Origin of the sequence: Streptomyces gamaensis, from assembly GCF_042656465.1 — a bacterium.
GTDB classification, from domain to species: Bacteria; Actinomycetota; Actinomycetes; order Streptomycetales; family Streptomycetaceae; genus Streptomyces; species Streptomyces gamaensis.
Window position 1 is genome coordinate 172258 of sequence record NZ_JBHSPB010000001.1, and the last position, 226635, is coordinate 398892.

200 protein-coding genes, 2 tRNA genes, 3 pseudogenes and 1 riboswitch (2 of these 206 cut by a window edge) are annotated in these 226635 nt (G+C 72.9%); of the genes and pseudogenes, 94 read left to right on the forward strand and 111 right to left on the reverse strand.

The window, feature by feature from the left end; genetic code table 11:
• From metH to ACFP1Z_RS00735, 4 genes are all read left to right on the forward strand, one after another.
• On the forward strand, positions 1 to 1193 hold the end of the coding sequence (gene metH / locus ACFP1Z_RS00720; protein WP_390313667.1) for a methionine synthase. Its footprint begins 2320 nt before the window's first position; 1193 of the gene's 3513 nt are visible here — the last part of the coding sequence; its start codon lies off the left edge, out of view; the stop codon is at positions 1191 to 1193.
• A 280-nt stretch (positions 1194 to 1473) separates the two neighbouring features.
• Complete coding sequence (locus ACFP1Z_RS00725) at positions 1474 to 2169, forward strand: HAD family hydrolase (protein ID WP_390313668.1); 696 nt, start codon at positions 1474 to 1476, stop codon at positions 2167 to 2169.
• 386 nt (positions 2170 to 2555) lie between these two features.
• Positions 2556 to 4160 (forward strand): ABC transporter substrate-binding protein, encoded by a 1605-nt coding sequence (locus tag ACFP1Z_RS00730; RefSeq protein WP_390313670.1) that lies wholly within the window; start codon positions 2556 to 2558, stop codon positions 4158 to 4160.
• A gap of 72 nt (positions 4161 to 4232) precedes the next feature.
• A complete protein-coding gene (locus tag ACFP1Z_RS00735) occupies positions 4233 to 5825 on the forward strand; it encodes an ABC transporter substrate-binding protein (RefSeq protein WP_390313672.1) in 1593 nt (530 codons plus the stop codon).
• 56 nt (positions 5826 to 5881) lie between these two features.
• Here ACFP1Z_RS00735 and ACFP1Z_RS00740 read toward each other — a convergent pair whose 3' ends face one another.
• Positions 5882 to 6553, reverse strand: a complete 672-nt coding sequence (locus ACFP1Z_RS00740) for a response regulator (protein WP_390313674.1) — start codon at positions 6551 to 6553, stop codon at positions 5882 to 5884.
• A gap of 11 nt (positions 6554 to 6564) precedes the next feature.
• On the reverse strand, positions 6565 to 7524 hold the full coding sequence (locus tag ACFP1Z_RS00745; RefSeq protein ID WP_390313676.1) for a RecB family exonuclease: 960 nt from the start codon (positions 7522 to 7524) through the stop codon (positions 6565 to 6567).
• A gap of 123 nt (positions 7525 to 7647) precedes the next feature.
• Between ACFP1Z_RS00745 and ACFP1Z_RS00750 the strand changes: the two genes are divergently transcribed.
• The 3 genes from ACFP1Z_RS00750 (at position 7648) to ACFP1Z_RS00760 (ending at position 10571) form a co-directional block, all read left to right on the forward strand.
• Entirely contained in the window at positions 7648 to 8898 is a 1251-nt protein-coding gene (locus ACFP1Z_RS00750; protein ID WP_390313677.1) for a site-2 protease family protein, read from the forward strand.
• A 9-nt stretch (positions 8899 to 8907) separates the two neighbouring features.
• Entirely contained in the window at positions 8908 to 9810 is a 903-nt protein-coding gene (locus tag ACFP1Z_RS00755) for a tRNA (adenine-N1)-methyltransferase (protein WP_390313678.1), read from the forward strand.
• Positions 9811 to 9974: 164 nt separating this feature from the next.
• Positions 9975 to 10571 (forward strand): hypothetical protein, encoded by a 597-nt coding sequence (locus tag ACFP1Z_RS00760; protein WP_390313679.1) that lies wholly within the window; start codon positions 9975 to 9977, stop codon positions 10569 to 10571.
• Positions 10572 to 10610: 39 nt separating this feature from the next.
• Here the strand turns inward: ACFP1Z_RS00760 and ACFP1Z_RS00765 are convergent, their stop codons facing one another.
• The gene (locus ACFP1Z_RS00765) at positions 10611 to 10910 is read right to left on the reverse strand and encodes a ferredoxin (protein WP_390313680.1); all 300 of its coding nucleotides are present in this window, start codon (positions 10908 to 10910) and stop codon (positions 10611 to 10613) included.
• 243 nt (positions 10911 to 11153) lie between these two features.
• Here ACFP1Z_RS00765 and arc point away from each other — a divergent pair, with 243 nt between their 5' ends.
• From arc to ACFP1Z_RS00795, 6 genes and pseudogenes are all read left to right on the forward strand, one after another.
• Positions 11154 to 12920: a proteasome ATPase gene (gene arc / locus ACFP1Z_RS00770; RefSeq protein ID WP_390313681.1), complete on the forward strand. Its 1767-nt coding sequence runs from the start codon at positions 11154 to 11156 to the stop codon at positions 12918 to 12920.
• Between the two features lie 377 nt (positions 12921 to 13297).
• A complete protein-coding gene (gene dop, locus ACFP1Z_RS00775) occupies positions 13298 to 14809 on the forward strand; it encodes a depupylase/deamidase Dop (protein ID WP_390313683.1) in 1512 nt (503 codons plus the stop codon).
• 229 nt (positions 14810 to 15038) lie between these two features.
• Positions 15039 to 15257 (forward strand): ubiquitin-like protein Pup, encoded by a 219-nt coding sequence (locus ACFP1Z_RS00780; protein ID WP_390313684.1) that lies wholly within the window; start codon positions 15039 to 15041, stop codon positions 15255 to 15257.
• 187 nt (positions 15258 to 15444) lie between these two features.
• Complete coding sequence (gene prcB, locus ACFP1Z_RS00785; protein ID WP_390313686.1) at positions 15445 to 16290, forward strand: proteasome subunit beta; 846 nt, start codon at positions 15445 to 15447, stop codon at positions 16288 to 16290.
• 88 nt (positions 16291 to 16378) lie between these two features.
• Positions 16379 to 17131, forward strand: a complete 753-nt coding sequence (gene prcA, locus ACFP1Z_RS00790) for a proteasome subunit alpha (RefSeq protein WP_390313688.1) — start codon at positions 16379 to 16381, stop codon at positions 17129 to 17131.
• A gap of 85 nt (positions 17132 to 17216) precedes the next feature.
• Positions 17217 to 19382 (forward strand): annotated as a pseudogene (locus ACFP1Z_RS00795) (HAD-IC family P-type ATPase); the annotation flags it as partial.
• A 211-nt stretch (positions 19383 to 19593) separates the two neighbouring features.
• Here ACFP1Z_RS00795 and ACFP1Z_RS00800 read toward each other — a convergent pair.
• Positions 19594 to 20982 carry a hypothetical protein gene (locus tag ACFP1Z_RS00800; RefSeq protein ID WP_390313690.1) on the reverse strand — a complete coding sequence of 463 codons (1389 nt, stop codon included), beginning with the start codon at positions 20980 to 20982 and terminating at the stop codon, positions 19594 to 19596.
• A 232-nt stretch (positions 20983 to 21214) separates the two neighbouring features.
• Complete coding sequence (locus ACFP1Z_RS00805) at positions 21215 to 22735, reverse strand: LCP family protein (protein ID WP_390313691.1); 1521 nt, start codon at positions 22733 to 22735, stop codon at positions 21215 to 21217.
• 280 nt (positions 22736 to 23015) lie between these two features.
• Here ACFP1Z_RS00805 and ACFP1Z_RS00810 point away from each other — a divergent pair, with 280 nt between their 5' ends.
• Entirely contained in the window at positions 23016 to 24437 is a 1422-nt protein-coding gene (locus ACFP1Z_RS00810; RefSeq protein WP_390313692.1) for an alkaline phosphatase, read from the forward strand.
• Between the two features lie 194 nt (positions 24438 to 24631).
• Positions 24632 to 25570, forward strand: coding sequence for a beta-ketoacyl-ACP synthase III (locus ACFP1Z_RS00815; RefSeq protein WP_390313693.1), 939 nt, complete (start codon positions 24632 to 24634; stop codon positions 25568 to 25570).
• Between the two features lie 51 nt (positions 25571 to 25621).
• Here ACFP1Z_RS00815 and ACFP1Z_RS00820 read toward each other — a convergent pair whose 3' ends face one another.
• Both ACFP1Z_RS00820 and ACFP1Z_RS00825 read right to left on the reverse strand, forming a co-directional pair.
• Positions 25622 to 25837 carry a hypothetical protein gene (locus ACFP1Z_RS00820; RefSeq protein WP_390313694.1) on the reverse strand — a complete coding sequence of 72 codons (216 nt, stop codon included), beginning with the start codon at positions 25835 to 25837 and terminating at the stop codon, positions 25622 to 25624.
• A 59-nt stretch (positions 25838 to 25896) separates the two neighbouring features.
• On the reverse strand, positions 25897 to 26808 hold the full coding sequence (locus ACFP1Z_RS00825; RefSeq protein ID WP_390313695.1) for a glutaminase: 912 nt from the start codon (positions 26806 to 26808) through the stop codon (positions 25897 to 25899).
• Between the two features lie 165 nt (positions 26809 to 26973).
• Here ACFP1Z_RS00825 and ACFP1Z_RS00830 point away from each other — a divergent pair, with 165 nt between their 5' ends.
• Together ACFP1Z_RS00830 and ACFP1Z_RS00835 are read left to right on the forward strand one after the other, a co-directional pair.
• Entirely contained in the window at positions 26974 to 27567 is a 594-nt protein-coding gene (locus tag ACFP1Z_RS00830) for an N-acetylmuramoyl-L-alanine amidase (RefSeq protein ID WP_390313696.1), read from the forward strand.
• Positions 27568 to 27681: 114 nt separating this feature from the next.
• Positions 27682 to 28611: a 1-aminocyclopropane-1-carboxylate deaminase/D-cysteine desulfhydrase gene (locus ACFP1Z_RS00835; RefSeq protein WP_390313697.1), complete on the forward strand. Its 930-nt coding sequence runs from the start codon at positions 27682 to 27684 to the stop codon at positions 28609 to 28611.
• 67 nt (positions 28612 to 28678) lie between these two features.
• Here the strand turns inward: ACFP1Z_RS00835 and ACFP1Z_RS00840 are convergent, their stop codons facing one another.
• Positions 28679 to 30280, reverse strand: a complete 1602-nt coding sequence (locus ACFP1Z_RS00840) for a Na+/H+ antiporter (RefSeq protein WP_390313698.1) — start codon at positions 30278 to 30280, stop codon at positions 28679 to 28681.
• A gap of 109 nt (positions 30281 to 30389) precedes the next feature.
• Between ACFP1Z_RS00840 and ACFP1Z_RS00845 the strand changes: the two genes are divergently transcribed.
• The 3 genes from ACFP1Z_RS00845 (at position 30390) to ACFP1Z_RS00855 (ending at position 32572) form a co-directional block, all read left to right on the forward strand.
• The gene (locus ACFP1Z_RS00845; protein WP_390313699.1) at positions 30390 to 30650 is read left to right on the forward strand and encodes a UBP-type zinc finger domain-containing protein; all 261 of its coding nucleotides are present in this window, start codon (positions 30390 to 30392) and stop codon (positions 30648 to 30650) included.
• Between the two features lie 544 nt (positions 30651 to 31194).
• Entirely contained in the window at positions 31195 to 31608 is a 414-nt protein-coding gene (locus ACFP1Z_RS00850; RefSeq protein WP_390313700.1) for an ATP-binding protein, read from the forward strand.
• Positions 31609 to 31648: 40 nt separating this feature from the next.
• Positions 31649 to 32572 (forward strand): RNA polymerase sigma factor SigF, encoded by a 924-nt coding sequence (locus tag ACFP1Z_RS00855; RefSeq protein ID WP_390314081.1) that lies wholly within the window; start codon positions 31649 to 31651, stop codon positions 32570 to 32572.
• Between the two features lie 46 nt (positions 32573 to 32618).
• On the opposite strand, the gene ACFP1Z_RS00860 is transcribed toward ACFP1Z_RS00855, so the two are convergent.
• Positions 32619 to 33098 (reverse strand): hypothetical protein, encoded by a 480-nt coding sequence (locus tag ACFP1Z_RS00860; protein ID WP_390313702.1) that lies wholly within the window; start codon positions 33096 to 33098, stop codon positions 32619 to 32621.
• A gap of 83 nt (positions 33099 to 33181) precedes the next feature.
• Between ACFP1Z_RS00860 and ACFP1Z_RS00865 the strand changes: the two genes are divergently transcribed.
• Positions 33182 to 34150: a diacylglycerol/lipid kinase family protein gene (locus tag ACFP1Z_RS00865; protein ID WP_390313703.1), complete on the forward strand. Its 969-nt coding sequence runs from the start codon at positions 33182 to 33184 to the stop codon at positions 34148 to 34150.
• Positions 34151 to 34470: 320 nt separating this feature from the next.
• Positions 34471 to 34728: a WhiB family transcriptional regulator gene (locus ACFP1Z_RS00870; RefSeq protein ID WP_004937597.1), complete on the forward strand. Its 258-nt coding sequence runs from the start codon at positions 34471 to 34473 to the stop codon at positions 34726 to 34728.
• A 205-nt stretch (positions 34729 to 34933) separates the two neighbouring features.
• Here the strand turns inward: ACFP1Z_RS00870 and ACFP1Z_RS00875 are convergent, their stop codons facing one another.
• Positions 34934 to 36424 carry a sensor histidine kinase gene (locus ACFP1Z_RS00875; RefSeq protein WP_390314082.1) on the reverse strand — a complete coding sequence of 497 codons (1491 nt, stop codon included), beginning with the start codon at positions 36422 to 36424 and terminating at the stop codon, positions 34934 to 34936.
• A 128-nt stretch (positions 36425 to 36552) separates the two neighbouring features.
• A complete protein-coding gene (locus tag ACFP1Z_RS00880) occupies positions 36553 to 37134 on the reverse strand; it encodes a TetR/AcrR family transcriptional regulator (protein WP_390313704.1) in 582 nt (193 codons plus the stop codon).
• Positions 37135 to 37216: 82 nt separating this feature from the next.
• Here ACFP1Z_RS00880 and ACFP1Z_RS00885 point away from each other — a divergent pair, with 82 nt between their 5' ends.
• Entirely contained in the window at positions 37217 to 37984 is a 768-nt protein-coding gene (locus tag ACFP1Z_RS00885; RefSeq protein WP_390313705.1) for an SDR family oxidoreductase, read from the forward strand.
• A gap of 268 nt (positions 37985 to 38252) precedes the next feature.
• The gene (gene nagB / locus ACFP1Z_RS00890; RefSeq protein ID WP_390313707.1) at positions 38253 to 39038 is read left to right on the forward strand and encodes a glucosamine-6-phosphate deaminase; all 786 of its coding nucleotides are present in this window, start codon (positions 38253 to 38255) and stop codon (positions 39036 to 39038) included.
• A 93-nt stretch (positions 39039 to 39131) separates the two neighbouring features.
• Here nagB and ACFP1Z_RS00895 read toward each other — a convergent pair whose 3' ends face one another.
• The 4 genes from ACFP1Z_RS00895 to ACFP1Z_RS00910 form a co-directional block, all read right to left on the reverse strand.
• Complete coding sequence (locus ACFP1Z_RS00895) at positions 39132 to 40664, reverse strand: glycoside hydrolase family 3 protein (RefSeq protein ID WP_390313708.1); 1533 nt, start codon at positions 40662 to 40664, stop codon at positions 39132 to 39134.
• A gap of 20 nt (positions 40665 to 40684) precedes the next feature.
• The gene (locus ACFP1Z_RS00900; protein ID WP_390313710.1) at positions 40685 to 41515 is read right to left on the reverse strand and encodes a carbohydrate ABC transporter permease; all 831 of its coding nucleotides are present in this window, start codon (positions 41513 to 41515) and stop codon (positions 40685 to 40687) included.
• Entirely contained in the window at positions 41512 to 42492 is a 981-nt protein-coding gene (locus ACFP1Z_RS00905; protein WP_390313712.1) for a carbohydrate ABC transporter permease, read from the reverse strand. The genes ACFP1Z_RS00900 and ACFP1Z_RS00905 overlap by 4 nt, the downstream gene beginning before the upstream one ends.
• Before the next feature lie 171 nt (positions 42493 to 42663).
• Positions 42664 to 43929: an extracellular solute-binding protein gene (locus tag ACFP1Z_RS00910; protein WP_390313713.1), complete on the reverse strand. Its 1266-nt coding sequence runs from the start codon at positions 43927 to 43929 to the stop codon at positions 42664 to 42666.
• A gap of 291 nt (positions 43930 to 44220) precedes the next feature.
• On the opposite strand from ACFP1Z_RS00910, the gene ACFP1Z_RS00915 reads away from it, so the two are divergent.
• The 3 genes from ACFP1Z_RS00915 to mctP all read left to right on the forward strand — a co-directional run bounded on the left by ACFP1Z_RS00915 (position 44221) and on the right by mctP (position 47045).
• The gene (locus tag ACFP1Z_RS00915; RefSeq protein ID WP_390313715.1) at positions 44221 to 44982 is read left to right on the forward strand and encodes a GntR family transcriptional regulator; all 762 of its coding nucleotides are present in this window, start codon (positions 44221 to 44223) and stop codon (positions 44980 to 44982) included.
• Between the two features lie 156 nt (positions 44983 to 45138).
• Positions 45139 to 45420 (forward strand): DUF3311 domain-containing protein, encoded by a 282-nt coding sequence (locus ACFP1Z_RS00920; protein ID WP_390313717.1) that lies wholly within the window; start codon positions 45139 to 45141, stop codon positions 45418 to 45420.
• Between the two features lie 35 nt (positions 45421 to 45455).
• Entirely contained in the window at positions 45456 to 47045 is a 1590-nt protein-coding gene (mctP, locus tag ACFP1Z_RS00925) for a monocarboxylate uptake permease MctP (protein WP_390314083.1), read from the forward strand.
• Positions 47046 to 47145: 100 nt separating this feature from the next.
• Here mctP and ACFP1Z_RS00930 read toward each other — a convergent pair whose 3' ends face one another.
• Positions 47146 to 47811 (reverse strand): PhzF family phenazine biosynthesis protein, encoded by a 666-nt coding sequence (locus ACFP1Z_RS00930; protein ID WP_390313719.1) that lies wholly within the window; start codon positions 47809 to 47811, stop codon positions 47146 to 47148.
• Positions 47812 to 47960: 149 nt separating this feature from the next.
• Positions 47961 to 48085, forward strand: a riboswitch (cobalamin riboswitch).
• A 175-nt stretch (positions 48086 to 48260) separates the two neighbouring features.
• Here ACFP1Z_RS00930 and ACFP1Z_RS00935 point away from each other — a divergent pair.
• A complete protein-coding gene (locus tag ACFP1Z_RS00935; protein ID WP_390313720.1) occupies positions 48261 to 50663 on the forward strand; it encodes a ribonucleoside-diphosphate reductase subunit alpha in 2403 nt (800 codons plus the stop codon).
• A complete protein-coding gene (locus tag ACFP1Z_RS00940; RefSeq protein ID WP_390313721.1) occupies positions 50663 to 51679 on the forward strand; it encodes a ribonucleotide-diphosphate reductase subunit beta in 1017 nt (338 codons plus the stop codon). Before ACFP1Z_RS00935 ends, ACFP1Z_RS00940 begins: the two co-directional genes overlap by 1 nt.
• An 80-nt stretch (positions 51680 to 51759) precedes the next feature.
• On the opposite strand, the gene def is transcribed toward ACFP1Z_RS00940, so the two are convergent.
• From def to ACFP1Z_RS00980, 8 genes are all read right to left on the reverse strand, one after another.
• Positions 51760 to 52401 (reverse strand): peptide deformylase, encoded by a 642-nt coding sequence (def, locus tag ACFP1Z_RS00945; protein WP_390313723.1) that lies wholly within the window; start codon positions 52399 to 52401, stop codon positions 51760 to 51762.
• Between the two features lie 129 nt (positions 52402 to 52530).
• Positions 52531 to 53517: a tetratricopeptide repeat protein gene (locus ACFP1Z_RS00950; RefSeq protein ID WP_390314084.1), complete on the reverse strand. Its 987-nt coding sequence runs from the start codon at positions 53515 to 53517 to the stop codon at positions 52531 to 52533.
• Between the two features lie 283 nt (positions 53518 to 53800).
• Positions 53801 to 55072, reverse strand: a complete 1272-nt coding sequence (locus ACFP1Z_RS00955) for an HD-GYP domain-containing protein (RefSeq protein WP_390313724.1) — start codon at positions 55070 to 55072, stop codon at positions 53801 to 53803.
• Complete coding sequence (locus ACFP1Z_RS00960; RefSeq protein ID WP_390314085.1) at positions 55069 to 56574, reverse strand: HD-GYP domain-containing protein; 1506 nt, start codon at positions 56572 to 56574, stop codon at positions 55069 to 55071. Before ACFP1Z_RS00960 ends, ACFP1Z_RS00955 begins: the two co-directional genes overlap by 4 nt.
• Before the next feature lie 359 nt (positions 56575 to 56933).
• A complete protein-coding gene (gene rsrA / locus ACFP1Z_RS00965) occupies positions 56934 to 57308 on the reverse strand; it encodes a mycothiol system anti-sigma-R factor (protein ID WP_390313725.1) in 375 nt (124 codons plus the stop codon).
• Positions 57305 to 58024: a sigma-70 family RNA polymerase sigma factor gene (locus ACFP1Z_RS00970; RefSeq protein ID WP_390314086.1), complete on the reverse strand. Its 720-nt coding sequence runs from the start codon at positions 58022 to 58024 to the stop codon at positions 57305 to 57307. Before ACFP1Z_RS00970 ends, rsrA begins: the two co-directional genes overlap by 4 nt.
• A gap of 330 nt (positions 58025 to 58354) precedes the next feature.
• Positions 58355 to 58978: an alpha/beta hydrolase family protein gene (locus ACFP1Z_RS00975; RefSeq protein WP_390313726.1), complete on the reverse strand. Its 624-nt coding sequence runs from the start codon at positions 58976 to 58978 to the stop codon at positions 58355 to 58357.
• A 47-nt stretch (positions 58979 to 59025) separates the two neighbouring features.
• Positions 59026 to 59865: an SOS response-associated peptidase gene (locus tag ACFP1Z_RS00980; protein ID WP_390313727.1), complete on the reverse strand. Its 840-nt coding sequence runs from the start codon at positions 59863 to 59865 to the stop codon at positions 59026 to 59028.
• Between the two features lie 45 nt (positions 59866 to 59910).
• Here ACFP1Z_RS00980 and ACFP1Z_RS00985 point away from each other — a divergent pair, with 45 nt between their 5' ends.
• From ACFP1Z_RS00985 to ACFP1Z_RS01000, 4 genes are all read left to right on the forward strand, one after another.
• The gene (locus tag ACFP1Z_RS00985) at positions 59911 to 60624 is read left to right on the forward strand and encodes a M50 family metallopeptidase (protein WP_390313728.1); all 714 of its coding nucleotides are present in this window, start codon (positions 59911 to 59913) and stop codon (positions 60622 to 60624) included.
• 27 nt (positions 60625 to 60651) lie between these two features.
• The gene (aroA, locus tag ACFP1Z_RS00990) at positions 60652 to 62013 is read left to right on the forward strand and encodes a 3-phosphoshikimate 1-carboxyvinyltransferase (protein ID WP_390313730.1); all 1362 of its coding nucleotides are present in this window, start codon (positions 60652 to 60654) and stop codon (positions 62011 to 62013) included.
• 17 nt (positions 62014 to 62030) lie between these two features.
• Positions 62031 to 63038, forward strand: a complete 1008-nt coding sequence (gene rsgA / locus ACFP1Z_RS00995; RefSeq protein WP_390313732.1) for a ribosome small subunit-dependent GTPase A — start codon at positions 62031 to 62033, stop codon at positions 63036 to 63038.
• A gap of 100 nt (positions 63039 to 63138) precedes the next feature.
• On the forward strand, positions 63139 to 63462 hold the full coding sequence (locus ACFP1Z_RS01000) for a DMT family transporter (RefSeq protein WP_390313733.1): 324 nt from the start codon (positions 63139 to 63141) through the stop codon (positions 63460 to 63462).
• Positions 63463 to 63464: 2 nt separating this feature from the next.
• Here ACFP1Z_RS01000 and ACFP1Z_RS01005 read toward each other — a convergent pair whose 3' ends face one another.
• A complete protein-coding gene (locus ACFP1Z_RS01005; RefSeq protein ID WP_390313734.1) occupies positions 63465 to 64145 on the reverse strand; it encodes a TetR/AcrR family transcriptional regulator in 681 nt (226 codons plus the stop codon).
• A 134-nt stretch (positions 64146 to 64279) separates the two neighbouring features.
• On the opposite strand from ACFP1Z_RS01005, the gene hisN reads away from it, so the two are divergent.
• Together hisN and ACFP1Z_RS01015 are read left to right on the forward strand one after the other, a co-directional pair.
• Positions 64280 to 65086 carry a histidinol-phosphatase gene (gene hisN, locus ACFP1Z_RS01010; protein WP_390313736.1) on the forward strand — a complete coding sequence of 269 codons (807 nt, stop codon included), beginning with the start codon at positions 64280 to 64282 and terminating at the stop codon, positions 65084 to 65086.
• 185 nt (positions 65087 to 65271) lie between these two features.
• Positions 65272 to 65673 (forward strand): CBS domain-containing protein, encoded by a 402-nt coding sequence (locus ACFP1Z_RS01015; protein WP_390313739.1) that lies wholly within the window; start codon positions 65272 to 65274, stop codon positions 65671 to 65673.
• Positions 65674 to 65762: 89 nt separating this feature from the next.
• Here the strand turns inward: ACFP1Z_RS01015 and ACFP1Z_RS01020 are convergent, their stop codons facing one another.
• A complete protein-coding gene (locus ACFP1Z_RS01020) occupies positions 65763 to 67238 on the reverse strand; it encodes a catalase (RefSeq protein WP_390313740.1) in 1476 nt (491 codons plus the stop codon).
• Between the two features lie 158 nt (positions 67239 to 67396).
• Here ACFP1Z_RS01020 and ACFP1Z_RS01025 point away from each other — a divergent pair, with 158 nt between their 5' ends.
• Entirely contained in the window at positions 67397 to 67813 is a 417-nt protein-coding gene (locus ACFP1Z_RS01025; RefSeq protein ID WP_390313741.1) for a Fur family transcriptional regulator, read from the forward strand.
• Positions 67814 to 67913: 100 nt separating this feature from the next.
• Here the strand turns inward: ACFP1Z_RS01025 and ACFP1Z_RS01030 are convergent.
• The 4 genes from ACFP1Z_RS01030 to ACFP1Z_RS01045 form a co-directional block, all read right to left on the reverse strand.
• Positions 67914 to 67987 (reverse strand) — tRNA-Met (locus ACFP1Z_RS01030).
• Between the two features lie 62 nt (positions 67988 to 68049).
• On the reverse strand, positions 68050 to 69966 hold the full coding sequence (locus ACFP1Z_RS01035; RefSeq protein ID WP_390313742.1) for a tetratricopeptide repeat protein: 1917 nt from the start codon (positions 69964 to 69966) through the stop codon (positions 68050 to 68052).
• 238 nt (positions 69967 to 70204) lie between these two features.
• A tRNA-Met gene (locus tag ACFP1Z_RS01040) sits at positions 70205 to 70278 on the reverse strand.
• A gap of 108 nt (positions 70279 to 70386) precedes the next feature.
• Entirely contained in the window at positions 70387 to 73263 is a 2877-nt protein-coding gene (locus tag ACFP1Z_RS01045) for a UPF0182 family membrane protein (protein WP_390314087.1), read from the reverse strand.
• A gap of 211 nt (positions 73264 to 73474) precedes the next feature.
• Here ACFP1Z_RS01045 and ACFP1Z_RS01050 point away from each other — a divergent pair, with 211 nt between their 5' ends.
• Positions 73475 to 73996, forward strand: coding sequence for a PPA1309 family protein (locus ACFP1Z_RS01050; RefSeq protein WP_390314088.1), 522 nt, complete (start codon positions 73475 to 73477; stop codon positions 73994 to 73996).
• 104 nt (positions 73997 to 74100) lie between these two features.
• On the opposite strand, the gene ACFP1Z_RS01055 is transcribed toward ACFP1Z_RS01050, so the two are convergent.
• The 4 genes from ACFP1Z_RS01055 to ACFP1Z_RS01070 all read right to left on the reverse strand — a co-directional run bounded on the left by ACFP1Z_RS01055 (position 74101) and on the right by ACFP1Z_RS01070 (position 77393).
• Positions 74101 to 75189: a YlbL family protein gene (locus ACFP1Z_RS01055; RefSeq protein ID WP_390313743.1), complete on the reverse strand. Its 1089-nt coding sequence runs from the start codon at positions 75187 to 75189 to the stop codon at positions 74101 to 74103.
• Positions 75190 to 75300: 111 nt separating this feature from the next.
• Positions 75301 to 75471, reverse strand: coding sequence for a hypothetical protein (locus ACFP1Z_RS01060; RefSeq protein ID WP_390313744.1), 171 nt, complete (start codon positions 75469 to 75471; stop codon positions 75301 to 75303).
• Positions 75472 to 75706: 235 nt separating this feature from the next.
• The gene (locus tag ACFP1Z_RS01065) at positions 75707 to 76174 is read right to left on the reverse strand and encodes a molybdenum cofactor biosynthesis protein MoaE (RefSeq protein ID WP_390313745.1); all 468 of its coding nucleotides are present in this window, start codon (positions 76172 to 76174) and stop codon (positions 75707 to 75709) included.
• Positions 76175 to 76268: 94 nt separating this feature from the next.
• A complete protein-coding gene (locus ACFP1Z_RS01070; RefSeq protein ID WP_390313747.1) occupies positions 76269 to 77393 on the reverse strand; it encodes an SDR family oxidoreductase in 1125 nt (374 codons plus the stop codon).
• Positions 77394 to 77585: 192 nt separating this feature from the next.
• Here ACFP1Z_RS01070 and ACFP1Z_RS01075 point away from each other — a divergent pair, with 192 nt between their 5' ends.
• Both ACFP1Z_RS01075 and ACFP1Z_RS01080 read left to right on the forward strand, forming a co-directional pair.
• Entirely contained in the window at positions 77586 to 79091 is a 1506-nt protein-coding gene (locus ACFP1Z_RS01075; protein WP_390313748.1) for a zinc-dependent metalloprotease, read from the forward strand.
• Positions 79088 to 79633 (forward strand): NUDIX hydrolase, encoded by a 546-nt coding sequence (locus ACFP1Z_RS01080; RefSeq protein ID WP_390313749.1) that lies wholly within the window; start codon positions 79088 to 79090, stop codon positions 79631 to 79633. Before ACFP1Z_RS01075 ends, ACFP1Z_RS01080 begins: the two co-directional genes overlap by 4 nt.
• Before the next feature lie 32 nt (positions 79634 to 79665).
• Here the strand turns inward: ACFP1Z_RS01080 and ACFP1Z_RS01085 are convergent, their stop codons facing one another.
• Positions 79666 to 80301 (reverse strand): M48 metallopeptidase family protein, encoded by a 636-nt coding sequence (locus tag ACFP1Z_RS01085; RefSeq protein ID WP_390313751.1) that lies wholly within the window; start codon positions 80299 to 80301, stop codon positions 79666 to 79668.
• 352 nt (positions 80302 to 80653) lie between these two features.
• Between ACFP1Z_RS01085 and ACFP1Z_RS01090 the strand changes: the two genes are divergently transcribed.
• Both ACFP1Z_RS01090 and ACFP1Z_RS01095 read left to right on the forward strand, forming a co-directional pair.
• Complete coding sequence (locus ACFP1Z_RS01090) at positions 80654 to 81778, forward strand: ThiF family adenylyltransferase (RefSeq protein WP_390314089.1); 1125 nt, start codon at positions 80654 to 80656, stop codon at positions 81776 to 81778.
• Between the two features lie 42 nt (positions 81779 to 81820).
• On the forward strand, positions 81821 to 83185 hold the full coding sequence (locus tag ACFP1Z_RS01095) for an ABC1 kinase family protein (RefSeq protein ID WP_390313752.1): 1365 nt from the start codon (positions 81821 to 81823) through the stop codon (positions 83183 to 83185).
• A gap of 58 nt (positions 83186 to 83243) precedes the next feature.
• Here ACFP1Z_RS01095 and ACFP1Z_RS01100 read toward each other — a convergent pair whose 3' ends face one another.
• The 5 genes from ACFP1Z_RS01100 to ACFP1Z_RS01120 all read right to left on the reverse strand — a co-directional run bounded on the left by ACFP1Z_RS01100 (position 83244) and on the right by ACFP1Z_RS01120 (position 87130).
• The gene (locus ACFP1Z_RS01100; protein WP_390313753.1) at positions 83244 to 83459 is read right to left on the reverse strand and encodes a hypothetical protein; all 216 of its coding nucleotides are present in this window, start codon (positions 83457 to 83459) and stop codon (positions 83244 to 83246) included.
• A 116-nt stretch (positions 83460 to 83575) separates the two neighbouring features.
• Positions 83576 to 83899, reverse strand: coding sequence for a hypothetical protein (locus tag ACFP1Z_RS01105; RefSeq protein WP_390313754.1), 324 nt, complete (start codon positions 83897 to 83899; stop codon positions 83576 to 83578).
• A complete protein-coding gene (locus ACFP1Z_RS01110; RefSeq protein ID WP_390313755.1) occupies positions 83896 to 84258 on the reverse strand; it encodes a WhiB family transcriptional regulator in 363 nt (120 codons plus the stop codon). Before ACFP1Z_RS01110 ends, ACFP1Z_RS01105 begins: the two co-directional genes overlap by 4 nt.
• A 136-nt stretch (positions 84259 to 84394) precedes the next feature.
• Complete coding sequence (locus ACFP1Z_RS01115) at positions 84395 to 84679, reverse strand: hypothetical protein (RefSeq protein ID WP_390313756.1); 285 nt, start codon at positions 84677 to 84679, stop codon at positions 84395 to 84397.
• Positions 84680 to 84871: 192 nt separating this feature from the next.
• Positions 84872 to 87130: an ATP-dependent DNA helicase UvrD2 gene (locus tag ACFP1Z_RS01120; RefSeq protein ID WP_390313757.1), complete on the reverse strand. Its 2259-nt coding sequence runs from the start codon at positions 87128 to 87130 to the stop codon at positions 84872 to 84874.
• Positions 87131 to 87232: 102 nt separating this feature from the next.
• Here ACFP1Z_RS01120 and ACFP1Z_RS01125 point away from each other — a divergent pair, with 102 nt between their 5' ends.
• Complete coding sequence (locus ACFP1Z_RS01125; RefSeq protein ID WP_390313758.1) at positions 87233 to 87490, forward strand: mycoredoxin; 258 nt, start codon at positions 87233 to 87235, stop codon at positions 87488 to 87490.
• Positions 87491 to 87628: 138 nt separating this feature from the next.
• Here the strand turns inward: ACFP1Z_RS01125 and nudC are convergent, their stop codons facing one another.
• From nudC to ACFP1Z_RS01150, 5 genes are all read right to left on the reverse strand, one after another.
• Complete coding sequence (nudC, locus tag ACFP1Z_RS01130) at positions 87629 to 88567, reverse strand: NAD(+) diphosphatase (protein WP_390313759.1); 939 nt, start codon at positions 88565 to 88567, stop codon at positions 87629 to 87631.
• A gap of 55 nt (positions 88568 to 88622) precedes the next feature.
• Positions 88623 to 90065: a dipeptidase gene (locus ACFP1Z_RS01135; protein WP_390313761.1), complete on the reverse strand. Its 1443-nt coding sequence runs from the start codon at positions 90063 to 90065 to the stop codon at positions 88623 to 88625.
• A gap of 49 nt (positions 90066 to 90114) precedes the next feature.
• Complete coding sequence (locus ACFP1Z_RS01140) at positions 90115 to 93951, reverse strand: ATP-dependent helicase (RefSeq protein ID WP_390313762.1); 3837 nt, start codon at positions 93949 to 93951, stop codon at positions 90115 to 90117.
• Positions 93952 to 94027: 76 nt separating this feature from the next.
• Complete coding sequence (locus ACFP1Z_RS01145; RefSeq protein ID WP_390313763.1) at positions 94028 to 97387, reverse strand: ATP-dependent helicase; 3360 nt, start codon at positions 97385 to 97387, stop codon at positions 94028 to 94030.
• 221 nt (positions 97388 to 97608) lie between these two features.
• Entirely contained in the window at positions 97609 to 97989 is a 381-nt protein-coding gene (locus ACFP1Z_RS01150) for an MGMT family protein (RefSeq protein ID WP_390313764.1), read from the reverse strand.
• Between the two features lie 176 nt (positions 97990 to 98165).
• On the opposite strand from ACFP1Z_RS01150, the gene ACFP1Z_RS01155 reads away from it, so the two are divergent.
• The 7 genes from ACFP1Z_RS01155 to ACFP1Z_RS01185 all read left to right on the forward strand — a co-directional run bounded on the left by ACFP1Z_RS01155 (position 98166) and on the right by ACFP1Z_RS01185 (position 108055).
• Positions 98166 to 100931 carry a lysylphosphatidylglycerol synthase transmembrane domain-containing protein gene (locus ACFP1Z_RS01155; protein WP_390313765.1) on the forward strand — a complete coding sequence of 922 codons (2766 nt, stop codon included), beginning with the start codon at positions 98166 to 98168 and terminating at the stop codon, positions 100929 to 100931.
• Between the two features lie 81 nt (positions 100932 to 101012).
• Entirely contained in the window at positions 101013 to 101405 is a 393-nt protein-coding gene (locus tag ACFP1Z_RS01160; protein WP_390313766.1) for a TOBE domain-containing protein, read from the forward strand.
• Positions 101406 to 101421: 16 nt separating this feature from the next.
• Positions 101422 to 102186: a molybdate ABC transporter substrate-binding protein gene (gene modA, locus ACFP1Z_RS01165; RefSeq protein ID WP_390313767.1), complete on the forward strand. Its 765-nt coding sequence runs from the start codon at positions 101422 to 101424 to the stop codon at positions 102184 to 102186.
• Positions 102183 to 104177 carry an ABC transporter permease gene (locus ACFP1Z_RS01170; protein WP_390313768.1) on the forward strand — a complete coding sequence of 665 codons (1995 nt, stop codon included), beginning with the start codon at positions 102183 to 102185 and terminating at the stop codon, positions 104175 to 104177. Before modA ends, ACFP1Z_RS01170 begins: the two co-directional genes overlap by 4 nt.
• 150 nt (positions 104178 to 104327) lie before the next feature.
• Positions 104328 to 105863 carry an alpha/beta hydrolase gene (locus tag ACFP1Z_RS01175; protein WP_390313769.1) on the forward strand — a complete coding sequence of 512 codons (1536 nt, stop codon included), beginning with the start codon at positions 104328 to 104330 and terminating at the stop codon, positions 105861 to 105863.
• Between the two features lie 163 nt (positions 105864 to 106026).
• Complete coding sequence (locus tag ACFP1Z_RS01180) at positions 106027 to 106365, forward strand: hypothetical protein (RefSeq protein WP_390313770.1); 339 nt, start codon at positions 106027 to 106029, stop codon at positions 106363 to 106365.
• Between the two features lie 130 nt (positions 106366 to 106495).
• Positions 106496 to 108055 carry an alpha/beta hydrolase gene (locus ACFP1Z_RS01185; protein ID WP_390313771.1) on the forward strand — a complete coding sequence of 520 codons (1560 nt, stop codon included), beginning with the start codon at positions 106496 to 106498 and terminating at the stop codon, positions 108053 to 108055.
• A 77-nt stretch (positions 108056 to 108132) separates the two neighbouring features.
• Here ACFP1Z_RS01185 and moeZ read toward each other — a convergent pair whose 3' ends face one another.
• The 11 genes from moeZ to ACFP1Z_RS01240 form a co-directional block, all read right to left on the reverse strand.
• Positions 108133 to 109311: an adenylyltransferase/sulfurtransferase MoeZ gene (gene moeZ, locus ACFP1Z_RS01190; protein WP_390313772.1), complete on the reverse strand. Its 1179-nt coding sequence runs from the start codon at positions 109309 to 109311 to the stop codon at positions 108133 to 108135.
• Positions 109312 to 109394: 83 nt separating this feature from the next.
• On the reverse strand, positions 109395 to 110228 hold the full coding sequence (locus tag ACFP1Z_RS01195; RefSeq protein WP_390313775.1) for a spherulation-specific family 4 protein: 834 nt from the start codon (positions 110226 to 110228) through the stop codon (positions 109395 to 109397).
• Positions 110216 to 111130: an NAD-dependent epimerase/dehydratase family protein gene (locus tag ACFP1Z_RS01200; protein ID WP_390313777.1), complete on the reverse strand. Its 915-nt coding sequence runs from the start codon at positions 111128 to 111130 to the stop codon at positions 110216 to 110218. The genes ACFP1Z_RS01195 and ACFP1Z_RS01200 overlap by 13 nt, the downstream gene beginning before the upstream one ends.
• Positions 111127 to 112353 (reverse strand): hypothetical protein, encoded by a 1227-nt coding sequence (locus tag ACFP1Z_RS01205; protein ID WP_390313778.1) that lies wholly within the window; start codon positions 112351 to 112353, stop codon positions 111127 to 111129. Before ACFP1Z_RS01205 ends, ACFP1Z_RS01200 begins: the two co-directional genes overlap by 4 nt.
• Positions 112350 to 113933 carry a DUF3492 domain-containing protein gene (locus ACFP1Z_RS01210; RefSeq protein WP_390313779.1) on the reverse strand — a complete coding sequence of 528 codons (1584 nt, stop codon included), beginning with the start codon at positions 113931 to 113933 and terminating at the stop codon, positions 112350 to 112352. The genes ACFP1Z_RS01205 and ACFP1Z_RS01210 overlap by 4 nt, the downstream gene beginning before the upstream one ends.
• Positions 113934 to 114102: 169 nt before the next feature.
• A complete protein-coding gene (locus ACFP1Z_RS01215; RefSeq protein ID WP_390313780.1) occupies positions 114103 to 115782 on the reverse strand; it encodes a dipeptide ABC transporter ATP-binding protein in 1680 nt (559 codons plus the stop codon).
• Positions 115779 to 116768, reverse strand: a complete 990-nt coding sequence (locus ACFP1Z_RS01220) for an ABC transporter permease (protein WP_390313781.1) — start codon at positions 116766 to 116768, stop codon at positions 115779 to 115781. The genes ACFP1Z_RS01215 and ACFP1Z_RS01220 overlap by 4 nt, the downstream gene beginning before the upstream one ends.
• Positions 116765 to 117763: an ABC transporter permease gene (locus ACFP1Z_RS01225; RefSeq protein ID WP_390313783.1), complete on the reverse strand. Its 999-nt coding sequence runs from the start codon at positions 117761 to 117763 to the stop codon at positions 116765 to 116767. The genes ACFP1Z_RS01220 and ACFP1Z_RS01225 overlap by 4 nt, the downstream gene beginning before the upstream one ends.
• A gap of 5 nt (positions 117764 to 117768) precedes the next feature.
• Complete coding sequence (locus ACFP1Z_RS01230) at positions 117769 to 119493, reverse strand: ABC transporter substrate-binding protein (protein ID WP_390313784.1); 1725 nt, start codon at positions 119491 to 119493, stop codon at positions 117769 to 117771.
• A 173-nt stretch (positions 119494 to 119666) separates the two neighbouring features.
• Positions 119667 to 119759 carry an Ms4533A family Cys-rich leader peptide gene (locus tag ACFP1Z_RS01235; RefSeq protein WP_390313786.1) on the reverse strand — a complete coding sequence of 31 codons (93 nt, stop codon included), beginning with the start codon at positions 119757 to 119759 and terminating at the stop codon, positions 119667 to 119669.
• 89 nt (positions 119760 to 119848) lie between these two features.
• Positions 119849 to 120619, reverse strand: a complete 771-nt coding sequence (locus ACFP1Z_RS01240; protein WP_390313787.1) for a DUF3152 domain-containing protein — start codon at positions 120617 to 120619, stop codon at positions 119849 to 119851.
• A 195-nt stretch (positions 120620 to 120814) separates the two neighbouring features.
• Between ACFP1Z_RS01240 and ACFP1Z_RS01245 the strand changes: the two genes are divergently transcribed.
• Entirely contained in the window at positions 120815 to 121288 is a 474-nt protein-coding gene (locus tag ACFP1Z_RS01245; protein WP_390313788.1) for a hypothetical protein, read from the forward strand.
• Here ACFP1Z_RS01245 and ACFP1Z_RS01250 read toward each other — a convergent pair.
• Positions 121272 to 122258 carry an alpha/beta fold hydrolase gene (locus ACFP1Z_RS01250; RefSeq protein ID WP_390313789.1) on the reverse strand — a complete coding sequence of 329 codons (987 nt, stop codon included), beginning with the start codon at positions 122256 to 122258 and terminating at the stop codon, positions 121272 to 121274. The genes ACFP1Z_RS01245 and ACFP1Z_RS01250 overlap by 17 nt on opposite strands.
• A 140-nt stretch (positions 122259 to 122398) precedes the next feature.
• Here ACFP1Z_RS01250 and ACFP1Z_RS01255 point away from each other — a divergent pair, with 140 nt between their 5' ends.
• The 4 genes from ACFP1Z_RS01255 (at position 122399) to ACFP1Z_RS01270 (ending at position 124397) form a co-directional block, all read left to right on the forward strand.
• Positions 122399 to 122620 (forward strand): hypothetical protein, encoded by a 222-nt coding sequence (locus ACFP1Z_RS01255; RefSeq protein ID WP_390313790.1) that lies wholly within the window; start codon positions 122399 to 122401, stop codon positions 122618 to 122620.
• A gap of 196 nt (positions 122621 to 122816) precedes the next feature.
• Entirely contained in the window at positions 122817 to 123446 is a 630-nt protein-coding gene (locus ACFP1Z_RS01260; RefSeq protein WP_390313791.1) for a TetR/AcrR family transcriptional regulator, read from the forward strand.
• A gap of 203 nt (positions 123447 to 123649) precedes the next feature.
• Positions 123650 to 123877 (forward strand): DUF3107 domain-containing protein, encoded by a 228-nt coding sequence (locus ACFP1Z_RS01265; protein ID WP_390313792.1) that lies wholly within the window; start codon positions 123650 to 123652, stop codon positions 123875 to 123877.
• Between the two features lie 241 nt (positions 123878 to 124118).
• Entirely contained in the window at positions 124119 to 124397 is a 279-nt protein-coding gene (locus ACFP1Z_RS01270; RefSeq protein ID WP_390313793.1) for a hypothetical protein, read from the forward strand.
• A gap of 28 nt (positions 124398 to 124425) precedes the next feature.
• Here ACFP1Z_RS01270 and ACFP1Z_RS01275 read toward each other — a convergent pair whose 3' ends face one another.
• Positions 124426 to 125172 (reverse strand): ferritin-like fold-containing protein, encoded by a 747-nt coding sequence (locus ACFP1Z_RS01275; RefSeq protein WP_390313794.1) that lies wholly within the window; start codon positions 125170 to 125172, stop codon positions 124426 to 124428.
• A gap of 532 nt (positions 125173 to 125704) precedes the next feature.
• Between ACFP1Z_RS01275 and ACFP1Z_RS01280 the strand changes: the two genes are divergently transcribed.
• Complete coding sequence (locus ACFP1Z_RS01280; protein WP_390313795.1) at positions 125705 to 128215, forward strand: DEAD/DEAH box helicase; 2511 nt, start codon at positions 125705 to 125707, stop codon at positions 128213 to 128215.
• Between the two features lie 114 nt (positions 128216 to 128329).
• Positions 128330 to 129229 carry an alpha/beta fold hydrolase gene (locus tag ACFP1Z_RS01285; RefSeq protein WP_390313796.1) on the forward strand — a complete coding sequence of 300 codons (900 nt, stop codon included), beginning with the start codon at positions 128330 to 128332 and terminating at the stop codon, positions 129227 to 129229.
• A gap of 7 nt (positions 129230 to 129236) precedes the next feature.
• Here ACFP1Z_RS01285 and ACFP1Z_RS01290 read toward each other — a convergent pair whose 3' ends face one another.
• Together ACFP1Z_RS01290 and ACFP1Z_RS01295 are read right to left on the reverse strand one after the other, a co-directional pair.
• Positions 129237 to 130028 (reverse strand): VOC family protein, encoded by a 792-nt coding sequence (locus ACFP1Z_RS01290; protein WP_390313798.1) that lies wholly within the window; start codon positions 130026 to 130028, stop codon positions 129237 to 129239.
• A gap of 166 nt (positions 130029 to 130194) precedes the next feature.
• Positions 130195 to 131184, reverse strand: a complete 990-nt coding sequence (locus ACFP1Z_RS01295; RefSeq protein ID WP_390313799.1) for an NYN domain-containing protein — start codon at positions 131182 to 131184, stop codon at positions 130195 to 130197.
• A gap of 250 nt (positions 131185 to 131434) precedes the next feature.
• Here ACFP1Z_RS01295 and ACFP1Z_RS01300 point away from each other — a divergent pair, with 250 nt between their 5' ends.
• Positions 131435 to 131587 (forward strand): hypothetical protein, encoded by a 153-nt coding sequence (locus tag ACFP1Z_RS01300; protein ID WP_390313800.1) that lies wholly within the window; start codon positions 131435 to 131437, stop codon positions 131585 to 131587.
• A 98-nt stretch (positions 131588 to 131685) separates the two neighbouring features.
• Here ACFP1Z_RS01300 and ACFP1Z_RS01305 read toward each other — a convergent pair whose 3' ends face one another.
• The 4 genes from ACFP1Z_RS01305 to ACFP1Z_RS01320 form a co-directional block, all read right to left on the reverse strand.
• Entirely contained in the window at positions 131686 to 132294 is a 609-nt protein-coding gene (locus ACFP1Z_RS01305) for a MarC family protein (RefSeq protein WP_390313801.1), read from the reverse strand.
• Positions 132295 to 132487: 193 nt separating this feature from the next.
• Entirely contained in the window at positions 132488 to 133381 is an 894-nt protein-coding gene (locus tag ACFP1Z_RS01310) for a PHP domain-containing protein (RefSeq protein WP_390313802.1), read from the reverse strand.
• Positions 133382 to 134255: 874 nt separating this feature from the next.
• Positions 134256 to 134906 carry a DUF6758 family protein gene (locus ACFP1Z_RS01315; protein ID WP_390313803.1) on the reverse strand — a complete coding sequence of 217 codons (651 nt, stop codon included), beginning with the start codon at positions 134904 to 134906 and terminating at the stop codon, positions 134256 to 134258.
• A gap of 154 nt (positions 134907 to 135060) precedes the next feature.
• Positions 135061 to 135693, reverse strand: a complete 633-nt coding sequence (locus ACFP1Z_RS01320) for a suppressor of fused domain protein (protein WP_390313805.1) — start codon at positions 135691 to 135693, stop codon at positions 135061 to 135063.
• Positions 135694 to 136221: 528 nt separating this feature from the next.
• On the opposite strand from ACFP1Z_RS01320, the gene ACFP1Z_RS01325 reads away from it, so the two are divergent.
• Entirely contained in the window at positions 136222 to 137340 is a 1119-nt protein-coding gene (locus ACFP1Z_RS01325) for a magnesium and cobalt transport protein CorA (RefSeq protein WP_390313806.1), read from the forward strand.
• Between the two features lie 7 nt (positions 137341 to 137347).
• On the opposite strand, the gene ACFP1Z_RS01330 is transcribed toward ACFP1Z_RS01325, so the two are convergent.
• Positions 137348 to 138295, reverse strand: a complete 948-nt coding sequence (locus tag ACFP1Z_RS01330) for a DMT family transporter (protein ID WP_390313808.1) — start codon at positions 138293 to 138295, stop codon at positions 137348 to 137350.
• Positions 138296 to 138394: 99 nt separating this feature from the next.
• On the opposite strand from ACFP1Z_RS01330, the gene ACFP1Z_RS01335 reads away from it, so the two are divergent.
• The gene (locus ACFP1Z_RS01335) at positions 138395 to 138913 is read left to right on the forward strand and encodes a hypothetical protein (RefSeq protein ID WP_390313809.1); all 519 of its coding nucleotides are present in this window, start codon (positions 138395 to 138397) and stop codon (positions 138911 to 138913) included.
• 48 nt (positions 138914 to 138961) lie between these two features.
• Here the strand turns inward: ACFP1Z_RS01335 and ACFP1Z_RS01340 are convergent, their stop codons facing one another.
• On the reverse strand, positions 138962 to 139804 hold the full coding sequence (locus tag ACFP1Z_RS01340) for a hypothetical protein (protein ID WP_390313811.1): 843 nt from the start codon (positions 139802 to 139804) through the stop codon (positions 138962 to 138964).
• A gap of 206 nt (positions 139805 to 140010) precedes the next feature.
• On the opposite strand from ACFP1Z_RS01340, the gene ACFP1Z_RS01345 reads away from it, so the two are divergent.
• From ACFP1Z_RS01345 to ACFP1Z_RS01355, 3 genes are read left to right on the forward strand one after another with little or no spacing between them, the layout of a single operon-like run.
• Complete coding sequence (locus ACFP1Z_RS01345) at positions 140011 to 141309, forward strand: magnesium transporter MgtE N-terminal domain-containing protein (RefSeq protein WP_390313812.1); 1299 nt, start codon at positions 140011 to 140013, stop codon at positions 141307 to 141309.
• 48 nt (positions 141310 to 141357) lie between these two features.
• Complete coding sequence (locus tag ACFP1Z_RS01350) at positions 141358 to 141909, forward strand: DUF1003 domain-containing protein (RefSeq protein ID WP_390314090.1); 552 nt, start codon at positions 141358 to 141360, stop codon at positions 141907 to 141909.
• A gap of 43 nt (positions 141910 to 141952) precedes the next feature.
• Complete coding sequence (locus ACFP1Z_RS01355) at positions 141953 to 143113, forward strand: Mrp/NBP35 family ATP-binding protein (protein WP_390313814.1); 1161 nt, start codon at positions 141953 to 141955, stop codon at positions 143111 to 143113.
• A gap of 69 nt (positions 143114 to 143182) precedes the next feature.
• Here the strand turns inward: ACFP1Z_RS01355 and ACFP1Z_RS01360 are convergent, their stop codons facing one another.
• The 5 genes from ACFP1Z_RS01360 to sigE all read right to left on the reverse strand — a co-directional run bounded on the left by ACFP1Z_RS01360 (position 143183) and on the right by sigE (position 147736).
• Positions 143183 to 143878 (reverse strand): hypothetical protein, encoded by a 696-nt coding sequence (locus ACFP1Z_RS01360; protein ID WP_390313815.1) that lies wholly within the window; start codon positions 143876 to 143878, stop codon positions 143183 to 143185.
• A gap of 123 nt (positions 143879 to 144001) precedes the next feature.
• Positions 144002 to 144442: a sec-independent translocase gene (locus tag ACFP1Z_RS01365; protein WP_390313816.1), complete on the reverse strand. Its 441-nt coding sequence runs from the start codon at positions 144440 to 144442 to the stop codon at positions 144002 to 144004.
• A gap of 156 nt (positions 144443 to 144598) precedes the next feature.
• A complete protein-coding gene (locus ACFP1Z_RS01370; RefSeq protein WP_417801272.1) occupies positions 144599 to 146161 on the reverse strand; it encodes a S1C family serine protease in 1563 nt (520 codons plus the stop codon).
• A gap of 16 nt (positions 146162 to 146177) precedes the next feature.
• Complete coding sequence (locus ACFP1Z_RS01375) at positions 146178 to 146963, reverse strand: anti-sigma factor family protein (RefSeq protein WP_390313818.1); 786 nt, start codon at positions 146961 to 146963, stop codon at positions 146178 to 146180.
• The gene (sigE, locus tag ACFP1Z_RS01380; protein ID WP_390313820.1) at positions 146960 to 147736 is read right to left on the reverse strand and encodes an RNA polymerase sigma factor SigE; all 777 of its coding nucleotides are present in this window, start codon (positions 147734 to 147736) and stop codon (positions 146960 to 146962) included. Before sigE ends, ACFP1Z_RS01375 begins: the two co-directional genes overlap by 4 nt.
• A 163-nt stretch (positions 147737 to 147899) precedes the next feature.
• Here sigE and ACFP1Z_RS01385 point away from each other — a divergent pair, with 163 nt between their 5' ends.
• Positions 147900 to 148595: an O-methyltransferase gene (locus tag ACFP1Z_RS01385; RefSeq protein ID WP_390313822.1), complete on the forward strand. Its 696-nt coding sequence runs from the start codon at positions 147900 to 147902 to the stop codon at positions 148593 to 148595.
• Positions 148596 to 148740: 145 nt separating this feature from the next.
• Here ACFP1Z_RS01385 and ACFP1Z_RS01390 read toward each other — a convergent pair whose 3' ends face one another.
• Positions 148741 to 148908 (reverse strand): DUF3117 domain-containing protein, encoded by a 168-nt coding sequence (locus ACFP1Z_RS01390; protein ID WP_009997451.1) that lies wholly within the window; start codon positions 148906 to 148908, stop codon positions 148741 to 148743.
• A gap of 340 nt (positions 148909 to 149248) precedes the next feature.
• Between ACFP1Z_RS01390 and ACFP1Z_RS01395 the strand changes: the two genes are divergently transcribed.
• On the forward strand, positions 149249 to 150037 hold the full coding sequence (locus ACFP1Z_RS01395) for an enoyl-CoA hydratase/isomerase family protein (RefSeq protein WP_390313823.1): 789 nt from the start codon (positions 149249 to 149251) through the stop codon (positions 150035 to 150037).
• On the opposite strand, the gene ACFP1Z_RS01400 is transcribed toward ACFP1Z_RS01395, so the two are convergent.
• Positions 150024 to 150638, reverse strand: coding sequence for a DNA-3-methyladenine glycosylase I (locus tag ACFP1Z_RS01400; protein WP_390313824.1), 615 nt, complete (start codon positions 150636 to 150638; stop codon positions 150024 to 150026). The two genes, ACFP1Z_RS01395 and ACFP1Z_RS01400, sit on opposite strands and share 14 nt — an antisense overlap.
• Complete coding sequence (locus ACFP1Z_RS01405) at positions 150635 to 151075, reverse strand: cell division protein DivIVA (RefSeq protein ID WP_390313825.1); 441 nt, start codon at positions 151073 to 151075, stop codon at positions 150635 to 150637. Before ACFP1Z_RS01405 ends, ACFP1Z_RS01400 begins: the two co-directional genes overlap by 4 nt.
• 63 nt (positions 151076 to 151138) lie before the next feature.
• Between ACFP1Z_RS01405 and folP the strand changes: the two genes are divergently transcribed.
• Positions 151139 to 151999 (forward strand): dihydropteroate synthase, encoded by an 861-nt coding sequence (gene folP, locus ACFP1Z_RS01410; protein WP_390313826.1) that lies wholly within the window; start codon positions 151139 to 151141, stop codon positions 151997 to 151999.
• A gap of 202 nt (positions 152000 to 152201) precedes the next feature.
• On the opposite strand, the gene ACFP1Z_RS01415 is transcribed toward folP, so the two are convergent.
• Positions 152202 to 152951 (reverse strand): LOG family protein, encoded by a 750-nt coding sequence (locus tag ACFP1Z_RS01415; RefSeq protein ID WP_390313828.1) that lies wholly within the window; start codon positions 152949 to 152951, stop codon positions 152202 to 152204.
• 98 nt (positions 152952 to 153049) lie between these two features.
• Complete coding sequence (gene dapE / locus ACFP1Z_RS01420) at positions 153050 to 154147, reverse strand: succinyl-diaminopimelate desuccinylase (RefSeq protein WP_390313829.1); 1098 nt, start codon at positions 154145 to 154147, stop codon at positions 153050 to 153052.
• A 114-nt stretch (positions 154148 to 154261) separates the two neighbouring features.
• On the opposite strand from dapE, the gene ACFP1Z_RS01425 reads away from it, so the two are divergent.
• Together ACFP1Z_RS01425 and ACFP1Z_RS01430 are read left to right on the forward strand one after the other, a co-directional pair.
• A complete protein-coding gene (locus ACFP1Z_RS01425; RefSeq protein WP_390313830.1) occupies positions 154262 to 155248 on the forward strand; it encodes a VldE C-terminal domain-containing protein in 987 nt (328 codons plus the stop codon).
• Between the two features lie 312 nt (positions 155249 to 155560).
• Positions 155561 to 155974 carry an ATP-binding protein gene (locus ACFP1Z_RS01430; protein ID WP_390313831.1) on the forward strand — a complete coding sequence of 138 codons (414 nt, stop codon included), beginning with the start codon at positions 155561 to 155563 and terminating at the stop codon, positions 155972 to 155974.
• An 86-nt stretch (positions 155975 to 156060) separates the two neighbouring features.
• Here the strand turns inward: ACFP1Z_RS01430 and dapC are convergent, their stop codons facing one another.
• Together dapC and fdxA are read right to left on the reverse strand one after the other, a co-directional pair.
• Complete coding sequence (gene dapC, locus ACFP1Z_RS01435) at positions 156061 to 157161, reverse strand: succinyldiaminopimelate transaminase (RefSeq protein WP_390313832.1); 1101 nt, start codon at positions 157159 to 157161, stop codon at positions 156061 to 156063.
• A gap of 211 nt (positions 157162 to 157372) precedes the next feature.
• Positions 157373 to 157702, reverse strand: a complete 330-nt coding sequence (gene fdxA, locus ACFP1Z_RS01440; protein ID WP_390313833.1) for a ferredoxin — start codon at positions 157700 to 157702, stop codon at positions 157373 to 157375.
• A 114-nt stretch (positions 157703 to 157816) separates the two neighbouring features.
• Here fdxA and ACFP1Z_RS33735 point away from each other — a divergent pair.
• The 3 genes and pseudogenes from ACFP1Z_RS33735 to ACFP1Z_RS01450 all read left to right on the forward strand — a co-directional run.
• Positions 157817 to 158776: pseudogene (locus ACFP1Z_RS33735) on the forward strand (GNAT family N-acetyltransferase, cg3035/Rv0428c family); the annotation flags it as partial.
• Between the two features lie 171 nt (positions 158777 to 158947).
• Entirely contained in the window at positions 158948 to 159214 is a 267-nt protein-coding gene (locus ACFP1Z_RS33740) for a GNAT family N-acetyltransferase (RefSeq protein WP_465269257.1), read from the forward strand.
• Between the two features lie 78 nt (positions 159215 to 159292).
• Positions 159293 to 160141 carry a transglutaminase family protein gene (locus ACFP1Z_RS01450; RefSeq protein WP_390313835.1) on the forward strand — a complete coding sequence of 283 codons (849 nt, stop codon included), beginning with the start codon at positions 159293 to 159295 and terminating at the stop codon, positions 160139 to 160141.
• 33 nt (positions 160142 to 160174) lie between these two features.
• Here the strand turns inward: ACFP1Z_RS01450 and ACFP1Z_RS01455 are convergent, their stop codons facing one another.
• Positions 160175 to 160825: a response regulator transcription factor gene (locus ACFP1Z_RS01455; protein ID WP_390313836.1), complete on the reverse strand. Its 651-nt coding sequence runs from the start codon at positions 160823 to 160825 to the stop codon at positions 160175 to 160177.
• Between the two features lie 313 nt (positions 160826 to 161138).
• Here ACFP1Z_RS01455 and ACFP1Z_RS01460 point away from each other — a divergent pair, with 313 nt between their 5' ends.
• On the forward strand, positions 161139 to 161948 hold the full coding sequence (locus ACFP1Z_RS01460; protein ID WP_390313838.1) for a helix-turn-helix domain-containing protein: 810 nt from the start codon (positions 161139 to 161141) through the stop codon (positions 161946 to 161948).
• Positions 161918 to 162130 carry a DUF397 domain-containing protein gene (locus tag ACFP1Z_RS01465; protein WP_390313839.1) on the forward strand — a complete coding sequence of 71 codons (213 nt, stop codon included), beginning with the start codon at positions 161918 to 161920 and terminating at the stop codon, positions 162128 to 162130. Before ACFP1Z_RS01460 ends, ACFP1Z_RS01465 begins: the two co-directional genes overlap by 31 nt.
• Before the next feature lie 27 nt (positions 162131 to 162157).
• Here ACFP1Z_RS01465 and ACFP1Z_RS01470 read toward each other — a convergent pair whose 3' ends face one another.
• The 3 genes from ACFP1Z_RS01470 to ACFP1Z_RS01480 form a co-directional block, all read right to left on the reverse strand.
• Positions 162158 to 163399, reverse strand: coding sequence for a sensor histidine kinase (locus ACFP1Z_RS01470; protein WP_390313840.1), 1242 nt, complete (start codon positions 163397 to 163399; stop codon positions 162158 to 162160).
• A gap of 94 nt (positions 163400 to 163493) precedes the next feature.
• The gene (locus tag ACFP1Z_RS01475) at positions 163494 to 164231 is read right to left on the reverse strand and encodes an ABC transporter permease (RefSeq protein ID WP_390313841.1); all 738 of its coding nucleotides are present in this window, start codon (positions 164229 to 164231) and stop codon (positions 163494 to 163496) included.
• The gene (locus tag ACFP1Z_RS01480; protein ID WP_390313842.1) at positions 164228 to 165178 is read right to left on the reverse strand and encodes an ABC transporter ATP-binding protein; all 951 of its coding nucleotides are present in this window, start codon (positions 165176 to 165178) and stop codon (positions 164228 to 164230) included. Before ACFP1Z_RS01480 ends, ACFP1Z_RS01475 begins: the two co-directional genes overlap by 4 nt.
• Before the next feature lie 232 nt (positions 165179 to 165410).
• Here ACFP1Z_RS01480 and ACFP1Z_RS01485 point away from each other — a divergent pair, with 232 nt between their 5' ends.
• Positions 165411 to 165614 (forward strand): hypothetical protein, encoded by a 204-nt coding sequence (locus tag ACFP1Z_RS01485; RefSeq protein WP_390313843.1) that lies wholly within the window; start codon positions 165411 to 165413, stop codon positions 165612 to 165614.
• A 2945-nt stretch (positions 165615 to 168559) separates the two neighbouring features.
• On the opposite strand, the pseudogene ACFP1Z_RS33710 reads toward ACFP1Z_RS01485, so the two are convergent.
• The 4 genes and pseudogenes from ACFP1Z_RS33710 to ACFP1Z_RS01505 all read right to left on the reverse strand — a co-directional run.
• Positions 168560 to 168803 (reverse strand): annotated as a pseudogene (locus ACFP1Z_RS33710) (hypothetical protein); the annotation flags it as partial.
• Positions 168804 to 169041: 238 nt separating this feature from the next.
• Positions 169042 to 169422 carry a DUF6113 family protein gene (locus tag ACFP1Z_RS01495; RefSeq protein ID WP_390313845.1) on the reverse strand — a complete coding sequence of 127 codons (381 nt, stop codon included), beginning with the start codon at positions 169420 to 169422 and terminating at the stop codon, positions 169042 to 169044.
• On the reverse strand, positions 169419 to 170348 hold the full coding sequence (gene mshB, locus ACFP1Z_RS01500) for an N-acetyl-1-D-myo-inositol-2-amino-2-deoxy-alpha-D-glucopyranoside deacetylase (RefSeq protein WP_390313846.1): 930 nt from the start codon (positions 170346 to 170348) through the stop codon (positions 169419 to 169421). The genes ACFP1Z_RS01495 and mshB overlap by 4 nt, the downstream gene beginning before the upstream one ends.
• Positions 170349 to 170416: 68 nt before the next feature.
• Entirely contained in the window at positions 170417 to 170611 is a 195-nt protein-coding gene (locus tag ACFP1Z_RS01505; protein WP_390313847.1) for a hypothetical protein, read from the reverse strand.
• 268 nt (positions 170612 to 170879) lie between these two features.
• Here ACFP1Z_RS01505 and ACFP1Z_RS01510 point away from each other — a divergent pair, with 268 nt between their 5' ends.
• From ACFP1Z_RS01510 to ACFP1Z_RS01535, 6 genes are all read left to right on the forward strand, one after another.
• Positions 170880 to 173003, forward strand: coding sequence for a S9 family peptidase (locus ACFP1Z_RS01510; RefSeq protein ID WP_390313848.1), 2124 nt, complete (start codon positions 170880 to 170882; stop codon positions 173001 to 173003).
• Positions 173004 to 173219: 216 nt separating this feature from the next.
• A complete protein-coding gene (locus tag ACFP1Z_RS01515; RefSeq protein ID WP_390313849.1) occupies positions 173220 to 174203 on the forward strand; it encodes an ABC transporter permease in 984 nt (327 codons plus the stop codon).
• A gap of 94 nt (positions 174204 to 174297) precedes the next feature.
• On the forward strand, positions 174298 to 176088 hold the full coding sequence (locus tag ACFP1Z_RS01520; RefSeq protein WP_390313850.1) for an ABC transporter substrate-binding protein: 1791 nt from the start codon (positions 174298 to 174300) through the stop codon (positions 176086 to 176088).
• A gap of 86 nt (positions 176089 to 176174) precedes the next feature.
• A complete protein-coding gene (locus tag ACFP1Z_RS01525) occupies positions 176175 to 177152 on the forward strand; it encodes an ABC transporter permease (RefSeq protein ID WP_390313851.1) in 978 nt (325 codons plus the stop codon).
• 28 nt (positions 177153 to 177180) lie between these two features.
• The gene (locus ACFP1Z_RS01530; protein ID WP_390313852.1) at positions 177181 to 178245 is read left to right on the forward strand and encodes an ABC transporter ATP-binding protein; all 1065 of its coding nucleotides are present in this window, start codon (positions 177181 to 177183) and stop codon (positions 178243 to 178245) included.
• Positions 178242 to 179345: an ABC transporter ATP-binding protein gene (locus ACFP1Z_RS01535; RefSeq protein ID WP_390313853.1), complete on the forward strand. Its 1104-nt coding sequence runs from the start codon at positions 178242 to 178244 to the stop codon at positions 179343 to 179345. The genes ACFP1Z_RS01530 and ACFP1Z_RS01535 overlap by 4 nt, the downstream gene beginning before the upstream one ends.
• A gap of 6 nt (positions 179346 to 179351) precedes the next feature.
• Here ACFP1Z_RS01535 and ACFP1Z_RS01540 read toward each other — a convergent pair whose 3' ends face one another.
• The 12 genes from ACFP1Z_RS01540 to ACFP1Z_RS01595 form a co-directional block, all read right to left on the reverse strand.
• Positions 179352 to 180410: an ABC transporter ATP-binding protein gene (locus ACFP1Z_RS01540; RefSeq protein WP_390313854.1), complete on the reverse strand. Its 1059-nt coding sequence runs from the start codon at positions 180408 to 180410 to the stop codon at positions 179352 to 179354.
• Positions 180397 to 181416, reverse strand: a complete 1020-nt coding sequence (locus ACFP1Z_RS01545; protein WP_390313855.1) for an ABC transporter ATP-binding protein — start codon at positions 181414 to 181416, stop codon at positions 180397 to 180399. Before ACFP1Z_RS01545 ends, ACFP1Z_RS01540 begins: the two co-directional genes overlap by 14 nt.
• Complete coding sequence (locus ACFP1Z_RS01550; RefSeq protein WP_390313856.1) at positions 181413 to 182417, reverse strand: ABC transporter permease; 1005 nt, start codon at positions 182415 to 182417, stop codon at positions 181413 to 181415. The genes ACFP1Z_RS01545 and ACFP1Z_RS01550 overlap by 4 nt, the downstream gene beginning before the upstream one ends.
• Positions 182410 to 183333, reverse strand: coding sequence for an ABC transporter permease (locus tag ACFP1Z_RS01555; protein ID WP_390313857.1), 924 nt, complete (start codon positions 183331 to 183333; stop codon positions 182410 to 182412). The genes ACFP1Z_RS01550 and ACFP1Z_RS01555 overlap by 8 nt, the downstream gene beginning before the upstream one ends.
• A 42-nt stretch (positions 183334 to 183375) precedes the next feature.
• On the reverse strand, positions 183376 to 184986 hold the full coding sequence (locus tag ACFP1Z_RS01560) for a peptide ABC transporter substrate-binding protein (RefSeq protein ID WP_390313858.1): 1611 nt from the start codon (positions 184984 to 184986) through the stop codon (positions 183376 to 183378).
• A gap of 236 nt (positions 184987 to 185222) precedes the next feature.
• On the reverse strand, positions 185223 to 186368 hold the full coding sequence (locus tag ACFP1Z_RS01565) for an ABC transporter ATP-binding protein (protein ID WP_390313859.1): 1146 nt from the start codon (positions 186366 to 186368) through the stop codon (positions 185223 to 185225).
• Positions 186361 to 187419, reverse strand: a complete 1059-nt coding sequence (locus ACFP1Z_RS01570; RefSeq protein WP_390313860.1) for an ABC transporter ATP-binding protein — start codon at positions 187417 to 187419, stop codon at positions 186361 to 186363. The genes ACFP1Z_RS01565 and ACFP1Z_RS01570 overlap by 8 nt, the downstream gene beginning before the upstream one ends.
• 11 nt (positions 187420 to 187430) lie before the next feature.
• Complete coding sequence (locus tag ACFP1Z_RS01575) at positions 187431 to 188417, reverse strand: ABC transporter permease (RefSeq protein WP_390313861.1); 987 nt, start codon at positions 188415 to 188417, stop codon at positions 187431 to 187433.
• Complete coding sequence (locus ACFP1Z_RS01580; protein WP_390313862.1) at positions 188410 to 189336, reverse strand: ABC transporter permease; 927 nt, start codon at positions 189334 to 189336, stop codon at positions 188410 to 188412. The genes ACFP1Z_RS01575 and ACFP1Z_RS01580 overlap by 8 nt, the downstream gene beginning before the upstream one ends.
• Positions 189337 to 189466: 130 nt before the next feature.
• Positions 189467 to 191101, reverse strand: a complete 1635-nt coding sequence (locus tag ACFP1Z_RS01585) for a peptide ABC transporter substrate-binding protein (RefSeq protein ID WP_390313863.1) — start codon at positions 191099 to 191101, stop codon at positions 189467 to 189469.
• Positions 191102 to 191540: 439 nt separating this feature from the next.
• Positions 191541 to 193445, reverse strand: coding sequence for a translational GTPase TypA (gene typA, locus ACFP1Z_RS01590; protein ID WP_390313864.1), 1905 nt, complete (start codon positions 193443 to 193445; stop codon positions 191541 to 191543).
• A gap of 177 nt (positions 193446 to 193622) precedes the next feature.
• Complete coding sequence (locus ACFP1Z_RS01595; RefSeq protein WP_390313865.1) at positions 193623 to 195752, reverse strand: ABC transporter family substrate-binding protein; 2130 nt, start codon at positions 195750 to 195752, stop codon at positions 193623 to 193625.
• 312 nt (positions 195753 to 196064) lie between these two features.
• Between ACFP1Z_RS01595 and ACFP1Z_RS01600 the strand changes: the two genes are divergently transcribed.
• From ACFP1Z_RS01600 to ACFP1Z_RS01620, 5 genes are all read left to right on the forward strand, one after another.
• Positions 196065 to 196346, forward strand: coding sequence for a hypothetical protein (locus tag ACFP1Z_RS01600; protein WP_390313866.1), 282 nt, complete (start codon positions 196065 to 196067; stop codon positions 196344 to 196346).
• A 75-nt stretch (positions 196347 to 196421) separates the two neighbouring features.
• Positions 196422 to 197276 (forward strand): hypothetical protein, encoded by an 855-nt coding sequence (locus tag ACFP1Z_RS01605; RefSeq protein WP_390313867.1) that lies wholly within the window; start codon positions 196422 to 196424, stop codon positions 197274 to 197276.
• Positions 197276 to 199207, forward strand: coding sequence for a fumarate reductase/succinate dehydrogenase flavoprotein subunit (locus ACFP1Z_RS01610; protein ID WP_390313868.1), 1932 nt, complete (start codon positions 197276 to 197278; stop codon positions 199205 to 199207). The genes ACFP1Z_RS01605 and ACFP1Z_RS01610 overlap by 1 nt, the downstream gene beginning before the upstream one ends.
• Complete coding sequence (locus ACFP1Z_RS01615; protein ID WP_390313869.1) at positions 199204 to 199971, forward strand: succinate dehydrogenase/fumarate reductase iron-sulfur subunit; 768 nt, start codon at positions 199204 to 199206, stop codon at positions 199969 to 199971. Before ACFP1Z_RS01610 ends, ACFP1Z_RS01615 begins: the two co-directional genes overlap by 4 nt.
• A gap of 78 nt (positions 199972 to 200049) precedes the next feature.
• Entirely contained in the window at positions 200050 to 202053 is a 2004-nt protein-coding gene (locus tag ACFP1Z_RS01620; RefSeq protein ID WP_390313870.1) for a TPM domain-containing protein, read from the forward strand.
• Between the two features lie 36 nt (positions 202054 to 202089).
• Here the strand turns inward: ACFP1Z_RS01620 and ACFP1Z_RS01625 are convergent, their stop codons facing one another.
• From ACFP1Z_RS01625 to ychF, 7 genes are all read right to left on the reverse strand, one after another.
• Complete coding sequence (locus ACFP1Z_RS01625; RefSeq protein WP_390313871.1) at positions 202090 to 204699, reverse strand: SpoIIE family protein phosphatase; 2610 nt, start codon at positions 204697 to 204699, stop codon at positions 202090 to 202092.
• A 110-nt stretch (positions 204700 to 204809) separates the two neighbouring features.
• A complete protein-coding gene (locus ACFP1Z_RS01630; protein WP_390313872.1) occupies positions 204810 to 205250 on the reverse strand; it encodes an ATP-binding protein in 441 nt (146 codons plus the stop codon).
• 80 nt (positions 205251 to 205330) lie between these two features.
• Positions 205331 to 205759, reverse strand: coding sequence for a (deoxy)nucleoside triphosphate pyrophosphohydrolase (locus ACFP1Z_RS01635; RefSeq protein ID WP_390313873.1), 429 nt, complete (start codon positions 205757 to 205759; stop codon positions 205331 to 205333).
• Positions 205760 to 205843: 84 nt separating this feature from the next.
• Positions 205844 to 206023, reverse strand: coding sequence for an SPOR domain-containing protein (locus ACFP1Z_RS01640; protein WP_390313874.1), 180 nt, complete (start codon positions 206021 to 206023; stop codon positions 205844 to 205846).
• A gap of 256 nt (positions 206024 to 206279) precedes the next feature.
• Positions 206280 to 207950, reverse strand: coding sequence for an APC family permease (locus tag ACFP1Z_RS01645; protein WP_390313875.1), 1671 nt, complete (start codon positions 207948 to 207950; stop codon positions 206280 to 206282).
• A gap of 284 nt (positions 207951 to 208234) precedes the next feature.
• Positions 208235 to 208987 carry a GntR family transcriptional regulator gene (locus tag ACFP1Z_RS01650; RefSeq protein ID WP_390314091.1) on the reverse strand — a complete coding sequence of 251 codons (753 nt, stop codon included), beginning with the start codon at positions 208985 to 208987 and terminating at the stop codon, positions 208235 to 208237.
• Between the two features lie 465 nt (positions 208988 to 209452).
• Positions 209453 to 210541, reverse strand: coding sequence for a redox-regulated ATPase YchF (gene ychF / locus ACFP1Z_RS01655; RefSeq protein WP_390313876.1), 1089 nt, complete (start codon positions 210539 to 210541; stop codon positions 209453 to 209455).
• 319 nt (positions 210542 to 210860) lie between these two features.
• Here ychF and ACFP1Z_RS01660 point away from each other — a divergent pair, with 319 nt between their 5' ends.
• Positions 210861 to 211481: a DUF6542 domain-containing protein gene (locus ACFP1Z_RS01660; RefSeq protein ID WP_390313877.1), complete on the forward strand. Its 621-nt coding sequence runs from the start codon at positions 210861 to 210863 to the stop codon at positions 211479 to 211481.
• Here ACFP1Z_RS01660 and ppgK read toward each other — a convergent pair.
• Together ppgK and ACFP1Z_RS01670 are read right to left on the reverse strand one after the other, a co-directional pair.
• A complete protein-coding gene (ppgK, locus tag ACFP1Z_RS01665; protein ID WP_390313878.1) occupies positions 211384 to 212142 on the reverse strand; it encodes a polyphosphate--glucose phosphotransferase in 759 nt (252 codons plus the stop codon). The two genes, ACFP1Z_RS01660 and ppgK, sit on opposite strands and share 98 nt — an antisense overlap.
• Positions 212143 to 212190: 48 nt before the next feature.
• Positions 212191 to 213222, reverse strand: a complete 1032-nt coding sequence (locus ACFP1Z_RS01670) for a 4-hydroxy-3-methylbut-2-enyl diphosphate reductase (RefSeq protein ID WP_390313879.1) — start codon at positions 213220 to 213222, stop codon at positions 212191 to 212193.
• Between the two features lie 134 nt (positions 213223 to 213356).
• On the opposite strand from ACFP1Z_RS01670, the gene ACFP1Z_RS01675 reads away from it, so the two are divergent.
• The 4 genes from ACFP1Z_RS01675 to ACFP1Z_RS01690 all read left to right on the forward strand — a co-directional run bounded on the left by ACFP1Z_RS01675 (position 213357) and on the right by ACFP1Z_RS01690 (position 217406).
• Positions 213357 to 214700, forward strand: a complete 1344-nt coding sequence (locus ACFP1Z_RS01675) for an APC family permease (protein WP_390313880.1) — start codon at positions 213357 to 213359, stop codon at positions 214698 to 214700.
• Positions 214701 to 215127: 427 nt separating this feature from the next.
• Positions 215128 to 216348, forward strand: coding sequence for an exodeoxyribonuclease VII large subunit (xseA, locus tag ACFP1Z_RS01680; protein ID WP_390313881.1), 1221 nt, complete (start codon positions 215128 to 215130; stop codon positions 216346 to 216348).
• A 10-nt stretch (positions 216349 to 216358) separates the two neighbouring features.
• Positions 216359 to 216655 carry an exodeoxyribonuclease VII small subunit gene (locus ACFP1Z_RS01685; RefSeq protein WP_390313882.1) on the forward strand — a complete coding sequence of 99 codons (297 nt, stop codon included), beginning with the start codon at positions 216359 to 216361 and terminating at the stop codon, positions 216653 to 216655.
• 160 nt (positions 216656 to 216815) lie between these two features.
• Positions 216816 to 217406: a malonic semialdehyde reductase gene (locus tag ACFP1Z_RS01690; RefSeq protein WP_390313883.1), complete on the forward strand. Its 591-nt coding sequence runs from the start codon at positions 216816 to 216818 to the stop codon at positions 217404 to 217406.
• 99 nt (positions 217407 to 217505) lie between these two features.
• Here the strand turns inward: ACFP1Z_RS01690 and ACFP1Z_RS01695 are convergent, their stop codons facing one another.
• Complete coding sequence (locus tag ACFP1Z_RS01695) at positions 217506 to 218192, reverse strand: DUF4245 domain-containing protein (RefSeq protein ID WP_390313884.1); 687 nt, start codon at positions 218190 to 218192, stop codon at positions 217506 to 217508.
• A 67-nt stretch (positions 218193 to 218259) separates the two neighbouring features.
• Here ACFP1Z_RS01695 and glpX point away from each other — a divergent pair, with 67 nt between their 5' ends.
• The gene (gene glpX / locus ACFP1Z_RS01700) at positions 218260 to 219291 is read left to right on the forward strand and encodes a class II fructose-bisphosphatase (RefSeq protein ID WP_390313885.1); all 1032 of its coding nucleotides are present in this window, start codon (positions 218260 to 218262) and stop codon (positions 219289 to 219291) included.
• A 78-nt stretch (positions 219292 to 219369) separates the two neighbouring features.
• Here glpX and ACFP1Z_RS01705 read toward each other — a convergent pair whose 3' ends face one another.
• Positions 219370 to 219729 (reverse strand): WhiB family transcriptional regulator, encoded by a 360-nt coding sequence (locus ACFP1Z_RS01705; RefSeq protein WP_390313886.1) that lies wholly within the window; start codon positions 219727 to 219729, stop codon positions 219370 to 219372.
• Between the two features lie 204 nt (positions 219730 to 219933).
• Positions 219934 to 220611: a DUF1707 SHOCT-like domain-containing protein gene (locus ACFP1Z_RS01710; protein WP_390313887.1), complete on the reverse strand. Its 678-nt coding sequence runs from the start codon at positions 220609 to 220611 to the stop codon at positions 219934 to 219936.
• 225 nt (positions 220612 to 220836) lie between these two features.
• Here ACFP1Z_RS01710 and ACFP1Z_RS01715 point away from each other — a divergent pair, with 225 nt between their 5' ends.
• Positions 220837 to 222522: a fumarate hydratase gene (locus tag ACFP1Z_RS01715; RefSeq protein ID WP_390313888.1), complete on the forward strand. Its 1686-nt coding sequence runs from the start codon at positions 220837 to 220839 to the stop codon at positions 222520 to 222522.
• A 44-nt stretch (positions 222523 to 222566) separates the two neighbouring features.
• On the opposite strand, the gene ACFP1Z_RS01720 is transcribed toward ACFP1Z_RS01715, so the two are convergent.
• The gene (locus tag ACFP1Z_RS01720) at positions 222567 to 224081 is read right to left on the reverse strand and encodes a ricin-type beta-trefoil lectin domain protein (RefSeq protein ID WP_390313889.1); all 1515 of its coding nucleotides are present in this window, start codon (positions 224079 to 224081) and stop codon (positions 222567 to 222569) included.
• A 109-nt stretch (positions 224082 to 224190) separates the two neighbouring features.
• Between ACFP1Z_RS01720 and ACFP1Z_RS01725 the strand changes: the two genes are divergently transcribed.
• From ACFP1Z_RS01725 to ACFP1Z_RS01735, 3 genes are all read left to right on the forward strand, one after another.
• The gene (locus tag ACFP1Z_RS01725; RefSeq protein ID WP_390313890.1) at positions 224191 to 225585 is read left to right on the forward strand and encodes a class II fumarate hydratase; all 1395 of its coding nucleotides are present in this window, start codon (positions 224191 to 224193) and stop codon (positions 225583 to 225585) included.
• A gap of 132 nt (positions 225586 to 225717) precedes the next feature.
• The gene (gene fomD / locus ACFP1Z_RS01730) at positions 225718 to 226401 is read left to right on the forward strand and encodes a cytidylyl-2-hydroxypropylphosphonate hydrolase (protein ID WP_390313891.1); all 684 of its coding nucleotides are present in this window, start codon (positions 225718 to 225720) and stop codon (positions 226399 to 226401) included.
• A gap of 200 nt (positions 226402 to 226601) precedes the next feature.
• Positions 226602 to 226635: the 5' portion of a class I SAM-dependent DNA methyltransferase gene (locus ACFP1Z_RS01735; RefSeq protein WP_390313892.1), read on the forward strand. It continues 641 nt past the right edge of the window; 34 of the gene's 675 nt are visible here — the first part of the coding sequence; it begins with the start codon at positions 226602 to 226604; the stop codon falls past the right edge of the window.

Consider the following 226635-nt stretch of genomic DNA (forward strand, 5'->3'; position numbering starts at 1 on the left):
CGGCCATCGTCGAGGCCGCGGAGGAGCACAACGCGGACGTCATCGGCATGTCCGGCCTCCTGGTGAAATCCACCGTGATCATGAAGGAGAACCTGGAGGAGCTCAACCAGCGCAAGCTGGCCGCGCAGTTCCCCGTCATCCTCGGCGGCGCCGCCCTCACCCGCGCCTACGTCGAGCAGGACCTGCACGAGATCTACGAGGGCGAAGTCCGCTACGCCCGCGACGCGTTCGAGGGCCTGCGGCTGATGGACGCGCTGATCGCCGTCAAACGAGGAGTGCCCGGCGCGAGCCTGCCCGAACTCAAGCAGCGCCGCGTCGCCAAGCGCGACACCGCCCTGCCCGAGCCCGACCAGCCGGAGCCGCAGGGCTCCGTACGCTCCGACGTCGCCGTGGACAACCCCGTGCCCACCCCGCCGTTCTGGGGCACCCGCGTCATCAAGGGCATCGGCCTGAAGGACTACGCCTCCTGGCTCGACGAAGGCGCGCTGTTCAAGGGCCAGTGGGGGCTCAAGCAGGCCCGCGCCGGCGGCCCCAGCTACGAGGAACTCGTCGAGACCGAGGGCCGGCCCCGGCTGCGCGGCTGGCTCGACAAACTCCACACCGAGAACCTGCTCGAAGCCGCCGTCGTCTACGGCTACTTCCCCTGCGTCTCCAAGGGCGACGACCTGATCCTGCTGCACGAGGACGGCACCGAGCGCACCCGCTTCACCTTCCCGCGCCAGCGCCGCGGACGCCGGCTGTGCCTGGCGGACTTCTTCCGCCCCGAGGACTCCGGGGAGACCGACGTGATCGGCCTCCAGGTCGTCACCGTCGGCTCGAAGATCGGCGAGGCCACGGCCGAGCTGTTCGCCTCCGACTCCTACCGCGACTACCTCGAACTGCACGGCCTGTCCGTGCAGTTGGCCGAAGCCATGGCCGAGTACTGGCACGCCCGGGTCCGCGCCGAACTCGGCTTCGGCGGCGAGGACCCGGACGAGGTCGAGGACATGTTCGCGCTGAAGTACCGGGGCGCGCGCTTCTCCCTGGGCTACGGGGCCTGCCCCGACCTGGAGGACCGCGCGAAGATCGCGGAACTGTTGCAGCCCGAGCGGATTGGGGTGCAGCTGTCGGAGGAGTTCCAGCTGCATCCTGAGCAGTCGACGGATGCGTTTGTGATTCATCATCCGGAGGCGAAGTATTTCAACGCGCGGTGACTTCCCGGAAGCGGGTCGTTGCCCACCGGGGGGCTGCGCCCCCCGGACCCCCCGATCGCGGCTGCGCCGCTCGTCCTCAAACGCCGGACGGGCTGGGTTGTGCGGCTGAGCCGCTCGTCCTCAAGGGTCGGACGGGCCGTACTTGACGGATGCCCGATATCCGCGCGACGTGCGCTGACCGCCGCCGTACACTTGTCGGTCCGGTGAAGGCCGGTTCACCCGCCCCGCCCAGGGGTCGGTGTGGGCCGGCCTTCGTGTCCCCTTCTGGAGGTGTGCCCGGATGACCAGCAGCATCCCCGCCGTCGACCCCCGCCGCGCCGCGGGCCCGGCCCTGCAGGCCGTTCTTCTCGACATGGACGGCACCCTGGTCGACACGGAGGGCTTCTGGTGGGACGTGGAGGTCGCGGTCTTCGCCGAGCTCGGTCACCGGCTGCTGGAGGAGTACCGGGAGGTGGTCGTCGGCGGGCCCATGGCGCGCAGTGCCTCCTTCCTCATCCGGGCCACCGGCGCGAAGATCGCCCTCGCCGAGCTGACCGCCCTGCTCAACACCCGCTTCGCCGAGATGATCGGGCACGGGGTGCCGCTGATGCCCGGCGCCCGGCGGCTGCTCGCGGAGCTCGCCGCGCACTCCGTGCCCACCGCCCTGGTCTCCGCCTCGCACCGGGAGATCATCGACCGGGTGCTGCTCACCCTCGGCGCGGAGAACTTCTCGCTGACCGTCGCGGGCGACGAGATGGAACGCACCAAGCCGCACCCCGACCCCTATCTGCTGGCCGCGCGCCGGCTCGGCGTGGATCCCGCGCGGTGCGCGGTCGTCGAGGACACCCTGACCGGGGTGACGGCGGCGGAGGCCGCGGGCTGCGCGGTCGTGGCGGTGCCCTCGGTCGGGGCGATCCCGCCCGCCGCCGGCCGTACCGTGGTCGGCTCGCTGGAAGAGGTCGACCTGCGGTTCCTGCGCGGGCTGGTCCCCGGCTGAGGCCGCTCGGCCGCGCGCCCGCCCGGGAAGGGCGCACCGCCGTGGCCGAATTCATGCGTCCCCGGCGGGAGTCGGGGGAGTGACCTTCGTCACCGGGCACCGGGGCGCTGTGTACGTGCTCCGTCACCCTGCCGTATACGGAGGCGGGTTGAAGCGCACCCTTGTGTCCGGGTTGTTGCCGTGGTGCGCAGAACGTTCCGGCGGTTGCGTACCGGCGAAGCGGAGCCGCCCGTACCGGCGGGAGAACGGCTCAACTCCGCCGTGTTCCGGGCGCGCCGGGCCCGCCCACTAATCTTGCGGCGAGTACGTCACGGCCCGCCGCGGGCCGGCGCCGCCGTCGTGTCGCGGTCCCGGGGCCGATCGCATTGCAGGGAGAACCCCACACCATGAACCGCAAGACGCTGGTGCTGCCGGCCCTGGCAGGCCTGCTGGCCCCCGTTCTCGTCGCCTGCGGCGGAGGGGACACAGCCGGCAAGGGCGGCCGCGCCATCGTCGTGGGCACCACGGACCGGTTCGAGGAGACCACGGACGCGCCCGCGCCCTTCGACCCCGCCGCCGCGTACGACGTCAGCGCCTGGAACGTGCTGCACAGCGGTTTCCAGACACTGATGCGGCTGCCCCGCTCCGGCACCGCCCCGGTCGCCGACGCCGCCGAGAAGTGCTGGTTCGCGGACCGCAAGAACGAGCAGTTCCGCTGCACCCTGCGCGAGGGCCTGAAGTTCTCCAACGGCAACGCGCTGACCGCCGAGGACGTGAAGTTCTCCGTCGAGCGCGCCCTGGCCATCAACTTCGACAACGGCCCCGTCTCGCTGCTGAGTAATATCGACCAGGTGGAGACGCCCAGCGAGCAGGAGGTCGTCTTCCACCTCAAGACGCCCGACGCGACCTTCCCGCAGAAGATCGCCACCCCCGCCGCCGCCATCGTCGACGCGCAGTCCTACGACAAGGACAAGCTCGGCAACGGGTTCAAGATCGTCGGCTCGGGCCCGTACACCGTGCGCACCGAGCAGAAGGACGGCCGCGTCACCAAGCTGCTCCTGGAGAAGAACGCCGCCTACCAGGGCCCGCTCCAACTGCGCAACGACAAGGTCGAGCTGCGCTTCTTCGACGACGAGACGTCGATGGACAAGGCGCTGCGCGCGGGCGAGGTCGACCTGGTCAACCGCACCATGTCGCCCGAGCGGATCGCCCGGCTGCGGGCCGACGGCGACGACAGCGGCGTCCGGCTGCTGGAGGTGCCGGGCCAGGAGATCAGCTATCTGGCCTTCAACACCGAGGATCCGACGGTGAAGTCGAAGCCGGTGCGGCAGGCCATCGCCCAGCTCGTCGACCGCCGGGCGCTGACGCGCGACGCCTACGACCGCGCCAACGACCCGCTGTTCTCCCTGGTGCCCAGCGGCATCACCGGCCACCAGAACTCCTTCTCCAACAAGTACGGCGAGGAACCCAGCGTCGACAAGGCCCGCTCGATCCTGCGCGCCGCCAACATCACCACCCCCGTCCCGCTGACCCTCACCTACAACGAGGACCACTACGGCCAGGCCAACGCCAAGGCCTTCGCGGCCCTCCAGCAACAGCTCGGCAACGGCGGGCTGTTCCAGGTGCAGCTGCAGAGCGTGAAGTGGTCGGAGTTCCGCCCCAACGCCGCCCAGGGCAAGTACGCGGTCTACGGCATGGGCTGGTTCCCGGACTTCCCGGACCCCGACAACTTCGTCGCCCCGTTCATCGGCAAGGACAACTTCCTGCGCTCCCCCTACCGCAACACCAGGATCAGTGATGATCTGATCCCGAGCTCCCGCGAGACCGGCCAGCGCGAGGCGGCCGCCCGCTACTTCCAGCAGGCCCAGGACATCGTCGCCGACGAGGTCCCGGTACTGCCGCTGTGGCAGGGCAAGAGCTACGTGGCCGCCCGGCAGAACGTCACCGGGGCCGAGTGGGCGCTCAACTCCGCCTCCGAACTGCAGCCGTGGGAGCTCGGCCGCGGCGCGTGAGGCACGGGCCCGGCACATCGGTGCTGCCGCGGCCCGCTCCCCGGCGAACAAGAAAATGTGAGGTACGCGCACGTGAGGAAACGTGACCAGTGGCTCGCCGCCCCGCTCGGTGCGGGGCTCGCCGCCGCCCTGCTCAGCGGGTGCGGAACGGAAGACGGCAAGGCGGGCGGCACCGGTGAGCCGGTGGTCATGGGGATGTCCGACGAGGTGCTCGCCACCGACCCGGCGTCCGGCTACGACCCGGGATCCTGGATGCTGTTCAACAACGTCTTCCAGTCGCTGCTCAGCTTCCCCAAGGGAAGCGTGACCCCGCAGCCCGAGGCCGCCAGGTCCTGCAAGTTCACCGATGCCGCCAGCAAGGTCTTCGAGTGCGTCCTGCAGGACGGGCTGAAGTTCAGCAACGGCCACGACCTCAGCTCCGAGGACGTCGCCTACTCCTTCCGCCGGACCCTGAAGATCAACGACAAGGACGGCCCGGTGGCCTCCCTGCTCTCGACGATCCAGGACATCAAGACCCCCGACAAGTCCACCGTCGTCTTCCAGCTGAAGCGGTCCGACGCCACCTTCCCGCAGAAGATCGCCTCGGGCGCCGGATCCATCGTCGACCACCGCGAGTACCCCGCCGACCGGCTGCGCACCGACGGCAAGGCCGTCGGCTCCGGCGTCTACAAGCTGGACTCGTTCGACAAGAAGCAGGCGGTCTTCTCCGTCAACCCCGGCTACAAGGGCCCCGCTTCGGCGCACAACCGCGGTATCACGATGAAGTTCTTCCACGGCGACCAGGGGGAGCTCAAGGACGCCGTGCAGCAGGGCAGCATCGACCTCGCCTACCGCGGTCTGGCCATGGACGACATCGCCGACCTGCAGTCCGGCGGCTCCGGCAAGCAGAATGTGAAGGTCGTCCAGGGCACCAGCGCCGAGGTCCAGCACCTGGTGTTCAACCTCAAGGACCCGGTCGTCGGCAAGGCCGGAGTGCGCAAGGCCATCGCCTACCTCGTCGACCGCGGCACCCTCGTCCGCGACGTCTACAAGCGCACCGCCGAACCGCTGTACTCGATCGTCCCCAGCGGCATCACCGGCCACAAGACCCCGTTCTACGACACCTACGGCGAACGCCCCCAGCCCGACAAGGCGGCCGCCGCCCTGAACTCCGCCGGCATCCACGACAAGGTCAAACTGACCCTGTGGGCCACGCCCATCCGCTACGGGCCCGGCACCGTACCGGAGTTGAAGGAGATCGCCGAACAGCTCAACCGCAGCGGGCTGTTCGAGGCGGACGTGAAATCCGTCCCCATCGAGGAGTACGAAAAGGACATAGCCGCCGGAAAATACGGCGTCTACGTCAAGGGCTGGGTCCCCGACTACCCCGACCCCGACAACTTCACCGCGCCGTTCTTCGGCGAGGACAACGTGCTCGCCAACAACTACGACTCCAAGGAGATCACTTCGCGGATCGTGGCCACCGCCGCCCAGAGCAGCCGGCCCGCGACCACCGAGGACTTCGCGAAGGTGCAGAACGCCGTCGCCCAGGACGTCCCCCTGCTGCCGCTGTGGCAGGGCAAGCAGTACGCGGTCGCGCGCGAGGGAGTCTCCGGACTGGAGTGGACCCTCGACGCCTCCACCGTCTTCCGCTTCTGGGAGATCAGCAAGATCCCCCAGAGCTGACACGGCACTGCCCCGGCCCGACGGGCCGGGGCACTGTGCTCTTCACCGCACGACGGTCACTGCGAGCCCGGGCGCACCAGACCGCTCTCGTAGGCGTAGACCGCTGCCTGCACCCGGTCACGCAGCCCCAGCTTCGTCAGCACATGCCCCACGTGCGTCTTGACCGTCGTCTCGCTGACGAACAGATCCGCCGCGATCTCCGCGTTCGACAGACCGCGCGCCACCAGCTTGAGCACCTCGACCTCGCGGTCGGTCAGCGTGTGCAGCGTGTCCGGCAACGGCTCCTCGCCCGAGGGCAGATGGCCCGCGTACTTGTCCAGCAGCCGCCGGGTGATGCTCGGCGCGAGCATCGCCTCGCCGCCCGCCACCACCCGGATCGCCTGCACCAGCTCATGGGCGGGCGCGTCCTTGAGCAGGAAGCCGCTGGCCCCCGCCCGCAGCGCCTCCACCACGTACTCGTCGAGATCGAAGGTGGTCAGCACCAGGACCTTCGCCGGGCCGTTGCGGTCCGGGCCGGTGATCTGCCGGGTCGCCTCCACGCCGTCCATGCGCGGCATGCGGATGTCCATCAGCACCACGTCCGGCTGGAGCGCGCGGACCTGGTCGAGCGCCTGCAGACCGTCCCCGGCCTCACCGACGACCGCCAGGTCGGGCTCGGCTTCGAGGATCATCCGGAAGCCGGTGCGCAGCAGCGGCTGGTCGTCGACCAAGAGGACGCGGATCGCCACAGGAACTCCCTTTAGTGTTGGGCCGCGTCCATTCTGCCCTGCGCGGCCTGCCCGGGGACGACCCCACCCTCCGCGACCCGTGTCACGGGCAGCGGATACGGCGGGGGAGTGCCCCCGAACTCCGGGCAGTGGGCCTGGTGATCGCACCAGCCGCACAGCTTCGTCGGCCGCGGCCGCCAGTCGCCGGTCTCCGTGGCCAGCACGATGGCCTCCCACAGGGCACGCAGCTTGCGCTCCACCGCCCGCAGCTCCGCCTCGACCGGATCGTAGGTGAGCACATCACCGCTGCCCAGATACACCAGCTGCAGCCGACGCGGCACCGTGCCGCGCAGCCGCCACACCACCAGCGCGTAGAACATCATCTGGAACAGGGCCCCCTCGCGGTACCGCGGGGCCGGGGCCTTGCCCGTCTTGTAGTCGACGATGCGGACCTCGCCCGTCGGCGCCACGTCCACGCGGTCGATGAAACCGCGCAGCGTCAGCCCCGCGCCGTCCGCCCCGGCCGTATCGAGCACCGTCTCCACGTACAGCTCGCGGTCGGCGGGCTCCAGCCGCGTGGGGTCCTCCAGCGTGAACCAGCGCTCGACCAGCCGCTCCGCCTCGGCCAGCCAGCGCGCGAGCGACTCGGGATCGTGCGCCCCGTCCTCGCCGTGGAACAGCTCGGCCAGCTCGGGCCTGGCCGCGAGCAGCCGCTCCCACTCGCCCGGCAGCAGACCGCGGGCCCGCGACGCCGTACGCTCGGCCGCCGGGGCGTCGAAGAGCCGCTCCAGCACGGCGTGCACCACCGTGCCCCGGGTGGCCGCCGCGCTCGGCTTCTCCGGCAGCTTGTCGATCACGCGGAAGCGGTAGAGCAGCGGACACTGCATGAAGTCGCCCGCGCGCGACGGCGACAGCGCGCTCGGCGGGCGGGCGGCCTGCGGGGCCGGCCCGGCGCCCGCGGCACCCGTCGTGTCGGAGGTGTCGGTACCCATGGACCAGAACCCTACGGCCCGGCAGTGACAGCCGGACGCATACCATCGACAGCAGACCCCCTCGCACTGCATGATCACCAGATCACGACCGCGCGCGAGGGCCGCATCCGACGAGGGGACACCGTGGACAACAGCGGGCAGGACCGGTCCGGCGGCGGTGGTGCCGAGGTCCAGGACGGGCCCGGGGGCGGGGGAGCGCGGCGGGCGCCCGAGAGCGGCGGCGGCATCCTCATGGGCCGCCCCTTCGGCGTCCCCGTCTATGTCGCGCCCAGCTGGTTCCTGGTCGCCGCCCTGATCACCTGGGTCTTCGGCGGACAGCTCGACCGGGTGCTGCCCGAACTCGGGCGGGCCCGCTACCTGGTCTCCCTGTTCTTCGCCGTCGCCTTCTACGCCTCCGTGCTCGTGCACGAACTGGCGCACACGGTCGCGGCCCTGCGCTTCAAACTGCCCGTGCGCCGCATCCAGCTGCAGTTCTTCGGCGGCGTCTCGGAGATCGAGAAGGAGAGCGAGAGCCCGGGCCGCGAGTTCGTCCTCGCCTTCGTCGGGCCGCTGCTCTCCCTGGTCCTCGCCGGACTGTTCTACCTGGGGATGTTCGCCGTCGAACCCGGCACCGTCCCCGGGGTCCTGCTGGCCGGCCTGATGATCTCCAACCTGCTCGTCGCCGCCTTCAACCTGCTGCCCGGCCTGCCGCTGGACGGCGGCCGGATGCTGCGGGCCGTCGTGTGGAAACTCAGCGGCCGGCCCATGACCGGCACGGTCGCCGCCGCCTGGACGGGCCGGGCCCTGGCCGTCGCCGTGCTCGTCGGCCTGCCCCTGCTCACCCAGGCCGGCGGCCTCGCCGACGGCACGGACGGCGCCGTCGGCGTCGACGCGCTCACCGACGCCCTGCTCGCCGCGATCCTCGCCGCCATCATCTGGACCGGCGCCGGCAACAGCCTGCGCATGGCCCGGCTGCGCGAGCGGCTGCCCGAGCTGCGCGCCCGTACCCTCACCCGGCGGGCCGTCCCCGTCGAGGCCGCCACCCCGCTGTCGGAGGCGCTGCGCCGTGCCCACACCGCCGGGGCCCGCGCCCTCGTCGTCGTCGACGGCCAGGGCGGCCCCACCGCCGTGGTGCGCGAGGCCGCCGTCGTCGCCGTCCCCGAGCACCGCCGCCCCTGGGTCGCGGTCGGCACCCTCGCCCAGGACCTCCGGGCGGGCATGCGGGTCTCCGCCGAACTCGGCGGGGAGGAACTGCTGGACGCCCTGCGCGCGACCCCGGCCACCGAGTACCTGGTCGTCGAGGAGACCGGCGAGGTCTACGGGGTGCTGGCCACCGCCGACGTCGAGCGGGCCTTCGTGGCCGCCATGGCGCGACCCGCTCCGCAGGGCCGGTAGTCTGGTCACATGTCCGAACCGACCGGTGCCGCCCGCCGTCGCGGGCCCTTCCAGGTCGGGGACCAGGTCCAGCTCACCGACCCCAAGGGACGCCACTACACCTTCACGCTCGAAGCCGGGAAGCAGTTCCACACCCACAAGGGTGCCTTCCCCCACGACGAGCTGATCGGTGCTCCCGAGGGCAGTGTTGTCCGTACCACGGGAAACGTCGCCTACCTCGCGCTGCGCCCCCTGCTCCCCGACTACGTCCTGTCCATGCCGCGCGGAGCCGCGGTGGTCTACCCCAAGGACGCGGGGCAGATCCTCGCCATGGCCGACATCTTCCCCGGCGCGCGCGTCGTGGAGGCCGGGGTCGGCTCCGGCTCCCTGAGCAGCTTCCTGCTGCGCGCGATCGGCGACCAGGGCATGCTGCACTCCTACGAGCGCCGTGCCGACTTCGCCGAGATCGCCAAGGGCAATGTCGAGCGCTACTTCGGCGGTCCGCACCCCGCCTGGCAGCTGACCGTCGGTGATCTTCAGGACAATCTGTCGGACACCGACGTCGACCGCGTCGTGCTCGACATGCTCGCCCCCTGGGAGTGCCTGGAGGCCGTCCGCAAGGCGCTCGTCCCCGGCGGCATCCTGTGCTGCTACGTGGCGACCACCACCCAGCTCGCGCGGACCGTCGAGTCGATCCGTGAGATCGGCTGCTTCGCCGAGCCGCAGCCGTGGGAGTCGATGGTGCGCACCTGGCACGTGGAGGGCCTGGCGGTCCGCCCGGACCACCGCATGATCGGCCACACCGGCTTCCTGGTCACCGCCCGCCGGCTCGCCGACGGCGTGGAGCCGCCGATGCGCCGCCGCCGTCCGGCGAAGGGCGCGTACGGCGAGGATTACGAAGGTCCTGGGAAGGGCGGATCGGCCGAGCGCTGACCGCAGTTGACGCACGGCCTCATGCACTATGGCGCCGCCGTCGGGTCCCCTCCACGGGAACTCGGCGGCGGCGTCCGCGCGTTGGGCCCGCCCGCTGTTCCCCGGTGCGCGGCGGTATGGCACGATGCGGATCATTCCGCAGCCCTCCCGCCCACAGGAGTTCCGTGCGCGCGCAGCCACCCGCAGAGTCCGGCCGTACCGCCCCCGCCGCCCCGCCCGCCCTCGCGCACACCCGGGCCCGCCCCGGGCACTGGCTCGGCACGGCGGTGGCCCTGGCCGCCGTGGTCACCGGCGCGGTCCTGCTCGGTCCCGGCGAGGACCGGGCTCCCGCCGCGGACCGGGTCCCGGCCGCCGACGCACCCGATCCGGCCGCCGCGCGCTATCCGTTGGACTGCGGCGCGGCGGGCGTCGAGGTGGTGCAGCGGGCCGCCGCCGACCTCGACGCCGACGGACGGCCCGAGACCGTCGCCGTGGTGCGCTGCCGCACCGGGGCGGGCACCCCGCCGAGCGGCGTCTACGTCCTCGCGCCGTCACGCGGCGCGGGCGGGTCGCCACGCGTCGTGGCCACACTGCTCGACCCGGGGCAGCGCATGAGCGTGACGGACTTCTCCGCCGCGGGCAGCACGATTTCGGCCACACTCCTCGGCTACTCGGCGCCCGGCGTGCCCCGTTGCTGCCCCGATCTGCGCCGGGGCGTCGAATGGCGGTGGCGGGAGGGGAAGTTCGTCCTCACCCCGCTGCCGACAGCGAACAGTGTGTGATCCGTCACTCCGCGCCGCCGTAGTCCCGTACGGGCGGCGTCAGTCGGCGTCCGGCCCGTACACCTCCACCTTGTCGGCCACGCGCCGGACGTGAATGCAGTCGCCCGGGCACTCCTTCGCGGAGTCCCGCACATCGGCGAGCAGCGGCAGCGGTACGGGCGTGGTGGCGCCGGGCTCCTGCAACAGCTCGTCGTCGGCGCTCTTCACATACGCCAGACCGTCGATGTCCAGCTCGAAGACCTCGGGCGCGTACTGGGCGCAGATGCCGTCGCCGGTGCACAGATCCTGGTCGATCCAGACCTCCAGGGCCTGTGCCGGGTCCTCGTTCTGCATGGTCATCGCGCCCTGCCGTTTCCTGCGTACATGAATCAATTGGAGCCAGCCCTGACGGGTGTTGACCGACTCGACGATACAACCGCCCGCTTTCCGATGTTGATGGGTGGGTATTCCCCTGCTGTGAGGACGTGCGCAAGGGTGAAGATCGGACACACTCCGACCGGGTTTGTGATCTAGGGGTTTCAACCTGCACCGGCCCAGGTAGGGTCTGGAAGCGTCCAGCTCCCCTTGGAGGAGGTGAGGACCGTGGCAGCCCACGACGACGACAAGAACCGCGGCATCCGGCCCGGGCGAGGGACTGACGACCTCGCGAGCCAGGTTGCCTATTTCGAGCAGGAGATCGCCGTCCTGCGGCGCAAGCTCGCCGACTCTCCGCGGCACACGAGGATTCTCGAAGAGCGGATCGTCGAGCTCCAGACCAACCTGGCCGGTGTGTCCGCGCAGAACGAGCGGCTCGCCAACACCCTCCGTGAGGCCCGCGACCAGATCGTCGCTCTCAAGGAGGAAGTCGACCGGCTCGCGCAGCCGCCCGCCGGCTTCGGCGTCTTCCTGCAGGCCAATGACGACGGTACGGCCGACATCTTCACCGGGGGCCGCAAGCTCCGGGTCAATGTCAGTCCCAGCGTCCCGCTGGAGGACCTCAGGCGCGGCCAGGAGGTCATGCTCAACGAAGCGCTCAACGTGGTCGCGGCCATGGAGTTCGAGCGCACCGGGGACATCGTCACGCTCAAGGAGATGCTGGAGGACGGCGAGCGGGCCCTGGTCATCGGGCACACCGACGAGGAGCGGGTGGTGAGGCTCGCCGAGCCGCTGCTGGACACCACCATCCGCCCCGGCGACGCCCTGCTGCTCGAACCCCGCTCCGGCTACGTCTACGAGGTGATCCCCAAGAGCGAGGTCGAGGAGCTCGTCCTCGAAGAGGTCCCGGACATCGACTACTCGAAGATCGGCGGACTGGGCAACCAGATCGAGCTGATCCGCGACGCGGTCGAACTCCCCTACCTCTACCCGGATCTGTTCAAGGAGCACCAACTGCGGCCGCCCAAGGGCGTGCTGCTGTACGGCCCGCCCGGCTGCGGCAAGACGCTCATCGCCAAGGCCGTCGCCAACTCCCTTGCCAAGAAGGTCGCCGAGGTCACCGGCAAGCCCGCGGGGAAGAGCTTCTTCCTCAACATCAAGGGCCCCGAGCTGCTCAACAAGTACGTCGGCGAGACCGAGCGGCACATCCGGCTGATCTTCCAGCGGGCCCGGGAGAAGGCGAGCGAGGGCACGCCCGTCATCGTCTTCTTCGACGAGATGGACTCCCTCTTCCGCACCCGCGGCTCCGGAGTCAGCTCGGACGTGGAGAACACCATCGTCCCGCAGCTGCTCTCCGAGATCGACGGGGTGGAGGGCCTGGAGAATGTGATCGTCATCGGCGCCTCGAACCGCGAGGACATGATCGACCCCGCGATCCTGCGCCCCGGCCGGCTCGATGTGAAGATCAAGATCGAGCGTCCGGACGCCGAGGCCGCCAAGGACATCTTCTCCAAGTACCTCACGCCCTCGCTGCCGCTGCACGCCGACGATCTCGCCGAGCACGGGGGAGATGCCCAGGCCACCGTCGACGGCATGATCCAGTCGGTCGTGGAGCAGATGTACGCCGAGTCCGAGGAGAACCGCTTCCTGGAGGTCACCTACGCCAACGGTGACAAGGAGGTCCTGTACTTCAAGGACTTCAACTCCGGCGCGATGATCCAGAACATCGTGGACCGGGCCAAGAAGATGGCCATCAAGGCGTACCTCGACCACAACCAGAAGGGCCTGCGCGTCTCCCACCTGCTCGCCGCGTGCGTCGACGAGTTCAAGGAGAACGAGGACCTGCCCAACACCACCAACCCGGACGACTGGGCCCGCATCTCCGGCAAGAAGGGCGAGCGGATCGTCTTCATCCGCACCCTCGTCACCGGCAAGCAGGGCGCGGACACCGGCCGCTCCATCGACACGGTGGCCAATACCGGTCAGTACCTGTAAGTCGCCGTCCGGCCGCGGATGACCCCCACCCCCTGTCCGGCCCGCCCAGGCGGGGGGACGACCGGGGCGTCCGTGGCCGGACGCGTTTTCTGCCGGACCGCCACGGCGGCCCGCGGCCGCCGTCCCGGCCGGGTGCCCCTCGCCCGGCGCCGTGGCGGTCCGCCGCGCCCGGCGCCACGGGGGGCGCCCACCGGAGCGGGTCCACAACGAACCGGAGCAATGACTGTAATGATCTCCCCACCGCCGCAAAGCCGTTCTAGGCTCTTCGATACCACCGCGAAGCGCAGTGGGGGATCGGGAGCCGTACACGGACCGGATGCGCAGCGGTACTTGAGCGCCGGCCCCACCAGGGGGCGCCGCCGGGCAAGGAGGGCCGCATGACCGTACGGCGAGTAATGGGCATTGAGACGGAGTACGGAATCTCCGTCCCCGGTCACCCGAACGCCAATGCCATGCTCACCTCGTCCCAGATCGTCAACGCCTACGCGGCGGCGATGCACCGGGCGCGCCGCGCCCGCTGGGACTTCGAGGAGGAGAACCCGCTGCGGGACGCGCGGGGCTTCGACCTCGCCCGCGAGGCCGCCGACTCCAGCCAGCTCACCGACGAGGACATCGGCCTGGCCAATGTCATCCTCACCAACGGGGCGCGGCTGTACGTCGACCACGCCCACCCCGAGTACAGCTCCCCCGAGGTCACCAACCCGCGCGACGCCGTGCTGTGGGACAAGGCCGGCGAGCGCATCATGGCCGAGGCCGCCGAGCGCGCCGCCCAGCTGCCCGGAGCCCAGCCCATCCACCTCTACAAGAACAACACCGACAACAAGGGCGCCTCCTACGGCACGCACGAGAACTACCTGATGAAGCGGGAGACCCCCTTCTCGGACATCGTGCGGCACCTGACGCCCTTCTTCGTCTGCCGTCAGGTGATCACCGGCGCAGGCCGGGTCGGCATCGGCCAGGACGGCCACGAGCACGGCTTCCAGCTCAGCCAGCGCGCCGACTACTTCGAGGTCGAGGTCGGCCTGGAGACCACGCTCAAGCGCCCGATCATCAACACCCGCGACGAGCCGCACGCCGACGCCGAGAAGTACCGCCGGCTGCATGTGATCATCGGGGACGCCAATCTCTCCGAGATCTCCACCTACCTCAAGCTCGGCACCACCTCCCTGGTGCTGTCGATGATCGAGGACGGTTTCATCGCCGCCGATCTCGCCGTCGAGCAGCCGGTGCGCACCCTGCACCAGGTCAGCCACGACCCCACGCTGCGCCGCCTGGTCACCCTGCGCAACGGCCGCACACTCACGGCCGTCCAGCTGCAGATGGAGTACTACGAGCTCGCGCACAAGTACGTCGAGGACCGCTTCGGCGCGGACGCGGACGAGCAGACCAAGGACGTCCTGCACCGCTGGGAGGACGTGCTGGGCCGGCTGGAGCGCGACCCGATGAGCCTGGCCGGCGAGCTGGACTGGGTGGCCAAGCGCGAGCTGCTGGAGGGCTACCGGCGCCGCGACGGCCTGGGCTGGGACGCGGCCCGGCTGCACCTGGTGGACCTGCAGTACGCGGACGTACGGGCCGGCAAGGGGCTCTACAACCGCCTCGCCGCCCGCGGGAAGATCAAGCGCCTGCTGGACGAGGACGAGGTGGCCCGGGCCCGTACGGCGCCGCCGGAGGACACCCGCGCCTACTTCCGCGGCCGCTGCCTGGAGCAGTACGCCGACGACGTGGCGGCCGCCTCCTGGGACTCGGTGATCTTCGACCTGCCCGGCCGGGACTCCCTGCAGCGGGTGCCCACCCTGGAGCCGCTGCGCGGTACCCGCAACCACGTCAAGGAGCTGCTGGACCGCTGCCGTACCGCGGAGGACCTGGTCAGGGTGCTCTCCGGCGGCTGAGTGAGGGCTTCGCCGGCTTCGGCCCCGGCCGCGACGGGCGGCCGGGGCAGGGTCGAAGACGGCGTGATCCGGGAATCATCACGGTGGTTCCCGGACGTTGTAGCAAGTGCGGGGCCGATCTGCGGCCCTGCTTGTAGGGTCTGATCACGACCCTGTGGCGATGGAGCCGCACGAGCACGGCCGATCTTGTACCTGATCTTGTACGTCGAAGCGAGCGGGGTGTGAGGACATGGCGACGAAGGACACCGGCGGCGGACAGCAGAAGGCCACGCGGTCCACAGAGGACGTCGAGGAGCAGGCGCAGGACGCGCAGGCCTCGGAGGACCTCAAGGAGCGGCACGAGAAGCTCTCGGACGACGTGGACTCCGTGCTGGACGAGATCGACGACGTCCTGGAGGAGAACGCGGAGGACTTCGTGCGGTCCTTCGTGCAGAAGGGCGGCGAGTAGCCGCGTCGCCGGGCCCGGCGGGCGCCGGGGCGGGCCGTGAGTGATCCGTCCCGCAGCTCCCGCCCGGCATGTGGATCACACCCGTGGGGCGGGTAGGGTCCGAGGCGTACTGTGCTCCGGCCGCGCCGCGGCAGCGGGGCGGTTCAAGGATCGGGCGGCGTGCCGCCGTATATGTGGAAGGAAACGTGTGGAAGCCAATACTCGGAGCACCGGGCAGCTGCCCGCTGCCTTTCTGACGCCGGGCTCCTCGTCGTTCATGGACTTCCTCAGCAGTCATGCGCCGGGGCTGCTGCCGGGCAACCGGCAGCTGCCTCCGGTGGCGGGGGCCATGGAAGCGCCGCACGGCACGACCATCGTCGCGGCGTCGTTCCCCGGCGGTGTGGTGCTGGCGGGCGACCGGCGGGCGACGATGGGCAATGTCATCGCCCAGCGCGACATCGAGAAGGTCTTCCCGGCCGACGAGTACTCGGCGGTGGGGATCGCCGGCACGGCGGGTCTCGCCGTGGAGATGGTCAAGCTCTTCCAGCTGGAGCTGGAGCACTACGAGAAGGTCGAGGGGACCCGGCTCTCCCTGGAGGGCAAGGCCAACCGGCTCTCCACGATGATCCGCGGCAATCTGGGCCTGGCCATGCAGGGCCTGGCCGTGCTGCCGCTGTTCGCGGGCTGGGACGAGGACCGCGAGAAGGGGCGCATCTTCTCCTACGACGTGACGGGCGGGCGCTCCGAGGAGCACGGCTTCGCGGCCGTCGGCTCCGGCTCCCTCTTCGCGCGCGGGTCGCTGAAGAAGCTGTTCCGCGACGACCTGACGGAGGGTCAGGCCACCACGCTGGTCGTCCAGGCCCTCTACGACGCCGCCGACGACGACTCCGCGACCGGCGGCCCGGACCTGGCCCGCCGGATCTTCCCCATCGTCACCGTCATCACCGACGAGGGCTTCCGCAGGCTCACCGAGGCACAGTGCTCCGAGATCGTCCGCGCGATCCACGACCGCCGGCTGGAAGAGCCGGACGGCCCGCGGGCGGCGCTGCTCTGAGGGCTGCCCCGAGGCCCGTCCGCAGCGGAAGTTCCACCCCGGCGCCGCCGGGGCCCCACGTCACTGATCAGAAAGGGACGGACAGCCGGTGTCGACGCCGTTCTACGTCTCCCCCCAGCAGGCCATGGCCGACCGCGCCGAGTACGCCCGTAAGGGCATCGCGCGCGGGCGCAGCGTCGTCGTGCTGCAGTACACCGACGGCGTCCTCTTCGTCGCGGAGAACCCGTCCCGGGCGCTGCACAAGGTCAGCGAGATCTACGACCGGATCGCCTTCGCGGCGGTCGGCAAGTACAACGAGTTCGAGAACCTGCGCATCGGCGGCGTCCGCTACGCGGATCTGCGCGGCTACACCTACGACCGCAACGACGTCACCGCGCGCGGCCTCGCCAACGTCTACGCGCAGACCCTCGGCACGATCTTCTCCAGCGCCGGCGAGAAGCCGTACGAGGTCGAGCTGATCGTCGCCGAGGTCGGGGCCGCCCCCGAGGACGACCAGATCTACCGCCTGCCGCACGACGGCTCCATCGTCGACGAGCACGGCTCGGTCGCCGTCGGCGGCAACGCCGACCAGATCAGCAGCTACCTCGACCAGCGCCACCGCGACGGCATGACCCTCGCCGAGGCCCTCAAGCTCGCGGTCGACTCCCTCAACCGCGACAACAACGGCGGCAAGGAGCGCACCCTGACCGCCGAGCAGCTCGAAGTCGCCGTCCTGGACCGGACGCGACCGCAGCAGCGCAAGTTCAAGCGGATTCTGGGGCGGCAGTTGTCCCGGCTCCTGGAGGAGGGGACGACGCCGCCGTCGGCGGAGGAGAACTCGGCCGAGCCGTCGGAGGACTGAGGGGCCTCAATCGCCGGACGGGCTTGATTTTCAAGCCCGTCCGGCGATTGAGGACGAGCGGCGCAGCCGCGATAGCGGGGGTCCGGGGGCGGAGCCCCCGGTGGGTAAGGGCTCGTTTCCGGGTGACGGGCGGGTGGGTGGGCCAGGCCACCACCTATGCCTGCAAGGCAGCAGCGTCGTTTCCGGGAGCGCCACCGCCGTCGTCGTCGCCACGGGCCCCGACACCGCCCTCGCCGGCGCCCTGCCGGCACCGCGTACGCGCACCCCCTTCGACCGTTCCGTGAACGGCATCGCGTGGACCCTGGTCCGGTTCATGCTGCTCACCGCGCCGCTCGTGCTGCTGGCGAGCGCGCTGTTGCGGGGGCGGGGGCTGGAGACGCTGCCGTTCGCGGTGGCGGTGGCGGTGGGGCTGACGCCCGAGATGCTGCCGGTGGTGGTCACGGCGGCCCTCGCGCGGGGGGCCGCGCTGCTGGCGCGGGGCGGCGAGGTGATCGTACGGAGGCTGCCCGCCCTGCACGACCTGGGTGCCGTCGATGTCCTGTGCGTGGACAAGACGGGCACCCTCACTCAGGACAAGCCGGTCCTCGACCGGGCGGTGGACGCGGACGGCCGCGACGACCCGCGTGTTCTGCACTGGGCGGCCGTCAACGCGCTGTGGACCCTGCACCTGGCCGAACTGCCCGTGCCGGACGCCCTGGACGAGGCGATCCTCGACGCGGACGAGCAGGCGGGGCCGACCGCCGACGGCGTCGAGGGCGTCGCCGCGCTGCCGTGCGGTCCGGGCCGCCGTATCGCGACGGCCGTCGTCGCCGGGTCGGTCGCGGAGGCGGGGGCGTACGACGGCGGGCTCACCGGCAACGTCCGCGTGCTCGGCGCGCCCCGTACCGTTTCCCGGCTGCACACGGTGGTCGTCAAGGGCGCCCCGGAGGACGTTCTCGCGCGCTGCACGCGCGTCGCCGGGGGCGTGTACGGCCCGTACCCCGGCACGGAACTGGACGCGGCGGGCCGTGAACGGCTGGCCGGGCGGGCGGAGGCGCTCGCGGCGGACGGGCTGCGGGTGCTGGCCGTCGCGGTCGCCGAACGGCCCGCGCACGGCGGCGCGTACGCCCCGGCCGAGTGCACGGAAGAAGACGAGCGGGACCTGACCCTGGTCGGTTTCGTCGCGCTGCGGGACGCCCTCGCCGAGAGCGCCGCCGAGGCCCTGGACGTGCTGACCACGCGGCGCGGCGTCACCGTCAAGGTCCTCACCGGCGACCACCCGGGCACCGCCGCCCGCGTCTGCCGCGAACTCGGCCTGGACACGGCCGGGCCGGACACGGTGGTCACCGGCGAGCACATAGCCACCCTGGACGACGACGCGCTGGCCGAACTGGCCGCCCGCGCCACCGTGTTCGCGCGCTGCACGCCCGAGGACAAGGCCCGCGTCGTCCGCGCGCTGCGCGCCGCCGGGCACACCACCGGCTTCCTCGGCGACGGCGTCAACGACCTGGCCGCGCTGCACGCAGCCGACGTGGGTGTCTGCCCGCGCGCCGGGGTCGACGTGGCCCGTGAGGCCTCCGACGTGGTCCTCGCCTCGAAGGACCTGACCGCCCTGGACCGGGCGATCGTCACCGGGCGGCGCAGCACCGGCAACATCGCCGCCTATCTGCGCATCACCCTCTCCTCCAACCTCGGCAACGTGATCGCGATGCTGGCGGCCGGGCTGCTGCTGCCGTTCCTGCCGATGCTGCCCGCGCAGGTGCTCGTGCAGAACCTGTGCTTCGACGCGGCCCAGCTGGCGCTGGCCTTCGACCGGCCCGGCGCGGCCGTGCTGCGCCGCCCGGCGGCCCTGCGGCCGAAGGCACTGTTCCGCTTCATGACGGGCTTCGGGCTGCTCAACGCGAGCGCCGACCTGGCGACGTTCGGTGTACTGGCCCTGGCCGTACGGTCGTTGGGCGACGAGGCCGGGCAAGCGGCCTTCCACGCCGGGTGGTTCACGGAGAACCTGCTCACGCAGGCCCTGGTGATGCTGCTGCTGCGCTCGGGCCGCTGCGCGGCGGAGGGGCGCGCGCCCGGCCCGGTACTCCTCGCGACGTCGGCCCTGGCCGTGGTCGGCCTGCTGCTGCCACTGTCCCCGCTCGGCGCCCCGCTGGGCATGACGGTGCTGCCGCCGCTGTATTACGGGCTGATGGCGGTGGTCCTCGCCGTTTACGGTGCGGGGCTGGCGCTGGCACGGGCGCGGTACGAAAAAATAAGCCCGTCCGGCGTTTGAGGACGAGCGGCGCAGCCGCGATAAGGGGTCCGGGGCGGAGCCCCCTGGGGGCACCTCCCAGCGGTAGCTGGGGGAGGGGAGGGGCGGGTAGGGGAGAAAGCCCGCCGCAGGCACCCACACCCGCACCCGCACCCGGCACACAAAAGGGCGCGGCGGCCCGGCTCCCAGAAGCCGTACCGCCGCGCGCCGTTGAACGTCAGGCCGACGACCGTTACCAGTCGCCGCCCCCTCCGAAGTCGCCCCCGCCGCCGAAACCGCCGCCGCTGTCGCCCCAGCCCCCGCCGCCGAAGTCGCCGGCGCTGAAGTCCGCTCCGGAGAAGTCGCCGCCGTCGACGCCGCCCCCGCCGCCGCCGTCGAAGCCGCCGCTCTCGAAGCCGGGCGCGTAGCCCGCGTAGGCCGGGGTGCTCAGCATGTGGCCGAGCGCGGTGCCCACGAGCAGGCCCGGCAGGAGGCCGCCGCCGAAGTAGCCGCCGGCCCAGGGGCCGTAGGCGGGACCGGCGTTCCAGTACGGCTGCGGGCCGTGGTCGGTCTGGACCGTACGGGACATCGGCTCCTGGCCGTCCGCGATGCGCGTCGCGTCCGCCTGGCAGGCCGGGACCGTGCGCATCGCGCCGCCGGGCGGCGCCCACTGCACGTCCTGCACGGAGATCCCGTGGCGCGGGTCGAAGAAGCAGGGCATCCGCTTCTGCGGCAGCGGGGCGCCGCTGCGCCGGGCGGCCAGGGTGGCCAGCGCGAAGCGGCCCTTGTCCAGGGACTCGGTGACGGCCGTGACGTCCTGCGGCTTGGCCGCGGCCGCCATCTTGGACTTGGCCTCCTCGTAGGCGTCCAGGCCCTGCTCGTAGTCCTTGCGCATCTCGTCGGTCACGCCGGGCGCGGACGGGGAGAAGTCCAGCCGGTCCAGTTCCTCGCCGAAGGCGGTGATGTCCTCGTCGACGACCACGCGCAGCGCGTCGAGCTCGGCGCGCTCGCGCTCCTCGCGCTTCTTCTTGCCGCGCCGGTACAGCGCGTACCCGCCGGCACCGCCCGCGACGACGACCGCGCCGACGGCGATCAGTCCGGTGCTGCCGGTGCTCTCCGAGGAGGAGCCGCCGCCCCAGGAGCTCGGGGTGTGGCCCTTGGCCTGCTGGTCGACCTGGTCGGTGAAGGCATTGAGCATGGTCTTGGTGTCGCCGCCGGAGCGCTGCACGGCGCCGACGACATTGGTCACCGCGCTCTGCCGCATCACCTTGCTGTCGGCCTTGGCGTTGAACGCCTTGTCGCCGAGGTGCACGGCGTACACACCGCTGATGCCGGTCAGCGTACGGATGTCCTTGATGACCGTCGCCTTCGGGAACTCCGGGGTCTCCGGCAGCACCGCGACGAACACCGGCTTCCCGGCGTCCTTGATCTTCTTGGCGAGGGCGTCGGCGTCGGACGACGGCAGCTGGTCGGCGACCCGGGGATCGACATAGACCGGGCTCTTCTTCAGCGCCTCGGCCACCGCGGCGACCCCGGTGGCGGCGTGCGCGGCCGGCGCGTACACCGCCGCGCAGGCGAGCGCGAGCAGGGCGACGAGCAGGGCCGCGAGGGGCCTGGGCAACGCCCGGTGAGTGGCGGACATGGTGCGTCTCCTCGAAGACGTTGGCGGGCGGCGCTCAGGGCCGCGGCTCGGTTGCGGGGTGAATCCGGTCAGGATTGCCGGAGACGTCAACGTTCAGCGATACCACGAAAACGGTTCAAACGGGCAAGGGGTTTCCTCTCTGGTCCGCGTTCGCTCCCGGCTCAATCGATCACCCAGGTCATCCCGATCGTTCCGATCATGCTGATCGCCCTGATCATTCCGGTCATCCCGATCATCCGTAGGAGAGCCTGGAGCAGGGTTCGTCGTCCGCCGAGCGGGCCGAGTCCACGACGGCGGGGCTGAGCGGCCCGTTCGCGGGCGGCACGGCGGAGGGGGCGGTGGACGGGTCGCCCGGCGGTGGGGCGGGGGCGGTCGCGGCACCTGTGGCGTCCCCGTTCGCGTAGTCCTGGCCGAGGGTGATCCTGATCCCCTCCGGGGCGGTGCCCCGGACGTACGCGCCGGGGAAGAGCCCCGCGAGCGTACGGGCGTGCCCGGCCTGCCCCGGACCGAACTCGATCACGGTGGTGCCCTGATCGCGCTCGGTGGCGTTGCCCGTGCCGGTCACCGTGTAGCCGTGCTCCGTGAGCGAGGCGGCGGCGCGTGCGGCGAGGCCGGTGACCCGGGTGCCGTTGGCGACGGAGACGCGGACACCGGCGCCGGAGCCCGTCCCCTCGGCCTGTACCGGCTGCACCTCCTTCGAGGACCCGCCGCCGTTCTTGTCGCCCGCGTCCTTGCCGTCGATCGTGCGGTCGTCGCGGATCGCGGCCCACAGGGCGTCGGCGTCGGGCTGGACGACGTCGACACGGTTGCCGTTGTAGCGCCAGGGCACGGTCACGAACTTGATGTCGTGCAGTTCGATGCCCTTCAGCGACATCGCGAAGCCCAGCAGCTTGTCGGCCGAGCCCAGACCGGGGTCCACCGTCAGCGACTTGGTGGCGGCGTCCGCGAGCGGCAGCAGCGTCGCCGGGTTCAGCCCCGCCGACCGCACCTTCTTGAACATGGCGGCCATGAACGCCTGCTGCCGCTGGATACGGCCGATGTCGGAGCCGTCGCCCAAGCCGTGCCGGACACGCACGTAGTCGAGGGCCTGCTGCCCGGAGACGCTCTGTTCGCCCTTGCGGAACAGGAGTTGGCCGCGCGAACCGAGGTTGGGGTTGAGGTCGCCCTCGTAGACGTCCTTGGGCACGCACACGTCGACGCCGCCGACGGCGGAGGTCATCGAGGAGAAGCCGACGAAGTCGACGACGACCGTGTGGTCCACGCGCAGGCCGGTCAGCCGCTCGACGGTGTTCTGCGTGCAGGCCGGATTGCCTTTCGGTGACTCCCCCACGGAGAAGGCCGAGTTGAACATCGCGCGGGTCTGCGGCTGGGTCCAGCTGCCGTCGGGCAGCCGGCACGGCGGGATGTCGACGAGGGTGTCGCGCGGGACGGACACGGCGATCGCGTGCTTCTCGTCGCCGTAGACGTGCAGCAGGAAGGCCGTGTCCGAGCGGCCCACGTCGCCCTCGCCGCCGCCCAGCCTGCTGTTCTCGCCGGCGCGCGAGTCGGAGCCGATGACGAGGACGTTCTGCCCGCCGGCGGAGGCGGCGGGGCGGTCCTTGGCCAGGCCGTCCCCGTCGAAGACCTTGATGTTGCCGTTGAGCTTGAGGTAGAGCCAGCCCGCCCCGGCGGCGAGCAGCAGCACGAACGCCACCAGGACGACGCTCGTCGTCCGTATCCGGTGGCGGGTGCCCGCCCCTCGCCCGGCCGTCATATGCGAGCCCTCATCCGCTCCCCCCGGCAGCGCCGGCGCGTGTCCTTGTCATTCGCATAGACGGTCTGGGCGCGCCTTTGGTTGTCCAGTTGCGCAATCCAGCAAGTAATGATGAAGCGCACACGCCCAGGACGGAACCCTTCCGCTCCACCGCCGTGCGTCCCCCGCCCGACCCTGCCCGGTGGCCACCGGTCCATACGGACGTCCCCTCCCGTACACCCGCCCCTGGTGGGCTTCCCCCGTCCGGGCAGCCGCGCCCGGTCTCCGAGGAGGGAAGAACATGGGAACTCGTCCGCACCGGCGCCGGCTCGCCCGGGGCGCTGCCGCTCTGCTCGTCGCCGCTGCCGCCGTGCCGGCCGTCACCACGGCCGCGTCCGGCTCGGACGGCTCGGACGCCGCCGCGCTCGCCGCCCAGCACGGCCCGAAGAAGGCCAAGAACGTCATCCTGCTGATCGGCGACGGCATGGGCGACTCGGAGATCACCCTGGCCCGCGACTACACCGTGGGCGCGGGGGGCCGGCTGAACATGGACAGATTCCCGCTGACCGGCGCGTACACCACCTATGCCGTCGACAAGAACGGCAAGCCGGACTATGTCACCGACTCCGCCGCCAGCGGCACCGGCTGGGCGACCGGCCGCAAGACCGTCAACGGCCGGATATCCAAGACGCCCGGCACGGACCGGCCGATGACCACGATCCTGGAGCTCGCGCAGAAGAACGGGCTGGCCACCGGCAGCGTCACTACCGCCGAACTCACCGACGCCACCCCGGCCGTGCTCGCCTCGCACGTCGGCGACCGCAGCTGCCAGGGCCCGGCCGACATGAAGGCGTGCCCCTCCGACACGATCGGCAAGGGCGGGCCCGGCTCGATCGCCGAGCAGAGCGTGAACCACAAGGTCGACGTCCTCCTCGGCGGCGGCAGGGCCCGCTTCGACCAGCGGATCACCGAGGGCCCGTACCGGGGCATGACCGTCACCGAGCAGGCGCGCAGGCTCGGCTACCAGGTCGTCCGGGACGGCGAGGGGCTGCGCGGCGCCCGCGCGGACCGGCCCGTCCTCGGCCTGTTCGCGCCCGGCAACATCCCCGTCGAGTGGACCGGCAGGCCGGCGGCCGTCGGCGGCACCGCGCCGCAGCGCTGCGTGACGAACAACCCCGAGCGCACCGCCGGCACCCCCACGCTGGAGCAGCAGACCCGCAAGGCCATCGAGCTGCTGGAGGCCAAGCAGCGCGGCGGGAAGAACGGCAAGGGCGACAAGAGCGGTAAGGGTGACAAGGGGGGCAGGGGCGACAAGGGCTTCTTCCTCCAGGTCGAGGGCGCCTCCATCGACAAGCGCGACCACTCCGCCGACCCCTGCGGCCAGATCGGCGAGACCGCCGCCTTCGACCGCGCCGTGCGGGTGGCCCGCGCCTACGCGGCCGAGCACCCCGACACCCTCGTCGTCACGACCGCCGACCACGGCCACACCAGCCAGATCGTGCCGCTGGAGGCGAACCCGCCCGGACTGTCCTCGACCCTCGTCACCGACGAGGGGCAGCAGCTGAAGGTGAACTACTCCACCAACACCCCCGGCAAGTCCCAGGAGCACACCGGCACCCAGGTGCGCATCGCCGCCCAGGGGCCGCAGGCGGAGCGCGTGCTGGGCGTCACCGACCAGACCGAGCTGTTCACCACGATCCGCACGGCGCTGTCGCTGCGCTGAGGCTACCGGCGCGTACGGGCACGCGCGGTGAGGGTCCGGCTGCGCTGCGGCCGGACCCGGAGGTTTGCGCCAGTTATCGCGCCGGAAGATTGGGCGGATCCGCCACCGACTCCCGGACAGAGAGCGTCAAGACTGGGGAATCACACCCACACCCCGTAAATGATCATGACTCGTCCGCGCAGGAGGAACCGTCGATGACCGGGTCCCGCGTCCTCGCTCTCGGCCACTACCAGCCCGCCAAGGTACTGACCAACGAGGAGCTCGCCGGCCTGGTCGACACCAGCGACGAGTGGATCCGCACCCGCGTCGGCATCCGCACCCGCCGGATCGCCGGTCCCGACGAGACCGTCGCCGACATGGCCGCCCGCGCCGCCGCCAAGGCCCTCGCGGGCAGCGGCCTGGACCCGGCGGAGATCGACCTCGTCCTCGTCGCCACCTGCACCGCCGAGGACGCGAGCCCCAACACCGCCGCCCGCGTCGCCGCCGAGCTGGGCCTGCCCGGCCCCGCGACCATGGACGTCAACGTCGTCTGCTCCGGCTTCACCCACGCCCTGGCCACCGCCGACCACGCGATCCGCGCCGGATCCGCGCGCTCCGCGCTCGTCGTCGGCGCCGAGAAGTTCACCTCGGTCGTCGACTGGACCGACCGCTCCACGTGCGTCCTGGTCGGCGACGGCGCGGGCGCCGCCGTCGTGACCGCCGCCGGGGAACCCGGCATCGGACCGGTCGTCTGGGGCTCGGTCCCCGACATGGGGCACGCGGTACGCATCGGGGGCAGCCCTGCCCGCTTCGCGCAGGAGGGCCAGGCCGTCTACCGCTGGGCCACCACCCGGCTCCCGGCCATCGCCCGCCAGGTGTGCGAACGGGCCGGAGTCGCCCCCGAGGAGCTGGCCGGGGTCGTGCTGCACCAGGCCAACCTGCGCATCATCGAGCCCCTGGCCCGCAGGCTCGGCGCGGTCAACGCGGTCGTCGCCACCGACGTCACCGAGTCCGGCAACACCTCGGCCGCGAGCGTTCCGCTCGCGCTGTCCAAGCTGGTCGAGCGCCGCGACGTGGAACCGGGCGCGCCGGTGCTGCTGTTCGGCTTCGGGGGGAACCTCTCGTACGCGGGCCAGGTCATCCGCTGTCCGTAACGCCCGTAACGCCCGTTCCTGTCCCGCAACAGGGGCCCGGCGCGCGGGCGTTCAGGGGGACTCGCGCAGATAGAGCGCGCCGCAGGAGTGGCAGATCGGCAGCGTGCCGGTCCCCCAGTCGTCGATGGAACGCTCCGCCGAACCGGGCTCCAGGTCACGCCCGCACATGGCGGTCAGCGCGTCCTGGCGCACCACGTGCCAGATCTTGACCCGGGCGTCGGAGGTCTGTGGGGAGTCGTCGTACTCGGCGCGCAGTTCGTGCTCCATGACTCCCACCATGCGGCAGGGGCGCACGGGCCGCCACCGAAGGCGCACCCTGGAACCCCTCAGAACACCGACCACCCCGTCAGCGTCGTGAAGTGGTCCAGCGCCGCCACGCCCGCCACCGAGTTGCCGCGCGCGTCCAGGCCCGGGCTCCACACGCACAGCGTGCAGCGGCCCGGTATCACGGCGACGATGCCGCCGCCCACGCCGCTCTTGCCGGGCAGGCCCACGCGGTAGGCGAAGTCGCCGGCGGCGTCGTACGTCCCGCAGGTGAGCATCACCGCGTTGATCTGCTTGGCCTCGCGGCGGGGCAGCAGCCGGCTGCCGTCGGAGCGCAGCCCGTGCCGGGCCAGGAAGCCGCCCGCGAGGGCCAGGTCACGGCAGCTCATCTCGATCGAGCACTGCCAGAAATAGTGCTCCAGGACCGTGGGGACGGGGTTGTCGAGGTTGCCGTAGCTGGCCATGAAGTGGGCCAGGGCCGCGTTGCGGTCGCCGTGCTCGGTCTCGGACGCGGCCACCGCCGGGTCGAAGGCGACGTCCGGGTTGCGGCTCTCCGCGCGCAGGAACTCCAGCATCGTGGTGGAGGCGTCGCCGGTGAGGGTCTGCAGCCGGTCGACGACGACGAGGGCGCCCGCGTTGATGAACGGGTTGCGGGGGATGCCGTTCTCGTGCTCAAGCTGGACGAGCGAGTTGAAGGGGTTGCCGGAGGGCTCGGTGCCCACGCGCTCCCAGATCTTCTCGCCGCCCTCGGCGAGGACGAGCGCGAGGCTGAAGGTCTTGGAGATCGACTGCACGGAGAACGGCCGCTCCCAGTCCCCCACGCCGTACACGCTGCCGTCGACGTCGGCGACGGCCATCCCGAACTGCCCGATGTCCACCTTCGCGAGGGCGGGGATGTAGTCGGCCACCTGCCCACGGCCCACCAGGGGACGGGCGAACGCGGCGACTTCCTCAAGTACGGCCTGGTAGTCCACGTTGTGGTGCTTCCGTGTCGTCGACGATGGGATTGTCGGCCCGAGGCCGGATCGGCTCGCACGATATCCGAACGCCCTGCCCAGCGGCGAACCATTGGGTACAAGGGGGGCATTCGGCGGCGCATCCGGCGTAGCCGGTCGGGCACGTCGGAAGGAGAGGGGTGCATGGCCCCACCGATGTCCGCGGGCGAGTTCCTCGCCGCGCTCAGGGCCGAAGGAGCCACGGTCGTCGAGGTCGACGGCTGGCGTACGCACAACCGCGCCGGGCACGGCGCGTGGGGCCCGGTGAACGGGGTGATGATCCACCACACCGCGTCCTGGGGCACGGAGCGCGCGGTGCGGCGCTGCTGGCGGGGGCGCGACGACCTGCCGGGGCCGCTGGCCCACGGTGTCATCGCCAAGGACGGCCGCGTGCACCTCGTCGGCTGCGGGCGGGTCAACCACGCGGGCGGCGGCGACAGCAGCGTGCTGCGCGCGGTGATCGCGGAGAAGCGGCTGCCGAGACCGCGCTGGGCGGATGCCGACGGCAACGTCCACTTCTACGGCTTCGAGTGCGTCAACCTCGGCGACGGCCACGACCCCTGGCCGAAGGAACAACTGCTGGCCATCGAGCGCGTATCGGCCGCGATCTGCCGCCACCACGGCTGGAACGCCCGCTCGGTCATCGGCCACCGCGAATGGCGGCCGGGGAAGGTCGATCCGGTGGGCTTCACGATGGACTGGATGCGGGACCGGGTGCAGGAGCGGCTGCGGGCGTGAGGGGGGTACGGGCCGGGGGCGCCGTACGTCCCAGGGGCCTCCGCCGCAGGCGGACCCGGTGGCGGGCCCAGGGCCCCCGGCGCCGTACCCCCGGCCCCGGGTGACAATGGCCGGGTGACCTGCGAGCTCTCCCCGGCCCCCGGCGGCCCCGCCGCCCCGCGTACCGCCGCGTTGCGGCCGCGGCTGCCCTCCCCCGTCGCCGAGCTGCGGGACGAGCGGTTCGCGCGGCGGGGGCTGCGGCTGCTGCTCAAGCGGGACGATCTGATACATCCGGAGCTGCCGGGCAACAAGTGGCGCAAGCTGGAGCCGAATCTGCGGGCCGCCGATCCGGCCCGGCACACCCTGCTGACCTTCGGCGGCGCCTACTCCAACCATCTGCGGGCGACCGCCGCGGCCGGCCGGCTGCTCGGTTTCGCCACCGTCGGCGTCGTGCGCGGCGAGGAGCTCGCGGACCGCCCGCTGAACGCCTCGCTCTCCCGGTGCGCAGCAGACGGCATGCGGCTGCGCTTCGTCGACCGCGCCACCTACCGGCGCAAGAACGAGCCGGAGGTCCTCGCGGAGCTGACGCGCACGGCCGGTGCGGGCGGCGAGTGCTTCGTCGTCCCCGAGGGCGGCTCCAACGCGGCGGCCGTGCACGGCTGCACGGAGCTCGGGCGCGAACTGCGGGGCGTGGCCGACGTCGTGGGCGTCGCCTGCGGTACGGGCGGCACGCTCGCCGGACTGGCGGCGGGACTCGGACAGGGGCAGCGGACGATCGGCTTCCCCGTGCTCAAGGGCGGCTTCCTGGGCGCGGAGATCGAGCGCCTGCAGCGCGAGGCGTTCGGGGAGCGGCGCGGCGCGTGGGAGCTGGACGAGCGCTTCCACTGCGGCGGCTACGCCCGTACCGGCCCCGAACTGGACGCGTTCGCCGAGGACTTCGCCGCCCGGCACGGGCTGGCGCCGGAGCGCGTGTACGTGGCCAAGATGCTGTACGGGCTGACGACGCTCGCGCTGGAGGGCGCGTTCGCGCCGGGGACGACGGTGGCGGCGGTGGTCACGGGCTGAGGCCCCGTCATATCGGGGTGCGGGTAGGCCCGTACGCATCGGGCTGCGGGCAGGCCCGTACGCGCGGTCAGGCGCCCGTCTCCTCCCGGTACGCCGCCGCCTCCTCCAGGTCCAGCCGGCGCAGCAGCGTCCGCAGCATCTCGTCGTCGATGCGGCGCGCGTCGCGCAGGGCGACGAAGACCGCGCGTTCGGCGCCGATCACCTCGCGGGCGAGCCGGCGGTAGGTGTCGTCGGCGGTCTCCCCGGTGGCTTCGTCGACGGTGCCGAGCCGTTCCCAGACCGCGTTGCGGCGGCGTTCGAGGACGGCGCGCAGCCGGTCGGCGAGCGGTCCGGGCAGCTGGTTGCGTTCGTCGGCGAGGAGCTCGGTGAGGCGGCGTTCGGCGGCGGCGGAGGCCTCGTTCTGTGCCTGGGCCTCGGCGAGGGTCCGGCCCTCGGGGTCGGGGACGGGCAGGCGCAGCCGCCGGATGAGCGGGGGCAGGGTCAGGCCCTGTACGACGAGGGTGGCGATGACCGAGGTGAAGGTGAGGAAGAGGATCAGGTTGCGGGCGGGGAAGGGGCTGCCGTCGTGCGTGGTCAGGGGGATCGCGAAGGCGATGGCGAGGGAGACCACGCCGCGCATCCCCGCCCAGGAGACGACGAAGGCGCCCTTCCAGCTGGTGTCGGCCTCGCGCTCGCGGATCCGTCGCGACAGGGCGCGCGGCAGGAACGTCGCCGGGTAGACCCATACGAAGCGGGCGGCCACGACGGCGGCGAAGACGGCGGTCGCGTACCAGGCGGCCCGGCCGACCCCGTACGCGCCCAGTCCCCGCAGGACGACGGGCAGTTGGAGCCCGATGAGGGCGAAGACGGCGGATTCGAGGACGAAGGCGACCATGCGCCACACGGCCGCCTCCTGCAGCCGGGTCGCGAAGTCGACCTGCCAGGAGCGGTGGCCGAGGTGGAGGCCGACGACCACGACGGCGAGCACCCCGGAGGCGCCGAGTTCCTCGGCGGCGGCGTAGGCGGCGAAGGGGATGAGGAGGGAGAGGGTGTTCTGCAGCAGTGGTTCGCGCAGCCGTTTGCGCAGCCAGTGCAGCGGCACCATGAGGACGAGGCCGACGCCGATGCCGCCGAGGGAGGCGATCGCGAACTCCCGTACGCCCTCGCCCCAGCCGGCGGCGGTGCCGACGGCGGCGGCGAGGGCGACCTTGTAGGCGGTGATCGCGGTGGCGTCGTTCACGAGGGACTCGCCCTGGAGGATCGTGGTGATCCGGGAGGGCAGGCCGAGGCGGCGGGCGATGGCGGTGGCGGCGACCGCGTCGGGCGGGGCGACGACCGCGCCGAGTACGAGGGCCGCGGTCAGCGGCAGGCCGGGTACGACGAGGTAGGCGAAATAGCCGACGGCGAGCGTGGCGAAGAGCACGTAGCCGACCGACAGCAGTGCGACGGGCCGCAGATTGGCGCGCAGGTCGAGGTAGGAGCTGTCGAGGGCGGCGGTGTGCAGCAGGGGCGGCAGCAGCAGCGGCAGGACGACGTGCGGGTCGAGGGTGTACTCGGGGACGCCGGGGATCCAGGAGGCGGCGAGCCCGGCGGCGACCAGGAGCAGGGGCGGCGGCACCGGGGTGTGCCGGGCGGCCCCGGCGAGGGCGGCGCTCACCGCGACCAGCATCAGCAGTGACATGGCGTCCATCGGTCCCCGCCTGTCCCGTCCGTCCGTGATTCCGTGATTCCGCGCTTGCGTCCCGTGCGGCATCGCCATCCATGGCCGTCACACGGGAACCATCAGTAACCTGGCAATCATGAGTGAGTGTGCGCACGTCGCGTCGTTGCCGCGCCCCGAGCCGGAGCCGAGCGGCTCCACCTGCGGGGAGTGCGCGCGGCTCGGCAGCCACCCGGTGCAGCTGCGGCTGTGCCTGGAGTGCGGCCACGTGGGCTGCTGCGACTCCTCGCCGCACCGGCACGCGACCGCGCATTTCCAGCAGACCGGACATCCGGTGATGCGCAGCTTCGAGCCGGGGCAGAGCTGGCGCTGGTGCTACGCGGACCAGCGCGTCGTCTGACGCCCGGGGAGCGGCGAACTCGCGGGCGACGAACGGGCGCCGGGGATGCGCGCGCGAGCGGGGAGCAGTTGCGCGAGGCGCTCTCCGGGGAGCATCCGGCGACCTGCGCGCTGATAGCGGAGAGTGAGCAAAAACGGTCGGAAACCGCCGTCGGGGAGACGTTCGGCAACCGTCAAGTCACCGACGGAACAGCCCCGTTCCGCACCGTCCCGTTCCGGACGGGCACGCTCGGTATCGGACCGGGGGCGTGCGCCGTACGGCCGCGGGCGTGCGGCGGACGGCCCGTCCGCTGGTCGCCGGGCGGCAGGTGGCCGCGGCCGCCTCCCGGCAGAAGCGCTCCACACTCTTGCGGTGCTCGCGCAGAGTGACGAAAATCCCAACAGGGCGACCGCTCTTTCGATTTGGGACCGCAAGCCCCTAGCCACTGTCCGTGCTCATGGGTTTACCATCAGTGACAGTTGTGGGGGTCGGCACAGCACCGCAGATCGCGATAGCGTCGCTGCCGAACCATGCTCAAGAAGCTTGTGCCACCTTGGAGGTGAGGGTGTCCCAATTCGCAGGCGAGCCCGGGACCCAGGACTTCGTGGAAGTCCGGCTGCCCGCTGCGGGTGCCTACCTGTCGGTGCTGCGAACGGCCACTGCCGGTCTCGCGGCCCGCTTGGACTTCACCCTCGACGAGATCGAGGACCTGCGCATCGCCGTGGACGAGGCGTGCGCGATCCTGCTGCAACAGGCCGTCCCCGGCTCCGTCCTCAGCTGCGTCTTCCGTCTCATCGACGACGCCCTGCAGGTGACCGTCTCGGCGCCCACCACGGACGGCCGGGCTCCCGAGCGCGACACCTTCGCCTGGACGGTGCTCTCCGCCCTGGCTGGCAAGGTCGACTCGACGGTCGCGGACGACCGGACGGTCAGCATCAGTCTGTACAAGGAGCGCGGCGCCGGCCCCGGACAGCCGTGACGAAAGAGGGGGCTCCGTGAGTACTGCATCGTCGCGGGGAGTGCGTACCCCGGCCATCCCGCAGCAGCCTGCCCGGCCGCGCCCGGGAGAGCCGGCAGATCCGCGGGGGACGGCACAGGCCGTGCCGGAACCGGCGAGTGACCCAACGGACCGGGCGGACCACATGGATCACCAGCAGCATCAGCAGCAGTGGCACCAGCACCCGGGCACGCACGACCGCAGCGGGGCCCGGAGCCTGTTCGTCCAGTTGCGGGCGCTGCCGGCCGGCTCTCCCGAACGGGCCGAGCTGCGCAACCACCTCGTGCGGATGCACCTGCCGCTGGTGGAGCACCTGGCCCGGCGGTTCCGCAACCGGGGCGAGCCGCTCGACGACCTCACCCAGGTCGCCACCATCGGGCTGATCAAGTCCGTGGACCGCTTCGACCCGGACCGCGGGGTGGAGTTCTCCACCTACGCGACCCCCACGGTCGTCGGCGAGATCAAGCGGCACTTCCGGGACAAGGGCTGGGCGGTGCGGGTGCCGCGCCGGCTCCAGGAGCTGCGTCTGGCCCTGACCACGGCCACGGCGGAGCTCTCCCAGCGGCACGGCCGCGCCCCCACCGTCCACGAGCTGGCGGAGCACCTGGGGATCTCGGAGGAGGAGGTCCTGGAGGGGCTGGAGTCCGCCAACGCCTACAGCACCCTGTCGCTGGACGTGCCGGACACCGACGACGAGTCCCCGGCCGTCGCGGACACCCTGGGCGCGGAGGACGAGGCCCTGGAGGGCGTGGAGTACCGCGAGTCGCTCAAGCCGCTGCTGGAGGACCTGCCGCCGCGCGAGAAGAAGATCCTGCTGCTGCGCTTCTTCGGCAATATGACGCAGTCTCAGATCGCTCAGGAGGTCGGCATCTCGCAGATGCACGTCTCGCGCCTGCTGGCCCGCACCCTCGCCCAGCTGCGCGACCGGCTGCTCGTCGAGGAGTAGCCGCGGCCCGTCCCCGGGGGCACCCGCCTCCGGGGACCGCCGGATCTCAGCCCCGGCGGGTGTCGATCCCCAGGGCCTCGGTGGCCGTCGGGTTCACCAGCAGCACCAGGGCGGCCACGGCCACGAGCGCGAGGACGACACCCGCCGCGATCAGCGCCCCGCCGGAACTGATCAGCGTCCAGGCCACCGGCAGCGCCATCACCTGCGTGATCACCGCGGGCCCGCGGCCCCAGCGGCGCAGCTGCCACAGCCCGCGCGCGGCGGTCAGCGGCAGCGCGGCCAGCGCGAGCACGGTCACCCCGCCCGTCACCGCCTGCTGCGGGCTGTCCGGCTTCCCGGCGACCCCCATGACCAGCAGGAACACCCCGGCGGCGGCGAGCGCCACGCCTTCGAGCGCGGCCAGCGCCGCGGCCGCCGTCAGCCGCCGCGGCCGCCCGGCGGCCGGGCCCGCGGCGCTCCGGGCGGCCTTCTGGGGCGCGCCGGCCTTGTCGGTACGGGACTGGGTACGGGACTGCTTGCTGCTCACCCCAGCAGGGTAGCCCTGACCCGAGCCGCGTCAGGGCGGGCCGGGACGGTGCCGTGTACCGAGTGGTAGGTAGGCTGGCGCGCATGCGTGCGCTCCTCGTGGTCAACCCCTCGGCCACCACCACCAGTGCCCGTACCCGTGATGTCCTCGTCCACGCGCTCGCCAGCGACCTCAAGCTCGACGTGGCCACCACCGAGTACCGGGGCCATGCCCGCGATCTGGCACGGCGGGCGGCGGAGAGCGGGACGACGGAGCTGGTGGTCGCGCTGGGCGGGGACGGCACGGTCAACGAGGTGGTCAACGGGCTGCTGGACGGCGGCCCCGACCCGGAGGGCCTGCCGCGGCTCGCGGTGGTGCCGGGCGGCTCGACGAATGTCTTCGCCCGCGCGCTGGGGCTGCCCAACGACGTCGTCGAGGCGACGGGCGCCCTTCTCAACGCGCTGCGCGAGGGCTCCGAACGCACCGTCGGCCTCGGGCTCGCGGCGGGCACCCCGGGCACCGAGGACGAGGGCGTGCCGCCCCGCTGGTTCACCTTCTGCGCCGGCTTCGGCTTCGACGCGGGCGTCGTGGGCCGCGTCGAGCAGCAGCGGGAGCGCGGCAAGCGTTCGACCCACTCCCTGTACGTGCGACAAGTAATGCGTCAATTCCTCGGCGAGCCCAATCGCAGACACGGCACGATCACCCTCGAACGGCCTGGCGAGGAGCCACTCCGCAATCTCGTCATGTCGATAATCTGCAACACCGCTCCCTGGACCTATCTGGGCAACCGCCCGGTCTACGCCTCCCCGCAGGCCTCCTTCGACACCGCCCTTGACGTGCTGGGACTCACCAAGCTCACGACCACGACGGCCGCCCGGCACGTGGCCCAGCTGCTGACCTCGACCCCGGAGCACGGTCCGCAGGGCAAGCACGCGGTCTCCTTGCACGACCTGACCGCCTTCACCTTGCATTCGCAGGTGCCGCTGCCCTTCCAGATGGACGGCGACCACCTCGGCGTGCGTACCAGCGTGACGTTCACAGGCGTACGTCGTGCACTGCGTGTGATTGTGTGAGTGGTAGGGGCTAAAGTCCTTCCAGTCGAACGTTTAGGCTGTGTTGCACCCCCTGGAAGTACGGCTGTGACCTAGCCGACACCGAGGAATCAAAAAAAACTTTCCAGAAGGGGTTGTATCCGCAGCCAAGGTTTGCGAGTCTCTTCGTGGCGATCGGGACGGCCGCACTCCAGGGCCCCCGAATCAGCCCGATTCCCTCCCCTTATCCTGATGGACCGCACCAGTTTCACGACTGGGCGTCGGGCCTTCCCTCGTGGAGGGATTCGTGAAAGCGTTCACATTCACAAGCAACGAAGCCGCAACGAGGAGATGGAGCAGCCATGGACTGGCGTCACAACGCCGTTTGCCGCGAGGAAGACCCCGAGCTGTTCTTCCCCATCGGCAACACCGGTCCTGCGCTGCTGCAGATCGAGGAAGCCAAGGCCGTCTGCCGCCGCTGCCCCGTGATGGAGCAGTGCCTGCAGTGGGCGCTGGAGTCCGGTCAGGACTCCGGCGTCTGGGGTGGCCTCAGCGAGGACGAGCGCCGCGCCATGAAGCGCCGCGCCGCCCGCAACCGGGCGCGCAACGCGACGGCCTGACGCCGTTCGCGGAGCGAGCATTCCCGACGACGCCCCTCGGCCCCCGAGCCGCAGCGCGCAGTACCCCCGATGGGGGCCATGATGTGAGCTTTGAACCCCGGATCCGCGGAAGGATCCGGGGTTCAGTGCTGTTCACGCCCGTTCACACGGGCCGTTCACGCGGCCGTTCACACCGTGCCGTTCACCGCGGGGCGGCCGCGCACGTTCAGTATCCGGTGCGCGGCGACGGGGACTTGACGTCTCCCACGGGGATGTCGAGGACCACGCGCGTCCCCCCTCCGGGCGCGGGCACCATGTCGAAGGTGCCGCCCATCTCGCCCTCGACCAGGGTGCGGACGATCTGCAGGCCCAGATTGCCGGCGCGCTGCGGGTCGAAGCCCTCGGGCAGTCCGCGTCCGTCGTCCTGCACCGAGATCAGCAGCCGGGCCTCGGCGCGGAAACCGCTGCGGACGGCGGTGACTTCGACCGTGCCGTGCTCGCCGGGGCCGAAGCCGTGCTCCATCGCGTTCTGCAGCAGCTCGGTCAGCACCATCGACAGCGGAGTGGCCACCTCCGCGTCGAGGACACCGAACCGGCCGGTGCGGCGGCCGGTGACCCGGCCCGGGGAGATCTCGGCGACCATGGCGAGCACCCGGTCGGCGATCTCGTCGAACTCGACCCGCTCGTCGAGATTCTGCGACAGCGTCTCATGGACGATCGCGATGGACCCGACCCGGCGGACCGCCTCCTCCAGCGCCTCACGGCCCGCGGACGGGCCGATCCGGCGGGCCTGCAGCCGCAGCAGGGCGGCCACGGTCTGCAGATTGTTCTTCACCCGGTGGTGGATCTCCCGGATGGTGGCATCCTTGGTGATCAACTCGCGTTCGCGGCGGCGCAGTTCGGTCACGTCGCGCAGCAGCACAAGTGAACCGATGTGCGCTCCTTTGGGTTTGAGCGGAATGGCGCGCAGCTGGATGACCCCGTCACTGCCCTCGACCTCGAACTCGCGCGGCGCCCAGCCGCTGGCGAGCTTGGCCAGCCCCTCGTCCACCGGACCCCGCGAGGGCGCCAACTGAGCGGTGGTCTCGCCCAGATGATGCCCGACGAGGTCGGCGGCGAGGCCGAGGTGATGGTAGGCGGAAAGCGCGTTGGGGCTCGCGTACTGCACGACGCCGTCGGCGTCCAGCCGGATCAGCCCGTCGCCGGCACGCGGCGAGGCGCCCATGTCGCTCTGCTGCCCGGGGAAGGGGAAGGCCCCGTTCGCGATCATCTGCGCGAGGTCGGAGGCACTCTGCAGATAGGTCAGCTCCAGCCGGCTCGGCGTCCGCACGGTCAGCAGATTCGTATTCCGGGCGATGACCCCCAGGACCCGGCCCTCCCGGCGCACCGGAATCGACTCGACCCGCACCGGCACCTCCTCGCGCCACTCCGGGTCGCCCTCGCGCACGATACGGCCCTCGTCGAGGGCGGCGTCGAGCATGGGGCGGCGGCCGCGCGGCACGAGGTGCCCGACCATGTCGTCCTGATAGGAGGTCGGGCCCGTATTGGGGCGCATCTGTGCGACCGAGACATACCGGGTGCCGTCCCGGGTGGGCACCCACAGCACCAGGTCGGCGAAGGACAGGTCGGAGAGCAGCTGCCACTCCGAGACCAGCAGATGCAGCCACTCCAGGTCGGAGTCGCTCAGGGCGGTGTGCTGGCGTACGAGGTCGTTCATGGAGGGCACGTTCGTGAGCCTACCGGGGCGGGGATCCACGCCGGCCCGGGCGGGAGCGGCGAGGTCGGGGCGGCATGGATCCTTGCGTACGGGCGGTGGGTGTCAGGCGGCGGCCGGGAGCCCACTCGTTACGGCCAGCAGTGCATTGCGGTTTCCGCGATTGCCTGCAGCTCCTCTCGGCTCGCGCCGTCGCGCGCCTGCTGGGACATGCCCTGAAAGACGGCGGCGCAGTAGCGGGCAAGCGCCATCGGGTCGGTCGCGGGGGGCAGTTCGCCGGCCGCGAGGCCGGCGCGGATCCGTTCCTCGAAGGCGCCCGCGAAGGCCGCACGCTGGTCGCGCAGGATGCGCTCCGCCTCCGGCTCGTTCGCGGCGAAGACCACGAGGCAGCCCCGGGGCCGGTCGTCGGCGGTCAGCCAGCGCGCGGCCTCGCGCAGGACGCGCCCGACGGCCTCCCGCGCGGTCGGCTCCTGCGTCAGTGCCCGCCCCATGTAGGCACCGTAGGTGTCGACGTAGAAGGCCACGACCTCCTTGAAAAGGGTCGCCTTGTCGCCGAAGGCCGCATAGAGGCTGGGGGCACCGATGCCCATGGCCCGGGTGAGGTGGGCGATGGAGGTCGCCTCGTAGCCGTGCTCCCAGAACACCCGCATCGCCCGGTCCAGGGCCTCGCCCCGGTCGAACGAGCGGGGCCTGCCGCGCTGCTTGGTCGCCATGCCCGAAATTTTATATCGCCCGCTACAGAATCTGCTACTCTCCTTTCCGTAACGACCACTACAGAAAGAGGGGGGCGCAGCCATGGGCACGCTCACGGGCAGGACGGCACTGGTCACGGGGGGCAGCCGGGGTATCGGCCGGGCGATCTCCGAGCGTCTCGGGCGCGACGGGGCCCTGGTGGCCGTGCACTACGGCACCAACGAGGGCGCCGCCAAGGAGACCGTCGCCGCCATCGAGGCCGCCGGCGGGCGGGCTTTCGCCTTCGGCGCCGAGCTGGGCGTCCCGGGCGACGCCGAGGCGCTGTGGGCCGCGTTCGACGCGAAGCTCGCGGAGGCCGGTGCCGCGCCGGGCCTGGACATCCTGGTCAACAACGCGGGCACGGCCCTCGCCGCCGGCATCAAGGAGACGGACGAGGCCGGCTTCGACAAGGTCTTCGCGGTCAACGCCAAGGCTCCCTTCTTCATCATCCAGAAGGGCCTGGAGCGGCTGCGTGACGGCGGCCGCATCATCAACACCACCTCCGGCATGACCCGGATCGCCTTCCCCGGCATCGCGGCCACCGCGGCCTCCAAGGGCGCGCTGACCACCCTGACGCGCACCCTGGCCCTGGAGCTCGCCCCGCGCGGCATCACGGTCAACTCCGTCGCACCGGGCGTCACCGAGACCGAGGTCAACGCCTGGCTGGCCGACCCTCAGGCCCGTGCCTACGGTGAGTCGTTCTCGGCGTTCAAGCGCGTCGGACAGCCGGCGGACGTCGCCGATGTCGTCGCGTTCCTCGCTTCCGAGGACTCCCGCTGGGTCACCGGCCAGGACATCGACGCCACGGGCGGCTCGCTGCTCGGCCTGTAAGGACCCGCGGGAAGTCCCGCACGCCTGCCGCACGACCCGCCGCCGGAGCAACGCCATCCCCCGTAGGCGCCCGGCGGCACCTCACGGCTCCCGGCCCCCAAGGGTCGGGAGCCGTCCGTCGTTCCGCCCCCGCGGGCCGTGCGCGACCGTGGCCGGAGGCTGCCGCTCCCCGGGGCGCCTCTGCTAGATTGGTCTATACCACAGACTTTTCCTTGTCTTCACGGTCAAGACCCCCCATTTCCGGCTTATTGAGATCGGCAGGACCAGCGTGGAAGTTGTCATCGTCCCGGACGCGAAGGCGGGCGGCGAGCTCATCGCCGAGGCCATGGCCGCCCTGCTGCGCCGCAAGCCCGACGCCCTGCTCGGTGTCGCCACCGGCTCGACCCCGCTGCCCGTCTACGAGGCCCTGACGGCCAAGGTCCGCTCCGGTGCCGTGGATGCCTCGCGTGCCCGTATCTGCCAGCTCGACGAGTATGTCGGGCTGCCGGCCGAGCACCCCGAGTCCTACCGTTCGGTCGTGCTGCGCGAGGTCGTGCGGCCGCTCGGGCTGACCGAGGAGTCCTTCATGGGCCCCGACGGCACCGCCGAGGACGTCCAGGGCGCGTGCGAGTCCTACGACCGCGCGCTGGCCGGGGCGGGCGGTGTGGACCTGCAGTTGCTGGGCATCGGCACCGACGGGCACATCGGCTTCAACGAGCCGTGCTCCTCGCTCGCCTCCCGCACCCGGATCAAGACGCTCACCCAGCAGACCCGCGTGGACAACGCGCGGTTCTTCGACGGCGACATCGACCAGGTGCCCCACCACGTGATCACCCAGGGCATCGGCACCATCCTGGAGGCCCGTCACCTGGTGCTGCTGGCCACCGGCGAGGGCAAGGCGGACGCGGTCGCGCAGACCGTCGAGGGCCCGGTCTCCGCGCTGGTGCCGGCCTCGGCGCTGCAACTGCACCCGCACGCGACGGTGGTCGTCGACGAGGCGGCGGCCTCCAAGCTGAAGCTCGCCGACTACTTCCGCCACACCTACGCCAACAAGCCCTCCTGGCAGGGCCTGTAACCGGCGGCCGGACAGCTGCCGGACAGCGAACGGCCCGGCCGGGGCCCCTTCACGGGGCGCCCCGGCCGGGCCGTTCTCCGTACCCGGCGCGGGTCAGCGTCCGGCGATGACCTCCGCGGCGGCCCGCCCGCACACGCGGGCCGCACCGTGGGTGGCGATGTGCGGTGCCCCGGCCGGGGGCGCCTGGTTCAGGCCCATCTCGACGACCACCATCCGCGGGCAGCGCTCCAGCAGCGCGGCCAGCGCCTCCGCCATCCACGCGTGCCGGTGCGCGTCCCGGACGACGGCGACGACCGGCCGGCCGGCAGCCGCATCGAGTACCCGGCCGGCCAGGGCCGCCGCCCCGGCTTCCGCGATGCCGTCGGGCCCGTACGTACCGGTGGCCGTGCCCGGCAGCAGCCGCTCCAGTTCGGCGGCGACCCCCCAGGGGGTCTCGTCGCCGACGGCGATGTTGGCGGCGGGGGTGAGGGCGGCGACGTACACGGGCCCGGTGGGCGGGGTGTACGGGTACGGGCCGGGGGTCACGCGCAGGGCGCGGCGGGCGGCTTCGAGGCCGACCTCGGGAGCGGGCGCGGTGCTCCCCTCCCGCGCCGCGCCCGCGTCCTTGGCCCAGCGCGCCAGGGCGCGTACCCGCCCGGCGGCGTCGGCGAGCCGCTCCTCGGGCAGCTCGCCGGCCCGTACGGCCGCGACGAGCGCGTCGCGCAGCCGCAGGACGGTCTCCTCGTCGGCCAGGCCGCCGCCCACGCAGACGGCGTCGGCGCCGGCGGCGAGCGCGAGCACGGTGCCGCGTTCGAGCCCGTAGCCGGCGGCGATGGCCCGCATCTCGACGGCGTCGGTGACGATCAGCCCCTGGTAGCCGAGGCCGCCCCGCTCGCGCGGGCCGCGCAGCAGTCCGCCGAGCACGGCGGGGCTGAGGGTGGCCGGGCGGGCGGCGTCGAGGGCGGGCAGCAGGATGTGCGCGCTCATCACGGCCTTGGTGCCGGCCTCGACGGCGGCCTGGAACGGCACCAGTTCACGGGCGGACAGCAGCTGCGGGTCGGCGTCGATGCGCGGCAGGTCGTGGTGGGAGTCGACGGCGGTGTCGCCGTGGCCGGGGAAGTGCTTGGTGCACGCGGCGACGCCCGCGGCCTGCAGTCCGCGTACGTACGCGGCGGTGTGCCGGGCGACCAGGTGCGGGTCGGCGCCGAAGGAGCGGACGCCGATGACGGGGTTGTCGGGGTTGGAGTTGACGTCGGCGGACGGCGCCCAGTTGAGGTTCACCCCGCACTCGGCGAGGCGGCGGCCCAGCTCGTGGGCGACGGCGCGGGTCAGCTCCGGGTCGTCGACGGTGCCCAGGGCGAGGTTGCCGGGGAAGGAGGAGCCCTGGCGCACTTCCAGGCGGGTGACGTCGCCGCCCTCCTCGTCGATGGCGACGAGGACGTCCGGGCGCTCGGCCCGCAACCGGGCGGTGAGCGCGGCGAGTTGCCCGGGGCTGATGACGTTGCGGCCGAACAGGCCGACGGAGCCGAGCCCTTCGCCGAGCCGGCGCAGCACCCAGTCGGGGGCGGTGGTGCCGGTGAAGCCGGGCTGCAGGACGGTGAGGGCGTCGCGGGTGAGGGTGTCGGTGCGGTGGGTGAGGATCGTCATGGTGGGCGGACTCTCTTTCACTAACCCTTGACTGCGCCGGACGTGAGACCGCCGACCGCCTTGCGCTGCAGGAAGAGGAAGACGATGAGGATCGGGACGGCGAAGAGCGAGGAGGCGGCCATGGTGGCACCCCAGTCGTCGCCGAACGCGGTACGGAAGCCGGTGAGCCACAGCGGCAGGGTCTGCGCGGCGGGGTCCTTGCTGAGGATCAGCACGAGCGGGAACTCGTTCCAGGCGGTGATGAAGCCGAACAGCGAGGTGGCCATGAGACCGGGCGCCAGCAGCGGGAAGATCACCTTCACGAAGGCCTGCGGGCGGGTGCAGCCGTCGACCATGGCGGACTCCTCCAGCTCCTTGGGCACCGCCGCGATGTAGCCGCGCAGCGTCAGGACCGTGAAGGGCAGCACCATGACGGTGTAGAAGGCGGTGAGCGGGACGAGGCTGTTGAGCATGTCCTCGTCGCGGACCAGCATGTAGATCGCGATGACCATGACCTCCCAGGGGGCCATCTGCGCGATCATCATGGTGAGCAGTGCGCCCTTGCGGCCCTTGAAGCGCATCCGTGCCAGCGCGAAGGACGCGAACAGGGCGATCACGAGGGAGAAGGCGACGGCGAGGACGGTGACGGTCACGGAGTTGCCGACCAGTCTCCAGAAGCCGTCGGCGTGCACGGCCCGGTCGAAGTGGTCGAGGGTGGGGCTGGTGGGGAACCAGACCGGGTCCTCGCCGACGATGTCCCGGTTCTCCTTGAAGGCCGTGGAGAACATCCAGTAGACGGGGAAGGCGAAGACGGCGAAGAGGACGACGGCCGCCGTCCCCGGCCAGATCCGGCCGACGAGGGAGCGCCTCACAGCTCGTCCTCCTCTTGCTTGAGCACGATCCGCAGGTAGTACGCCATGAGCGCGAGCAGGATCAGGATGGTCAGGATGGAGATGGTGGCGCCCATGCCGAAGTGCTGGTTGCCCATGCCCTCGATGTAGGCGTAGATCGGCAGGGTCTCGGTGAGCCGGTCGGGCCCGCCCTCGTTGATCGCGTAGACCTGCGGGAAGGCCTTGAAGACCCAGATGACCTCCAGGAAGGTCGTGGCGAGGAAGAAGGGTTTGAGGAAGGGGAAGGTCACGGAGGTGAAGCTCTTCCAGGTGCCCGCGCCGTCCAGGGCGGCGGCCTCGTACAGTTCGCCGGGGATCGTCGTGGTGGCCGCGTAGAGGTTGAAGGCGACGAACGGGATCGACTGCCAGACGATCAGCACGGTGATGACGAAGAACGTCGACAGCTGGGTGCCGATCCAGTTGTAGCCGGCCATCGCGTGCCAGCCGAGGCCGTTCAGGACGTAGTTGACGACACCGTAGCGGGCGTCGAAGAGCCACTGGAAGACGGTGGTGGCCGCGATGACGGGCATGGCCCAGGCGAGCACGAGGCCGACCGACAGCAGCAGCCGCATCTTCTTGCCGAGCCGGGCGAGCAGCAGCCCGACGAGGGTGCCGAGCAGCATGATGAGGGCGACGTTGACGGCGGTGAAGACGACGGAGCGTCCGACGACCCGCCAGAAGTCGGAACTGCCCAGTTGGCGGGCGTAGTTCTCCAGGCCGTTCCACTCGGTGACCCGCTGGATGAGCTGCCGTCGGTTGAGGTTCTGCAGCGACAGCAGGAGGTTCTTGATCACCGGCCAGCCCAGCAGCAGCGCGGTGACGGCCGCGGCGGGCAGGAGCAGCAGGTACGGTACGCCGCGCGCGGCCCGGGCTCTGCCGCCGCCTGCGGGTGGTGCGCCGCCCTTGCCGGTGCGCGGGGCGTCCTCCGCCTCCGCCGCGTGGTGTGTCTGCGCTGCCATCGTGCGCCTTCTTCCCCTGTGGAACGGTCGTGCTGCGAGGGCGTGCCGCGCACCGGGCGCGGGGGTTGTCCCGGGCCCGGTGCGCGCGTGGCGCCTCGGATGCGGCTCGCTGGTGGCCCGAACGGGCGCTTCTGGTACGGCGGTTGTGTGCTGCCGCCCGGAAGCCCGGGGTCACTCCTTGGTGCTGAGGCGCTTGTTGATGTCGGCCTCGACCTGCTTGGCGGCCTCGTCGGCGGACTTTCCGCTCAGAACGGCCGTCATGTACGCCTTGATCGGGTTCGGGGCGTTCTCCACGGCGGCCCACTCCGGGATCAGCGGGGTGGTGCCGCCGCCGGCCACGGCGGGGGCGCCCGCCTCGGCGGCGAGGTTGCCCTTCAGGCCCGGCAGCAGGGACTCCTTGTTGGGGGTGAGTCCGGCTTCCTTGGCGAGCGCCGTCTCGTTCTTGTCGGACAGGACGATCCGCAGGAACTCCTTGGCGAGGTCCTGCTTCTTGCTGCCCTCGGCGATGGCGAGGTTGGAGCCGCCGAGGAAGACGCCCTCGGGCTTGTCCGCGCTCTCGCCGGGGATGGTGAAGTAGCCCATGTCCTTCTCGATGGCCGGGTTGGCCTTGATGGCCGTCGCGGCTTCCCAGCCCATGCCGATGAAGGCGCCTGTCCTCCCCTTGGCGAAGATGTCGGCCTGCTGCGGGGTGGCCTCGTCCTTGTCCTTGGGGGCGCTGCTGAAGGACTGGTACTGCTTGTAGATGTCCATGGCCTTGGCGACTTTGGGGTCGGCGAGGTTGGAGACGTACTTCTTGCCGTCCTTCTTCACCAGTTCGGCGCCGGTGCCGATGGTCAGCCCGTCGAAGAAGTACCAGTTCTGGCCGGGGAGATAGAGCGGTTCGGCGTCGCCCTTCTTCTTGATGGCCTCAAGGTCCTTGAAGAATTCGTCGCGCGTCTTCGGTACGTCGGTGATTCCGGCGTCGGCCCAGATCTTCTTGTTGTAGATGACGACGCGGTTGGCGGCCCACCACGGGGCGGCGTACTGCTTGCCCTCGAACACGGCTGATTTGTTGAGGGATTCGGTCCAGTCGGCGCCGATCTCCTTCTTCAGCCCGCCGAGGTCGGCGAGGCCGCCGGTGGCCGCGTAGGCGGGGGTCTGGGTGTTGCCGAGCTCGACGACGTCCGGCGGTGAGGTCTCCGAGAGGGCGGCGGTGAGCTTGGTCTGGATGCCGTCCCACTTCTGGACCTGGACATCGAGCTTGGCGCCGGTCTTCTGCTCGAACTCGGCCTTGACCGCGTCCGTCCAGCCCTTGGGGTTGGAGCCGTCCATGAACCAGACGGTCAGGGTCTTGCCGCTCCCGCCGTCCGAGCCCTTGTCGCCGCCGCTGGACCCACAGGCCGCGACGCTCACCAACAGGGCCGCGACACCCGTCGCTGCTATGAGCCCACGCTTCACAACACTCTCCCCGACCTCAGAACGCAGGTGAAACGAAACATCGGGCGAAGTGCCCGCCCAAAAGTGGTCTTTAATGGTTTAGACCAGTGCCCGCAGCTTGGCCTAGACCTTTTGGGGTGTCAAGGGTGTATAAGAGTCGCTGTCGGCTCCGTTACCGGACCGACACCTCGCGTCGGCCGGGACAACTCCGGCACCCCCGGGCCCTGCCCGTGCCACCATGTGACCGCGACAGACGGAGGAGCCGGTGACAGCAGCGGGACAGCAGCAGGACTTCAGTCGGGAAGGCACGTCATGGTGACCGAGGAGGCCGTCGCGGACAGCGGCGGGGAGGGCGGCTCGCGCACCGCGCGCGTTCCCAAGTACTACCGGCTCAAACGTCACTTGCTGGAGATGACCGAAACGCTCCCCCCGGGCACCCCCGTCCCCCCGGAGCGCACCCTGGCCGCCGAGTTCGACACCTCCCGCACCACCGTACGCCAGGCCCTTCAGGAACTGGTCGTCGAAGGACGACTGGAGCGCATCCAGGGAAAGGGGACATTCGTCGCGAAGCCCAAGGTTTCGCAGGCGCTCCAACTCACGTCCTACACCGAGGACATGCGCGCCCAGGGCCTGGAGCCGACCTCCCAGCTGCTGGACATCGGCTACATCACCGCCGACGACCGGCTCTCCGCGCTCCTCGACATCGCCGTCGGCGGCCGCGTCCTGCGCATCGAGCGGCTGCGGCTGGCCAGCGGGGAGCCGATGGCCATCGAGACCACCCACCTGTCCGCGAAACGCTTCCCGGCCCTGCGCCGCAGCCTCGCCAAGTACACCTCGCTGTACACGGCGCTGGCCGAGGTCTACGGGGTGCGGCTGGCCGAGGCCGAGGAGACCATCGAGACCTCACTGGCCACCCCGCGCGAGGCGGGCCTGCTCGGCACCGACACCGGACTGCCGATGCTCCTGCTCTCCCGGCACTCGCTGGACGCCCAGGGCGAGCCGGTCGAGTGGGTCAGATCGGTCTACCGGGGCGACCGCTACAAGTTCGTGGCCCGGCTGCGGCGCCCGGACTGAAAGCCCCCGAAGGGGAACTCCCGCAGCTCACCGGGCGGTTCCCCACGGCGATGTTGCCATACCGATATCCGGACAGGGGATGACGCCCACCGGCGGCCTCCCCTAGTTTTCCTGTGCGTCACTGATGTGATCACCTACGGGGACGGAGTCATCGCCATGGCACAACCACCGCTGCCGGGAAGAGAGTCCGGGGCACGGCCCGCCCGCAGGGCCGTCGTCACCGTGCCGCTGGCCGTCGCGGGCGTATGCCTGGCGCTGCCCTTCGCCGCGATGCTGTGGGTCGGCTCCTACGCGCGGCAGACCCCCGCGCTCCTCGGCATCCCGTTCTTCTACTGGTACCAGATGCTGTGGGTGCTGATCTCCACGCTGCTCACCGTGGCCGCGTACACGATCGTCCGCCGCCACGAGCGCGTCCGCGGGGGCGGTGAGCGGCGGTGACGGCGGTGACGTACGCCGCCGGCGGCGGGCACGGCGTGAACGGCGTGGCCCTCGCCGTCTTCGTCTTCTTCTTCCTCGTCGTCACGGTGATGGGCTTCGTCGCCTCCCGCTGGCGCGCCGCCGAGAACGCCGACAGTCTCGACGAATGGGGCCTGGGCGGGCGGTCGTTCGGCACCTGGGTCACCTGGTTCCTGCTGGGCGGCGACCTGTACACCGCCTACACCTTCGTCGCCGTCCCGGCGGCGGTCTACGCGGGCGGCGCGGCCGGGTTCTTCGCCGTGCCGTACACGATCCTGTGCTATCCGCTGGTCTTCACCTTCCTGCCGCGCCTGTGGTCCGTCGCCCACCGCCACGGCTATGTCACCTCCTCCGACTTCGTGCGCGGCCGCTTCGGCTCGAAGGGCCTCTCGCTGGCCCTCGCGCTCACCGGCATCCTCGCGACGATGCCCTATATCGCGCTCCAACTCGTGGGCATCCAGGCGGTGCTGGACGTGCTCGGGGTGGGCGGCGGCTCCAACTGGTTCATGAAGGACCTGCCGCTGCTCATAGCCTTCGGCGTGCTCGCCGCCTACACCTACTCCTCCGGGCTGCGCGCGCCCGCGCTCATCGCGTTCGTCAAGGACGCCCTGATCTACATCGTCATCGCCGTCGCCATCGTCTACATCCCGCTGCGGCTCGGCGGCTTCGAGCACATCTTCGCCAAATCGGCGGAGGCGTTCGCCGCCACGAACCCCGCGACCGGGGCCCCGCGCGGCTCGCTCGTCCCCGGCGCCGACGCGCAGTGGGCGTACGCGACCCTCGCACTGGGCTCCGCGATGGCACTGTTCCTCTACCCGCACTCGGTCACGGCCGTGCTCTCCAGCAGCAGCCGCAACGTCATCCGCCGCAACACCACGATCCTGCCGCTGTATTCACTCATGCTCGGCCTGCTGGCCATGCTCGGCTTCATGGCCATCGCGGCGGGCGTGAAGGTGAAGAACGGTCAGCTCGCCATTCCGCAGCTGTTCTCGGACATGTTCCCCGACTGGTTCACGGGGGTCGCCTTCGCCGCGATCGGCATCGGCGCGCTCGTGCCCGCCGCCATCATGTCGATCGCCGCCGCCAACCTCTTCACCCGCAACATCTACAAGGACTTCCTGCGGCCCGACGCCTCCCCCGAGCACGAGGCCAAGGTCTCCAAGCTCGCCTCGCTGCTCGTCAAGGTCGGCGCGCTCGTCTTCGTCCTGACGATGGACAAGACCGTCGCCATCAACTTCCAGCTCCTGGGCGGGATCTGGATCCTCCAGACCGTCCCCGCGCTCGTCGGCGGCCTGTTCACCCGCTGGTTCCACCGCTGGGCCCTGCTGGCCGGCTGGGCGGCCGGCATGGTGTACGGGACGTGGCGCGCGTACGACACGCCGTCGGCGACGCAGGACCACTTCGGCAACACGAACCTGATCCCCCTCATCGGGGAGAAGGGGTACATCGGGCTGACCGCGTTCGTGCTCAACGTGGCGGTGGCGGTGGTGCTGACGCTGGTGCTGAAGGCGGTCAAGGCGCCGGACGGGGTGGACGAGACGAAGGCGACGGACTACACGGCGGACGTGGGCGACCCGGGGGTCGCGAGCGGTTCCGGGGGGCACTGACGGGTGTGACGACGGGCGGTCGCCGCCGGCGCCCGCGGGCGCCGGAACCGGCCCGGCCGCGCCCGGCCGCCCCCGTCAACTCCCCTGCGGGCAACGCCCGTCACCGCTCCAGCGCGACCGTGCCGCCCAGCTCCACCCACCCGTCCTCCGCGTACCGCGTCCGCAGCCGTGAGCCCGCCCCCTGACGGATGTCCAGTCCGCGCCGCAGTCCGGCGGTGAGGGTGACGGCCGCGGCACCGGTCGCCTCGTCCTCGGTGACGCCGTCGCCGCGCCTCGGGAAGCCTCTGGCGCGGACCGCGCCCGCCGCCTCGTCCTGCCACGCCCACGCGTAGAGCCAGCCCTCGCCCGGAGGCGGGGCGGGCAGGGCGTCGACCTCGGCCGGGGAGGGGTACTGCCGCATCACGCGGCCCGTCGCCCACCGCGCGCGGCAGCGGATCCACACGTCGCCGTCGGCCGTGAAGCGGACGGGCACCTCCCCCGCCGGCGGCCGCAGGGTGCCGGCCCCGTGGCCGTACCGCCGCAGCAACCACGCCGCACCCACCAGCGGGTGGCCCGCGAAGGGCAGTCGAGTGCTCGGGGTCCGGATGTCAACTTTGCCCCGGTCCGGGTCGTCGATGAACACTGTCTCGCTGAAGCCCAGCCGCGCGGCCAGCCGCTGCCGTGCGTCCGCGTCCGGTACGGCCGCGCCGTCGCGGACGACGCCGAGCGGATTCCCGCCCGTGCCGTCGGGGCCCGTGAACACGCGCAACACCTGTGCTTCGCCCATGGAGTGAGGGAACCACAGGGCCCCGCGCCCGCTCCGCGCGGCCCCGTCCCGGGCCCCCGCAAAGGGCCGCAAGCACACCGCCTGTGGGCGCACCAACACGTTCCCGGCACTAGATGTGGGGGGCGCGTGCGAGGCACGGCACTAGATGTATGCTCTTCCTCGCTGTCGACGCAGGGGAATCCGGTGGAAATCCGGAACTGTCCCGCAACGGTGAATGTGTACTCATTTGCGGTGCACCTGCAGTCCGAGGACCTGCCGGCAGCGCGCCCGTCCCGAGCCCGCCCGGCCCGGCCGGCGGGTGAGGAACACGTCCGGGCCTCGCGGGTTGGGCCGACGGGCGCCTGCGCGCATGCTCACGTACGTCCGTAAGGGACCGTACGGGGCGCATGCGCGTGTGCGACCGCCGCGCACCGCCCGCCCGGCCACTTGCCGAGCGAGGAGAGCCTCCAGTGACCATCGCGCCCGCCGATCCGGCTGCAGGTCCGGTCTCAGCTACCGCGGAAGCGAACGACGGTCCCGGGACCGCGCTGCTGCGCACCCTGACCGAACTCACCGCCGATCTGCCCGCCACCGACCCGGGCAAGGTCGCCGCCGCCGCGCTGCGCGGCCGTCACCCGGGCTCGGACGAGGCCGGGCTGCGGGCCCTGGCCATCGAGGCGGCCGCCGGGCTGATCGCCGAGGAGCCGCAGTACTCGCGGCTCGCCGCGCGGCTGCTCACCCTCGCCATCGCCGAGGAGGCGGCCGGGCAGGGCGCCGTCTCGTTCTCGGCCTCGGTCGCGGTGGGCCACCGCGAGGGCCTGATCGCCGACGGCACGGCCGAGTTCGTCCGTACCCACGCGGCCCGCCTGGACGCGCTCGTGCAGGAGGCGCTCGCCCAGGGCGCGGACGACCGCTTCGGCTACTTCGGGCTGCGCACCCTGCACTCCCGCTATCTGCTGCGGCACCCCCTGACCCGCGACGTGATCGAGACCCCGCAGCACTTCCTGCTGCGCGTGGCCTGCGGTCTGGCCGAGGACCACTCGGAGCGGGCGCTGGAGGACGTGGCGCGGCTGTACGGGCTCACGAGCTCGCTGTCCTACCTGCCGTCCTCCCCCACGCTGTTCAACTCCGGCACGCGCCACCCGCAGATGTCCTCCTGCTATCTGCTGGACTCGCCGCTGGACGAGCTGGACTCGATCTACGACCGCTACCACCAGGTGGCGCGGCTGTCGAAGCACGCGGGCGGCATCGGCCTGTCCTACAGCCGGATCCGCTCCCGGGGTTCGCTGATCCGCGGCACCAACGGGCACTCCAACGGCATCGTGCCGTTCCTGCGCACCCTCGACGCCTCGGTCGCCGCCGTCAACCAGGGCGGCCGCCGCAAGGGCGCGGCCTGCGTGTACCTGGAGACCTGGCACGCGGACATCGAGGAGTTCCTGGAGCTGCGGGACAACACCGGTGAGGAGGCCCGCCGCACCCACAACCTCAACATCGCGCACTGGATCCCGGACGAGTTCATGCGCCGGGTCGAGGCGGACGCCGACTGGTCGCTGTTCTCCCCCGCCGACACCCCCGACCTCGTCGACCTGTACGGCGAGGAGTTCGACGCCGCGTACCGCCGTTACGAGGCCGAGGGCAAGGCCGTCAAGACGATCCCGGCGCGGGTGCTGTACGCGCGGATGATGCGCACCCTCGCGCAGACCGGCAACGGCTGGATGACGTTCAAGGACGCCGCCAACCGCACCGCGAACCAGACCGCGGAGAAGGGCCGGGTCGTCCACTCCTCCAACCTCTGCACGGAGATCCTGGAGGTCACCGACGACAGCGAGACGGCTGTCTGCAACCTCGGTTCGGTCAACCTCGCCGCGCACCTGGGCGAGGACGGCGGGATGGACTGGGAGAAGCTCGACGCGACCGTCCGGACGGCCGTCACCTTCCTCGACCGCGTCGTGGACATCAACTTCTACCCGACCGAGCAGGCCGGCAACTCCAACTCCCGCTGGCGGCCGGTGGGTCTGGGCCTGATGGGTCTGCAGGACGTCTTCTTCCGGCTGCGGCTGCCCTTCGACTCGGCGGAGGCCAAGGAGCTGTCCACGCGGATCTCCGAGCGCATCATGCTCGCCGCCTACGAGGCGTCCGCCGACCTCGCCGAGCGGCACGGCCCGCACCCGGCCTGGTCCGCGACCCGTACCGCGCGCGGGGTGCTGCACCCGGACCACTACCCCAACGCCGTGCCCGCGTGGGCCGGCCGCTGGGAGGCGCTGCGGGCCCGTATCGCGACGACCGGCATGCGCAACTCGCTGCTGCTGGCGATCGCGCCGACCGCCACGATCGCCTCGATCGCCGGCGTCTACGAGTGCATCGAGCCGCAGGTCTCCAACCTCTTCAAGCGCGAGACGCTCAGCGGCGAGTTCCTCCAGGTCAACACCTACCTGGTGGAGGACCTCAAGCAGCTCGGCGTATGGGACCGCGCCACGCGCGACGCGCTGACCGACGCCAACGGCTCGGTCCAGGACATGAAGTGGATCCCGCAGGAGGTGCGCGAGCTGTACCGCACGGCCTGGGAGATCCCGCAGCGCTCCCTGATCGACATGGCGGCGGCCCGCACCCCGTACCTCGACCAGAGCCAGTCGCTCAACCTGTTCATGGCCTCGCCCACCATCGGCAAGCTCAGCTCGATGTACGCGTACGCCTGGAAGCAGGGCATCAAGACGACGTACTACCTGCGTTCGCGCCCGGCGACCCGGATCGCCCGCGCGGCGTCCGGCGGTGCCGCCGCGGCCGCCCCCGTCCCCCCGCAGCAGGCCGCGCCCGACGCGGACGCCATCGCCTGCTCCCTTGAGAACCCCGAGTCCTGCGAGGCCTGCCAGTAATGTCTGCCGAACGCCCCAAGAACCTGCTCGACCCCGGCTTCGAGCTGACCCTGCGTCCGATGCGGTACCCGGACTTCTACGACCGCTACCGCGACGCGATCAAGAACACCTGGACCGTCGAGGAGGTCGACCTCCACTCCGACGTCGCCGACCTCGCCAAGCTCTCCCCGGGCGAGCAGCACCTGATCGGCCGCCTCGTCGCGTTCTTCGCGACCGGTGACTCGATCGTGGCGAACAACCTCGTGCTGACGCTGTACAAGCACATCAACTCCCCCGAGGCGCGGCTGTACTTGTCGCGGCAGCTCTTCGAGGAGGCCGTGCACGTCCAGTTCTATCTGACGCTGCTGGACACGTACCTGCCCGACCCGGACGACCGTGCCGCCGCCTTCGCCGCCGTGGAGAACATCCCGTCCATCCGGGACAAGGCGCAGTTCTGCTTCAAGTGGATCAACGAGGTCGAGAAGCTGGAGAGGCTGGAGACGAAGGCCGACCGCCGTCGCTTCCTGCTCAACCTGATCTGCTTCGCCGCGTGCATCGAGGGCCTGTTCTTCTACGGCGCCTTCGCGTACGTCTACTGGTTCCGTTCGCGCGGGCTGCTGCACGGCCTGGCGACCGGCACCAACTGGGTGTTCCGCGACGAGTCCATGCACATGGACTTCGCGTTCTCCGTCGTGGACACCGTCCGCGAGGAGGAGCCGGACCTCTTCGACGACGACATGCGGCAGCAGGTCACCGACATGCTCAAGGAGGCCGTCGAGGCCGAGCTGCAGTTCGCCCGCGACCTGTGCGGTGACGGCCTGCCGGGCATGAACACCGAGTCCATGCGCGAGTACCTGCAGTGCGTCGCGGACCAGCGTCTGCAGCGGCTGGGCATCGCCCCGGTGTTCGGCTCGGAGAACCCGTTCTCCTTCATGGAGCTGCAGAACGTACAGGAGTTGACGAACTTCTTCGAGCGGCGCGCCTCCGCCTACCAGGTGGCGGTCGAGGGCTCGGTCTCGTTCGACGACGAGTTCTAAAGGCCCGTCAATAGCGCTGCGGCGGCCGGAGGTTGGCACCAACCTCCGGCCGCCGCAGTGTTTCGCCGCGTGGAGCGGGATCAGTCGTTCGGGACCACGGGGTAGCGCGGCGTGCCCTCGGCCATCTGCTTCAGCGCGTCCTTGCGGTCGCGCTTGGAGAGGCGGTCGATGTACAGGCGGCCGTAGAGGTGGTCCGTCTCGTGCTGCAGGCAGCGCGCGAAGTAGCCGGTGCCCTGGACGCGGACCGGGTTGCCCTTGGCGTCCTGGCCGCGCACGACCGCGTAGTCGGGGCGGGCGAGGGAGGCGTAGGCGGTGGGCACCGACAGACAGCCCTCGTTGGAGTCGTCGAGCACACGCCGCTCGGCCGGCAGGTCCTCCAGGACCGGGTTGCAGACGGTGCCGACGTGGCGCACGCCCTCGTCGTCCATGCAGTCGTAGACGAAGACCTTCAGGTCGACGCCGATCTGGTTCGCGGCCAGGCCCACTCCCTCGGCGGCGCGCTGGCTGGCGAACATGTCGTCGACGAGCTGCGCGAGCTCGTCGTCGAACTCCGTGACGTCCTTGCACTCGCGGTGCAGCACCGGGTTGCCGACGACGGTGATCGGGCGGGACGTGCCGCGCTCGCGGTGGGCCCGCTCGCGCTCCTCGCAGTCCTCGGTGTCCACGATGAACTCGTCGAACTCGTCGTTCACCGACTGCTGATCGGTCTCTCGCTGCGCCATGCCGCCGCTTTGCCTTCCTCGAACCCGGAACGAACCCGGAAGTCAACCCGAACAGGTTGCCTCAAACGAATACCTGTCCAGGGTAAGGGGGACGCGGCCCCCGTCCCCCCGCAGACCTCCAGCAGAGCTCTAGCAGACCTCTTCCAGATCCCGCCACTCGCGGGTGTCGGGGCTGTCCGCGACCCAGCCGTCGAGCAGGCCGCGCACCAGCGCTGCGGGGGCCGCGATACCGCACTCGCGCTCGGGCACCCACAGCGAACCGGAGCCGGCCGTGCGGTGGCCGAGCGGGCCGGGGTGGCCGGGCTCGCTGTGGTCGTGCGGGTCCAGGTGCTCGCCGTCGCCCTCGTCGGAGGGCATCCGGCTCTCCGAGCACGTGCGGCACAGCAGCCGCACCGAGGAGGACCAGTCCTCGGCGGCGAAGCCCGCGTCGGCGGCCAGCCGCTCCAGGGCGTCCCGGTCGGCCTCGGTGGCCGCCTCCAGCAGCACCACCCAGGTCGGCACCGGTGAGGGCGCCCACAGCTCGATCTCGTCGAAGACCGGGAAGGCGGGGCCGGCGGCGGTGACCCGCTCGCCGTGCGGGACGCCGTCGTGCAGCACGACCTCGCCCCAGCGCCGCCCGGACGAGGGCAGCGGGATGGAGAGCACCTCCATCCGCGCCGGGTCCAGCCGGCGCCCCCAGACGACCTCGGCCTCGCCCTCCGGCGAGAGCCGTACCGCCGCGCTGCCCAGCTCCATGCCCACCGGCTCACCGGCCGGGGAGCCGTCGCCGGGCACCCGCAGCCCGTACGCCTGCCAGGCGCGGCGGGCCAGCGGCCAGTCCTGCAGGGCGGTCGCGGCGATGCCCACGTTCCACCAGTCGGGGGCGCCCGTCTCGCGGTCCAGCAGGGCCACGGCCCGCAGCCCGGCGGCGCGCGCCTGCTCCCAGTCGTGCCGGAACTTGTGCAGCAGCGCGAGGTTGAACCACGACTCGGACAGCCAGGGCTCCATGTCGGCGGCGCGTGTGAGCAGCGCGCCCGCGTCCTCGTACCGGCCGTCGCCGATGAGTGTGAAGGCACGGTCGGTGGCCTGCCGCCACGAGGCGGAAGGCCGGTGCCGTACCTTGCCGAAGATCCTCACGATTCCCGCCTGCCGGTCTGTGCGTGCGACCACGCCCGATGTCCCTGGTGACCGTGGCCGTCCTCCCGGACCACAACCTGCCACAGCTCACGCGCCCGGGGAAGCCGCGGCTGCCGGGCCGCCTTCCCGGCCCCGGCGCTCACGCCGCTCCCGCCACCGCTGCCGCTCCGCTGACCAGCGGCGGCGCGTCCGGAACCCCCCGTAGTGCGCATGTTCCCCGTCTCTGTCTCGTCTCTTCGCATCCAACCATGCCCCTGCGGACGCCCGCTCATTACCCGTGGGTTCAGCCCCCTACGCAGGCTTGGCGGCAAGTCTTCGAACTCGTCGGGGCCGGGCCGGGGGCGAGGTCGCCGCGGACGAGGACGCGGGCCAGGGCGGCCACCACGCGCGGGTCGTGCTCGTGGCCGGTGGCCAGCCGCAGCCGCTCCAGGGCGGTCAGCGGGCCGCAGCCCGCGGCGGCGGTGAGCTCCTCGTAGGCGTTCGCGGTGCGCAGAATGCGGGCGGCGAGCGGCTGCCGCCGGTACGGGTCCGCCTGCCGCTCGACGACCCGGGCGACCTCGGCGGGCACCCCGGTCCGCCGGACGACGGCGCCGCCGAGCAGGGCGATGCGGCGGCGGCGCTCGGCGGGCAGCGGTTCGGTGGCGCCGGCGGGGAGGGGCTCGTGGAGGGAGAGCTGGCCGATGTCGTGCGTCAGGGCCGCGTACTCCACCACGGTGAGCCGGGCCTCGGACAGACCGAGCTCCCGCCCGGTGGCCCGGCCCAGGGCGGCGACGCGGCGGGCGTGGCCGGGCGGGGTGTGCCCGGCGACCTCGGTGCAGCGGGCGAGGGCGGCGACGGTCTGCCGGCGGGTGGCGCGGCCGGCCGGCCGGCGGTGGCCGGAGAGCTGGGCGATCAGCAGGGGCAGGCCCAGCACGGGCAGCGCCCACAGTCCGGCGACGGCCACGGCGAGGGCCATGACGGCACCGGTCGCGCCGATCGCGGCGGAGACGCCGGGCAGGGCGCGGACCTCGTCCGCGAGGGCGGCGGGATACGGGCCGCCGGTGCGGGCGGTAGTGAGGGCGGCGGCCAGGACGGCGTCGCACAGGGCGGTCAGGGCGAGCACGGCGAGCAGCGACAGCACATGGGCGGGGCCGTGGCCGAGCATCCCGGCGGAGTGCAGGGGCCGCACGCACACGGCGGCGAAGGCGCAGGTCAGCGTGCGGCGGGCGAGGTGGTCGAGGGAGGGCGGGCGGCCGAGGGCGCCGATGAGGGTGGCGGCGAGGACGACGGCGACGGCCTGGGCGGCGCTGTGGGCGGCGGGCCGGCCGCCGACCTCGCCGAGGAGGGCGTACGCGAGGGCGCCCGCGGCGCCGGCCGGCGCGGTGTCGCGGGCCCCGGCGCGCACGGCCTCCGCCACGGCGATCAACAGGCCGTGGGCGAGGGCGACTTCGGGCTGCGCGAGGCCGTCGCGCGCGGTGTGCGCGAGGGCGGCCACGGCGGCGGCCGCGGCGGCGGAGTACACGACGGGTACGAGCAGCACGCCGGGCACGGGCGGGGCCGTCGCGCGGCCGGTCATCCGGTGCCCTCCGAGGGGTCGGCGCAGGGGTTCGGGCAGCGGGGTGCCGCGCTCGCGCAGGCGGTCGGCGGGCCCGGGGGCGGTGGGCAGCCGGGCGGTGAGAGCGGCAGCTCAGACGGCGAAGGGACGTTTCCGCTGGGCGGAACCGCGGGGGGTGTCGCCCTGCGGGCCTCCGGGGCCGGCCCGGCGCAGGGGGACCCGGGGGCGGCCGCCGGGTGCCAGCCGTGGCGGTCGAGCGCCGCGCACAGCGCGTCGACCACGCGCGGGTCGAACTGCGTGCCGGCGCAGCGGCGCAGCTCGGCGAGGGCGACGGGCACCGGCCGGGCACGGCTGTAGCTGCGGGTGGAGGTCATGGCGTCGAAGGCGTCGGCGACGGCCACGACCCGCGCGGCGTACGGGATGTGATGTCCCGTCAGGCCGTGGGGGTAGCCGCTGCCGTCGAGCCGTTCGTGGTGGTGCAGGACCGCGCTGCGGGCCTCGTCGAGGAAGCCGATGCCGCGGACGATCTCCTGCCCGTACTCGGGATGCAGTTCGATGACGCGCCGCTCCTCGGGGGTCAGCGGGCCGTCCTTGCGCAACAGCCCTGTCGGGACGGCGAGTTTGCCGACGTCGTGCAGGGTGCCCGCGAAGCGCAGCGCCTCCAGCCGCTCCCCCGCCAGACCCAGCTCCCGGGCGATGAGCACGCCGGCGCGGCCCACCCGCTCGCCGTGCCCGCGCGTATAGGGGTCCTTGAGGTCGACGGCCCGCACCAGGGCCCGGACCGCGGCCCGTTGGGCGGCGCGTTCGCGTTCACGGCGGTCGAGGAACCACGCGGAGACGGACAGGGGCAGCAGCACCAGCAGCGCGGCGAGCGGGCCGTAGCCGCTGCGCCACAGCACGGCGGTCACCAGCGCCGCCGGCCCGTGCGCCAGGACGGGCAGCGGCGCTCCCGCCAGGGCGCCGCGGCAGGCGGCGGCCGGGGAGCGGCGCTCGGCGGCCACGCGGATCGCGCCGTCGAGGGCGCCGGAGACCAGCGAGAAGACGAGCGCGGCGGCGACGGCGGGCAGCAGCAGCGCGGGGAAGACCCCGGGGAGCGCCGAGCACCACGCGGGAATCCGGCCGTCGAGGGGCGCGGACGGGCCGTCCGGAAGCACGGGCGCCCCCGCCAGGGCGAAGGTGTACGAGGCGGCGCCCGCGGCGAGCGCGAGCTGGGCGGCGTGCCACAACCGCCGTACGGGCGCGGGGCGCCGCCGCCCGCTCCGCCCGGCGAGCCCGCCCGGCACCGCGGCCAGCGCGGCGGCCGCCGGGGGCAGCAGGAACGCCCCGGTGAGCAGCACGGGCAGGGTCAGCCCGCGCCGGGGCAGCCGCTCGCCGCCCGCGCACACCGCGGCGAGCAGCGCGACCGTGCCCCAGGGCAGGTCCGCCCCGGGCCGCAGCGCGGGCGCGGCGACGGCCGCGGCGGCGAGCGCGGCGCACGCGACGCAGCCGCGTGCCGCCGCCGGAACGGTCGGATCGTGATGAATGGCGTCCTCCCCTCCCCGGCCGCCTCCCCCGGAGGGGATCCCCCAGGAGGTGCCGCCACGGGCTTGCCGTCAGGAAGGGGAGAATAGGCTCAAGACGGGCCGCGGAACGGCGCATTGGGGGATTGCCCCGCCCGATCCGAAGGAGTGCACACCTTCGGGTGACGTTCACACGGCACGTGCATAAATGCGCTTTCGCTGCCGCTCGGGGGCGGGAACGCGGGCCCGTACCGGGCGGCTCCGGGATCTTCCGGGCGGCGCGCGGCGACCCGCGAGTGCTTCCGGGGAACGCGCGGACCGGCCGGCCACGAGGGCACGCGTGCGCAACCGTCCCGGAAGGGTGGTACGGGGCCGGGCGTCCCCTACGCCGGGGACGCCTCACCGGAACCGGCGGCCCGGTCGCCCCGCCCCGCGTCTCCCGAGGAGGCGGACGGCGCGTCGGCCGGGCGGCCGGTGACCAGGTCGTGGTCGGGGACCGAGTGGCCGGAGCGGATCAGCTCGATACGGCCCATCACCTTGGCCCGCAGATCGGCCGGCACGTCGTCGTGGCCGCAGCAGCGCTTGACGAGCTTCTTCACCGCCTGCTCCAGCCCGTACTTCTCCAGGCAGGGCGAGCACTCGTCGATGTGCACCTCGAACTTGGCGCAGTCGCCGTCCGGCATCTCGTGGTCGAGGAACTCGTAGAGATGGTCGAGGACTTCAGAGCACTCCGTCTCGTGCGGCTCTCCGCAGCTCATGAGTCCGAGCCTTTCCGATTGTGCGACGCGTCGGAACCGTTCGGCGCCGGGGCGGACCCGGCCGGGACCAGCCCGCGCTCGCGCGCGTAGTCCTCCAGCATGCCGCGCAGCTGGCGGCGGCCCCGGTGCAGCCGGGACATGACCGTGCCGATGGGCGTACCCATGATGTCCGCGATCTCCTTGTAGGCAAAGCCCTCCACATCCGCGAGGTAGACCGCGATACGGAACTCCTCGGGGATGGCCTGAAGGGCTTCCTTGACGTCGGAGTCGGGCAGATGGTCCAGCGCCTGCGACTCGGCGGAACGCAGCCCGGTCGACATGTGCGACTCGGCCCGCGCCAGCTGCCAGTCCTCGATCTCCTCCGACGCGCTGCGCAGCGGCTCGCGCTGCTTCTTGCGGTAGGAGTTGATGAACGTGTTGGTCAGGATCCGGTACAGCCAGGCCTTGAGGTTCGTACCGTCGCGGAACTGGTGGAAGGACGCGTACGCCTTGGCGTACGTCTCCTGCACCAGATCCTCGGCGTCGGCGGGATTGCGCGTCATGCGCAGCGCGGCCGAGTACATCTGGTCCAGGAAAGTCAGGGCGTCACGCTCGAAACGGGCACTGCGCGCGGCAGCGCTCTCGGCATCGGCACCGGGAGCGATGGCGGCGGGCTCGACGGCAGGCCGCTCGCGGCCTCCCTCGGCGCCCTCGTCCGTACCGGCGACCGGACCCACCTCCTCCAACACGACGGCGGCGCCCTGTGCGGGGCCGCTCGAATCGGAGAATAGACGACGACCCGGCCCGTCCGCCGCTCCGGCAGGGGCGGACTGCTCCCCGCGCAGCGCCGACCACCCCAGGTCAGCGGTCTGCGGGCGGGAAAGGCAGGCGATCGGACCCATGCGGCGGACTCCCATTCCACTGTCGGTGCCTCGGCGGTGACGACAGGCACAACAGCGGCACCGGGTGTCTCATTCCCGAAAGGGCGCGGAAGGCCGAACGGGTTGCGGAGCCGTGTATTCCGCCATTGCGCGCGGCCGGGTTCTCCGCTTCGTGCCGGAGGTTTTTCAGGCGATGTCCTTGAGCCAGCCGGCGACCGCGTCCGTCAGCAGCCGCAGCGCCCCGTCCTGGGAGATGTCCGCCTTCTTCGGAACGGCGAAGCCGTGGTCGCCGTGCGGTACGGCCACCAGGGCGGTACCGTCCGGGAATTCGCCGGGTCTGCCGAAGGGGTCCTTGCCGCCCTGGACGACGAGCGTGGGCACGGCGGTCCCGGTCAGCTCGTCGGCGCGGGAGTTCTCCGGCCTGCCCGGGGGGTGCAGCGGGAAGCTCAGCGCGAGGACGGCGACCGCGCCGAGCTCCGCGGCGGTGCGGCAGGCGACGCGGGCGCCGGCGCTGCGGCCGCCGGCGACGACGGGCAGGCCCGGCCCGGTGAGCGCGGGCCACAGGGCGCGCCAGGCCGTATCGAGGGTCTTCGGCGCGGGGGCGACCTTCTTGCCGGCGACCCGCCAGGGCTGTTCGACGAGAGCGACGGTGACGTGGTGCGCGGGCAGCGCGGCGGCGAGCGCGGCGAGGTCCCGGGCCTCGACGCCGCCGCCCGCGCCGTGCCCGAGGGCGAGCACGAGACGCGGGCGGGGCGCGGGATACCAGTGGACGCGGGCGTCCCCGGCGGGGGTGGGCACGGTGTCGATCACGGTCCCATCCTGCCGTGCTCCCGCCCGGACGCCCGTCCAGAACCGGCTCAGAAGAGGGTCGACTCCTCCGGTGCCGCCAGTTCCGCCACCAGTTCCGGCCCGTTGTTGCGGACGTCGCTGACCGCCGTGGTGACCGGATAGGCACGGACGAGGCCGGGCGGGGGCGGGGCCAGCAGGGCGCGCAGCTCCTCCGTCCCGGTGCGGGCCGCATCCAGCCAGGCGTCCCAGCGGTCGGGGGTCAGCAGCAGCGGCATCCGGGGGTGGATCTCGGCGAGCGAGCGCGGTCCGGGCTCGCCCTCCGGGGCGCCGCCCGCCGCGAACGGCTCGCTCTCGGCCGCCGTGGTGATCACCGAGCAGGTGACCCACCAGGCCGCCGGGTGGTCGGGCGGCAGCGTCGGGTCGCGCCAGAACTCGTAGATCCCGGCCATCGCCATGACCGATCCGTCGGCGGGAGTGACAAAGTACGGCTGTTTCCGGGCCCTCTTTCTCCGGCCCCTTTCTTGGAGTTGTTCTTCGATTTCTCGCTCGGCGGCGCCGGTGACCCACTCGTAGTAGCCGTCGGCGGGTATGAGGCAGCGGCGTGCCTCGAAGGCCCGGCGGAAGGAGGGCTTCTCGTGCACCGTCTCCGCCCGGGCGTTGATCATTTTCGCGGCACCTTCGGGACTTTTCGCCCAAGAAGGGACAAGTCCCCAGCGCAGCGCACGCAACTGGCGAACCGGACGCCGGTCCGCGGCGTCTTTCAGGGGGCGTTCGAGCACCGCGTACACGCTCTTCGTCGGTGCCACGTTCCAGTCCGGGGCGAGCGTCTCGGTGGGCTCCCACTTCTCCACGTGGAAGAGCCCGGCGAGGTCCTCGGGGCTCCGGCTCGCCGCATATCGACCACACATACCGCCACCCTGCCACGGACTCACTCACGAGGAGCCGCGCACCCCATGAACAACTCCAGTCCCGCCGCTGTCTGGGACCGTGTCGTGTCGACGCAGCCCCACCCCGCTTCCTGGCTGGTGATAGTGACCGGACTCGTCGCGCTCGCGGCGGTCCTGCCGCACGGCGTCTGGCGGGTGACCCGCAACGCCGTCACCATCGCGCACGAGGGCGGGCACGGGCTGGTCGCCCTGCTCAGCGGCCGGACCCTGGAGGGCATACGGCTGCACTCGGACACCTCCGGGCTGACCGTCTCGCGCGGCAAACCGACCGGGATCGGCATGATCCTGACCGCCGCCGCCGGCTACACCGCGCCCTCCCTGCTCGGTCTGCTGGGGGCCGCGCTGCTCGCCGCCGGGCACATCACCGGCCTGCTGTGGGGCGCGACGGCGCTGCTCGCGGCGCTGCTGGTGATGGTCCGCAACGCCTTCGGCCTGCTGACCGTACTGCTCTCCGGCAGCGCCTTCGTCCTGGTCTCCTGGCTCGCCGGACCGGGCGTGCAGGCGCTGTTCGCGTACGGGGTGGTGTGGTTCCTGCTGCTGGGCGGGGTGCGTCCGGGCTTCGAACTGCAGCGCAAGCGCCGCCACGGGGGCGCGGCGGACTCCGACGCCGACCAGCTGGCCCGGCTCACGGGCCTGCCGGCGGCCGCGTGGCTGGGCTTCTTCCACGTCGTCTCGCTGTGCGCGCTGATCGGTGGTGGCCGATGGCTGCTCGGAGTGTGACCTTCGGCGAGCCACTAAGGTGAAGGCATGACCGAGAGCCCCGCGCACACCGATCTGTGGCCAGCACCCCTCGCGACTGGAGCCGTCGACGCGACCGTCACGGTGCCCGGATCGAAATCGGTCACCAACCGAGCCCTCGTCCTGGCCGCCCTCGCCGCCGAGCCCGGCTGGGTGCGCCGCCCGCTGCGCTCCCGCGACACCCTGCTGATGGCGGAGGCGCTGCGCGCGCTGGGCGTGGGCATCGAGGAGACCGTCTCGTCGAGCTCCGCCTCGGGCGGCCCCGCCGGTGAGGCGTGGCGAGTGATCCCCGCCCGGCTGCACGGCCCGGCGACCGTCGACGTCGGCAACGCCGGCACCGTCATGCGCTTCCTGCCACCCGTGGCCGCCCTGGCCGACGGCCCGATCCACTTCGACGGCGACCCCCGCAGCCACGAGCGCCCCCTGCACGGGGTGATCGACGCGCTGCGCGCGCTGGGCGCCCGTATCGACGACAACGAGCGCGGCGCGCTGCCGCTGACCGTGCACGGCGGCGGGGCGCTCGACGGCGGGCCCGTCGAGATCGACGCGTCCTCCTCCTCCCAGTTCGTCAGCGCGCTGCTGCTGTCCGCGCCACGCTTCAACCAGGGCGTGGAGGTCCGGCACACCGGAGCCGTCCTGCCGTCCCTGCCGCACATCCGTATGACCGTGGACATGCTGCGCATGGCGGGCGCGCAGGTCGACACCCCCGAGTCGGGCGGCGAGCCCGACGTGTGGCGGGTCTCCCCCAGCGCCCTGCTCGGCCGCGACCTCGTCGTCGAGCCCGACCTGTCCAACGCGGCCCCGTTCCTCGCCGCCGCCCTGGTCACCGGCGGCCGGGTGACCATCCCCGACTGGCCCGAGCGCACCACGCAGCCCGGCGACGCGCTGCGCGGGATCTTCACCGCCATGGGCGGCTCCTGCGAACTGACCGACGCCGGGCTGACCTTCACCGGCACCGGCCGCGTCACCGGCATCGACGCCGATCTGCACGAGGTCGGCGAGCTCACCCCGGTGATCGCGGCCGTCGCCGCGCTCGCGGACTCCGAGTCCGTCCTGCGCGGCGTAGCCCACCTGCGGCTGCACGAGACGGACCGGCTGGCCGCCCTCGCCAAGGAGATCAACGCGCTCGGCGGCGAGGTCTCCGAGACCGAGGACGGGCTGCGCATCCGCCCCCGCCCGCTGCACGGCGGTGTCTTCCACACCTACGAGGACCACCGGCTCGCCACCGCCGCCGCGGTCATCGGCCTGGCCGTCGAGGGCGTCCAGGTGGAGAACGTGGCCACCACCGCCAAGACCCTGCCCGACTTCCCCGAGCTGTGGACGGACATGCTCAGCCCGGCGTCCGGGCCGAGCGCCGTGCCCAGAGGCTGACAGGCAGGAAGACCGCAATGCGCCGCTACGGCAAGCACACCGACGAGGACGACGTCCGCGTCCGCCCCAACCGCAAGGGCAACCGCCCCCGCACCAGCATCCGCCCCAAGCACGAGGACGCCGCCGAGGGCTTCGTCGTCACCGTCGACCGCGGCCGGCTGACCGTCCTGGTCGAGGACCGCACGGTCGTCGCGATGAAGGCCCGCGAGCTCGGCCGCAAGGGCGTCGTCGTCGGCGACCGGGTCGCGGTCGTCGGCGACCTCAGCGGGGCCAAGGACACCCTGGCGCGGGTCGTGCGGGTCGAGGAGCGCTCCTCCGTGCTGCGCCGTACCGCCGACGACGACGATCCCTACGAGCGGGTCGTGGTCGCCAACGCCGACCAGCTCGCGATCGTCACCGCCCTCGCCGACCCCGAGCCGCGCCCCCGGCTGATCGACCGCTGTCTGGTCGCCGCCTACGACGCCGGGCTCGAACCGCTGCTCGTGCTGACGAAGTCGGACCTGGCCCCGCCGGAGAAACTGCTGGAGTCCTACGGGGCGCTGGGCGTGCCGTACGTGGTCACCAACCGCGCCGAACTCGCCGACGGCGCCGCCGCCGACCGCGTCCGCGAGCGGCTCGCGGGCCGCGTGACCGCCTTCGTCGGGCACTCCGGTGTCGGCAAGACCACCTTGGTCAACGCGCTCGTACCGGACCGGCAGCGGGCCACCGGACACGTCAACGCGGTCACCGGCCGCGGCCGGCACACCACGACCTCGGCGCTCGCGCTGCCGCTGCCCGGGGGCCCGGGCTGGGTGATCGACACCCCGGGGGTGCGGTCCTTCGGCCTGCACCACGTGGATCCCTCGCGGGTCATCCACGCCTTCCCGGACCTGGAGCCGGGCACGGCGGACTGCCCGCGTGCGTGCAGCCACGACGAGCAGGACTGCGCGCTCGACGCGTGGGTCGCCGGCGGGCACGCCGACCCGCAGCGGCTGTACTCCCTGCGCCGGCTGCTCGCGACCCGGGAGCGGCGGGAAGGCGACTGATCGCCTAAGTTTGCGAGGGGCTGCCGATGGCAAGGGCAACCATTGCACCAAACACACCGTTGACGTGCGGCGGTCACTTCAGACACGGGAGGCAAATCTGATGGCGTGGCTGCTGGTGGTGGTCGCCGGACTTCTGGAAACCGGCTTCGCCGTCTGTCTGAAACTCTCCCACGGCTTCACCCGCCTGTGGCCGACCATCGCCTTCGCGTGCTTCGCGCTCGGCAGCTTCGGTCTGCTGACCCTGTCGCTGAAGAAGCTCGACGTCGGCCCGGCGTACGCGGTGTGGACCGGCATCGGCGCCGCCGGCACGGCCATCTACGGCATGGTCTTCCTCGGCGACCTCGTCTCCACGCTCAAGCTGGTCTCCATCGCGCTGGTGATCCTGGGCGTGATGGGGCTGCAACTGTCGGGCTCGGCGCACTAGGTTCACCGCCGGGCGGACTCCCCTTCCGGGGGCCTTGGGTCGCGGACCTCCGCGCCGCCGCCCAGCAGGGCCCGTACCAGCTCGGCGACCCGCTCCGCCGCCTCCTCGTCCGGGCCGGCCGGCGCGACGACGTACGACAGCGCCAGCCGCACCGCGGCCTCGCACGCCCACACCGCCCGCTCCGCGCCCCCGGCCGACGGGCCCGGCGGGACGCCGGGCGCGACGGCCCGTACGGCCCGGTCGCGCACGCCGACCGCCAGCGCCCCCGGCGAGGGAGCGCCGCGCGGCGGGCCGGGCACGGAGCGGGCCGGCGGGACGGCGGGGACGGGCGGGGCCGCGGCGGCCGGGAGCCGCTCGCCGCGGCAGCCGGTGAGCGCCGCCCGCACCAGCGGGTTCGTCCGGGCCGCGCGCAGCATCCAGCCCGCGACGGCGGCGCACCGCTCCCCCGCGTCGGCGCCCTCCCCGACGGCGGCCAGGGCGTGCTCGACCCCGGCGAGGAAGGACTCGGCCTCGCGCCGCACCAGGGCGCGCGCCAGTCCGTCCTTGCTGCCGAACTCGTTGTACAGCGTCTGCCGGGACACCCCGGCGGCGGCCGCGACGTCGACCATCCTGACCCCGCTCCAGGGCCGGGCGCCGAGCGCCGCGAAGGCCGCGTCCAGCAAGAGTTCTCGTGCCGCGGGCATGGTCGCCTCCCCGGCCCCGGGCCGCACGTCGTAGTGGGCCTGTTGGCCCACAGAATTGACGCGCCGACAGACGCTGTCAAGAGCTCTGGCGGGCCGCGACGGCCCGGGGCCCGCGCCCGGGTAATGTGCCCCTCATGTCCGACTACCACGATGATCTGCGTCTCGCCCATGTCCTCGCGGACGCCGCGGACGCGGCGACCATGGACCGGTTCAAGGCCCTCGACCTGAAGGTCGAGACCAAACCGGACATGACTCCGGTGAGCGAGGCGGACAAGGCCGCCGAGGAGCTGATCCGCGGCCATCTGCAGCGCGCCCGGCCGCGCGACGCCGTACTGGGCGAGGAGTTCGGCAGCGAGGGCACGGGGCCGCGCCGCTGGATCATCGACCCCATCGACGGCACCAAGAACTATGTGCGCGGGGTGCCCGTGTGGGCCACGCTGATCGCGCTCATGGTGCAGGTCGAGGAGGAGGGCCGGATCGGCTGGGAGCCGGTGGTGGGCGTGGTCTCCGCGCCGGCGCTCAACCGCCGCTGGTGGGCCGCGAAGGGCTCGGGCGCGTACACCGGCCGCAGCCTGATGTCGGCGACCCAGCTGACCGTCTCGCGGGTGGGCCGTATCGAGGACGCGTCGTTCGCGTACTCCTCGCTCACCGGCTGGGAGGAGCGCGGGCTGCTGCCGGGCTTCCTGGAGCTGACCCGCGACTGCTGGCGCACCCGCGGCTACGGCGACTTCTGGCCGTACATGATGGTCGCCGAGGGCGCGGTGGACATGTGCGCGGAGCCGGAGCTGTCGCTGTGGGACATGGCGGCCAACGCCGTCATCGTCGAGGAGGCGGGCGGCCGGTTCACCGGCCTCGACGGCCGGCGCGGCCCGCACAGCGGGGACGCCGCCGCCTCCAACGGGCTGCTCCACGACGAGTTGCTGGGGTATCTGCGCGCGTGACTGCGCGCTTGACTCCGCGCGCGGCGCACGCGACGCACGAGGAAGTGGAACCCGGGCTCCGCACGCCCCTTGTTGGCTCCTGCCTTCCGTGTGAGGATGAGGGCTTGTGAACTTGTGAATCCTGTTCGGGGTTCACGGTCCTCGACCGACGGAACCGACGGCCCGTCAAGGAGGTGGCCCAGCCCATGCTCGTCAGCGACGCCATGAGCACGGTGGTCCTCACCATCGGCCCCGCACACACCCTCAGGCAGGCGGCACGGCTGATGTCCGCGCGCAGGATAGGGGCGGCGGTCGTCCTCGACCCCGATGCCGGCGGACTCGGCATCCTCACCGAACGCGACATCCTCAACTCCCTGGGGGCGGGCCAGGATCCCGACCGGGAGACGGCCCACGCCCACACCACGACCGACGTCGTCTTCGCGGCCCCCGAGTGGACGCTCGCGAAGGCCGCGACGGCCATGTCGCGCGGCGGCTTCCGGCACCTGATCGTGCTCGACGGCACGGGGCCGGTCGGCGTGGTCTCGGTGCGCGACATCATCCGCTGCTGGGCGCCCGCCCGGGAGAGCGCGGACGCGCTCGCCGGCTGAGCGACGGCCGCGGGCGGCGCGCACGGCCGGGGAGGCCGGAGCCCAGTGGCGTCCGGCCTCCCCGGTGCGCATCGGCAAACGGGTCCGGGCTAGCCGCGCAGGGCCTGGACCGCGGCCTCCAGCCGCTTGCCGAAGTCGGCGTCCGCCTGGCGGAAGTTGGCCACGGCCCGCTCGGCGATCTCTTCGCGGGACACCTTGGCGATGAAGCCCGCGAGGTTGGCGACCAGCCGCTCCCTCTCCTCCTCCGACATCAGCCGGTAGAGGTTGCCCGCCTGGACGAAGTCGTTGTCCTCGGCGTGCGAGGGGGCCGCCGTCTCGCCCGTGCGGCCCGAGACGGGGACCGGCTGCCACAGCGCGCGGCCGGTCTGCTCCGGGCCGCCGAAGCTGTTCGGCTCGTAGTTCTTCGACCGGCCGTGCCGGCCGTCGTAGGCGAGGCCGTCACGGTTGTAGTTGCGGGCCTCGGTGGCGTGCGGGCGGTTGACCGGCAGGTGGTCGGCGTTGATGCCGACGCGGTAGCGGTGGGCGTCGCCGTAGGCGAAGAGCCGGCCCTGGAGCATCTTGTCCGGGGACGGGCCGATGCCCGGCACGAAGTGCGCCGGAGAGAAGACCGACTGCTCGACCTCGGCGAAGATGTTGTCGGGGTTGCGGTTCAGCTCCAGCCGGCCGATCTCGATCGGCGGGTAGTCCGCGTGCGGCCACACCTTGGTGAGGTCGAACGGGTTGAAGCGGTAGGTGGCCGCATCCGCCGCCGGCATGATCTGCACCTGGACCGTCCAGGACGGGAACTCGCCGCGCTCGATGGCCTCGCGCAGGTCCCGCTGGTGGCTGTCGGGGTCCTCGCCCGCGAGCCTGTTGGCCTCTTCCTGGGTGAGGTTCTTGATGCCCTGGTCGGTCTTGAAGTGGTACTTGACCCAGAAGACCTCGCCGGCCTCGTTGTTCCACTGGTAGGTGTGCGAGCCGTAGCCGTTCATGTGGCGGTACGAGGCCGGGATGCCCCGGTCGCCGAACAGCCAGGTCACCTGGTGCGTGGACTCCGGGGAGAGCCCCCAGAAGTCCCAGACGTTGTCCGCCTCCTGCGAGCCGGTGTACGGGTCGCGCTTCTGGGTGTGGATGAAGTCGGGGAACTTCACCGCGTCCTTGATGAAGAAGACCGGGGTGTTGTTGCCGACGAGGTCGTAATTCCCCTCCTCCGTGTAGAACTTGAGGGCGAAACCGCGCGGGTCGCGCACCGCGTCGGCGGAGCCGAGGTTGCCCGCGACGGTGGAGAAGCGCAGGAACACCTCGGTCTGCTTGCCGACCTCGGAGAGGAACTTCGCCCGCGTGTACCGCGAGACGTCGGCGGTCAGCGTGAACGTTCCGTAGGCGCCGGCGCCCCGGGCGTGCACGACGCGCTCCGGGATGCGCTCGCGGTTGAAGTGCGCGAGCTTCTCCAGCAGCAGCTGGTCCTGCACCAGGACGGGGCCGCCGATGCCCGCGGTCTCGCTGTTCTGGTTGTCCGCTACCGGAGCCCCGGACTCCGTGGTCAGCGGGCCCGTCGTCGAAATGGCCTCGCCCTGCACCGACACGTGCGCCTCCGTCTGGTCGTCCTCGTCCTTGGCCTTGAGCCGAGCACGATCCTACATTGGACTTAGTCCAAGTCAAGACTCGGAACATAGGGATATGCGTTCCAGCGATGGAACGGGCCGCTGCTACGCTGGTGCTATCTGACTGATGGGTGAATGGCATGAGTGACCTGCTGGAACGGCTCCGGGGACGCGGCTGGCGGCTGACCGCGCAGCGACGCGTCGTCGCGGAGGTCCTCGACGGGGACCACGTCCACTACACGGCGGACGAGGTGCACGCCAGGGCGGCCGAACTGCTGCCGGAGATCTCGCGCGCGACCGTCTACAACACCCTCGGGGAGCTGGTCTCCCTGGGCGAGGTCATGGAAGTCAGCACGGACGGCCGCGCCAAGCGCTACGACCCGAACGCCCACCACGCGCACCAGCACCTGGTGTGCTCCCGGTGCGGCACCATCCGCGACGTCCACCCCTCGGGCGACCTGCTCGCGGGCCTGCCCGCCGAGGAGCGCTTCGGCTTCCGGGTCGCGGCGGTCGAGGTGACGTACCGGGGCGTCTGCCCGGACTGCGCCGAGGCGTAGGCCGGAGGCGGGGCGCTCCTGCCGCGCCCACCCGCACGCGGGCACGCGGGCACGACAAAGGCCCGGATCCCTACGGGATCCGGGCCTTGCCTGAAGCGAGTAGCGGGGACAGGATTTGAACCTGCGACCTCTGGGTTATGAGCCCAGCGAGCTACCGAGCTGCTCCACCCCGCGTCGGTGCCCCAACTTTAACGCGCGTTCACCGGTGCTGGCAAATGCCTTCCGGTTCTTCCGGCTCAGGCCGTCAGCTCCTGCTGCAGGGCGTCGCGCAGCCGTGCCGCGCGCTCGGCGACCTCCGCCGGGCCCAGCCGCACGGCGCGCTCGCACCAGTGCCGGCCCGCCGCCAGATCGCCCCTGCGGGCCGCCAGCAGCCCCAGCCGCAGGGCGGCCCGGCCGTGCCCGGCCTCGGCGGCGCGGGTCCACCACACGGCGGCCTCCGGCTCGCTGCCCTCGCGGGCCAGCAGCAGTCCCAGATTGAAGGCGCCGTTGCGGCTGCCGGCCTCGGCGGCCTCGCGGTACCAGCGCGCGGCCTCCACCACGTCGCCGCGCTCGGCGACGAGCATCCCCAGCCGCACCTGGGCCCGCCGGTGTCCCTGGCGGGCTGCCTGCGCGTACCACTCCTCGCACTCGTCGCGCGCGTCCCCGTCGCGGTCGAGCAGCGCGCCCAGCCGGAACGCGGCCTCCGCGCTGCCGCCGCGCACCGCCACCCGCAGGTGCCGCTCGGCGGCCTCCTCGTCGCCGTCGCGCAGCAGGGCCATCGCGACCTGCAGGGCGGCGTCGGTGTGCCCGGCGGTCGCCGCGCGCTCGTACCACTGCAGCGCGGTGGCCTCGTCGTCGCGGCCGGCGTGCAGGATGCCCAGATTGAAGGCGGCGTCGACGCTGCCGGCCTCGGCGGCCTTGGAGAACCACGGCTCGGCCCCGGCCGCGTCGCCGCCCTGGAGCAGCAGCACGGCGAGCGCGTTGGCGGCCTCGCGGTGACCGGCGTAGGCGGCGCGGCGGTACCACTGCTCGGCCTGGGCCGTACGCCCCTGGCCGGCGCACAACAGGCCGAGGTTGTACGCGCCGTTGACATCCCCGGCGTCCAGGGCCGCGCGGTACCAGCGCTCCGCCTCCTGGCTCTCGCCGCGGTCGGCGTGCAGGGCGCCGAGCGCGTTGGCGGCGTTGCCGTCGCCGTCCTGGGCGGCACGCCGCCACCACACGGCGGCGCTGTCGGTGTCCCCGGCGTCGCGCAGCAGGAAGCCCAGCGCGCACGCGGCGCGCGGCTCGCCGTCCTTGGCGGAGGTCAGGTACCAGCGCGCGGCCTCCTGGGTCTCCCCGCGGCCCTCCAGGAGGGTGCCCAGATGCAGGGCGGCGCGGCGGTGGCCGCGGGCGGCGGCCTGCCGGTACCACTGCTCGGCCTCGCGGGCGGGGCCGGCGCCGCGCGCCTCGGCGGCGGCCGCCGCGGCGCGCAGCTCGCGCACGGAGGTCTCCACGCCGCCGGGGGAGGCGGTGGGGCCGGTGGTGGCCGCGGGGCGCGGCGAGCGGCCGTCGAGGATACGGGCGAGGCGGTAGGCGGCCTCGCGGTGACCGCGCTCGGCGGCCGAGCGGAACCAGCGCTCGGCCCCCACGTCGCTGCGGTGCTCCAGCAGATCGGCCAGGGCGTACGCGCCGAGGGCGTGCCCGGACTCGGCGGCCTGGCGCAGCCAGTACTCGGCGGCCGGCTCGTCCCCGCGCTCGCGGTGGTAGCGGCCGAGCGCGTGGGCGGCGGGCGCGGAGCCGGCGACGGCGGCGATGCGCCACCAGCCGGCGGCCTCGTCGGGGTAGCCGCGCTGGTGCAGCAGGACGCCGAGGTTGTTGGCGGCCGAGCGGTCGCCCTCGGCCGTCGCGGCCCTCAAGTGCCGCTCGGCGCCGTCGAGATCGCCGCGCCGCAGCAGCAGCGCGCCGAGCATGCTCAGCGCCGCCGGGTCGCCGGTCTCGGCGGCGCGGCGGCGGGCGGTCTCCAGCTCCAGGTCGACGACGTCGCCGAGGGGGCCGGGGGCCATGGGGCCCGCGGACGCCACCGGCTCCGGCCGCTCCGGTGCGTGGGCAGGCTCGCGCGAGGCACCGCTGTCACCGGGAGCGGCGGCAAGCCGGCCTGTCTCCCTCAGCCTGGTCCTGTCCCCCATAAGCCCCATCGTCGCACCACCCGCAACCCGCGTACACCTGGTATACCGCAGCCAGTGAGGTCACTTCAGCGTTTTGTCGACTTCCCGACTTCCCGACACGACGGTGCTCCAAACTCTCCACAGAAGCCCCGCACACAACCCGCACAGTCCGCGTCAACATCGCGCCCGCCGAACGGCCGTGACCGTTCACCCGTCGAACCAACGGACAAGGCCCGGAGTCCGCAGACTCCGGGCCTTGTCCTTGCAGTAGCGGGGGCAGGATTTGAACCTACGACCTCTGGGTTATGAGCCCAGCGAGCTACCGAGCTGCTCCACCCCGCGATGTTGTTGATCAACTTTATCACGGTGTCGATCGACAACATCGCGGCGCGGGGCGGAGCCCTCCGGCACTCGCGGCGGGCGGCATCCCGGCGCCCGGCCGACGCGGCGTCAGCTGCCCGGTCTGCCGCCCTTCTCGGCGGCCTCCTCGGCCTTCTGCAGCCGTTCGAGCGCCTCCTTCAGGGCCTGCTGGGCCTTGCCGTACGCCGCCCAGTCCTGGTTCGCCATGGCCTTCTGGCTCTCCTCGTAGGCGCCGAGGGCGTCCTTCGTGGCCTGGGCGACCGTGGCGTCCGGCACCGGCTTCTGCTGACCGCTCTCCGGGGGCGGCTGCTGCTTGCCGCTCTCGGAACCCTTCGCGCCGAAGACCTGGTCGAGCGCCTGGTCGAGACTGTCCGCGAGGACCGCTTCCTTTCCGTAGGAGACGAGCACCTTCTTCAGCAGCGGGAAGTTCGTGTTCGCGCCGCGCAGATAGACCGGCTCCACGTACAGCAGCCCGCCCGAGAGCGGCACCGTCAGCAGATTCCCGTACTCGATCTCCGAATCGCCGCGCTTGAGGATGTTGAGCTCATTGGCGATCTTCGATTCGGAGTTGAATTTGGACTGCATCTGCTTCGGCCCGAACACCGGACTCTGCGCGGGCAGTTTCAGAATCCGGATCTTCCCGTAGTCCGCACTGCGCGCGTCCGCGTCCACCGCCATGAACGCGCCGAGGTTCTCCCGGCCCTTGGGCGTGAACGTCGTCGACAGCGAGAACGTCGGCGCCTTCTGGTCCGGCATCTTCATGCTCAGGTAGTACGGCGGCACCGCGTTGCCCGACTTGTTGGTCGGGTCGTCCGGGACCTGCCAGCGCTCACTGCCGGTGTAGAAGGTGCCCGGCTCGACCACGTGGTAGCGGGTCAGCAGCTCGCGCTGCACCTTGAACAGGTCCTGCGGATAGCGCAGGTGGTCCAGCAGCTTCCCGCTGATCTCGCTCTTGGCCTTGACCGTGCCCGGGAACGCCTTCATCCAGGTCTTGAGCACCGGGTCCTCGGTGTCCCACTGGTAGAGCCGGACCGTGCCGTCGTAGGCGTCGACGGTCGCCTTCACGGAATTGCGGATGTAGTTGACCTGGTTCTGCTGGGCGACCACGGCCCGCTGGCCCGTCGTCAGCGAATCCGCCGTGGTGTCGCCGAGCGTCGTGCGCGAGGCGTACGGGTAGCCGTTGCTCGTGGTGTAGGCGTCGACGATCCACTGGATCCGGTCGCCGATCACCGCCGGATAGGCGTCGCCGTCGATGGTCAGCCACGGGGCGACGGCCTCGACGCGCTCCTTGGGCGTGCGGTTGTACAGAATCCGCGAACCGTCGCCGATGGCGCCGGAGTAGAGGATCTGCGGCTCCCCGAAGGCCACCGCGTAGGCCGCGCGGTTGACCGGGTTCGACAGGCTCACCCCGCTCTTGCCCTCGTAGCTGTACGCCTTCTCGCCGCCGTTCTCCGAGTAGTCGACCTCCTGCTGCGGTCCGCCGACGATCGAGTACTGGGTGGTCTTCTCGCCGTAGTAGACGCGCTGTTCGTACGAGCCGAGGATGCCCTTCGTCGGCAGCTCGCCGTTGGTGAACTGCGGCTCGCCCTCACTGGTGATGGAGGTGCCGCTCGCGGTGATCGCGCCGTATCCGTGCGTGTACTTGAAGTGGTCGTTGATCCAGTTGCGCTCGGGAATCCCCTTGAGGTTCAGCTCGCGCAGACCGATGACCGTGTCCTGCTCCTTGCCGTCGACCTTGTAGCGGTCGACATCCAGGGTGGAGGGGAACTGGTAGTAGTCACGGACCTGTTGGCGCTGCTGGAAGGTGGGCGAGACGATATTGGGGTCGAGCAGCCGCAGACTGGTCGTGGCGTCGGTCTCGGCCCGCAGCGTGTTCTTGTCGTCCGTGGTGCTCGTGCCCGCGTAGTCCTTCACGTCCGCGTCGTCGATGCCGTAGGCCTCGCGCGTGGCCGTGATGTTCTTCTTGATGTACGGCGCTTCCTTGGCCTGCTCGTTCGGCTGGACCTGGAATTTCTGCACGATCGCCGGGTACAGCCCGCCGATCAGCACCGCCGAGAGCACCATCAGCCCGAAGCCGATCACCGGCAGCTGCCAGGTGCGCCGCCACAGCGTCGCGAAGAACAGCACCGCGCAGATCAGCGCGATGATGAACAGAATCGTCTTCGCCGGCAGAAAGGCGTTGGCGTCGACATACCGCAGACCCGTCCAGCCGTCGGTGGACTTCAGCCCGCTGGACTTCACCGCCAGCCCGTACCGGTCCAGCCAGTACGCGATCGCCTTGAGCCCCACGAACAGGCCCAGCAGCACGGACAGATGGCCCGTCGCGGCGGCGGTGGCCCGCTCACCGGGGCTCGTCAGCCGCAGCCCGCCGTAGAGATAGTGCACGAGCGCGGCGGCGACCAGCGAGAGCACCGCGGCCGCGAAGCCGAAGCTCAGCAGGAAGCGGTACCAGGGCAGGTCGAAGGTGTAGAAGGAGATGTCCTTGTGGAACTGCGGATCCTGCCGGCCGAACGGCACCGCGTTGACCCACTGCAGCCACGTGCGCCACTGACCGGCCGCCGAGGCGCCCGCGACCAGCCCGACGAGCGCCGTGACCGCCAGCAGCGCCCACTTCTTGTACGGCGCGATGCTCATCCGGTAGCGGTCGAGGCTCTGCTGCTCCATCGACATCGCGGCGAGCGGCGGCCGCAGGCGGTGCGCCAGCCACATGTTCGCGCCCACCACCAGGGCCATCAGCATCCCGAAGACCGCGAACAGGCCGATCTTGGTGCCGAGCGTGGTGGTGAACACCGAGGAGTAGTCCACCGAGCGGTACCAGAGCCAGTCCGTCCAGAACCCTGCGAACATCACGAAGAGCATGGCCAGCGCGGCCAGTACGCCCAGGGTCAGCAGCAGGGTCCGGACTCTCCGGGACGGCCGGCCGACTCTCATCCGTGGCCTGGTCGGGCCTCCGCCGCGGTCCGGCATCTGGAAAGCCAAGGTGTGCACCTCGAAGTTCACTGTCGGTGGAACTGTGGATCAGGGCCCAGCGATCCTAAGGGCCCAGTGGGGCAACTTACCGAGGCTTTACTCAGTTCCCGATTTTGGTCACCTTCAGGGCACGATATTGAGCATGTCCAGCACTTCCAGCTTTTCCGAGCCCTCCGTCCCCTCCGGCCCCGCCGACCCTGACGCGCCCATGGCCGCGTCCCCGCTGACCCGCGCCGTCCTTGAGATCGACCAGTACGCGGCCGGTCTCGGCTGGGACCAGCCGGCCCGGCTCTTCGCCCTCGTCGACACCGCGAAGCTGCGCGCGCAGGAACCCGGCCTGGCCGCCCAGCTCGGCCTGGAGGACGCCGCCGCCTCGCTCACCCCCATCGAGCAGGACGAGCTGCCCGAGGGAGCCCCCCTGGACGAGTTCCTGGGCACCATCGCCTGGCCGGACGCGGTGGCCGGATGCGCCCTGACCGTGGAGCGGCTGATGCTGCCGCCGTCGGCGGAGGCCGGCGTGCCGAACGGGATGAGCGAGCAGCAGCTCGCCAAGTGGGTCGCCCGGCACCCGGAGCGCCAGGAGGTGCGGATGACGGTGGCGGTCCTGCGTGACGGCGCCCGCGAGTCCGCGGTGCGGCTGCGCGAGAAGGACTCCCCCACCGAGGTGCGCACCGGCGCCGACCTGGTCCCGGGCCTCGCCGAGGCGCTCGCGGCGACCTTCGAGGACTGACCGCCCGGACGCCGCCGTGGCGCCCTCGCCTCTCGCGAAGGCGCCGCGGCGGCGGACGTCCGGCCTCGGCCCGGTCTCCGCGCCCCGGCCCTCCTCAGCCCTCCTCAGCCTTTCGAGCAGGTGGGCAGGTCCGCCGAGTCCCCCTTGCGGATCTTCTCCAGGGACTTCAGGGCATCGCCTATCGTCTCGACCCTGACCAGGGTGAGCCCGGACGGGGTGTCCTTGGCCGCGGCCGCGCAGTTGTCCTTCGGGGTCAGGAAGTACCGCGCGCCCTTGGAGCGCGCGCCGACCGTCTTCATCTCGATCCCGCCGATCGGCCCGACCTTCCCGTTGTCGTCGATCGTGCCCGTGCCGGCGATGAACTTGCCGCCGGTGATGTTGTCCGGGGTGAGCTTGTCGACTATCCCGAGCGCGAACATCAGGCCCGCGCTCGGCCCGCCGACGTCCGCGAGCTTGATGTTGATCGTGAACGGGAAGGTGTGGTCCGTCCCCGCCTGGATGCCGACGACGGCCCGGTCGCCGTCGGGGGCCTTGCTCGTGGTGAGGGTGACGGTGTCCTCGGTCCTGGGCTGCCGCTTCTCCTTCTCCGCGGCCGCCGCCTCCTTCGCCGGGACGATCAGGAAGGAGACCCGCTCGCCGGGCCGGTGCCTGGTGACCAGCTTGGCGACGTCGCCGGGCTGCTTGACCTCCGTACCGTCGACGGCCTTGATCACGTCCCCGGCGTGCAGCGTGCCCTCCGCGGGGCTGCCCTTGACGACGGACGCGACGATGACGCGGGTGCCGACCGGGATGCCGAGCTGCCGCAGCGCCGCCACCTTGGCGCTCTCCTGGGACTGGCTGAACTCCTCGGCCGTCTCCTGGTTCAGCTCGTCCGGGGACTTGTCGTCCGGGTAGAGCGTGCTGTGCGGAACGACCAGGTTGTCGTGCGCGAGCCAGCCGTAGACGGCCTCGACCAGGTTCATCCGGTACTGCGAGCCGGTCACGCGGACCGTCGTCATGTTGAGGTTGCCGGTCGTCGGGTAGGTCTTGTGCCCGGAGATCTGCAGAACCGGCTCGCCGCCGTGCTCGCCGAGCGTGTTCACCGTCGGCCCCGGCGACATCTCCGAATACGGCACGGGGATGAGGACACCGGCGCACAGCAGCGCGATCAGCATCAGCAGAGAGGCGAGCATCGTCGCGGTGCGGCGGGGCATGGAACGACAGTACGGGACGGGTCCGACAGCGCACCCGCCGGGCAGTCCGTACGGGGAGCGCCGGGGATCCGTCCCCGCCTCCCGTGCGCCACGCCGTGGCGCGGGCGCCCGTCAGGGCACCCGGGAGCCCGAGTCCTGCCGCTCCATCGCCTCACGGAACCGCGCGTAGCCCGCGAGCTCGGCGACGTCGCCGCTCTTGCGGCTGCGGGCGGCCCAGCTGCCCCACACCACGGCGATGACGGCCGCGGCAACCGGGATGAGCAACCAGGCGAGCGCTGCCATACCGACCTCCCGACCCCTCGTCGCACTACCGCGAATGACTGGAATGACTGATGAGCAGATTAGTCATCCGTCCCCTCAACGCTCACGTCAGGGGGCCGGTTACGCAAGCGGGGGAGGCCGTCGGAGTGCGGCGGACGGCGGCATGCGGTGGCGCGACGGAGGAAAGGGGGGTATGGGGGGCCGCCGGGGGACGAAGGGCGGCTTCGGTGTACCGGGGGGCGCGTACCCCCCGCACTCACGCCCCGACCCACTCCTCCGTGCCGTCGGAGAACGTCTGGTGCTTCCAGATCGGGACCTCGCGCTTGAGGTCGTCGATGAGGCGGCGGCAGGCCGCGAAGGCCTCGGCCCGGTGCGGGCAGGAGACGGCCACGACGACGGCCAGGTCACCGACGGCCAGCTCGCCGACGCGGTGCACCGCGGCCAGGGCCCGTACGGGGAAGTCCGCGGCCACCTTCTCGGCGACCCGGCGCAGTTCCGCCTCCGCGGAGGGGTGGGCGGAGTAGCCGAGCCCGGTGACCCCGGCGCCGCCGTCGTGGTCGCGGACGGTGCCCACGAACAGGGCGGTGCCGCCCGCTGCGGCGTCGCCGACGGCGGCGAAGACCTCGTCCACGGACAGGGGGGTGTCGCGGACCGCCAGCAGACGGACGGGGTCAGCGGCCGCGCGCTCGCCGGGGTGCTCGTGGGTGGTGGCCATGCCCACCATCGTGCCGTACGGGCGCCGACGGCCGGCAACCGGTCTTCCGGAGCGCGAAATCGCCGCCCTCTCTTGTCGCACCGGCGGCGGACCGTGCCTCGGGCTACACGCGGCGGCGTGCCTTGCGGGCACGGCGGACCAGGGCAGCGGTGCCCAGCAGCGCGACGGTCGCCCCCGCGGCGCCCGCGGCGGTGGCGTCCTTGCGGCCGAGCCGGCGGCCCGCGACCGTGTGCCGTCCGGCGACCTCCTCCAGCAGCTCGGCGAGGACCTCCTCGTTGGTCCAGCGCGGCCGCCAGCCCGCGTCGCGCAGCCTGCTGACGCTGACGACCCACGGGTGCATCGTGTACTCCAGGTCGCCCGCCGGGGACGGGGTCAGGCCCAGGCGGTGCAGGCGGGAGGCGGCGCCGAGGGCGACCGCGGAGGGCAGCTCCATGCGCCGGATGCCGGAGAGGTCCTCGATCTCCTCCTGTTCCAGCCAGCCGTCGCAGCCCACCGCGAGCTCCCCCTCGGCCTTCTCCAGGGCGGCGAACTCCAGGGCGCTGACCAGGTCCTCCACGTGGCAGAACTGCCAGGTCGGCCGGGAGCCCGCGACCACCAGCAGACGCGGGGACTCGAAGTAGCGGGTGAGGGCGGTGTCGGTGCCGCCGACCAGGACGGCGGGCCGCAGCACCGTGACGTTCAGGCCGGGGTGCGCCCGCGGCGCGCGCCTGGCCAGCCGCTCTATCTCCAGCAGGTCGCCGACCCCGGTGGCCTCGGCGGTGGCGCGCAGCTCCGCGTCCTCGGCGAGCGGCACGTCGTTGTCGGAGCGGGCGCCGTAGACCATCGCGGAGGTGCACAGCACGACCCGGTGCACGCCCGCGGCCGCCGCGGCCGTGAGGACGGTCTGGGTCCCGCGCACGTTGTAGGCGGTGCGGGCGGCGGGATCGCCCTCCAGGTCGAGGTCCAGCGCCAGGTGCACGACGACGTCGGCGCCGCGCAGCCGGTCGGCGATCGCCGGGTCCCGCACGTCCAGTACATGCCACTGCGCCTCGGTCACCTCACCGCGGCGTTCGTCGATGGCCAGGACGTGCTTGACCTCCTCGGACTCGGCGAGCCGCCGCGTGAGCAGCGCTCCGACACCGCGCGCGGCACCGGTGACCGCGACGACGGGCCGTCGGCCGGGCAGGCTCGTACTCTCGCGCGCGGAACCGTTTCGCGCTGCGCGAACTTCTCGGTCGGGGGAACTCACCGGGCGTCTCCAGCGGTTGTCTTCAAGTACGGGCGCACATGACGCGTACGTACCAGGTGACGTCCATCCTGCCGCAGGCCCCGGGCCGAGGGAGCACCAAGGCCCCTCAGCGGCGAGGTGTCTACGCTGGGTGGTGTTGTCGGGCATTCGCCGTCGGTCTGCGGCCGGCGGCCCTACGAGCCGAGGAAACCCGTGAGTGACACCCCATTCGGATTCGGTCTTCCGCCGGAGGAGCCGGAGAACGGCGGCGAAGGCAAGAAGAAGGGCGAGGGCCAGGGCGGCCAGGGGCCCGCGAATCCGTTCGGGTTCGGCGGGGCACCCGGCGCGGGGGACAACCCCTTCGCCGCGATGTTCGGTTCGCTGAACCCGAGCGATCTGGGCGCCGCCTTCCAGCAGCTCGGGCAGATGCTCTCGTACGAGGGCGGCCCGGTGAACTGGGACATGGCCAAGGACATCGCGCGGCAGACCGTCGCGCGCGGCACGGCCGACGGCTCGAAGGACGCGAGCGTCGCGGCCGGTGAGCGGGCCGCGGTCGAGGAGGCCGTGCGCCTGGCCGATCTGTGGCTGGACGGTGTCACGTCCCTGCCGTCGGGCTCGGGCGCGGCCGTCGCCTGGAGCCGCGCCGAGTGGGTCGAGGCGACCCTGCCGGTGTGGAAGGACCTGGTGGACCCGGTCGCCGAGCGCGTCGGCTCGGCCATGGGCGGCGTGCTGCCCGAGGAGATGCAGGCCATGGCGGGCCCGCTGCTGGGCATGATGCGCTCCATGGGCGGCGCCATGTTCGGCACGCAGATCGGGCAGGCGCTGGGCGTGCTGGCGGGCGAGGTCGTCGGCTCCACGGACGTCGGGCTGCCGCTCGGTCCAGCGGGCAAGGCCGCGCTGCTGCCGGTGAACATCGAGGCGCTGGGCTCCGGCCTGGGGGTTCCGCAGGAGGAGGTGCGGCTGTACCTGGCGCTGCGGGAGGCGGCCCACCAGCGGCTGTTCGCCCATGTGCCGTGGCTGCGCTCGCACTTGTTCGGCGCGGTCGAGGGCTACGCCCGGGGCATCAAGGTCGACACCGCCAAGCTGGAGGACCTGGTCGGCCAGCTCGACCCCACGCACCCCGAGCAGTTGCAGGAGGCCCTGCAGCAGGGCATGTTCCAGCCGGAGGACACCCCGGAGCAGAAGGCGGCGCTCGCCCGGCTGGAGACCGCCCTGGCACTCGTCGAGGGCTGGGTGGACGCCGTCGTGCACGCCGCCGCGGCCCCGCACCTGCCGTCGGCGGACGCGCTGCGCGAGACGCTGCGCAGGCGCCGCGCCTCCGGCGGCCCGGCGGAGCAGACCTTCGCCACGCTCATCGGTCTCGAACTGCGTCCGCGCCGGCTGCGGGACGCCTCCCGCCTGTGGGCGTCGCTGACGGACGCGCGGGGCGTGGAGGGCCGCGACGGCCTGTGGGAGCACCCGGACATGCTGCCGACCGCCGCCGACCTGGACGACCCGGACGGCTTCGTCCACCGCGAGCAGCTGGACTTCTCGGAGCTGGACAAGATGCTCGGCGAGGCCGCCGGCGGTGCCGGTCCGGACCTGACGAAGAAGACCGACGGGGCCGAGGAGCCGAAGAAGGGCGACGAGGGCCCGGACGACAAGGGCCCGGACGGCAAGGGCTCGGACGACAAGGGCCCCGGCGGCTCCGGCGGCTCCGCCAAGGGCGACGCCGAGTGAGCCTGCGTCAGGACGCCGTTGCCGTCCTGAAGGAATACGGGGGACAGGCGGCGGGCCGGGCTGCGGGCCAGACCGAGTTGCGTGACGTGTACCTGGACCATCTGGCCGGGCACGAGGACGCGATGTGGAAGGCCTGCACGGCCGGCCATCTCACGGCGAGCGCGCTGGTCGTCGACCCGGCGCGGGAGCAGGTGCTGCTCACGCTGCACCGGAAGCTGGGCATGTGGCTGCAGATGGGCGGCCACTGCGAGCCCGGTGACGGGACGCTGGCGGGGGCCGCGCTGCGGGAGGCCACCGAGGAGTCCGGGATCGCGGGTCTGACCCTGCTGCCGGGCGGCCCGGTGCGGCTCGACCGGCACGCGATTCCCGGGCCGTGCACCTGGCATCTCGACGTGCAGTACGCCGCGCTGGCCCCGCAGGGGGCTGCGGAGACCATCAGCGACGAGTCGCTGGACCTGCGCTGGTTCGCCTACGACGAGGTGGCCGAGGTCGCGGACGGCTCGGTCGTCCAGCTGCTGCGGGACACGCTCGCGCGCCTGTAGCGCCCGGGAAGTCCGGAGGCCGGGCACGCGTCCTACGCGCGCCCGGCCCCCTTGTCTCCCCGGTCCTCCCCGTCCTCGCTGCGGGCGGCCGGGAGGTGCGGCAGGCGGTCGGCGGCAACCACCCCTTCGAGGTAACCGCGGGCGCGCTCGGTGCGGGGGTACGTCTCCAGCAGCCGCCAGAATCCGGGCCCGTGGCCGGGGACGAGCAGGTGCGCGAGCTCGTGGAGGAGCACGTAGTCCACGACGTACTCGGGCATGCCCTGCAGCCGGTGCGAGAGGCGGATGCTGCCCTCGGCGGGGGTGCACGAACCCCAGCGGGTGTTCTGGTTGGTGACCCAGCGGACCGTCGTGGGGCGGGCCCGGCCGCCCAGGTACTGCCCGGACAGCCGCGCGGCCCGTTCGGCCAGCTCGGCGTCGCCCAGCATGCGCTTGCTCTCCTGCGCGGCGAGCTTGTCGAGCATGACCGTGATCCAGCGCTCCTCCTCCGCCTGCGACATCCGCTCGGGGATGAGCACGACGGTGCGGTCGCCCTCCCGGTAGGCCGAGACCGTTCTCCGGCGGCGCGCGCTCCGGCGGACCTCGACCGCGCCGGCTTCCGCGCCGCTCGTGAGCGGACCGGGAACCTTGCGCGACGGACGTGCGGCACTGTGCAGAGGGTCGACGGGCACGGCCTCGACGTTACCCGCTGGCGCCGCGTGAAGTCCCGCCCATCACTGGTTGTCGGGGCGAAAGACTCAAGGAACACGCGGCTTGTATGACTAATCCCGGGTGCCTGTGGACAACTCAGGGCGGCGGTCGGCGGCGCGGAGCATGCTGGAGGCCGATCGAGGGGGGATGACCATGCAGACGCAGACCGTGTACCCGGGGTGTCAGGGGCACCGGGCCATCGTCGGCGCGGACCCGGACCGGGCCGGAGCGGAGCCGGAGGGTGCGGAGCCGGAAGGTGCGGGGGCGGAGCCGGAGGCCGTGCCCTGGGACAGCGCGCAGGCCGGGCCCGCCGGCCCGGATTCCGCGCACCCGATGCTCAAGCCGGCGCTGCGGCGCAGCTGGCGCAACCGCGACACCGTGCAGTTCGGCGTGGCTCCGGCGCACGCGGTGGTGGTCGGGCCGGTGGACACCGCGACGAGCAGCTTCCTGGGCCTGCTGGACGGGACGCGGGGCATGCCCCGGCTGCGCGAGGAGGCGCGGGCGGCGGGGCTGCCGGAGGGGCGGGCGGACGCCCTGGTGGAGCGGCTGGCGCGGGCGGGCCTCGTCGACGACCCGCACGGCGGCGGGGCGCGGGCGGCGCGGCTGCGGGAGCGGGGTGCCGTGGTGGAGCGGCTGCGTCCCGACCTGGGCTCGCTGTCGGTGCTGCACAGCGGGCAGGGTGCCGCGATGCGGCTGATGGCGGCCCGTCAGGCGATGCGGGTCCAGGTGCGGGGCGCGGGCCGGGTGGGGGCGGCGGTCGCGGCGCTGCTGTCGGCCTCGGGGGTGGGGCAGGTCGAGGTGGTGGACGGCGGCTGCGTGGAGCCGTGGGACGTCGGCCCCGGCGGTGTGGGGGCGGAGCGGATCGGGGAGCGCAGGGACGCCGCGGCCCGGCAGGCCGTGCGGTCCGCCGCGCCCGGGCCGCTCCCGCGGCGCCGGGGCGGCGGGGAGGGCGATGTGCCGCTGGGGCTGGTGGTGTTCGCGCCGCGCGACGGGCTGGCGGCCTATGCCCCCGACCCGGCGGCCGCCGAGCAGTGCATCACCTCGGGAACGCCCCATATGTACGCGGGTGTCCTGGAAGCCACCGGTCTGGTGGGGCCGTTGGTGCTGCCGGGGACCTCCGCGTGCGCGTCCTGCATCCAACTGGGGCGCGGCGACCGGGATCCGGCCTGGCCCCGGATGCTCGCCCAGTGGCGGTCGGGCCGCGGCTCGGGGGTACCGTCGTGCGACATGGCACTGGCCACGGTGGTGGCGGGCCTCACCGTGGCGCGGGCGCTGGCCTTCCTCGACGGTGGGTCCCCGGCGAGCGCGGGGGTGCGGCTGGAGCTGGCCCTGCCGGGTCCGGCCTGGCTCCCGAGGCCCGTCGAGCCGCATCCGCGGTGCCCCTGCGGGGCGGCGGGTTCCCCGCCTTCCGCGGGCGCCTCGGCCGCCGGGGCTCCGCACGGGACAATGAGCAGGTAACCGCCGCTCGCGGCGGGGCTGTTCAGCTAGTTGGAGGGGCGCATGTCTGATCTACCCCGCAAGGCGGTCACGCGTACCGCCAAGTTGGCCGCTTTGCCGCTGGGGTTCGCGGGGCGCACGGCGCTCGGGCTCGGCAAACGCATCGGAGGGCGGTCGGCGGAGCTGATCGCCACGGAGTTGCAGCAGCGCACGGCCGAGCAGTTGTTCTCGACCCTGGGGCAGCTCAAGGGGGGTGCGATGAAGCTCGGGCAGGCGCTGTCCGTTTTCGAGTCGGCGCTCCCGGAGCAGATCGCCGGGCCCTATCGGGCGGCGCTCACCAAGTTGCAGGAAGCGGCTCCGCCGATGCCCACGGCCTCGGTGCACGCGGTGCTCTCGGAGCGGCTGGGTGGGGACTGGCGGGAGCTGTTCGAGGAGTTCGAGGACAAGCCCGCGGCGGCCGCCTCGATCGGGCAGGTGCACCGGGCGGTCTGGCACGACGGGCGCGAGGTCGCGGTCAAGGTGCAGTATCCGGGCGCGGGCGAGGCCCTGTTGTCCGACCTCACTCAACTGGGGCGGCTCGCCCGGCTGCTGGGTCCGCTGATCCCGGGGATGGACCTCAAGCCGCTGATCTCCGAGCTGCGCGACCGGGTGGCGGAGGAGCTGGACTACGGGCTGGAGGCCCGCGCCCAGAGAGCGCACGCGCGGGAGTTCGCCGACGACCCGGACGTGGTGGTTCCGGATGTGGTGCACCAGGGCGAGCAGGTGCTGGTCACGGAGTGGCTGGAGGGGGTGCCGCTGTCGGAGGTGATAGCGCACGGCTCGCAGGAGCAGCGGGACCGGGCCGGGCAGTTGCTGGCGCGCTTCCTGTTCTCGGGCGCGGCCCGCACGGGCCTGCTGCACGCCGACCCGCACCCGGGCAACTTCCGGCTGCTGACCGGTGGTTGTCCGGACGGGCCGCCGGAGAAGTGGCGGCTGGGCGTGCTCGACTTCGGCACGGTGGACCGCCTCCCGGAAGGGCTGCCGCCGACGATCGGGACGGCGCTGCGGCTGACGCTGGACGGCGAGGCGGGGGCGGTGCACGAGCTGCTGTGCGCGGAGGGGTTCGTCAAGCCGGAGATCGAGCTGGATCCGGGGGCGGTGCTGGACTATCTGCTGCCGATCATCGAGCCGGCGCAGACGGAGAGGTTCACCTTCACCCGGGAGTGGATGCGCGCCCAGGCGACGCGTATCGCCGATCCTCGTTCCCCCGCCCACCAGCTGGCGCGGCAGCTCAATCTGCCGCCGTCGTATCTGCTGATACACCGGGTGACGACCAGCACGATCGGGGTGCTGTGCCAGCTGGGTGCGACGGTGCGGCTGCGGGACGAGATGGAGGAGTGGGTGCCGGGGTTCGCGGAGCCGGAGGAGAGCCGGGAGGCCCCGGCCTGAGCGGATCCGGGCCGGGGCCGCGCCCCCGGGCGCACCGGCTCACCGCCGGCCGGTGCGCTCACCACCAGGCGGAGTCGAGACGTCCCTCGATGGCTCTGATGTTGGCGCGGGCGCAGTCGTCGCAGAAGTAGCGGCGGCTGCCGTTCTCGAAGGAGCAGGTCCAGGTCGACGGCGTACCGTCGGCGGGGGCGCCGCAGCGGGCGCACATGACGGGTGTGGCGGGCTCGGCGGCCTCGGGGTCCAACTGCGCTGATTCATGCGTCTTCTGGTCCACTCCCAGACGATATCCCCGCGACCGGGCGGGGAGCGCACAACGCACCCGACGCCCTGCGGGGCCGGATCCGTTCGGATCCGGCCCCGCAGGGGACGGCACGGCCTCGTGGGCGGCCCTCAGTGCATCACGGCCATGGCCAGGGCACGGCGGGCGCGCAGGGAGGCGCGCTCGGCCCGGCGCTGCATCCGCCGGGCGGCGGCCAGGCGGACGGCCCGGCGCTCGGAGTCGGCCTCCCGCAGGCGCTCCTGCATATGCGCCCGGGCCAGGGCTTCTGGGATGAGTTGCATTTCGAGGTTCCTGTTCTGGCGCGCGGCGACGGCGCCGGTGGAGCCGGCGAAGGCTTCGGAGCCGGACGGCTCGGGGGCGGGGCGGTGCATGGTCGGATCCTGCTTCTTGGGGTCGTGCGTGGTGGGGCGGTCGACGGTGCCGTGGGCGTTCATGCCATGACCGCGTTCTTGCGCGGGCGGCCACGGGGCCGCTTGCGGGCCACGACCACGCCCTGGACGAACAGTTCGCCGCCCCAGACGCCCCACGGCTCGCGCCGGTCGAGGGCGCCGGCCAGGCACGCCTCGCGGAGCGGGCAGGTGCGGCACAGCGACTTGGCGTACTCGACGTCGGCCGGGGTCTCGGCGAAGAAGACCTCGGGGTCATAGCTGCGGCAGGGCACCGGGGTGCCGAGGGCCTCGATGGCGTCGTCGAGGTCGGTCAGCGCGGTGAGGGGGGTCAAGGTGTCCTCCGGGGGAACGGGCGGGGGGATCAGGTCGGTCGCTACTGACGGGGTGTGCGCCTTGGCTTGCACGGTGTGTGTTCCTCGTCTGTTGTTCCGGCTGGTGGCCGGGCTTCGGTCCCCTCGGCGGTGGAGGGGGCAAACAAAAGGGCCGCGGATCCCGGTGTGGGTTCCGCGGCCCTGGAAGGTGCCGACCTGATCATGCCGATCAGGCTGGATCTCTCCAGGGTTCGAGCCCACGGAAGGCCCACATCGTCTGGTGCTGAAGCTGCTCGTTCCGGAATCCGGCGCCGTTGGCCGTCGTCACAGGGGCATAGGCCGAGGCCGGTGCCACTACTGCTGCCGCTGCCGCGGGCGCCTTGGTCGCTCGCTCATTGATCAGGGCGATACCGGACAGACCGGTGCCCTGGAACGGGGCGATGGAGGAGCCGAACGGGAAGGCGGCGACGACCGGGCGATCGGTCATTTTGTTGCTGGCCTTGAAGCTGATCATGGTCTTCGCCTCCCTTCGGCGTCTTCGGGGACCGGTGGAAACCGGTCCGTGTTCGGTTCAGTACAGCACGGATCGAGCGAAACGCGGAAGGACCGCAGTACCGCTGTTTCCGTGTTCGGAAGGCTATGGGTATGCCGTCCGCGTGCGCAAACTATTTTTCGCGAGATCTTCCGAAGCCCGCCGCCGGCCGCGCTACGGGGTGGCCTCGCGGCCCGCGCACAGGGCGAGCACCTCGGCGCCGTAGGCGTCGAGTTTGCGCTTGCCGACCCCCGGGATGCGCGCGAGCTCCGCCTCGCTGTCCGGCACGTTCTCCGCGATGGCCAGCAGGGTCCGGTCGGTGAAGACGCAGTAGGCGGGCTGGCCGACGGCCGAGGCCCGCTCCGCGCGCCACCGGTGCAGCCGCTCGTGGAGCCCCTCGTCCAGCTCCGAGGGGCAGTCCTCGCAGCGCATCAGCTTGATCTCGCCGGCGTCGGTCAGCGTGCGCCCGCAGACCCGGCAGCGCGCGGTCCCGCGCCGTCTGCGCCGCTCCGCGCCGCGCTCGATGCCGCCCGGCCCGCCCGCGAGGGCGGCGCCGCGGCGGGCGGCCGCGGTGCCCGGCCGCAGCCCGTCGAGAAAGGGGCTGGGCCGCCGCGAGGCCCGGCCGCCGGGGGCCCGGGAGAGCGCCCAGGACAGGGCGAGACGGCGGCGGGCCCGGGTGACGCCGACATACAGCAGCCGCCGCTCCTCCTCGATCTGCTCCTCCGTCCTGGCGTAGGTGATCGGCAGCATGCCGTCGGTGAGCCCGACCAGGAAGACGGCGTCCCACTCCAGGCCTTTGGCCGCGTGCAGTGAGGCGAGCGTCACACCCTCGACGGTCGGCGCGTGCTGCGCGCTCGCCCGCTCGTCCAGCTCGGCGACCAGGTCGGCGAGGGTGGCGGCCGGCCTGGCCCGTACGAAGTCCTCGGCGAGCCGGACCAGGGCCGCGAGGGACTCCCAGCTGTCGCGGGCCGCCCCCGAGCCGGCGGGCGGCTCCGGGGCCCAGCCCCGGGAGGAGAGCACCGCCCGCACCTGGGCGGGCAGGCCCTCGGCGCCGGCCAGGTGCGGGTCCGTGCCGCCCGCCGCGCGGGCCGCGCCGCGCAGCAGCAGGACGGCGTCGCGCACCTCCTGGCGCTCGAAGTACCGCTCGGCGCCGCGCAGCTGGTAGGGCACTCCGGCGTCGGCGAGGGCCTGCTCGTAGATCTCGGACTGGGCGTTGACGCGGTAGAGGACCGCGATCTCGTGGGCGGGGACCCCGGCCGCGATGAGGGAGCGGATCCTGCGGGCCGTGCCCTCGGCCTCGGCGGGCTCGTCCGCGTACTCGGCGTACTCCGGCTCGGGGCCCGTCCCGCGCTGGGAGACCAGGGCCAGGCGGTGCTCGGCGGCCCGGCCGCGGGCCTGGGCGAGCACCCCGTTGGCCAGGTGCACCACCTGCGGGGTGGAGCGGTAGTCCCGCACGAGCTTGACGACGGTCGCCCCGGGGTGGCGCAGCCGGAAGTTCAGCAGGTGGTCGGGGGTGGCGCCGGTGAAGGAGTAGATCGTCTGGCTGGCGTCGCCCACCACGCACAGCTGGTCCCGCTCCCCCAGCCACAGCTCCAGCAGCCGCTGCTGGAGCGGGCTGACGTCCTGGTACTCGTCGACCACGAAGTGCTGGTACTGGCTGCGGACCGTCTCGGCGATGTCGTAGTGGTCCTGCAGGACGGCGACGGTCAGCAGCAGCACATCCTCGAAGTCGATCACTCCGCGCTCGCGCTTGAGCTGCTCGTAGACGCCGTAGACACGGGCGAGCTCCGCAGGGTCGCGGGGGGCCTCGCGGCCGGCCTTGGCGGCCGCCGCCGCGTAGTCCTCGGGGACGGTCTGGGTGACCTTCGACCACTCGATCTCGCTCGTGGCGTCCCGCAGCTCCGTGCGGTCGAGCCGGAGCCCGCAGCGGGCCGCGGACTCCGAGACGAGCTGGGCCTTGCGCTCCAGCAGCCGGGGCAGCTCGCCGCCGACCGCCCTGGGCCAGAAGTACTGCAACTGCCGCAGGGCCGCGGAGTGGAACGTACGGGCCTGGACGCCGCCCGCGCCGAGCTGGCGGAGCCGGCCGCGCATCTCCCCGGCGGCGCGGTTGGTGAAGGTGACGGCGAGCACATTCGCCGGCTGGAAGATCCCGGAGCGCACCCCGTAGGCGATGCGGTGCGTGATCGCGCGCGTCTTGCCCGTACCGGCCCCGGCCAGCACGCACACCGGGCCGCTCAGTGCCGTGGCGACCTCGCGCTGCTCGGGGTCGAGGCCGTCGAGCACCGCGTCGGCCGACTCCGGGACCGGCGGGAAGAGGGTGGAGTGCGTTGCTGCTGTCACCCCGCCATGCTGCCAGGTCTCCCGGGGCGGCAGGGAGCGCTGTCCACAGGAGGGCCGCCGCAGTCGTATCAATGCCGACCTATGCCAGTCCATGCAGGTCGATGCCGGTCGATCCCGGCCGATGCCGGGAATTGCCGTGACTAGGTGCGCGTTCTACCACCGGAATCACACCCGGGAAGAAGGAGCGCCGAGGCCATGTCGGGCACCGTGACGATGTACAGCACCACCTGGTGCGGCTACTGCCGCCGGCTGAAGAGCCAGCTGGACCGCGAGGGCATCACCTACAACGAGATCAACATCGAGCAGGACCCCGAGTCGGCGGCCTTCGTGGAGCGCGCGAACGACGGGAACCAGACGGTTCCCACCGTGCTGGTGGTCCCGTCGGGCGGCGGTACGTCGGTCACGATGACCAACCCCTCCCTGGCCCAGGTCAAGCAGGCGCTCGCCTCCTGACCCCCGGACCGGGCGGACGGAACCGTCCGGTCGTACGACGGCCGAGGGCTCCGGCGGCCGGGCCCGGCACCCGCCGGGCCCGCGGCCTGCGGCTTCGGCCGCGCGCAGGCGGCCCGCCCGCCGACGGACCGGCCCCGGCTAGCGGCCCTGCGGCAGCGGCTCGCCGTACCACAGCTCCAGCAGCCTGGCCGCGATCGAGATGCCGGTCGGCGGCAGGACCTCGCCGGACGCGAAGGCGGCCGTCAGCTCCTCCCGCGAGAACCAGCGGGCCTCGTGTATCTCCTCGCCGTCCACGCGGATCTCCTCGGACGTGGCGCGCGCCATGAACCCCAGCATCAGGCTGGAGGGGAACGGCCAGGGCTGGCTGGCGACGTACTCCACGTCGCCCACCGTGACACCCGTCTCCTCGGCGACCTCCCGGCGCACCGCCTGCTCGATGGACTCCCCCGGCTCGACGAAGCCGGCGAGGGTCGAGAAGCGCCCCTCCGGCCAGTGCATCTGCCGCCCGAGCAGGGCCCGGTCCGCCATGTCCGTCACCAGCATGATCACGGCCGGGTCGGTGCGCGGGTAGTGCTCGGCGCCGCAGGCCGGGCAGCGGCGGATGTGGCCCGCGGCCGCGACGACGGTGCGCTCGCCGCAGCGCGAGCAGAAGCGGTGCAGACGCTGCCAGTTCTCCAGGGCGACCGCGTGCACCAGCAGCCCCGCGTCCCGGGGCGAGAGCAGCGGTCCGGCCTCGCGCAGCCCGGCCGGGCGCGCGGACTGGTCCATGCGTCCGGGCAGGGTGTCCTTCTGCAGCGCGAAGTAGGCGATGCCGTCGGCGTCCTGTCCGAGGAAGTAGCGGTGCGTCTCGGTGACGGGCGCCTCGAAGGCGGGCGTCATCACCAGCTCCGTGCGCCCGTCGGGGGTGTCGTCCACCAGGACCTGGCCCCCGGAGACCACGAAGACCCGCGTGCTCGGGTGGCTCCAGGCCGCGGCGAGCCATGCCTCGTCCAGGCGGTGGTGCGCGGCACGGTCGATGCCGCTGTCGCCGCTGAGCGTGATCGGCCGGGTGGCCGAGAGATCGGTCCAGGTGGTCACGGCTGGTTCCAACTCCCCCTGTGAGTGGTGGTCCTGTGCGGGCGCGCGGGCCGGGCTAGCGCGCCGTGTCCGCGCCGGGCCGGCCGGCGCTCCCCCGCCCTGCCGGACGCCCCTGGCCGGCGAGGTCGTCCCACAGGTGGGCGGCGGTCTCGACGCCCTTCATGAGCAGGTCCAGCTCGACCTTCTCGTTGGGGGCGTGCCAGCCGTCGGAGGGCACCGAGATGCCCAGGAACAGCACCGGCACGCCCAGGACGTCCTGCAGGTCGGCGGCCGGTCCGGAGCCGCCCTCGCGGGTGAAGCGGACGGGCTCGCCGAAGGCGCGGCCCATCGCGCGGGCGACGGACCGCAGATACGGGTGGTCCAGCGGGGTCAGGCACGGCCGCGTGGCACCCCAGAAGGTGATCTCGTGGCGGATGCCGTCCGGGAGGCTGTCGGCGACCCACTGCCGTACGGACTGCTGCACCCGCTCGCCGTCCTGGCCGGCGACGAGCCGGAAGGAGAGCTTGAGCCGGGCGTCCGACGGCACGATCGTCTTGCCGCCGGGGCCCTGGTAGCCGCCGGAGATGCCGTTGACCTCGGCCGTGGGACGGGCCCAGATCCGCTCCAGGGTGGTGTAGCCGTCCTCGCCGAGGGTGGCGCGGGAGTGCGCGGTGCGCAGCCAGCGTTCCTCGTCGAAGGGCAGCTCGGCGAACAACTCGCGTTCACGGTCGGTGAGTTCGACGACGCCGTCGTAGAAGCCGGGGATCGCGACGCGGCGCCGCTCGTCGTGCAGGGCGGCGGCCAGCCGGGCGGCCTCGGTGGCCGGGTTGGGCACGGCGCCGCCGAAGGAGCCGGAGTGGATGTCCTGCTCCGGCCCGTACAGGTCGATCTGGCAGTCGGTGAGGCCGCGCATGCCGGTGCACACGGTGGGGGTGTCCTCGGCCCACATGCCGGTGTCGGAGACGATCACGGTGTCGCAGGCGAGGCGGTCGGCGTGCTCACGGATCAGCGCGGGGAAGTGCGCGGAACCGGACTCCTCCTCGCCCTCGACGATCAGCTTGAGGCCGACGGCGGGGGCGGTGCGGCCGGTCGCGGCGAGGTGGGCGCGTACGCCCAGGGTGTGGAAGAAGACCTGCCCCTTGTCGTCGGCGGCGCCGCGCGCGTACAGCCGGCCGTCCTTGACGACGGGCTCGAAGGGCTCCGTGTGCCAGCCGTCCTCGCGGGAGGCGGGCTGCACGTCGTGGTGGCCGTAGACCAGCACGGTGGGGGCGTCCGGGTCGTCGGAGGGCCATTCGGCGAACACCGCGGGCGCGCCGGGCGTCTCCCACACCTCGACGGTGGGGAAGCCGGTCTCCTTGAGCTTGCCGGCGAGCCAGTCGGCGCTGCGGCGCACGTCGGCGGCGCGGTCCGGGTCGGCGGACACCGAAGGGATGCGCAGCCACTCGGCGAGGTCGTCGAGGAAAGCGGCGCGGTGGCCTTCGATAAACGCGCGGACGGCGTTGTCCGTGGTGTCGCTCATGTCATCGAGCCTAGCCGGACACGCGGCGTGACCATGACCGGCCCGTCCCTCACTCCGGCTCCCCGAGCAGCAGTCGTTCCAGGCCGGGCCGGTCGGGCAGGCCCTCGGGCCGTACGGTCCGGCCGTCGCGGACGTGGACGAAGGCCGCGGTGACGGCGGACAGGGGCACGCCCTGCCGCTCGGCCCAGGCGAGGCGGTAGACGGCGAGCTGGAGGGGGTCGGCGCGGTGGGTGCGACCGGTTTTCCAGTCGACGATCTCGTAGGTGTCGCCGTCGGGGCCCCGCTCGCGGTAGACGGCGTCGATCCGGCCGCGGATCACCCGGCCGGCGAGGGCGAGCTGGAAGGGCGCCTCCACGCGGTAGGGGGTGCGGTCCGCGTACGGGGTGCGCTCGAAGGCGGCCTTGAGGGCGGCCAGGTCGCGCTCGTCGGCGATCTCCGGGCCGTCGGGGTCGTCGTCCCCGGCGCCGGGCAGTTCGTCGGGGCCGAGCATCGGCAGCGGCAGCTCCTCGAAGCGGGACTCGATCCAGGCGTGGAAGCGGGTGCCGCGGCGGGCGGCGGGCTGCGGCGGGCGGGGCAGGGGCCGGGCGAGCTCGCGGGCGAACGCCTCCGGGTCGGCGGCGAGCCGTACGAGCTGCGAGGCGCTGAGCGAGGACGGCAGCGGCACATCGCGCACGCTCGCGCGGGCCCGCCGCAGCTCTCCGGCGAGCGCCTCCAGATCACGGTCCCAGGACGCCGCGAGGCGCGCTTCCTCCGGCAGCAGCGGCTCCGGTCCGGCATCGGCGGGCGGGGCCGGGTGTGCGAGCCCGGCACCGGGCCGCGTCCGGGCGGGCACGCCCGGGAGCGCGGGCGCGGGCCGCTCCGGGGTGTCATCGGCGGGCGGCGCCGGGTGCGGCAGCGCGCCGCCGGGCTGTCCGGGAGCGGGCGCGTACTGGTGCGGCGGGGCGGGCACGCGGCACTCCGGGGCCGAGGCGGGCTCCGCGCCCGGCGCGGGGACGGGCTGTCCGGCCCGTACGGACGCGGCCTGGCCCGCCTCGACGGGAGCGGGCTCCGGTGCCGGCAGCGCACGAGCGGGCACGCCCCCCTCGGCGCCTGCGGCAGGCTCCCCGGCCCGTGCGGGCGCGCGGTGTCCTGCCGTCGGCCCGGCCTCCCCGCCCGGTACGGGCACGGGACCGGCCCCCTCCGCCGGCACCGGCGCCCCGCCGGCCCGTACGGGCCCGGCCTCCCCCTCCCCGGCGGGAGCCGGTTCCGGCGCCGGGCGCTGCGTCGGCAGGGAGTCCCAGTCGGCCGTGAGGTCCTCCGCGTACGCCTCGTCCTCGGCGGGCGGTTCGTCGTCGTAGGGCGGCCAGTCCGGGTCGTACGCGCGCGTGTGCTCGGCGACGGCGGGCCCGGCGGGGCGCTCCAGATGCGCGCGTACGGCCGCAGCGGCGGCCCGGCGGCGGGCCAGGGAGGCGGGGTCCAGGGGCAGTGGCCAGGCGCGGTCCGTTTCCTGACCCTCCGTGAGCGCCGGGTTCTCGGCGTCCGTCTCCGGGGCGTCGGCCCAGGCCTCGATCTCGCCGTGGCCGGCCTCGCAGTGCTCGCGCAGGGCCTTCAGGAACTCCGAGGGGCCGCGCGGCTTCTTCTGGCTGGGCCCCCACCAGTGGCCCGAGCCGAGCAGCAGCGAGCGGGGGCGGGTGAACGTCACGTAGCCCAGGCGGAGTTCCTCGGTGTGCTGGTGCTCCTTCATGGCGGCCTTGAAGGCGGTCAGGCCCTTGCTGTCCCACGCGCCGACGTCCGGGAGGGTCGCCGCGTCGCCGCGCAGGGCGTGCGGCAGGACCCTGCCCTGCGCGGTCCACGCCTCGCGGGACTGCTCGCTGGGGAAGGTCTTCGCGACGAGCCCGGGGACGGCGACCACGTCCCACTCCAGGCCCTTGGACTTGTGCGCGGTGAGGATCTTGACGGTGTTCTCCCCGCCGGGCAGGGAGCTGTCGAGGCCCTTCTCGTACTGCTCGGCGGTGCGCAGGAAGCCCAGGAAGGCGAGGAGTCCGGCCTCGCCGTCGAGGGCGGAGAAGCCGGCCGCGATGTCGAGGAACCGGGCCAGCGTCTCGCGGCGGCGGGCGGCGAGGGCCTGCGGCGAGGCGGACAGCTCGACCTCCAGGCCGGTGGTGGCGAGCACCCGGTGCAGGACGTCCATGAGCGGGTCGGCGAGGCAGCGGCGCAGCTCGCGCAGCTCGGTGGCGAGCCGGGCGAAGCGCAGGCGCGCCTCGGGGGAGAACGGCAGCCCGTCGTCGGGCTCGCGCTCGCCCCCGCCGCCGACGAAGGTGTCGAGGGCGTCGGCGAGGGAGACCGCCTCGGCCGGGTCGGTGCCCTCGACGGCCTCGGCGAGCCGGCGCTCCGGGTCCGTGCCGGCGCGCCCGTAGGGCACGAGGGTGCGGGCGCGCCGGCCGAGCAGGGCCAGGTCGCGGGCGCCGATGCGCCAGCGCGGCCCGGTGAGCAGGCGGACGAGCGCGGCGTTGGCGGTGGGGTCCTGGAGGACCTCGCAGACGGCCACCAGGTCGGCGATCTCCGGCAGGTGCAGCAGCCCGGACAGCCCGACGACCTCGACGGGGACGTCCCGGGCGACGAGGGCGGCCTGGATCTGGGCGAAGTCGGCGGCCGTACGGCACAGGACGGCGATCTCGCCGGGGGGTGTGCCGGTGCGCACCAGGTGCGCGAGGTGCCCGGCGAGCCAGTCGAGCTCGTCGGCGTGGGTGGGCAGCAGGGCGCAGCGCACCGTGCCGTCGTGCTCGGCGCCGGGTGCGGGGCGCAGGGCCTCGACGCCTTCGTGGAGCGCGCGCAGGGGGGCGGCCAGGCCGTTGGCGAGGCGCAGCAGGCGGCCGCCGCTGCGGCGGTTCTCGCTGAGGGAGAAGCGGGCGGCGGGCCGGCCGTCGGACCGGGGGAAGCGGCGCGGGAACTCGTCGAGGTTGGCGACGGAGGCGCCGCGCCAGCCGTAGATGGCCTGGCAGGGGTCGCCGACGGCGGTGACCGCGTGGCCGGTGCCGCCGCCGAACAGCCCGGCGAGCAGCTCGCCCTGGGCGTGCGAGGTGTCCTGGTACTCGTCGAGGAGGACGACGGCGAACTGCTCGCGCAGGATCCGCCCCACTTCGGGCCGGGTGCGCGCGAGTTCGGCGGAGCGGGCGATCTGGTCGCCGAAGTCGAGCAGGCCGCGCCGCCGCTTCTGCTCGCGGTAGGCGCTGACGAGGCCGAGGAGTTCGAGGCGGGCGCGGGCGGCCTCGGGCGCCTTGCGCAGGTCGGCGTTGCTGAGCTTCGTGCCGTCCAGGGCGGCCAGCAGCTCCGTGTCGTACGCGCGCAACTGTCCGGGCTCCACGAGGTGTTCGGCGAGCTCGCCGTCGAGGGCGAGGACGTCGGCGACGAGGTCGCCGAAGGAGCGGGTCAGCGCCGGGTACGGGCCGGGGGCGGTGCGCAGGACGCGGGCGGCGAGCTGGAAGCGGGTGGCGTCGGCGAGGAGGCGGGCGTCTGGCTCCAGGCCGATGCGCAGCCCGTGCTCCTTCAGCAGCCGTCCGGCGAAGGCGTGGTAGGTGGAGATCTGCGGCTCTCCGCCGGCCCGGTCGGGGTCGGCGGGCTCGGGGTCGGTGACTCCCGCCCTGACCAGGGCGGTGCGCACGCGCTCGGACAGCTCGCCGGCCGCCTTGTTGGTGAAGGTGAGACCGAGGACCTGCTCGGGGGCGACCTGGCCGGTGCCGACGAGCCAGACGACGCGCGCGGCCATGACCGTGGTCTTGCCGGAGCCGGCTCCGGCCACGACGACCTGCGGGGCGGGCGGCGCGGTGATGCAGGCCGTCTGCTCCGGGGTGAACGGGATCCCGAGGAGCTCCTTGAGCTGCTCGGGGTCGGTGAGGCGCGAGGTCACGCGAGAACGCTAACGGCCGCCACTGACAACGCGTATTCGCCCTGGTCACAGCGGGTCCCGGGAACTGGGCGCAGGCTCACTCCACGACCTGGCGGCCCTCGGGGCGGGCGGAGCAGGAGGAGCGGAACGAGCAGTGCGCGCAGTGCTGGCCGGGGCGGGGCGCGAAGCGCTCGTCGAGGACGCGGCCGGCGGCCGTGGCGAGGAGTTCGCCGATCCACCCGCCCTCGCCGAGCGGCTCCTGGGCCTGCACCTTGGGCACGCCCTCGCCGCCGTCCTTCTTGGCCGCGTCCTGGCGCAGCTGCACGAGTTCCGCGCCGCCGGCCCTGGGGCGTGCGCCGTCGAACAGCTCGTCCACGGCGCCGTGGTCGACGGCGAGCTGGTAGACGGCGAGCTGCGGGTGGCGGGCGACGGCGTTCGCGGTCACCGCGCTCCTGCCGGTCTTGAAGTCGACGACGTACGCGCGGCCGGTGGCGTCGGTCTCGACGCGGTCCATGGAGCCGCGGATGCGCACCTGGTAGCCGTCGGCCTTCAGGGTCACGTCGAAGGCGTGCTCCGAGCCGACGGGGGTGCGGCCGCCGCGCTCCATCACGTGCCAGCGCAGGAAGCGTTCCAGGGCGGCGCGGGCGTTCTCCTTCTCCTGCGCGGACTTCCAGGGGGCGTCGAAGGCGAGCGCGTCCCACACCGACTCCAGGCGCTCCATGAGGACGGCGAGGTCGGCGGGTGTCCGGCCGGAGGCGACCTCGTCGGCGAGGACGTGCACGACGTTGCCGAAGCCCTGGGCGGCCGTGGCGGGGGCGTCCGCGCGTACCTCGCGGCCGAGGAACCACTGCAGCGAGCAGGTGTTGGCGAGCTGGTCGAGTGCCGAGCCGGACAGGGCGACGGGCAGCTCGCGGTCGCGCAGCGGCACCTCGTTGTGCGTCGGCTCGTCCAGTCCCCACCAGCGGTCGGGGTGTGCGGCGGGGACGAGCGGGCGGCCCTCGTCGTCGGTGAGGGCGGCCAGGCGGGCGAGCCGCCGGGCGGCGGCGTCCCGCAGGGCGTCGGAGGCGGCGGGGTCGACGGTGGTGGCGCGCAGTTCGGCGACGAGCGCGGCCACCGACAGGGGGCGGCGCGGGCGCTGGGTGACGTCGACGGGTTCGGCGCCCAGTTCGGCGAGGAATCGTGAGGGCTGGTCGCCGTCCTCGGCTGCGGCCTTGACGGCGGTGACGACCAGGCGCTCGCTCGCGCGGGTCGCGGCGACGTAGAACAGGCGGCGTTCCTCGGCGAGGAGCGCGCCCGGGGGCAGGGGTTCGGCGAGGCCGTCGCGGCCGATGCGGTCGGCCTCCAGGAGCGATCCGCGCCGCCGCAGGTCGGGCCACAGGCCCTCCTGTACGCCCGCGACGACGACCAGCCGCCACTCCAGTCCTTTGGAGCGGTGGGCGGTCATCAGCCGTACGGCGTCGGGGCGCACGGCCCGGCCGGCGAGGGTGTCGGCGGCGATGTCCTGGGCCTCCAGCTCGTCCAGGAAGTTCAGGGCGCCCCGGCCGCCGACGCGCTCCTCGGCGCGCGCGGCGGTCTCGAACAGGGCGCACAGGGCGTCCAGATCGCGGTCGGCGTTGCGGCCGGCGGCCCCGCCGCGCCGGGCGGCGCGTTCCAGCCGTTCCGACCAGGAGGTGCCGTCCCACAGCAGCCACAGGGCCTGTTCTGCGGTGGCGCCCTCGCGCAGCGCGCGGCGCACCGCCTCCAGCCGGGCGCCGAGTTTCTGCGCGCCCCGCGCGTAGGCCGGATCGTGCGCCACCAGGCGTTCGGGCTGCGCCAGGGCCTCGGCGATCAGGACGTCCGAGGAGCGCGGCACGGGGACGCCCGCGGCCCGCTCCTCCTCGCGCAGGGCGCGTCCCAGGCGCCGCAGGTCCGCGCTGTCGGTGTCGCCGAGGGGCGAGGCGAGCAGGGCGAGAGCGGTCTCCGGGGAGAGCCGGAAGGATTCACCGCCCGGCGCGCCCTCTCCGTCCGCCACCGCCCCCGGAAGGACCGACTCCGCGACCGCCCGCAGCGCGGTCAGCAGCGGCCCCACGGCGGGCTCGTGCCGCAGCGGCACGTCGTCGCCGTCGATGTCGACGGGCACGCCCGCCGAGGTCAGGGCGCGGCGCAGGGACGGGATCGAGCGGGAGCCGGCCCGTACCAGGACGGCCATCGCGCTCCAGGGCACGCCGTCCTCCAGGTGCGCGCGGCGCAGGATGTCGGCGATGTTGTCGGTCTCGGCGCCGGCGGTCGGGTAGGTGTACGCCTCCACGCTGCCGCCCTCGCGGACGGCCGTGAGCTCCCGGTGCGCGCGGACGGCCGGTGCGGGCAGCCGGGTCAGCGGCATGCGCCGGGTGAGCAGCCGGGTCGCGGCCAGCAGCCGCTCTGCGGAGCGGCGCGAGGTGGTCAGGACCGCGACCGGCGCGGGCTCGCCGTCGGCGCGCGGGAAGGCGTGCGGGAAGTCGAGGATGCCGCCGACGTCGGCGCCCCGGAACGCGTAGATGGACTGGTCCGGGTCGCCGAAGGCCACCAGCGTGCGGCCGCCGCCCGCCCCGGGCACGCCCCGGCCCGGCGGATTGCCCGCGAGCGCGCGCAGCAGCCGTACCTGGGCGGCGTCGGTGTCCTGGTACTCGTCGACGAAGACCGCGTCGTAGCGCAGGGCCAGTTCCTCGGCGGTGCCGGGCCGCTGGGCGAGGAGCACCGCGCGGTGCACGAGCTCGGCGTAGTCCAGCACGCCCCGGGCGTCGAGGATGTCGAGGTACTCGGCGAGGAAGGCCGCCGCCGCGGCCCAGTCCGGCCGTCCCGTGCGCCCGGCGAACGCGTCCAGTTCCCCGGGCCCCAGCCCCAGTTCGCGGCTGCGCGCGAGCACCGCGCGCACCTCGTCCGCGAAGCCGCGCGTGGTCAGGCAGGCGCGCAGCTCGCCCGGCCAGCGCACGGCCCCGCGCCCCGCGCGCTCCAGTTCGGCCTGCCCGGCCAGCAGCTCCCGCAGGACGGCGTCCTGCTCGGGGCCCGAGAGCAGCCGCAGCGGTTCGCTGAACAGGTCGGCGTCCTGGTGGGCGCGGACCAGCGCGTAGCAGTAGGAGTGGAAGGTGGTGGCCTGCGGGGCCTGCGCGCCGGCGCCGAGCCGGGCGGCCATCCGGTCCCGCAGTTCGACGGCCGCCTTGCGGCTGAAGGTCAGCACCAGGATCCGCTCGGGGTCGGTGCCCTCGCGCACGCGCCGCGCGACGGCCTCCACCAGCGTCGTCGTCTTCCCCGTGCCCGGCCCGGCCAGGACCAGCAGCGGTCCGCCGCTGTGGTCAACCACCGCGCGCTGGTGTGCGTCCAGCTCAGGAAGGGTCGTCGGGCCCGGCGGCGTACGGACGAGCCGGTACGCGCCCGAGGGCCCCGTCGACGCCGTTCTGAGCGACGATGCGGAAGAGCCGTAGGAGGGGGAGGAGCTCACGTGGGTTGCCGGTCCTGGTGGGGGTGCGGGGTCTGGTGCGGCCGTACGGGCCGAGGGGTGGCCGGGTGGTGACCGCGGTCCTCGACGCTACGCCAGGGGCCCGGGGGCGCGCAGTCCGTCCCGGGGGCCGGCGCGCGGTCCGCGCGGCCTCATCCGTTCGGGTCAGCCCCGGGCCGTGCGGGCCGGGGTGTGGTTCAGCCGTGCCCGGAGCGCCGATGCTGTCAGGTGTGAGGAGTCACGCCGGTGCGGCCGTCCCAGCGGGCCCGCGCCATCGCCAGCCGGGGCACGCCGCCGCGCCCGGACTCGCGCAGCGGGGTGCCCTCCTCGCGGTAGCGGGCGAGCGCCCGCCGCTCGTGGCCCGGCAGCAGCGCGCCGTCCGCCCGGACGACCCGCCACCACGGCACGGCCGCGCCGTACAGCGCCATGACGCGCCCCACCTGGCGGGGCCCGCCCCCGCCCAGCCACTCGGCGACGTCCCCGTACGTCAGCACCCGGCCCGGCGGGATCAGTTCGGCCACGGCCAGGACGCGCTCGGCGTACTCGGGCAACGCGGCCGGTCCGGAGCGGCCGGCGGGATCACGGTCCTCGGTCACCCGGTCCATGGTGCCGTACGCCCCCGGCGGCGCCCCGGACCCGGCCCCGACCGGCCCCCGGGCAAGATCACCCAGAGTGCGCGAGCGCACCACAGGGCGTACGATCCCAAGTCCGCGCCTGCGAAATACCCCCTGATGCCCCTTCGCCCGGCGGGGCCATGCCACCATCTTCCGGGCGGTGACTGGTGATACGAGACCAAGAAGAAAAGACGGACCGACAGCAGGGCGCGGCACCCCCGGGAGGGGAGCGCGCTCCGCGAGCCGTGCCCGCCGACGGTGAGCCCGCCGCCGATCCGCCGCCTCCCCGTTCCCCCTCCGGGCCGGACGGGCCGGGCGGCTACCGCTGCGAGGACGGCGAGGTCCACATCGACCAGGTCTCCGGTGACGAGCCGCTGCTGCCCGCCCGGGTGCACCGCCCCGCCGACCTCGTCCGTTTCTTCCTCGGCATCATCGGCATCGCCCTGGTGCTCGCGCTGGCCGCCTTCGCCCACGCCACCACCACCGGCCTGGAGAAGGACATCAGCGAGAGCACCGGCAAGGCTCCGCAGTTCCTCACGAGCATCGCCGGGCTGGGCGCCAACATCGCCATCTTCATCGTCCCGGTCGCCTTCGCCGTCGAGCGGCTGATCAAACGGGACGGGCTGCGCATCGCCGACGGTGTGCTCGCCGCCGTCCTCGCGCACGGCGTCTCCCTCGCGACCGACCTGTGGGTGGCGAGGGCCGCCCCCGAGTCCATCCGCGAGGCCCTGACCCAGCCCGCCCCCTCGGGCGGGCTCACCGACCCCGTGCACGGCTATCTCGCCCCCGTGATCGCCTACATGACCGCGGTGGGCATGTCCCGGCGGCCGCGCTGGCGCATCGCCATGTGGGTCGTGCTGCTCCTGGACGCCTTCGCCGTCCTCGTCAACGGCTACACCACGCCGTTCTCCATCGTCGCGACCGTCCTCATCGGCTGGACCGTGGCCTACGGCACCCTCTACGCCGTCGGCTCCCCCAACGTCCGCCCCACCGGCCGCCACCTCCTCGCCGGTCTGCGCCGCGTCGGCTTCAAGCCGGTGACGGCGCTGCGCGCCGAGGAGTCCGCGGACGACGAGGCCACCCCGCACGAGAGAGGCCGGCGCTACATCGTCACCCTGGAGGACGGCCCGCCCCTCGACGTCACCGTCGTCGACCGCGAGCAGCAGGCCCAGGGCTTCTTCTACCGCGTCTGGCAGCGGCTGGCCCTGCGCGGCATCACCCAGCCGCGCAGTCTGCAGTCCCTGCGGCAGGCCCTCGAACAGGAGGCGCTGCTCGCCTACGCGGCCATCGCCGCCGGCGCGAACGCCCCCAAGCTCATCGCCACCTCCGAGCTGGGCCCCGACGCCGTGATGCTCGTCTACGAGCACATCGGCGGCCGTCCCCTCGACGCCGTGCCCACCGAGGAGATCACCGACGAGCTGATGGCCGGCGCCTGGCGGCAGGTGCACGCCCTGCAGTCCCGCCGTATCGCCCACCGGCGCCTGGACGCCGACGCCCTGCTGGTGGATCGTTCCGGCAATGTCGTCCTGACCGATCTGCGCGGCGGGGAGATCGCCGCCGGTGACCTGGTGCTGCGCATGGACGTCGCCCAGCTCCTGGTCACCCTGGGCCTGCGGGTGGGTGCCGAGCGGGCCGTCGCGACCGGCGTCTCCGTCCTCGGCCCCGACGCGATCGCCGACAGCCTGCCGCTCCTGCAGCCCCTGGCCCTCACCCGGATCAGCCGGGGCACCCTCCGCCAGCGTGCCCGCGAGCGCGCCCAGCGCGAGCGCGAGAACGTCCTGGAGGCCGCCCGGCTCGCGAAGGAGGCCCGGGCCGCCGCGGCCGCCGGCCAGGACGAGCTCGCCGCCGAGGCCATCAGCGACCGCAAGGCCCTGCGCGCCGAGCGGCAGGCCGAGAAGAAGGCCATCGACGAGGCCCTCGAAGGCGCCCGCGAGGAGGACCTCCTCGCCCAGATCCGCCGCCAGGTCCTCCTGATCCGCCCCCAGGCCCCCATAGAGCCCGTCCGCCTGGAGCGCATCAAGCCGCGCACCCTGCTCAGCTTCGTCGCCGGTGCCATCGCGGCCTACTACCTGCTCAGCCAGCTCGCCCACATCAAGTTCGGTGATCTGGTCGCGCAGGCGGACTGGGCCTGGGTGGCCGTCGCCGTCGTCTTCCAGATCCTCACCTACGTCGCCGCCGCGCTCAGCCTGCTCGGCTTCGTCCCCGAGAAGGTGCTGTTCGGGCGCACTGTGCTCGCCCAGGTCGCCGGGTCCTTCGTGAAGATCGTCGCGCCGGCCGCGGTGGGGGGCGTCGCCCTCAACACCCGTTTCCTGCAACGTGCCGGGGTCCGGCCCGGACTGGCCGTCGCCAGTGTGGGCGCCTCGCAGCTGTTCGGCCTCGCCTGCCACATCCTGCTGCTGCTGTCCTTCGGCTACGTCACGGGAACCGAGCGCAGCGACTCCCTCGGACCCTCCCGTACGGTCATCGGCGGGCTGCTGACCGCGGCCGTGCTGGTGCTGGTCGTCGCGGCCATCCCGGTGCTGCGGAAGTTCGTGGTGACGCGGGTGCGGTCGTTGTTCGCCGGGGTCGTGCCGCGCATGCTCGACGTGCTCCAGCGGCCGCAGAAGCTGGTGACCGGTATCGGCGGGATGCTGCTGCTGACCGCCGCCAACGTCATGTGCCTGGACGCCGCGATCCGCGCCTTCGGCGGCGAGCTGAGCTACGCGAGCATCGCCGTGGTCTATCTCACTGCCAACGCGCTGGGTTCCGCCGCGCCGACGCCCGGTGGCGTCGGTGCCGTGGAGTTCGCGCTGACCGGTGCGCTGACGTTCGCGGGGCTGCCGGCGGAGCAGGCGGCGCCCGCGGTGCTGCTGTTCCGGTTGATGACGCTGTGGCTGCCGGTACTGCCGGGCTGGATCTCGTTCACGCACCTGACGCGCAAGGGCGCGATCTGAACCGGACAGGAACCGCAGCTACCACCCCTCCCCCGCCTCCTGCCTTGCATATGCGCACGCTATCGGCTTAGCGTGCCGCACATGCGCTCCTCCTACAGCATTGGCCGGGCGGCACGACTGCTCGGGGTCAGTCCGGACACCGTGCGGCGGTGGGCGGACGCAGGGCGGATTCCCACGCGGCGGGAGGAGGGCGGCAAGCGGCTGATCGACGGGGAGGATCTCGCTGCCTTCTCCGTGTCGCTGGCCGAGGCCCCCGGCGACGAGGAGCCGTACACCAGTGCCCGCAACGCCTTCCCCGGCATCATCACGGCCGTCAAGCTCGGCGATGTCGCCGCCCAGGTCGAGATCCAGGCCGGACCGCACCGGCTGGTCTCGCTTCTGACAAGAGAGGCCGTCGAAGAACTGGGGCTGACCGTGGGGATGGAGGCCGTGGCCCGGGTGAAGGCCACCAACGTGCACATCGACCGTGTCTGACCGTTCGGGGTTCCTCATGACGCACCGCAAGTTCCGCACCCTGCCCCTCGTGGCTGTCGTTCTCCTGGCTCCCCTGGCGGCAGGCTGCGACGACAAGGGGGACTCGAAGGCCGAGGGCAAGACGCTCACCGTGCTCGCCGCCGCCTCCCTCACCGATGTCTTCAAGCAGGCGGGGGCGGCGTACGAGAAGACGCACCCGGGCACGACCGTGAAGTTCTCGTTCGCGGGCTCGCAGGAGCTCGCGGCGCAGGTACGGCAGGGCGCTCCCGCCGACGCGCTGGTGACGGCCGACACCACGACCATGGACGCCCTGAAGTCGGAAACCGGCACACCCACGGTCATCGCCAAGAACCGCCTCACGATCGCCACCGCCAAGGGCAACCCCAAGGACATCAAGGGACTTGCCGACCTCTCCCGGAGCGACCTCAAGGTCGTGCTGGCCGCCCCGGCGGTGCCGGTGGGCCGGTACGGGGCCAAGGTGCTGGACCAGCAGCACGTCACCGTCAAGCCGGTCTCGCAGGAACCCAACGTACGGGCCGTACTGAGCAAGGTCTCCCTCGGTGAGGCGGACGCCGGGATCGTCTACACGACAGACGCGCACACCGCGAAGGACAAGGTCACCACGGTCACGATCCCCGACGCCCAGAACGCCGTCGCCGACTACCCCGCGGCATCCCTCAAGAGCTCGCGGCACACCAAGGAAGCCGACGAGTTCGTCAAGTGGCTGAGCACGGACGACGCACAACAACTGCTGCGCGCGGCCGGTTTCCAGCAGCCGTGAGGGCACGCACTCCCCTGGCGCTGGGGATTCCGGCGGCGATAGCGGTGGGCTTCCTGTTCCTGCCGCTGCTGGGCATCCTCACGCGCACCCCTTGGTCCACCCTCCCCTCACGCCTCACGACCCACGAGTCAACGCAGGCCCTGGGACTGTCACTTGCCGTCTCCGCGTCGGCACTGCTGATCTCCCTCGTCCTGGGCGTACCCCTGGCCTGGCTGCTGGCACGGACCGACTTCCCGGGCAAGCCGCTCGTGCGCTGCCTGGTGATGCTGCCGATGGTGCTGCCGCCCACGGTCGCGGGGGTGGCCCTCCTCCAGGGCTACGGACGCCGCGGGGTACTGGGCCCGTGGCTCGAAGACCTCGGCATCACGCTCCCCTTCTCGACGGCAGGGGCAGTGGTCGCCTCCGCGTTCGTCTCCATGCCGTTCCTGGTCATCAGCCTGGAAGGAGCGCTGGCGGGCCTGCACCCGCGCTACGAGGAGACGGCAACCTCCTTGGGGGCACCGCCGTTCCGGGTCTTCCGCACGATCACCCTTCCCATGATCGCCCCGGGCCTGCTGGCGGGCGCGGCCCTCAGCTGGGCCCGCGCGCTGGGGGAGTTCGGGGCGACGATCACTTTCGCGGGCAACCTCCCAGGCACAACCCAAACCCTCCCACTCCAGGTCTACCTCCTACTCCAGGACGACCCGGAGGGAGCAACAGCCGTATCCCTACTCTTGCTTGCGATAGCAACAACGGTCCTGCTGACACTACGAGGCCGCTGGCTGAACACCACGACTCACAACGGCCCGCAGCCGCGTACGAACGGGAGGGGCCGGGGCGGGGAGGGCCCGGTAAGGGGCGTAAAGTGTGAATTGCGGCGGCATTCGGGGCCACTTGACGGCCAAGGGCAAGCCGCCGTAATTCATACAGCCCCGGAGGGCCCGGACCGCCCCGGCCCCGCCCCCACCACGCACCCCCTGCGCACCACAGTCAACGGCGCGACGAACACAAACATCAACGCCGAACCACGCACCACGATCGCGGTAGTGGGCCCCAACGGAGCAGGAAAGACAACCCTCCTCCGCGCCCTCCTGGGTCTCACGGACCGAGCCACCGCAACCCCCCTCCACCTCGGAAACGGCAACGCGGACACCGAACCGCCCCACCGCAGACGCATCGCCTGGCTCCCCCAGGACAACGCCCTCTTCCCCCACCTCACCGCCCTGGCCAACACGGCCTACGGACCAAGGGCACAAGGCACTCCGGCACACCAGGCCCTGCAAGAGGCCCAGCACTGGCTGGACCGCCTGGGCGTGGGAGACCTGGCCCGCCGCCGCCCGCACGAGCTCAGCGGCGGCCAGGCCCAGCGCGTGGCCCTGGCCCGCGCCCTGGCGGCCCGCCCGCGACTCCTCCTGCTGGACGAGCCGTTGGCCGCACTGGACCAGACGACGAAAACCCAGATCCGCCAGACCCTGCGCACGCACCTCGCACAATTCCCGGGGGTCTGCCTGATCGTCACGCACGACCCGGTGGAAGCGGTGTCCCTGGCGGACAGGATCCTGGTCCTGGAGGACGGCAGAACCGTCCAGTACGCGACACCGGCGGAGCTGACCCGCAGCCCCCGCTCCCCGTGGGTGGCGAGGATGCTGGGCCGCAACGCGTGGCAGGGCAAGGCGACAACGGACCGCACGCTCCTCCTGCACGACGGCGGTACGACACTCACGGCGGCGGAGCCACTGCCGCGGGAGACGGCGACGGCACTGGCCGTGGTCCCTCCGGAGGCGGTGTCGCTGCACACGACGCGGCCGCAGGGCGGCAGCCCGCGGAACGTCTGGCAGGGCACCGTCAAGGAGATCACGGCACAGGGCGCGCGCCTGCGCGTGCTTGTCGAGGCCGGCCCGGACGTCGTGGCGGAGGTGACCCCGGAGGCGGCAGCGGACCTGGGCCTGGCGGAAGGCGCACGGGTGTGGGTGAGCGTGAAGGCGACGGAAGTAACGCTCGTACCGTCCTGACCGACACCGCGCAAAAACTCAAGGCACCCGCACCCGCCCCCACCCCGCACACCACCTCCACCCCACCCATCCACCCCACCCATCCGGCCCACCCCGACGCGCCCCGCCCCCGGCGACGGCACAGCATGGTCGTCAGGAAGGAGGGGTGCCGTGGCCGGCTCCGTGAGGACCGTGAGTCTGATCTCCGCAGGGCTGCTGACGGTGGCGGCGGTCGGCTGCACGGGCGCGGGGCAGCAGGTGAGGGCGGCGGCGCCGAGCGCGGGGGGCGGGCAGCGGCTGGAGTGGGCGGCGTGTCCGGCGGCGAGCGGGAGCGAGGGCGGGGGCGGCGGCGGTATCGGCGGGGGGCGGCCGCCGGGGGCGGAGTGGGAGTGCGCGACGCTGCGGGTGCCGCTGGACTACGCGAAGCCGCAGGGGGAGAAGATCGGTATCGCGCTGATCCGGGCGAAGGCCACGGACCAGGCGCACCGGATCGGCTCGCTGGTGTTCAACTTCGGCGGGCCGGGCGGTTCGGGGGTGGCGGCGCTGCCGGCGTTCGCGGAGGACTACCGGAATCTCAGGACCCGCTACGACCTGGTGAGCTTCGATCCGAGGGGGGTGGGGCGCAGCAGCGGGGTGACGTGTCTGGGCGACCGGGAGCTGGACGCGTACTTCGCGGCGGACGCGACACCGGCCACGACGGCACGGCAGACGGCTCTGGTGAACAGGGTGGCGGCCTACGCGGCGGGGTGCCAGAGGCGCTCGGGGAAGGTGCTGCCGTACGTGGGGACGACGAACGCGGCGCGGGACATGGATCTGCTGCGGCAGGCGCTGGGGGACGACAAGCTGCACTACTTCGGTGTTTCGTACGGCACCGAACTGGGCGGGGTGTACGCGCACTTGTTCCCGAAACGGGTGGGCAGGGCGATGTTCGACGGGGTGGTGGACCCGACGAACGACGCGGCGCAGGGGGCGCTGGCGCAGACGAAGGGGTTCCAGCTGGCGCTGGGCAACTATCTGGACGCGTGCGTGCAGAAGGCGGACAACTGCCCGACGGGGCAGCAGATCCAGCAGTTGCTGGAGCGGCTGGACAGCCGGCCGATTCCCGGGGGCGGGGGGCGGCAGCTGACGCGGGCGCTGGCGACGGGGGGTGTGGCGCAGGCGCTGTACTCGAAGGACTTCTGGGACTACTTGACGGAGGGCGTGGAGGACGCGGAGAACGGGGACGGCAGGGTGCTGATGGCGCTGGCGGACTCGATGAACGGGCGTGGCCAGGACGGGCGTTACAGCACGCTGCAGTCGTCGCTGAACGCGATCTCGTGCGCGGACTCGGCGGAGCGGTACACGGCGCGGGAGATCGCGGCGAAGGTACCGGAGTTCCGCAGGGCGTCGCCGGTGTTCGGGGATTTCATGGCGTGGAGCCTGACGCAGTGCACGGGCTGGCCGGTCAAGGGGCAGTGGCGGACGCCGGACGTGAGCGCGAAGGGGGCACCGCCGATCGTGGTGGTGGGCAACACCGGTGATCCGGCGACCCCTTACGAGGGAGCGCACCGGATGGCGCAGGCGCTGGGGCCGGGGGTCGGGGTGGAGCTGACGTTCCGGGGACAGGGGCACGGGGCTTACGACAGCGGGAACGCCTGCGTCAAGGGGGCGGTGGATACTTACCTGTTGGAAGGTACGGTGCCGGAACCGGGCAAGGTCTGCTCGTAACGGGCAGAGGATGGAGCTAGACACCGCGCGGCAGACCACGGCCGAACCCCGCCATCGGGCACGGCCGGACCACGGCCGTCGGTACGGGGAGGGCTCGAATGTCAGTGGCCCGCTCTACGATCGTCCGCACAGCAGTTCCGCGACGGTGGGTCGGGGGTGGAGGGTGTCGTACGCGAAGCGGCGGGACATCGGGCGTGCGGGGCGACGGGTGCGGGTGCTCGTGGGGGCGCTGGCGATCGTGGCGCTGGTGGCCGCGGTGGTGGCGTTGTGGCAGACGCAGTCGACGCCGCCGGCGAAGCGTTCGTCGTGCGCGGGGACGTGGTGGGAGGAGGGGGCCGCGCAGGCCGGGGCCCGTGATTGCGGGCAGGGTCCGGCGCTGCTGCTGCGGGGGACGCCGTCGGCTGCGGAGCTCCTCATACGGGTGAATCCGGCAGTGGAAGCGGGCATGGAGCGGCCGGGTGTGCTGGCGGACGGGCTCGCGGGGGCCCGCGCGCGGGCCTGAGCGGGTGCGGGGCGTCCGGGCGCGCCGGGAGCGCCCGTGGGAGCGGGCCGCGCCGGAGTGTCCCCGGAAACGGGGGGAAGCAGGGGGGCGGTGGCGCCAAGGGTCCCGATTCGTCCGTACAGTCGGGGAAATGAGTCCCCAACGGCTACGGGCTCCGGCCCTCCTCTCCGTGACGTTCGCGCTCGCCCTGTCCGCCACCGGGTGCGGCAGCGGCGGTTCCGGCAGCTCGAACTCCCCGGACAACAAGAGCAGTACGGGCGGCGCGGCCGCGGGCGAGGCGCCGGTCGCCCTGCGCTGGAGCGCGTGCTCGGCGCCCACGGCCGCGCAGGGCGGTGACGGCAAGGCGCCCGGCAAGGAGTGGGAGTGCGCGAAGCTGCCGGTGCCGCTGGACTGGTCGAAACCGAAGGGCGAGACGATCGACCTGGCGCTGATCCGGGCGAAGGCCACGGACCAGGCGCACCGGATCGGCTCGCTGGTGTTCAACTTCGGCGGGCCGGGCGGCTCGGGGGTGTCGACGCTGCCGGGGCTGGCCGACAGCTACAAGAAGCTGCGCACCCGCTACGACCTGGTGAGCTTCGACCCGCGCGGGGTCGGGGAGAGCGCGGGCGTGAAGTGCCTGACGGACAAGGAGCTGGACGCGGCGAGCCAGGTGGGCACCACCCCGGACAACGCGGCGGAGTTGAAGGAGACGCTGGAGGCGAAGAAGCACTTCGCCGAGGCCTGCAGCCGCAATTCGGGCAAGGTGCTGCCGTATCTCGACACGGTGAGCGCGGCCCGCGACATGGACCGGCTGCGGGCGGCGCTGGGGGACGACAAGCTGCACTACTTCGGCATCTCCTACGGCACCGAACTGGGCGGCGTGTACGCGCACTTGTACCCGAAGAACGTGGGGAGGGCGGTCCTGGACGCGGTCGTCGACCCGACGCAGGACCCGGTGCAGGGCAATCTCAGCCAGACCAAGGGCTTCCAGCTGGCCCTGGACGACTACCTCAAGGACTGCGCGGAGAAGAGCGGTCAGGGGCAGTGCCCGACGCAGGAGAGCATCACCGCCCTGCTGTCGGGGCTGCGGTCGCGTCCGCTGCCGACTTCGCAGGGGCGCGGGCTCACCCAGGACGAGGCGGTGGGCGGCATCGCGGCCGCCCTGTACTCGAAGGACACCTGGAAGTACCTGACGGCGGGGCTGAAGGAGGCCACGGCCAAGGGCACGGGCGACACGCTGCTGCTGCTCGACGACTCGATCAACGGCCGGGGCCCGGACGGGCGTTACAGCAATCTCATGGCGGCGAACAAGGCCATCTCGTGCGCGGACGCGGAGCAGCGCTACACCCCGGACGACGTGCGGCGGCTGCTGCCGCGGTTCCGGGAGGCCTCGCCGGTCTTCGGGGAGGCGGCGGCCTGGTCGCTGCTGGACTGCACGGGCTGGCCGGTGCAGGGCCGCTGGAAGGCCCCGGACGTGGACGCGGCCGGGGCGGCGCCGATCGTGGTGATCGGCAACACCGGTGACCCGGCGACCCCGTACGAGGGGGCGCGGCAGATGGCGCGGCGCCTCGGTGACGGGGTGGGCGTACAGGTCACGTACAAGGGCGAGGGGCACGGCGCGTACAACAGCGGCAGCACGTGCCTGGCCGGGGCGGTGGACAGCTATCTGCTGGAGGGAAAGGTGCCGCAGGAGGGCCTGTCCTGCTCCTGAAACGCGAGGGGCCTGTCAGTAACGCGTGTGACGCGTGCGGACAGGCCCCTGAACCACGGCCGGCGGACAGCAGCCGGTCAGTACACCGGCTTGTCCGGCTCGATCTGGTTGACCCAGCCGATGACGCCGCCGCCGACATGGACGGCGTCCGAGAAGCCGGCGGCCTTGAGGACCGCGAGCACCTCGGCGGAGCGCACACCCGTCTTGCAGTGCAGGACGATCTTCCGGTCCTGCGGCAGGTCCCGCAGGGCGTCGCCCATCAGGAACTCGTTCTTGGGGACCAGCCGGGAGCCGGGGATGGCGACGATCTCGTACTCGTTGGGCTCGCGGACGTCGATGATGTCGAGCTTCGCGCCCTCGTCGATCCACTCCTTGAGCTGCCTGGGCGTGATCGTCGAGCCCGCGGCGGCCTCCTGGGCCTCCTCGGAGACGACGCCGCAGAACGCCTCGTAGTCGATCAGCTCGGTGACGGTCGGGTTCTCTCCGCAGACCGCGCAGCCCGGGTCCTTGCGCACCTTGACCTGACGGTAGGTCATCTCCAGTGCGTCGTAGATCATCAGCCGGCCGACGAGCGGTTCGCCGATGCCCGCGAGCAGCTTGATGGCCTCGTTGACCTGGATGGAACCGATCGAGGCGCACAGCACGCCCAGCACGCCGCCCTCGGCGCAGGAGGGCACCATGCCCGGCGGCGGGGGCTCGGGGTACAGGCAGCGGTAGCAGGGGCCGTGCTCGGACCAGAACACCGACGCCTGGCCGTCGAAGCGGTAGATCGAACCCCATACGTAGGGCTTGTTCAGCAGCACGCAGGCGTCGTTGACCAGATAGCGGGTGGCGAAGTTGTCGGTGCCGTCCACGATCAGGTCGTACTGGGAGAAGATCTCCTTGACGTTGTCCGCCTCCAGGCGCTCCTGGTGCAGGACGACGTTCACGTACGGGTTGATGCCGAGGACGGAGTCCCGGGCGGACTCGGCCTTGGAGCGGCCGATGTCGGACTGCGCGTGGATGATCTGGCGCTGCAGGTTCGACTCGTCGACCTCGTCGAACTCCACGATGCCCAGGGTGCCGACGCCGGCGGCGGCCAGATACATCAGGGCGGGCGAGCCGAGGCCGCCCGCGCCCACGCACAGGACCTTGGCGTTCTTCAGCCGCTTCTGCCCGTCCATCCCGACGTCCGGGATGATCAGGTGGCGGGAGTAGCGGCGAACCTCGTCGACGGTGAGCTCGGCAGCCGGCTCTACCAGGGGTGGCAGCGACACGGGGTCTCCGTAGGTCGGTCGGACGTCGGAGCGGGCCCGCGAGTGCGGGGCGCTCTTTTGCCGTAACACTGCCACGCCGGGTCTCATTCCGAGACACCAGGTCCGGTGCGCGAGACGATCTCGTCCCAGTAGCCGGGCAGGACCTCCCAGGGCACGGCCCCGTCGGCCCCGGTGCGGTCGGTGACGAAGAGCGTGCCCGCCCCGCGGCCGCGGGCGGTGCGCAGGACCTCGTCGAGACCGTGCCGGGGAACGCCGTGCACGAGGTGGCAGAAGCGCTCGGGGGGATGCCCGGCGGTCCACTCCGGGGGGCGGACGAGCCGGTGGGCGGCCCACGGCCCGCAGAAGGTCACCAACTGGTCGGCGAGGGCGGCGTATCCGGGCGCCGGGTGACTGCCGTGCACGAGCAGGACGTACGCGCCCGGCAGCAGGGTGCGCAGCGCGGCGGCGGTGCGCCGGGTGCCGGGCAGGGCGGCGGGGCCCACGGGCGCCCGGTCCAGGGCGAAACCGTCGACCCGGTACCAGGACAGGTGGTGCTGCGCCTCGGCGATCAGCTCGGCGAAGGGGCGCCGGCCGCGGGCGAGATCGAGGTGGCCGAGGAAGCGCACGCCGGCGTCGCGCAGCCGGGCTGCGGCGTCCAGGACGTACGGGTCGGGGCGGCTGCCGGGCCCGCCGGTGGGCCCGCCGGGCACCGCGGCCATCGCGGCGCCGCCGAGGACCGCCCAGTCCAACGCCGTCCCGGGGCGCAGGAGTTCGCCCCATTCGGCGGGGGCGAGCAGGGGGTGCGCGAACCCGGGGACGCCCAGCCGCGGCCGGGCGCCGGTCCGGGCCGCCGGCCCGGCCGGGCCGGGCCACGCCACCGGCCCCGGGGGGACGGCGCGGGCGGCCCGGCCGGACCCCGGCGGTGTCAGATACGACACGCGGCCTCCATCCAGATGTCCGCGAGGGACTCCTCCAGCCCGATGCGGGGCCGCCAGCCGAGCCGGTCGCGGGCGGTGCGCACATCGGCCTGCTGCCAGCTGCCGCAGCCGTCGGGGTAGGGGTAGGCGGGCTGGCTGCCCAGGTGCGGGTCGTCGAGCTCGTGGAGGGCGCCGCCGAAGCCGGCGACGCGGGCGAGCAGGGAGGCGGCGTCGCGCAGCCGCACGGCGCGGCCGGTGCCGATGTTGACGGCACCCTGGGCGGCGGACAGCGAGGCCGCGTGCACGGCGCGGGCCACGTCGCGCACGTCGACGAAGTCGCGCTGCACGTTCAGGCCGCTCAGTTTCAGTTCGCTGTCGCCGCTCTGCATGGCGCGGCGCATCGCGTCGGCGAGCCGGCCGAGGGGGGAGCCGGCGGGGGTGCCGGGGCCGACGGGCGAGAAGACCCGCAGCACGATGGCGTCCAGGCCGGAGCCGAGGACGAGTTCGGTGGCGGCGAGCTTGCTGACCCCGTACGGGCCGCCGGGGCGGGGCACCGCGTCCTCGGCGGTGGAGGAGCCGGGCTGCGAGGGCCCGTACTCGGAGGAGCAGCCCAGTTGCACCAGGCGGGCGCCGCAGCCGCTGCGGCGCAGGGACTCGCAGACGGTGGCGACGGCGACGGTGTTGTGCCGGGTCAGGTCGCGGGCGCCGCCCCGGGTGGCGCCCGCGCAGTTGATGACGACACCGGGGTGGACCGCGTTGAGGAACCGGGTGAGCGCGCCGGGGCTGCCGGTGGCCAGGTCGAAGCGGACGTCGGCGTCGTCGCCGCGGCCGAGCGCGGTGAGCTGGACGGCGGGGTCGGCGAGCAGCCGGTCGGCGACGTAGCGGCCGATGTAGCCGTTGGCGCCGAGCAACAGGACCCTCATCGCTCGCGCCCTCGCTCTCGCCCGGCGGTACGGATGGGGTTAGCGGTCATTCCTTGCTCCTCTGACAGGGGGTGCGGCTCGGACCGGTCGGTGGACGCCGACGGCACGCGGGGCCGTCGGCGGGTGCCGCGCCGGTGGGCGGAGGCCCGGGACAGCGCGGACAGAGCGTGGGCGAGGAGGGCGAGCGCGCAGGGCACGCACGCCGCGAGGGGTATGGCGGCGGGGCCGCACCACCCGGCGGCCCGGACGACGGCCGGGCCGAGGGGGGCGAGGGCGCCCCGGCCGGGCAGTGGCGGGGCGCCGAGCGCGAGCAGGGCGGCGGCCTCCACGGCGCAGGCGGTGAGCGCGGCGACGACGCCGGGCGCCGTGAGGCCGCGCACGGACAGCAGCCGGGCGAGGAACAGCAGGGCGCCCAGTGCCGTCAGGGCGGCGAGGCGCGCGGCGCCCGCCCGGCCGGGGCCGAGGGCCGCGTGGGCGGCCCACAGCAGCGCGGCCAGCGCGAGGCTGAACAGCGCGACAGTGGCGAGGAGTTCGGGCCGTACGCGCGCGCCGAACTCGGTGAGGGCGCGGCTGCCGACGAGCGCCCGGCGCACCCGGGCGGTGAACCAGCGCGCGCACCAGGCGGCGGGCGCGAGCGCGCAGCCGAGCGCCAGCGCGGTGGCCGGTACTCCGGACCCGGCCCCGCGCACGGCCGCCAGGAGCGCTCCGGCGGTGCCGGAGTGCCCGCCGCCGGACGTCCCGCGCAGCAGCACGCCGGCGACGCGGTCGCCGACGAGCGCGTACGCGGTGAGCCAGGCGCAGGCGGCGAGCATCAGGGCGCGGGGCAACCACCCGGCGCGGACGGCGCGTTCGCCGCTCATGGCCGGGGCGGGGGCGGCCGAGGGCCCCGCCCGGTGCGCTCCCCCCCGGAACCGGGCGCGGGACCACAGCGCGCGGGGCGCCGCGGGGGCGCCCTTGAAGCGGCGGTGCGCGCCCCGGGCAGGGGCGGTGCCCCGCATGGCGCGGGCGTGGAGCTCCTCGGCCAGGGAGAAGACGTCGCGGTGCCGGCACCGCGCGGCCGTACGCTCGCAGACCCCGTGGGCCTCCAGGTGCGCGGCGATCTCCAGGGGGTCGGCGGCCCGTTCGCACAGGGCTCGGTGGCGGGCGAGGAGCGCCTTGACGGGGTCGGCCGGGGCTATGCCGTCGGCGGCGGGGGCGGCGGCGCCCCGCAGGGGAGTGGTCATGGGCGACCCGCCCGGGTGGGGGCCGTGGCGCGCGGGGCGGGGGCGGGCGGCGGGTGCGCCGTGGCGGCGTACGCGAAGGGCACGCAGGGGTCCTGTCCGCCGTGCCGTACGGGGGCGAGCGGGGCCAGTTCGAGGTAGATGCCGCGGAAGTCCGTCACATACCGCTCCTCGGTGAAGAGTTCGAGGGCCCGGGCGCGGGCGGCGGCCCCCAGGCGGGCGCGCAGCCCGGGGTCGTCCAGGAGGGCGAGGCAGGCGTCGGCCAGGGCGTGGGGGTCGCCGGGGGCGGCCAACAGGCCCGTACCGCCGAGGACTTCGCGCACGGCCTCGGTGTCGGGTGCCACGGTCGCCCGGCCGCAGAGCATCGCTTCGGCCAGGGGCAGCGGGAAGCGGTCGGCGGCGCCGGCGAGGACGACGACGGCGCCCGCCGCGTAGGCGGCGGGGCCGGCGGCCGTCTCGAAGAGGACGCCGTCGACGGGGCGCGTCTCGCCGGGGGGCGGCGGGCCGAGGACCCGCAGCCGCACCCGGGGGTCGGCCTGCCGGAGCGCGGCGAGCGCCTGCCACAGGACGGGCCCGTCGGCGCGGTCGCCCGCCCACACCACGGTGCGCCCGTGGCCGTCGGGGGGCCGCGCGCCGGCCACGGCGTCGTAGGGGCGGGTGTCGAGGCCGGGGTGCACGGTGCGCAGCCGCGCGCGGTCGGCGCCGCAGCGCTCCTGCCAGCGTCTGATGTGCGCGTCGCCGGCGGTGACGAGGTCGGCGCGGCCGTAGACCTCGGCGGTCAGCTGCCGGTGGAAGGAGGCCAGCAGGGTGCGCACGGGCAGGGAGAGCCCGGCGGAACCGGCGGCGCTGTTGAGGTAGTAGGCGCGCAGCCGCATCTCGTACTCGGTGACGAGCAGGGGGGTACCGAAGAAGCGTTTGGCCAGCAGGCCGGGGAGGGCGGCGGGCCCGGCGGAGGCGGCGTGGCACAGGTCGGCGGCGGCGAGGCCGCGCCCGCCGGGGCCGTACCAGTCCAGGGACAGCGGCCGCAGCGCGCGCTCCAGGAGCCGGGTGACGGCCAGGAGGTCGGCGACGCGGGTGCCGTAGAGGGCGGGGTGCGCGCCGGGCGCGCGGCAGGCTGACTCCAGGATCCGCAGCGCGTGTTCGGAGCGCAGGACGTGTCCGAGCCCCCCGGCGTCCCGGGCGAGCCCGGCGAGCGCGTACAGCGCCCCGGCGAAACGGTACGCCTGTCCCTGACCGGCGGCGTCGGGCCCGGCACCACCCGCCTCCCCCGCCGCTCCCGTCCCCATCGCGCACACCGCAGCCGCCAGCTGCGCGAAGTGCTCGCCGAAGCGGCGGCGTTCGTGCCGGCCGTACGTGCCGTGGGCGCGGGGGCCGAGCCGGTCGGGATCGCCCCACAGGGGGGCCGTGCGGACCTGGCGGACGTGGCCGGGGAGCGGGTGGCGGGCGCCGCTCTCCTGGCGGGCGCTGCGGCTCAGCGCGTAGACGTCGAAGTCGTGCCGGCCGAGCCCGCGCACGAGCTGGTCGCACCACGCGGCGCCCGCACCCGCGGCGTACGGATAGCCACCCTCCGTAAGGAGTCCCACGCGCACGCGCGCACCCCCGTCTCTCCCTCGTTCTCACGTCGGCGGCCGCCGAACGGCAGCGGGCAGCACGCTATGCGGGTGCCGAGGTGGCGCGACGGACGGTTGTCCGTCGCGCCACCGGAAGGGGTGAAGGAAGATGACTTTCCGGAAGATGGGGCGCGCTCTCGCGCTATACGGCGGTTCCCGCCGGTCCCTCCACGGCGGTTCCCGCCCGTTCGAGGCGCGGAACGGCGGCCAGCAGGCCCCGGGTGTAGGCGTGCCGGGGCCGCTCGTAGACCGTGTCGGCGGGGCCCTCCTCGACGATCCGGCCGCCGCGCATGACCACGAGCCGGTCGCTGACCTGCCGGACGACGGCGAGGTCGTGGGCGATGAAGACGAGCGCGAGCCCGAGCTCGCGCTGCAGTTCGCCGAGGAGGGCGACGACCTGGGCCTGGGTGGTGACGTCGAGGGCGGAGACGGGCTCGTCGCAGACGATGACGCGCGGTTCGGGAGCCAGGGCCCGCGCGATGCCGACGCGCTGGCGCTGGCCGCCGCTGAACTCGTGCGGGTAGCGGTGGTACGCGCCGGGGTCGAGCCCGACCCGCTCCAGCAGCTCCCGCACCCGGGCGGTGATCTCCGCCTCCCCCAGCGTCCCGGCGGCGCGCAGCGGGTCGGCGATGGACTCGCCGATGCTGCGCCGGGGGTTGAGGGAGGAGACGGGGTCCTGGAAGACCATCTGCAACTCGCTGCGGAAGGGGCGCAGTTCGCGCTCCTTCAGGCCGCCGATGTCGCGCCCCCGGTAGCGCAGCGCGCCGCCGGTGGGCGGCAGCAGCCGTACGAGCATGCGGCCGAGGGTGGTCTTGCCGCTGCCGGACTCGCCGACGATGCCGACGGTCTCCCCGGCCCGTACGGTCAGGGAGACGTCGTCGACGGCGGTGACGGCGCCCTTGCCGCGCCCGAACTCGCGGCGCAGGCCGGCCGCTTCGAGCAGCACGCCGGAGCGCGCGCCGTCCGGGGCGCTGCCGGGTGCGCCGTCCCGCGCGCTGCGCCCCGGCCCGTCCCGGCGGACGTCGATCCGGGGAACGGCCTCCAGCAGTTCCCGGGTGTACGGCTCCCGCGGAGCCGCCAGCACGCCGCGCACGGGTCCGCGCTCCACGGCGCGTCCGTCCTTCATCACGAGCATCTCGTCCACGCTGTCGGCCGCCACGCCCAGGTCGTGGGTGACGAGGACCAGCCCCGTGCCGGTCTCGGCGCGCAACTCCCGCAGCAGGCCGAGGACCTGGGCCTGGACGGTCACGTCGAGGGCGGTGGTGGGCTCGTCGGCGACGAGGAGGCGGGGCGCGCACGCGAGCGCCATGGCGATGAGCACGCGCTGGCGCATGCCGCCGCTGAACTCGTGCGGGCGCGAGCGGGCGCGGCGGGCCGCGTCCGGGATGCCCACCCGGTCGAGCACCTCGGCGGCGCGGGCGCGCGCGGCCCGCCGGGAGGCGCCGCGGTGGTGGACGCGGTGGACCTCGGCGATCTGGTCGCCGATGGCCTGGTAGGGGTCGAGGGAGGACAGCGGGTCCTGGAAGACCATGGCGGCGATCCCGCCCCGGATGCGCCGCAGTTCCGCCTCGTCGGCGCCCTGCACGTCGTGGCCGGCGACGGTCACGGAGCCGCTGACGCGGGCGCCCGTGCCCCGGTGCAGGCCCAGCAGGGCGTACGCGGCCGTGCTCTTGCCGGATCCGGACTCGCCGACGATGCCCAGCGCCCCGCCGGGCGCGAGGGAGAAGGACAGCCCGTCGACGGCGTGCACGGCGCCGTTCCCGGTGGGGAAGGTCACGCGCAGGTCCGCGACGGAGACCAGCGGCTCGGTGGGCGTCGTCATCGCAGGGCCACCCTTCGGTCGGCGGCGGCGTACAGGACGTCCGCCACGATGTTGGCGAGCACCACGGCGGTGCCGGTGACCAGGACCACGCCGACGACGACGGGCAGGTCGACGGTCTGCGCGCCGCGCACGAGGAGCTGTCCGATGCCGGGCAGGCCGAACATGACCTCGGTCAGCGCGGCGTTGCCGAACATCGAGCCGAAGTCCGCGGCGGACAGGGCGATGACGGGGGCGAGCGCGCCGCGCAGCGCGTGCCTGCCGACGATCGCCCGCTCGGAGACGCCGTAGGCGCGGAAGGTGCGGATGTGGTCCTCGGCGAGGGTCTCCAGGGTGGAACCGCGGGTGAGGCGCGCGTACTTGGCGGCCTCCAGCAGGGCCAGCGCGACCCACGGCAGCAGCATGTTCCAGGCCCACTGCTCGGGGTCGTCGGTGAGCTTCACGTAGGACGGGAAGGGCAGCCACTCCAGGTAGGCGCAGAAGAGCATCAGCAGCCCGATGCCGGTGATGAACACCGGGGTCGCGGTGCCGGCGAGGGTGAGTCCGGTCAGTACGCGTTCGGTGGTGCCGCCGCGCCGGAGCGCGGAGAGCAGTCCGGTGCCGACGCCCAGCAGCAGCCACAGCGCCATCGCGCCGACGGCGAGCGAGGCGGTGGCGGGCAGCCGGTCGAGGATCAGCTGCGTGACCGGCTGGTCGTTCTGGTACGACAGGCCCAGGCAGGGGGCGTCGCAGTGCCGTACGCCGGTGCCGGTGGAGTAGTCGTGGCCGGTGACGATCCCTTGCAGGAAGTGCCAGTACTGCACGTACACGGGGTCGTCGAGGGCGAGTTGCTCGCGGACCTGGCGGATCTGTTCGGGGTTGCAGCGCGGTCCGCAGGCCAGGCGCGCGGGGTCGCCGGGGGCGATGTAGAAGGTCGCGTAGATGACGGCCGACAGCACGAGCAGGACGACGAGTCCGCCGAGCAGCCGGCGCAGCAGGTAGCCGGTCACGCGGCGCCCTCCAGGGTCGGGGCGGTGTCCGCGCGGCCCGCCCCGCGGCGTCGGCCGACGCGCAGCCGGGATGCCTCGCGCGGGTCCAGGGCGGTGCGCACGGCGTCGCCGAGCACGGTGAAGGCGAGGGCCGTGACGAACAGCAGCAGTGCCGGCAGCAGCACGTACATCGGGTCGGCGCGGAACCACAGGGTGGCCGTCGAGAGCATCTGTCCCCATGAGGGGGTCGGGGCCTTGACGCCCACGCCGAGGAACGACATGGACGCCTCCAGGACGATGTTGGACGGCAGCAGGACGGCCGCGTAGGTGATGACGGGTGCCGCGAGCGCGGGCAGCAGTTCGCGGCGGGCCACGCGCCAGGGCGAGCCGCCGCCGAGCCGGGCGGCGGAGACGAAGTCGAGCTTCTTCAGGCCGAGGGTCTGGGCGCGCACGAGCCGGGCGAGGCCGCCCCAGGCGATGAGCCCGATGACGACGACGAGCAGGGCGGGGCGCGGGAAGTCCTCGGGGACGACGGCGGTGAGGGCGATGGCGAAGACCAGCAGGGGCATGGCGACCATCACGTCGGTGACGTGGCTGAGCGCGCCGTCGACGAGCCGGTTGCCCAGTCCCGCGGCGAGCCCCACGGCCACTCCGACGAGCACCTGCACGACGGTCGCGCCGAGCGCGACGACGAGGGAGACGCGGGCTCCGTAGAGCAGGCGCACGAACAGGTCGCGGCCGGTGCCGGGTTCGACGCCGAGCCAGTGCTCGGCACTGACCCCGCCGAAGGAGCCGATCGGCACTCCGCCGCGCGCGGAGTCGACGAGGGCGTCGTGGTACGTGGTGGGGTCCTGGCCCTCCAGCGCGGCGAGCAGCGGCGCGGCGAGGGCGAGGACGACGAGCAGGCCCAGCACGGCGGCGGCCGCGAGCGCGGACCTGCGCGCGCGCAGCCGCCGCCACACCTGGCGGGCGCCGGAGGCGGGTGCCGCCGGCTTCGGTTCCGACGTGTCGTGCATGGTGCTCACTTGACCGCGATCTGGGAGACGTCGAGGACTCCGGTCCAGTCGCTGATGACGACGTTCTTGACGTCCTTGCCGACGAGCCGCTTGTAGACGGGGTGGAACAGCGGGACGACCACGGCCTGTTCGCCGATCGAGCGGTCGAGGGCGCCCCAGCGCTCCGCGGCCGCCTCATGGTCGGTGATCTTGTTGATCTCGTCGATCTCGTTGTTGACCTTCGCGTCGTCCAGGCGCGCGGAGTTGAAGTTGGCGCCGTCCTTGACGATCTGGCGGCCGTCGAAGACGGGGGCGAGGAAGGGGCCGCCGGAGGGCCAGTCGGCTCCCCAGTGGGCGAGGAAGAGCGCGGGCTGGCCGGAGAAGCTGTGGACCTTCTCGTCGTAGGCGTTGTCCTCCAGGCCCTGCAGCTCGACCGTGATGCCGGCCTCCTTGAGGGCGGCCTGCACGGCGGTGGCGATCTCGGGGCCGGTCTCGAAGTTCTGGGCGGTGGAGTGGGTGAGGGTGATCTCCAGCCCGTTGTCGTAACCGGCTTCCTTCAGCAGCTCCTTGGCCTTGGCCGGGTTGCCGTCGGCGCCCGCCGGGAAGTGGTCGTAGGGCGTGTGGCCGAAGGCCTTCCGCTCGGGCAGGAAGGTGGTGGCGGGCTCGGCGAGCGAGGAGCCGCCGGCGGCGTTGACGACGCTGGTGCGGTTGACGGCGTAGGCGATGGCCTGGCGGACCCGGGGGTCGTCGAAGGGCTTCACGGACGGGTTGAACGCGAGGTAGTCGGTGTAGCCGAAGTGTCCGGTGCCCACGCGGGCGGCGAGCCGCTGGTCGCCGCCGGTCTGGGCGAGTTCGGCGGGGCCGAGGTTGGTGTCGGTGGTCACGGCGGCGGCGTCGGCGCCCGTACTGGCCGACAGGCGCTGGTTGATGACGGCCGGGGACAGCCCGCCCTTGACCTCGATGCGGTCGGGGTAGGCGTGCCGCTCCTTGTCGGTCTCCTCCGACCAGTTGGGGTTGCGCTCCAGGATCAGCTGCTCGCCGTCGCCCACGTTCTTGACGACCTTGTACGGGCCCGAGGAGACGGGGTGTTCGGCGTACTTGGCGCCGGTGTCCTTGGCCCTGGGCACGGGCGCGAACTGGGTGGAGGTCGCGAAGTAGGGGAAGTCGCCCTCGGGTTTGCGCAGGTGGAAGACGATGGTCCGCTCGTCCGGGGTCTCGATGGAGTCCAGGCCCCTGCCCTCCTTGTACGGGCCCTGGTAGCTCTCGCCGCCGACGAGCCAGTCGCGCAAGTAGGGGGCGCCGCCGGAGAGTTCGGGGGCGAACGAGCGCTCGGCGCCGTACTTGATGTCGGCGCTGGTGATGGGTGAGCCGTCCTCGTACTTCAGCCCGTCCTTGAGGTGGAACGTCCAGGTCTTCGCCTCGTCGCTCGGCGTGCCGGTGTCGGTGGCGAGGTCGGGGGCGACGCGCGTGCCCTCGGCGCCGTTCGCGCGGTGGCGGGTGGTGAGCGTGCGGAAGACGAGCGAGGGGACGTTGCCGCCGCCGGAGGTGTACAGCCGGGCGGGGTCGAACTTGTTCTGCGGGGCCCTGTTGAGGACGGTGAGCGTGCCGCCCTTGCGCGGGGCGGCGTCCGCGCCTGCGCCGCCCTGGCCCGCGGCGGTGTCCTTCGGGCCGCAGGCGGCGGCCCCGCCGAGGACGGCGACGCCGACGGCGGCCGCGGCCACGCGGCGGGAGATCAGGGGGAGTTGACGCATGAGAGAGGAGCCTTTCGCGGAAGGCGGCATTGCCGCACAGAGCCGTGGCACCCACGGAAGGCGGTGTACGAGAAGCGCAGAGCGCAGGCCGGAACAGCCGGACCGCCCCCGGAGTACACGAAGTCGACGTGGTGATCACACGACGCGTGAGGGAAAAGGGGGGAAGAGCGGTCTCAGCGACAGAGGATGTCGGCGACTGCGTGCGCGGCCACGCCGATCAGCGCCAGCTGGAAGCCGGCGTTCTCGGGGGCGTGGCGGTGCGACATGGGTAGAACATTGAACGAATTTTCGCGTCGCGGCAAAGCTGTCTCACAGAAAGAGACAAAACGTTCCGCATTCCGGGAACGCGAGGGTCTCAGCGGCCCGGGTGCGGCCAGGGGTTCGGGCGGCAGGTCCTGCCGTCCGTGGTGAGGAACTTGGTCTGCTGCATCATCACGGGCGCGAGCGCGCCCTGCGCCTCGCACGTCTCGTGGTCGTGCCCGAGCCGGTGCCCGACCTCGTGGTTGATCAGCATCTGCCGGTAGCTGTGCATGTCGTCGCCGTAGGTCTGCGCGCCCTGCGCCCAGCGATAGGCGTTGATCATGACGCGGTCGGTGGCGGCGGAGTCGCAGGAGACATTGTCCTCGGTGGTGTCCAGGCCCGACTTGGCGCACCAGGTCGCGGTCGTGCCGGGGCTCGCGAGGGTGATGACGAAGTCGGAGGGCCCGGAGGAGACCCGCTCGAAGGTACGGACGCCGCCGTGGCCCCAGCTGCGCTCGTCGTTGAGGGTGCGGTGCACGGCCTCGGCGAACAGACCGCCGTCCAGGGGCAGTCCCTTCTCCACGTCCACCCGGTAGCGCAGCACCTCGCCCTTGCCGGGGGCCGCGTCGTGCCCGCCGACGGTGCCGAAGTCACCGGAGCCGTGCGCGTTCGCGTCGAGCGGGTACCGGCGCGCCATCTTCTCCTCGTACGACAGCGGGACGGCGGCACCCCCGTCGGGAGTGGGCCGGCTGTCGGAGCGGGAGGCCGCGTCGGGGCCCCGGTGCGGGACCTCCGAGGCGCGGGCCTGCGCCGTGGCGTCGCCGCCGTCCTCGACCTGGCCCGCGACGACGACGGCCAGGACGGCCGTGACGACGGCAGCGGCCACCCCGGTCACGGTCCGGCCGAGACCGCTGCCGGACTGCCGGTGGCTACCGCGCGCACCGCCGCCGGACCGGGGGGCGGGCACGCGCGCGGGGACCATCTCCGAGGAGGCGGCGGGGACTTCGGCAGCCGGGGCCGCGCCACTCGTGCCGTCCGCGCCCACAGACCCTCCCGCGCCGTGCCCGTACCCACCTTGTCCGTGAGCATCATGTCTGTGCGCATCATGTCGGTGCGCACCGGGTCCGTGCACATCATGTCCGTACGCGCCCTGACCGTAGGCGCCCTGACCGTACGCACTCTGCCCGTGCGCGCCGGGCGCGTACGCTCCGCCGCTCTGCCCGGGGTCCGGCACTCCCTGCGCCCCGTACTGCCCGTACGCGCCCCGGCCGGCCGCCGGGGCGGGGCCGCGCTGCGGGCCGATGACGCCCCAGCCGACGCCGTGCGTCTGCGCCCGCCCGGGCTGTCCGCCCGGGCCGGCTCCCGGCTCCTGCCGTCCCCCCACCTGCTGCTCCCCCACGTCTCCCGGCTCCTGCCCGGACGTCCCCACGACCCCCCGCAGCGGACCCGCGCCTGCCGCCGGTGCGGCCGGCCGGCCGGCGGCACCGGGTCCGCGGCTCCCGGGCTCGTGCGAGCCGCGGGGTGCGCGTGCGCTGTGTTTACCCACGAGGCGTAGCGCTCCGTCCATCCATGGCGGCGGTCTCCCCGAGGAGTTCGCGGACGGCACGGGCCACCGCGTCCGGGTCCTCCATCATGGCGACATGACCGGCGTCCACCAGCGTCAGCAACCGCGAGTCGCGGAAAGTCCTGGAGGCCCGGCCGGCCATGCGGAAGGACACGAGCTGGTCGCGCATGCCGTAGACCAGCAGCGTGGGAGCGAGCACCTTCTCGGCCTGCCGCCACAGAGAGTGCTGGCCACCGAGGGTGTACGCGTCGACGATGCCGCGCGCCGAACGCGTCATCACGTCCCAGAAATAGGGCAGTTCGAGCCGCCGCTCGTATTCGGCGACCGCCCGCGCGAAGCCCTCCGACGTCACCCGTCCGGGGTCCCCGTAACAGAGCGCGAAGACGTCGCGGGTACGCCGCTCGGGTGTCCAGTCCTTCGTCAGCCGGGAGAAGAGGGCGGCGACGCCGGGCACCGCGAGCAGCCCGGTGGGCACGGCCGTGGACTGCAGCCGCAGCTCCGGCAGGGCGGGCGAGACGAGGGTGAGGGTACGGACCAGGTCCGGGCGGACGGCGGCGACGCGGGTGGCTATGGCACCGCCCATCGAGTTGCCGAAGAGGTGCACGGGGCCGCGCCCGGTGGCGTCCAGGTAGCGGATGACGACGCGCGCGCCCGCGGTGATGGAGTGGTCCCCGTCGTCCGGGGGCGGGGAGTCCCCGAAGCCGGGCAGGTCGAGGGCCTCGCCGTCGACCCGGTCCGCGAGCCGCTCCATGAGGGCGGACCAGTTCTGCGAGGAGCCGCCGAGCCCGTGCACGAAGAGCGCGGGCGGCAGCCCGGCAGTGGCCGGCGGCCGGGAGCGCACGGCGAGGGTGACCCCGGGCAGCGGGACCGTACGGACCTCCTCGCCCTCGCTGACCCACGAGGCGCGGGCGGGCGGCACCACGGGCACGGCGCGGGCATCCGGCGACTCGGTCGAAGACATGCGGGCAATGTTACGAGAGGATCACGCCCGGCCCGCTGTGGTGGCGATCACAGATCGTCTGGCGGCCGGGGCCCCGGTCTCCTAGGCTCGTACCCATAAGTACGAGGGCGCCCCCGAATCCGGACGGGAAGAGGTCCCGCATGAGCATCGACCCGATCGAGACGGAGTTCTCCGAGGAGGAAGCAGCCGACGTGACGGAGATCGATGTCGAGGCCCCGGAGGCCGACGCGGCCGAGCAGCACACGGACCTCGCACCCGAGCACGACGACTCCCTGACCGACATCCACCCGGACTCCGCGAACGAGGCGGACCTCGCCGAGCAGGCCCGGGTCGTCGAGCTGGACGAGGACGACTACCGATGACCCCGCCCAGGGCACCACACCGGCGCACGGCCCCCCGGGGCCGGTGACCGGCTGCGCGAATTGTCGGTATTTTGTCGGCTTCCCACAGCGTGCGGCGCGGGAAATTCTCCGCTGCGACCAGGCACGCCCGGGTTACCCGAACGTACGATGGCGGGCGCGGTGCACACCGTGCAGGGAACGAAACATGGGAGGCGGCGTGACAGCCATCGAGCAGACCGAGGCGCGGCCGCGAGGCACGCGTCTGCCGCGCCGAGCCCGACGCAACCAGCTCCTGGGCGCCGCGCAGGAGGTCTTCGTCGCTCAGGGGTACCACGCGGCGGCGATGGACGACATCGCCGAGCGCGCCGGAGTCAGCAAGCCGGTGCTCTACCAGCACTTCCCCGGCAAGCTCGACCTCTATCTGGCCCTGCTGGACCAGCACTGCGAGAACCTGCTGCAGGCCGTGCGCACCGCGCTGGCCTCCACCACCGACAACAAGCTGCGCGTGGCGGCCACCATGGACGCCTACTTCGCCTACGTCGAGGACGAGGGCGGCGCCTTCCGGCTGGTCTTCGAGTCCGACCTGACCAACGAGCCGGCCGTGCGCGAGCGCGTGGACAAGGTCTCCCTGGAGTGCGCGCAGGCCATCAGCGACGTGATCGCCGAGGACACCGGCCTGGCCAAGGACGAGGCCATGCTGCTGGCCGTGGGCCTGGGCGGGGTCTCGCAGGTCGTCGCCCGCTACTGGCTCTCCAGCAACAGCACGGTGCCGCGTGAGCGCGCGGTGGAGCTGCTGACCTCGCTGGCCTGGCGCGGCATCGCGGGCTTCCCCAAGAACGAGCACTGAGTCTTCCCCGGCTCTTCCGGCTTTCCCGTCCTCCCCGAGGGCGGGCGCCGGGACCCGGCCGCGTGTTCGCTGCGAGCGTGCCCGCGACCGGCTCGGCGGGAGCCGTCGCCCGACTAATGTGTGCAGCGTACGGCGCGGCAGGCCGCGCACTCCTCCCCTGGGCTTCGCCATGGGGACCTCACACCGTCGGAGGGACATAAGCCGTGGAGGTCAAGATCGGCGTGCAGCACGCGCCCCGCGAGATCGTGCTGCAGAGCGGACAGAGCGTCGACGAGGTCGAGAAGGCCGTCACCGAGGCGCTCGGCGGCAAGGCGCAGGTGCTGAGCCTGATGGACGAGCGTGGCCGCAAGGTCCTGGTCCCGGCCGACCGGCTGGCGTACGTGGAGATCGGCGAGCCGACCACCCGCAGGGTCGGTTTCGGCGCGCTCTGAGCACCACGCGACGCGAGAGACTACGGCGGGGCCCCGGCGCACGATGCGCCGGGGCCCCGCCGTTTCCGTGTCCGCTCCCGCGGCCGCCCGCCGCGAGCTGACACCCCGGCCGCCGCCAGGGTTGCCCGGCGCCGCCGAGGGGTAGGACGGCTTCGACCACCGTATTGCGGCCGGCACCGCGCGGCCGGCACCGCGCGGCCGCCCCGTCAAGCACCGGTCCAGGCTCGGGAGGAAAGCAACCATGATCCTCTGGGAGGCGCTCGGCTCGGTCGTCATCGGCCTCGCCGTCTCCTGCGCGGCGCTGCGCTGGCTGCCCGCGCGCTTCGGGCAGTTCCGCTCCCGCCCCCTGGCCCTGGCCACGGGCCCGGCGGCCGCTCTCTTCGGCGCGCTGCTCGCGCACTCGGTGCTCGGCCCGGGCCACACGGCGGCCGCCCTGGCCGTCTCGCTGGGCGTCGCCGTGGCGCTCGTCTCCCTGCTGCTGCGACAGGGGGAGAAGGCCCGTCGGTCGGCCCCGGCCTGAAGGCGGGGCCGCCGTGCGGGCCGAGCCGTCAGGCGGCCAGGCCCAGCGCGGCCATCCGCTTGGTGTGGGCCTCGGTGATCCGGGAGAACATCTTGCCGACCTCCGCGAGGTCGAAGCCGTCGGCGACCCCGCCCACCAGCATCGTCGACAGCGCGTCCCGGTCGGCGACCACGCGCTGCGCCTGCGAGAGGGCCTCGCCCATCAGCCGCCGCGCCCACAGCGCGAGCCGGCCGCCCACGCGCGGATCGGCCTCGATCGCGGCCCGTACCTTCTCGACCGCGAACGTCGAGTACCCGGTGTCGTCGAGCACGGCGAGCACCAGGGCGCGGGTGTCGGAGTCCAGCCGGGAGGCGACCTCGCGGTAGAAGTCACTGGCGATCGAGTCGCCCACGTACGCCTTGACCAGGCCCTCCAGCCAGTCCGAGGGCGCGGTCTGGCGGTGGAACTCCTCCAGGGCCGCCGCGAACGGCTCCATGGCGGCGGTCGGCGCCACGTCGATGGCCGCGAGCCGGTCCCGCAGCCGCTGGAAGTGACCGAACTCGGCCGCGGCCATCTTCGCCAGCTCCGCCTTGTCCTCCAGGCTCGGGGCCAGCTTGGCGTCCTCCGCGAGCCGCTCGAAGGCGGCGAGCTCACCGTAGGCGAGGACCCCCAGCAGGTCGACGACGGCTGCCCGGTACTGCGGGTCGGCCGACGCCCGGGCCCAGTCCTGGGCGGCGATTCCGGCGTGCTCGTTGTCTGCCACGGCAGAGCCTTTCCGATATCGGGAGCCGGGCACGGTGTCCGGCCTGTCACGCAGCGCACAATAGTCCGCACCGGGCGGGAAGGAAGACCCCGCCCGCCCCCCGCGCGCAAGGTCCCGGCCACCGTCCCGACTCGTGTGCGCGTTTCCGGGGTATGGTGGTAATGCGCCTGTCGAGTATTCGGCGGGCTGTTCCATGCTGTTTCCTCCGGTGGCGCCCCTCTCTCGCCCGGCCGCCGGAGTCTTCAGCGGATGCCCGGTCGGTGGCCCGATCGGCTTCCACAACCGACCGCCCTCCGCGCGGTGCGCACGAGACGTGCGCATGCAGGAGGGATCCGCTCGCGGCACGTGTGCACGAGCGAAGGCAGTGGTCCCGCGCCATCCGGCCCTCCTGGCCGGCCAGCACCCGGCACGGTCCATACGACCCCCTTCGCCGCCTCGCGCCGCGTCTCACAGAAGAGGCAAGATCCTGTCCACTCCGATCACTTTCCGAGAACTCGGGATCCTTCCCGAGACCGCCGAGGCCCTGGAGGCCGTCGGCATCGTCCACCCCTTCCCGATCCAGGAGATGACGCTCCCGGTCGCCCTTTCCGGCTCCGACGTCATCGGCCAGGCCAAGACCGGCACCGGCAAGACGCTGGGCTTCGGCCTGCCGCTGCTGGAGCGCGTGGTCGTCCCCGCGGACGTCGAGGCGGGCCGGGCCCGGCCCGAGGAGCTGACCGACGCCCCGCAGGCGCTCGTCGTCGTCCCCACCCGTGAGCTGTGCCAGCAGGTGACCAACGACCTGCTGACCGCCGGCAAGGTCCGCAACGTGCGGGTCCAGGCCATCTACGGCGGCCGGGCCTACGAGCCGCAGGTCGAGGCCCTCAAGAAGGGCGTCGACGTGATCGTCGGCACCCCGGGCCGCCTCCTGGACCTCGCCGGGCAGAACAAGCTGAGCCTGGCCCGCGTCAAGGCCCTCGTCCTGGACGAGGCCGACGAGATGCTCGACCTCGGCTTCCTGCCGGACGTCGAGCGCATCCTGACGATGCTGCCGGACTCCCGCCAGACCATGCTCTTCTCGGCCACCATGCCCGGTGCCGTGATCTCCCTGGCCCGGCGCTACATGGACCGGCCCACGCACATCCGCGCCACCTCGCCGGACGACGAGGGCGCGACCCACTCCACCATCGCCCAGCACGTCTTCCGCGCCCACTCCATGGACAAGCCGGAGATGGTCGCCCGCATCCTGCAGGCCGAGGGCCGCGGACTGGCGATGATCTTCTGCCGCACGAAGCGGACCGCCGCCGACATCTCCGAGCAGCTCTCCCGCCGCGGCTTCGCCGCCGGCGCGGTCCACGGCGACCTCGGCCAGGGCGCCCGCGAGCAGGCGCTGCGCGCCTTCCGCAACGGCAAGGTGGATGTCCTGGTGTGCACGGACGTCGCCGCGCGCGGCATCGACGTCGACAACGTCACGCACGTCATCAACTACCAGAGCCCCGAGGACGAGAAGACCTACCTGCACCGCATCGGCCGTACCGGCCGGGCCGGCAAGTCGGGTACGGCCGTCACGCTCGTCGACTGGGACGACATCCCCCGCTGGAAGCTGATCAACAAGGCGCTGGGGCAGGACTTCGACGAGCCGGAGGAGACCTACTCCACCTCCCCGCACCTGTACGAGCTGCTGGGCATCCCCGCCGGCACCAAGGGCGTCCTGCCCCGGTCCGAGCGGACCCGGGCCGGGCTCGCCGCCGAGGAGATCGAGGACCTGGGCGAGACGGGCGGCCGGGGCCGCGGCGGCCGCGGGCGCGGCCCGCAGCCGGCCGCGGAGGAGCGCCCCGAGCGCACCCCGCGCCGACGCCGCCGCACCCGCGCGGGCGCGCCCCTGTCCTCCCCGGACACGGCTGTCGAGGCCCCCGGGCAGCAGCCGTCCGACACGGCCGGCACCCCGGCCAAGCCGCGCCGCCGCCGTCGCACGCGGGGTGGCCTCGCGGCCACGACCGCTCCGGCGCAGCCTGCCGCTTCCGCCGATTCCGAGGCCGCTGACACCACGGAGCGCCCGCGCCGCCGCCGGACGCGCGGCGGCCTGGCGACCGCGGACGCCACCGCCGAGGTGACCGGTTCCGCCGCCCCGGCGGCCGAGGCGTCCGAGCAGATCGCGGCCATCGAGCCCTCGGAGCGGCCGCGCCGCCGTACGCGCGGTGGTGTGGCGACCCCGGAAGCCGGCGAGGTGACCGGTTCCGCCGCCCCGGCGGCCGAGGCGTCCGAGCAGGCCGCACCCGTCGAGCCCTCGGAGCGGCCGCGCCGCCGCCGTACGCGCGGTGGTCCGGCTGCCGAGGTGGCCGCTGCCGCCGAGTCGGCCGTCGTGTCCGAGGCTCCGGTGGCCCCCGTCTCGTCCGAGGTTCCGGCGCAGCGTCGGCGTCCGCGTGCCGAGGCGGCCGTGGAAGCCGTGGAGACGGTGACGGCCGAGGCCGGGCCGAAGCGTGCGCGGGCCGCGAAGAAGGCCGCTGCCGAGGAGATCGTGGACGCCGTCGAAACGGCTGAGGCGAAGCCGAAGCGCACCCGCAAGACCGCCGCCGACGCGGTGGAGGCCGAGGCCAAGCCGGTCCGCAGGACCCGCACCGCCAAGAAGGCCGCCGCCCCGGCCGAGACGGCCGTGGAGGCCGACGCCGAGGCGAAGCCGAAGCGCACGCGGAAGACCGCCGCCGCCAAGGCCGCCGAAGCCGTCGAGACGGCCGAGGGCGCGGAGGCGAAGCCCAAGCGCACCCGCAAGACCGCCGCCGCCAAGGCGGAGGTCGCCGTCGACACGGCGGACGCCGAGGCCAAGCCGAAGCGCACGCGCAAGACCGCCGCCAAGAAGGCCGCCGCCACCGTCGAGGCCGTGGACGGCGTGGAGGCCAAGCCCAAGCGCACCCGCACCGTGAAGAAGGCCGCCGCCCCGGCCGAAGCGGTCGCGGACGCCGAGGCGAAGCCCAAGCGCGCCCGCAAGACCGCCGAGGCTGCTGAAACCGCTGAGACCGCCGAGGCGAAGCCGAAGCGGACGCGCAAGACCGCCGCCGCCAAGAAGGCGGCCGCGGCGGAGCCGGCGGCCACGGCCTAGTCCGGACCCCGCACCGCCCGGTGGCCGGGCACCCCGCACCAGGGGTGCCCGGCCACCGGCGTACGCGGGCGCCCCACCACGCGTCCGTCCCCCCGCCCCCAGTAGCCTCGGCGCATGAGCAAGCCCCCCTTCCTCACCCTGCCCGCGTGCGCCCGCGCGTACCGACTGCCCACCGCGCGCGGCGAGTTCGCCGTGCACGACGCGCTCCCGGCGGCACCGGAACGCGGCACCGTCCTGCTCGTGCCCGGGTTCACCGGCAGCAAGGAGGACTTCATCGCGCTGCTGGAGCCGCTCGCGGCGGCCGGGTACCGGGCGGTGGCCGTGGACGGGCGCGGCCAGTACGAGAGCGGCGGTCCGCGCGAGGAAAGCGCCTACGCGCAGGGCGAGTTGGCGCGGGACATCCACGCGCAGGCGGCCGCGCTCGGCGGCGCCGTGCATCTGCTCGGGCACTCGCTCGGCGGGCTCGTCGCCCGGGCCGCGGTGCTCGCGGACGCCTCGCCGTTCCGTTCGCTGACGGTCATGAGCAGCGGCCCGGCCGCCATCTCCGAGCCGCAGCAGGCCCGTACCCGCCTGCTGATCGGCGCGCTGGCGCAGCTGGACATGGCGGCGGTGTGGGAGCGGATGCGGCAGGAGGGCGGTCAGGACACGACGGACCCGGACGGCCCGGCGGCCGCCCCCACGGCCCTGGACACCTTTCTGTACGAGCGCTGGATGGCCACGGTTCCCGGGCAACTCCGGGAGACCGGGCGTCAGTTGACGGTCGAGCCGGACCGTACGGAGCAGCTGGCGCGGGTGCCGCTGCCCAAGCACGTGGTGTCGGGGGAACGCGACTACGCCTGGCCGGTGCCGTGGCTGGACGATATGGCGCAGCGGCTCGGGGCGGCCCGTACGGTGATCGGGGGTGCCGAGCACTCCCCCAACGCGGAGCGCCCGGCGGCCACGGCGGCGGCGCTCACGGCGTTCTGGGACGGGCTGCCGGCCGGAAGGACCGCTGGCCCCGCGCGGGCCCTCTAGTCCTCCCCTAGTCCTCCCCGGCGGTCACCGTGAACAGTCCGCCCTCCGGGTCCCGCAGGGTCGCCTCGCGCCCCACACGGGAGTCGCCCGGTCCGGCGGCGACGGTGCCGCCGGCCGAGAGGGCGGCCTCGACGGCCTTCTCGACGTCGTCGACGCGGAAGTAGACGTGCCAGCGGGGCCTGATCCGCGGGTCGGGGGCGGCCTCGACGCCGCCGCCGCGCAGGCAGGCGACGGTGTGGCCGCCGAACCGCACCATGACGGCGTCGTCCTCGTAGCGCACTTCGCAGCGGTCGGGCCGGCCGGTGGCCCAGTCGAAGACGCCGCCGTAGAAGATGGCGGCGTCGAAGGCGTTGCGGGTGCGCAGTTCGAGCCAGGCGGGGGCGCCCTCGTGGCCGACGTGCCACTCGCGCAGGGTCTCGCCCTCCCAGAAGCCGAAGACGGCCCCGGCGGGGTCGGCGGCGAGGGCGGCGCGCCCGTGCCCGATGGTGAGAGGGCCGACGGCGACGGTGGCGCCGCGTTCGCGGATGCGGGCGGCGGTGGCGTCGGCGTCCTCGACGGCGAAGTAGCAGGTCCACCAGGCGCCGCCGCTGAGGTCGACGTTGGCGCGGCGGGCGACGTTGCCGAGGCCGGCGACGGGCCGGCCGTCGTGGAGGGCGACGCGGAAGTCCTCGCCGAGCCGGCCGGAGCGGAAGGTCCAGCCCATCACCTCGCCGTAGAAGTCCTGCGCGGCGGACAGGTCGCCGGTCAGCAGGCTCACCCAGCACGGTGCCCCCGGGACGGCACGGTCCAGGACCGACATGGCCGATCGCCTCGTTTCTCTCGCGGTGCGGTTGCGCGGGTCCGGCGCGGGTCCGGCCGGGCTTCGCCGGACTTCAGGGTTCCACTCGCCACCCGCGAGCGCATTCCGGCACGCGCGGGCGGCTCCCGTTGTCACCGCGTACGGGTGCGCGGGCGCCCGTACGCGCTCAGTACTGGGTGCGCAGGTGGTCCCAGAAGCCGTCGCGCAGGGCCCGCCGCAGATCGGCGTGGCCGCGCAGCGACAGCCCGAGCAGGGCCTCGGCCTCGACGAGGAGTTCCTGGTCGACGCTGCCGGGCAGATAGGGGTGGCCGGGCAGCAGTTCGGCGAGGGAGTCGCGGCCGCGCGAGCCGAGCCACTGGGCGGCGACCTGCGCGCCGACGAAGCGGACGTCGTCACGGGAGGGCGCGGCCGCCTGGTGCGCGGGGGCGCCGGGGGCGAAGGCGGTGCCGGCGCCGTCGTAGGCGGTGCGCCGGGTGACGAAGGGTTTGCAGAAGTCGAGGTCGAAGGTGCGCTGGCTGTCGACCTCCCACAGCAGGGCCTCGGCCTGGTTGCGGCCGCCGACGGACTCGATGCCCCACAGGTGGACGCGGGCGCCGTAGCCCTGGGCGGCCTCGACGGCGGAGACGAGGTCCTCGTCGCCGCCGATGAGGGCGGCGTCGCTGATGGCGCGGTGGCGGGCGAGGGACTCCAGGTCGGTACGGATGAGGGAGTCGACGCCCTTCTGCTGGTTGTTGGCGTTGAGGTTGCCGAGGCGGACCTTGACGTCGGGGAGTTCGGCGATGCGCTGCTGCTCGGTGGTGTGGATACGGCGGCGGGCTCCGTCGTACCAGTAGACGCGCAGCAGCCGGCTGTCGGGGAAGATCGTGCGGGCCTTGTCGATGAAGGCCTCGATGAGCCCCTCGGCGTCGAGGTCGAAGGCGCGCCGGTCCTCGGTGCCGGCGACGAGCCGGCCGACGGCCGCGTAGACGTAGCCGGCGTCCGCGAAGATCGCGTGCGTGGAAGGGGTGGTGGCGACCTCGGCCAGGACGCGGGTGAGCAGTTCGTTGGTGCGCTCGACGGCGGCGGCGACCGTGGCGAGATCCGCGGTGGCGCCGGGGGCGGGTGCGGGTGCGGGGTGGGCGGCGGACCCGGGGCCGCCGGTGCGTGGGTCAGTCATGCGGGATCTCATCGTTCCGTTCGGTGGATGCCGGTATCGCCGGTGCCGGTGGCTCCGATGCCGGTGGCTTCGGGGCCATGATGCGCTGCACTACTGAACAGTAATTAGTCATGTTAAAAATTTCCTTAGCGTAGGGAATGTTTGCGGTCTCCAGCACGTTGGACAGATCAGGAACGGGGTCGCACCGACGCGGCCCTGGCCGTATCTCATGGACGTTCTCCTCAGGAGGATCAAGACGAAGGGAGAAGCCTTGCGCTTCGAAATCATGCGCCTGGACGACACCGACGGCACCGCCGTCGACAGCACTGTCGTCGACGCCGCCTCCGTCGACCGGATCGTGCAGCAGGCCGCGGCAACCGGCCAGCGCATCTACATCCGCCCGGCCGGCACCACGGCCGGGTAGCGCCGATCCGCACCTCTACGACGACACCCCCGTACGGGACCGTACGGGGGTGTCGTGCGTCCGGGGCGTAGCCGCGCCGCGCGGGCCGGGCTCCGGCGTCACCGGGCCGAGGTGACGACCTCGGTGATGCCGTTGATGATCTGCTGCACGGCGAGGGCGGAGAGCATCATGCCCGCGAGACGGGTCACGAGGACCACACCGCCGTCCTTGATGACCCGGATGATCAGCAGCGAGTAGCGCATCACCAGCCACAGCACGAGATGCATCGCGGCGATCGCGGACCACACCGAGACCTGCTTGCCGAAGGAATCGGCGTGCTGCACCGCGAGGATCACCGAGACGATCGCGCCGGGACCGGCGAGCAGCGGCATGCCCAGCGGGACGAGCGCGACATTGACGTCCTTGGTCTGCGTGGGCTCCTCCGACTTGCCGGTCAGCAGGCTGAGCGCGATCAGCAGCAGGAGCAGCCCGCCCGCGATCATCAGGGCGGGGGTGCCGATGTGCAGATAGTCCAGGATCTGCCGGCCGCAGATGCCGAAGACGGCGATCACGCCGAAGGCGACGGCGGCGGCCTGCCAGGCCATCCGCCGCTGGACCTTGACCGGGCGGCCCGCGGTCAGGGCGAGGAAGATCGGCGTGATCCCGGGCGGGTCCATGATCACGAACAGGGTGAGGAAGAGGGAACCGAAGACAGCGGTGTCGAACACAGTGAGCCTTGCGCGAGTGGTGCGAGCGGATGCGGTGGTGCAGTGATGCGGTGAACGTGCCGCGAGGGCACGGGAGTTGCGGGAGAGGGGCCGCAGGGCCACGGCGGAAGGATCCGCCCGCACGCGGCGTACGGCGTACGGGCGCGGGGGCGCCGTGGACACGCGGGTGCGCCCGGCCGGGGCCGGGGAAGGGTCAGCCGCCGGCGCCCGGGACGGGGAAGGCGCCCGTCGCGCGGCGGGTGATCTCGCCGTAGATCTCGGGGTCGGTGGTGTACTCGCCGAGCCGGCAGGTCTTGCGGCTGCCGTGGTAGTCGCTGGAACCGGTGGTCAGCAGACCGTGGTCGGCGGCGAGGGCACGCAGCCGGGCACGGGCCGGGGCGTCGTGGTCCATGTGATCGACCTCGACACCGTCGAGCCCGGCCGAGGCCAGCTCGGCTATCGCGCTCTCGGAGACGCGGTTGCCGCGCTGCGGCGCGAAGGGGTGCGCGAGGACACTGACCCCGCCGGCGGCCTTGACCAGACGGACGGCCTCGAAGGGGTCGAGTTCGTGCTTCTCGACGTACGCGCGGCCGCCGCCGGCCAGCCACTCCGGGGTGAACGCGTCGGAGACGGTGTCGATCACCCCGAGTTCGACCATGGCACTGGCGATGTGCGGCCGTCCGACCGCGCCCTTGGTACGGCCGTCGCCGGGGATCCCGGCCAGCTCGGCCACACGCTCCCAGGTCACCGGCACGCCCAGCTCGTTGAGACGGGCGACCATGGAACGGGCGCGCGGCACGCGGTCGTCGCGCACGAGCTCCATCTCGCGCGCGAGCTCCGGCTCGGCGGGGTCGAAGAGGTAGGCCAGCAGGTGCGCGCTGAAACCGCGCGGGCCCCCGAGCCGGCACGAGAGCTCGGCACCGGTGACGAGGGTCAGCCCCGTCCGGCCCGCCCTCAGCTCGGCGACGGCCTCGGCGTGCCCGCCGGTCCCGTCGTGGTCGGTGAGCGCGACGACGTCCAGCCCGGCAGCGGCGGCGGCCCGTACCAGCTCGGCGGGGGTGTCCGTCCCGTCGGAGGCCGTGGAGTGGGTGTGCAGATCAATGCGCACGGCACGGACTCCCAACAGCAACGAGGACGGACAGGACCGGTTCAGGATAACCGCCCGCACGGAGGGGCCAGGGCGGCGTGACGGGGAGGGGCGGCGGGGTGGGAGTGCCGGTGCCGGGTGCGGATGCGGGTACGGGGTGCGGGTACGGGCGGTGCCGGCCCGGCGGTGCCGGCGCACCCGACCCGGCAGGACCGACAGACCGGCCGATCCCGACCGCCGGGACCCGCCACCGACCGGACAGCCCGACTGTCCCCGGGCCGGCAACCGCCCGACAGGACACGCCGCGGCCGCCCGGCCTGCCCGGCACCGCGTCACCGGCCGCGCAGGCCGGCCCGTAACCAGCACGGCAGCCGCACAGGACACGTGGCCCGGACGGCATCGCGGGTCGCGCCCCGCGAAGTGACGCAGCCGTCCGAAGCCGCGGCGCCGCAGGTCACGGGCGCATGGGGCAACGCCCGGCTCCGGCCGCGCGCTTGCCGACGAGCGGGGCAGGACCGGCCCGGCCGCCGGTGGACAAGCTTCGCTCCGGCCCTCGCCGCACCGAGGCGGTCAGGACGACTGCACCACCCGGCGGGACGCCACCGCATCGCAGGCACCCAGCACGGCAGCCACCGGCCGGGCCCCGCAGCTCGGCCCGCCCGCACAGGGCCACCGCCCGGGCACCCGGCACGACAGCACCGCACCACCGGCCGCGCAGGCCGACATCCTCAGCCCGCGCGGAGCGCCGCCGCGCGGGCCCCGCACGACAACACCGGGCCGCGCGGCCCCGGCAGCTCAGCCCGCGCCGGCGGCCGCACACGGCAACCCTTGCAAGCGGCCACCCCGTCACCCGCCCTGCGCGGAGCGCCGCGCGCGGAGCGCCCCCGCGCGCCCCTCAGTCCGTGCCCGGGGACAGCAGTCGCGGTGAGAGTGCGCCGCACGGCAGCAGGTCGACCTCGGCTCCCGCGTCGCGCAGGTCGGTGAGGACGACCTCGTCGTACATCAGCAGCCCGGTGTGCTCGGGCCAGATCACGGCCCACAGCCACAGGCCCCGGGCCTCGCCGGCGAAGACGGCGCGGTCGTCGGGGCTGCCCTCGACGTGCCACAGGGGGGTGGGGCGGCCGGCGGCGTGCACCTTGGCGTGCGGGGGGCGGCTGACCGAGAGGTACGGGCCGGGGTCGGGGCCGTCGATGCCGGCGTAGCGCGCGCCGAGGCCCACCCCGAGCTCCTCGGCGACGAGCAGCAGCTCGCCGGGGCCGCCGAGCGGGGAGGGGCCGGAGCAGGCGACGGCGGTGGCGCGGCCGCCGGTGCGGTCGTCGCCCGCGCTCACCACGCCCGTGAACAGCCAGCCGACCGGCAGCGGCCAGGGCATCCACACCGGGACCCGGGCCCGGCCCACGACGACGGCCAGCGCCTCGACGCTCGGCGGGACGACGGGCTGCAAGGGGTGCACCGTGCCGTGCACATCGCACTGCCAGGAATCGGCGAAGAGCCCGGGCGCCCGCACCCGGCCACCGCACTTCGGGCAACTGGGTTCGCCCCTCATAAGGCCCAACGGTCCTCCCAGGCCGCCGCCGCGTCAAGGACGATCACCCGTCCGGAGGCCGGGACCCGGGAACCCGGTCCCGGGCGGGTTCCGCGGGGCCTCGACGGGCCCGTGAGGAGGGGCCCGAGGAGGGGCCCGGGGCGGGGGCGCGGGCTCAGTCCAGCGGGACGCCCCTGCGCAGCGGATCGCGCAGGTCGGTCCCGTACCGCAGCCACCGTTCCTGCAGGGCGGCCGCGCCGTGGACGCGCTTCCACGCGGCCTCGCCGGGTGTCATCGGCAGCAGTGGCAGGAAACGGACCGGGTCCAGGGGGGCGTCCGTTTCCAGGTCCTCGACCAGTCCCCCGGACTCGGCGACCAGGACGGAGGTGAACGGCGCGCCCGGCCACAGCGGTTCCCCGGTGTCGAGGGAGGCGCCGGGCGCCACGACGAGCCCCTCGACCTGGGGGGAGGCGGCGAGCACGGCCAGCGGGCGCAGCACCCGGTCGGTGTCGGCGCGGCCGCGGCGCAGGGTGAGCAGGAGTTCCGCGCGCGGGCCGCGCAGCGGGTCGGCGAGCACGACCGACGGCGGGGCGGCGATCCCCCCGCCGGCGGAGGCGGCGGGGTCGGTCATGGGCTGCGCGGACATCCCGAGCGTCGCGTAGCGGACGAGCTCGCCGCCGCTGTCCTCGGCCGGGAAACGCAGTACCTCGATGCGGTCCGTCCCGAGGAAGGTGACCGAGGCGCGGGCGTCGGGTTCGCCCAGCGCGGAGCGCAACCGGGCCTCGGCCAGTGCGAGTACGTCTGCCATGCGCCGAGCATAGAACGTGTATCGAACAGGCAAAGCTGGGCAGGGGGTCTTCGCCCGGCTGCTAGCCTTGGCCTCCGTTCGGGGAGTTGTGTTGTCCCTCAGGGGACCGGCCGGAGGAGGTGGGGCTGCGGTGGATCCCAGTCGACCGTGCAGTACCGGCAGTTCTCCCGTCCCCGCCGCTGACCCGCGCGAACGCACCCGAGGGTGAACCGAGTTCCGTGAGCCGGTGAGGTCCTCCGCCACGGCCCGCCCGGCCGGCCGCGTCCGGAAGTCCCCTCGCGCTCGCAGCGGCTGACGGAAGAGCGCCTTTTTTACCGCTGTGTTCCGTTGTGTTCCGTGTTATTGCGTTTTTCGAGTCCTGCGTTGTCTGCGCCGTTCTCCGCGAACTGCCGTCAGTCCCCACGCGTCGCCCGAAGCGCCGCCCGATGCGCGGACGTGTGCCGTGGCCCCCGGCCGGCACACGTCCTTGGTTCCGGCAGCGCCTCGTGCCCGCGCACGGCCGGCGGCCGGCCCGTGAAGGAGCCCGCCTTGTCGATGATCCGTGATCTGCGCGCCGTCGTCCGTCCCGCCCTGCGCCGCGAGAGCGGCCGCCGCACGTACGACACCGCCCGTACGGCCGGGGCGCGTCCCACCACGAGCAGCGCCGTCGTGGACTGCGCCGTCTACCGCGACGGCCGGCGCGTCGACGGCTGCCCCGGCCCCGCCGAGGCCCTGCGCCGGGCACGGGCGGAGGGCGGCTTCGCGTGGATCGGGCTGCACGAGCCGACGGAGCGCGAATTCGCCGGTATAGCCGAGGAGTTCGGGCTGCACCCGCTGGCGGTGGAGGACGCGGTCCACGCCCACCAGCGGCCGAAGCTGGAACGTTACGACGACACCCTGTTCACCGTGTTCAAGACCATCCACTACGTCGAGCACGCCGAACTCACCGCGACCAGCGAGGTGGTGGAGACCGGTGAGGTGATGTGCTTCACCGGAGCGGACTTCATCCTCACCGTCCGGCACGGCGGCCAGGGCTCGCTGCGCGCGCTGCGCCACCGGCTCCAGGACGACCCGGAACTGCTCGTCAAGGGCCCCTCGGCCGTGCTGCACGCGATCGCCGACCAGGTCGTCGACGGCTATATCGCGGTCGCCGAGGCCGTGCAGTGCGACATCGACGAGGTCGAGATCGACGTCTTCTCGGCCCCGAGCAAGGGGGCTTCGCGCGGCGGTGACGCGGGCCGGATCTACCAGCTCAAGCGCGAGGTACTGGAGTTCAAGCGCGCGGTCACCCCGCTGATGCGGCCGATGCAGCAGCTCAGCGAGCGGCCGATGCGGCTGGTCGACCCGGACATCCAGAAGTACTTCCGGGACGTCGCCGACCATCTGGCGCGCGTGCACGAGCAGGTGGTCTCCTTCGACGACCTGCTCAACTCGATACTCCAGGCCAACCTCGCGCAGGCGTCGGTCGCGCAGAACGAGGACATGCGCAAGATCACCTCCTGGGCGGCGATCTTCGCGGTGCCGACGATGATCGCCGGGATCTACGGCATGAACTTCACGCACATGCCGGAGCTGAAGTGGAAGTACGGCTACCCGACGGTCATGATCGTCACGGTGCTGATCTGTGTGGGGATCCACCGGGGGTTCAAGAGGAACGGGTGGCTCTGACCTCGGACTACGAACCCGACCGCCGGTCCCCCATGATCACCAGCGCGAGGCCCGCGACCACGACCGCGAGCGCCGGATACGCGGCCGGCGCGGGCAGCTGACCCAGCCACAGGGCCGCGATGAGAGCCGCGCCGGGCGTCTCCAGCAGGATCGCCGTCGAGGTGACGGACGGGCCCAGGCCCTTGACGACCCGGTTGATCAGGGAGTGGCCGAGCAGCTGCGCGGCGACCGTGAGGACGGCCAGCTTCCACCAGGTCTCCCCGCTGTAGCCGGCGAGCGGCACCCCGCCGGCCAGAGCGGTCACCAGCAGCAGGACGGCCGTGGCGAGGTAGCAGACGAAGGAGTACGCGACGGTGCCGACCGTACGGCGCACCTCGGCGCCCAGCAGGACGTATCCGGCGGCCGCCATGCCCGCGGCGAGGGCCAGCCCGTCCCCGGCGAGGGCGCGCGGGGAGACCGACAGGTCGACGCCCGTGACGAGCACGACGCCGAGGAAGGCCAGCGCGGTCCCGGCCCACACCAGCGCGGGCGGCCGGTGCCCGCGCAGCCGCAGCAGCAGGGTCGTCCAGATCGGGGTGGTGGTGCACAGGGCCGTCGAGGAGGCGACGGACGTCATGTGCAGGCTCGGCAGCCACAGCCCGAAGTGCAGCGCGAGCAGCGCGCCCGCGGCGACGGAGAGCAGGAGGGCCCGGCGCCCCATGCCGCGCAGTTCGCGGCGGTGCCGCAGCAGCGCGAACGGGCCGAGGGCCGCGACGGCCATGGCGTTGCGCCAGAAGGCGATGGCGAGGGCGGGCGCGGCGGTGGCGGCGATGAGCGGGGCCGACAGCGAGACCCCGGCGATGGCCACGGCGAGGAGCAGCAGGTCGAGGCGGGCCCCGGGCCGGGGCGGCAGGCCGCCGGCGGGGAGGCCGGGGGCGGTCGCGGGGGTGTCGCGGCGTATACGGGCGGTCGTCACCCCCTCAGCCTAAGATCCGCGCGGCGCGGAACGGACGGCCCGCGCACCCCTGTTCCGGGCGCCGCCCGGGCCGTACGCCACCCGGCATAAGGTGAACGCATGACACAGACGCGGGCGCTGACCGACGGGGCGCTGATCGAGGAGGCCACCAAGAAGTCCGGTCTCATCTGGGTGCGGGGCCCGGCCGGCCCCGCCCGTGCGCTGTGGCACGTGTGGCACGAGGGCGCCGCGTACGTCGTGGGCGGCCCCGGCGAGCAGCCGCTCGACGACCTCGGCCTGACGGACGGGGGCACGGCGACGGTGACCGTCCGCAGCAAGGACAAGGGCGGCCGGCTGGCGATGTGGACCGCGCGGGTCGGCGAGTGCGCGCCGCGCGGCGAGGAGTGGACGGCGGCGGTCGCCGAGCTCAAGGGCAAGCGGCTCAACGCCCCGGACGCGCAGGGCGTCGAGGAGCGCTGGGCCCGCGAGTGCCGCGTCCTGCGCCTGGCCCCGACGGGCGCGAGCGCACCGCTGCCGGACGGCCCGCTGACGGCGGTCCCGCTGCCGACCCCGGCCACGACCCGCCGCCCGATGCCGGCGGCCCTGCCGAGACTGCTGCGCGGACGCGCGAAGCGGTAGCGCTGCGCGCGGACAGTTCGGCAGTACCGGGGTACCCGGAAAGCGCCCTCAGCCCCCGTTGCCGATCGCGCTTCCCGCGCCGCCGCCCGGCTTGTCCGGGGTGGCGCTCGGTGACGGGGTCACGCCGGGGACGCGGGTGCCGTAGTCGACGGTCTGTTCCTTGGGGGGGACGTCGAGCGCGAAGTCCTTTCCCCAGTCGGTGAGTTCGAGCTGGCCGGCGCCGCCCGCGCGCTGGACGCGGAGCGGGTACGGCTCGCCCTTGAGGGAGACGTCGAGCGTGCCGGCGTCTCCGGCGCCGCCCGCGCCGCTGACGCGGATCGTCCTGGCCCCGCCGACGGTGCCGTGCTCGCCGCGGGTGAGTGCGCCGTGCAGTCCCAGGAGCCCGTCGAGCAGCACGTTCTTGTCGGTGAAGCCCCGGAACTGCTGGTAGGAGGGGTCGCCGGAGTGCACCTTCACGTATTTGTCGGCGAGTTTGGCGGCCGCGGCCGTGCTGTCGCCGCGGCTCTTCTCGCCCTTGCCGGCGCCGCCCGCCGCGGGCGCCGGCCCGCCGCCTGCCGACCAGAAGCCCGCGCCCGCCTTCACGTACATCTGGTCGCCGACGCGCAGCAGCTCGAAGGTGGTGGCGTCGGAGGCGACGCTGCCGGTGCCGCCGTTGTCCTTCAGCCTCATGTCGAGCCGGTAGGTGCGGCCCTGGCTGACGACGTTGCCGGAGAGGTGGACGGTCCGCGCACTGCGGGCGGCCTCGCGCGCCTTGGTCTGGATCGCGGCGGCGCTCAGCCGGCCGACCCCGTTGGTGCCCGCGTCGGGGTCCTCACCGCTGCCGCAGGCGGTGAGCACGGCGGCCAGGCCGAGGCACACCGCGCCCGTGAGCGCCGCCTTCGGGATACGCACCTCGATCTCCCGCCTCCCTGATGCCGGTGAGGTACCGCAGCGTACCCGTGCGGCGGGCCCGTACTCCTCCGCCGGTGCGTGCGCACCCGTGACCGTACGGACGTGCCCGGGGCGACGGGCCGCGTTAGCCTGGGTCCGCCCGGACCGGACGTCAGGGAACCGGCCCGTCCGGCCCGGCACGGCAGGTGCCCAGGGAGGTGCGCGGCATGGTGGCAGGCGCCCATCGGGTCTTCGTCTCGCACCTGTCGGGCGTGGCCGTCTTCGAGCCGAACGGCGACCAGGTGGGCCGGGTGCAGGACGTCGTGGCGATGCTGCGGGTGGGCGGGCGGCCGCCGCGCGTGCTCGGGCTGGTCGTCGAGGTCGTCAGCCGGCGCCGGATCTTCCTGCCGATGACCCGGGTGACGGGGGTGGACTCCGGCCAGGTCATCACCACCGGCGTGGTCAACATGCGGCGCTTCGAGCAGCGGCCGACGGAGACCCTCGTGCTCGGTGAACTGCTCGACCGGCGGGTCCGCCTCGCGGAGAGCGGCGAGGAGGCCACCGTCCTGGACGTGGGCATCATCCAGCTGCCCGCACGCCGCGACTGGGAGATCGACAAGGTCTTCGTCCGCAGGGGCAGGGGCGGGGCGCTGCGCCGCAAGGGGGAGACGCTGACCGTGGAGTGGTCGGCGGTCACCGGGTTCTCGCTGGAGGAGCACGGGCAGGGCGCGGAGAACCTGCTGGCCACCTTCGAGCGGCTGCGGCCGGCGGACCTCGCCAACGTGCTGCACCACCTGACGCCCAAGCGGCGCGCGGAGGTCGCCGCCGCCCTCGACGACGACCGGCTCGCCGACGTCCTGGAGGAGCTGCCGGAGGACCACCAGATCGAGATCCTCGGCAAGCTGCAGGAGGAGCGGGCCGCCGACGTGCTGGAGGCGATGGACCCGGACGACGCCGCCGACCTGCTCTCCGAGCTGCCGGAGGAGGAGAAGGAGCGGCTGCTGACGCTGATGCAGCCGGCCGACGCGGCCGACGTACGCCGGCTGCTGGCCTACGAGGAGCGCACGGCCGGCGGGCTGATGACCACCGAGCCGATCGTGCTGCGGCCGGACGCGACGGTCGCCGACGCCCTGGCCCGGGTCCGCAACCCCGACCTGTCCCCCGCGCTCGCCGCGCAGGTCTATGTGTGCCGGCCGCCCGACGAGACACCCACCGGCAAGTACTTGGGCACGGTGCACTTCCAACGGCTACTGCGCGACCCGCCGTTCACGCTCGTCGGCTCGATCACGGACACCGATCTGCGGCCCCTGCCGCCGGACACCCCGCTGCGCGCGGTCACCAGCCATCTGGCGACCTACAACCTGGTCGCCGTGCCCGTCGTCGACGACAGCGGCTCGCTGCTGGGCGCGGTCACCGTCGACGACGTCCTGGACCATCTGCTGCCCGACGACTGGCGGGAGACCGAACTGCACCACGGGGCACCGGGCTTGGGGGACGTGGGCGCCGTGATCCGCGGGGCGGGCTGAGCGGTGGCGGGCGAGGACCGGGCACGCGCGGAGACCCACCGCGAACACCTGCAGCGTGCCAGGGACCGTGCGAAGACCCAGGCCCCGGCCCCCACCGCGACCCAGCGGGTGCGGCTGGACCTGCCGCAGATCCGGCGGCGGCGCTGGCTGCCGGAGTGGGACCCCGAGGCGTTCGGGCACATGTCGGAGCGCATCGCCCGTTTCCTGGGCACGGGGCGCTTCATCGTCTGGATGACGGTCGTCATCGTCCTGTGGGTGCTGTGGAACACCACGGCCCCCGACTGGCTGCGCTTCGACAGCTATCCGTTCATCTTCCTGACGCTGATGCTGTCGCTCCAGGCGTCCTACGCGGCCCCGCTGATCCTCCTCGCGCAGAACCGGCAGGACAACCGCGACCGCGTCAACCTGGAGCAGGACCGCGAGCGCAACGAGCGCAACATCGCGGACACCGAGTACCTCACCCGGGAGGTCGCAGCGCTGCGCCTGGGCCTGGGCGAGGTGGCGACCCGGGACTGGATCCGCTCCGAGTTCCAGGACCTGGTCAAGGAGCTGGAAGTGCGCAGGATATTCCCGCCGGAGAGTGAGGAAGACGACCGCTGACAGCCCTTTCCGCAGGCCGGGTCCCGCGCCGTAACATCGACTCATGGCTACCGACACTCCCGCAGGACCGGCTCCCAGCGAGGACGCGGTCCGCGCCGCGCTGGCGACGGTCGACGACCCCGAGATCCGCCGGCCGATCACCGAGCTCGGCATGGTCAAATCCGTGGGGATCGCGGCGGACGGCACGGTCTCGGTGGCGGTCTATCTGACGGTCCCCGGCTGTCCGATGCGCGAGACCATCACCACGAACGTGCGCGCGGCCGTCGCGGCCGTCGAGGGCGTCACGGGCGTGACCGTCGAGCTGGACGTGATGAGCGACGAGCAGCGGCGGGAGCTGGCGACCGCGCTGCGCGGCGGGACCGCCGAGCGCGAGGTGCCCTTCGCCAGGCCGGGCTCGCTGACCCGGGTCTACGCGGTGGCGTCCGGCAAGGGCGGCGTCGGCAAGTCCTCGGTGACGGTCAACCTGGCGGCGGCGATGGCCGCCGACGGCCTCAAGGTCGGTGTGGTCGACGCCGACATCTACGGCCACTCCGTGCCCCGCATGCTGGGCGTCGACGGCCGCCCCACCCAGGTCGAGAACATGATCATGCCGCCGTCGGCGAACGGCGTGAAGGTCATCTCGATCGGCATGTTCACCCCGGGCAACGCGCCCGTGGTCTGGCGCGGCCCCATGCTGCACCGCGCGCTCCAGCAGTTCCTCGCGGACGTCTACTGGGGCGACCTCGACGTGCTGCTGCTGGACCTGCCGCCGGGCACCGGCGACATCGCGATCTCGATCGCGCAGCTGGTGCCGGGCGCGGAGATCCTGGTGGTGACCACGCCCCAGCAGGCGGCCGCCGAGGTCGCCGAGCGGGCCGGCTCGATCGCGGTGCAGACCCACCAGAAGATCGTCGGTGTCGTGGAGAACATGTCCGGGCTGCCCTGCCCGCACTGCGACGAGATGGTCGACGTGTTCGGCACGGGCGGCGGCAAGCTGGTCGCCGAGGGGCTGACGCGCACCACGGGCGCGCAGGTGCCGGTGCTCGGCTCCATCCCCATCGACGTACGGCTGCGCGAGGGCGGCGACGAGGGCAAGCCCGTCGTCCTGACCGACCCGGACTCCCCCGCGGGCAGTGCGCTGCGCGCGATCGCGGACAAGCTGGGCGGACGGCAGCGCGGGCTGGCGGGCATGTCCCTGGGCATCACCCCGCGCAACAAGTTCTGACCCCGGTAAGGGGCGCCCTCCCTGGAGCGGCGCCCCTTACACGTGCGGGGCGCCACGGCCCCGCAGGCGTCAGCGCCCGTACGAGGCCAGGTCCTTGATCACCGAGAAGCCCATGCCGTACGCGCTCATGCCCCGCCCGTAGGCGCCCAGGTGCACCCCGCCCTCCGCGGACCCGGCCAGCACCCAGCCGTACTCGGACTCGCGGTAGCGGAACTCGGTCGGCACCCCGTCCACCGGCAGCGACAGCGTCGTCCAGACCGGCTCCTCCAGCCGGTCGGCCAGCTCCCAGGCCAGGGCCGTCTGCTGGTCGAGCCAGTCCTGGCGCAGCGCGCGCTCCATCTGCGCCGGCCAGGTCGCGGCCAGCAGGCCGGAACCGGCGAGCCAGGCGGCGGAGGAGACCGAGGTGGCCTCCAGCACGCCCGTACCGTCGGCGCTGCGCCGCACCGGGCGGCTGGCGACGGTGACGACGACGGCGAAGCGCTGCGGATCGGCGATGTGTTTGCCGGCGCGCGTATCGAAACGCAGCGCGGGCTCCTGGCCGTGCCCGGTCGAACCGTGCTCCACGGTCCCGTCGGCGGCGGTGCCGACCTGCATCAGCCAGCGCGGCCCGGTGTACGCCTCGTCCAGGCCGTACCACGGGAACGAGGCCAGCAGATAGCCGTCGACCGACCGCCGGGTGGCCGGCCCGCCCTGCGCGCCGTCCTGCGCCGTGGGTTCATCGGCCGCCCCGGCCCCCTGCGCCCCTACCCGACTCGTCGTCTCCATCTGCGCGGCGCCTCCTTGTGGCCCGTTGTCCCTGGGCGAGCCCGCCCCCCGCGGACGACTTCACCCGGCTCCAAACAAAGGGAGGATAGCCATCCCCGTCAATGGCGCCGGGTATGCGCGGACTCAGGTGGCGTCCGAGTCGAACGGGGGGCGCTCGCCGGGGGCCAGGGTGCCGGGCTTCTTGACCAGGTCGGGGCCGCCTCCCGGGGCGGCGGGGGCGGCCGGGGCCGCGCCCTCGCCGCCACGCCCGTGCACGACGTCGCCGACGTCGTCCATCTCGGCGCGGAAGTCGAAGCCGTTGCGGATCTCCTTCAGGCCCAGCTCGTCCTTGTCCAGCACATGCTTGCGGACGAACGTCTTGGGGTGGAGGTCCTCGAACTCGAAGTCCTTGAACTCCGGGCCCAGCTCGGCGCGGATGTCCTCCTTGGCGTTCTCGGAGAACTGCCGGATCCTGCGCAAGGTCCGCGACACGTCCTGGATCATCTGCGGCAGCTTGTCGGGGCCGAAGATGAGGACCGCGAGCACCACGAGCGCGACCAGCTCAAGTGGTCCTATGTCGAGCACGTTGCAGCTCCTTGATGCGTCAGTGGCCGCCGGGCCGGGCCACCCATCACGGTACCTGGCCCGGCGGCCCCGGAGGGAGTCGCGGGGGCCAACAACGGGCCAAGCGCCGGTGCGCGGGCGCCGCGGGGGCCCGCCGACGCGCCCGCGCCGCCCCGCTCAGCGGGTGTCCGCCGACCCCAGCGTCACCTCCACGGCACGCTCCCGCCCGTCGTGCTCCACGGTCAGGCCGAGCCGTTCGCCCGGACGGTGGCTGCGGATCTTCACGATGAGCTCCTGTCCGCTGTGGACGGGCACCCCGTCGACCTTCCTGATGACGTCCCCGGGCACGAGGCCCGCCTTGTCGCCGGGGCCGCCGGGGACGACGGGCGGGCCGTCCGGGCCCTTGGCATTGACCCGGGCGCCGTCGCCCGCGTACGCCATGTCCAGGGTCACGCCGATCACCGGGTGCCCGGCGTGCCCGGTGTTGATGAGCTCCTCGGCGACCCGGCGGGCCTGGTTGACCGGTATGGCGAAGCCCAGCCCGATGCTGCCGCCCTGGCCGCCACCGGGTTCCGAGCTGTCGCCGGCGGAGCGGATCGCGCTGTTGATGCCGATGACCCGGCCCTCGGAGTCCATCAGCGGGCCGCCCGAGTTGCCCGGGTTGATGGGGGCGTCGGTCTGCAGCGCGTCGACGTAGCTGACGTCGCTGCCGTCCTGCTTCTGGCCGCCCGCGGTGATGGGGCGCCCCTTGGCGCTGATGATGCCGGTGGTGACCGTGCCGGCCAGGTCGTAGGGCGCGCCGATGGCGATCACCGCGTCCCCCACCCGCACCGAGTCGGAGTTGCCCAGCGGCAGCGGGGTGAGCCCCGAGACCCCCGACACCTTGATCACGGCCAGGTCGTAGCCGGCGTCCCGGCCGGCCACGGTGGCCTTCGCGGTCTGGCCGCTGCTGAAGGTCACCGATATCTCGCCGTCGGAACCGGCGGGCTCCACGACGTGGTTGTTGGTGAGGATGCGGCCCTGCCCGTCCAGGACGAAGCCGGTGCCGGTGCCCTGGTCGCCGCCGCCGCGCACATGGATGGTGACCACGCCCGGCAGGGCGCGGGCGGCGATCGCGGCGACACTGCCCGGGGCGCGGGCGGTCTGCTCGGCGGGCGCCTGCGGCAGCCGTACATGCCGGCCGAGCGCCCCGTCCCGCTCCAGGTAGGCGCCCACGCCGCCGCCGATCCCCCCGGCGAGCAGCGCGAGGAGCACGGCCCCGGCCACGAGGCGCCCCTTGCCGGGGCGGGAGTCGTGCTGCGCGGGGACCGGCCGCATCGCCCACGGGTCGTACGCCCAGGGCCCGCGCGGGGCACCCGGCCCGTACCCGGGGGCCGCGCCGGGCGGGTACGGGGGCATCCGGGGCGGCGTGCTGTACGGATTCGGGCTGTACGGGGCGTGTGCGTTCGCAGTGTGCGGATACGGCGGTACGGGGCCGGGCGGGCCGGCGTCCGGGGCATCCCCGGGGCGGGGCCGATCGGGGTGTCCGGGCGCGTCCGGGCGCGCGGACGCGCGGCCACGCCGCCACCAGCGCCGCTTCGGCTCCGCGGCCCGGGGCTCGGGCCCGGTCGCCCGCGCCTTCCCGTCGTCCATGGTCTCCCCACCGTTCACCCGGGGGCACACGGCATCGCTCACAGGGATGCGCGGCCCGTGGGGAAATTCAACCAGGTCCGCACGGGCCGCGCAGGGCCCGTGCGGCATGCGGGCCAGTGGGGCGTCAGCGCTGCGCCGCGCGGGTGTCCGCCCCGGCCAGGGAGGCGCCGGGCAGCGCGGCCCGGGCCAGCGGCGGCAGCAGCGGCGCGTGGGAGGGGCGCAGCAGGGCCACCCCGAGCACCGGGGGCGGGCCCTCGCCGGGGCCGCCCTGCTGGGCGGAGGTGAAACCGAAGGCGCCCGGGTCGGCGCCGCCGGGGGTCATGGCGAGGGGGGTCGTCGCGACGCTCTGGTCGCCGCCGCGCCGCGTGGGGTCCAGGGCCTCGCCGAGCGGCTGCGCGCCGGCCAGGGCGATCGCGGCGAGCGAGACCGCGCCGGCCGCGGCGAACGCGAAACGCCGGCCGCGCACCCCGCCGCGGGCCCCGGGGGCCGGCATCTCGTGGATGCGGAAACCGCGCTCGCGCGGGGGCCGTACGGCGGCAGCGGCCTGGAGCAGCGCGAAGGACGCCAGGGGGTCAGCCCCGGGGCCGGCCGCGTCTTTTCCCGGCGCGCCGGGCCGGGAACCCCGCTCGGGCCCGCCACCGCCGCCGGTGGGGCGCCCGCCGCCCGTGTCGGAGCCGGGCAGGCTCTGCAGACGTGCGAGAAGCCCCTCGGAGAGGGGCGGGGCCTCCGCTGCCGCGAAGGCGTTCTTGAGGCGGCGCTGGGCGTCGGCCTCCGCTTTGCACTTCCAACAGGTCGCCAGGTGCGCGAGCACCCGCTCCCGAGAGTCGTGTCCCAACTCCCCGTCGACCAGGGCCGCGAGGCGGTCGCCGAGATGCTGCTCGGCGGGGGACGGACCGCCTGAACCGGTCACGCGATCCCTACCTCCCCCCTGAGCGGGACGGCGGCGGCCACGCCCGCCACCGCGCGCTGCTGCTCGGCCCGGGCGGAGGGCGAGCGGTGCTGCAGCGCCTTGCGCAGGTGGGAGCGGCCGCGGTGGATACGGCTGCGCACGGTCCCGAGCTTCACGCCGAGGGTCGCGGCGATCTCCTCGTAGGACAGGCCCTCGATGTCGCACAGGACCACGGCGGCGCGGAACTCCGGGGCGAGGGTGTCCAGCGCCTGCTGGACGTCCGCGTCGAAGTGGGTGTCGTTGAAGTGCTGCTGGGGGGACGGCTCGCGGCTGGGCAGCCGCTCGGCCGCGTCGTCGCCGAGGGCGTCGAAGCGGATGCGCTGGCGGCGCCGGACCATGTCCAGGAAGAGGTTGGTGGTGATGCGGTGCAGCCAGCCCTCGAAGGTGCCCGGGGTGTACGTGGACAGCGAGCGGAAGACGCGCACGAACACCTCCTGGGTGAGGTCCTCGGCGTCGTGCTGGTTGCCGGTGAGGCGGTAGGCCAGGCGGTAGACCCGTGCGCTGTGCGTGCTGACGATCTCCTCCCAGGTGGGAGGGGTCCACGCCTGCGGGTCCGCATCGGTGGCGAAGGTCGCGGTGGGTGCGGGCTCGGCGGTGCGCGGGTCAGCGGTCTTGGTCACGGATTTCGGCTCGCCGGGGGACCTGAGAAAGCGCCTGAGCACTCCACGGCGGTCTCCGGCCGCAGCCGCACCTCCCCTGTCGGCTCTGGTGGTGTCCAGTGGAGCCCCTACCATATCCACCCCTACCGTTAGCTCAGGATAAGGTTTTTTACCTTTATTTGGTCTTGATCCGGTCCTGCTCCGGTCCCGGTCCCGGCCTCGGTCCGGTCACCGCCTCCTTTCGGTCCAACGCGCGGTCCCATCTGCGGGTTCCCGGGGCCAGCGGCTACAGTCACGGTTGCGTGGACGACGGGGACAGGAGAGGGCCATTACCGGCAACCGGCAGACGAGCTGGGCGTTCGCCGATGCGTACGGTGCCGAGGACGCGACCGGCACGGTGAACGCCGGCAGCGCCGCACTGCGCTGGGCCCGGGAGCGGGCCGGGGAGGCGGGGCTGCGCTCGGTGTCGTCCGGCACGGGTTCGGCACTGCGGCTGCTCGCCGCCGCGGCGGACGCCAAGGCGGTCGCCGAGATCGGCACCGGCACCGGGGTCTCCGGCCTGTTCCTGCTGCACGGCATGCGGCCCGACGGCGTCCTGACGACGGTGGACAGCGATCCGGAGTGCCAGCAGCTGGCCCGGCAGGCGTTCCGCGCGGCGGGCTTCGCGGGCAACCGGGCGCGCTTCATCCCCGGCCGCGCGCTGGAGGTGCTGCCGCGCCTCGCCGACGGCGGTTACGACCTGGTGTTCTGCGACGGCGACCGGCTGGAGTGCCTGGAGTACCTGGGCGAATCGTTGCGCCTGCTGCGGCCGGGCGGACTCGTGTGCTTCGAGGGTGTCTTCGCGGACGGCCGCACGGTGGACTCCGCGGCGCAGCCCGCCGAGGTGGGGGCGCTGCGCGAACTCCTGCGCGCCGTGCGCGAGTCGGAGGAGCTGCTGCCGTCGCTGCTGCCGGTGGGCGACGGCCTGCTGTGCGCGGTCCGGCGCGGCGGCTGAGAGCGCCGCGCCGGGGGTTTTCGGGGCACGCGCCCCGGGGCGGTGTCCGCTGCGCGGACTCAGCGGGAGGACAACCCCCTACACCTCTGCCCCGGAGCCGTGGCCGGCTGCCGGGGCAGGGTGGAAGAAAGATGAGGGCCGTGCGTCAGCCGACGACCTTCTTCAGGGCATCGCCGAGGGCCTCGGCCTCGTCCGGTGTCAGCTCGACGACGAGACGACCGCCGCCTTCGAGCGGAACCCGCATGACGATGCCCCGCCCCTCCTTGGTCACCTCGAGCGGGCCGTCGCCCGTCCGCGGCTTCATGGCCGCCATGCTCGTTCCCCTTCCTGAAACCAGCTCATCGTCCGCCGACGGCTCCCGGACAGGCGCCGCGTCACCGGCATCGAACACATTGCTTCCAGGCCATTATCCCGCATCGCGTGACCCGATGACCAACATCGGTCCGTATCCCTTCGGCAGCACGATCACGCAAAACCACCCAATTCGGCGATCGGGCCGCAATACCGCGCCTTCGCCGCGGCTGCCCGGAGGCCGAATTCTTTGACGCAGGTCACACCCCGCCGCATACCGGCCGCCGGTGATCTCCGGCATGCTGAGGCCGACCGCCGCACCGCGGACGTGCGGCGGGCGCCGACACGGGAGGGACCGCGGCATGGCGGACACTGTGCTCTACGACGTGACGGACGGGCTCGCGACGGTCGTGCTCAACCGGCCCGACGCCATGAACGCCCTGGACACCGCCACCAAGGTCGCCCTGCGCGACATCCTGCGGGAGGCGGGCGCCGACCCGGCCGTCCGGGCGGTGCTGCTGACCGGTGCCGGGCGCGCCTTCTGCGTCGGGCAGGACCTCAAGGAGCACGTGGCCACCCTCCGGTCCGGCGACGACGAGCCCATGCGGACGGTCGGGGAGCACTACAACCCCATCGTCACCGCGATCACCGGGATGCCCAAGCCGGTCGTCGCCGGCGTCAACGGCGTGGCGGCGGGCGCCGGCGCGGGCTTCGCCTTCGCCGCCGACTACCGCGTGGTCGCCGACACCGCCTCCTTCAACACCTCCTTCACCGGCGTCGCGCTGACCGCCGACTCGGGCGTCTCGTGGACCCTGCCGCGTCTGATCGGCCACGGCCGGGCGGCGGATCTGCTGCTCTTCCCGCGTACGGTGACCGCGGCGGAGTCCTACGAGCTGGGCATCGCGGGCAAGGTGGTGCCCGCCGCCGAACTGGCCGCCGAGGCCCGGTCGGTGGCGCTGCGGCTGGCGCAGGGCCCGACCGGCGCCTACGCCGCCGTCAAGCGCTCCCTCGCCTTCGCCGCCGGGCACACCCTGCCCGAGGCACTGGCCGAGGAGGACGAGTTGCAGAGCGCGGCGGGCCGCTCGCAGGACCACCGGGCCGCGGTGGAGGCGTTCTTGAAGAAGGAGCAGCCGCGCTTCACCGGGCGCTGACGCGCCCGCGGGTCCGGCGGCCGCGCGCGTGGCAGTCCGCGAGGTGGTCGTCGACCAGGCCGCAGGCCTGCATCAGCGCGTAGGCGGTGGTCGGTCCGACGAACCGCAGGCCGCGCTTCTTGAGCTCCTTGGCCAGCGCCGTGGACTCCTCGGTGACCGCCGGGACGTCGGCGGTGGTGCGCGGCGCGGGGCGGGGCTCCCCGGGCGCGTACGACCAGACGAGGGCGTCCAGTTCGCCGGGTTCCCAGGCGGCGAGCACCCGCGCGTTGGCGGTCGCGGCGGCGATCTTCGCGCGGTTGCGGATGATGCCGGGGTCGGCCAGCAGCCGCTCCTCGTCGGCCGCGGTGAAGGCCGCGACCCTCGCGACGGAGAAGCCGGCGAAGGCGGCCCGGAACCCCTCGCGGCGGCGCAGCACGGTCAGCCACGACAGGCCGGACTGGAAGGCCTCCAGGCACAGCCGCTCGTACAGGGCGTCGTCGCCGTGCACCGGGCGGCCCCACTCGCCGTCGTGGTAGGCGCGGTAGTCCGCCATGGACTCCGCCTCCAGGCCCCACGGGCAGCGGCGCAGCCCGTCCGGCCCCAGCTCCGTGCCCCCGCTCACGCCCCGGCCTCCGTGTCACGTATGTCGCGGGGGTCCGCCGGGCGCGGCTCCTCGTCCCCGCCCGCCGTGCCGGCGGCCGCCGCCCGGGCTCCCGCGAGGGCGGCCTCCAGCTCGGCGATGCGGGCGTCGCGCTCGGCGAGCTCGGCGCCCAGCCGGTCGAGGGCCTCGTCGGTGTCGGCCATGCGGTAGCCGCGCAGCACGACCGGCAGCCGCAGCGCCTCGACGTCGGCCCGCGCCGCGGGCCGGTCCGCCGGCAGGGGCCCGGCGAGCCGGTCCGGCACGGCCTCGGGCAGCACGTCGCCGCGCTCGCCCCCGGCGACGAAGAGCGTGACCGCGGCGACCACCACGACCAGCGCGATGAGCAGGAACCAGAACACGACCATCTCCCGGATGCGCCCGCCGCCCCGTGCGCCGGTACGCCCTCCCGATCGTGCCATGCCCCACTGACGGCCACTGACGGCTAAGGTCGCTGGCGGACCACGGACAAGGAGTACGGGTAGATGCTGCGGCTGGGACGACGCGAGTTCGACGCTCACGAGCCGGTGATCATGGCGATCGTGAACCGGACCCCCGACTCCTTCTACGACCAGGGCGCCACCTTCGCCGACGAGCCCGCGCTGGAGCGCGTGGAGCGGGCCGTCGCGGAGGGCGCCGCGATCGTCGACATCGGCGGGGTGAAGGCCGGTCCGGGCGCGGAGGTGAGCGCGGCGGAGGAGGCCCGGCGGACGGTCGGCTTCGTGGCGGAGGTGCGCCGGCGTCACCCGGACGTGGTCATCAGCGTGGACACCTGGCGGCACGAGGTGGGCGAGGCGGTCTGCGAGGCCGGCGCGGACCTGCTCAACGACGCGTGGGGCGGGGTGGACCCCAAACTCGCGGAGGTCGCGGCCCGTTACGGGGCGGGGCTGGTGTGCACGCACGCGGGCGGGTTCGAGCCGCGCACCCGGCCGCACCGGGTGGCCTACGACGACGTGATGGCGGACATCCTGCGGGTCACCCTGGGGCTCGCGGAGCGGGCCGTGGAGCTGGGGGTGCGGCGCGACGGCGTCCTCATCGACCCGGGACACGACTTCGGGAAGAACACCCGGCACTCGCTGGAGGCCACCCGGCGGCTCGGCGAGATGGCGGCGACGGGCTGGCCGGTCCTCGTGTCGCTGTCGAACAAGGACTTCGTGGGCGAGACGCTCGACAAGCCGGTCAAGGAGCGCCTGTTGGGCACGCTGGCCACCACGGCGGTCTCGGCATGGCTGGGGGCGCGGGTGTACCGGGTCCACGAGGTCGCCGAGACCCGGCAGGTGCTGGACATGGTGGCCTCGATCGCGGGCCACCGGCCCCCGGCGGTCGCCCGCCGGGGCCTGGCCTGAGCGACTTCCGCACGGCGGGGAGCGCTAAGCGCACCGCTGGAAGTCCGGCACGCCATCTGCGGGTGCGTCTGGGGGTGCCCCCTCTGGGGGATTGTCGCGCCCACGCGGCGTAGCCGCACATCGAAACAGCCCCGCGCCCCTTCGGGGGCGCTACCCGAATCGCAGCGGACTTCGCCAAGCCCACCCAGCGGGTGCCCGCCTCCTACGTTCCCGCTTCCTTGGTGACGTGCCCGATGGTCTCCTCCACGTCGTCGGTGACGTGGAACAGCTGCAGGTCGTGCGCGCTGACCTTGCCCTGTGCGACGAGCGTGCCGCGCAGCCAGTCGACCAGGCCCGACCAGTAGGCGGAGCCGTACAGGACGATCGGGAAGCGGGTGACCTTCTTCGTCTGGACCAGGGTGAGCGCCTCGAACAGCTCGTCCAGGGTGCCGAGTCCGCCGGGCAGCACCACGAACCCGCTGGCGTACTTCACGAACATGGTCTTGCGGACGAAGAAGTACCGGAAGTCCACACCGAGGTTGACGTACGGGTTGAGCCCCTGCTCGAAGGGCAGCTCGATCCCGAGGCCGACGGAGACGCCGCCGGCCTCCATGGCGCCCTTGTTGGCGGCCTCCATCGCGCCGGGGCCGCCGCCGGTGATGACCGCGAAGCCCGCCTCGACCAGGCCGCGCCCGATGGCGACCCCGGCCGCGTACTCGGGCGAGTCCCGGCGGGTGCGGGCCGAGCCGAACACACTGATCGCGGGCGGCAGTTCGGCGAGCGCGCCGAAGCCCTCGACGAACTCGGACTGGATGCGCATCACCCGGAAGGGGTCCTCGTGCACCCAGTCCGCGGCTCCCCGGGTGTCCAGCAGATGCTGGTCGGTGGTGCCGGCCTGCATCTGCCCGTGCCGGCGGACGACCGGTCCGCGCCGCTGTTCCCGTGGCAGTCGCGCCCCTTCGGGATGTGCCATGCCGTACTCCCTCCGCTCGGTTTCCCGCCCGTGGTCCGGGTGAGGTTCGGTGCGGTTCAGCGTAGGGCAGGCGGAGTTGCCGCCGGCCTGTGCGCGCGTCAGGCGGTCAGCCAGGCCCGCATCCGCTGCTCGCAGTCGTTGATCAGTGAGGCGAGCACCCGCTCGTCCCGCTTGTGCGCGAGCGTCGGCTCGCCGGGGCCGTAGTTGACGGCGGGGACGCCGAGCGCGCTGAAGCGGGAGACGTCCGTCCAGCCGAACTTCGGGTGCGCGGTGCCGCCGACGGCCTTGAGGAAGGCCGCCGCCGAGGGGTGGGACAGCCCCGGCAGCGCGCCGCCCGCGTGGTCGTCGACGACGAACTCCGCGATCCCGCAGTCCGCGAAGACCTCGCGGACGTGCGCGAGGGCCTCCTCCTCGCTGCGGTCGGGCGCGTAGCGGAAGTTGACGGTGACGGTGCAGGCGTCGGGGATGACGTTGCCGGCCACGCCGCCCTCGATACGGACCGCGTTGAGGCCCTCGCGGTACTCCAGGCCGTCGATGACGGGCCGTCGGGGCTCGTAGGCGGCGAGCCGGGCGAGGACCGGGGCCGCGGCGTGGATGGCGTTGCTGCCCATCCAGGAGCGTGCCGAGTGGGCGCGTTCGCCGGCGGTGCGCAGCAGGACGCGCAGGGTGCCCTGGCAGCCGCCCTCGACCTGGCCGCTGGAGGGCTCCAGCAGGACCGCGAAGTCGCCCGCCAGCCAGTCGGGGTGGGCGTCGGCGATCCTGCCGAGGCCGTTGAGGTGGGAGGCGACCTCCTCGTTGTCGTAGAAGACGAAGGTCAGGTCGCGGTTGGGGGCGGGGACGGTGGCCGCGAGGCGCAGCTGCACGGCGACACCGGACTTCATGTCGCTGGTGCCGCAGCCCCACAGGTAGCCCTCCTCGTCGAGCCGGGAGGGGAGGTTGCCGGCGATGGGCACGGTGTCGAGGTGCCCGGCGAGGACGACGCGTTCGGCGCGGCCGAGGTCCGTGCGGGCCACCACGTTGTTGCCGTACCGGTCGACCGTCAGGTGCGGCAGGGCGCGCAGGGCGCTTTCGACGGCGTCGGCGAGGGCCTTCTCCTGGCCGCTCACCGAGGGGATGTCGACGAGTGCCGCGGTGAGGGCGGCGGCGTCGAGGCTCAGGTCCAGGGACTGCTCGGGGGCGTGCGCTGCGTCTTCCATGCCCGCGAGCCTAACTCCGCCGCGCCGGGCCCGTACGGGCGTATCCGGGCGGCGGGGCCGCGCTGCCGGGTGCGGCCCGGCTGAGCGCGGCGGGTCTCCAGTAACGTGGGCCGCATGTCCCGCACCACCCTTGACCGCCGTGGCCGGCTGCTGCGCGTCGCGGCCGCCTGCGCCGTGCTGCTGGCCCTGATCGGGTATCTGGTCGCGCACTTCGTCACGGGCGGGCCGGGGGCGCCGCGCTGCACGGTGCGGGCCAACGGCGAGACGTACTCGGCCGATCCGGAGCAGGCCGGGAACGCGGCGACGATCTCGGCCGTGGGGATCGCGCGGGGGCTGCCGGAGCGGGCGGTGACGATCGCGCTGGCGACGTCGATGCAGGAGTCGGGGCTGCGCAACATCCATCACGGCGACCGGGATTCGCTGGGGCTGTTCCAGCAGCGGCCCACGCAGGGCTGGGGTTCGGCGCAGCAGATCACCGATCCGGTGTACGCGACGGGCAAGTTCTACGACCATCTGGTGCAGGTGCCGGGGTACTCGCGGCTGCCGTTGACGGTGGCCGCGCAGAAGGTGCAGCGCAGCGGTTTCCCGCAGGCCTACGCGAAGCACGAGCCGGACGCGGCGCTGCTGTCGTCGGCGCTGACGGGGCGCGAGGAGGCGGCGTTCAGCTGTACGACGAGCCCGCCGGACGGCAAGCCGGGCGACCCGGCGGCGGTACGGACCAAGCTGCGCCGGGAGTTCGGGGCGGCGGTGCTGCCGACGGTGACGGTGGGCAGCGGCAAGGACGGCAGGGGCGGCGCGGACGCCAAGGACAGCGTGGCGGCCCGTACGGTCACGGTGCCCGTCCAGACGGCGCCGCCGGACGGCGGACCGGCCCGGCGCGGCTGGCAGTTGGCGTCCTGGGCGGTGGCGCACGCGGCCGAACTGCGGATCGAGCGCGTGTCGTTCGCGGGCCGGGTGTGGAGTGCCGAGCACTCCGCGGACGGCTGGCGCAAGGAGCCCCCGGCGGCGGGCGGGGGCACGGCCGGGAGCCCGGGTACGGCACCGGGCGGGAAGCCGCCCGCGAATCCCGCGGCCGAAGTCCGTATCACCACCGCCCAGTAGCGCCGCTCAGCAGTACGACACGCCCCTCTTCCGAAGGACCCGGGAGAGGGGCGTCGGCGTCATTCGGGGATGCCCGGGGCGAGTCGGTGCGCGCGCTCGCACATTCCCCCGGCTCCCTTGGGATCCACGGCTTGTCGGCCTTTCCTACCGCATCGCCGGGCTTCCGCTTTGCCCTGTTTTTTGAGGGGGCGATAATGCGATGCATTGCCAATTCTTTACCTCGACTCACCGCAACCTTCGCGCGGGTCACGCGGTAGTCACGGCGTCCGCACGCCGGACAGCCAACGTCCTCAACTCCGTCGAAGGAGCATCATGTCCCTCCCCCTCTCGCGTCGGATCGCCCGGGTAGCGCTGCTCGTCGCCGCCGGTGCGGCACCGGTCATCGGTGCGGCCGGAGCGGCGAACGCCGCGGACCTCAAGGCCCCCGAGCTGGGCGGCCTGAGCGCGGTGGACGGCGCGAACCTGGGCAACAACATCGAGTCCGCCTCGCACCAGACCGGGGCGGTGACGACGGAGACCGGCACCAAGGCCATCAAGGGCACCGTGCCGGGCGCCACGGACACCGTCGCCCAGACCGGCAAGACGGTCGCCCCGGCGGCCAACAAGGCGGCGGGCGAGGCCGGCAGCTCCGCGGGCAGCCTCGTCGGCAACGCGGCGGGCACCGCCTCCAAGACCAGCCTCCCCAGCACGGGCAACCTGCCGCTCAGCGGCGGCGCCCTCGGCTGAGCGGGCCGCGAGGAGCACACACGGGCAGCACCGCGAGAGGGCCCGGGAGTCCACGACTCCCGGGCCCTCTCGTGTGCGCCGGGGGCCTACCCCTCCGCGAGCCTGGCGACGGCGGCGGCCACGCGCTCGTCGGTGGCCGTGAAGGCGATCCGTACGAACCGCTCCCCCGCGGCCCCGTAGAAGTCGCCCGGTGCGACGAGGATGCCGCGCTTGGCCAGGTCGGCGACCGTGTCCCAGCAGGGCTCGTCGCGGGTCGCCCACAGGTACAGCGAGGCCTCGCTGTGCTCGATGCGGAAGCCCGCGCCCTCGAACGCCGTACGCAGCGCCGCGCGCCGTCGCGCGTAGCGCTCGCGCTGCTCGGCCACGTGCGCGCTGTCGCCGAGCGCCGCGACCGTGGCGGCCTGCACCGGGGCGGCGACCATCATGCCGCCGTGCTTGCGGATGGTGAGCAGCTCGCCGAGGACGGCGGCGTCACCGGCGAGGAACGCGGCGCGGTAACCGGCCAGGTTGGAGCGCTTGGAGAGCGAGTGGACGGCGACGATGCCCTCGTACGAGCCCCCGCAGACGTCCGGGTGCAGCACCGAGACCGGCTCGGCCTCCCAGCCCAGCTCCAGGTAGCACTCGTCGCTGAAGACGAGGATGCCGTGCTCGCGCGCCCAGGCCACCGCGCGGCGCAGCTCGTCGGCGGTCAGGACGCGGCCGGTGGGGTTGGACGGCGAGTTCAGCCAGAGCAGCTTGACGCCGGCCGGGTCGAGCTCCGTTGGCTCGTCGTAGACGACCGGCTCGGCGCCCGCGAGGCGCGCGCCCACCTCGTAGGTGGGGTAGGCGAGGCGCGGGTAGGCGACCTTGTCGCCGGGGCCGAGGCCGAGCTGGGTGGGCAGCCAGGCCACCAGTTCCTTGGAGCCGACGACCGGCAGCACATTGCCGTGCGCGAGGTCCCGGGCGCCGAGGCGGCGCTCCGCCCAGCCGGTGAGGGCGTCGCGCAGCGCGGGCGTGCCCCACACCGTGGGGTAGCCGGGGCTGTCGGCGGCGTCGGCCAGCGCCCGCCGGATCAGCTCGGGCACGGGGTCGACGGGCGTACCGACGGACAGGTCGACGATGCCGTCGGGGTGTGCGGCGGCCTCGGCCTTGTACGGGTCGAGACGGTCCCAGGGGAAGACGGGGAGGCGGGAGGAGACGGGGCCCACAGGTGCTCGCTTCCTAGGTCGTGCGGCGTGCTTCGTGCGGTGTGCTTCGTGCGTTCTGCTTCGTGCGTTCTGCTTCGTGCCGTGCGGAAGATCCGCTACGGACTGTGTACGCGATGAGGGGCGGCCCGGACAAAACGGCCTCGACGAAAAAGCGCGGCCCCGTACGGCGGGAACGCCGTACGGGGCCGCGGCAGCACTGGCGCGCCGGAGCTCAGTGAGCGTCCGTGTCCTGCGGCGGCAGGGCGGCGATGAAGGGGTGGTCGCGCTCGATGAGGCCGAGCTTCGAGGCACCACCGGGCGAGCCGAGCTCGTCGAAGAACTCGACGTTCGCCTTGTAGTAGTCCTTCCACTCCTCGGGAGTGTCGTCCTCGTAGAAGATCGCCTCGACGGGGCAGACCGGCTCGCAGGCACCACAGTCGACACATTCGTCCGGGTGGATGTACAAGGACCGGGAGCCCTCGTAGATGCAGTCGACGGGGCACTCCTCGATGCACGCCTTGTCCTTCACGTCGACACAAGGCTGCGCGATGACGTAGGTCACGCTGTCGTTCCTCCTCGGTAGGGCTCATCTCGCGCGGGAGCGCGGCGTCGTCGATGCCCACACCTAGTATCTCCGTTCCCGGGCACATGACGAACAAGAGGGGTGAGGAGTGCTGTGGAATTCACCACGGGCGGACGTCCGGAAGTCCGGATCAGTACCGCTGATGTGGGAAAAAGGGTATCTGTGCGGCGACTGAACGACCGCGCGGAGAAAGGCGGTCGGGGGGAACCCCCATTCACGGACACCGTCGGCGTTCTGACCGCCTGGGAGGGCGGTGTGCTGCGCATCACACGGCGCACCGGGGAGGTCGTGGAGATCGCGGAGTCCGGCCTCGTCGCGGGGAAGGTCGTCCCCCCGGCCCCGGCGCGCAGGCGCGGGCCGGCGGCGACCGTACGCGAACTGCAGGAGGTCGCGGCGCGCGGCTGGCCGGCCACGGAGAGCGAGCGGCTGGGCGAGTGGACGCTGCGCGCGGCGGGCGGTTTCACCGAGCGCGCCAACTCGGCGCTGCCGCTGGGCGATTGCGGGATGCCGCTCGGCGAGGCGGTGGACCGGGTCGAGGCGTGGTACGCCGCGCGTTCGCTGCCCGCGCGGATCCAGGTGGTCACCGGGGACCCGGGGCGGGACGAGCTGCTGGACCGCGAGCTCGCCGCGCGCGGCTGGGTGGCCGAGAAGCGGGCCCTGATGCGGACGGCCGCCCTGGCCCCGCTCGCCGACACCGGCGCGGACACGTCCCGGGTACGGCTCTCGCGGGAGCCGGACGAGGCGTGGCTGGAGATGTACGGGCGGGCCGAGCCCGGCGAGGGCGGCGCGGCGCACGCGCGGCGGGTGCTGACGGGCGGGCCGTCGGTGTGGTTCGCGACGGTGCTGGGAGGCGGGGACGGGGTGGTGGGTGCGGATGCGGTGCGCGGTGCGGCTGCCGCAGGCCGATCGGACGTACAGCGGCCCGCTGTCGGCGCTTCCGCGACGGCGGGTGCGAATGCGACGACCGGCGCGACCGCCGACGCCGTCTCCGGGGCGGCCGTCGCACGCCGGCCGGGCGAGCAGCGGCCCGGCGATGTCTCCGGCGCTTCCGCGACGGCGGACGCGGGTGCGACGACCGGCGCGGCCGCCGACGCCGTCTCCGGCCGACCGGGCGAGCAGCGGCCCGGCGGTGCCTCCGCCGCATCCGCAGCGGGCGCGACGGCGGGTACCGATGCGGCGCCCGGTACGGGCAAGCCGGCCGGGGCAGGAGGTACGGCCGGCGCGGTGAGTGCCGACGTGGTGGCGATCGGGCGGTGCGTGGTCGACGGGCGCTGGGCCGGGTTCTCCGCCCTGGCCGTGCTGCCCTCGTACCGGCGGCAGGGGCTGGCCGGAGCGGTCATGGCCGCGCTCGCCGGGCGGGCCCTGGCCGAGGGGGCGTCGGCGGCGTGGCTCCAGGTCCTGGCGGACAACGGCGCGGCGGGCGGGCTCTACGAGGGCCTCGGTTTCACGACGCACCACGCCTACCACTACCGTCGCGCACCACAGGGGTGACGCCGCCCGGGGCAGGGTCCGGCGCACCATGGGAGACGGCGGTGGTCCCCCACCGCCCCGAGCGGGTGCGAGGCAGCCATGCACGAGAGCGCGGGCAGCACGGGACGACGGCGGCGGTTCGCGGCCGTCGCCCGCGACGAGCGGCCCGACCTGGCACTGCTGTGCCTGCTGATCGCCGCCGAGGCGCATCCGGACCGGGACGAGGAGCGCCTGGCCGACGAGGCGCAGATCGAACTGGACCGGCTCGCCGGGCTGCTGCCCGCGCTCGGCCGGGGCACGCCGCCCGCGCGCTGGGCCGAGGCGCTGGCGGAGCTGCTGGGCGGCCGCCTCGGCTTCCACGGCTCCCCCGCCGACTACCGGCGGCTGGAGTCCTCCCTGCTCGACGAGGTGCTGCTGCGGCGGCGCGGGCTGCCGATCCTGCTGTCGGTGGTGTGGCTGGAGGTCGCCCGGCGGGCGGGCGCCCCCGTCTACGGGGTGGCGCTACCGGGGCACTTCGTCGTCGGCTTCGGCGACCCGCACGGCGAGCACGTACTGGCCGATCCTTTCGACGGCGGGCGGCCGCTGTCGGACGAGGAGGCCGGGGTGCTCGTCGCGGGCGCGACCGGGGCCCCGGCGGAGCCGACGGCCTTCTCCCCGGCCGCGCCGGGGGAGATCGTGCTGCGCATCCTGAACAACATCCGGGCCTGGGCCTCGGCCCGCCCCGAGCGCAGCGACGTCCGGCTGTGGGCGGTCGACCTGTCCCTGCTGCTGCCCCGCCACCCGGCCCGGCTGCGCTACGAGCGTGCCGAACTGCTCGTGGAGCGCGGGGACTTCGCGCGCGGCGCCCGCGAGCTGGAGGAGTACGCGGAGGTCGTCGCGGCGATGGACCCCTCGGCGGCGGAGTCGGTGCGCCACCGGGCGCTGGCCGCGCGGGCGATGCTCAACTGAGCCGGCCGGGCACGGGGGTTGCTGCCGCGCGGCTCACAGCCAGCCCTTGTCACGGGCGATGCGCACCGCTTCCGCGCGGTTGCGGGCGCCGGTCTTCTGGATGGCCGTGGACAGGTAGTTGCGGACCGTGCCGTGGGACAGGTGCAGGCTGCGGGCGAGTTCGGCGTTGGTGGAGCCGTCGGCGCTGGCGCTGAGCACGGCGCGCTCGCGGTCGGTGAGCGGGTTGGCGCCCTCGGCGAGCGCGGCGGCCGCGAGGGTGGGGTCGATGACGCGCTCGCCGCGCAGGACGCGGCGCAGGGCGTCGGCGAGCTGGGCGGCGGGCGCGTCCTTGACCAGGAAGGCGTCGGCGCCGGACTCCATGGCCCGGCGCAGATACCCGGGCCGTCCGAAGGTCGTCAGGATCACCACCTTCAGCCCCGGCAGCTCGCGGCGGACCTGGGCCGCCGCGTCGAGCCCGGTCATGCCGGGCATCTCGATGTCGAGCAGCACCACGTCGAGGTCGTCGCGGGCGCGGGCGGCGGGCAGCACCTCGTCGCCGCGGGCGACCTGGGCGACGACCTCGATGTCGGGCTCCAGTCCCAGCAGTGCCGCCAGCGCCTCCCTGACCATGGACTGGTCCTCGGCGAGGAGCACCCGGACGGTGCGGGGGGTGTCGGGGCCGGGGAGGTGGGGCTGAGCGGTCACGGGGACAGGGTAGGCGGCGGGGCGGTGCCGCCTCACCTCGGACGGAGGCGCGGGGGGCTGCGGCGGCGCGCGTTCGGGGGACGGTATGCGACCCTACGGCGCCGGTCACGGCGGGTGAAGTGTGGGCCACGACAGAACGGGCATCAGGCGTGATGGATCGAACACCGCGTCACCCAGCCGGAGTTGGGGCTCTCGGTTCCCCTCACCCGTACCCGCTGAGCCCCCTATGCTCATCCCTGCTCAGGGCTCACCACGTCAGCCGGGGGATACAGCCATGCCCGCCCCAAAGCCGTTTGACCCGTACCAGGCGCGCGTGGAGGAGCTCGGGGCAGCCATCTGCGAATACCGGGTGCGCAAGGGGTGGACTCAGGCCGAGCTGGGCAGAGCGGTTGCCCTGTCGAAATCAGCGATCTCACATTTCGAGAACGGGAGCCATGTCCCGCGCCGGGACGTCGCCCGCCGAATCGATGCAGCCCTCGACGCACGAGGCCACATCTTCAGGCTCCGCGACGAACTCGACGACAACCCGGACGCTGATCGCGTCAGCCGATTCCTCAGGGCCGCTGCACGCGCGGTCCGGATCCGGCAGATCGCGAGCTTCACGTCTGTCTTTCTGGAGACCGAAGAGCACGCCCGTCTCTGCCTTACCGCAGGTCTGGCCGCGTACGGCGGCGACCTTGATGACAAAGTGCACTACCGCAGGCAAGTGCGCGCAGTATTGGACACGCCTGCGGCGCCGCAGCTCTCGATCGTCTTCCTGGAGGGTGCGCTGGATCTCGGAGTCGGCGATCGCGCCGTCATGAGGGGCCAGTTGAGTCACATGATGAGGCAGTCACGCAGGCGGAACGTCGCTCTCCGGCTACTGCCCCGACGGGAGCAGAATGTTTTCTCGGATATCGGCACTGTGACCATTTTTGAGGACCGACGAGGGCGAACCACCGTCCATCGACCGTCCCTGTCCGGTGGCATCTACATCACACAACCGAAGCGCACCATCGAGTACGTCAACCTCTACGATCACTTGAGTCAACTGGCCTTGGACGTTGAGGAATCAAGGACCCTGATTCGCAAGGCGCTTGAGGAGTACTCCCCGTGCACACCACCAGGATCGACCAATCAATAGCCACCTGGCGCAAGAGCTCTCACAGCAATGGCGGTGGCGGCTGCATCGAGATCTCCGAACAGTACGCACACGTAATACCCATACGTGACTCCAAAAACCCCGACCGCAAACACCTCACCGTGCCCCGCACGGCCTGGCCCCCCTTCGTCACCGCCGCCGTCAACGGCAACCTCACCCGGTAACCCGGGCTCCCCCGTACGTGAGCGTCCTCAGCAGGAGCCCACCGGCGGTGCCGGGTCCTGCTGTTCCGGGGCGGCTCCGGCGCGGGAGAGCGGTACGTACGCGCGCAGCCGGAACCCTCCGCGCGGGCCGGGTCCCGTCTCCAGGCGGCCGTCGGCGAGGGCGAGGCGTTCGGCCAGGCCCGTGAGGCCGTTGCCGTGCGGGCCGGCGGGGCCCTTGCCGTCGTCGGTGACGGTCAGGCACAGCTCGTCGCTCTCCTCGGTGAGCGTGAGCTCGCAGCGGCGCGCCCCGCTGTGCCGCACCGCGTTCGTCACCGCCTCCCGCAGGGCCCAGGCCAGGGCGCCCTCCTGGGCGGCGGGCAGGTCGGGGTGGCGCTCGGGGAAGGGGGCGACGGCGGCGGCGATGCCCGCGGCGGTCAGGGCCGTACGGGCCCCGGCGAGCTCGGCGCCGAGCGTGGGGCGGCGAAAGCCGCTCACCGCCTCCCGCACGTCCACCAGGGCCTGCCGGCTGACCTTCTCGATGTCGGCGACCTGCTGGGCGGCCTGCTCGGGCCGGTCCGGCAGCATCCGCCCGGCCAGCTCGCTCTTGAGCGTGATCAGGGAGAGGGAGTGCCCGAGCAGGTCGTGCAGATCGCGGGCGAGCCGCAGCCGCTCCTCGTTGGCCGCGAGGTGGGCGACGGTCGCCCGGGCCTCGCGCAGCGCCCGGGCCGTACGGGCCATCTGCCGGACGCCCGCCATCGCGGCCCCGCCGAGCAGGGTGGGCAGGACCAGCCAGGGCAGGAAGTCGCCCGCGCCGGGCGCCGTCATCCCGATCCCCAGCAGCAGTCCGGTGACCAGGAGGATCGCGAGGCGCGCGAGCCGCATCGGCAGGACCGCGCTCGCCGCGACGGACACGTAGACGAACAGCACGAGCCAGGAGTAGCCGAGGGTCAGGGTGAGCACGAGGGCCGTGCCCAGCAGGAAGCCCAGCGGCGCGAACACCCGGCCGTCCATCGCCAGCATGGTGCGCCGGAAGATCAGCGCCAGATACACGCCCAGGTAGGCGAGCAGTCCGAGGGCGCCCAGCAGGACGGCCGCGAGCGTGTGGTGGCCGCCGAGCAGATCGGACACCGGCTCGCCGAGGTAGGCGAACCAGATGCAGACCCACATCAGCTTCACCATGGCCTGGCGGCGGGTCTCGGGCGGGCGCCCCAGACCCGAGTCGGCCGTCAGGTCGTCCTCGGCCAGGAGCCGCTCGCGCCACCGCTGCCGACGGGGCTCGTCCGCCGTCATCCCACGCATCTCCTCACCTGCACCGTCGTCCCCCAGTGTGTCCTGCCCCGGGTGGCCCCGGCCGCCCCCCGCGCGGCCGGGACCGGTCCGGGCGTCAGGCCTTCTTCGTGTCCTTGCGGTAGAGCTGCGCTGCCGCGACGGAGAAGACCACCAGGTAGAACACGAGGATCGCCGCGTCCTTCACCCCCGGCGCGTGGCCGCGCTCGATGGCCTGGCCCAGGGCCGCGTAGGCGTGCGTCGGCACGTACTCGGCGATGTTCTGCAGCCACTGCGGGAAGACCGCCGAGGGCATCCACAGCCCGCCGAGCATCGACAGACCGAAGTAGACGATCATGACGACGGGGCGGGCCGCGTCGCCCATGACCAGATAGCCGAGCGCGACACCCAGCGCCGCGAAGACCGAGCTGCCCGCCCAGATCACGGCCGCGAGCGCGACCCACTGCCAGGCGTCCAGACGCACTCCCTTCCCGGCCGCCGCCACGACGAAGACGATCAGGATGGACGGCAGGGACACCACGGCCGCCGAGGCGATCTTCGAGACGACGTAGCCGTGGCCGGGCAGTGCGGTGAGCCGCAGCTGCCGCACCCACCCCTTCTCGCGCTCCTTGGCTATGCGCTCGCTGTTGCCCACGAGAACGGCGGTGATCGCGCCGAACGTGGCCATCGAGACCATGTACAGCAGCGGGAAGGTCAGCCCGGTGTCGCCGACGGTCGAGCCGTCCGCACCGGCGGAGATCAGCAGATACAGCGCCGCCGGGTACAGCACTGTGAAGAACATGAACTTCTTGTTGCGCAGGGTGCGCGTGATCTCCAGCTTGACGAGCGTCCTCATCGGGCTGCCTCCTCGGCGGTCGCGGCGTCGGTGATGGCGATGAACGCCTGCTCCAGGCCGAGCCCCGAGACCTCCAGGTTGCGGGGGTAGAGGCCGAGCGCGTACAGGGCGTGGACGGTCGCGTCCGCGTCGTGCGACTGGATGCGCACCGTACGGCCGGAGACCTCCAGGGACGACAGGAACGGCAGCTCGCGCAGCGCGCCCTCGCCGACGGGGGTGTCCAGGTCGAAGACGACGCGGCGGGCCCCGGCCTTCGCCTTGATCTCGGCGGCGGAGCCGTCGGCTATGACACGGCCCCGGTGCAGCACGATCACCCGGTCCGCGATGGCGTCGGCCTCCTCCAGATAGTGCGTGGCGAACAGGACCGCGCGCCCCTCGTCCGCCTGGCGCCGCATCACGCTCCAGAACGCCTGCCGGGCGCTGACGTCCATACCGGTCGTCGGCTCGTCCAGCACGATCAGCTCGTTGGCCCCGGCGGTCGCGAGTGCGAACCGCACCCGCTGCTCCTGGCCGCCGGAGAGCTTGTTGACCATGCGGTCGGCGATCTCGGTGATGCCGGCCTGCTCCAGGACCCGGTCCACCGGGTGGCCGTGGGGGTGCAGATCGCAGCCCAGCTGCACCAGCTCACGGACCTTCACGTCCTCCATCAGGCCGCCGCTCTGCAGCATCGCGCCGACCTTGCCGCGCTCGATGGCCTTCTGCGGCGTGGTCCCGAAGATCTCGACGCGGCCCGCGTCGGGATTGCGCAGGCCCAGCAGCAGGTCGAGCGTGGACGACTTGCCCGCCCCGTTCGGGCCGAGGAGGGCGACGGTCTCGCCCGGGAACAGCTGCAGGTCCAGATCCGCCACGGCGCGCACCGCACCGTAGTTCTTGCTGACGTTCTCAAAGCTGACCACGGGGGCGCCGGTGCGGCGCCCGTCCCCCGTGAAGCTCGCTGTAGTGGTCATGCGCCCCATCCTCGCGGAGCGGGGAGGAGGGCGGCAGTGTCGGCTGTACCGGGCTGTGGATGACAGATGTCATGGGTCTCGCCACCGGGGGCAGCCCTTTAAACACTCTTGATCATTAGCCGCCCTTGCTTTCGCGACTGCGGGCATGTCCTCGCCTGCGCAGGCACAGAGCGCATCGGCGTCACACGCCCGAGTACAGAGCGCAGCGGCCGCAGCCACAAACTGCTTCGCTTTGGAAAGCCTCACGATCCGTGAGCGCCCGACCAGCAACTCCACAGCGCTGGGCATCCTCCCGAAGGGGGCTCGCGCATATTGCGGCGGTGGCGCGGAAGGCGGCAGCTATTACGCCTGCGGCAAGAATGGCATCCACTGGATCTCGGTCAACTATCGAGGCATTGACGGCTGGGTCGTTCTGTACTGCATCGACCGCCCGTAGAACCAAACATTGAATGGGCTGTTCTGCCGGTTATGCAATCCGGCAGAACAGCCCATCACTGTCTGGTCAGGAGCCTGGAGTTCCTTCCACAACCGCCAAGCGCTTCTTCGGAGGTGTGGGGGCCGGCTCTCGAAGGGCCTTGATGACGGCTGCCGCAGCATGGCGCGAAGTCATCTTGACCTTGCCCGCTCCCGCATCTACTACCACATTGTCAAAGGCGTTCCCGTACTTGGCCTGAAGTCCCGCCAGGTCGATCACCGGCTGAAGCTTGCCATCGCTATCAGGCTTCATGGTGAGCAAATCACCGATCGACTTCTGGCTGAACGGAACTTCCGCGTTCCCAGCCTTCAGCCAGACCCACCCGGACATCGCCGGCTCCGCGAACTCCTTCATCATCCGGTCGACCTCGGCGTTGCTCACCCTCGGCTGCTGGGTGGAGCTCGGCAGCTGCACGGTCTCGTCCTTGCCGGTGGCCGCGCGGTTCTTGTACGCCTGGGAGACGGCTGTGACGGCCTTGCCGCTGTCGACGCCCTCGTACGGCTTGCCGTAGACGGCCACGGCCTTGCCCGCCTCGAAGCGGATCGTGCCGTCCTGGGCGCCGCCGCTCCCGCCGGTGAGCCGCTTGAGGGCGTCGGCGATCTTCTCGTCGTCCACGGTCACGACGGGCTCGGCGGTGCGGGTGCCGCCGACGAGCGAGCCGATGACGGTGAGCGGGTTGTAGTCCCGCCCGGCCGCGTTGCGCACGGTCGCCTGGGTGTCGATGGACAGCCCGGCCACGGACGGCTTGAGTTCGGCCTCCTTGCCGCCGACGGCGACCTTCAGCGGGGCGCCGGCCCGGTCGCCGAGCGCCTTGTCGAGGGTCTTGACGGCGTCCTCCTTGCTCTTGCCGCCGATGGCGACGCCGAGCACGGTGGTGCCGTTGGGCACGTCCGCGTGGTCGAGGAGCAGCCCGGCGGCGTACGCGGCGGCGGCCAGGCCGACGACCGCGCCGCCGAGGAGTACGAGCTTGTTGCGGCCCTTCTTCTTGGGCGCGGCCTTGGGCGCCGCCTTGGGCGCGTCCTTCGCCGCCGTGGCGGGCGCGGGCACCTTGGGCCTGGGCACGGGCACGCGCGGCGCCCCGCTGTCGGCCGGGTTCCCCGTCGCGGCGCCCTGGCCCGGCTTGCCCTGGCCGGCGGCCGGGGGCACGACGGGCACGCCGCTGACGAGCGTGTCGGAGCTCGTCCGGCCGCCGGGCGGGGGCACCTTGGCGGCGCCCTTCTTCGGCGCCCCGGCGCCCTTGTTCTTCTTGGGAGTGCCCGGGGCACCCGGGGTGCCGGCGTCGGCGGGGCTCTGCGTCTGCGGGCCGGCGGACGGCGCCGGGACGCGCGGGGTGCCCTGGCGGGCGGGGTCCGTGCGCGTGCCGTCCGGGAAGGGCAGCACGGGGCCGCTGCCCCGGCCGCCCGGGGCGGGGGGTGCGGGGAACTGCTGCGTGGATTCCAGGGGTTCGGTCCACGGCGCGGCACCGCTGCCGGCCGGCGCGGGCGCGGCGGCGGCCTGCGGCGCGGCGCCCTGCGCGCCCGTACCGGGCCAGGGCGTGGCGCCGGTGCCGGCGGAGTCGCCGGGCCACGGCGTCGTACCGGTGGTGGACGCGCCGTCAACGGCCCCGCCCTGCCAGGGCGTTCCGGCGCCGGGGGCACCCTGACCCGGGAGGCCGGTCTGCGCACCGGAGTTCGGGGCTGCGGCGGACGCGGGGCTCGCGGCGGCGGAGGCCGCGGAGTCCCAAGGCGTCGCACCGGTCTGCATACCGGAGTTCGGCACCGCACCGGCTGCGGCGCTCGCGGCGGCCGGGGTCGCGGAGTCCCAGGGCGTCGCACCGGTCTGCGCACCAGAGTTCGACGCCGCACCAGCCGCAGAACTCGCAGCGGCAGAGGCCGCAGAGTCCCAAGGCGTCGCACCGGTCTGCATACCGGAGTTCGGCACCGCACCGGCTGCGGCGCTCGCGGCGGCCGGGGTCGCGGAGTCCCAGGGCGTCGCGCCAGTCTGCGCGCCAGAGTTCGACGCCGCACCAGCCGCAGAGCTCGCAGCAGCGGAGGCCGCAGAGTCCCAGGGCCTCGCGCCCGTCTGCGCACCGGAGTTCGGCACCGCACCAGCCGCAGGGCTCGCGGCAGCGGGGGCCGCGTTCCCGCCGGGCCAGTCGTCGTCGGCGCCGCGTCGGCGCCGCGCCGTGCCGCCGCCCGCCGACGCACTGCCCATCGGCGCACTGCCCATCGGCGCACTGCCCATCGGCGTGCCGCCAGGCGTCGGCATACCCGTGCCGGTGCCGGTCCCGCCCTGCCAGGGCGTGCCGCCGGCGGCCCGGTCGTCGCCCGGCGCGGTCGTCCACGGGCTGCCGCCCGTCGCGGGAGCGGAGTCGCCGGGCCACGGCGTCGTACCGGCCGCGGGCGCGCCCGTCGCGGAAGCGGCGGCGGCGTCCCACGGGGTCGTGCCCGTGGTGGAAGCGTCAGCGGGCCACGCACCGCCGCCGACGGCGGGCCCCTGCGCGCCCGTAGCGGAAGCGGCCGCGGCGTCCCACGGCGTCGTACCCGTGGTGGAGGCGTCGCCGGGCCCGGGCTGCTGTGCGCCCGGGCGGCGGGCGGCGGCCGCCCCGGAGGCGACGGCCGCGGCCGCGCCGGGCGTGATGCCGTTGCGGGTGGTGCCCGTACGGGCGGACGGCGAAGCGGGCGGCGGCGAGCCGGGCTTGCGCGGGGCGAACCAGTCGCTGCCCGCCTTGTCCGACGGCCGCTGCTCGGCCTGCTCCCGTTCCTGCTGCCGGCGCGCGGCGACCTTGTTCTCGGTGCGGCGCGGCAGCGGGGCCTTGCCGTCGGCCCGCCGGCCGGCGGCACCGGCACCCGCGGCGCCGCCGCCCTGCGCGGTCGCGGCGGCAGCGGAGGAGGAGGAAGCCGCGGACGGCGAAGCGGACGCGGCGGAGTCCTCGCCGACGGGCGTGCGCATGATGACCGGCGGGATGGGCCGCGAGCCCGGGATGTTGATGCGGATCCGGGTCGTCAGCGTGGTCTCGGTCTTCGGTTCCTCCGGCCGCGGCGGCGCGGCCGGCTCCTGTCCGGCGGCCCCGGAGCTGTGGCGGGTGCCGTACGGGGGGGTCCCGGACGGGTAGGCGGCGCCACCGCGCCCCCGGTCCCCGGAGGACGGACTGTCAGATTCACGGCTCAAAGCAGATCTCCCGGTTGTTCTCCGCCGCCCTCGTTGACCTCGCTGGGGTCGCCCATGTTCGAAAGCCAGGGGAAGCTCGGCGGCGCGCACCACCATACTGGGCACCCGGACGGGCACTTGACGACCGCCGGACGGCCGGTGGCCGGCGGACGCCGCATCCCGCCGTCCGTGCCCGCCGTCCGCCGGGGTCCCGGAGCACCGGCCGGCGGTCGGAGGCCGTCAGAGGGATGCCGTCACCTCACTTGCCAAGTCGGGCTGGGGGGCCGCCCGGTTGCGGCGGCCTCGGGACCGTGGCGCACATCACAGCGAGGGCGATGCCGCCCAGCAGGAAGGCGTACGAGCCGAGTCCGTTGCCGAAGAGGAAGTCGCCCTCGGGCCGGCTCTCGGTCAGCAGCAGCACCGTGACCGTCCAGCCCGCGGCGGGTGCCGCCCCGCCGAATCTGGTTCCGGTCGCGAACAGTCCGCCGCAGCAGACCCCGGCGACGGCGAGCAGCGCGAGGGCCAATCCGCCCGGGAACCAGCCGCCTTGGACGAGGGATCCGGCGACGCCGACGAGCGCGCCGAGAACGACGAGGCCGAGATATCCGGCCAGCCGCGCGGCGGAGAGCGGGGTGGTCATGCGCCGCCTCCCGCAACTCCCGTGGCATCCGGCACTGCTGACGCTCCCGTCACACCTGCGAACAGATCGTCCTCGCGCCCGGCCCCGGCCGTCCCGCGCACGAGCCGGTAGCACTCGTCGGCGAAGAGGGGCTGCGCGAGGTCGTTGGAGAGCGCGAAGAAGGGCTCCTCCACGGTGATCTGCGTGGCGTGGGCGCGCATCGCCGCGGCCTTCGCCCGTACGTGGTGGGCGCCGTCGATGACGGCGGTGACGTCCTCGTCGGCCACGACGCCGGGGACGTCGGAGAGTTCCGCGACGCCCGCGAACGGCAGGGCGGAGGCGGTGGCGCGCAGCCGCGCGAAGCCCTCCTCGGCGAGGCGGCGCGGCACGCAGTTCCAGTAGACCTTGGCGATGGTGTGCGGGGCGCCGAGGTCCGGGCGGAAGCCGGCCTCGCCCGCGAGCTCGGCGGCGCGCATCGCGACGCGGTGCGCCTGGATGTGGTCGGGGTGGCCGTAGCCGCCGTCGGGGTCGTAGGTGACCAGGACCTGCGGGCGGACCTCCCTGATCACCTCGACGAGGGACGCGGCGGCCTCGTCGACGTCGGCGCGCCAGAAGCACGCCGGGTGCTCGTTCTGCGGGGAGCCCAGCATGCCGGAGTCCCGGTAGCGGCCGGGGCCGCCGAGGAAGCGGTGGTCGCCGACGCCCAGTTCCTTCATGGCGGCGGCCAGTTCGCCGGCCCGGTACGGGCCGAGGGCGTCCTCGCGGTCGGCGGCCAGGTGCGCGAGGCCGGCCGGGATCACCTCGCCCTCCTCGCCGAGCGTGCAGGTCACGAGGGTGACCTGAGCACCTTCGGCGGCGTACTTGGCCATGGTCGCGCCGTTGTTGATCGATTCGTCGTCCGGGTGCGCGTGCACCAGGAGCAGCCGGCGGCCGGGAAGGTCGGTCATGGCACCAGCCTACGAGGCGCGCGGGCCCGGCGGGGCGCCGCCCGGCGGGCCCGGCCCGCACGGCCGGTTCAGAACCTGATGTTGCTGATCATCGACGTGACGCTCGTGGTGAACGAGCGCAGCGTGGGGGCGACCGAGGAGCTCGCCATGTAGAACCCGAGCAGCACACAGACCGCGGCGTGGCCCGCCTTCAGGCCGGATTTCCGGACCAGAAGGATGACGACGATCGCCAACAGCACCACCGCCGAAATCGAGAGTGCCACTGCGGTTCACCTCCAGGTACGCACGGTTGGACACGGCGGGCCCGGCCGGGACCGGGCCACGGGGACGAACGACATACGCAGACTACGGACGACATACCGATGCCACAGGAGACATACCGGCCGCGCGCCAGTGATCATAACTTTCCGGGGGCGCCGCATCACTGGGTGCACAGGGGCAATTCCGGGGCGCACGACGACTTCTCGCCGCCCTGGGAGGAGGGGAGCACGCGGCCCTGGCGCGCCGCACCCGCCCGCATAGGCTCGGCCCATGACCGGACAGCTCTCGTTTCCCAGGCAGTACGCCCGTACGCAGCGTTTCTCGCTCGGCGCGCCCCGCGCCTTCACCGTGTCCCCGGACGGCTCGCGCGTCGTCTTCCTGCGGTCCCGCGGCGGTACCGACCGGACGAATGTCCTGTGGGTGCTGGATCTCGCGACGGGGCGGGAGTACGCCGCCGCCGATCCCGCCGTGCTGCTGGGCGGCGCGGACGAGGAGTTGTCGGCGGAGGAACGGGCGCGGCGCGAGCGCAGCCGGGAGAGTTCGGCGGGCGTCGTGGGCTACGCGGTGGACCGGGCGGCGGAGCTCGCGGCGTTCGCGCTGTCGGGGCGGCTGTTCGTGGCCGGGCTGCGCGACGGCGCGGTGCGCGAACTGAACGTGCCGGGGCCGGTGGCGGATCCGCGTCCGTCGCCGGACGGGCGGCACGTGGCCTATGTCGCGGACGGCGCGCTGCGGGTCGTCGCGCTCGCGGAGGGCGGGGCCGACCGGGAGCTGGCCGGGCCCGAGGGCCCCGGGGTGACCTGGGGGCTCGCGGAGTTCGTCGCGGCGGAGGAGATGGACCGTTCCCGGGGTTTCTGGTGGGCGCCGGACGGCGCGTCGCTGCTGGCGGCGCGCGTGGACGACTCCCCGGTGCGCCGCTGGTGGATCGCCGACCCCGCCCAGCCCGGCAGCGAGCCCGCCGAGGTCGCCTACCCGGCGGCGGGGACGCCCAACGCCGAGGTGTCGCTGGCGGTGCTGCGGCTCGACGGCGGCCGTACGGACGTCGTCTGGGACCGCGAGCGCTACCCGTACCTGGCGCGGGTGACCTGGTCCGCCGACGGTCCTCCGGTGCTGCTCGTGCAGGCCCGTGACCAGCGGACGCAGGTGTATCTGGAGGTCGACCCGGCCACGGGTGCCACGCGTGTGCTGCACACCGAACGGGACGAAATCTGGCTGGATCTTTTCGCAGGCGTGCCCGATTGGACGCCGGACGGACGGCTCGTGCGGATCGCGGACGACAACGGGGCCCGGGTGCTGAAGGCCGGCGAACGGACGCTGACCGACGCGCGGTTGCATGTGCGAGCGGTGCTGGACGTCGGGGAGCGGGACGTGCTGGTCTCGGCGTCGGCGGGCGCGGAAGCCGGCGCTCCGGAGACCGGCGAGACGCACGTCTACCGGGTCGGCGAGCAGGGCGCGGAACGCGTTTCGCGGGAGCCCGGGTGGCACTCGGCCGTGCGCTCGGGGGACGTCACCGTGCTGGTGTCGGCGTCGTTGGAGCACAGCGGGGCACGGGTGCGGGTGCTGCGCGACGGCAAGGAGGTCGCGAGCGTGGCCTCGTACGCCGCGACGCCGGTGCTCACCTCCCACGCGCGCCTCACCGAGGCGGGCACGCGCCGGATCCCGTGCGCCGTGCTGCTGCCCACCGGCCACCGCGAGGGCGACGGCCCGCTGCCGGTGCTCATGGACCCCTACGGCGGCCCGCACGGTCCGCGCGTGGTCGCCGCGCACAACGCGCACCTGACCTCGCAGTGGTTCGCCGACCAGGGGTTCGCGGTCGTCGTCGCCGACGGCCGGGGCACCCCGCACCGCTCCCCCGCCTGGGAGAAGGCCGTGCGCGACGACTTCGCGGGGGTGAGCCTGGACGACCAGGTGGAGGCGGTACGGGCGCTGGCGGAGCGCTTCCCGCTGGACCTGGACCGGGTGGCGATCCGGGGCTGGTCGTACGGCGGTTACCTCGCCGCGCTGGCCGTACTGCGCCGCCCGGACGTCTTCCACGCGGGCGTCGCGGGCGCTCCGGTGACCGACTGGCGGCTGTACGACACCCACTACACCGAGCGCTATCTGGGGCTGCCGGACGAGCAGCCGGAGGTGTACGCGCGCAACTCCCTTGTCACGGAAGAGGGTTTGTCGCTCCCGGCTGAGCCGGCGCGGCCGCTGATGGTGATCCACGGGCTGGCGGACGACAACGTGGTCGCGGCGCACACGCTGCGGCTGTCCTCGGCGCTGCTCGCGGCGGGCCGCCCGCACGAGGTCCTGCCGCTGTCGGGGGTGACGCACATGACGCCGCAGGAGCAGGTGGCCGAGAACCTGCTGCTGCTCCAAGTGGACTTCCTGAAGCGGGCGTTGGGCATGGCGTGAGGAGACTCCGGGAGACTCCGGAAACCTTCGGTCCGGAGAAGTCCTGAACACGATCCGGGCATGGTCCGCGCAGCCCTCTTGACCGGACCGTCGATCCGTTGCCAGAGTCCGCTTCTACTCACCGGCTACTCGGCGAATTGCTCGGCGACTTGACTCACGGCCCCGCCGCCGGCGCCCGCGCGCCCGCGGCGGGGCGGAGAAGCGGACAGGGCGGGGATGCGCGCGATGACGAGTCCTTACCGTGCGGCGGCGCCGCCGGAGGCGGCCGGCCGCTCACCCGGGCAGCTGATGTGGCGGCGGTTCAAGCGGGACCGCGCGGGGGTGGTCTCCGCGTGCGTCGTCGGGTTCTTCCTCCTCGTGGCGCTGGCGGCCCCGCTGATCTCCCTGCTGTACGGCAAGGACCCCACGACGACGTACGGGCTGGACGAGCCGGGCCTGCTCAACGCCTACGGCTATCCCGTCGCCCCCAACGGCGGGATCTCCGGCCGCTTCTGGTTCGGTATCGAGCCGACCCTGGGCCGGGACGTGCTGACCCAGCTGGTCTACGGCATCCGCACCTCGCTGCTGATCGCGGCGGCCGCCACGGTGCTGTGCGTGGTCACCGGCGTGCTGGTGGGGGTGACGGCCGGGTATCTGGGCGGGCGCGCCGACTACTTCCTGGGCCGGTTCATCGACCTGCTGCTGGCGTTTCCGCAGCAGTTGTCGTTCATCGCCTTCACGCCGGTCGTCTACGCGCTCTTCGTCAGCCCGGAGAAGGAGACCCCGACCGCGCTGCGTGTGATCACCCTGATCGTGGTGCTGTGGCTGCTGGGCTGGATGGGGCTCGCGCGGCTGCTGCGCGGTCAGGTACTGAGCCTGCGGGAGCGGGAGTTCGTGGAGGCGGCGAAGGTCACCGGGGCCTCGCCGTGGCGGATCATCACCAAGGAGCTGCTGCCCAATCTGTGGACCCCGATCCTGGTGCAGTCCACGCTGATGCTGCCGACACTGGTGACGACGGAGGCGGGGCTGTCCTTCATCGGGGTCGGGGTCGTCGAACCCACCCCCGACTGGGGGCGGATGTTCGCCAACGGCGCCAAGTACTACGAGAGCGACATCACCTACATCTTCTTCCCCGGCATCGCGATGGTCCTCTTCGTGATCGCCTTCAATCTGCTCGGGGACTCGGCGCGGGACGCCTTCGACCCGCGCACCGCCCGCTGACCGCCACCCTTTTTCCGGCCCGTACCGCCCGCAACTCCCTTGTTCCGCACAGCACGTCACGTCCGCGATCACGACAGGCAGGTGCGAATTCCCGATGACGACGCCGACGAAGCGCAGAGCCGGCCGCGGTGCCGCGGCCCTGGCAGCGGGAGCCCTGGCGCTCTCCGCGTGCAGCAGCGGCGGGGGCGGCGGCCCGGCGCAGAGCGAGGGGCCGGGCCAGGACAAGAACGTGTCCTCCAACTACTCCCTCGGATCCGCGAGCGATTCCACCGGCCCCGCCCCCGCGGTGCCCGGCGCGAAGAAGGGCGGCACCGTCACCGTCCTGCAGCGCGACGCCTTCCGCCATCTCGACCCGGGCCAGATCTACATCTCCGACATGCTGGCGAACCAGATGCTCTACAACCGCACGCTCACCTCGTACAAGGTGGACGACAAGGGGCGTGTGAAGGTCGTCGGCGACCTCGCCAAGGACATCGGCGCCTCCTCCGACGGCGGCAGGACATGGACGTACACCCTCAAGGACGGGCTGAAGTTCGAGGACGGCTCACCGGTCACCTCCCAGGACGTGCGCTGGGCCGTCGAGCGGCTGTACGCCTCCTTCGAGACGGACGGCCCGCAGTACGTGCAGCAGTGGCTCTCCGGTGAGGGCACCACCTACCGCAAGGCGCTGCCGGACGGCCCGTACAACGGGCAGCATCTGCCCGCCTCGGTCCTCGACACCCCCGACGAGCGGACCGTCGTCTTCCACTTCCAGCGGCCGCACGCCGACACCCCGTTCGCGATGGCGATGCCGGGCTACGGAGCCGTCAAGGCGGAGAAGGACGGCAAGCAGAAGTACGACAACGCGCCCTTCGCCACCGGCCCTTACAAGGTCGCCGACTACAAGGTGGGCAAGTCCCTCACGCTCGTGCGCAACGAGCACTGGGACGCGAAGACCGATCCGATCCGCCACCAGTACGTGGACCGGTTCGAGATCGGCTTCGGCCACCAGTACACGGACTCCACCCGCCGCTACCTCGCCGACCAGGGCGGCGACAAGAACGCCCTGTCGTTCTCCAACGCGGTCGCCCCGGAGATGACCGAGAAGGTCCTGGCCCAGGCCGACACCAAGGCACGCCGCCTCAACGAGATCCAGCCCTACGTCGACGTCATCAACTTCAACATGGACCGGATCAAGGACGTGCGCGTACGCAAGGCACTGGCGTACGCGATGCCCAACGGGCAGATCGTGCAACAGGTCGGCGGGGCCTCGGGCGCGCAGCTCGCGGCGGACTTCCTGGCGCCGTCGATCGACGGCTACCGCCCCGGCGACCCGTTCGGGAAGAAGGCCAAGCCCGCCGGTGACCCCGACAAGGCCCGGCAGTTGCTCAAGGAGGCCGGCAAGGAGGGCCAGGAGATCGTCTACGCCTACTCCAACACCGACGTCCAGCAGAAGGTCTCCGTGGTCGTCACCCAGGCACTGGAACGCGCCGGGTTCAAGGTGCAGAAGAAGGAGATCGACGCCAACATCTACCAGAACGCGATCGGCAAGGTGGACAACGGCTTCGACATCTACCGCTCCAGCTGGGGCGCGGACTGGCCGGTGGCCTCGACCATCGTGCCGCCGCTGTACGACGGCCGGAACATCGCCGACGGCTCGCAGAACTACCCGCACATCAACGACCCGTCCGTCAACGCCGAGATCGACCGGATCAACGCGATCCCGGACGTGAAGAAGGCGGCCCCGGAGTGGCAGAAACTCGCCGACAGGATCCTCTCCGAGAACGCGCCGGCCGTGCCCACCTTCTACAACCTGCTGTTCTCCCTGTGGGGTTCGAACCTGGGCGGGGTCCGCTACCAGCCGGTCTACGGGACCGTCGACCCCACCGGCGTGTACGTGAAGTAACCCCCGCGCCCCGCACGACCGCCGGGCCCGCGCGTCAGGGCCCGGCCGACCCCGCCGCCCCCTCCCTGTCGGAAGACCGCGCAGCCATGCTGAGATTCCTCGCCCGCCGCGTCCTCGGCGCCCTCGTCATCGTCCTGCTCATCAGCGCCATCACGTTCTTCCTGTTCTTCGCGCTGCCCGCCGAACCGGCCCGGCTGTCCTGCGGCAAGAACTGCACGGCGGACGCCCTGGCCGTCATCAACAAGAACCTGGGCCTGGACCAGCCGGTGCCCGTGCAGTACTGGCACTACATGACGGGCCTGTTCGCCGGACGCGACTTCGCCGTCGGGCACTGCCCGGCGCCCTGCTTCGGCTACTCCTTCTCCAACCAGCAGCCGGTGTGGGACACCATCGTCGACCGCTTCCCCACCACCTTGTCGATCACCATCGGCGGGGCCGTGGTCTTCCTCGTCGTCGGAGTCGGCGTCGGCATGCTCGCGGCGGCCTTCCGGGGCACCTGGGTCGACAAGTTCTTCAGCTCCCTGTCGCTCGTCGGCGGGGCGCTGCAGATCTACTTCGTGGGAGTCGTCGCACTCGCCGTCCTCGTCAGCGGACTGCACTGGATGGACAACCCCGCCTACTACCCGTTCACCGAGAACCCGGGGAAGTGGTTCATGGGGATGCTGATCCCCTGGCTGGTGCTGTCCATCATCTTCATCGCCAACTACAGCCGGATGACCCGCTCGCAGATGGTCGAGCAGCTCGGCGAGGAGTACGTGCGCACCGCCCGCGCCAAGGGGCTGTCCCGGCGCACGGTCTTCTTCCGCTACGCGTGGCGCGGAGCGCTCGCGCCCATCGTCACCATCTTCGGCATCGACCTGGGCTCACTGTTCGGCGGGGCGATCATCACGGAGTTCACCTTCAGCCTGCACGGGCTCGGCCGGCTCGCCGTCTCCTCGGTGAGCGAGACCGATCTGCCGACGCTGATGGCGGTGATGCTCGTGGGCTGCACGGCGATCGTCGTGGCCAACATCGTCGTCGACGCGGCGTACGCGGTCATCGACCCGCGTGTGCGGCTGGCCTAGAGAGCCTGGAGAGGAGGAGAGGGTCACCGTGACCGTTCCGCATCAAACCCCCGCCAACGCAGGCACGTTCCTTTCCGTACGCGACCTGTACGTGCGCTTCGCGACCGAGGACGGCATCGTCCGGGCCGTCGACGGGCTCTCCTTCGCGCTGGAGCGCGGCCGTACGCTCGGCATCGTCGGCGAGTCCGGCTCGGGCAAGTCCGTCGCGAGTCTCGCCGTGCTCGGTCTGCACGACCGCAGGAGCACCGACGTCCGGGGCGAGATCCTGCTGGACGGCCAGGAGTTGACCACTGCCGCCGAGTCGACGCTGGAGAAGCTGCGCGGCAACCGGATGGCGATGGTCTTCCAGGACTCGCTCACCGCGCTCTCCCCCTACTGCACGGTCGGCCGGCAGATCGCCGAGCCGTACCGCAAGCACACCGGCGCCTCCCGCCGCGAGGCCCGGCAGCGGGCCGTGGAGATGCTGCGCAAGGTCGGCATCCCCCAGGCCGCGCTCCGCGTGGACGACTATCCGCACCAGTTCTCCGGCGGCATGCGGCAGCGCGCCATGATCGCGATGGCGCTGGTCTGCGACCCCGAACTGCTCATCGCCGACGAGCCGACGACCGCCCTGGACGTCACCGTGCAGGCGCAGATCCTCGACCTGCTCAAGGACCTCCAGCAGCAGACCGGTTCGGCGATCGTCCTGATCACGCACGACCTGGGGGTCGTGGCGAACACGGCGGACGACCTGCTGGTGATGTACGCGGGCCGGGCCGTCGAGCGCGGCACGGTGCGCGAGGTGCTGCGCTCGCCCCAACACCCCTACACCTGGGGCCTGCTGGGCTCGATGCCCCGGCTGTCCTCCGACGTGGCCGAGCCGCTGACCCCGATCCCGGGCGCCCCGCCGAGCCTGCTGGCGCCGCCGCCCGGCTGCCCGTTCCACCCGCGCTGCGCGTATCCCCAGGAGGTGGGCGGCGAGCGCTGCGCCACCGAGCGGCCCGTGCTGCCGCCGGGCCGGGGTGCCGCCTGCCATCTGCCGCCGGACCGCGCGCGGACGCTGTTCGCCGAGCGGCCGGGAACCCGCCGCGACCGAGGAGTTGACGGGAGTTGACGACCGTGCCGGATCCCGCCCCCGCCGCCGGCCCCGCGCCGGGCGAGCCGCTGCTCGTCGCCGAGGGCCTCACCAAGCACTTCCCCGTCAGGGGCGGCTTCCCCGTCCGCCGTACCGTCGGCGCGGTACGGGCCGTGGACGGCGTCGACCTGACCGTACGGGCCGGGGAGAGCTTCGGCCTGGTCGGCGAGTCCGGCTGCGGCAAGTCCACCACGGGGCGGCTGCTGGCCCGGCTGCTGGAGCCCACGGCCGGCCGGATCGCCTACCGGGGGCGGGACATCACCCACGCCTCCCGCAAGCAGCTCGCGCCCGTCCGCTCCGAGATCCAGATGGTCTTCCAGGACCCCTATTCCTCGCTCAACCCCCGGCAGACCGTGGGCCGGATCATCGCCGGCCCGATGGAGATCAACGGCATCGACCCGCCCGGCGGCCGCGAGGCGCGCGTCCGGGAGCTGCTGGCGACCGTCGGCCTCAACCCCGAGCACTACAACCGCTTCCCGCACGAGTTCTCCGGCGGCCAGCGCCAGCGCATCGGCGTGGCCCGCGCCCTCGCGCTGGAACCGAAGGTCATCGTCGCGGACGAGCCGGTCTCGGCCCTGGACGTCTCCATCCAGGCGCAGGTGGTCAACCTGCTGCGGAAGGTCCAGCGGGAACTGGGCATCGCCTTCCTGTTCATCGCCCACGACCTGGCCGTCGTACGGCACTTCTCGCAGCGTGTCGCGGTGATGTACCTCGGCAGGATCGTCGAGACCGGGGAGCGCGACGACATCTACCGGCGCCCGCGCCACCCGTACACGCACGCCCTGCTCTCGGCGGTACCGGAAGTCACGCAGACCCCTGGGGGGAAGGAGAGGATCCGGCTGGCCGGGGACGTGCCCTCCCCCGTCTCCCCGCCCTCCGGCTGCCGTTTCCGCACGCGCTGCTGGAAGGCACGGGAAGTGTGCGCCGCCGAGGAGCCGCCGCTGGTCCGCGCGGAGGGCAGCCGTGAGGGCCATCTGTCCGCCTGCCACTTCCCGGAACCGCCCACCGTGGAACGGGAGACGGAGGTCGTCCTGGACCCGGCGCTGCGCGCGGCGGAAGGGGCGGCGGAGGACGCGTAGGACCCGCTACGGCTCCCCCGGCCCCACCGGCTCCGGCGGTACGACCTGCCGCTCGGCCGCGAAGTGGCAGGCCGAGGGGTGGGCCGCCGGGCCGCCGCCCTCGCGGAACCACTCCGGCACGTCCAGCGGCGGCACGTCGCGCGCGCACACCTCCTGCGCCTTCCAGCAGCGGGTGCGGAAGCGGCAGCCGGACGGCGGGTGCGCGGGCGAGGGGACGTCCCCGGACAGCAGAATCCTCTCCCGGCGGTCGCGGGCGCGCGGGTCGGGCACGGGCACGGCCGACAGCAGGGCCTGGGTGTAGGGGTGCGTGGGGTGCTCGTAGATCTGTCCGTCCGTGCCGGTCTCGGCGAGCCGGCCCAGGTACATCACCGCGACCCGGTCCGAGATGTGCCGCACCACCGACAGGTCGTGCGCGATGAAGACGTACGACAGATGGAACTCGTCCTGCAACCGCTCCAGCAGATTGACCACTTGGGCCTGCACGGAGACGTCCAGCGCGGAGACCGGCTCGTCACAGATGATGATCTCGGGGTTGAGGGCGAGACCGCGCGCGATGCCGATGCGCTGCCGCTGGCCGCCGGAGAACTGGTGCGGATAGCGGTTGACGTACCCGGGGTCGAGGCCCACCACGTCGAGCAGTTCCCGCACCCGCTTGCGGCGGTCGCCCTTCGGGGCGGCCTCGGGGTGGATCTCGAAGGGTTCCCCGATGATGTCGCCCACCGTCATCCGGGGGTTGAGCGAGGTGTAGGGGTCCTGGAAGACCATCTGGATGTTGCGGCGTACGGCCTTCAGCGCCCGGCCGGACAGCCGGGTGATGTCCTCGCCCTTGAAGCGGATACTGCCCGAGGTGGGCCGTTCCAGGTGGACGAGCAGCTTCGCGAGCGTGGACTTGCCGCAGCCGGACTCCCCGACGACACCGAGGGTCTCGCCGCGCCGCAGCCCGAAGGAGACCCCGTCGACCGCCCGGACCGAGCCGACCTGACGCTTGATCAGGATCCCTTGGGTGAGCGGGTAGTGCTTGACGAGGTCGCACACCTCCAGGATCGCCTCGTCACCGGTTCGCATCGAGGGTTTCCTTCCAGAAGTGGCAGGCGCTGGTACGGCCGGGGGCGACGGCGGCCGGCGGTGGCCGGTCCGTGCGGCAGATGTCCTGGGCGCGGGGGCAGCGGGGGTGGAACGGGCAGCCCGCCGGGACGGCCGTCAGGCTCGGCGGCAGGCCCTTGATGGCGTACAGCTGGCGGCCCTTGCGGTCCAGGCGCGGGACGGAGTCGAGCAGGCCGCGGGTGTACGGGTGCGCGGGGCGCTTGTACAGCTCGCGTACCGGCGCGGTCTCCACGACGCGGCCCGCGTACATGACCGCGATCCTGTCGGCGACGTCCGCGACGACGCCGAGGTCGTGGGTGATGAGGACGAGCCCCATGTTGTACTCGCGCTGCAACTCCGCGAGCAGGTCCATCACTTGAGCCTGGACCGTCACGTCGAGCGCCGTCGTCGGCTCGTCCGCGATGATCAGGTCCGGCTCCAGGGCCAGCGCCATGGCGATCATGATGCGCTGGCGCATTCCGCCGGAGAACTGGTGGGGGTAGTCCCCCACGCGCTCCTTCGCGGCGGGGATACGGACGCGCTCCATGAGCTCGACGGCCTTCGCACGGGAGTCCGCGCGGCTCATCCGGTCGTGGACCCGGAACAGCTCGGCCAGTTGAGCGCCCACGCTCAGCACGGGGTTGAGGGAGGACAGCGCGTCCTGGAAGATCATGGCGATCTTGGCGCCGCGCAGCCGGCGGCGTTCCTCGGCGCCCATGGTGAGCAGGTCCCGGCCGCGGAAACGCACTTCGCCGCCGGTGACGTAGCCGGGCGGGGAGTCGACGATGCCCATGACCGCCTGCGCGGTCACGGACTTGCCGGAGCCGGACTCGCCGAGCACGGCCAGGGTCTCCCCCGCGTCCACGCTGTAGCTGACGCCGTTGACGGCCTTGGCGACGCCGTCCCGGGTGCGGAACTCCACGTGCAGGTCGCGGATTTCGAGCAGGCGGCGCGCGGGGCCGGCCGGTCCGGCCGTGTGCCGTCTCATCGGCGCAGCCTGGGGTCGAGGGCGTCGCGGACCGCGTCGCCGAGCATGATGAACGCGAGCACCGTGACGCTCAGCGCGCCCGCGGGCCACAGCAGTATGTGGGGGGCGTTGCGGATGAGCACGGAGGCGTTGGAGATGTCGATGCCCCAGGAGACCGTGGGGGGTTTGAGGCCGACGCCGATGAAGGACAGGGTGGCCTCCAGGGCGATGTAGGTGCCCAGCGCGATGGTGGCGACGACGATGACGGGGGCCACCGCGTTGGGCGCGATGTGCCGCAGCAGCAGCCGGGTGTGGCCGGCGCCGAGGGCGCGCGCGGCCTGTACGTAGTCGTGCTGTTTGGCCGTGACCACCGATCCGCGGGCGATCCGGGAGATCTGCGGCCAGCCCAGCAGCACGATGAAGCCGACGACGGGCCACACCGATCCGCTGGGCACCACGGAGAGGAAGACGAGCCCGCCGAGGATGATCGGGATGCCGAAGAAGATGTCGGCGAGGCGGGAGAGCAGCGCGTCCCACCAGCCGCCGAAGTAGCCGGCGAGCCCGCCGAGGACGCTGCCGAGCAGCGCGGCCCCGGCGGTCGCGCAGATGCCGACGGTGACGGAGGCGCGGGCCCCGTACACGGTGCGCGTGTAGACGTCGCAGCCCTGGGTGTCGAAGCCGAAGGGGTGGCCGGGGCGCGGGCCGTCCTGGGCGCGGGCGAGGTCGCACCGCAGGGGGTTGCCGCTCGCGATCAGCCGCGGCCACAGGGCGATCAGGACGAGGAAGACGATGACGAGGGCGGAGAGCACGAAGACGGGGTTGCGGCGCAGGTCGTGCCAGGCGTCCGACCACAGGCTGCGGGCGCGCCCGGGCAGTGCGGCCGGCTCCGCTCCCGGCTCGCGGCCCCCGGCCCGCGGTCCGGGTCCCGCTTCCAGGGTCTCGGCCTCGCTGGAGGCCAGGCTCATCGCGCCGCCTCCGGCGGGGGTGATGGCCTCGTGCGCCGGGTCGGGCGGCTCAGGCATAGCGGATCCTCGGGTCGAGCACGGCGTACAGGAGGTCGACGAGCAGGTTCGCCAGCAGGAAGACGATGACGAGGACGGTCACGAAGCCGACCACGGTCGGGGAGTTCTGCCGCAGGATGCCCTGGTAGAGCTGGAAGCCCACGCCGTGGATGTTGAAGATCCGCTCGGTGACGATGGCGCCGCCCATCAGTGCGCCGACGTCGGTGCCGATGAAGGTGACGACGGGGATGAGGGATGTGCGCAGCAGGTGCCGGACGACGATCCGGCCGCGTGGCAGGCCCTTGGCGACGGCGGTGCGGATGTAGTCGGCGCGCAGGTTCTCGGCGATGGAGGTGCGCGAGAGGCGGGTGACGTAGGCGAGGGAGGTGAGGGCGAGTACGACGCCGGGCAGGAGGAGTTCGTCCACCCGCGCGTCGGGGGAGACGGCCGGGGAGACGAGCCCCCACTTCACGCCGAGCAGGTACTGCAGGACGTAGCCGCTGACGAAGGTGGGGACGGAGACCACGACGAGGGTGAGCAGGAGCACGCTCGCGTCCAGGGGGCGTCCGCGCCGCAGTCCGCTGAGGACGCCGAGCGCGATGCCCACGACGATCTCCAGGCAGATCGCGACGAGCGTGAGCCGCAGGGTGACGGGGAAGGCGCTCGCCATCAGTTCGGTGACCTTCTGTCCGTTGAAGGCGGTGCCGAAGTCTCCGCTGAGGATCTGGCCCATGTAGTGCGTGTACTGGAGGGCCAACGGGCGGTCGAGATAGAGGTCTTCGCGGATGCGGGCGGCGGTCGCGGGGTCGGGTGCCTTGTCCCCGAAGAGGGCCGCGACGGGGTCGCCGAGGGCGAAGACCATGAAGAAGATGAGGAAGGTGCTGCCGATGAACACCGGGATCATCTGCAGCAGCCGGCGGATCACATAACGTCCCATGCCCGCTCCACGGCTCCGGGTCCGATACTGTCGCCCACCGGCTCAACTCGCCTTGATCTGCTCGTAGACGGGCACGCTGAAGGGGTTGAGCGCGACGTCGGAGAGGCGGCTGGAGTATCCGGCGCTGCCGTTCTGGTACCACAGCGGAATGGCGGGCATCCGCTGCGCGAGGATCTTCTCGGCGTCGTGGAACTTCGCGTTGGCGGCGCTCTGCGAGCTCTCCGCGTTGGCCTCGTCGACGAGCCGGTCGAAGTGGGGGTCGCCGAACTTCCCGTAGTTGGAGGAGGCGCCGGTGCAGTAGAGCGGTTGGAGGAAGTTCTGGATGAGCGGGTAGTCCATCTGCCAGCCGGAGCGGAACATGCCGGTGATGCGCTGCTGTGCCACCTGGTTGCGGAAGTCGGCGAAGGTCCCGACGGGGTTGACGGTGCAGGCGTGGTCGTTGCCGAGCGCGTTGTTGACGCTGTTGCAGACGGCGTCCATCCACACGCGGTGCGAGCCGGTGTCGACGTTGGAGGTGATGGTGACGCGGCCGCCGGGCAGTCCGCCGCCCTCCTGGATGAGCTTCTTGGCGGTGGCGGGGTCGTAGGCGCACGCGCTGCCGCACAGGCCCGCCCGGTAGCCGCCCTTCTCGCCGAGGGCCGGGGAGGTCCAGTCGGTGGCGGGCGTACGGGTGTCGCGGTAGATCTGGCCGGTGATCTGCTGCCGGTTGATCGCCATGGACAGTCCGCGGCGGACCTTCTCGGTGCCGGGCCTGTTCCAGGCGGCGTCGTAGAGGGGGAAGTCGAGGGTCTGGATGATTCCGGCGGGCTGGTTCAGATAGCGGTCGCCGAGATCGGCCTTGACGTTCTTCAGCTGGGCGGCGGGAATGTCGTCGACGATGTCGAGGTTTCCGGCCATGAGGTCGGTGTAGGCGGTGTTGTTGTCGGTGTAGACGCGCAGTTCGACGCCCTTGTTCTGCGCTTTGTCGGGACCGGGGTAGTCCTCGCGGCGGGTCAGGCGCATCGCCGAGCCCCTGGTGTAGGAGTCGATGACGTACGGGCCGTTGCCGACGGGTTTCCTCAGCCAGCGGGCGTGGTCGTCGAAGAAGGCGCGCGGGAGCGGGGAGTAGGCGGCGTAGCCGAGGGTGTCGGGCCAGGTGGAGAACTTGGTGCGCAGCCGGGCGGTGAAGGTGTGCTCGTCCTTGACGGTGAGCCCGGAGAGCGTCTTCGCGGTGGCGGTGCCGTTTTCCGGGTGGACCTTGTCGTAGCCGTCGATGTACTCGAAGAACGAGGCGTTCTTCTGCTTGTTGTCGACGAGGGCGCCGTAGTTCCAGGCGTCGACGAAGGACTTGGCGGTGACCTTCTCGCCGTTGCTGAAGGTCCAGCCGTCCTTGACGGTGATGGTGAAGTTCTGCTGGTCGGTGGTCTCGATGCGCTCGGCGAGCATGTTCCGCGCGGCGCCGGTGCGCGGGTCGTACTGCTTGAGTCCCCGGAAGACCATCGCGAGGACCTTGCCGCCCTGGACCTCGTTGGTGTCGGCGGGTTCCAGGGGGCTCTGCGGGTCCCCCCACGAGGCCCGTACGACCCCGGGCGCGGCCCCGCCGCCGCATCCCGCCGCCAGGAGGACGAGGAGCCCGCAGCCGGCCGACCGCACGGCGCGCGTGGCTCCGCGCATGGGTGCCTCCTTACGACGGGCCCGGCCCGGGGGACGTCACGAACGGCACGGACCTCACCGGGGGAACTTCGGTCACACCCACATGGTGGCCCGGTGCCTCGTCCGGGGAGCCTTCCGCGGGCCCGGGGGCTTGAGGAAACCCCCCATATGCGGGAGCGGGCTGGTCCGGGCGCCGGAACGGCCGTGAGGGCCCTCCCGCGGCCGGGAGGGCCCTCACGGGCCTGAGGTGACGGGCGTCAGGCCGCGCCCACGACCTGCTTCTCCTCCGCGAAGTGGCACGCCGACTCGTGGGCCGCCGGGGTGTCCTTGCCCGCGAAGGCCCCGGGGACGGCCAGCAGCGGGCTCTCCTGGGCGCACTTGTCCTGCGCCTTCCAGCAGCGGGTGCGGAAGCGGCAGCCGGAGGGCGGGTTGGCCGGGGAGGGCACGTCCCCGGCGAGGATGATGCGCTCGCGGCCCGCCCGGGCCTCCGGGTCGGGCACGGGCACGGCCGACAGCAGGGCCTGGGTGTAGGGGTGCGTCGGGTGCTCGTAGATCTCCGCGTCCGTGCCGATCTCGGCCATCCTGCCGAGGTACATCACGCCGACCCGGTCGGAGATGTGCCGGACGATGGACAGGTCGTGCGCGATGAAGATGTAGGAGAGGTCGAACTCGTCCTGCAGCTTCTCCATCAGGTTGACGACCTGCGCCTGCACGGAGACGTCCAGCGCGGAGACCGGCTCGTCGCAGATGATGATCTCGGGGTTGAGGGCGAGACCGCGGGCGATGCCGATGCGCTGCCGCTGGCCGCCGGAGAACTGGTGCGGGTAGCGGTTGATGTACTCCGGGTTCAGGCCGACGACGTCCAGGAGTTCCTGGACGCGCTTGCGGCGGTCGCCCTTGGGCGCCACCTCGGGGTGGATCTCGAAGGGCTCGCCGATGATGTCGCCCACCGTCATCCGGGGGTTGAGCGAGGTGTAGGGGTCCTGGAAGACCATCTGGATGTTGCGGCGCACGGCCTTCAGGGCGCGCCCCGACAGCTTGGTGATGTCCTGGCCCTTGTAGAAGACCTCGCCGGAGGTGGCCGTCTCCAGGGTCATCAGCAGTTTGGCGACCGTGGACTTGCCGCAGCCGGACTCGCCGACGATGCCGAGGGTCTCGCCCTTGTAGAGGTCGAAGGAGACGCCGTCGACGGCCTTGACCGCGCCGACCTGCTTCTTGAAGAGGACGCCCTGGGTCAGCGGGAAGTGCTTGACGAGGTTGCGGACCTGGAGGATCGGCTCGCCGCGTTCCGCGGGGGCGTCGAGGACGGCCTCGACCTCGGCGGTCGTGGAGGCGTCGGTCGTGTGCACGTCGGAGACGTTCGGCGTCGCCCCGTCCCGGTCCTGCTCACGGGTGTCAGCCATGGATCGTCTCCTTCCAGAGGTGGCAGGCGCTCCCGCGGCCCGGCAGGGCCGTGCCGTCGGGCTCCGTGACCGGGTGCAGCGGGGGGACCTCGGTGCGGCAGACGTCCTGCGCGACGGTGCAGCGGGGGTTGAAGGCGCAACCGGCCGGAATGCGCAGCAGGTTGGGCGGCAGCCCCTTGATCGCGAAGAGTTCCTGGCCCTTCTGGTCCAGGCGCGGGATCGAGTCGAGCAGGCCGCGGGTGTACGGGTGCGCGGGGCGCTTGTACAGCTCGTGGACGGGCGCGGTCTCCACGATGCGGCCCGCGTACATGACCGCGATCTTGTCGGCGACGTCCGCGACGACGCCGAGGTCGTGGGTGATGAGGATGAGCCCCATGTTGTACTCGCGCTGCAACTCCGCGAGCAGGTCCATGACCTGGGCCTGCACGGTCACGTCCAGGGCGGTGGTCGGCTCGTCCGCGATGATCAGGTCCGGCTCCAGGGCCAGCGCCATGGCGATCATGATGCGCTGGCGCATCCCGCCGGAGAACTGGTGGGGGTAGTCCCCCACGCGCTCCTTCGCGGCGGGGATACGGACGCGGTCCATCAGCTCGATCGCCTTGGCCCTGGCGTCCTTCTTGGACAGTCCCTGGTGCACCCGGAACATCTCGCCGAGCTGATAGCCCACGCTGAGCACGGGGTTGAGGGAGGAGAGGGCGTCCTGGAAGATCATGGCGATCTTGGCGCCGCGGATCCGGCGGCGCTCCTCGGGGGACATCTTGAGCATGTCCTCGCCGCGGAAGAGGATCTCCCCCTTGGGGATGGCCCCGGGCGGCATGTCGAGGATGCCCATGATGGCCTGCGCGGTCACGGACTTGCCGGAACCGGACTCGCCGAGCACGGCCAGGGTCTCGCCCGCGCGGACGGAGTAGTTGACGCCGTTGACGGCCTTGGCGACGCCGTCGCGGGTGTGGAACTCCACGTGCAGGTCGCGGACTTCGAGCAGCGGGGTGCCGTCGTCCCCGGCTGCGGCCCGGGCGGTGCCCGCGTTCTTCTCGGTGGTGGTGGTCACGTGCGTCTCCCTCAGCGCAGCTTGGGGTCGAGGGCGTCGCGTACCGCGTCGCCGAGCATGATGAACGCCAGCACGGTCACGCTGAGGAAGCCCGCCGGGAAGAGCAGGACGTGCAGCGCGTTGCGGATCTGCTCGGAGCCGTCCGAGATGTCGCCGCCCCACGAGATGCCGTTCTGGATGCCGATGCCGAGGTAGGACAGGGTCGCCTCGAGCGAGATGTACATACCGAGGGAGATCGTCGCGACCACGATCACCGGCGCGAGGGAGTTGGGGAGCACGTGCCGCAGCAGGATGCGTCCGCTGCCCGCGCCGAGGGCCCGGGCCGCCTGGACGTAGTCCGCCTGCTTGCAGGTGATCACCGCGCCGCGCATGACACGGGTGATCTGGGTCCAGCCCAGGACACCGATGGCGGCGGAGACGGTCCAGGCCGTACGGCCGGTGAACGCCTGCAGGATGACCAGGGAGCCCAGCAGGATCGGCACGCCGGAGAAGATGTCGGTGAGCCGCGAGAGCACGGCGTCGAGCCAGCCGCCGAAGTAGCCGGCCATCATCCCGACGAAGCCGCCGAGCACGGTGACGATGAGGGTCGTGACGACGCCGACGATGATCGAGGCGCGGGCGCCGTAGATGACCCGCGCGTAGATGCTGCGGCCCTGGGCGTCGTAGCCGAACCAGTCGGCCTCGAAGGCGTGGCCGAGGTTGGGCGTCTGCAGGAAGTGCGTCAGGTCGCCTGGCTTGGGGTCGGTGTCGGTGAACCAGCCGGGGAAGGCGGAGATCGCCAGCAGCAGGACGATGATGACCGCGGAGAGGACGAACACCGGCCGCCGGCGCAGGTCGCGCCAGGCGTTGGTCCACAGGCTGCTGGTGGCTTCCTTCGCGGCCTTCTTCCCGGCCTTCTGCGCGGTGCCCTCGGCAGGAGCGGCGTTCGCGGCCGCGGGCTCGGGGGCCGGGGCGACCGCCGACGCCGTACCGGAGGGGTTCTCGTTCAGCTCAGGCATAGCGGATCCTCGGGTCCAGAACGGCGTAGAGGAGGTCGACCAGCAGGCTCGCGACCAGATAGACCACGACCAGGAAGGTCACGGTCCCGACCACCAGCGGCCCGTCGGCCCCGGTGATCCCCTTGTAGAGGGTGTTGCCGATGCCCTTGACGTTGAAGATGCCCTCGGTGACGATCGCGCCACCCATCAGGGCGCCCAGGTCGGTGCCGAGGAAAGTCACCACCGGGATCAGGGAGTTGCGCATCAGGTGCACACCGATCACCCGGCGGCGCGGGAGTCCCTTGGCCACGGCGGTGCGGATGTAGTCGGAGCGGATGTTCTCGATCACGCTGGTGCGGGTCAGCCGGGAGACGTACGCCAGCGACACCGACCCGAGCACGATGCCGGGCAGGATCAGCTGGGTGATGTCCTCGGAGTCGGTGACGGTGGGATTGACGACGCCCCACTTGGTACCGATGTAGACCTGGGCGAGATAGCCGATGACGAAGATCGGGATGGAGATCACCAACAGGGTGAGCACCAGGACCACCTGGTCCACGATCTTGCCCCGCTTGAGCCCGGTGAGCATGCCCAGCGCGACACCGAAGACGGTCTCCAGCGCGAACGCCACGAGGGCGAGCTTGATGGTGACCGGTACCGCGTCACCGAGGATGTCCGAGACCTCGCGCTGGCTGAAGCTCATGCCGAGGTCGCCCTGGAACAGGTTGGACAGGTAGGACCAGTACTGCTCGATCAGCGACTTGTCGAGCCCGTACTGGTGCTTGAGCCGGGCCACGGTGGCCGGGTCGGCGGCCTTGTCGCCGAAGAGTGCCTTCACGGGGTCGCCCGGGAGGGCGTACACCGCAAGGAAGATGATCAAAGTGGTGCCGATGAACACCGGGATCATCTGGAGCAGGCGTCGCAGGATATAACGCCCCATCGTGCCTCCAATGCGGTCGGCGCGGGGGCGGCCGGGAGGTTCCGCGGGAACCTTCCGACCGCCCGTCACGCGACCCGTTCAACCGTCCCCGGGACAGCGGGACCGAGGGGACGGAACGCCGGTGTGTGACTTACTTCTTGAGGACCTGGACGTCGGTCCAGACCGGGTCGCCGATCCAGTCGTAGGTCACGTTCTTGACGTTCTTGGAGTAGCCGCCGTTCTCCTCGTAGTTCCACAGCGGGATCTGCGGCATGTCCTTGAGGAGGATCTCCTCGGCCTTCTTGTACAGCTTCGCCGACTCCTCGGGCGTCTTGGCCTTGTCGGCCTCGTTCGCGAGGTCGTCGAACTCCTTGTTGCTGTAACCGGAGTCGTTGGAGGCGGCGCCGGTGCGGTAGACGTCGGCGAGGAAGCTCGCGATGTGCGGGTAGTCCGCCTGCCAGCCGGTGCGGAACATGTCGCCCGCGCCCAGCTTCTTGCTGGTGATCAGGTCACGCGCGGTCTTGAAGTCCGGCTTGGGGTTGCCCTCGCAGGTGACGCCGACGGTCTTGGTGATGGAGTTGCACACCGCGTCGACCCACGGCTTGTGGCCCAGGTCGCTGTTGTAGAGGATGGTGATCTTGCCGCCCGGGATGCCGCCGCCCTCCTGGATGAGCTGCTTGGCCTTGTCCGGGTTGAACTGCAGGACCTCGGGCTTGGCGTTGGCGTCGTAGCCGAGGATGCCCGGGGTCAGGAAGCTGTTGGCGGGCTTGCGGGAGCCCTGCAGCACCGTCTTGGTGATGGAGTCGCGGTCGATGGCCATCGACAGGCCCTGGCGGACCTTGGCCTTGTCGACGCCCTCCCACTCCTTGTTGTACATGGCGAAGCCGATCATCTGGATCGTCGCCATCGGCTGGTCCACGGCGCGGTCGCCGAGGTCCGTCTTGTACTTGGTGAGGCTGGACGGCGGAATCTGGTCGATGACGTCGAGGCCACCGGACTGCAGATCGGCGTAGGCCGCCTCGCCCTTGAGGTAGATCTTGAAGTCGACGCCGCCGTTCTGCGGCTTGTCCTCGCCCTTGTAACCGTCCCAGGAGCGCAGCGAGATCTGGGTGTTGTGGTCCCACTTCTCCAGCTTGTAGGGGCCGTTGCCGATCGGCTGCTGGCCGAAGGCCTTCGGGTCCTTGTAGAACGCCTGCGGCAGCGGGGAGAGCGCGGGGTAGCCCGTCTTGTACTGCCAGTACGACACCGGCTGCTTGAGCTCCACGGTGAAGGTCCGGTCGTCCTTGACGACCAGGCCCGACATCTTGTCGGAGGTGGGGTCGCCCTTCTCCGGGTGGACGTCCTCGTACCCCTTGATGTCGGAGAACCAGGAGCTGTTCAGCTGGTTGTTCTTGATATTGGCGCCCCAGTTCCAGGCGTCGACGAACGAGGAGGCCGTGACCTTCTCGCCGTTCTGGAACGTCCAGCCGTCCTTCAGCGTGACGGTGAAGTGCTGGGAGTCCGTGGTCTCGATCTTCTCGGCCACGGCCATCTTCAACGACCCGTCCTTGGGCGCGAACTGGGTCAGTCCGCGGAAGATGCTCTTGAGGATGCGTCCGCCGCCGACCTCGTTGCCGTTCGCCGGCTGCAACGGGTTCTGCGGCTCACTGGCCTGGTAGGTGAAGACGCCCTTGGCGTCCGGGTCACCGCCGGCCGCCCCGTCCTTCTTGCCACCGCCACAAGCCGTCGCGGCCATCGCCACGACAATCGCGCACGCAGCCCACTTGGCGCTCTTGGCACCGCGCATGGGTATGCCTCCTCAAGAGTCCACTTGTCACTACAAGGAAGGCGCCGGTCCCACGCTGACACCCCTGACAGCGAGGACGGAACCGGCACCCCGAGTGTGCTCGTGAGTCGGCGCTCCCCACAGCGCGTGACCCATTGACCCGAGCTCAATGCACCCAACTATTGAGTACGTGCGGCGCGTAAACCACATTTAAAGGGTCTCGCTTTGGTCACATCACCCCCTGCCACGGGTTCGAAATCCGGACAAAGCAGTAGTAGACAGACAGCCACGAAACGGACTGTTAACACGCGATCCGGAGTGCCAAGTCCGTTATACGGACGGCTTGTCGGCCGAATGTCGACCGGAACTCACCCTTCGGCGACCGGAAACACCCGCACGAAAAACGGGTTGGGGCGCCGTCACAGTGACGGCGCCCCAACCCGTGGAGCTCAGCGCAGCGTTACCGCTTGGCGCGCGAGGCCGCGCGGGCGCGGTCCTTCTGGTCCAGGTTGACCTTGCGGATGCGGACGGCCTCCGGGGTCACCTCGACGCACTCGTCGTCGCGGCAGAACTCCAGCGACTGCTCCAGCGACAGCTTGCGCGGCGGAACGATGGACTCCGCCACATCGGCCGTGGAGGAGCGCATGTTGGTGAGCTTCTTCTCCTTGGTGATGTTGACGTCCATGTCGTCGGAGCGCGAGTTCTCACCGACGATCATGCCCTCGTACACCTCGGTGCCCGGCTCCACGAAGAGCACGCCGCGCTCCTGGAGGTTGGTCATCGCGAAGGCGGTGACCGCGCCGGAGCGGTCGGCGACCAGCGAACCGTTGTTGCGGGTCGTCAGGGTGCCGAACCACGGCTCGTGGCCCTCGTGGATCGAGTGGGCGATGCCCGTGCCGCGGGTGTTGGTCAGGAACTCCGTACGGAAGCCGATCAGGCCGCGGGAGGGCACGACGAACTCCATGCGCACCCAGCCGGAGCCGTGGTTGGACATGTTGTCCATACGGCCCTTGCGGATACCCATCATCTGCGTGACGGCGCCCATGTGCTCCTCGGGCACGTCGACCGTCATGCGCTCGACCGGCTCGTAGACCTTGCCGTCGACGTCCTTGGTGACGACCTGCGGCTTGCCGATGGTCAGCTCGTAGCCCTCGCGGCGCATCTGCTCGACCAGGATGGCCAGCGCCAGCTCGCCGCGGCCCTGGACCTCCCAGGCGTCGGGGCGGTCGGTCTCCAGCACGCGCAGCGAGACGTTGCCGATCAGCTCGCGGTCCAGCCGGTCCTTGACCTGGCGGGCGGTGACCTTGCGGTCCTTGACGGCGGCCTTGGCGTCCGCGCCCTTGCCGGTGCCGCCGCGGCCGACCAGCGGCGAGGTGTTGGTGCCGATCGTCATGGAGATCGCCGGCTCGTCGACCGTGATCAGCGGCAGCGCGACCGGGTTCTCCGGGTCGGCCAGGGTCTCACCGATCATGATGTCGGGGATACCGGCGACGGCGCAGATATCGCCCGGGCCCGCCATCTCGGCCGGCTTGCGGGTGAGCGCCTCGGTCATCATCAGCTCGGTGATGCGGACACTCTGGACCGAGCCGTCGCGCTTGATCCAGGCCACGGTCTGGCCCTTGCGCAGCTCGCCCTGCTCGACACGCAGCAGCGCGATACGGCCGAGGAAGTTGTCGGCGTCGAGGTTGGTGACGTGGGCCTGCAGCGGCGCCTCGGCCTCGTAGGTCGGGGCCGGGATGTGCTCCAGGATCGCCGAGAAGAACGGCTCCAGGTTGGCGGAGTCCGCGGGGACGGTGCCGTCCTCCGGCTTGGTCAGCGAGGCGATGCCGTCACGGCCGCAGGCGTAGACGATCGGGAACTCGATCTGGTCCTCGTCGGCGTCCAGGTCCAGGAAGAGGTCGTAGGTCTCGTTGACGACCTCGTCGATGCGGGAGTCCGGGCGGTCCGTCTTGTTGATGCACAGGATGACCGGCTTCCGCTGCTGGAGCGCCTTGCGGAGCACGAAGCGGGTCTGCGGCAGCGGGCCCTCGGAGGCGTCCACGAGGAGGACGACGCCGTCGACCATCGACAGACCGCGCTCGACCTCGCCGCCGAAGTCGGCGTGGCCGGGGGTGTCGATGATGTTGATGGTGATCGGGTCCCCGCCGTCCTTGGGGTGATACTTCACCGCCGTGTTCTTGGCGAGGATCGTGATGCCCTTCTCACGCTCCAGGTCGTTGGAGTCCATGACCCGGTCGTCGACGGAGTCCAGCTGGTGCGCGGCGAAGGCCCCCGCCTGCTTGAGCATGGCGTCGACGATGGTCGTCTTGCCGTGGTCGACGTGGGCGACGATGGCGACGTTGCGGATGTCGTGGCGCGTGGGCACGTGCGGTGCTTCTCCCGGGAATCGTGGATGGCGGCGCGTACGGTCCGGTACGCGCGCCCTGCCGGGCAGGAACACGCCACGGCCTCATCCATGGTACGGGGCCGGGTCGGCTTCGGCCTCCCCAGCCCGTTCCCACCTACTGCGACCTGCGGTGATGCCGTCGCGACCAGGAGGCTTTCAGGCCCGGAAGCCGAGGTCCTGGTAGCGGGGGGTCGCCAGCCCGAAGGCCCCGGCGTTGACCACGCTCTCGCGCACCGCCGTCAGCTGCGGGCGCTGGAAGAGCGGGAGGGAGCCGGCGGCCGCCCAGATCCGGGCGTCGGCCCGGCCCACCAGGTCCAGGGAGAGCTCGGGGTCCAGCTCGGTCGAGGCCTGCTCGAAGAGCTGGTCGATGCGGTCGGTGCCGACCCGGGTGTAGTTCTGCTCGACGGCCGGCGAGCCGTCGGGGCCCGGCTGCGGCTTGGCGTAGACGGGGCGGGCGTCGGTCGCGGGCCAGGCGGTGGCGGGCCAGGAGTACAGCGCGAGGTCGTAGGCGCCGGCGGCGATGTGGTCCCTGAAGAAGCCGGAGTCCTTGACCCTGACCTGCTCGGTGTGGATGCCGACGGCGTCGAGCTGCTCGGCGATCTTCTCCCCGACGGCCCGCACCTGCTCGGCCCCCGGACCCTCGGGGAGGACGAACCGCAGGGTCAGACGCTTGCCGTCCTTCATCCGGACCGGGACGGCGGCGCGTCTGTCGCCCCGGTCCCGGGCGCGCTTCTCGTCGGCCGTGCTGTGCCCGCCCTCGCCGCGCTCACCGTCCTGCTGGTCCTCCGCCGCGGCCTCGGGGCCGGCGTTCTTGTCCGCCTGCCGCCCCGTGCGCAGCCGCGCGGCGTCGGCGGGGGGCCGCGGCTCGCCGCGCTCGCGCCAGCCGGCGGCGGCCAGCAGGGTCTGGGCGGCCCTGGGGTCGGGGCCGCCGACGGCGTCGCTGTTGTCCTCGTAACCGTGCTGGCCGGTCATGAACAGGTGGCTGCCGAGCGGTTCGGCGGGCAGGCCCAGGGGTTTGAGCACGAGTTCGGCGAGCGCCCTGCGGTCGATGGCACGGGCCACGGCACGGCGCACGCGTTCGTCGGCGAGCGGGCCGGAGGAGCCGTTGAGGGCCAGCTGGGTCCAGGCGGGCTCCAGGGACTTGCGGACGGTCAGGCCGCGCAGCGCGTTGGGCCGCTCGGCGCGGACGGCCGCGTTCGCGACCCCTTTATCGGTCTTGTCGGTCCTGTCGGCCTTGTCCTTCCTCTTGGTCTTCTCACCCTTGTCGTTCTTGTCGTTCTTGTCGTTGCGCTCGGGCGGGCCGGCCTTCTCGTCGGGCGTGGCGCTCCGGTCGTTCTCCGGGGTCCCGTCCTCGCCCGTCCTGGCCGGGCTCTCCCCCGCCCTGCCGCCCTTGTCCGTCTTCTCCTGCCGGTTGGCGGCCATGATGCGCTCGGCGGCCGCCGGGCCCACCTCGGCGAGGTCGAGCCGGCCGGCGGCGAGCGCGTCGAGCCGTTCCTCGCGCGGCACCGCCCGCAGCACGAGCCGGTCGAGCTTGGCGCGCTCCCCCCACCACTTGGGGTCGCGGACGAGCGTGAGGCTGTTCTCGGCGGTGTCGCGGTCCCCGACCCGGAAGGGGCCCGCGGAGATCCTCAGCTCCTTGCGGAGCTCGTCGTTGAAGCCCGCGGCGCTGCCCATCGCGGACTTCGGGTACAGGGGGGTGAACAGCGAGGTCCAGTCCGCGTACGGCTTGCCGAAGGTGACCTTGACCTCGTGGGCGTCGGCGCCCTGCTCGACGCGCTCGATGCGGTCGTAGCCGGCGTTGCGGGCCGTCCAGTACGCGCTGTCCCGGCCCCGCAGCGCCTTCCACTGGGCCTCGAAGTCGGCGGCGGACAGCGCTCTTCCGTCGTTCCAGACGGCCTTGGGGTTGAGCCGGTAGCGCACGACCTGGCGGGGCTCGCGCTGGACGACCTCGGCGCCGGTGAGGTAGTCGGCGTCGCGCCGCGGGCGGCCGCGCTCGTCGAGGGTGAACATCGCGGGCAGGGCCGCCTGGGCGACCTGGCGGGTGGTGGGGTCCGCGTCGGCCTGGAAGGCGTTGAAGGTGGCGGGCAGTGTCTCGACGGCCCAGCGCAGGGTGCCGCGGTCGCTGACGTTCGCGCGGGGCACGGCGGCGATGTCGGCCGGGACGGTCGTGCCCTCGGCCTCGTCCTCTCCGTCGGAGGAGCACCCGGCCAGCAGGGGCAGCGGCAGCAGGGCGGCCGCGGTGAGCAGGGCGGCACAGCGGCGCGCCCGGGACCGCGTTCGGCACATACGGATGTCCATGAGCTACCTACCTGCCTCCGCCGGTCTGCCGGACTGCTCAATTCGGCGTAATGCGCCGTTGATCGCATCTTCTGCCCAGCAGTGAAGGCGACGTCCCCGGCGAAGGCCCGCCGACACGTCGCCCGTCGCACGTACGCCACTCGCGTGGCGGAACGGCGGGGTCCCCCTGGCGTGCCGGGCGGGTGCTCCCCCGCGAAGGCGCAATCATGACGGCTCTCTTCCCCCCGAGGGGTGTGACGCGCGACACTCTCTGTCGCATGAGCGTCGCCGCCCGCAACCGCTCGACCGCGGAGGTGCACCGTGTCCATCGACGACGAACTCACCGCAGTGCAGCGCTGTCTGGACGATCTCGCCCAGGCCCTGGCCCGGCTGGAGTCCGGCCTGGGGCGGAGCCCGGCGGACGTGCGCCGGGTGCGCGAGGACGCCGGGCGGCTGCGCGAGAGCCTGGGCCTGCTGCGCGAGGGCGCCCGGAAGGCGCCCGAGGAGACACTCGTGCAGATCCCCGACACCCCCTACGACAGCTCGCTGTGGCGGGGCGCCGACGAAGAGGGACTCGGGGGGCCCGACCGGCACGCGCCCTGACCTCCCCGGGCCCGGCGCGCCCGGTGCGCCGCGCCCCGCAGCACACACCGCCGACCACTCCGACCGGAGTCCCCCTTGGCCACTGGCACAGATCCCGCAACTCCCGACCTCACGGCCGCTCCCGGCACAGCCCCCGCCGCGGGCGGCGTCCGTCATCCCTCCCGGGCCGCGATCGCCGCGCGCCATCTGCGCACCGACCGCTGGTGGCTGCAGCCCGCGGCCACGGCGGCGGGGCTGCTCGCGTTCGTCGTGTACTCGACGTGGCGGGCGTTCGCCAACGACGCCTACTACGCGGCTCCTTACGTCTCCCCCTTCTACTCGCCGTGCCTGGCGGAGAACTGCGTGCCGATGAAGGGCGGCGCGGACTGGGGGCTGTTCGGCTCGTGGTGGGCGCTCTCGCCCGCGCTGCTGGTGCTGATCTTCCCGCTGGGTTTCCGGCTGACCTGCTACTACTACCGCAAGGCCTACTACCGGGGCTTCTGGGCCTCGCCGCCGGCCTGCGCGGTCGCCGAGCCGCACGCGAGGTACTCGGGCGAGACCCGTTTCCCGCTGATCCTGCAGAACGTGCACCGCTACTTCTTCTACTTCGCGATCCTGGTCGCGGGTGTCCTCACCTACGACGCGGTGCTCGGTTTCCGTGACGCGCGGGGCAGTTGGGGCCACATGGGCCTGGGCACGCTCGTCCTGCTCGTCAACATCGTGCTGATCTGGGCCTACACCCTCTCCTGCCACTCGTGCCGGCACATCGTCGGCGGGCGGCTCAGGCACTTCTCCCGGCATCCGGTGCGCTACCGGATGTGGGGCATGGTCAGCGCGCTCAACTCCCGTCACATGCTGCTCGCCTGGGCCTCCCTGGTGAGCGTGGCGGTGGCCGATCTGTACGTGTACCTGGTGGCGACCGGGGCCTTCGACGATCCGAGGTTCTTCTGATGACGCGGACGGGGCGGGAGTCCTGGGACGTGGTGGTGGTCGGCGCCGGCGGGGCCGGGCTGCGGGCCGCCATCGAGGCCCGTGAGGCGGGCGCGCGCTGCGCGGTGATCTGCAAGTCGCTGTTCGGCAAGGCCCATACGGTGATGGCCGAGGGCGGCATCGCCGCCAGCATGGGCAATGTCAACCCGGGCGACAACTGGGAGGTCCACTTCCGGGACACCATGCGGGGCGGGAAGTTCCTCAACACCTGGCGGATGGCGGAGCTGCACGCGCGCGAGGCCCCGGACCGGGTGTGGGAGCTGGAGACCTGGGGCGCGGTCTTCGACCGGACGCCCGACGGGAAGATCTCGCAGCGCAACTTCGGCGGCCACGAGTACCCGCGGCTCGCGCACGTCGGCGACCGTACGGGCCTGGAGCTCATCCGCACCCTCCAGCAGAAGGTGGTCTCCCTCCAGCAGGAGGACCAGCGCGAGTTCGGCGACCACGAGGCCCGGCTGAAGGTGTTCCAGGAGTGCACGGTCACCCGGGTGCTCAAGGACGGGGAGCGGGTCGCGGGGGTCTTCGGCTACGACCGGGAGTCGGGGCGGTTCTTCGCCCTGGAGGCGCCCGCGGTGGTGCTGGCGACCGGCGGCATCGGCAAGTCCTTCAAGGTGACCTCCAACTCCTGGGAGTACACCGGGGACGGGCACGCGCTCGCGCTGCTGGCCGGCGGCTCGCTGATCAACATGGAGTTCGTGCAGTTCCATCCCACGGGCATGGTCTGGCCGCCGTCCGTCAAGGGCATCCTGGTGACGGAGTCGGTGCGCGGCGACGGCGGGGTGCTGCGCAACAGCGACGGCAAGCGCTTCATGTTCGACTATGTGCCCGAGGTGTTCAAGGAGAAGTACGCGGAGTCCGAGGCCGAGGGCGACCGCTGGTACACCGACCCCGACCACAACCGCCGTCCGCCCGAGCTGCTGCCCCGCGACGAGGTGGCCCGCGCGATCAACTCCGAGGTCAAGGCCGGGCGCGGCTCCCCGCACGGCGGGGTCTTCCTGGACGTCTCCAGCCGGCTGCCCGCCGAGGAGATCAAGCGCAAACTCCCCTCCATGCACCACCAGTTCAAGGAGCTGGCGGATGTGGACATCACGGCCGAGCCGATGGAGGTCGGCCCGACCTGCCACTACGTGATGGGCGGGGTGGACGTCGATCCGGACTCGGCGGCGGCGCCGGGGGTGCCGGGACTGTTCGCGGCGGGAGAGGTCGCGGGCGGCATGCACGGCTCGAACCGGCTGGGCGGCAACTCCCTGTCGGATCTGCTGGTGTTCGGGCGGCGGGCCGGGCTGCACGCGGCCGAGTACGCGCTGGGGTGCCGACAGCGGCCGCGGGTGGACGACGCGGCGCTGGAGCCGGCGGAGGCGGAGGCGCTGCGCCCGTTCGGCGCCGAGGGCGGCGCGGGCGAGGAGGGGGCGGCGGAGAATCCGTACGCCCTGCACCAGGAGCTCCAGCAGTGCATGAACGACCTGGTGGGCATCATCCGCAAGGGCCCGGAGATGGAGGAGGCGCTGCGCCGGCTGAGCGGGCTGCGCGCCCGTTCCCGGCGGGCCGGGGTGGAGGGGCACCGCCAGTTCAACCCGGGCTGGCACCTGGCCCTGGATCTGCGCAACATGCTGCTGGTCAGCGAGTGCGTGGCGCGGGCCGCCCTGGAGCGCACCGAGAGCCGCGGCGGGCACACCCGGGACGACCACCCGGAGATGGACCGGCGGTGGCGGCGGGTGAACCTGGTGTGCCGGCTGGCGGAGGACAGCACCGAGCCGGCGGCGGCGGATCCGCTGCTGGGGCGGATCCGGCTGGAGCGGCGCCCGATGCCGCCCGTACGCCCCGATCTGCTCGCGCTCTTCGACAAGGAGGAGCTGCGCAAGTACTTGACGGACGAGGAGCTGACGACGTGAGTTACCAGGCCCGGTTCAGGGTGTGGCGGGGCGATGCGACGGGCGGGGACCTGGTCGACTACACCGTGCCCGTCAACGAGGGCGAGGTGGTCCTCGACGTCATCCACCGGCTGCAGGCCACCGAGGCGGGCGATCTGGCGGTGCGGTGGAACTGCAAGGCGGGCAAGTGCGGTTCGTGCAGCGCGGAGATCAACGGGCGGCCGCGGCTGATGTGCATGACGCGGATGTCGCAGCTCGATCCGGAGCAGCCCGTGGTCGTCACGCCCATGCGCGCCTTCCCGGTGCTGCGGGACCTGGTGACGGACGTGTCGTTCAACTACGCGAAGGCGAGGGAGATTCCGTCGTTCGTGCCGCCCGCCGACCTCAAGCCGGGCGAGTACCGGATGACGCAGGAGGACGTCGGCCGGGCACAGGAGTTCCGCAAGTGCATCGAGTGCTTCCTGTGCCAGAACACCTGTCATGTGGTGCGTGATCACGAGGAGAACAAGGCAGCGTTCGCCGGTCCGCGCTTCCTGATGCGCGTCGCCGAGCTGGACATGCACCCGCTCGACGCCGCCGCCGAGGCGGGCATCGACCGCAAGAAGACGGCGCAGGACGAGCACGGGCTCGGCTACTGCAACATCACCAAGTGCTGCACCGAGGTCTGCCCCGAGCACATCAAGATCACCGACAACGCGCTGATCCCGCTCAAGGAACGGGCCGTGGACCGCAAGTACGACCCGCTGGTGTGGCTCGGCAGCAGGATCCGCCGTCGCGGGGCGTGAACACCGAACGCATACGCTCCGTATCCACTCCGAAGCTCCCGGTAGCGGCGGCGGCCCGGCCGCCATACTCTCCCAAATGTGACGCAGCTTTTGAGGCGGTACGGGCGACGGGCGCCGGGCCGCTGTCTGCTCGGCGCCCTCCTCACGCTGTGCGCGCTGCTGCTCCCGGCCGTGGCCGCGCGCGCCGACGCCCCTCTGGAACTGGACACCCGCGGCCGGATCACCGACACCGTCGGTGCGCTCGGGCAGCGCCGCGGGCAGGTCACCGCCGCCCTGGAACGGCTGCGCTCCGGCCACCGCGTCCAGCTGTACGTCACCTACGTCCGCGACTTCTCCGGCCGCAGCCCGCGCGACTGGGCCGACGCCACCGCCGACCGCAGCGGCCTGGGCCCGCGCGACGTGCTGCTCGCCGTCGCCACCCACGCCCACCAGTACGCCGTCTCCGCCGACGAGAACTCCGGCTTCCGCGCCCAGCAGCTCAAGGAGGTCGCGTCCGTCGCCATCGCCCCGGCCATCGCGCAGCACGACTGGGCCGGGGCCGCCATCGGCGCCGCCGACGGCTACGCGGCCGTCCTCGCGCACCGGCCGGTACAGGCCCCCGCCATCTCCCCCGGCCGCGCCGACCCCGGCGGCGACGCGCTGGTGCCCGGCCCGCGCCGGGTGTGGCTGCCGGTGGCGGTGGCCGTCACGGTGTGCGCGACGGGCCTGTACCTGTGCTCGCGGCGCACCGCCCGGCGCCGCGCCACGGCGGACCCCGGCGGGACGGAGGCCACCACCACGACCCCGCGCGGCCTGGCCCGGCTCGCACAGCCGCTGACCCCGCTGCCGGAGCTGGCCCGGGAGGCGGCGCGGGCCCTGGTGGAGACCGACGACGCGGTGCGCACGAGCGCCGAGGAACTCTTCTTCGCCACGGCCCAGTTGGGCGAGGAGGCCACCCGGCCGTTCGCGGAGGCGGTCGGCTACGCCCGCGGCGAGCTCGCCACCGCCTTCCGGCTGCGGCAGGGCCTGGAGGACGCGCCCTACGAGGACGACGAGCTGCGCCGCCGCGCGCTGGACGAGATCTGCTCGCACTGCACGAGCGCGAACCGGCGGCTGGACGCCGAGTCCGAGGCCTTCGACGCCCTGCGCGCGATGAAGGACAACGCGGAAGGCGTCCTGCGGCGCGCCGAGGCCGCGGCAGGTGCCCTCGCGCCGCGCGTGGGCACCGCCGAGGCCGCCCTCGACGCGCTGGCCGGCTGCTGCACCGGCACCGCGCTCACCCCCGTCGCCCGCTACCCGGCCGAGGCCCGGGACCGCCTCGCCTTCGCCACGGCGGCGCTCGGCGAGGCCCGGCAGGCACTCGCGGACGGCGACGACGGGGCCGCCGTGGTCTCGCTGCGGGCCGCCGAGGCGGCGATCTCCCAGGCCCGCACCCTCACCCACGGCGCGCTGCGCCGCGCCCACGAGCTCACCGGCACCGCGGCCCGGCTGCGGGCCGCCCTCGCCGACGCCGAGGCGGCCCTGGCGGCCGCCCGCGAGGCGGGGGCGGGCGATCTGCGGGCCGAGGGCGCGCTGGAGGAGGCCCGCCGGGAGACGGCCGGGGGGCGCTACGACCCGCGTGCGGTACTGCGCCGCGTCGAGGAGGGGGCGGCCGCCCTCGACGCGGCCGACGGACTGCGCGCCGACGAACGGCGCGCGGGCCGCCGGGTGCAGCGCGCGGTGCTCGCCGCGCGGGCCGAGGTGGCGGCCGCCCGGGACTTCGTCAGCACCCACCGGGGCGCGATCGGCTGCCGGGCCCGTACCCGGCTCGCCGAGGCCGAGCGCCACCTGGCGCTGGCCAGGGCCGCGCTGCGGACGGACGGACGCGCCGCCCTGGCCGAGACCGGCCACGCGGACTCGCTCGCCCGCCAGGCGCGGGCGCTCGCCGAGCACGACGTGTCCGGCTACGACACGCGCTACGACGCGAGCTCCCCCCGGCCCGCCCGCGCCCTGGGCGGCGCGCTGCTCGGCGGCATCATCCTGGCGGGCCTGCTGCCGGCGACCTTCGGCGGCGGGGCGACCCGGAGGCGGCTGGCGGGCCGGCGCGGGCTGAGCACGGGCTGACGCCCGCCCGGTCCACCGCATCCCGGCTCAGCCGGTTCAGTACAGGCTGAGCAGCGCGTCCACCGCGTCCGCGGAGGCCGAGTCCCCGTCGGGCAGGGCGAGTTCGAACCAGACGGTCTTGCCGTGCGGGGTGCGACGGCTGCCCCAGGCGGCGCTGAGCATGCCCACGAGCTGCAGGCCCCGGCCGCCCTCGTCGGTGTCGCGGGCCCGGCGCCGCCGGGGCTGGACGAGCCCGCCGTCCCAGACCTCGCACACCAGCGTCCGGTCCAGCAGCAGCCGCAGCCGGATCTCGCCCTCCCCGTACCGCAGCGCGTTCGTGACCAGCTCGCTGACCAGCAGCTCCGTGGTGTCCACCAGGCCGTCCAGGCCCCACTGCTGCATCCGGGCGCAGGCCAGCTCCCGGGCGCGGGCCACCGAGCGGGGCTCGGGCGGCAGCGTCCAGTCGCCCACCTTGTCGGCGGGCAGCCCGCGCAGCCGGGCCATGAGCAGGGCGATGTCGTCCTCGCCGTGGTGGGTGTCCAGGGCGCTCAGGACGTGGTCGCAGACGTCCTCCAGCGGGCGCGCCGGGTCGGTGAGGGCGTCGCGGAACGCCTGCAGTCCGGCGTCGAGCGGATGGTCGCGGGACTCGACCAGCCCGTCGGTGTACAGGGCCAGCAGGGCGCCGTCGGGCAGTTCGACCTCGACCTCCTCGAAGGGCTCGCCGCCCACGCCCAGCGGCATCCCCGACGGCACGTCCAGCAGCAGCGCGTTCTCCCCCGGCTCGACCAGGACGGGCGGCAGATGGCCCGCGTTGGCGATCGCGCAGCGCCGGGTGACCGGGTCGTAGACGGCGTACACGCACGTCGCCAGGTACACCTCCGACAGGTCGGCGGCCCGCAGCCCGCCGCGCACGCCGCGGGAGGCGGACTGCTTGCCGCCGGGCCGGCCGAGGCCGTGGGCGATCTCGTCGAGCGCGGAGAGCACCTCGGCGGGCTCCAGGTCGAGCATCGCCAACGTCCGTACGGCCGTGCGCAGTTCGCCCATGGCGACGGCGGCGCGCAGGCCGCGGCCCATGACGTCACCGACGACGAGGGCCGTGCGGTGGCCGGGCAGTTCGATGACGTCGAACCAGTCGCCGCCCACCTCGGTGGCCGCGTTGGCGGGCAGATAGCGGCAGGCGATCTCCAGCCCGGCGGCGTCCGGGTCGCCCGGCGGCAGCAGGCTGCGCTGCAGGATCAGCGCCCGCTCGTGCTCGCGCCGGTAGAGGCGGGCGTTGTCGATGCACACGGCGGCGCGGGCGGCCAGTTCGACGGCGAGCGCGGTGTCGCGCTCCCCGAAGGGCTCGCTGCCCTTGGTGCGGGAGAACTGCACGAGCCCCACGACCGTGTCCCGGGCGACCATCGGCACCGCGAGCGTGGAGCGCACCACGGCGCCCAGCTCGGGGCCGTCCTCGCCCTCCTCCCGCCGCTTCGGCGGCACGGCCTGCGCCTGCGCGGTGCGCAGCGCCCCCGCGCACGGCGAGTGGAAGGGATAGCGGTGCACCTCGCCGACCTGTACGGGCTTGTCGTCGCCGTCGACGGGCGCGCCCGAGACGGCGCTGGCGTAGGCGACGCGGCGCAGTTCGGCGCTGCCGTCGGCGAGCCCGGGCGGGGCCTCGTCGCCGGCGAGCAGGCCCTGGTAGAGGTCGACGGAGGCGATGTCGCAGAACTGCGGGACGGCGACGTCCAGCAGTTCGCGGGCGGTCCGCTCCAGGTCCAGGGAGTTGCCGATACGGGCCCCGGCCTCGTTGAGCAGCGCCAGATTGCGGCGTACGCCCGCGGCCTCGACCTCGGCGCGGCGGCGCCCGGTGACGTCGGTGGCGAGCGCGGCCACGCCGATGGGCCGCCCGCCGCCGCTGTGCAGCCGGTAGAGCGAGACCGACCAGCGGCGGCGCTCGCCGTGCCCGGGCACCGGCCCCACGAGCTGGAGGTCGGAGACGGGTCTGCCGGTGTCGAGGACCTGCCGCAGCGCGGCCGTCAGCCGCTCGGCCTCGACGCGCGGCAGGAAGTCGTGCGGGGTACGGCCCCGGTGCCAGCCGACGGGCCGGCCGAAGGCCCGCGCGAAACTCTCATTGACCCGTAGCAACGTCAGATCGGTCCCGAAAAAGAAGAAGCCGAGCGGAGATTGACCGAAAACCGCTTCCGAGGCGGCGATATCCGTCTCTATGGCGCGCAGCGCACGGACGTCCACGGCGACGCACAGGGCGCCGCGGCCGCCGCGCCCGTCGTCGGTGGGCATCACATAGATCTCGGCCAGCCCGGGCTGGGGACCGCCCGCTGCCCGCGGGCCGGGGGCGTCGTGGCTGCCGTCCCGCTGCAGCGGGACGATCCCGGTCCACTCCCGGCCGTCGTCTCCCCCCTCGCTCAGGAACGGGGCGAGGGGCGGACGGTGCCCGCCGACGGGGGCGAACAGCTCCTGGGGGTCACGGCCGACCGCCTGCCGGGCCGCTATGCCGAACAGCTCCGCCGCGCGCTCGCTCCACTGCTCGATCCGTCCGTCGGGACCGAGGGAGAACGAGGCCACACGGATGTAGTCGTAGAGGGATCCGGGAGGACCGCCGCGCCGCCGCGCCGCGGCCGCCGTCCCGCCGTCCGCACCACCCGCCCTGCCCGCTGGCTTTTCGCTCACGTGCCCGTCCCCTCCGGCTCATGTGCTCGCACCGGCAATAGAAGGCCGAGTATCCAGCACGGAGGCCCCCGGGAGCACGGACTTCACGATCACAGCACGGTCTCGACCCGCTATGTGTCCGCCGTCGGCCGTCTGCCGGGCAGAGTGAGTTCGAACCACACCGTTTTCCCGGTGTTCCCCGGCCGGGTTCCCCAGCGTCGCGCGGAGCGCGCGACCAGCTGCAGTCCGCGGCCGCCCTCGTCGTCGGGGTGGGCGGTGCGCTCGCGGGGCGGGTCGGGCAGCGGGTCGGAGACCTCGACGAGCAGGGAGGGGCCGGCCCGGGAGTACATGCGCACACCGATCGGCCCGCTGGCGTACCGCAGGGAGTTGGTGACGAGCTCGCTGACGAGCAGCACGGTGACGTCGGTGACCGCCTCCAGGCCCCACTCGCGCAGGGTGTCGCGGACATGCGTGCGCGCGGCCCGTACGGCCCCGGGCTCGGCGGGGAAGCTCCATTCGGCGAATCCGGGCGTCGATGCCAGGGCCCTTGCGCTGTCGCTCACGCCGACCACTTCCCAGAGCGTGCTGCGGCCCGCTCGGCTTTGACCGAGTTCGGGAGAATAATCAGCACATACCCGATATGGCGGCTTGGTTACCGTCGTTCCCCGCAATCCACCGGGTTCACCGATTCCGCGAGCATCCGGGCGGCCGCCGCGACCGCCGGACGGTCCTGTTCCAGCCAGTCGACCTCGTCGATGCGGTCCGGGGTGAGCCAGCGCAGCTCGTCGTGGTCCTCCAGGGGGCGGGGCTCGCCGGAGAGCAGCTTCGCCGTCCACACCCGCAGCACGTAGGGCGGGCGCAACGGCCACTCGCCCTCGATCCGCTCCAGCGGCTCGACCTCGACACCCAGCTCCTCGCGCAGCTCCCGCACGAGGGCCTGCGGGGCGCTCTCACCCGGCTCGACCTTGCCCCCGGGCAGCTCCCAGCGGCCGGCCAGCTCCGGCGGCGCGCTGCGCCGCGCGGCCAGCAGCCGCCCCCGGTCGAGCACCGCTCCGCCCACCACCACACGCACCGTCGTCATGGGCAACCAGCCTACGGGCGTGGAGCGGCCGCCCGCGGCGGGGGGCGCGGCACCGGCGCACTCCGGCGGCCCCCTCGTACGAGGTCAGGACAGCGCCCGGCCCACTTTCTCGACGATGTAGAGGTGGCGGCGGCCGCCGGTGTCGAGCCGGTCGGCGACCTCCTCGGCCTCCGTCTTCGTGGCGTAGCGCCCGACGCGGTAGCGGTTGCCGTTTTCGTCCTGGCGGATCACCAGCCAGGGCAGGAGCGGTCCGCTGTCAGTCATCGTCCCCGCCCTTCCGCCGTCGCGCGCACCGGCGCACACCCCTTGCCGTTTCCGGGAGAAACCGCAGTCCGCATATGCCTGAGCGTACGCCCGACCTTTACGCAGCGGATACGGTTTTTCACGAAGAGGTACGCATTTGGCCACCGTGAAGGGCGCGCGGCGCAACGCGAAGGGGCGGCCGTGGGCCTGTGAGCCCTCGGCCGCCCCGATGCGCCGGAAGCGGGGTGCGGACCGCCCGGAGCGGGCGGTCACCCGGTCACGCCTTGGAGAGGGAGCCCTCCGCCTCGCCCGCGGCGGCACCGGCCTCCGCGGCCTCCTGGGCGTCCATGGCCGCGATCTCCTTCTCGGTCGCGACCAGGGTGGGGTTGCGCCAGGCGCTGCGCACGCCCCAGACGTAGAAGGCCAGACCGATCAGGGCGACGACGACGATGTCCCAGCCCTCGCCCAGGTAGCCCCGGCCGCCGAACTCGGTGCCGCCGGCCCACGAGACGAACGCCATGACCAGCAGATAGGCCACCATCCAGACACCGGCCTGCAGGTGCGGCTTGAGCTCGGCCCACGGCTTGCGCAGCTCGTACCAGGCCCAGATCGGCAGGCCCACGGCCATGATCAGGATGACCTTGCCGGTGAGCGGCCAGCGGGCCCAGTACAGCACCAGCGAGCCGAAGATCATCGCGACGGGGGCGATGACCGGCATCGCGCGCAGCTTCACGGGCCGCTTGAGGCCGGGGGCGATACGGCGCAGGGACATCACGGCGACGGGACCGGTGATGTAGGAGATCACGGTCGCGACCGAGACGATCTCGGCGAGCGAGCCCCAGCCGCGGAAGACGGCCAGGAAGAGGAAGGCGACGACGAGGTTGAGCAGCAGCGCCGGACGCGGCACACCGGTCTTGGGGTCGACCTTGCCGAAGATGCCCGGCAGGTGGCCGTTCTCCTGGACGCCGTGGATCATGCGCGAGGTGGTCGCGGCGTAGATCATGCCGGTGCCGGAGGGAGAGACGAAGGCGTCCGCGTACAGCACGATCGCGAGCCAGTTCAGGCCCCAGGCGACGGCCAGGTCGGCGAGCGGCGAGTTGTAGATCTTGCCGAGGTTCGCCCAGCCGTTGGCGGACAGGTCGCCGGAGGGGACGGCCATCAGGAAGGCGACCTGCAGGGCGACGTAGATGACCAGCGCGATGAGGATCGAGCTGATGACGGCGCGGGGCAGGGACTTGCCCGGGTTGCGGGCCTCGCCGGCCATGTTCAGCGGGGACTGGAAGCCGTTGAAGGCCCAGACGATGCCGGAGAGGGCGACGGCGGTGAAGACCGAACTCCAGCCGTTGGGCGTGAAGCCGCCGGCCGACTCGATGTTGTCGGTGTCGAAGTGGGCGAGCATCAGCGCGCCCGCGGTGAGCACCGGCACGACGACCTTGAACACGGTGATCGCGTTGTTGGTCTTCGCGAAGAGGCTGATCGCGAACCAGTTGAGCAGGAAGTAGACGACCAGCAGGACGCTCGCCAGGGCGACACCCGAGCCGGTCAGCTCCTTGCCGTCGTACAGCCCCTTGGCCCACTCCCACTTCCAGGAGCTCATGTACTGCACGGAGGCGGTCGCCTCGCCGGGGATGACGGAGACGATCGCGATCCAGTTGGCCCAGGCCGCGAGATAGCCGGCCAGCGAGCCGTGCGAGTACTGGCCGTAGCGGACCATGCCGCCGGCCTTCGGGAACATCGCCCCGAGCTCGCTGTAGGTGAGCGCGATGGTCAGCGCGACCGCCGCGCCGATGACCCACGCGAGGATCGCCGCGGGACCGGCGATGGCGGCGGCCCGCTGGGCGCCGAAGAGCCAGCCGGAGCCGATGATCGACCCAAGGCCGACGGCGGTCAGCGCCACCGGACCGAGGGTCCGGCGGTAGTTGGAGTGGGAACCCTGCTCGGTACTCAACGCCCCGGACTCTCCTTTGCTTTCTTACTCCCCCACGGCAGGACACAAACCGCGCCATCGTACGAGCGATTTGGCCGAGTTGGTTCCACCAAAAGCCCCTGAGCTGGCCGTATGTGAGGTTTGCAACACAAAGATCCGCCCAGCCGTATCGGGACAAAGCGGAATACAAGGGGCAGCTCCTACCGGCCAGTACGAACTTTTCGGCCAGCGGGACATGGCCGAAAACGATCGAAAGACGCCAGACCCACCGATCAGTTCACGGCAGATTCACAGCAGGTTTGCCGCTACTTGACCGGCAGGTGGTAAGCGACCCGGTAGCGCTCCGCGAGCACGACGACATCGGCCGTCTCCACCGGACAGCCGCCCGCGCAGTACGTGCGCTGGATCACCACCACGCAGTGCCCCGGCACCCCGCCCAGCGCGAGGGCCTCCGCCGCGAGCCCGGGACGCGCGCCGACCTCCTCGGTGACGTTGTCCACGATCAGATCGATCGCGGCCATCCGCTCGACCACCCCGCGCCCGGCCAGCGGCCCCTCCTCGGGCAGCACCACGGGCGTGCGCGCGGTGAGCGCCAGCGGCTCCCAGGAGGTGGAGAGCATGACCGGTTCTCCCCCTGCTCTGAAGAGGTATTCGGTCCGCATCACGCGATCCCCCCTGGCGATCCGCAGCCGCCGGGCGATCGCCGCGCTCGCGGGGACCTGCTCGCTGTGCGACTCCCAGGTGCCCTTGACACGGCTGTCGGCCTGCTCCTGGCGGAACGGCGAGGAGTCGTCGGACATGCGGTAGCCGGTGCGCGCGAGGGCCCGCGGCACGGGCTGCTCGCGCACATACGTCCCCGAGCCGGAGCGGCCCTCGACGAGCCCCTCGGCCATCAGCACCTTGCGCGCCTCCAGGGCCACGGTGTCCGAGACGCCGTACTGCTCCCGGATGCGGGCCTGGGAGGGGAGACGGGTGTGCGGCGGCAGCTCACCGGCCGCGATCTTCTGCCGGAGGTCACCGGCAACTCGGAGGTATGCGGGCTGGTCACCGAAGGCCACGGCCACTCCCAACAGGTTGACAGTGAGCAACAGCTTGGCAACTCTCGGTTGCCGTCCGCAACTGGAGGCCAAGGATTCACCAGATGTGGTGAATTGCAGCTCAGGGGCGCACAGCCGGAGGCCGCATCCGCAGCCGGGACCGGACCTCCCCCCAGACACACCCGCAAATATGCGACCCACGAGCCCCAGCCCCCACGCACCGCGGCCACCCTGAGTGACGATCGGCGTCCACCACAGGCCACCCGCCGTCCACTCCCCGCCACCCGGATACGCGAAAGCCCTCGCGGCCCGCTTGACGCGCGGGCCGGAGGGACTTTCGAGGACATCGACACGGAGCCCGCAGGGCGGATCTCCTCCTTCCGCCCTCAACTCCCCCCGGCCGAGGAAGAATTACCGCCGCACGCTGCGCCGGCCTCCTTCGACCAGGCCCGAGCTGACCCGCGCGACGTAGCGACGTGTCAGCCGCTACACGTTGAACCGGAACTCGCAGACGTCCCCGTCCGCCATCACATAGTCCTTGCCCTCCATACGGGCCTTGCCGGCGGAGCGGGCCTCGGCGACCGAGCCGCAGGCGACGAGGTCCTCGAAGGAGATGACCTCGGCCTTGATGAAGCCCTTCTGGAAGTCGGTGTGGATGACACCGGCCGCCTCCGGGGCCGTGGCGCCCTTCTTGATGGTCCAGGCGCGGGCCTCCTTGGGGCCGGCCGTCAGATAGGTCTGCAGGCCCAGGGTGGCGAAGCCGACGCGGGCGAGGGTGGCCAGGCCCGGCTCCTCCTGGCCGACGGACTGCAGCAGCTCCAGGGCCTCCTCGTCGTCGAGCTCGGCGAGGTCCGCCTCCAGCTTGGCGTTGAGGAAGATCGCCTCGGCGGGGGCCACCAGGGCGCGCTGCTCCTGCTTGAACGCCTCGTCGGCCAGCTCGTCCTCGTCGACGTTGAAGACGTACAGGAAGGGCTTGGTGGTCAGCAGGTGCAGGTCGTGCAGCTCGGCGGCCTTCTCGGTGCCCTGGACGATGCCCGCGGAGAACAGGGTGTTGCCCTCCTCCAGGATCGCCTTGGCCTCCTCGACGGCCTTGACCTTGGCGGCCTTGTCCTTCTGGATCCGCGATTCCTTCACCAGGCGCGGCAGGACCTTCTCGATGGTCTGCAGATCGGCGAGGATCAGCTCGGTGTTGATGGTCTCGATGTCGTCCTTGGGCGAGACCTTGCCGTCGACGTGGACGACGTTCTCGTCCTTGAAGGCGCGGATGACCTGGCAGATGGCGTCCGACTCGCGGATGTTCGCGAGGAACTTGTTGCCCAGGCCCTCGCCCTCCGAGGCGCCGCGCACGATGCCCGCGATGTCGACGAAGTCGACGGTGGCGGGCAGGATCCGCTGCGAGCCGAAGATCTCCGCGAGCTTGCCCAGGCGGGAGTCCGGGACCCCGACGACGCCCACGTTGGGCTCGATGGTGGCGAACGGGTAGTTGGCCGCCAGCACGTCGTTCTTGGTCAGGGCGTTGAACAGGGTCGACTTGCCGACATTCGGCAGACCGACGATTCCGATCGTGAGCGACACGTGACGGCTTTCTGTAGTTCCAGCAGTTCCTGCAGTTCCGGTGCTTCCCGGCGTCCTGCGGGTCTCCCGCGCGCCGCGGGGCCCGGACGGATCCCCGGAGCCGCTTCCCCGGCGGTGCGGCGGCGAGCCGCGCGGCACCGTCCCGGGAGGGTGAATCCCGTTCCTCGGCCCGCCTGTGAACCGGTGGGCCGGTCCACCAGTCTACGGGGCACGGCCGGGCGGCGGCCCCGGACGGGCTGTCGGTCGAACGGGCGGCCAAGGTGGCCCAAAGCCGTGTCCCAGGCCGGTTCCGGGCCCGGTCTCGACCTAGTTTGGTCGCGTGGAGCAACCCAGCACGCGTATTCCCCAGCGCAAGGCCCGCCGCGCGGCCCCCGTGCCCCGGCCCGCCGCGCCCGTCGGCCCGCCCGGGCCCGCCGGCGGGGGCGCGGCGGTCCACCGGGCCCGGTCCGGTGCCGCCGTCCCCCCGCTGCGCCGCGCGCTGGACCGGCTGCCGCGGCCGCGGCTGACCGGGCTCGGCAGCGGGCTGCTGGCCACGGTGGGGATGCTGGCGGCGGGCGCCGCGGACGCCTCGCTGTTCGGCGCCTCCCCGGGCTTCTACGGGGTGTGCTTCGTCGTGTGCTGCGCGGTGTGCGCGCTGTGGGTGCGGCCGGCCGATCTGGTCACGGCGCCGGTGGCCGCGCCCATCGCCTTCGCGGTGGGCGCGGTGCCGCTCGACGAGGGGGCACCGGGGTTCGGCGGGCAGGTGATGGGGCTGGTGACGGTGCTGGCCCTGCACGCCGGGTGGCTGTACGCGGGCACGCTGCTGGCGGCGCTGCTGGCGTTCGTCCGCAGGATCGTCGTGCTCAGGGTGCGCCGCCGGGAGCGGCAGCGGCGGCGGCCATCGCGGCCCCCACGATCCCCGCGTTGTTCTCCAGTCGAGCAGGCACGATCTCGGCGCTGACGCCCTCGATCAGCGGCAGGAACTTGTCGGCCTTGCGGCTGACGCCGCCGCCGATGACGAACAGGTCCGGGGAGAACAGCCGCTCCACGTGGGCGAGATAGCGCTGGACCCGGCGCGCCCAGTGCCGCCAGTTCAGCCCCTCCTCCTCGCGGGCCCGGGACGAGGCGCGCGTCTCCGCGTCATGGCCCTCCAGCTCCAGGTGGCCCAGCTCGGTGTTGGGCACGAGCGTGCCGTCCACGAACAGGGCGCTGCCGATGCCGGTGCCGAAGGTGAGCACGAGGACGGTGCCCCGGCGGCCCGCTCCGGCGCCGAAGCGCATTTCGGCCAGGCCGGCCGCGTCCGCGTCGTTGAGGACGGTGACGGGGGCGCCGAGGCGCTCGCCGATCAGCCCGGCGGCGTCCTGGCCCACCCAGCTGCCGTCGACGTTGGCGGCCGTACGGGTCGTCCCGCCGACGACGACGCCGGGGAAGGTCACGCCGACGGGACCCGCGGGCCGGCCGAAGTGCGCGACGACCTCGGCGACGCTGTCCGCGACGGCGTGCGGGGTGGCCGGCTGCGGGGTGAGGACCTTGAAGCGGTCTTCCGCGAGTTCGCCCCGGCCCACGTCGACCGGGGCGCCCTTGATGCCGGATCCGCCGATGTCCACGCCGAATACGTCCATGGCGTCCACGCTACGGCGCGGGGACGCGGCGCACCCCTCGGGGAGCGGTCAGTCCTCGGCGACCCGGGCGGCGGCCTCCGCGCGCAGGTCGCGGCGGAGCTCCTTCGGCAGGGAGAAGGTGATGGACTCCTCGGCCGCGGTGACGGTCTCGACGTCGGCGTAGCCGCGCTCGGCGAGCCACTCGAGGACGCCGTCGACGAGGATCTCCGGCACGGAGGCGCCGGAGGTGACGCCGACGGTGCGCACGCCCTCCAGCCAGGCCTCGTCGATCTCGTCGGCGAAGTCGACCAGGTGCGCGTCGCGGGCGCCGGCGCCGAGGGCGACCTCGACCAGGCGCTTGGAGTTGGAGGAGTTGCGGGAGCCGACGACGATGACGAGCTCGGCCCGCGCGCCCATCTGCTTGACGGCCAGCTGACGGTTCTGCGTGGCGTAGCAGATGTCGTCGCTGGGCGGCGAGAGCAGGTTGGGGAAGCGGTTCTTGAGGGCGTCGACGGTCTCCATGGTCTCGTCGACCGACAGCGTGGTCTGGGAGAGCCACACGACCTTGTTCTCGTCGCGCACCTCGACACCGGCGACGTCCTCGGGGCCGTCGACGAGCTGGATGTGCTCGGGGGCCTCGCCGGAGGTGCCGATGACCTCCTCGTGGCCCTCGTGGCCGATCAGGAGGATGTCGTAGTCCTGCTTGGCGAAGCGGACGGCTTCCTTGTGGACCTTGGTGACCAGGGGGCAGGTCGCGTCGATCGTGGCCAGCTTCCCGCGCTCGGCCTCCTCGTGGACGGTCGGGGCGACGCCGTGCGCGGAGAAGACGACGATGCTGCCCTCGGGGACCTCGGCCGTCTCCTCGACGAAGATCGCGCCCTTCTTCTCCAGGGTCGCGACGACGTACTTGTTGTGCACGATCTCGTGGCGCACGTAGACGGGGGCGCCGTACTGCTCCAGGGCCTTCTCCACGGCGATGACGGCACGGTCCACGCCCGCGCAGTAGCCGCGGGGGGCGGCGAGCAGGACCTTGCGGGGCTGGGAGTCTCCGCTCGGGGCGGCGGCGGGCGACGGGCCGGGCGTAGCAGTCATGGCACCCATCGTACGGGCCCGCCCGGTCGGCGTGCCCGGGGCGGCGGGCCCGGTGCGGGGGCCGTAGCGTCGGGCCCGTACACGGGCGGTTCCGGCGCCGGCACCACGGCGTCGTCGCCCCGCCCGGCCACGAGAGGACGCCCATGACCGCACCGGCCGACGGCGCCGCGAGCGCGCTCCATCGCACGCTCTCCTTCCGGGACTTGGTGGTCTACGGGCTGCTGTTCATCGCCCCGATGGCGCCGGTCGGCGTCTTCGGCACGCTCGACGCGAAGGCGCGCGGGGCGGTGGCGCTGGTGTACGGGGTGGCGACGGCCGCGATGGCGTTCACCGCGCTGTCGTACGCGCAGATGGTGCGGGTCGCCCCGCAGGCCGGCTCCGTCTACACGTACGCGCGCGTGGGGCTCGGCGAGGCGCCGGGGTTCGTCGCCGGGTGGATGGCGATGCTGGATTATTTGCTGATCCCCGCGGTCGCGTACCTCTTCTCCGGTATCGCGCTGCACGCGCTCGTGCCGTCCGTCCCGAGCTGGGTGTGGACGGCGCTGGCGGTCGTGGTGACAACCGGCCTGAATCTGTGGGGGGTTCGCGTCGCGGCGCGCGTGGGCTTCGTGGTGCTGGTGATGGAGATCGTGGTGCTGCTGGTGTTCGTGGCGGCCGCCGGGTACGCGCTCGCCACGGGCGGGGCGCGGCGCGGCTGGCTCACACCGCTGACCGGGGAGGGCGCGTTCTCCGCGGGGGCGGTGCTGACGGCGGTGTCGGTGGCGGTGCTGTCCTATCTCGGGTTCGACGCGATCGCCGCGTTCGCGGAGGAGGCGGCGGGGGGTTCGGCGCGGGTGGCGCGGGCGGTGGTGACGTGTCTGGCGGTGGCGGGGGTGCTGTTCGTGCTCCAGACGTATCTCGCGGCGCTGCTGGCGCCGGTGTCCCCGGCGGAGCTGGCGGCGCACCCGGAGCGGCAGGGGGCCGCGTTCTACGACACCGTCGACGCGGCGAGCGGGGCCTGGTTGCACGACCTGGTCGCCGCGAGCAAGGCGGTGGGCGCGGCGTTCGCGGCGCTGGCCGGGCAGGCGGCGGCGGGCCGGCTGCTGTTCGCGATGGCCCGCGACCGGCGGCTGCCGGGCCGGCTGGCGAAGGTGGGGGCGTCGGGGGTGCCGCGCCCGGCGCTGCTCGGGGCGGCGGCGGTGACGCTGGTGGCGGCGGTGTGGGCGGCCCGCCGCCCCGACGGCCTGGACCGGCTGGTGTCGGTGGTGGACGTGGGCGCCCTGGTCGCCTTCGGTCTGCTGCACCTGTCGGTGATCGGCTGGTTCGCCGTCCGCCACCGCGGCGGGCGCGTGCGGCCCGTCGCACACGTGCTGGTCCCCCTCCTCGGCCTGGTGGTGGTGACGGCCGTGATCGCCGAGGCCGCGTGGACGGCCCAACTGGTGGGCGGGGCCTGGCTGGCGGCGGGACTGGCGGTGCTGGGGGTACGGGCGGTACGGGCGCGGGGGTGACGGGGTCACCCCGGCCGACCGGTACGCACGGGGGCACGGCCGCCGCGTCAGGGACGCCGGCCAAGGAAGCCCGACGAGTACGCGACCGGCGCACCGCCGCCCCCGGCGCGGGGCCGACCGCTCACCCGGCACCGGGGAGCCGTCTGCCCACCCGGCCCCGGGCAGGCGCACCGCCGGCCCCGGCGCCCGCCCGGCCACACGTCCACGCGGCCGGCTCCCGGCCCTCCCCCGCCAGGCGCGGGTCCGACCGCTCACCCGGCACCGGGCACCCGCGCGTACGGCCTTGCAGGCCCCGGAATCCGGGGCAGCGCGCCCTGACGTGCCGGCGGCCCGGCGCCCGCCCGGTACCGGGCGCCCGCGCGCAGCCCTCCGGGTCCCCCGGAATCCGCGGCGGCCCGCTGTCGTACCGCCCCGCTACGCTCGCCGCATGGCTGTCAACACATCCGCGGAGGCGCCGCTCCCGGTCGGGCAGGTGTCCCGGCTCATCGGCGGGTGGATCGACCGGCTGGGGCCGGTGTGGGTCGAGGGGCAGATCACCCAGCTGTCCCGGCGGCCCGGGGCCGGGGTGGTGTTCCTGACGCTGCGCGACCCCTCGCACGACATCTCCCTGACCGTGACCTGCTACCGCGCGGTCTTCGACCAGGTCGCCGACATCGTCTCCGAGGGCGCCCGCGTGGTCGTGCACGCCAAGCCGGAGTGGTACGCGCCGCGCGGCCAGCTCTCCCTGCGTGCCGCCGAGATCAGGCCCGTCGGCATGGGCGAGCTGCTGGCGCGGCTGGAGCTGCTGAAGAAGTCCCTCGCCGCGGAAGGGCTGTTCGCGGCCGAGCGCAAGAAACCGCTCCCGTTCCTGCCGCAGTTGATCGGGCTGGTGTGCGGCCGCGCCTCGGCGGCCGAGCGCGACGTGCTGGAGAACGCCCGGCACCGCTGGCCCGCCGTCCGCTTCGAGGTGCGCAACGTGCCCGTGCAGGGAGTGCACGCGGTGCCGGCCGTGGTGGAGGCGGTCCGCGAGCTGGACGCGCTGCCCGAGGTCGACGTGATCGTCGTGGCGCGGGGCGGCGGCAGCGTGGAGGACCTGCTGCCGTTCTCCGACGAGACGCTGGTGCGGGCGGTGGCCGCGTGCCGCACGCCGGTGGTCTCGGCGATCGGCCACGAGCCGGACTCCCCGCTGCTGGACCTCGTGGCCGACCTGCGCGCGTCGACGCCGACGGACGCGGCGAAGCGGGTCGTCCCCGACGTGGGCGAGGAGCTGGCCCGGGTGCGGCAGCTGCGCGACCGCGCGCTGCGCTGCGTCACGGCCTTCCTCGACCGCGAGGAGCGCGGCCTGGCGGCGGTTCGGGCGCGCCCGAGCGTGGAGCGGCCGCACCGGATGGTCGAGGAGCGCGAGGCGCAGATCGCCATGCTCGCCGAGCGGGGGCGGCGCACTTTCGGTCATCTGCTGGACCGGGCCGACTCTGAGCTGCGGCACACCCACGCGCGCGTGGTCGCCCTGTCCCCGGCGGCGACCCTGCGCCGGGGGTACGCGGTGCTGCAGCGGGCGGACGGCGCGGTGGTGCGCGACCCGGCCGAGGTCGCGGACGCGGAGGAGCTGCGGGCCCGCGTCGCGGAGGGCGAGTTCGCGGTGCGGGCCGTTGTCGCACCCCCCGCCTAGGCTGGGGCGCATGGCGAAGACAGGTGCGGAGACGGCCGGGACGGACGTCCGGGCGGCGGGCGCGGACGGCACGGACGGGTCCGGCGAGGGCGTGCTGGGTTACGAGCAGGCGCGGGACGAGCTGATCGAGGTGGTGCGCCGCCTGGAGGCGGGGGGCACGACGCTGGAGGAGTCGCTCGCCCTGTGGGAGCGCGGCGAGGAGCTGTCGAAGGTGTGCCGTCACTGGCTGGAGGGGGCGCGGGCGCGGCTGGACGCGGCGCTGGCCGAGTCCGGGGCCGAGGAGCGGGGCGGCTCGGACGAGGCGTAGCCGGAGGGCGGCCAAAAGCCCGAGGGGCAGGGGGCAAAACCGGTCATCAGCGGTGATACGGGCCACACCGCCCGGGATTTGGTTGAAAGTTAATACACCTGGGGTAAGGTTGCCCTCATCAGCTGGACACCCCCCACAGCAAGCAAGAAGGTGTGACCCCATGTCCCTCGCCCTCGACCCCGCCGCCCAGGACCTGCTCTTCCGCGAGGCCCGCACAGCCAACACGTTCGCCGACGAGCCCGTCTCCGACGAGCAGATCCAGGCCATATACGACCTGGTGAAGTACGCGCCGACGGCCTTCAACCAGTCGCCGCTGCGCGTGGTGCTGATCCGCTCCGAGGAGGCCCGCGAGCGCCTGGTGCCGCACATGGCCGAGGGCAACCAGGCCAAGACCCGCACCGCGCCGCTGGTCGCCATCCTCGCCACGGACAACGAGTTCCACGAGGAACTGCCGGAGCTCTTCCCGCACTTCCCGCAGGCGAAGGACGTCTTCTTCGCCGAGCGCCCGGCGCGCGAGCGGTCCGCTGCGCTCAACGGCTCGCTCCAGGCCGGGTACTTCCTGCTGGGCATCCGCGCGGCCGGGCTGGCCGCCGGCCCGATGACCGGCTTCGACTTCGCGGGCGTGCAGAAGGAGTTCCTGGACGACGACCACACGCCGCTGATGGTCGTCAACATCGGCAAGCCGGGCGAGAACGCCTGGTACCCGCGCTCGCCGCGCCTGGCCTACGAGCAGGTCGTGCGCACCGTCTGAGACCGCCGCACCGCACGCGGCCACGGCCCGGACATCACAGGGGAGCCGCCCGTCCTCGGAGGACGGGCGGCTCCCCTGCGCGTCGTACCGGACCCGCCGTCAGCTCCGGCCGGGCGCGGGCACGGGCGTGGCCTTCTCCGCCTTGAGCGCCCCGGCCATCTCCGCGAGCCGCTCGGCGGAGGCGGTACCGGTGACCACGGTGGTCACCCCCGGCTCCTCGCGCACCAGGGCGTTGTACTTCGTCCCCTCGTAGCGCTGCCAGACGACGCCCCCGATCTCCTGGGTGCGGTCCGTCTTCTGCGCGCCCTGGCTCACCGCGTCGACGAAACCGGCCGCCGGGGCGTCGCTCTGCTCGACCGCGACGTACTCGGTCTGCGGGTCGAGGAAGCCCAGGTGCCAGGCCGAGCCGTTCCTGCCGCCCGGCTGGTACCAGCGGGACGTCGCGCGCCAGCCCTCGCCGAGCCCCTCCGGAGCCGCCACCGGGTACGGGGCCGCGCGCCGCGCGGTCTGGAGCTCCACCCGGTAGTCGACGGTCTTCGCCGGGTTCCCGCCGCCGGACCCGTGCGGGATGAAGAACCAGCTGACGAAGGCGACGGGGATCACCGCCACCAGCGACAGCACCATGTTCCGTACGGTCTGCTTCTTGCCGTTTCTGCCTGCCACGCCCCCATCGTCCCCCATCACCGCGCCGATCTTGACGCCGGTACGCACCGGGGGCACGACCCTCTTGACGCCGCTCATGCGTGGGGTGGCCTGCTCATTGTGGCAGTAAACCGATAAAGTCATCAGCACCTTCGCCGTCCGCCCCTTCGGGGGGCTCCACGGCCTCAGCCGTCCAGAAAGGTGCGCCCCGATGACCGAACACCATCTGCCGTCCCCGCTCGAAGTGAGCCCCGAGGCCCCCGACCGCAACCTCGCGCTGGAGCTGGTGCGGGTCACCGAGGCCGGGGCCATGGCCTCGGGCCGCTGGGTGGGCCGCGGCGACAAGAACGGCGCGGACGGCGCGGCGGTCAAGGCGATGCGCGCCCTCATCGGCACCGTCTCCATGAACGGTGTCGTCGTCATCGGCGAGGGCGAGAAGGACAACGCGCCCATGCTCTACAACGGCGAGCGCGTGGGCGACGGCACCGGCGCCGAGTGCGATGTGGCGGTGGACCCGGTCGACGGCACGACGCTCACCGCCAAGGGCATGGCCAACGCCGTCTCCGTGATGGCGGTGGCCGAGCGCGGCACCATGTTCGACCCGTCGGCCGTCTTCTACATGGACAAGCTCGTGACCGGCCCCGAGGCCGCCGACTTCGTCGACATCACCGCCCCGGTGGGTGTGAACATCCGCCGCATCGCGAAGGCGAAGCACTCCTCGCCGGAGGACGTCACGGTCGTCGTCCTGGACCGGCCGCGCCACGAGGGGATCGTCCAGGAGATCCGCGAGGCGGGCGCCCGGATCAAGTTCATCTCCGACGGCGACGTGGCCGGCGCGATCATGGCGGCCCGCGAGGGCACCGGTGTCGATCTGCTGCTGGGCGTCGGCGGTACGCCGGAGGGCATCATCGCGGCCTGCGCGATCAAGTGTCTGGGCGGCACGATCCAGGGCCGGCTGTGGCCGAAGGACGACGCGGAGCGGCAGCGCGCGCTCGACGCGGGCCACGACCTGGACCGGGTGCTGGAGACCAACGACCTGGTCAGCGGCGACAACGTGTTCTTCGTGGCGACCGGCATCACCGACGGCGAGCTGCTGCGCGGGGTGCGCTACCGGGCGGAGACGGCGACCACGCAGTCCCTGGTGATGCGCTCGAAGTCGGGCACGATCCGGCAGATCGACTCCACGCACCGGCTGTCGAAGCTGCGCGCCTACAGCACGGTGGACTTCGAGCGCCCGAGCTGACAAGCCCTGCCGCGCGATTACGGGCCGGGCTCCGCCGGCGGGATGCGGCGGGGCCCGGCCCGTAGTCGCACGCCCGGCTCAGCCGGCCGCGGCGACGCGGGTGGCGCGCTGCAGCTCGGCCTCGCGGCGGCGCCGCCGGGCCAGCACCACCCGGCGCTCGGCCGCGGTCAGCCCGCCCCACACCCCGTACGGCTCCGGCTGCAGCAGTGCGTGCTCGCGGCACTCGACCATCACGGGGCAGCGCGCGCACACGCGCTTGGCCGCTTCCTCCCTGGACAGGCGCGCGGCCGTGGGCTCCTTGGACGGTGCGAAGAAGAGCCCGGCTTCATCCCGGCGGCAGACCGCCTCCGAATGCCAGGGGCCGGCCTGTTCCCTGGCGGAGGCAATCCGCTGGGACGGAACGGCGGCATCCTGCAGGGGCTGATGCGGTAGCAGCACGGTCTACTCCTGACGACGGCTTTTGCATGGCCGAATTGAGTCACCCTTGCCCGTCTCTCCTGCGCACGGCCATTCGCACCGGCAGCCGTGCGAGAGACGATGCACCAAGCTTTACCCGCTGTGCGCGCGCTTATTCACACCGTTGCCATGACCGGAACCCAACAGCCCGTGACGGTTTGCGCTACCACGCCCGCGCGGGCGCCGTCAGCCCGCCGCGCGCAGGTCCTTCAGCCGCTTGCCGCGCCGGGGTTTGGCGTCGACCCCGCCGAAGAAGGCGAAGCCGGTGATGACGACCACGGGGGCGTTCGCCTCGGGCGCCTCCTGGGCCTTGACGTCGAAGCCGCCGAAGACGGCGGCGCCGCCGCAGCGCAGGGTGACGTTCTCGGGGACCCTGATCTCGACGCCGCCGAAGACGGCGGTGACGTTGATGACGATCTCGGGGTACTCGAAGACGGCCTCGGTCAGGTCGATCTCCACGCCGCCGAACAGCGTGAACGCGTTGGTGCGGCGGCCCACGCGCCAGCGGCCCTTGCGGGAGGCGCCGCCGAAGACGGCGACGACATTGTCGGTGTCGGCGGCGCCGGCGCTCGCGGGGGCGGGGCGTGCCGGGGCCTCGGCGGGGCGCGCGGCGGCGGCCCCGGCGACGGGCGCGGGCAAGTCGCGCACCAGCGGCTCCAGTTCGCCGACGGTCTTGGCGGCGTAGACCGCGCCGACGCGCTCGGCGTGCTCCTCGGCGGTGATCCGGCCCTCGCCGAGGGCCTCGCGCAGGATGTCCGCGACGCGGTCGCGGTCGACGTCGGAGGCGCGCAGGGCGGGGGCGGCGTCGGCGGGCCCGTCGGCGTCCGCGGGCCGCGGGTGTTTGTCGAACGATGGCTTGTCCACGGACAGCAGGGTAGCCAAACGCGATAGATCGCGATAGGGGATGGAGGGGCGGGGCGGCGGCGGACACGGCGGTGGCCGCCCCGCGGCGCCCGCTCCGGCCGCGGGCCGGGCCGGGTGGCCGCCGGTAAGCCCGGCCTCACCTGAGGGCCGCCCGTGGCGCGTCCTAGGCTGGTAGGGCTGTCGACGACGCCAGCCATCGCTGCCTGCCGAGTGAGGATCGCCGTAATGCCTGCCCCTGAGTTCGCCTACACCGATCTGCTGCCCCTGGGCGAGGACACCACCGAGTACCGCCTGGTCACCTCCGAGGGCGTGTCGACCTTCGAGGCCGACGGCCGCAGGTTCCTGAAGGTGGAGCCGGAGGCGCTGCGGAAGCTGGCCGCCGAGGCGATGCACGACATCGCGCACTATCTGCGCCCGGCCCACCTCGCGCAGCTGCGCCGCATCCTGGACGACCCCGAGGCGTCGGCGAACGACCGCTTCGTGGCCCTGGACCTGCTGAAGAACGCCAACATCGCGGCGGCGGGCGTGCTGCCGATGTGCCAGGACACCGGTACGGCCATCGTCATGGGCAAGCGCGGCCAGCACGTGCTGACGGAAGGGAGGGACGAAGAGGCGCTCTCCCGGGGCGTGTTCGACGCCTACACCCGGCTGAACCTGCGCTACTCGCAGATGGCGCCGCTGACGATGTGGGAGGAGAAGAACACCGGCTCCAACCTGCCCGCGCAGATCGAGCTGTACGCGACCGACGGCGACGCCTACAAGTTCCTCTTCATGGCCAAGGGCGGCGGCTCGGCCAACAAGTCCTACCTCTACCAGGAGACGAAGGCCGTCCTCAACGAGGCGTCGATGATGACGTTCCTGGAGGAGAAGATCCGTTCGCTGGGTACGGCCGCGTGCCCGCCGTACCACCTGGCGATCGTCGTCGGCGGTACGTCCGCCGAGTACGCGCTGAAGACCGCCAAGTACGCCTCCGCGCACTACCTGGACGGGCTGCCGGAGGAGGGCTCGCCGCTGGGGCACGGCTTCCGCGACACCGAGCTGGAGCAGAAGGTCTTCGAGCTGACGCAGCGGATCGGTATCGGCGCCCAGTTCGGCGGCAAGTACTTCTGCCACGACGTGCGCGTGGTGCGGCTGCCCCGGCACGGCGCGTCCTGCCCGGTGGCCATCGCCGTCTCCTGCTCCGCCGACCGCCAGGCGCTCGCGAAGATCACGCCGGAGGGCGTGTTCCTGGAGCGACTGGAGCGGGACCCCGCGCGTTTCCTGCCGGAGACCACCGACGCCGAGCTGGTCAGCGGCTCCGCCGCGGGCCGCTCCGACGACGACGTGGTGCGCGTCGACCTCAACCGGCCGATGGACGAGATCCTCGCCGAGCTGACCAAGTACCCGGTCAAGACCCGGCTGTCGCTGTCCGGCCCGCTCGTCGTCGCCCGTGACATCGCGCACGCGAAGATCAAGGAGCGGCTGGACGCGGGCGAGGGGATGCCGGCGTACCTCAAGGACCACCCGGTGTACTACGCGGGCCCGGCCAAGACCCCGGAGGGCTACGCGTCCGGTTCCTTCGGTCCGACGACGGCGGGCCGGATGGACTCCTACGTCGAGCAGTTCCAGGCGGCGGGCGGCTCGAAGGTGATGCTGGCCAAGGGCAACCGCAGCAAGCAGGTCACCGACGCGTGCGCGGCGCACGGCGGTTTCTACCTGGGCTCGATCGGCGGGCCGGCGGCCCGGCTCGCGCAGGACTGCATCAAGAAGGTGGAGGTCCTGGAGTATCCGGAGCTGGGCATGGAGGCCGTCTGGAAGATCGAGGTCGAGGACTTCCCGGCGTTCATCGTGGTCGACGACAAGGGCAACGACTTCTTCACCGACCCGGCCCCGGCGCCGACCTTCACCTCCATCCCGGTCCGCAGCTCCTGACCGGCCGTGCCGGTGCCCCGGCGGGGGCACCGGCGGGCGACGGCTCACGCGAACCGCTGGTTCGCCGAGCCGTCGCACTTCTGCAGCCGCACCGGGTCCTTCGCGGAGGCGAGCGTCAGGCACAGTCGCGGGGCCGCCGTCGGCCGCAGCGTCGCGCCGTCCTGGGTGAAGCGCTGGTTCGCCCCGCCGTGGCAGTTCCACAGGACGACGGCCGTGCCCTCCTCGTAGCGGCCCTCGGGCACGTCCGCGCAGCGGGAGTGGGTCAGGGCGGTGCGCAGGGCGCCGGAGCCGGGGTCGTACCACCAGTCCTGGTTGCGGTTGCCGGTACAGTCCCAGCCGCCGATCGCGGTGCCGTTGGCGCTGCTCGCGCCGTACGCGTCGACGCACGAGCCGGTCGCCGCGTTGCGCAGCGGCGCGTAGGCGTCGTCCCAGGCGCCCTCGCGCAGGACGGGCGTGCCGGTGCCGGGGTCGGCGCAGCCGGCCTCGCGGTAGCCGGAGGCGTACAGCTGGGTGAGGCAGGACGCGAAGGCGGCGTGGCCGCGCGCGTTGGGGTGGAAGGACTGCCGCACCGAATTGGCGTCCGGCGGGAAGGGGTTGGCGAGGTCGACGTACAGCCCGCGCGCCCAGGTGTTCTCCATGCACACCTCGTGGCCGTGGAAGAGGCGGGAGTTGTCGAGGTAGGCGGCGCCGCTCGCGCGGGCGGCCTCGCGGATACCGCGTTCGAAGGCGGGGACGGCGCTGTCGCGGCCCCACGCGGAGTCGGAGGTGTGCCCGACGCAGCCGCCCGCGAGCTTGCCGGGGAAGTCGGGGTTGTCCTCGAAGTCGGGGCCGATGGGGCTCGGGTAGCCCATGAGGACGAGCCTGTAGTCGCCGTCGGCGTAGCCGGCCTGCGTCATCACGGTGCGCAGGTCGCGTACGGTCCGCTCGACCTTGGGCACCAGGGCGTCGACGCGCTGCCGCCAGGTGGGGGCGTACTTGGGCTCGCAGGGGCCCTGGAGGGTGAGGTAGCGGGTGACGCAGTCGGTGATGACGGGCCCGAACTGCAGGTCGTCGTTGGCGCCCGCGACGAGCAGGACGAGCTTGACGCGGGTGGTGCGGGCCCTGACCGCCAGGGCGTCGCTCTGCACGGGTTCGTCGGCGTACTGCTTGCTGCCGCCGATCCGGATGTTGACGGTCGAAGCGCCCGAGCAGGCGAGGTTGTAGGTGACGTCGGCGGGGATCCCCGTGCGGTGGATCGCGGCCTCGGGCGAGCGGTGGCACCAGTTGTCCGGGCCCGCGGTGCCCGGCTCGTACGTCCCCACGCCCTCGCCGGAGATCTCGCTGTCGCCCAGCGAGACCAGTGACGTCCTGCGCTCGCCGAGCGGCCGCTCGGCGGGGTCGCCGTAGAGGCGGACGGACTCGGCGGCGCGGATCCTCTCCAGGTCCGGCGGGAGGGGCCGGGCGGCGGCAGTGCGGGCTCCCGCGTGGGCGGCGGGGGTGGTGGCGGCCAGCCCGCCGAGGGCCGCGGCGAGCGCGGCGGTGGCGGCGAGAGCCGCGCGCAGGATGGGTCTGTGCGGCATGGAGCCTCCCCGATTTCCGTTGTTACTCGCGGTATTTACTGGGGAGTCAGGTCTCTTGGGAACACATGGAACCGGACAAGAGGTTTTGTTTGTCAGGAGGTAAACGACCATGAGCGAGAGTGATCAGTACCGGATCGAGCACGACTCCATGGGCGAGGTGCGGGTCCCGGCGCACGCCAAGTGGCGGGCGCAGACCCAGCGCGCGGTGGAGAACTTCCCCCTCAGCGGGCAGCGGCTGGAGCGGGCGCACATCGCCGCCCTGGCCCGGATCAAGGCCGCCGCGGCGAAGGTCAACGCCGGGCTGGGCGTCCTGGAGAAGGACCTGGCCGAGGCCGTCGCGGACGCGGCCGAGGAGGTCGCCGAGGGCCGCTGGGACGAGCACTTCCCCGTCGACGTCTTCCAGACCGGCTCGGGGACCTCGTCCAATATGAACGCCAACGAGGTCATCGCCACGCTCGCCACGGAGCGTCTGGGCCGCCCGGTGCACCCCAACGACCATGTCAACGCGAGCCAGTCCTCCAACGACGTCTTCCCCTCCTCGATCCACATCGCGGCGACGGCCGCCGTCACCGGCGAGCTGATCCCGGCGCTGGAGCATCTCGCGGCCGCCCTGGAGCGCAAGGCCGAGGAGTTCGCCGAGGTCGTCAAGTCCGGCCGGACGCACCTGATGGACGCCACCCCGGTGACCCTGGGCCAGGAGTTCGGCGGCTACGCGGCGCAGGTCCGCTACGGCGTCGAGCGGCTGCGCTCGGCGCTCCCCCGGCTCGCCGAACTCCCGCTCGGCGGCACGGCGGTGGGCACCGGCATCAACACCCCGCCCGGCTTCTCCGCCGCCGTCATCGCCGAGGTCGCCCGCGCCACCGGACTGCCGCTGACCGAGGCCCGCAACCACTTCGAGGCACAGGGGGCACGTGACGGGCTGGTGGAGACCAGCGGCCAGCTGCGCACGATCGCCGTCGGCCTCACCAAGGTCGCCAACGATCTGCGCTGGATGGCCTCCGGCCCGCGCACCGGGCTCGCCGAGATCGCGCTGCCGGACCTCCAGCCCGGCTCCTCGATCATGCCGGGGAAGGTCAACCCCGTGGTGCCCGAAGCGGTGTTGATGGTCGCCGCGCAGGTCACCGGCAACGACACGACGGTGGCCACGGCGGGCGCCGCCGGCAACTTCGAGCTCAATGTGATGCTCCCGGTCATCGCCAGGAACCTGCTGGAGTCGGTGCGGCTGCTCGCGAACGCCTGCCGGCTGCTGGCCGACCGCACCGTCGACGGCATCACCGCCAACGTCGAACGGGCCCGCGAGTACGCCGAGTCCTCGCCGTCCGTCGTCACGCCCCTCAACCGGTACCTCGGCTACGAGGAGGCCGCGAAAGTGGCCAAGAAATCCCTTGCCGAACGCCGCACGATCCGCGAAGTCGTCCTGGAATCCGGCTACATCGAGCGCGGACTGCTCACCCGCGAACAGCTCGACGAGGCCCTCGACGTCCTGCGCATGACGCACCCGTAGGGGGACCGGCGGGTACGGTCCGGGGCGGGACGGCGCCGGACGCGGCGGCGCGCGCCCCGGACCGTACCTGTGCGTCGTACGTCACGGCGGGATCGCGACCGTATCGGTGGACCATGCACCTAGGATCTGCGCATGACAGCGGACACGGTGCGGACCACGGGCACGGCAGAGTGCGCCCCCTGGGCGCCGGGCGAGAGGATTCTGTGGCGTTATCGCGACAACGCCACCGGCCGCGTGCACATCTGCCGCCCCGTCACCGTCGTCGAGGACACAGCCGGGCTGCTCGCCGTATGGGTGGCGCCGGGCACGCCCTGTGTGCGGCCGCTGATCGCCGACGGCACCCCGCTGCACCAGGAGCCGCTGGCCACCCGCTACACCAAGCCGCGCACGACCGCCGTCGCGCCCTGGCTCGGCACCGGGGTCCTCAAGCTCGCGCGGCCCGGCGAGCCGTGGTCGGTCTGGCTGTTCTGGGACCGTGACGGCGGCTTCCGCAACTGGTACGTCAACCTGGAGGAGCCGCTCACCCGCTGGGCGGGCGGGGTGGACTCCGAGGACCACTTCCTGGACATCGCCGTCTATCCGGACCGCAGTTGGGAGTGGAAGGACGAGGACGAGTTCGCCGAGGCGCAGCGCGCCGGGCTGGTCTCCGCCGGACTGGCCGAGCGGGTCCGGGCGGCGGGCCGCGAGGCCGTCGCGCTCATCGAGTCCTGGTCCGCCCCGTTCGCCGCCGGCTGGGAGGACTTCCGCCCGGATCCCGCCTGGCCGGTGCCGACGCTGCCGGAGGACTGGGACCGCGCCCCGGACAGCGGCGCATGAGGCCCGGCACCCGCTCTCCCGCGCGGCGTACCCACGGAAACCGCACGGAACCCCGGATACCGCTTGGCACCTCCCCGCGGGACAACCGTAGGATCGGCCTCCGCGATACTGCACAGCGGCACGGACAGTGGCACGGCACGAGCACAGCACGGCATGTGACGGATATTCATGGAAGAGACGGTCACAGGAGGGCGGAGGCCGTGAGCGGTGACCACCAGCGGGAGTACGACGCGT

Coding starts and splice junctions, on each gene's coding strand:
- ACFP1Z_RS00725 (WP_390313668.1), top strand. CDS start 1,474: ATGACCAGCAGCATCCCCGCCGTCGACCCCCGCCGCGCCGCGGGCCCG.
- ACFP1Z_RS00730 (WP_390313670.1), top strand. CDS start 2,556: ATGAACCGCAAGACGCTGGTGCTGCCGGCCCTGGCAGGCCTGCTGGCC.
- ACFP1Z_RS00745 (WP_390313676.1), bottom strand. CDS start 7,524: ATGGGTACCGACACCTCCGACACGACGGGTGCCGCGGGCGCCGGGCCG.
- ACFP1Z_RS00755 (WP_390313678.1), top strand. CDS start 8,908: ATGTCCGAACCGACCGGTGCCGCCCGCCGTCGCGGGCCCTTCCAGGTC.
- ACFP1Z_RS00765 (WP_390313680.1), bottom strand. CDS start 10,910: ATGACCATGCAGAACGAGGACCCGGCACAGGCCCTGGAGGTCTGGATC.
- dop (WP_390313683.1), top strand. CDS start 13,298: ATGACCGTACGGCGAGTAATGGGCATTGAGACGGAGTACGGAATCTCC.
- ACFP1Z_RS00780 (WP_390313684.1), top strand. CDS start 15,039: ATGGCGACGAAGGACACCGGCGGCGGACAGCAGAAGGCCACGCGGTCC.
- ACFP1Z_RS00800 (WP_390313690.1), bottom strand. CDS start 20,982: ATGTCCGCCACTCACCGGGCGTTGCCCAGGCCCCTCGCGGCCCTGCTC.
- ACFP1Z_RS00805 (WP_390313691.1), bottom strand. CDS start 22,735: ATGACGGCCGGGCGAGGGGCGGGCACCCGCCACCGGATACGGACGACG.
- ACFP1Z_RS00810 (WP_390313692.1), top strand. CDS start 23,016: ATGGGAACTCGTCCGCACCGGCGCCGGCTCGCCCGGGGCGCTGCCGCT.
- ACFP1Z_RS00815 (WP_390313693.1), top strand. CDS start 24,632: ATGACCGGGTCCCGCGTCCTCGCTCTCGGCCACTACCAGCCCGCCAAG.
- ACFP1Z_RS00820 (WP_390313694.1), bottom strand. CDS start 25,837: ATGGAGCACGAACTGCGCGCCGAGTACGACGACTCCCCACAGACCTCC.
- ACFP1Z_RS00830 (WP_390313696.1), top strand. CDS start 26,974: ATGGCCCCACCGATGTCCGCGGGCGAGTTCCTCGCCGCGCTCAGGGCC.
- ACFP1Z_RS00840 (WP_390313698.1), bottom strand. CDS start 30,280: ATGGACGCCATGTCACTGCTGATGCTGGTCGCGGTGAGCGCCGCCCTC.
- ACFP1Z_RS00845 (WP_390313699.1), top strand. CDS start 30,390: ATGAGTGAGTGTGCGCACGTCGCGTCGTTGCCGCGCCCCGAGCCGGAG.
- ACFP1Z_RS00865 (WP_390313703.1), top strand. CDS start 33,182: ATGCGTGCGCTCCTCGTGGTCAACCCCTCGGCCACCACCACCAGTGCC.
- ACFP1Z_RS00870 (WP_004937597.1), top strand. CDS start 34,471: ATGGACTGGCGTCACAACGCCGTTTGCCGCGAGGAAGACCCCGAGCTG.
- ACFP1Z_RS00875 (WP_390314082.1), bottom strand. CDS start 36,424: ATGAACGACCTCGTACGCCAGCACACCGCCCTGAGCGACTCCGACCTG.
- ACFP1Z_RS00880 (WP_390313704.1), bottom strand. CDS start 37,134: ATGGCGACCAAGCAGCGCGGCAGGCCCCGCTCGTTCGACCGGGGCGAG.
- ACFP1Z_RS00885 (WP_390313705.1), top strand. CDS start 37,217: ATGGGCACGCTCACGGGCAGGACGGCACTGGTCACGGGGGGCAGCCGG.
- ACFP1Z_RS00895 (WP_390313708.1), bottom strand. CDS start 40,664: ATGACGATCCTCACCCACCGCACCGACACCCTCACCCGCGACGCCCTC.
- ACFP1Z_RS00905 (WP_390313712.1), bottom strand. CDS start 42,492: ATGGCAGCGCAGACACACCACGCGGCGGAGGCGGAGGACGCCCCGCGC.
- ACFP1Z_RS00915 (WP_390313715.1), top strand. CDS start 44,221: ATGGTGACCGAGGAGGCCGTCGCGGACAGCGGCGGGGAGGGCGGCTCG.
- ACFP1Z_RS00920 (WP_390313717.1), top strand. CDS start 45,139: ATGGCACAACCACCGCTGCCGGGAAGAGAGTCCGGGGCACGGCCCGCC.
- ACFP1Z_RS00930 (WP_390313719.1), bottom strand. CDS start 47,811: ATGGGCGAAGCACAGGTGTTGCGCGTGTTCACGGGCCCCGACGGCACG.
- ACFP1Z_RS00940 (WP_390313721.1), top strand. CDS start 50,663: ATGTCTGCCGAACGCCCCAAGAACCTGCTCGACCCCGGCTTCGAGCTG.
- def (WP_390313723.1), bottom strand. CDS start 52,401: ATGGCGCAGCGAGAGACCGATCAGCAGTCGGTGAACGACGAGTTCGAC.
- ACFP1Z_RS00955 (WP_390313724.1), bottom strand. CDS start 55,072: ATGACCGGCCGCGCGACGGCCCCGCCCGTGCCCGGCGTGCTGCTCGTA.
- rsrA (WP_390313725.1), bottom strand. CDS start 57,308: ATGAGCTGCGGAGAGCCGCACGAGACGGAGTGCTCTGAAGTCCTCGAC.
- ACFP1Z_RS00980 (WP_390313727.1), bottom strand. CDS start 59,865: ATGTGTGGTCGATATGCGGCGAGCCGGAGCCCCGAGGACCTCGCCGGG.
- ACFP1Z_RS00985 (WP_390313728.1), top strand. CDS start 59,911: ATGAACAACTCCAGTCCCGCCGCTGTCTGGGACCGTGTCGTGTCGACG.
- aroA (WP_390313730.1), top strand. CDS start 60,652: ATGACCGAGAGCCCCGCGCACACCGATCTGTGGCCAGCACCCCTCGCG.
- rsgA (WP_390313732.1), top strand. CDS start 62,031: ATGCGCCGCTACGGCAAGCACACCGACGAGGACGACGTCCGCGTCCGC.
- ACFP1Z_RS01000 (WP_390313733.1), top strand. CDS start 63,139: ATGGCGTGGCTGCTGGTGGTGGTCGCCGGACTTCTGGAAACCGGCTTC.
- ACFP1Z_RS01005 (WP_390313734.1), bottom strand. CDS start 64,145: ATGCCCGCGGCACGAGAACTCTTGCTGGACGCGGCCTTCGCGGCGCTC.
- hisN (WP_390313736.1), top strand. CDS start 64,280: ATGTCCGACTACCACGATGATCTGCGTCTCGCCCATGTCCTCGCGGAC.
- ACFP1Z_RS01015 (WP_390313739.1), top strand. CDS start 65,272: ATGCTCGTCAGCGACGCCATGAGCACGGTGGTCCTCACCATCGGCCCC.
- ACFP1Z_RS01025 (WP_390313741.1), top strand. CDS start 67,397: ATGAGTGACCTGCTGGAACGGCTCCGGGGACGCGGCTGGCGGCTGACC.
- ACFP1Z_RS01035 (WP_390313742.1), bottom strand. CDS start 69,966: ATGGGGCTTATGGGGGACAGGACCAGGCTGAGGGAGACAGGCCGGCTT.
- ACFP1Z_RS01045 (WP_390314087.1), bottom strand. CDS start 73,263: ATGCCGGACCGCGGCGGAGGCCCGACCAGGCCACGGATGAGAGTCGGC.
- ACFP1Z_RS01050 (WP_390314088.1), top strand. CDS start 73,475: ATGGCCGCGTCCCCGCTGACCCGCGCCGTCCTTGAGATCGACCAGTAC.
- ACFP1Z_RS01055 (WP_390313743.1), bottom strand. CDS start 75,189: ATGCCCCGCCGCACCGCGACGATGCTCGCCTCTCTGCTGATGCTGATC.
- ACFP1Z_RS01060 (WP_390313744.1), bottom strand. CDS start 75,471: ATGGCAGCGCTCGCCTGGTTGCTCATCCCGGTTGCCGCGGCCGTCATC.
- ACFP1Z_RS01065 (WP_390313745.1), bottom strand. CDS start 76,174: ATGGTGGGCATGGCCACCACCCACGAGCACCCCGGCGAGCGCGCGGCC.
- ACFP1Z_RS01090 (WP_390314089.1), top strand. CDS start 80,654: ATGCTCAAGCCGGCGCTGCGGCGCAGCTGGCGCAACCGCGACACCGTG.
- ACFP1Z_RS01095 (WP_390313752.1), top strand. CDS start 81,821: ATGTCTGATCTACCCCGCAAGGCGGTCACGCGTACCGCCAAGTTGGCC.
- ACFP1Z_RS01105 (WP_390313754.1), bottom strand. CDS start 83,899: ATGAACGCCCACGGCACCGTCGACCGCCCCACCACGCACGACCCCAAG.
- ACFP1Z_RS01115 (WP_390313756.1), bottom strand. CDS start 84,679: ATGATCAGCTTCAAGGCCAGCAACAAAATGACCGATCGCCCGGTCGTC.
- ACFP1Z_RS01120 (WP_390313757.1), bottom strand. CDS start 87,130: ATGGACTGGCATAGGTCGGCATTGATACGACTGCGGCGGCCCTCCTGT.
- ACFP1Z_RS01125 (WP_390313758.1), top strand. CDS start 87,233: ATGTCGGGCACCGTGACGATGTACAGCACCACCTGGTGCGGCTACTGC.
- ACFP1Z_RS01135 (WP_390313761.1), bottom strand. CDS start 90,065: ATGAGCGACACCACGGACAACGCCGTCCGCGCGTTTATCGAAGGCCAC.
- ACFP1Z_RS01150 (WP_390313764.1), bottom strand. CDS start 97,989: ATGGACCGGGTGACCGAGGACCGTGATCCCGCCGGCCGCTCCGGACCG.
- ACFP1Z_RS01160 (WP_390313766.1), top strand. CDS start 101,013: ATGCGCTCCTCCTACAGCATTGGCCGGGCGGCACGACTGCTCGGGGTC.
- modA (WP_390313767.1), top strand. CDS start 101,422: ATGACGCACCGCAAGTTCCGCACCCTGCCCCTCGTGGCTGTCGTTCTC.
- ACFP1Z_RS01185 (WP_390313771.1), top strand. CDS start 106,496: ATGAGTCCCCAACGGCTACGGGCTCCGGCCCTCCTCTCCGTGACGTTC.
- ACFP1Z_RS01200 (WP_390313777.1), bottom strand. CDS start 111,130: ATGAGGGTCCTGTTGCTCGGCGCCAACGGCTACATCGGCCGCTACGTC.
- ACFP1Z_RS01205 (WP_390313778.1), bottom strand. CDS start 112,353: ATGACCACTCCCCTGCGGGGCGCCGCCGCCCCCGCCGCCGACGGCATA.
- ACFP1Z_RS01215 (WP_390313780.1), bottom strand. CDS start 115,782: ATGACGACGCCCACCGAGCCGCTGGTCTCCGTCGCGGACCTGCGCGTG.
- ACFP1Z_RS01225 (WP_390313783.1), bottom strand. CDS start 117,763: ATGCACGACACGTCGGAACCGAAGCCGGCGGCACCCGCCTCCGGCGCC.
- ACFP1Z_RS01230 (WP_390313784.1), bottom strand. CDS start 119,493: ATGCGTCAACTCCCCCTGATCTCCCGCCGCGTGGCCGCGGCCGCCGTC.
- ACFP1Z_RS01235 (WP_390313786.1), bottom strand. CDS start 119,759: ATGTCGCACCGCCACGCCCCCGAGAACGCCGGCTTCCAGCTGGCGCTG.
- ACFP1Z_RS01250 (WP_390313789.1), bottom strand. CDS start 122,258: ATGTCTTCGACCGAGTCGCCGGATGCCCGCGCCGTGCCCGTGGTGCCG.
- ACFP1Z_RS01255 (WP_390313790.1), top strand. CDS start 122,399: ATGAGCATCGACCCGATCGAGACGGAGTTCTCCGAGGAGGAAGCAGCC.
- ACFP1Z_RS01270 (WP_390313793.1), top strand. CDS start 124,119: ATGATCCTCTGGGAGGCGCTCGGCTCGGTCGTCATCGGCCTCGCCGTC.
- ACFP1Z_RS01280 (WP_390313795.1), top strand. CDS start 125,705: ATGACGCTCCCGGTCGCCCTTTCCGGCTCCGACGTCATCGGCCAGGCC.
- ACFP1Z_RS01285 (WP_390313796.1), top strand. CDS start 128,330: ATGAGCAAGCCCCCCTTCCTCACCCTGCCCGCGTGCGCCCGCGCGTAC.
- ACFP1Z_RS01290 (WP_390313798.1), bottom strand. CDS start 130,028: ATGTCGGTCCTGGACCGTGCCGTCCCGGGGGCACCGTGCTGGGTGAGC.
- ACFP1Z_RS01295 (WP_390313799.1), bottom strand. CDS start 131,184: ATGACTGACCCACGCACCGGCGGCCCCGGGTCCGCCGCCCACCCCGCA.
- ACFP1Z_RS01315 (WP_390313803.1), bottom strand. CDS start 134,906: ATGAGGGGCGAACCCAGTTGCCCGAAGTGCGGTGGCCGGGTGCGGGCG.
- ACFP1Z_RS01320 (WP_390313805.1), bottom strand. CDS start 135,693: ATGGCAGACGTACTCGCACTGGCCGAGGCCCGGTTGCGCTCCGCGCTG.
- ACFP1Z_RS01335 (WP_390313809.1), top strand. CDS start 138,395: ATGACACAGACGCGGGCGCTGACCGACGGGGCGCTGATCGAGGAGGCC.
- ACFP1Z_RS01345 (WP_390313812.1), top strand. CDS start 140,011: ATGGTGGCAGGCGCCCATCGGGTCTTCGTCTCGCACCTGTCGGGCGTG.
- ACFP1Z_RS01355 (WP_390313814.1), top strand. CDS start 141,953: ATGGCTACCGACACTCCCGCAGGACCGGCTCCCAGCGAGGACGCGGTC.
- ACFP1Z_RS01360 (WP_390313815.1), bottom strand. CDS start 143,878: ATGGAGACGACGAGTCGGGTAGGGGCGCAGGGGGCCGGGGCGGCCGAT.
- ACFP1Z_RS01370 (WP_417801272.1), bottom strand. CDS start 146,161: ATGCCGCACGGGCCCTGCGCGGCCCGTGCGGACCTGGTTGAATTTCCC.
- sigE (WP_390313820.1), bottom strand. CDS start 147,736: ATGGTAGGGGCTCCACTGGACACCACCAGAGCCGACAGGGGAGGTGCG.
- ACFP1Z_RS01390 (WP_009997451.1), bottom strand. CDS start 148,908: ATGGCGGCCATGAAGCCGCGGACGGGCGACGGCCCGCTCGAGGTGACC.
- ACFP1Z_RS01395 (WP_390313823.1), top strand. CDS start 149,249: ATGGCGGACACTGTGCTCTACGACGTGACGGACGGGCTCGCGACGGTC.
- ACFP1Z_RS01405 (WP_390313825.1), bottom strand. CDS start 151,075: ATGGCACGATCGGGAGGGCGTACCGGCGCACGGGGCGGCGGGCGCATC.
- folP (WP_390313826.1), top strand. CDS start 151,139: ATGCTGCGGCTGGGACGACGCGAGTTCGACGCTCACGAGCCGGTGATC.
- ACFP1Z_RS01415 (WP_390313828.1), bottom strand. CDS start 152,951: ATGGCACATCCCGAAGGGGCGCGACTGCCACGGGAACAGCGGCGCGGA.
- dapE (WP_390313829.1), bottom strand. CDS start 154,147: ATGGAAGACGCAGCGCACGCCCCCGAGCAGTCCCTGGACCTGAGCCTC.
- ACFP1Z_RS01425 (WP_390313830.1), top strand. CDS start 154,262: ATGTCCCGCACCACCCTTGACCGCCGTGGCCGGCTGCTGCGCGTCGCG.
- ACFP1Z_RS01430 (WP_390313831.1), top strand. CDS start 155,561: ATGTCCCTCCCCCTCTCGCGTCGGATCGCCCGGGTAGCGCTGCTCGTC.
- ACFP1Z_RS01450 (WP_390313835.1), top strand. CDS start 159,293: ATGCACGAGAGCGCGGGCAGCACGGGACGACGGCGGCGGTTCGCGGCC.
- ACFP1Z_RS01470 (WP_390313840.1), bottom strand. CDS start 163,399: ATGACGGCGGACGAGCCCCGTCGGCAGCGGTGGCGCGAGCGGCTCCTG.
- ACFP1Z_RS01475 (WP_390313841.1), bottom strand. CDS start 164,231: ATGAGGACGCTCGTCAAGCTGGAGATCACGCGCACCCTGCGCAACAAG.
- ACFP1Z_RS01480 (WP_390313842.1), bottom strand. CDS start 165,178: ATGACCACTACAGCGAGCTTCACGGGGGACGGGCGCCGCACCGGCGCC.
- ACFP1Z_RS01495 (WP_390313845.1), bottom strand. CDS start 169,422: ATGACCACCCCGCTCTCCGCCGCGCGGCTGGCCGGATATCTCGGCCTC.
- mshB (WP_390313846.1), bottom strand. CDS start 170,348: ATGACCGACCTTCCCGGCCGCCGGCTGCTCCTGGTGCACGCGCACCCG.
- ACFP1Z_RS01510 (WP_390313848.1), top strand. CDS start 170,880: ATGACCGGACAGCTCTCGTTTCCCAGGCAGTACGCCCGTACGCAGCGT.
- ACFP1Z_RS01515 (WP_390313849.1), top strand. CDS start 173,220: ATGCGCGCGATGACGAGTCCTTACCGTGCGGCGGCGCCGCCGGAGGCG.
- ACFP1Z_RS01520 (WP_390313850.1), top strand. CDS start 174,298: ATGACGACGCCGACGAAGCGCAGAGCCGGCCGCGGTGCCGCGGCCCTG.
- ACFP1Z_RS01525 (WP_390313851.1), top strand. CDS start 176,175: ATGCTGAGATTCCTCGCCCGCCGCGTCCTCGGCGCCCTCGTCATCGTC.
- ACFP1Z_RS01540 (WP_390313854.1), bottom strand. CDS start 180,410: ATGCGAACCGGTGACGAGGCGATCCTGGAGGTGTGCGACCTCGTCAAG.
- ACFP1Z_RS01545 (WP_390313855.1), bottom strand. CDS start 181,416: ATGAGACGGCACACGGCCGGACCGGCCGGCCCCGCGCGCCGCCTGCTC.
- ACFP1Z_RS01550 (WP_390313856.1), bottom strand. CDS start 182,417: ATGCCTGAGCCGCCCGACCCGGCGCACGAGGCCATCACCCCCGCCGGA.
- ACFP1Z_RS01555 (WP_390313857.1), bottom strand. CDS start 183,333: ATGGGACGTTATGTGATCCGCCGGCTGCTGCAGATGATCCCGGTGTTC.
- ACFP1Z_RS01560 (WP_390313858.1), bottom strand. CDS start 184,986: ATGCGCGGAGCCACGCGCGCCGTGCGGTCGGCCGGCTGCGGGCTCCTC.
- ACFP1Z_RS01565 (WP_390313859.1), bottom strand. CDS start 186,368: ATGGCTGACACCCGTGAGCAGGACCGGGACGGGGCGACGCCGAACGTC.
- ACFP1Z_RS01575 (WP_390313861.1), bottom strand. CDS start 188,417: ATGCCTGAGCTGAACGAGAACCCCTCCGGTACGGCGTCGGCGGTCGCC.
- ACFP1Z_RS01580 (WP_390313862.1), bottom strand. CDS start 189,336: ATGGGGCGTTATATCCTGCGACGCCTGCTCCAGATGATCCCGGTGTTC.
- ACFP1Z_RS01585 (WP_390313863.1), bottom strand. CDS start 191,101: ATGCGCGGTGCCAAGAGCGCCAAGTGGGCTGCGTGCGCGATTGTCGTG.
- ACFP1Z_RS01595 (WP_390313865.1), bottom strand. CDS start 195,752: ATGTGCCGAACGCGGTCCCGGGCGCGCCGCTGTGCCGCCCTGCTCACC.
- ACFP1Z_RS01610 (WP_390313868.1), top strand. CDS start 197,276: ATGACGCGGACGGGGCGGGAGTCCTGGGACGTGGTGGTGGTCGGCGCC.
- ACFP1Z_RS01635 (WP_390313873.1), bottom strand. CDS start 205,759: ATGACGACGGTGCGTGTGGTGGTGGGCGGAGCGGTGCTCGACCGGGGG.
- ACFP1Z_RS01640 (WP_390313874.1), bottom strand. CDS start 206,023: ATGACTGACAGCGGACCGCTCCTGCCCTGGCTGGTGATCCGCCAGGAC.
- ppgK (WP_390313878.1), bottom strand. CDS start 212,142: ATGGACGTATTCGGCGTGGACATCGGCGGATCCGGCATCAAGGGCGCC.
- ACFP1Z_RS01670 (WP_390313879.1), bottom strand. CDS start 213,222: ATGGGTGCCATGACTGCTACGCCCGGCCCGTCGCCCGCCGCCGCCCCG.
- ACFP1Z_RS01675 (WP_390313880.1), top strand. CDS start 213,357: ATGACCGCACCGGCCGACGGCGCCGCGAGCGCGCTCCATCGCACGCTC.
- xseA (WP_390313881.1), top strand. CDS start 215,128: ATGGCTGTCAACACATCCGCGGAGGCGCCGCTCCCGGTCGGGCAGGTG.
- ACFP1Z_RS01685 (WP_390313882.1), top strand. CDS start 216,359: ATGGCGAAGACAGGTGCGGAGACGGCCGGGACGGACGTCCGGGCGGCG.
- ACFP1Z_RS01690 (WP_390313883.1), top strand. CDS start 216,816: ATGTCCCTCGCCCTCGACCCCGCCGCCCAGGACCTGCTCTTCCGCGAG.
- ACFP1Z_RS01695 (WP_390313884.1), bottom strand. CDS start 218,192: ATGACTTTATCGGTTTACTGCCACAATGAGCAGGCCACCCCACGCATG.
- glpX (WP_390313885.1), top strand. CDS start 218,260: ATGACCGAACACCATCTGCCGTCCCCGCTCGAAGTGAGCCCCGAGGCC.
- ACFP1Z_RS01715 (WP_390313888.1), top strand. CDS start 220,837: ATGCCTGCCCCTGAGTTCGCCTACACCGATCTGCTGCCCCTGGGCGAG.
- ACFP1Z_RS01720 (WP_390313889.1), bottom strand. CDS start 224,081: ATGCCGCACAGACCCATCCTGCGCGCGGCTCTCGCCGCCACCGCCGCG.
- ACFP1Z_RS01725 (WP_390313890.1), top strand. CDS start 224,191: ATGAGCGAGAGTGATCAGTACCGGATCGAGCACGACTCCATGGGCGAG.
- fomD (WP_390313891.1), top strand. CDS start 225,718: ATGACAGCGGACACGGTGCGGACCACGGGCACGGCAGAGTGCGCCCCC.